This window comes from Leifsonia sp. PS1209 (genome assembly GCF_012317045.1).
In the GTDB taxonomy this organism is placed as follows: Bacteria; Actinomycetota; Actinomycetes; order Actinomycetales; family Microbacteriaceae; genus Leifsonia.
In genome coordinates this window covers 111,407-337,466 of record NZ_CP051154.1, presented here as the reverse complement: position 1 = coordinate 337,466, position 226,060 = coordinate 111,407, and the positions used below count along the sequence as shown (strand labels likewise).

Annotated in this window: 219 protein-coding genes, 1 tRNA gene, 3 rRNA genes and 1 riboswitch (2 of these 224 cut by a window edge); of the genes, 96 read left to right on the top strand and 127 right to left on the bottom strand. The window is 69.1% G+C overall.

All coding sequences use genetic code 11. The annotated features are described in order from the left end of the window. The 4 genes from HF024_RS01710 to lspA form a co-directional block, all read left to right on the top strand. Positions 1–1,079 carry the 3' end of a hypothetical protein gene (locus tag HF024_RS01710; protein ID WP_168688429.1) on the top strand. The gene continues 2,365 nt to the left of window position 1, outside the view, so the window shows 1,079 of its 3,444 coding nt (coding positions 2,366–3,444); the start codon falls outside the window, past its left edge; it ends in the stop codon at positions 1,077–1,079. 289 nt (positions 1,080–1,368) lie between these two features. Next, positions 1,369–1,728, top strand: a complete 360-nt coding sequence (locus HF024_RS01705; protein WP_021758374.1) for a metalloregulator ArsR/SmtB family transcription factor — start codon at positions 1,369–1,371, stop codon at positions 1,726–1,728. Then, positions 1,725–3,632: a cation-translocating P-type ATPase gene (locus HF024_RS01700; protein WP_021758373.1), complete on the top strand. Its 1,908-nt coding sequence runs from the start codon at positions 1,725–1,727 to the stop codon at positions 3,630–3,632. Before HF024_RS01705 ends, HF024_RS01700 begins: the two co-directional genes overlap by 4 nt. Continuing rightward, a complete protein-coding gene (lspA, locus tag HF024_RS01695) occupies positions 3,629–4,162 on the top strand; it encodes a signal peptidase II (RefSeq protein ID WP_021758372.1) in 534 nt (177 codons plus the stop codon). The genes HF024_RS01700 and lspA overlap by 4 nt, the downstream gene beginning before the upstream one ends. Positions 4,163–4,201: 39 nt before the next feature. Here the strand turns inward: lspA and HF024_RS01690 are convergent, their stop codons facing one another. From HF024_RS01690 to HF024_RS01610, 16 genes are all read right to left on the bottom strand, one after another. Continuing rightward, positions 4,202–6,163, bottom strand: a complete 1,962-nt coding sequence (locus tag HF024_RS01690) for a hypothetical protein (RefSeq protein WP_021758371.1) — start codon at positions 6,161–6,163, stop codon at positions 4,202–4,204. Positions 6,164–6,170: 7 nt separating this feature from the next. After that, positions 6,171–6,506, bottom strand: a complete 336-nt coding sequence (locus HF024_RS01685; protein ID WP_021758370.1) for a helix-turn-helix transcriptional regulator — start codon at positions 6,504–6,506, stop codon at positions 6,171–6,173. After that, the gene (locus HF024_RS01680) at positions 6,503–7,519 is read right to left on the bottom strand and encodes a tyrosine-type recombinase/integrase (RefSeq protein ID WP_021758369.1); all 1,017 of its coding nucleotides are present in this window, start codon (positions 7,517–7,519) and stop codon (positions 6,503–6,505) included. The genes HF024_RS01685 and HF024_RS01680 overlap by 4 nt, the downstream gene beginning before the upstream one ends. 269 nt (positions 7,520–7,788) lie before the next feature. Further along, on the bottom strand, positions 7,789–8,232 hold the full coding sequence (gene ssb / locus HF024_RS01675; protein ID WP_021758367.1) for a single-stranded DNA-binding protein: 444 nt from the start codon (positions 8,230–8,232) through the stop codon (positions 7,789–7,791). A 93-nt stretch (positions 8,233–8,325) separates the two neighbouring features. Continuing rightward, the gene (locus HF024_RS01670) at positions 8,326–8,811 is read right to left on the bottom strand and encodes a hypothetical protein (protein WP_168688428.1); all 486 of its coding nucleotides are present in this window, start codon (positions 8,809–8,811) and stop codon (positions 8,326–8,328) included. Continuing rightward, positions 8,808–9,212 carry a hypothetical protein gene (locus HF024_RS01665; protein WP_168688427.1) on the bottom strand — a complete coding sequence of 135 codons (405 nt, stop codon included), beginning with the start codon at positions 9,210–9,212 and terminating at the stop codon, positions 8,808–8,810. The genes HF024_RS01670 and HF024_RS01665 overlap by 4 nt, the downstream gene beginning before the upstream one ends. Beyond that, on the bottom strand, positions 9,212–11,017 hold the full coding sequence (locus HF024_RS01660; RefSeq protein ID WP_246397625.1) for a type IV secretory system conjugative DNA transfer family protein: 1,806 nt from the start codon (positions 11,015–11,017) through the stop codon (positions 9,212–9,214). The genes HF024_RS01665 and HF024_RS01660 overlap by 1 nt, the downstream gene beginning before the upstream one ends. Then, positions 11,014–12,462, bottom strand: a complete 1,449-nt coding sequence (locus HF024_RS01655; protein WP_168688426.1) for an ATP-binding protein — start codon at positions 12,460–12,462, stop codon at positions 11,014–11,016. The genes HF024_RS01660 and HF024_RS01655 overlap by 4 nt, the downstream gene beginning before the upstream one ends. Position 12,463: 1 nt before the next feature. Further along, on the bottom strand, positions 12,464–13,996 hold the full coding sequence (locus HF024_RS01650) for an SCO6880 family protein (RefSeq protein ID WP_168688425.1): 1,533 nt from the start codon (positions 13,994–13,996) through the stop codon (positions 12,464–12,466). Between the two features lie 3 nt (positions 13,997–13,999). After that, complete coding sequence (locus HF024_RS01645) at positions 14,000–15,043, bottom strand: hypothetical protein (RefSeq protein WP_168688424.1); 1,044 nt, start codon at positions 15,041–15,043, stop codon at positions 14,000–14,002. Between the two features lie 5 nt (positions 15,044–15,048). Then, positions 15,049–15,372, bottom strand: coding sequence for a hypothetical protein (locus HF024_RS01640; protein ID WP_021763920.1), 324 nt, complete (start codon positions 15,370–15,372; stop codon positions 15,049–15,051). Continuing rightward, entirely contained in the window at positions 15,369–15,524 is a 156-nt protein-coding gene (locus HF024_RS01635; RefSeq protein ID WP_210724000.1) for a hypothetical protein, read from the bottom strand. Before HF024_RS01635 ends, HF024_RS01640 begins: the two co-directional genes overlap by 4 nt. 5 nt (positions 15,525–15,529) lie before the next feature. Then, positions 15,530–16,189: a hypothetical protein gene (locus tag HF024_RS01630; RefSeq protein WP_168688422.1), complete on the bottom strand. Its 660-nt coding sequence runs from the start codon at positions 16,187–16,189 to the stop codon at positions 15,530–15,532. Positions 16,190–16,277: 88 nt separating this feature from the next. Continuing rightward, on the bottom strand, positions 16,278–17,381 hold the full coding sequence (locus HF024_RS01625) for a hypothetical protein (RefSeq protein WP_168688421.1): 1,104 nt from the start codon (positions 17,379–17,381) through the stop codon (positions 16,278–16,280). Continuing rightward, positions 17,378–18,127 (bottom strand): sigma-70 family RNA polymerase sigma factor, encoded by a 750-nt coding sequence (locus HF024_RS01620; protein WP_168688420.1) that lies wholly within the window; start codon positions 18,125–18,127, stop codon positions 17,378–17,380. The genes HF024_RS01625 and HF024_RS01620 overlap by 4 nt, the downstream gene beginning before the upstream one ends. Before the next feature lie 479 nt (positions 18,128–18,606). After that, positions 18,607–18,804, bottom strand: coding sequence for a hypothetical protein (locus tag HF024_RS01610; RefSeq protein WP_168688419.1), 198 nt, complete (start codon positions 18,802–18,804; stop codon positions 18,607–18,609). A gap of 102 nt (positions 18,805–18,906) precedes the next feature. Here HF024_RS01610 and HF024_RS01605 point away from each other — a divergent pair, with 102 nt between their 5' ends. Then, a complete protein-coding gene (locus HF024_RS01605; RefSeq protein ID WP_021763917.1) occupies positions 18,907–19,488 on the top strand; it encodes a helix-turn-helix transcriptional regulator in 582 nt (193 codons plus the stop codon). A 12-nt stretch (positions 19,489–19,500) separates the two neighbouring features. After that, complete coding sequence (locus tag HF024_RS01600; RefSeq protein ID WP_051337012.1) at positions 19,501–20,649, top strand: site-specific integrase; 1,149 nt, start codon at positions 19,501–19,503, stop codon at positions 20,647–20,649. Here the strand turns inward: HF024_RS01600 and HF024_RS01595 are convergent. From HF024_RS01595 to serS, 5 genes are all read right to left on the bottom strand, one after another. Further along, complete coding sequence (locus HF024_RS01595) at positions 20,605–20,811, bottom strand: hypothetical protein (protein WP_155829060.1); 207 nt, start codon at positions 20,809–20,811, stop codon at positions 20,605–20,607. The two genes, HF024_RS01600 and HF024_RS01595, sit on opposite strands and share 45 nt — an antisense overlap. 182 nt (positions 20,812–20,993) lie before the next feature. Next, positions 20,994–21,081 (bottom strand) — tRNA-Ser (locus tag HF024_RS01590). A 53-nt stretch (positions 21,082–21,134) separates the two neighbouring features. After that, on the bottom strand, positions 21,135–22,421 hold the full coding sequence (locus HF024_RS01585) for an LCP family protein (RefSeq protein WP_168688418.1): 1,287 nt from the start codon (positions 22,419–22,421) through the stop codon (positions 21,135–21,137). 113 nt (positions 22,422–22,534) lie between these two features. Next, positions 22,535–23,365 (bottom strand): HAD family hydrolase, encoded by an 831-nt coding sequence (locus HF024_RS01580; protein WP_085369624.1) that lies wholly within the window; start codon positions 23,363–23,365, stop codon positions 22,535–22,537. Next, positions 23,362–24,627 carry a serine--tRNA ligase gene (gene serS, locus HF024_RS01575; protein WP_168688417.1) on the bottom strand — a complete coding sequence of 422 codons (1,266 nt, stop codon included), beginning with the start codon at positions 24,625–24,627 and terminating at the stop codon, positions 23,362–23,364. Before serS ends, HF024_RS01580 begins: the two co-directional genes overlap by 4 nt. Before the next feature lie 69 nt (positions 24,628–24,696). Between serS and HF024_RS01570 the strand changes: the two genes are divergently transcribed. Further along, positions 24,697–25,701 (top strand): diacylglycerol kinase family protein, encoded by a 1,005-nt coding sequence (locus HF024_RS01570; RefSeq protein ID WP_168688416.1) that lies wholly within the window; start codon positions 24,697–24,699, stop codon positions 25,699–25,701. Positions 25,702–25,736: 35 nt separating this feature from the next. On the opposite strand, the gene HF024_RS01565 is transcribed toward HF024_RS01570, so the two are convergent. The 7 genes from HF024_RS01565 to pheA all read right to left on the bottom strand — a co-directional run bounded on the left by HF024_RS01565 (position 25,737) and on the right by pheA (position 30,996). Next, on the bottom strand, positions 25,737–27,182 hold the full coding sequence (locus tag HF024_RS01565) for a hypothetical protein (RefSeq protein WP_168688415.1): 1,446 nt from the start codon (positions 27,180–27,182) through the stop codon (positions 25,737–25,739). Continuing rightward, on the bottom strand, positions 27,179–27,958 hold the full coding sequence (locus HF024_RS01560) for an ABC transporter ATP-binding protein (RefSeq protein ID WP_210723999.1): 780 nt from the start codon (positions 27,956–27,958) through the stop codon (positions 27,179–27,181). The genes HF024_RS01565 and HF024_RS01560 overlap by 4 nt, the downstream gene beginning before the upstream one ends. After that, a complete protein-coding gene (locus tag HF024_RS01555; protein WP_168688413.1) occupies positions 27,955–28,482 on the bottom strand; it encodes a hypothetical protein in 528 nt (175 codons plus the stop codon). The genes HF024_RS01560 and HF024_RS01555 overlap by 4 nt, the downstream gene beginning before the upstream one ends. Before the next feature lie 10 nt (positions 28,483–28,492). Beyond that, positions 28,493–28,807 (bottom strand): hypothetical protein, encoded by a 315-nt coding sequence (locus tag HF024_RS01550; RefSeq protein WP_168688412.1) that lies wholly within the window; start codon positions 28,805–28,807, stop codon positions 28,493–28,495. After that, entirely contained in the window at positions 28,804–29,124 is a 321-nt protein-coding gene (locus HF024_RS01545; protein WP_168688411.1) for a hypothetical protein, read from the bottom strand. The genes HF024_RS01550 and HF024_RS01545 overlap by 4 nt, the downstream gene beginning before the upstream one ends. A 154-nt stretch (positions 29,125–29,278) precedes the next feature. Beyond that, on the bottom strand, positions 29,279–29,950 hold the full coding sequence (locus tag HF024_RS01540) for a hypothetical protein (RefSeq protein ID WP_168688410.1): 672 nt from the start codon (positions 29,948–29,950) through the stop codon (positions 29,279–29,281). A 44-nt stretch (positions 29,951–29,994) separates the two neighbouring features. Beyond that, positions 29,995–30,996, bottom strand: a complete 1,002-nt coding sequence (pheA, locus tag HF024_RS01535; RefSeq protein WP_210723998.1) for a prephenate dehydratase — start codon at positions 30,994–30,996, stop codon at positions 29,995–29,997. 98 nt (positions 30,997–31,094) lie between these two features. Between pheA and pgm the strand changes: the two genes are divergently transcribed. Both pgm and HF024_RS01525 read left to right on the top strand, forming a co-directional pair. Beyond that, positions 31,095–32,717, top strand: a complete 1,623-nt coding sequence (pgm, locus tag HF024_RS01530) for a phosphoglucomutase (alpha-D-glucose-1,6-bisphosphate-dependent) (protein ID WP_085369637.1) — start codon at positions 31,095–31,097, stop codon at positions 32,715–32,717. A gap of 139 nt (positions 32,718–32,856) precedes the next feature. Continuing rightward, a complete protein-coding gene (locus HF024_RS01525; RefSeq protein WP_168688409.1) occupies positions 32,857–34,434 on the top strand; it encodes a DUF5979 domain-containing protein in 1,578 nt (525 codons plus the stop codon). Positions 34,435–34,546: 112 nt separating this feature from the next. Here HF024_RS01525 and HF024_RS01520 read toward each other — a convergent pair whose 3' ends face one another. The 5 genes from HF024_RS01520 to HF024_RS01500 all read right to left on the bottom strand — a co-directional run bounded on the left by HF024_RS01520 (position 34,547) and on the right by HF024_RS01500 (position 39,348). Further along, the gene (locus tag HF024_RS01520) at positions 34,547–36,637 is read right to left on the bottom strand and encodes a sigma-70 family RNA polymerase sigma factor (RefSeq protein ID WP_168688408.1); all 2,091 of its coding nucleotides are present in this window, start codon (positions 36,635–36,637) and stop codon (positions 34,547–34,549) included. Between the two features lie 147 nt (positions 36,638–36,784). Then, the gene (locus tag HF024_RS01515) at positions 36,785–37,189 is read right to left on the bottom strand and encodes a hypothetical protein (protein ID WP_168688407.1); all 405 of its coding nucleotides are present in this window, start codon (positions 37,187–37,189) and stop codon (positions 36,785–36,787) included. After that, positions 37,159–37,374: a hypothetical protein gene (locus HF024_RS01510; protein ID WP_085369643.1), complete on the bottom strand. Its 216-nt coding sequence runs from the start codon at positions 37,372–37,374 to the stop codon at positions 37,159–37,161. Before HF024_RS01510 ends, HF024_RS01515 begins: the two co-directional genes overlap by 31 nt. A 160-nt stretch (positions 37,375–37,534) precedes the next feature. After that, positions 37,535–38,371 carry a M15 family metallopeptidase gene (locus tag HF024_RS01505; RefSeq protein WP_168690718.1) on the bottom strand — a complete coding sequence of 279 codons (837 nt, stop codon included), beginning with the start codon at positions 38,369–38,371 and terminating at the stop codon, positions 37,535–37,537. A 74-nt stretch (positions 38,372–38,445) separates the two neighbouring features. Further along, complete coding sequence (locus HF024_RS01500; RefSeq protein WP_085369646.1) at positions 38,446–39,348, bottom strand: DUF1287 domain-containing protein; 903 nt, start codon at positions 39,346–39,348, stop codon at positions 38,446–38,448. A 358-nt stretch (positions 39,349–39,706) separates the two neighbouring features. Here HF024_RS01500 and HF024_RS01495 point away from each other — a divergent pair, with 358 nt between their 5' ends. The 6 genes from HF024_RS01495 (at position 39,707) to HF024_RS01470 (ending at position 48,108) form a co-directional block, all read left to right on the top strand. Next, positions 39,707–41,707 carry an MDR family MFS transporter gene (locus HF024_RS01495; RefSeq protein ID WP_247597251.1) on the top strand — a complete coding sequence of 667 codons (2,001 nt, stop codon included), beginning with the start codon at positions 39,707–39,709 and terminating at the stop codon, positions 41,705–41,707. A 383-nt stretch (positions 41,708–42,090) separates the two neighbouring features. After that, the gene (locus tag HF024_RS01490) at positions 42,091–43,416 is read left to right on the top strand and encodes an extracellular solute-binding protein (RefSeq protein WP_085369650.1); all 1,326 of its coding nucleotides are present in this window, start codon (positions 42,091–42,093) and stop codon (positions 43,414–43,416) included. Between the two features lie 67 nt (positions 43,417–43,483). Beyond that, positions 43,484–44,650 (top strand): sugar ABC transporter permease, encoded by a 1,167-nt coding sequence (locus HF024_RS01485; protein ID WP_168688405.1) that lies wholly within the window; start codon positions 43,484–43,486, stop codon positions 44,648–44,650. Beyond that, a complete protein-coding gene (locus HF024_RS01480) occupies positions 44,647–45,573 on the top strand; it encodes a carbohydrate ABC transporter permease (RefSeq protein WP_085369653.1) in 927 nt (308 codons plus the stop codon). Before HF024_RS01485 ends, HF024_RS01480 begins: the two co-directional genes overlap by 4 nt. Before the next feature lie 2 nt (positions 45,574–45,575). Next, positions 45,576–47,081, top strand: a complete 1,506-nt coding sequence (locus tag HF024_RS01475) for a GH1 family beta-glucosidase (RefSeq protein ID WP_168688404.1) — start codon at positions 45,576–45,578, stop codon at positions 47,079–47,081. A 4-nt stretch (positions 47,082–47,085) separates the two neighbouring features. Further along, positions 47,086–48,108, top strand: a complete 1,023-nt coding sequence (locus HF024_RS01470; protein WP_168688403.1) for a LacI family DNA-binding transcriptional regulator — start codon at positions 47,086–47,088, stop codon at positions 48,106–48,108. Positions 48,109–48,112: 4 nt separating this feature from the next. Here HF024_RS01470 and HF024_RS19640 read toward each other — a convergent pair whose 3' ends face one another. Further along, a complete protein-coding gene (locus HF024_RS19640) occupies positions 48,113–48,778 on the bottom strand; it encodes an LPXTG cell wall anchor domain-containing protein (RefSeq protein WP_210723997.1) in 666 nt (221 codons plus the stop codon). 136 nt (positions 48,779–48,914) lie between these two features. Here HF024_RS19640 and HF024_RS01460 point away from each other — a divergent pair, with 136 nt between their 5' ends. Then, positions 48,915–51,164 (top strand): cell wall-binding repeat-containing protein, encoded by a 2,250-nt coding sequence (locus HF024_RS01460; RefSeq protein WP_168688401.1) that lies wholly within the window; start codon positions 48,915–48,917, stop codon positions 51,162–51,164. Between the two features lie 22 nt (positions 51,165–51,186). Here HF024_RS01460 and HF024_RS01455 read toward each other — a convergent pair whose 3' ends face one another. Together HF024_RS01455 and HF024_RS01450 are read right to left on the bottom strand one after the other, a co-directional pair. Then, positions 51,187–52,014: a phosphatase PAP2 family protein gene (locus HF024_RS01455; RefSeq protein WP_168688400.1), complete on the bottom strand. Its 828-nt coding sequence runs from the start codon at positions 52,012–52,014 to the stop codon at positions 51,187–51,189. A 104-nt stretch (positions 52,015–52,118) separates the two neighbouring features. Further along, positions 52,119–53,021 (bottom strand): site-specific DNA-methyltransferase, encoded by a 903-nt coding sequence (locus HF024_RS01450; RefSeq protein ID WP_168688399.1) that lies wholly within the window; start codon positions 53,019–53,021, stop codon positions 52,119–52,121. 66 nt (positions 53,022–53,087) lie between these two features. On the opposite strand from HF024_RS01450, the gene HF024_RS01445 reads away from it, so the two are divergent. Next, positions 53,088–53,372, top strand: a complete 285-nt coding sequence (locus HF024_RS01445) for a GNAT family N-acetyltransferase (protein WP_085369663.1) — start codon at positions 53,088–53,090, stop codon at positions 53,370–53,372. On the opposite strand, the gene HF024_RS01440 is transcribed toward HF024_RS01445, so the two are convergent. The 7 genes from HF024_RS01440 to HF024_RS01410 all read right to left on the bottom strand — a co-directional run bounded on the left by HF024_RS01440 (position 53,332) and on the right by HF024_RS01410 (position 61,093). Continuing rightward, positions 53,332–53,646 carry a hypothetical protein gene (locus HF024_RS01440; protein WP_168688398.1) on the bottom strand — a complete coding sequence of 105 codons (315 nt, stop codon included), beginning with the start codon at positions 53,644–53,646 and terminating at the stop codon, positions 53,332–53,334. The genes HF024_RS01445 and HF024_RS01440 overlap by 41 nt on opposite strands. A gap of 10 nt (positions 53,647–53,656) precedes the next feature. Further along, entirely contained in the window at positions 53,657–54,481 is an 825-nt protein-coding gene (locus HF024_RS01435; RefSeq protein ID WP_168688397.1) for a heme ABC transporter ATP-binding protein, read from the bottom strand. Beyond that, positions 54,478–55,593, bottom strand: a complete 1,116-nt coding sequence (locus tag HF024_RS01430; protein WP_348770473.1) for an iron ABC transporter permease — start codon at positions 55,591–55,593, stop codon at positions 54,478–54,480. The genes HF024_RS01435 and HF024_RS01430 overlap by 4 nt, the downstream gene beginning before the upstream one ends. Continuing rightward, the gene (locus HF024_RS01425; protein ID WP_247597250.1) at positions 55,590–56,747 is read right to left on the bottom strand and encodes an ABC transporter substrate-binding protein; all 1,158 of its coding nucleotides are present in this window, start codon (positions 56,745–56,747) and stop codon (positions 55,590–55,592) included. Before HF024_RS01425 ends, HF024_RS01430 begins: the two co-directional genes overlap by 4 nt. Beyond that, positions 56,744–58,966 (bottom strand): HtaA domain-containing protein, encoded by a 2,223-nt coding sequence (locus tag HF024_RS19955; protein WP_168688396.1) that lies wholly within the window; start codon positions 58,964–58,966, stop codon positions 56,744–56,746. The genes HF024_RS01425 and HF024_RS19955 overlap by 4 nt, the downstream gene beginning before the upstream one ends. Positions 58,967–59,160: 194 nt before the next feature. Then, on the bottom strand, positions 59,161–60,210 hold the full coding sequence (locus tag HF024_RS01415) for a biotin/lipoate A/B protein ligase family protein (protein WP_168688395.1): 1,050 nt from the start codon (positions 60,208–60,210) through the stop codon (positions 59,161–59,163). A 37-nt stretch (positions 60,211–60,247) separates the two neighbouring features. Beyond that, positions 60,248–61,093 carry an alpha/beta fold hydrolase gene (locus HF024_RS01410; protein ID WP_168688394.1) on the bottom strand — a complete coding sequence of 282 codons (846 nt, stop codon included), beginning with the start codon at positions 61,091–61,093 and terminating at the stop codon, positions 60,248–60,250. 72 nt (positions 61,094–61,165) lie between these two features. Between HF024_RS01410 and HF024_RS01405 the strand changes: the two genes are divergently transcribed. Both HF024_RS01405 and HF024_RS01400 read left to right on the top strand, forming a co-directional pair. Continuing rightward, positions 61,166–61,597, top strand: a complete 432-nt coding sequence (locus HF024_RS01405) for a MarR family transcriptional regulator (protein WP_168688393.1) — start codon at positions 61,166–61,168, stop codon at positions 61,595–61,597. A gap of 5 nt (positions 61,598–61,602) precedes the next feature. After that, positions 61,603–62,901: an MFS transporter gene (locus tag HF024_RS01400; protein WP_168690716.1), complete on the top strand. Its 1,299-nt coding sequence runs from the start codon at positions 61,603–61,605 to the stop codon at positions 62,899–62,901. Between the two features lie 60 nt (positions 62,902–62,961). Here HF024_RS01400 and HF024_RS01395 read toward each other — a convergent pair whose 3' ends face one another. The 7 genes from HF024_RS01395 to HF024_RS01365 all read right to left on the bottom strand — a co-directional run bounded on the left by HF024_RS01395 (position 62,962) and on the right by HF024_RS01365 (position 73,202). Further along, positions 62,962–64,458, bottom strand: coding sequence for a rhamnulokinase family protein (locus HF024_RS01395; protein WP_168688392.1), 1,497 nt, complete (start codon positions 64,456–64,458; stop codon positions 62,962–62,964). Beyond that, a complete protein-coding gene (locus HF024_RS01390) occupies positions 64,455–66,491 on the bottom strand; it encodes a bifunctional aldolase/short-chain dehydrogenase (protein WP_247597249.1) in 2,037 nt (678 codons plus the stop codon). Before HF024_RS01390 ends, HF024_RS01395 begins: the two co-directional genes overlap by 4 nt. Further along, complete coding sequence (rhaI, locus tag HF024_RS01385; RefSeq protein ID WP_168688390.1) at positions 66,491–67,654, bottom strand: L-rhamnose isomerase; 1,164 nt, start codon at positions 67,652–67,654, stop codon at positions 66,491–66,493. Before rhaI ends, HF024_RS01390 begins: the two co-directional genes overlap by 1 nt. A 9-nt stretch (positions 67,655–67,663) precedes the next feature. Continuing rightward, positions 67,664–69,982, bottom strand: a complete 2,319-nt coding sequence (locus tag HF024_RS01380) for a family 78 glycoside hydrolase catalytic domain (protein WP_348770472.1) — start codon at positions 69,980–69,982, stop codon at positions 67,664–67,666. Positions 69,983–70,022: 40 nt separating this feature from the next. Continuing rightward, positions 70,023–70,856, bottom strand: a complete 834-nt coding sequence (locus HF024_RS01375; RefSeq protein WP_085369685.1) for a carbohydrate ABC transporter permease — start codon at positions 70,854–70,856, stop codon at positions 70,023–70,025. Continuing rightward, a complete protein-coding gene (locus HF024_RS01370) occupies positions 70,853–71,791 on the bottom strand; it encodes a sugar ABC transporter permease (protein WP_168688389.1) in 939 nt (312 codons plus the stop codon). Before HF024_RS01370 ends, HF024_RS01375 begins: the two co-directional genes overlap by 4 nt. Before the next feature lie 106 nt (positions 71,792–71,897). Beyond that, a complete protein-coding gene (locus HF024_RS01365) occupies positions 71,898–73,202 on the bottom strand; it encodes an ABC transporter substrate-binding protein (RefSeq protein ID WP_085369688.1) in 1,305 nt (434 codons plus the stop codon). Between the two features lie 277 nt (positions 73,203–73,479). Here HF024_RS01365 and HF024_RS01360 point away from each other — a divergent pair, with 277 nt between their 5' ends. The 4 genes from HF024_RS01360 to HF024_RS01345 all read left to right on the top strand — a co-directional run bounded on the left by HF024_RS01360 (position 73,480) and on the right by HF024_RS01345 (position 76,333). Beyond that, positions 73,480–74,487 (top strand): substrate-binding domain-containing protein, encoded by a 1,008-nt coding sequence (locus tag HF024_RS01360; RefSeq protein WP_085369689.1) that lies wholly within the window; start codon positions 73,480–73,482, stop codon positions 74,485–74,487. A gap of 77 nt (positions 74,488–74,564) precedes the next feature. After that, positions 74,565–75,356 (top strand): nucleotidyltransferase domain-containing protein, encoded by a 792-nt coding sequence (locus HF024_RS01355; RefSeq protein ID WP_168688388.1) that lies wholly within the window; start codon positions 74,565–74,567, stop codon positions 75,354–75,356. 45 nt (positions 75,357–75,401) lie between these two features. Beyond that, the gene (locus HF024_RS01350) at positions 75,402–76,082 is read left to right on the top strand and encodes a nucleoside/nucleotide kinase family protein (RefSeq protein ID WP_168688387.1); all 681 of its coding nucleotides are present in this window, start codon (positions 75,402–75,404) and stop codon (positions 76,080–76,082) included. Further along, on the top strand, positions 76,079–76,333 hold the full coding sequence (locus HF024_RS01345) for a glutaredoxin family protein (RefSeq protein WP_168688386.1): 255 nt from the start codon (positions 76,079–76,081) through the stop codon (positions 76,331–76,333). The genes HF024_RS01350 and HF024_RS01345 overlap by 4 nt, the downstream gene beginning before the upstream one ends. Here the strand turns inward: HF024_RS01345 and HF024_RS01340 are convergent. After that, on the bottom strand, positions 76,330–76,956 hold the full coding sequence (locus HF024_RS01340) for an MBL fold metallo-hydrolase (RefSeq protein WP_168688385.1): 627 nt from the start codon (positions 76,954–76,956) through the stop codon (positions 76,330–76,332). The two genes, HF024_RS01345 and HF024_RS01340, sit on opposite strands and share 4 nt — an antisense overlap. A gap of 113 nt (positions 76,957–77,069) precedes the next feature. On the opposite strand from HF024_RS01340, the gene HF024_RS01335 reads away from it, so the two are divergent. Next, positions 77,070–78,041, top strand: coding sequence for an aldo/keto reductase (locus tag HF024_RS01335; RefSeq protein ID WP_085369694.1), 972 nt, complete (start codon positions 77,070–77,072; stop codon positions 78,039–78,041). Next, entirely contained in the window at positions 78,038–78,898 is an 861-nt protein-coding gene (locus tag HF024_RS01330) for an aldo/keto reductase (RefSeq protein ID WP_168688384.1), read from the top strand. Before HF024_RS01335 ends, HF024_RS01330 begins: the two co-directional genes overlap by 4 nt. A gap of 109 nt (positions 78,899–79,007) precedes the next feature. Here HF024_RS01330 and HF024_RS01325 read toward each other — a convergent pair whose 3' ends face one another. Next, positions 79,008–79,889 (bottom strand): LysR family transcriptional regulator, encoded by an 882-nt coding sequence (locus HF024_RS01325; RefSeq protein ID WP_085369696.1) that lies wholly within the window; start codon positions 79,887–79,889, stop codon positions 79,008–79,010. Positions 79,890–79,976: 87 nt separating this feature from the next. Between HF024_RS01325 and HF024_RS01320 the strand changes: the two genes are divergently transcribed. Continuing rightward, the gene (locus HF024_RS01320) at positions 79,977–80,513 is read left to right on the top strand and encodes a GNAT family protein (protein WP_168688383.1); all 537 of its coding nucleotides are present in this window, start codon (positions 79,977–79,979) and stop codon (positions 80,511–80,513) included. Between the two features lie 20 nt (positions 80,514–80,533). Here HF024_RS01320 and HF024_RS01315 read toward each other — a convergent pair whose 3' ends face one another. The 6 genes from HF024_RS01315 to ddaH form a co-directional block, all read right to left on the bottom strand. After that, positions 80,534–80,854, bottom strand: coding sequence for a hypothetical protein (locus tag HF024_RS01315; protein ID WP_168688382.1), 321 nt, complete (start codon positions 80,852–80,854; stop codon positions 80,534–80,536). Then, positions 80,851–81,498 carry an MOSC domain-containing protein gene (locus HF024_RS01310; RefSeq protein WP_085369699.1) on the bottom strand — a complete coding sequence of 216 codons (648 nt, stop codon included), beginning with the start codon at positions 81,496–81,498 and terminating at the stop codon, positions 80,851–80,853. The genes HF024_RS01315 and HF024_RS01310 overlap by 4 nt, the downstream gene beginning before the upstream one ends. A 14-nt stretch (positions 81,499–81,512) precedes the next feature. Next, positions 81,513–81,974, bottom strand: a complete 462-nt coding sequence (locus tag HF024_RS01305; protein ID WP_168688381.1) for a hypothetical protein — start codon at positions 81,972–81,974, stop codon at positions 81,513–81,515. A gap of 211 nt (positions 81,975–82,185) precedes the next feature. After that, positions 82,186–83,664, bottom strand: a complete 1,479-nt coding sequence (locus HF024_RS01300; protein WP_143465825.1) for a peptide MFS transporter — start codon at positions 83,662–83,664, stop codon at positions 82,186–82,188. Positions 83,665–83,750: 86 nt separating this feature from the next. Continuing rightward, the gene (gene rocD, locus HF024_RS01295; RefSeq protein ID WP_168688380.1) at positions 83,751–85,070 is read right to left on the bottom strand and encodes an ornithine--oxo-acid transaminase; all 1,320 of its coding nucleotides are present in this window, start codon (positions 85,068–85,070) and stop codon (positions 83,751–83,753) included. A gap of 11 nt (positions 85,071–85,081) precedes the next feature. Further along, complete coding sequence (gene ddaH, locus HF024_RS01290; protein WP_168688379.1) at positions 85,082–85,942, bottom strand: dimethylargininase; 861 nt, start codon at positions 85,940–85,942, stop codon at positions 85,082–85,084. A 186-nt stretch (positions 85,943–86,128) separates the two neighbouring features. Here ddaH and HF024_RS01285 point away from each other — a divergent pair, with 186 nt between their 5' ends. The 5 genes from HF024_RS01285 (at position 86,129) to HF024_RS01265 (ending at position 89,874) form a co-directional block, all read left to right on the top strand. Beyond that, entirely contained in the window at positions 86,129–86,566 is a 438-nt protein-coding gene (locus tag HF024_RS01285) for an Lrp/AsnC family transcriptional regulator (RefSeq protein WP_168688378.1), read from the top strand. A gap of 57 nt (positions 86,567–86,623) precedes the next feature. Next, a complete protein-coding gene (locus HF024_RS01280; protein ID WP_168688377.1) occupies positions 86,624–87,046 on the top strand; it encodes an SRPBCC family protein in 423 nt (140 codons plus the stop codon). Between the two features lie 106 nt (positions 87,047–87,152). Continuing rightward, entirely contained in the window at positions 87,153–87,845 is a 693-nt protein-coding gene (locus HF024_RS01275; RefSeq protein WP_085369704.1) for a response regulator transcription factor, read from the top strand. Positions 87,846–87,917: 72 nt separating this feature from the next. Continuing rightward, positions 87,918–89,456: a HAMP domain-containing sensor histidine kinase gene (locus HF024_RS01270; RefSeq protein ID WP_168688376.1), complete on the top strand. Its 1,539-nt coding sequence runs from the start codon at positions 87,918–87,920 to the stop codon at positions 89,454–89,456. A 13-nt stretch (positions 89,457–89,469) separates the two neighbouring features. Further along, the gene (locus HF024_RS01265) at positions 89,470–89,874 is read left to right on the top strand and encodes a GntR family transcriptional regulator (protein WP_247597247.1); all 405 of its coding nucleotides are present in this window, start codon (positions 89,470–89,472) and stop codon (positions 89,872–89,874) included. Between the two features lie 41 nt (positions 89,875–89,915). Here HF024_RS01265 and HF024_RS01260 read toward each other — a convergent pair whose 3' ends face one another. Together HF024_RS01260 and HF024_RS01255 are read right to left on the bottom strand one after the other, a co-directional pair. After that, the gene (locus tag HF024_RS01260) at positions 89,916–90,743 is read right to left on the bottom strand and encodes an aldo/keto reductase (RefSeq protein WP_168688375.1); all 828 of its coding nucleotides are present in this window, start codon (positions 90,741–90,743) and stop codon (positions 89,916–89,918) included. A gap of 29 nt (positions 90,744–90,772) precedes the next feature. Beyond that, positions 90,773–94,417 (bottom strand): bifunctional proline dehydrogenase/L-glutamate gamma-semialdehyde dehydrogenase, encoded by a 3,645-nt coding sequence (locus HF024_RS01255; protein ID WP_168688374.1) that lies wholly within the window; start codon positions 94,415–94,417, stop codon positions 90,773–90,775. Positions 94,418–94,574: 157 nt separating this feature from the next. On the opposite strand from HF024_RS01255, the gene HF024_RS01250 reads away from it, so the two are divergent. After that, positions 94,575–95,468 (top strand): LysR substrate-binding domain-containing protein, encoded by an 894-nt coding sequence (locus HF024_RS01250; RefSeq protein ID WP_168688373.1) that lies wholly within the window; start codon positions 94,575–94,577, stop codon positions 95,466–95,468. 141 nt (positions 95,469–95,609) lie between these two features. On the opposite strand, the gene HF024_RS01245 is transcribed toward HF024_RS01250, so the two are convergent. After that, positions 95,610–95,921, bottom strand: a complete 312-nt coding sequence (locus tag HF024_RS01245; RefSeq protein ID WP_247597394.1) for an SdpI family protein — start codon at positions 95,919–95,921, stop codon at positions 95,610–95,612. Between the two features lie 211 nt (positions 95,922–96,132). Between HF024_RS01245 and HF024_RS01240 the strand changes: the two genes are divergently transcribed. Then, entirely contained in the window at positions 96,133–97,779 is a 1,647-nt protein-coding gene (locus HF024_RS01240; protein WP_168688371.1) for an NAD(P)/FAD-dependent oxidoreductase, read from the top strand. Positions 97,780–97,882: 103 nt separating this feature from the next. Next, the gene (locus HF024_RS01235) at positions 97,883–98,449 is read left to right on the top strand and encodes an SRPBCC domain-containing protein (protein ID WP_085371294.1); all 567 of its coding nucleotides are present in this window, start codon (positions 97,883–97,885) and stop codon (positions 98,447–98,449) included. Positions 98,450–98,462: 13 nt separating this feature from the next. On the opposite strand, the gene HF024_RS01230 is transcribed toward HF024_RS01235, so the two are convergent. Then, complete coding sequence (locus tag HF024_RS01230) at positions 98,463–99,419, bottom strand: DNA-3-methyladenine glycosylase 2 family protein (RefSeq protein ID WP_210723996.1); 957 nt, start codon at positions 99,417–99,419, stop codon at positions 98,463–98,465. A 76-nt stretch (positions 99,420–99,495) separates the two neighbouring features. Here HF024_RS01230 and HF024_RS01225 point away from each other — a divergent pair, with 76 nt between their 5' ends. After that, on the top strand, positions 99,496–100,893 hold the full coding sequence (locus HF024_RS01225; protein ID WP_168688370.1) for an FAD-binding oxidoreductase: 1,398 nt from the start codon (positions 99,496–99,498) through the stop codon (positions 100,891–100,893). Between the two features lie 143 nt (positions 100,894–101,036). Here HF024_RS01225 and HF024_RS01220 read toward each other — a convergent pair whose 3' ends face one another. The 3 genes from HF024_RS01220 to HF024_RS01210 all read right to left on the bottom strand — a co-directional run bounded on the left by HF024_RS01220 (position 101,037) and on the right by HF024_RS01210 (position 103,847). Then, the gene (locus tag HF024_RS01220; protein WP_247597246.1) at positions 101,037–101,567 is read right to left on the bottom strand and encodes an acyl-CoA thioesterase; all 531 of its coding nucleotides are present in this window, start codon (positions 101,565–101,567) and stop codon (positions 101,037–101,039) included. A gap of 170 nt (positions 101,568–101,737) precedes the next feature. Then, on the bottom strand, positions 101,738–103,498 hold the full coding sequence (gene menD, locus HF024_RS01215; protein WP_247597393.1) for a 2-succinyl-5-enolpyruvyl-6-hydroxy-3-cyclohexene-1-carboxylic-acid synthase: 1,761 nt from the start codon (positions 103,496–103,498) through the stop codon (positions 101,738–101,740). Beyond that, positions 103,491–103,847 carry a PLD nuclease N-terminal domain-containing protein gene (locus HF024_RS01210; RefSeq protein WP_085371298.1) on the bottom strand — a complete coding sequence of 119 codons (357 nt, stop codon included), beginning with the start codon at positions 103,845–103,847 and terminating at the stop codon, positions 103,491–103,493. Before HF024_RS01210 ends, menD begins: the two co-directional genes overlap by 8 nt. A gap of 42 nt (positions 103,848–103,889) precedes the next feature. Here HF024_RS01210 and HF024_RS01205 point away from each other — a divergent pair, with 42 nt between their 5' ends. Further along, positions 103,890–104,174 (top strand): DUF4229 domain-containing protein, encoded by a 285-nt coding sequence (locus tag HF024_RS01205; RefSeq protein WP_247597245.1) that lies wholly within the window; start codon positions 103,890–103,892, stop codon positions 104,172–104,174. A 97-nt stretch (positions 104,175–104,271) separates the two neighbouring features. Here HF024_RS01205 and HF024_RS01200 read toward each other — a convergent pair whose 3' ends face one another. From HF024_RS01200 to HF024_RS01190, 3 genes are all read right to left on the bottom strand, one after another. Next, positions 104,272–105,249, bottom strand: a complete 978-nt coding sequence (locus HF024_RS01200) for a 1,4-dihydroxy-2-naphthoate polyprenyltransferase (protein WP_085371300.1) — start codon at positions 105,247–105,249, stop codon at positions 104,272–104,274. An 82-nt stretch (positions 105,250–105,331) separates the two neighbouring features. Then, the gene (locus tag HF024_RS01195) at positions 105,332–106,579 is read right to left on the bottom strand and encodes an AMP-binding protein (RefSeq protein ID WP_247597244.1); all 1,248 of its coding nucleotides are present in this window, start codon (positions 106,577–106,579) and stop codon (positions 105,332–105,334) included. Positions 106,580–106,618: 39 nt separating this feature from the next. Next, complete coding sequence (locus tag HF024_RS01190; RefSeq protein ID WP_168688368.1) at positions 106,619–107,530, bottom strand: 1,4-dihydroxy-2-naphthoyl-CoA synthase; 912 nt, start codon at positions 107,528–107,530, stop codon at positions 106,619–106,621. A 56-nt stretch (positions 107,531–107,586) separates the two neighbouring features. Between HF024_RS01190 and HF024_RS01185 the strand changes: the two genes are divergently transcribed. Further along, entirely contained in the window at positions 107,587–108,579 is a 993-nt protein-coding gene (locus tag HF024_RS01185; protein ID WP_168688367.1) for an o-succinylbenzoate synthase, read from the top strand. A 4-nt stretch (positions 108,580–108,583) separates the two neighbouring features. Here the strand turns inward: HF024_RS01185 and HF024_RS01180 are convergent, their stop codons facing one another. The 11 genes from HF024_RS01180 to HF024_RS01130 form a co-directional block, all read right to left on the bottom strand. Continuing rightward, positions 108,584–109,606, bottom strand: a complete 1,023-nt coding sequence (locus tag HF024_RS01180) for an HAD-IIA family hydrolase (RefSeq protein WP_085371303.1) — start codon at positions 109,604–109,606, stop codon at positions 108,584–108,586. Further along, positions 109,581–110,621, bottom strand: coding sequence for a hypothetical protein (locus HF024_RS01175; RefSeq protein WP_210723995.1), 1,041 nt, complete (start codon positions 110,619–110,621; stop codon positions 109,581–109,583). The genes HF024_RS01180 and HF024_RS01175 overlap by 26 nt, the downstream gene beginning before the upstream one ends. Then, positions 110,579–111,832, bottom strand: coding sequence for a hypothetical protein (locus tag HF024_RS01170; RefSeq protein WP_168688224.1), 1,254 nt, complete (start codon positions 111,830–111,832; stop codon positions 110,579–110,581). Before HF024_RS01170 ends, HF024_RS01175 begins: the two co-directional genes overlap by 43 nt. A gap of 208 nt (positions 111,833–112,040) precedes the next feature. Beyond that, a 5S ribosomal RNA gene (rrf, locus tag HF024_RS01165) occupies positions 112,041–112,157 on the bottom strand. 137 nt (positions 112,158–112,294) lie between these two features. Then, a 23S ribosomal RNA gene (locus tag HF024_RS01160) occupies positions 112,295–115,413 on the bottom strand. Positions 115,414–115,864: 451 nt separating this feature from the next. After that, positions 115,865–117,389, bottom strand: a 16S ribosomal RNA gene (locus HF024_RS01155). Together the 16S, 23S and 5S rRNA genes form the textbook arrangement of a ribosomal RNA operon. Positions 117,390–118,060: 671 nt before the next feature. Next, entirely contained in the window at positions 118,061–119,131 is a 1,071-nt protein-coding gene (ccsB, locus tag HF024_RS01150; RefSeq protein WP_247597243.1) for a c-type cytochrome biogenesis protein CcsB, read from the bottom strand. A gap of 9 nt (positions 119,132–119,140) precedes the next feature. Then, a complete protein-coding gene (locus HF024_RS01145; protein ID WP_085367640.1) occupies positions 119,141–120,766 on the bottom strand; it encodes a cytochrome c biogenesis protein ResB in 1,626 nt (541 codons plus the stop codon). Further along, positions 120,750–121,490, bottom strand: coding sequence for a cytochrome c biogenesis protein CcdA (locus HF024_RS01140; protein ID WP_085367639.1), 741 nt, complete (start codon positions 121,488–121,490; stop codon positions 120,750–120,752). Before HF024_RS01140 ends, HF024_RS01145 begins: the two co-directional genes overlap by 17 nt. A gap of 1 nt (position 121,491) precedes the next feature. After that, a complete protein-coding gene (locus HF024_RS01135) occupies positions 121,492–122,100 on the bottom strand; it encodes a TlpA disulfide reductase family protein (RefSeq protein WP_247597242.1) in 609 nt (202 codons plus the stop codon). After that, the gene (locus HF024_RS01130; protein WP_168688366.1) at positions 122,097–122,855 is read right to left on the bottom strand and encodes a histidine phosphatase family protein; all 759 of its coding nucleotides are present in this window, start codon (positions 122,853–122,855) and stop codon (positions 122,097–122,099) included. Before HF024_RS01130 ends, HF024_RS01135 begins: the two co-directional genes overlap by 4 nt. Before the next feature lie 106 nt (positions 122,856–122,961). Between HF024_RS01130 and aspS the strand changes: the two genes are divergently transcribed. Further along, positions 122,962–124,290: an aspartate--tRNA(Asn) ligase gene (gene aspS, locus HF024_RS01125; RefSeq protein ID WP_168688365.1), complete on the top strand. Its 1,329-nt coding sequence runs from the start codon at positions 122,962–122,964 to the stop codon at positions 124,288–124,290. Here aspS and radC read toward each other — a convergent pair. After that, a complete protein-coding gene (radC, locus tag HF024_RS01120; RefSeq protein ID WP_281727827.1) occupies positions 124,220–124,972 on the bottom strand; it encodes a DNA repair protein RadC in 753 nt (250 codons plus the stop codon). The two genes, aspS and radC, sit on opposite strands and share 71 nt — an antisense overlap. A gap of 188 nt (positions 124,973–125,160) precedes the next feature. Here radC and HF024_RS01115 point away from each other — a divergent pair, with 188 nt between their 5' ends. After that, a complete protein-coding gene (locus tag HF024_RS01115) occupies positions 125,161–126,348 on the top strand; it encodes an acetyl-CoA C-acetyltransferase (RefSeq protein ID WP_168688363.1) in 1,188 nt (395 codons plus the stop codon). 104 nt (positions 126,349–126,452) lie between these two features. Here the strand turns inward: HF024_RS01115 and HF024_RS01110 are convergent, their stop codons facing one another. From HF024_RS01110 to HF024_RS01100, 3 genes are read right to left on the bottom strand one after another with little or no spacing between them, the layout of a single operon-like run. Continuing rightward, positions 126,453–127,583 carry a bifunctional 2-methylcitrate synthase/citrate synthase gene (locus HF024_RS01110; RefSeq protein ID WP_168688362.1) on the bottom strand — a complete coding sequence of 377 codons (1,131 nt, stop codon included), beginning with the start codon at positions 127,581–127,583 and terminating at the stop codon, positions 126,453–126,455. Between the two features lie 33 nt (positions 127,584–127,616). Then, on the bottom strand, positions 127,617–128,516 hold the full coding sequence (gene prpB / locus HF024_RS01105) for a methylisocitrate lyase (RefSeq protein WP_168688361.1): 900 nt from the start codon (positions 128,514–128,516) through the stop codon (positions 127,617–127,619). Next, entirely contained in the window at positions 128,516–130,081 is a 1,566-nt protein-coding gene (locus HF024_RS01100; RefSeq protein ID WP_168688360.1) for an MmgE/PrpD family protein, read from the bottom strand. Before HF024_RS01100 ends, prpB begins: the two co-directional genes overlap by 1 nt. A gap of 36 nt (positions 130,082–130,117) precedes the next feature. Between HF024_RS01100 and HF024_RS01095 the strand changes: the two genes are divergently transcribed. Further along, on the top strand, positions 130,118–130,756 hold the full coding sequence (locus HF024_RS01095; protein WP_168688359.1) for a LysE family translocator: 639 nt from the start codon (positions 130,118–130,120) through the stop codon (positions 130,754–130,756). A gap of 35 nt (positions 130,757–130,791) precedes the next feature. Here the strand turns inward: HF024_RS01095 and HF024_RS01090 are convergent, their stop codons facing one another. Together HF024_RS01090 and HF024_RS01085 are read right to left on the bottom strand one after the other, a co-directional pair. Then, the gene (locus HF024_RS01090; RefSeq protein ID WP_085367630.1) at positions 130,792–131,325 is read right to left on the bottom strand and encodes a YbhB/YbcL family Raf kinase inhibitor-like protein; all 534 of its coding nucleotides are present in this window, start codon (positions 131,323–131,325) and stop codon (positions 130,792–130,794) included. A 19-nt stretch (positions 131,326–131,344) separates the two neighbouring features. Next, on the bottom strand, positions 131,345–132,175 hold the full coding sequence (locus tag HF024_RS01085; RefSeq protein WP_168688358.1) for a polyprenol monophosphomannose synthase: 831 nt from the start codon (positions 132,173–132,175) through the stop codon (positions 131,345–131,347). A gap of 106 nt (positions 132,176–132,281) precedes the next feature. On the opposite strand from HF024_RS01085, the gene HF024_RS01080 reads away from it, so the two are divergent. Both HF024_RS01080 and HF024_RS01075 read left to right on the top strand, forming a co-directional pair. Further along, on the top strand, positions 132,282–133,190 hold the full coding sequence (locus HF024_RS01080; protein ID WP_168688357.1) for a rhodanese-related sulfurtransferase: 909 nt from the start codon (positions 132,282–132,284) through the stop codon (positions 133,188–133,190). A gap of 69 nt (positions 133,191–133,259) precedes the next feature. Further along, positions 133,260–134,840 (top strand): Na+/H+ antiporter, encoded by a 1,581-nt coding sequence (locus tag HF024_RS01075; RefSeq protein WP_247597241.1) that lies wholly within the window; start codon positions 133,260–133,262, stop codon positions 134,838–134,840. Between the two features lie 6 nt (positions 134,841–134,846). Here HF024_RS01075 and HF024_RS01070 read toward each other — a convergent pair whose 3' ends face one another. After that, positions 134,847–136,235, bottom strand: coding sequence for an LssY C-terminal domain-containing protein (locus tag HF024_RS01070; RefSeq protein ID WP_168688356.1), 1,389 nt, complete (start codon positions 136,233–136,235; stop codon positions 134,847–134,849). Between the two features lie 45 nt (positions 136,236–136,280). Between HF024_RS01070 and HF024_RS01065 the strand changes: the two genes are divergently transcribed. The 3 genes from HF024_RS01065 to HF024_RS01055 all read left to right on the top strand — a co-directional run bounded on the left by HF024_RS01065 (position 136,281) and on the right by HF024_RS01055 (position 138,633). Next, positions 136,281–137,057 (top strand): isocitrate lyase/phosphoenolpyruvate mutase family protein, encoded by a 777-nt coding sequence (locus tag HF024_RS01065; RefSeq protein WP_168688355.1) that lies wholly within the window; start codon positions 136,281–136,283, stop codon positions 137,055–137,057. Between the two features lie 123 nt (positions 137,058–137,180). Beyond that, the gene (locus HF024_RS01060; RefSeq protein WP_168688354.1) at positions 137,181–138,203 is read left to right on the top strand and encodes an MDR family oxidoreductase; all 1,023 of its coding nucleotides are present in this window, start codon (positions 137,181–137,183) and stop codon (positions 138,201–138,203) included. 49 nt (positions 138,204–138,252) lie between these two features. Beyond that, positions 138,253–138,633: a DUF1304 domain-containing protein gene (locus tag HF024_RS01055; RefSeq protein ID WP_168688353.1), complete on the top strand. Its 381-nt coding sequence runs from the start codon at positions 138,253–138,255 to the stop codon at positions 138,631–138,633. A 32-nt stretch (positions 138,634–138,665) separates the two neighbouring features. Here the strand turns inward: HF024_RS01055 and HF024_RS01050 are convergent, their stop codons facing one another. After that, positions 138,666–139,886 carry an FAD-dependent oxidoreductase gene (locus tag HF024_RS01050; RefSeq protein WP_168688352.1) on the bottom strand — a complete coding sequence of 407 codons (1,221 nt, stop codon included), beginning with the start codon at positions 139,884–139,886 and terminating at the stop codon, positions 138,666–138,668. Positions 139,887–139,910: 24 nt separating this feature from the next. Here HF024_RS01050 and HF024_RS01045 point away from each other — a divergent pair, with 24 nt between their 5' ends. Then, positions 139,911–140,291, top strand: coding sequence for a DUF1304 domain-containing protein (locus tag HF024_RS01045; protein ID WP_085367675.1), 381 nt, complete (start codon positions 139,911–139,913; stop codon positions 140,289–140,291). Between the two features lie 31 nt (positions 140,292–140,322). Here the strand turns inward: HF024_RS01045 and HF024_RS01040 are convergent, their stop codons facing one another. Next, positions 140,323–140,709 (bottom strand): hypothetical protein, encoded by a 387-nt coding sequence (locus HF024_RS01040; protein WP_085367621.1) that lies wholly within the window; start codon positions 140,707–140,709, stop codon positions 140,323–140,325. Positions 140,710–140,832: 123 nt separating this feature from the next. Here HF024_RS01040 and HF024_RS01035 point away from each other — a divergent pair, with 123 nt between their 5' ends. From HF024_RS01035 to HF024_RS01010, 6 genes are all read left to right on the top strand, one after another. Beyond that, on the top strand, positions 140,833–142,014 hold the full coding sequence (locus HF024_RS01035; RefSeq protein WP_085367620.1) for an ROK family transcriptional regulator: 1,182 nt from the start codon (positions 140,833–140,835) through the stop codon (positions 142,012–142,014). 150 nt (positions 142,015–142,164) lie between these two features. Beyond that, entirely contained in the window at positions 142,165–143,277 is a 1,113-nt protein-coding gene (locus HF024_RS01030; protein ID WP_085367619.1) for a sugar ABC transporter substrate-binding protein, read from the top strand. A 144-nt stretch (positions 143,278–143,421) separates the two neighbouring features. Then, on the top strand, positions 143,422–144,255 hold the full coding sequence (locus tag HF024_RS01025; protein WP_168690708.1) for an ATP-binding cassette domain-containing protein: 834 nt from the start codon (positions 143,422–143,424) through the stop codon (positions 144,253–144,255). Further along, the gene (locus tag HF024_RS01020) at positions 144,252–145,502 is read left to right on the top strand and encodes an ABC transporter permease (protein WP_085367617.1); all 1,251 of its coding nucleotides are present in this window, start codon (positions 144,252–144,254) and stop codon (positions 145,500–145,502) included. Before HF024_RS01025 ends, HF024_RS01020 begins: the two co-directional genes overlap by 4 nt. A gap of 43 nt (positions 145,503–145,545) precedes the next feature. Then, positions 145,546–145,782 carry a hypothetical protein gene (locus tag HF024_RS01015; protein WP_085367616.1) on the top strand — a complete coding sequence of 79 codons (237 nt, stop codon included), beginning with the start codon at positions 145,546–145,548 and terminating at the stop codon, positions 145,780–145,782. A gap of 37 nt (positions 145,783–145,819) precedes the next feature. After that, entirely contained in the window at positions 145,820–146,611 is a 792-nt protein-coding gene (locus tag HF024_RS01010) for an alpha/beta hydrolase (protein ID WP_168688351.1), read from the top strand. A gap of 77 nt (positions 146,612–146,688) precedes the next feature. Here the strand turns inward: HF024_RS01010 and hemL are convergent, their stop codons facing one another. The 11 genes from hemL to hemE all read right to left on the bottom strand — a co-directional run bounded on the left by hemL (position 146,689) and on the right by hemE (position 156,541). Continuing rightward, positions 146,689–148,029, bottom strand: coding sequence for a glutamate-1-semialdehyde 2,1-aminomutase (gene hemL, locus HF024_RS01005; RefSeq protein ID WP_085367674.1), 1,341 nt, complete (start codon positions 148,027–148,029; stop codon positions 146,689–146,691). Further along, positions 148,026–149,000: a porphobilinogen synthase gene (gene hemB, locus HF024_RS01000; protein WP_085367614.1), complete on the bottom strand. Its 975-nt coding sequence runs from the start codon at positions 148,998–149,000 to the stop codon at positions 148,026–148,028. Before hemB ends, hemL begins: the two co-directional genes overlap by 4 nt. Before the next feature lie 77 nt (positions 149,001–149,077). Next, the gene (locus HF024_RS00995) at positions 149,078–149,860 is read right to left on the bottom strand and encodes a uroporphyrinogen-III synthase (protein WP_085367613.1); all 783 of its coding nucleotides are present in this window, start codon (positions 149,858–149,860) and stop codon (positions 149,078–149,080) included. Next, positions 149,857–150,858 carry a hydroxymethylbilane synthase gene (hemC, locus tag HF024_RS00990; protein ID WP_085367673.1) on the bottom strand — a complete coding sequence of 334 codons (1,002 nt, stop codon included), beginning with the start codon at positions 150,856–150,858 and terminating at the stop codon, positions 149,857–149,859. Before hemC ends, HF024_RS00995 begins: the two co-directional genes overlap by 4 nt. After that, a complete protein-coding gene (locus HF024_RS00985) occupies positions 150,855–152,036 on the bottom strand; it encodes a ferrochelatase (protein ID WP_168688350.1) in 1,182 nt (393 codons plus the stop codon). Before HF024_RS00985 ends, hemC begins: the two co-directional genes overlap by 4 nt. Continuing rightward, positions 152,033–152,788 carry a hydrogen peroxide-dependent heme synthase gene (gene hemQ, locus HF024_RS00980; RefSeq protein WP_085367611.1) on the bottom strand — a complete coding sequence of 252 codons (756 nt, stop codon included), beginning with the start codon at positions 152,786–152,788 and terminating at the stop codon, positions 152,033–152,035. Before hemQ ends, HF024_RS00985 begins: the two co-directional genes overlap by 4 nt. 71 nt (positions 152,789–152,859) lie before the next feature. Then, entirely contained in the window at positions 152,860–153,075 is a 216-nt protein-coding gene (locus tag HF024_RS00975) for a DUF3618 domain-containing protein (protein ID WP_085367610.1), read from the bottom strand. Next, positions 153,065–153,475: a phage holin family protein gene (locus HF024_RS00970; protein ID WP_168688349.1), complete on the bottom strand. Its 411-nt coding sequence runs from the start codon at positions 153,473–153,475 to the stop codon at positions 153,065–153,067. The genes HF024_RS00975 and HF024_RS00970 overlap by 11 nt, the downstream gene beginning before the upstream one ends. Positions 153,476–153,500: 25 nt before the next feature. Next, positions 153,501–153,827 (bottom strand): hypothetical protein, encoded by a 327-nt coding sequence (locus HF024_RS00965; protein ID WP_085367608.1) that lies wholly within the window; start codon positions 153,825–153,827, stop codon positions 153,501–153,503. Between the two features lie 15 nt (positions 153,828–153,842). Beyond that, a complete protein-coding gene (locus HF024_RS00960) occupies positions 153,843–155,423 on the bottom strand; it encodes an FAD-dependent oxidoreductase (RefSeq protein ID WP_168688348.1) in 1,581 nt (526 codons plus the stop codon). Next, complete coding sequence (hemE, locus tag HF024_RS00955; RefSeq protein WP_247597240.1) at positions 155,420–156,541, bottom strand: uroporphyrinogen decarboxylase; 1,122 nt, start codon at positions 156,539–156,541, stop codon at positions 155,420–155,422. Before hemE ends, HF024_RS00960 begins: the two co-directional genes overlap by 4 nt. A gap of 98 nt (positions 156,542–156,639) precedes the next feature. On the opposite strand from hemE, the gene HF024_RS00950 reads away from it, so the two are divergent. The 6 genes from HF024_RS00950 (at position 156,640) to HF024_RS00925 (ending at position 165,100) form a co-directional block, all read left to right on the top strand. Continuing rightward, the gene (locus HF024_RS00950) at positions 156,640–157,941 is read left to right on the top strand and encodes a glutamyl-tRNA reductase (RefSeq protein WP_168688346.1); all 1,302 of its coding nucleotides are present in this window, start codon (positions 156,640–156,642) and stop codon (positions 157,939–157,941) included. A 21-nt stretch (positions 157,942–157,962) separates the two neighbouring features. Next, a complete protein-coding gene (locus HF024_RS00945; protein WP_247597239.1) occupies positions 157,963–158,571 on the top strand; it encodes a GNAT family protein in 609 nt (202 codons plus the stop codon). Positions 158,572–158,667: 96 nt separating this feature from the next. Beyond that, entirely contained in the window at positions 158,668–160,056 is a 1,389-nt protein-coding gene (locus tag HF024_RS00940) for a glycine--tRNA ligase (protein ID WP_085367604.1), read from the top strand. A 91-nt stretch (positions 160,057–160,147) separates the two neighbouring features. Next, positions 160,148–161,434 (top strand): alpha/beta hydrolase-fold protein, encoded by a 1,287-nt coding sequence (locus HF024_RS00935; RefSeq protein ID WP_168688345.1) that lies wholly within the window; start codon positions 160,148–160,150, stop codon positions 161,432–161,434. Between the two features lie 19 nt (positions 161,435–161,453). Next, entirely contained in the window at positions 161,454–164,024 is a 2,571-nt protein-coding gene (locus HF024_RS00930) for a DUF2156 domain-containing protein (protein ID WP_168688344.1), read from the top strand. Positions 164,025–164,038: 14 nt separating this feature from the next. Then, complete coding sequence (locus HF024_RS00925; protein WP_210723994.1) at positions 164,039–165,100, top strand: NAD-dependent epimerase/dehydratase family protein; 1,062 nt, start codon at positions 164,039–164,041, stop codon at positions 165,098–165,100. Here HF024_RS00925 and HF024_RS00920 read toward each other — a convergent pair. The 7 genes from HF024_RS00920 to HF024_RS00890 form a co-directional block, all read right to left on the bottom strand. Next, positions 165,097–166,005 carry a serine hydrolase gene (locus HF024_RS00920; RefSeq protein WP_168688343.1) on the bottom strand — a complete coding sequence of 303 codons (909 nt, stop codon included), beginning with the start codon at positions 166,003–166,005 and terminating at the stop codon, positions 165,097–165,099. The genes HF024_RS00925 and HF024_RS00920 overlap by 4 nt on opposite strands. Before the next feature lie 156 nt (positions 166,006–166,161). Then, positions 166,162–168,132, bottom strand: coding sequence for a M13-type metalloendopeptidase (locus tag HF024_RS00915; RefSeq protein ID WP_085367599.1), 1,971 nt, complete (start codon positions 168,130–168,132; stop codon positions 166,162–166,164). Between the two features lie 9 nt (positions 168,133–168,141). Then, complete coding sequence (locus tag HF024_RS00910; RefSeq protein ID WP_085367598.1) at positions 168,142–168,549, bottom strand: hypothetical protein; 408 nt, start codon at positions 168,547–168,549, stop codon at positions 168,142–168,144. Positions 168,550–168,678: 129 nt separating this feature from the next. Beyond that, entirely contained in the window at positions 168,679–168,918 is a 240-nt protein-coding gene (locus tag HF024_RS00905; RefSeq protein ID WP_085367597.1) for a hypothetical protein, read from the bottom strand. 234 nt (positions 168,919–169,152) lie between these two features. After that, positions 169,153–169,623 (bottom strand): MarR family transcriptional regulator, encoded by a 471-nt coding sequence (locus HF024_RS00900; protein WP_168688342.1) that lies wholly within the window; start codon positions 169,621–169,623, stop codon positions 169,153–169,155. 44 nt (positions 169,624–169,667) lie between these two features. Then, on the bottom strand, positions 169,668–171,380 hold the full coding sequence (locus tag HF024_RS00895) for a hypothetical protein (protein WP_247597238.1): 1,713 nt from the start codon (positions 171,378–171,380) through the stop codon (positions 169,668–169,670). Continuing rightward, on the bottom strand, positions 171,377–172,300 hold the full coding sequence (locus HF024_RS00890; protein WP_168688341.1) for an ABC transporter ATP-binding protein: 924 nt from the start codon (positions 172,298–172,300) through the stop codon (positions 171,377–171,379). The genes HF024_RS00895 and HF024_RS00890 overlap by 4 nt, the downstream gene beginning before the upstream one ends. Positions 172,301–172,388: 88 nt before the next feature. Here HF024_RS00890 and HF024_RS00885 point away from each other — a divergent pair, with 88 nt between their 5' ends. Continuing rightward, entirely contained in the window at positions 172,389–173,054 is a 666-nt protein-coding gene (locus HF024_RS00885) for an SDR family oxidoreductase (RefSeq protein ID WP_168688340.1), read from the top strand. 59 nt (positions 173,055–173,113) lie between these two features. Beyond that, entirely contained in the window at positions 173,114–174,448 is a 1,335-nt protein-coding gene (locus HF024_RS00880) for an MATE family efflux transporter (protein WP_247597237.1), read from the top strand. 21 nt (positions 174,449–174,469) lie between these two features. On the opposite strand, the gene HF024_RS00875 is transcribed toward HF024_RS00880, so the two are convergent. Both HF024_RS00875 and HF024_RS00870 read right to left on the bottom strand, forming a co-directional pair. Continuing rightward, on the bottom strand, positions 174,470–175,678 hold the full coding sequence (locus HF024_RS00875; protein WP_085367592.1) for an amidohydrolase: 1,209 nt from the start codon (positions 175,676–175,678) through the stop codon (positions 174,470–174,472). 81 nt (positions 175,679–175,759) lie between these two features. Continuing rightward, positions 175,760–176,845, bottom strand: coding sequence for a LacI family DNA-binding transcriptional regulator (locus tag HF024_RS00870; RefSeq protein WP_168688339.1), 1,086 nt, complete (start codon positions 176,843–176,845; stop codon positions 175,760–175,762). Between the two features lie 78 nt (positions 176,846–176,923). Between HF024_RS00870 and HF024_RS00865 the strand changes: the two genes are divergently transcribed. Further along, the gene (locus HF024_RS00865; RefSeq protein ID WP_168688338.1) at positions 176,924–178,183 is read left to right on the top strand and encodes an MFS transporter; all 1,260 of its coding nucleotides are present in this window, start codon (positions 176,924–176,926) and stop codon (positions 178,181–178,183) included. Positions 178,184–178,267: 84 nt separating this feature from the next. Here HF024_RS00865 and HF024_RS00860 read toward each other — a convergent pair whose 3' ends face one another. Beyond that, entirely contained in the window at positions 178,268–179,320 is a 1,053-nt protein-coding gene (locus HF024_RS00860) for a lactonase family protein (protein WP_168688337.1), read from the bottom strand. Positions 179,321–179,353: 33 nt separating this feature from the next. Here HF024_RS00860 and nucS point away from each other — a divergent pair, with 33 nt between their 5' ends. From nucS to HF024_RS00835, 5 genes are all read left to right on the top strand, one after another. After that, positions 179,354–180,049 carry an endonuclease NucS gene (gene nucS, locus HF024_RS00855; RefSeq protein ID WP_168688336.1) on the top strand — a complete coding sequence of 232 codons (696 nt, stop codon included), beginning with the start codon at positions 179,354–179,356 and terminating at the stop codon, positions 180,047–180,049. Further along, positions 180,049–180,468 carry an SseB family protein gene (locus HF024_RS00850; RefSeq protein WP_085367587.1) on the top strand — a complete coding sequence of 140 codons (420 nt, stop codon included), beginning with the start codon at positions 180,049–180,051 and terminating at the stop codon, positions 180,466–180,468. Before nucS ends, HF024_RS00850 begins: the two co-directional genes overlap by 1 nt. 37 nt (positions 180,469–180,505) lie before the next feature. After that, complete coding sequence (locus HF024_RS00845) at positions 180,506–181,186, top strand: HAD hydrolase-like protein (RefSeq protein ID WP_085367586.1); 681 nt, start codon at positions 180,506–180,508, stop codon at positions 181,184–181,186. 98 nt (positions 181,187–181,284) lie between these two features. Beyond that, positions 181,285–181,695 carry a hypothetical protein gene (locus HF024_RS00840; RefSeq protein ID WP_168688335.1) on the top strand — a complete coding sequence of 137 codons (411 nt, stop codon included), beginning with the start codon at positions 181,285–181,287 and terminating at the stop codon, positions 181,693–181,695. A 242-nt stretch (positions 181,696–181,937) separates the two neighbouring features. Beyond that, a complete protein-coding gene (locus HF024_RS00835) occupies positions 181,938–182,153 on the top strand; it encodes a hypothetical protein (protein ID WP_168688334.1) in 216 nt (71 codons plus the stop codon). 33 nt (positions 182,154–182,186) lie between these two features. Here the strand turns inward: HF024_RS00835 and HF024_RS00830 are convergent, their stop codons facing one another. Further along, on the bottom strand, positions 182,187–184,097 hold the full coding sequence (locus tag HF024_RS00830; RefSeq protein WP_168688333.1) for a PRD domain-containing protein: 1,911 nt from the start codon (positions 184,095–184,097) through the stop codon (positions 182,187–182,189). 164 nt (positions 184,098–184,261) lie between these two features. Here HF024_RS00830 and HF024_RS00825 point away from each other — a divergent pair, with 164 nt between their 5' ends. The 6 genes from HF024_RS00825 (at position 184,262) to HF024_RS00800 (ending at position 189,841) form a co-directional block, all read left to right on the top strand. After that, complete coding sequence (locus HF024_RS00825; protein WP_168688332.1) at positions 184,262–184,570, top strand: PTS IIB subunit; 309 nt, start codon at positions 184,262–184,264, stop codon at positions 184,568–184,570. A 66-nt stretch (positions 184,571–184,636) separates the two neighbouring features. Then, positions 184,637–184,903, top strand: a complete 267-nt coding sequence (locus tag HF024_RS00820) for an HPr family phosphocarrier protein (protein WP_085367583.1) — start codon at positions 184,637–184,639, stop codon at positions 184,901–184,903. 2 nt (positions 184,904–184,905) lie between these two features. Beyond that, positions 184,906–186,591, top strand: a complete 1,686-nt coding sequence (gene ptsP / locus HF024_RS00815; RefSeq protein ID WP_168688331.1) for a phosphoenolpyruvate--protein phosphotransferase — start codon at positions 184,906–184,908, stop codon at positions 186,589–186,591. Between the two features lie 25 nt (positions 186,592–186,616). After that, entirely contained in the window at positions 186,617–188,230 is a 1,614-nt protein-coding gene (locus tag HF024_RS00810) for a PTS mannitol transporter subunit IICB (RefSeq protein WP_168688330.1), read from the top strand. Beyond that, positions 188,227–188,664 carry a PTS sugar transporter subunit IIA gene (locus HF024_RS00805; RefSeq protein WP_085367580.1) on the top strand — a complete coding sequence of 146 codons (438 nt, stop codon included), beginning with the start codon at positions 188,227–188,229 and terminating at the stop codon, positions 188,662–188,664. The genes HF024_RS00810 and HF024_RS00805 overlap by 4 nt, the downstream gene beginning before the upstream one ends. Positions 188,665–188,680: 16 nt before the next feature. Next, on the top strand, positions 188,681–189,841 hold the full coding sequence (locus tag HF024_RS00800) for a mannitol-1-phosphate 5-dehydrogenase (protein WP_168688329.1): 1,161 nt from the start codon (positions 188,681–188,683) through the stop codon (positions 189,839–189,841). A 3-nt stretch (positions 189,842–189,844) separates the two neighbouring features. On the opposite strand, the gene HF024_RS00795 is transcribed toward HF024_RS00800, so the two are convergent. The 3 genes from HF024_RS00795 to HF024_RS00785 all read right to left on the bottom strand — a co-directional run bounded on the left by HF024_RS00795 (position 189,845) and on the right by HF024_RS00785 (position 193,463). Further along, complete coding sequence (locus HF024_RS00795) at positions 189,845–191,482, bottom strand: D-aminoacylase (RefSeq protein WP_168688328.1); 1,638 nt, start codon at positions 191,480–191,482, stop codon at positions 189,845–189,847. Then, positions 191,479–192,126, bottom strand: a complete 648-nt coding sequence (locus HF024_RS00790; RefSeq protein ID WP_168688327.1) for a bifunctional 4-hydroxy-2-oxoglutarate aldolase/2-dehydro-3-deoxy-phosphogluconate aldolase — start codon at positions 192,124–192,126, stop codon at positions 191,479–191,481. Before HF024_RS00790 ends, HF024_RS00795 begins: the two co-directional genes overlap by 4 nt. A gap of 86 nt (positions 192,127–192,212) precedes the next feature. Continuing rightward, complete coding sequence (locus HF024_RS00785; protein WP_247597236.1) at positions 192,213–193,463, bottom strand: alanine racemase; 1,251 nt, start codon at positions 193,461–193,463, stop codon at positions 192,213–192,215. A 142-nt stretch (positions 193,464–193,605) separates the two neighbouring features. Between HF024_RS00785 and HF024_RS00780 the strand changes: the two genes are divergently transcribed. The 9 genes from HF024_RS00780 to HF024_RS00740 all read left to right on the top strand — a co-directional run bounded on the left by HF024_RS00780 (position 193,606) and on the right by HF024_RS00740 (position 201,719). Next, positions 193,606–194,613, top strand: coding sequence for a sugar kinase (locus HF024_RS00780; RefSeq protein WP_247597235.1), 1,008 nt, complete (start codon positions 193,606–193,608; stop codon positions 194,611–194,613). Then, positions 194,610–195,413 (top strand): IclR family transcriptional regulator, encoded by an 804-nt coding sequence (locus HF024_RS00775; protein WP_168688326.1) that lies wholly within the window; start codon positions 194,610–194,612, stop codon positions 195,411–195,413. Before HF024_RS00780 ends, HF024_RS00775 begins: the two co-directional genes overlap by 4 nt. Continuing rightward, a complete protein-coding gene (locus tag HF024_RS00770; protein WP_085367571.1) occupies positions 195,406–195,810 on the top strand; it encodes a Rid family hydrolase in 405 nt (134 codons plus the stop codon). Before HF024_RS00775 ends, HF024_RS00770 begins: the two co-directional genes overlap by 8 nt. A 101-nt stretch (positions 195,811–195,911) precedes the next feature. After that, on the top strand, positions 195,912–197,717 hold the full coding sequence (locus HF024_RS00765) for an SLC13 family permease (protein ID WP_168688325.1): 1,806 nt from the start codon (positions 195,912–195,914) through the stop codon (positions 197,715–197,717). Positions 197,718–197,743: 26 nt separating this feature from the next. Further along, positions 197,744–198,553, top strand: a complete 810-nt coding sequence (locus tag HF024_RS00760; protein WP_247597234.1) for an ATP-binding cassette domain-containing protein — start codon at positions 197,744–197,746, stop codon at positions 198,551–198,553. Between the two features lie 67 nt (positions 198,554–198,620). Then, positions 198,621–199,739, top strand: a complete 1,119-nt coding sequence (locus HF024_RS00755; protein ID WP_168688324.1) for a 3-oxoacyl-[acyl-carrier-protein] synthase III C-terminal domain-containing protein — start codon at positions 198,621–198,623, stop codon at positions 199,737–199,739. Further along, the gene (locus tag HF024_RS00750) at positions 199,736–200,260 is read left to right on the top strand and encodes an isoprenylcysteine carboxyl methyltransferase family protein (protein WP_168688323.1); all 525 of its coding nucleotides are present in this window, start codon (positions 199,736–199,738) and stop codon (positions 200,258–200,260) included. Before HF024_RS00755 ends, HF024_RS00750 begins: the two co-directional genes overlap by 4 nt. Continuing rightward, the gene (locus HF024_RS00745; protein WP_085367567.1) at positions 200,257–201,321 is read left to right on the top strand and encodes an NAD(P)/FAD-dependent oxidoreductase; all 1,065 of its coding nucleotides are present in this window, start codon (positions 200,257–200,259) and stop codon (positions 201,319–201,321) included. The genes HF024_RS00750 and HF024_RS00745 overlap by 4 nt, the downstream gene beginning before the upstream one ends. Before the next feature lie 65 nt (positions 201,322–201,386). After that, the gene (locus HF024_RS00740; RefSeq protein ID WP_247597232.1) at positions 201,387–201,719 is read left to right on the top strand and encodes a hypothetical protein; all 333 of its coding nucleotides are present in this window, start codon (positions 201,387–201,389) and stop codon (positions 201,717–201,719) included. Here HF024_RS00740 and HF024_RS00735 read toward each other — a convergent pair. Further along, positions 201,716–202,084 (bottom strand): META domain-containing protein, encoded by a 369-nt coding sequence (locus tag HF024_RS00735; protein WP_168688321.1) that lies wholly within the window; start codon positions 202,082–202,084, stop codon positions 201,716–201,718. The two genes, HF024_RS00740 and HF024_RS00735, sit on opposite strands and share 4 nt — an antisense overlap. Before the next feature lie 98 nt (positions 202,085–202,182). Between HF024_RS00735 and HF024_RS00730 the strand changes: the two genes are divergently transcribed. Then, on the top strand, positions 202,183–202,680 hold the full coding sequence (locus HF024_RS00730; protein WP_085367565.1) for a pyridoxamine 5'-phosphate oxidase family protein: 498 nt from the start codon (positions 202,183–202,185) through the stop codon (positions 202,678–202,680). Here HF024_RS00730 and HF024_RS00725 read toward each other — a convergent pair. Both HF024_RS00725 and HF024_RS00720 read right to left on the bottom strand, forming a co-directional pair. Beyond that, positions 202,677–203,588 (bottom strand): Gfo/Idh/MocA family oxidoreductase, encoded by a 912-nt coding sequence (locus HF024_RS00725; protein ID WP_247597231.1) that lies wholly within the window; start codon positions 203,586–203,588, stop codon positions 202,677–202,679. The genes HF024_RS00730 and HF024_RS00725 overlap by 4 nt on opposite strands. 11 nt (positions 203,589–203,599) lie before the next feature. After that, positions 203,600–204,799 (bottom strand): ROK family transcriptional regulator, encoded by a 1,200-nt coding sequence (locus HF024_RS00720; RefSeq protein WP_168688320.1) that lies wholly within the window; start codon positions 204,797–204,799, stop codon positions 203,600–203,602. A 177-nt stretch (positions 204,800–204,976) separates the two neighbouring features. Here HF024_RS00720 and HF024_RS00715 point away from each other — a divergent pair, with 177 nt between their 5' ends. From HF024_RS00715 to HF024_RS00685, 7 genes are all read left to right on the top strand, one after another. Beyond that, on the top strand, positions 204,977–205,732 hold the full coding sequence (locus tag HF024_RS00715) for an amino acid ABC transporter ATP-binding protein (protein ID WP_168688319.1): 756 nt from the start codon (positions 204,977–204,979) through the stop codon (positions 205,730–205,732). A 69-nt stretch (positions 205,733–205,801) separates the two neighbouring features. Continuing rightward, positions 205,802–206,749, top strand: coding sequence for a glutamate ABC transporter substrate-binding protein (locus HF024_RS00710; RefSeq protein ID WP_085367558.1), 948 nt, complete (start codon positions 205,802–205,804; stop codon positions 206,747–206,749). A 120-nt stretch (positions 206,750–206,869) separates the two neighbouring features. Continuing rightward, on the top strand, positions 206,870–207,514 hold the full coding sequence (locus HF024_RS00705) for an amino acid ABC transporter permease (protein ID WP_168688318.1): 645 nt from the start codon (positions 206,870–206,872) through the stop codon (positions 207,512–207,514). Further along, the gene (locus HF024_RS00700) at positions 207,511–208,440 is read left to right on the top strand and encodes an amino acid ABC transporter permease (RefSeq protein ID WP_085367556.1); all 930 of its coding nucleotides are present in this window, start codon (positions 207,511–207,513) and stop codon (positions 208,438–208,440) included. The genes HF024_RS00705 and HF024_RS00700 overlap by 4 nt, the downstream gene beginning before the upstream one ends. Then, positions 208,433–209,446 (top strand): asparaginase, encoded by a 1,014-nt coding sequence (locus tag HF024_RS00695; protein WP_085367555.1) that lies wholly within the window; start codon positions 208,433–208,435, stop codon positions 209,444–209,446. Before HF024_RS00700 ends, HF024_RS00695 begins: the two co-directional genes overlap by 8 nt. Continuing rightward, positions 209,443–210,195 (top strand): copper homeostasis protein CutC, encoded by a 753-nt coding sequence (locus tag HF024_RS00690; RefSeq protein ID WP_168688317.1) that lies wholly within the window; start codon positions 209,443–209,445, stop codon positions 210,193–210,195. Before HF024_RS00695 ends, HF024_RS00690 begins: the two co-directional genes overlap by 4 nt. After that, positions 210,192–211,184 carry an ROK family protein gene (locus HF024_RS00685; protein ID WP_085367553.1) on the top strand — a complete coding sequence of 331 codons (993 nt, stop codon included), beginning with the start codon at positions 210,192–210,194 and terminating at the stop codon, positions 211,182–211,184. The genes HF024_RS00690 and HF024_RS00685 overlap by 4 nt, the downstream gene beginning before the upstream one ends. Positions 211,185–211,238: 54 nt before the next feature. On the opposite strand, the gene HF024_RS00680 is transcribed toward HF024_RS00685, so the two are convergent. The 3 genes from HF024_RS00680 to HF024_RS00670 all read right to left on the bottom strand — a co-directional run bounded on the left by HF024_RS00680 (position 211,239) and on the right by HF024_RS00670 (position 215,384). Beyond that, positions 211,239–212,981: a hypothetical protein gene (locus HF024_RS00680; protein WP_247597230.1), complete on the bottom strand. Its 1,743-nt coding sequence runs from the start codon at positions 212,979–212,981 to the stop codon at positions 211,239–211,241. Between the two features lie 83 nt (positions 212,982–213,064). Further along, positions 213,065–214,111, bottom strand: a complete 1,047-nt coding sequence (locus tag HF024_RS00675) for a hypothetical protein (protein ID WP_247597229.1) — start codon at positions 214,109–214,111, stop codon at positions 213,065–213,067. A gap of 40 nt (positions 214,112–214,151) precedes the next feature. After that, complete coding sequence (locus HF024_RS00670) at positions 214,152–215,384, bottom strand: MFS transporter (RefSeq protein WP_168688316.1); 1,233 nt, start codon at positions 215,382–215,384, stop codon at positions 214,152–214,154. Positions 215,385–215,503: 119 nt separating this feature from the next. On the opposite strand from HF024_RS00670, the gene HF024_RS00665 reads away from it, so the two are divergent. Together HF024_RS00665 and panD are read left to right on the top strand one after the other, a co-directional pair. Beyond that, the gene (locus HF024_RS00665; protein ID WP_085367551.1) at positions 215,504–215,953 is read left to right on the top strand and encodes a MarR family transcriptional regulator; all 450 of its coding nucleotides are present in this window, start codon (positions 215,504–215,506) and stop codon (positions 215,951–215,953) included. A 65-nt stretch (positions 215,954–216,018) separates the two neighbouring features. Next, complete coding sequence (gene panD, locus HF024_RS00660; RefSeq protein WP_168688315.1) at positions 216,019–216,432, top strand: aspartate 1-decarboxylase; 414 nt, start codon at positions 216,019–216,021, stop codon at positions 216,430–216,432. 62 nt (positions 216,433–216,494) lie between these two features. Here panD and HF024_RS00655 read toward each other — a convergent pair whose 3' ends face one another. Beyond that, complete coding sequence (locus HF024_RS00655) at positions 216,495–216,992, bottom strand: hypothetical protein (protein ID WP_085367549.1); 498 nt, start codon at positions 216,990–216,992, stop codon at positions 216,495–216,497. A gap of 46 nt (positions 216,993–217,038) precedes the next feature. On the opposite strand from HF024_RS00655, the gene HF024_RS00650 reads away from it, so the two are divergent. Then, positions 217,039–217,401: a nuclear transport factor 2 family protein gene (locus tag HF024_RS00650; protein ID WP_085367548.1), complete on the top strand. Its 363-nt coding sequence runs from the start codon at positions 217,039–217,041 to the stop codon at positions 217,399–217,401. Between the two features lie 321 nt (positions 217,402–217,722). Here HF024_RS00650 and crcB read toward each other — a convergent pair whose 3' ends face one another. From crcB to HF024_RS00635, 3 genes are all read right to left on the bottom strand, one after another. After that, positions 217,723–218,097: a fluoride efflux transporter CrcB gene (crcB, locus tag HF024_RS00645; protein ID WP_085367547.1), complete on the bottom strand. Its 375-nt coding sequence runs from the start codon at positions 218,095–218,097 to the stop codon at positions 217,723–217,725. After that, complete coding sequence (locus HF024_RS00640; protein ID WP_168688314.1) at positions 218,094–218,519, bottom strand: CrcB family protein; 426 nt, start codon at positions 218,517–218,519, stop codon at positions 218,094–218,096. Before HF024_RS00640 ends, crcB begins: the two co-directional genes overlap by 4 nt. A gap of 21 nt (positions 218,520–218,540) precedes the next feature. Next, positions 218,541–218,623, bottom strand: a riboswitch (Fluoride riboswitch). A 31-nt stretch (positions 218,624–218,654) separates the two neighbouring features. Then, positions 218,655–219,179: a universal stress protein gene (locus HF024_RS00635; RefSeq protein ID WP_168688313.1), complete on the bottom strand. Its 525-nt coding sequence runs from the start codon at positions 219,177–219,179 to the stop codon at positions 218,655–218,657. A 104-nt stretch (positions 219,180–219,283) separates the two neighbouring features. Between HF024_RS00635 and HF024_RS00630 the strand changes: the two genes are divergently transcribed. The 4 genes from HF024_RS00630 to HF024_RS00615 are packed head-to-tail and all read left to right on the top strand — an operon-like array spanning position 219,284 to position 221,698. Further along, positions 219,284–219,715, top strand: a complete 432-nt coding sequence (locus HF024_RS00630) for a phage holin family protein (RefSeq protein ID WP_085367544.1) — start codon at positions 219,284–219,286, stop codon at positions 219,713–219,715. Continuing rightward, positions 219,712–219,957, top strand: a complete 246-nt coding sequence (locus HF024_RS00625; protein WP_168688312.1) for a DUF3618 domain-containing protein — start codon at positions 219,712–219,714, stop codon at positions 219,955–219,957. The genes HF024_RS00630 and HF024_RS00625 overlap by 4 nt, the downstream gene beginning before the upstream one ends. After that, positions 219,947–220,999 (top strand): YihY/virulence factor BrkB family protein, encoded by a 1,053-nt coding sequence (locus HF024_RS00620; RefSeq protein ID WP_168688311.1) that lies wholly within the window; start codon positions 219,947–219,949, stop codon positions 220,997–220,999. Before HF024_RS00625 ends, HF024_RS00620 begins: the two co-directional genes overlap by 11 nt. A gap of 9 nt (positions 221,000–221,008) precedes the next feature. Then, positions 221,009–221,698 carry an NUDIX domain-containing protein gene (locus HF024_RS00615; protein ID WP_168688310.1) on the top strand — a complete coding sequence of 230 codons (690 nt, stop codon included), beginning with the start codon at positions 221,009–221,011 and terminating at the stop codon, positions 221,696–221,698. A gap of 6 nt (positions 221,699–221,704) precedes the next feature. On the opposite strand, the gene HF024_RS00610 is transcribed toward HF024_RS00615, so the two are convergent. From HF024_RS00610 to HF024_RS00595, 4 genes are all read right to left on the bottom strand, one after another. Then, positions 221,705–223,126, bottom strand: a complete 1,422-nt coding sequence (locus tag HF024_RS00610) for a glutamate decarboxylase (RefSeq protein ID WP_168688309.1) — start codon at positions 223,124–223,126, stop codon at positions 221,705–221,707. Positions 223,127–223,181: 55 nt separating this feature from the next. Beyond that, positions 223,182–224,681, bottom strand: coding sequence for an arylsulfotransferase family protein (locus HF024_RS00605; protein ID WP_168688308.1), 1,500 nt, complete (start codon positions 224,679–224,681; stop codon positions 223,182–223,184). A gap of 85 nt (positions 224,682–224,766) precedes the next feature. Continuing rightward, positions 224,767–225,210, bottom strand: a complete 444-nt coding sequence (locus tag HF024_RS00600; RefSeq protein ID WP_085367538.1) for a YdeI/OmpD-associated family protein — start codon at positions 225,208–225,210, stop codon at positions 224,767–224,769. A gap of 105 nt (positions 225,211–225,315) precedes the next feature. Continuing rightward, positions 225,316–226,060 carry the 3' portion of a hypothetical protein gene (locus HF024_RS00595; protein WP_247597228.1) on the bottom strand. Its footprint extends 167 nt past the window's final position, so only the last 745 of its 912 coding nucleotides appear in the window; its start codon lies beyond the right edge, outside the window; the stop codon is at positions 225,316–225,318.

Below are 226,060 nucleotides of genomic sequence, written 5' to 3'. Positions count from 1 at the left end.
TTGCCGCCGACTTCGATCTGCGGCTTCGCGAAACGACTCGTGATCCCTCCAAGGCCGCTCTCGACCTGATCGCCCAGAGCCTCCTGCAGGTTAGTCAGGGACTGAACGATGCCGCCAACCTCGGGGGCGCGGGCCTGCGCCTCGCCGGAGCCCCTCAGGCGCTGGCGGGGGCGCGGGCTGAGGATACCCTTCCGGAATACGCAGGGGTTGGACCGCTGCTTCCGAACGAACTCGGCAGTCTCGCCTCGATGGCTGCCCGTATTTTGGTTGCGCGTGGGCAGGGAGCGCTGTCGCCCGGGGACATTCGCGGGCGATCCTTGGAGGACACTAGCGCTCTGACGCTAACGAGTGCAGTCAGCGCTGCGGACGGATCCCTTGCGGCCGTTGAACAGCGGCTAACAGAGTCAGGTGTAGAGGTGTTCGCGAGTTCTGTGCAGGAAATCCTGAATCCGACCGATCCGCTGCTTCCACTCGAGCTAATCATCGCAGTCGACGCCTCTGCATGGGCAGCAACTGAGGAGTCCCTTCGGTCGTGGGGACCGTCGGCACGCGAGGAAGCATGCTTCCAGACCCGCACGCGGTTCGTCGCAATGCACCTCGGCCGACTTGTCCAAGTCGGCGCAGTTCTCGATGATGCCGAAGGTCCGCTGCGAGACATCGACCCCACTGACTACCCCGACATCGCGCGGCGCTTAGGAGCCCTACTGGCCCCGTCCGTGTTCCAGGAGCGAGCAGACAACTTAATCGGCTCGCTTATCTCTGCCTCGTCGGCGAACGGGTGGAGTCGTCGCCGTCCTGATGGATGGCGCGGTGTCCAATCCACCGCCCGGATTCCATCCGCCGAAAGCATTGACGATGATCCCCAAGCTTGGGCCGACGCGATCGTTATCTACAGGGAGCTCGAAAGTCTCGTGGCCAGCGAAGGGGATGATGGCGGCACGTTCGCGGAGGTGCTCGCCGGCGTAGACCTTTCTATCGCCGACACGTTCGCGTCTCCGATCGTTCAGGCCGTAGGACACCTGCGCGCTCTCGCGATTGAAGCAGATCTTCATTCGCTCTCAGCTGACGACGCCTCCTGAAGTCGGTTCCCATCGAAGCGTCAATCGAAGCACTCACTGGAGGCGGTGGGACCCGCCCAACGATTCACTTCGCACCGGGCGTCGACGGTAAGCGGACGTGGCGAGGCACATTCGACCGGCGTCACGTTGGCGCAACTCGCCATCTGAGTCCGACGAGACCTTGGTTGCTGCCGGGTGAGGGGAGAACGCTACCGGAACGCGCTACTGGTAGCTCCGATTGTTGCCGAGTCGCGTATTCGAGGTTCTCGACTCTGAATGATTAGTCAGCGCCTGCTGTATAGTTCAGTAGATGCTGACTATTGCTTCACGCCTCGACGTCATGAACCGGCTCGGCCGGGCGATGGCGGACCCGACGCGTTCCCGGATCCTGATGACTCTGCTCGGCGGCCCAAGCTACCCGGCCGTGCTCTCGCGTGAGCTGGAGCTGACCCGCTCGAACGTCTCCAACCACCTCACCTGTCTGCGTGACTGCGGGATTGTGGTTGCCGAGCCCGAGGGGCGGCAGACGCGCTACGAGATTGCCGACCCGCATCTCGCGGCGGCGCTGGCCGCGCTTTTAGATGTCACGCTCGCGGTGGACGAGAACGCGCCGTGTGTAGATGCGTCGTGCACTGTGCCGGGCTGCTGCGGAATCGGGGCGGGCGCATGAGCGATGTGACGAAGTCCCAGGTGGAGGGCGTCGAGCGCGACGATGACGATGATGACCACGACGGTCCTTGGTGGACCGATCGCGGGATCATGGTCCCGGTGCTCTCCGGCGTCGCGTTCCTGACCGGTCTGATCCTGGAGTGGTCCGGGATGGAGATCCCGGCGCTGGTGGCGTTCTGGATCGGCCTGCTGCTGGGTGCGTCGACCTTCACCCCGGGCGCGATCCGGAAGTTGTTCAAGGGCAAGCTGAGCATCAGCCTGCTGATGACGATCAGCGCGGTCGGCGCGGTCATCCTCGGGTATGTCGAGGAGGCCGCCGCGCTGGCGTTCCTGTACTCGATCGCCGAGGCGCTGGAGGACAAGGCGATGGACCGCGCCCGCGGCGGGCTGCGGGCGCTGCTCAAGCTCGTCCCCGAGACCGCGACCGTCCGCCGCGACGGCGTCTCGGTCGAGGTTGCCGCGAAGGACCTCCAAGCAGGGCAGCTGATGCTGGTGCGGCCGGGCGAGCGGATCGCAACCGACGGCGTCGTCCGCACGGGACGTTCCAGCCTGGACACGTCCGCGATCACCGGGGAGTCCATCCCGGTCGAGGTCGAGCCCGGAGACACAGTGTCGGCCGGTGCGATCAACACCGCCGGGGCGTTGGAGGTCGAGACGACCGCGGCGGGCACCGACAACTCGCTGACCACGATCGTGGAGCTCGTGGAGCAGGCGCAGGCGGAGAAGGGCGACCGGGCGCGTCTCGCGGACCGGATCGCGCGCCCTCTCGTCCCGGGTGTGCTCATCCTCGCTGCCCTCGTCGCGATCATCGGGTCGCTGCTCGGCGACCCGGAGCTGTGGATCACCCGCGCCCTCGTCGTGTTAGTTGCGGCGTCTCCATGTGCGCTGGCGATCTCGGTGCCGCTGACGGTGGTGGCCGCGATCGGGTCGGCGAGCAAGTTCGGCGTGATCATCAAGTCCGGTGCCGCGTTCGAGCGTTTCGGCGTGATCCGTCACGTCGCCGTCGACAAGACCGGCACCCTCACCCGCAACGAGCCCGCCGTCACCGCCGTGCTCACCGCCGACGGCATCACAGAGGAGGAGGCGCTGGCTTGGGCTGCCGCGCTGGAGCAGCACAGCACCCACCCCCTCGCCGCCGCGATCACGGCCGCCGCACCGGGAGCCGCCGCGGCCGAGGGTGTGACCGAGCAGGCCGGGCACGGCATCGAAGGCACGCTCGGCGGTGCGCGGATCACGGTCGGCAGCCCGCGCTGGCTCGACGCCGGGACGCTCGGAGACCGGGTCGCAGGGCTGGAGGAGCAGGGCATGACGGTCGTGATCGTGCACCGCGACGGTCTGTCCGTGGCTGCGATCGGCGTCCGCGACGAGCTGCGCTCTGAAGTTCCGGAAGTGGTCCGCACCCTCGCTGCCCAGGGCGTCGGTGTCACGATGCTCACCGGCGACAACGCCCGTACCGCCCGCGCGCTGGCCGCGCAGGCCGGGATCGAGGACGTGCGCGCCGAGCTGCGCCCCGAGGACAAGGCCGCCGCGATCGGCGAGCTCGGCACGCACGGGCCAGTCGCGATGATCGGCGACGGCATCAACGACGCGCCGGCCCTCGCGGCGGCGGACATCGGGATCGCGATGGGCGCGACCGGGTCGGATGCCGCGATCGAGTCCGCCGACGTCGCCTTCACCGGGCACGACCTGCGCCTACTGCCGCGCGCGTTCGACCACGCCCGCCGAGGACGGCACATCATCAACCAGAACATCCTCCTGTCGCTGCTGATCATTACTGCCTTGCTCCCGCTGGCCCTGTTCGGCGTCCTCGGTCTCGCGGCCGTGGTGCTGGTGCACGAGATCGCCGAGGTCGTCGTGATCCTCAACGGCCTGCGCGCCGCCCGGACGCGGAAGGTCAGCGCGTGACCGCGCAGGATGTCGTTGTTGTCGAGAAGACGAGTGAGTCGTCCAGGGGCAGCGGGCGGGCGCTCGGTGTCACCCTCGCCGTCGCGGTGCTCGCTCTGGTGATCGACCAGGGCTCCAAGGCCCTCGCGGTGGCGCAGCTGACGCAGGGTGAGCGGATCCCGCTTCTCGGTGATCTGTTCGGCCTGTCGCTGGTCTACAACCCCGGAGCCGCGTTCTCGCTCGGCTCCGGGGCCACCTGGATCATCACCCTCATCGGCGTGCTCGCGTCCGCCGCGGTGGTCGCCTTCGCCGTGCGGCTGCACGGCGCACGGTGGGGTCTTGCGTTGGGACTGATCCTGGGAGGCGCGGTCGGCAACCTCGTCGACCGGCTCGTGAACCCGCCCTCGTTCGCGCGCGGGCACGTCACCGACTTCCTCGCCTACGGCGACCTGTTCGTCGGAAACGTCGCCGACGTCTTCGTCGTGGTCGGTGTCGGCCTGGTGTGCCTGAACCTCCTGCTACCGATCGCGCGCGAGACGCTCAACGGCTGAGGACGTCAAGGAGGTCGTGGGCCAGGCCACCCACTCACTTCAGCCGGGCACTGCGCGGACCTTCGGGTAGTCCGACCAATCGCCGCTGGCGAGGCGCGACCACGCGGCCGCGGATGCTGGTGTGATACCGAGCAAGTCGGAGACGATCCGGGGGTGCATCTGACGGGTGAGCTCGATCAGGGCCGTGGTCCGGGCGCTCCCGGAGCGGAGTCCCTCCGCACGGAGACGGCGGCTGATTGGCCCCGGGGTCAAGTGCAGCCCCGGGTTTCTGCCAGGGAAGAGCCACCCCTCGGGATGGCGCATCGATGCGTCGACGAGGTCGACGATCGCGTTCCCGAGGGCCTCGGGGAGTTCGATCGGCTCGGTTCCGACGGTGAGTTTCACCGGGCGGGAGGTCGCGTCGACCTGATCGCGGGTGAGGGTGACGATGCGGGTGAGCTGGATACCGTAGAGGAGCACGAGCAGGCCCGCGGTGCGGGTCCTCGAGTCCATGTCCGCGTCGGTGAGGAATCGGCGGGCCATCTGCCACCGATGGTCGGACTCGTAGTGCCGGCCCTCGAGGCGACTCATGCGGAACTCGACGCGGAGGGTGCTCAGCCGGTGCCGTCGCAGCCAACGAGTGAATGGAGCCAGCGCGTCGCGCTGGCTCGGCGAGTCGGTGAGAAGCGCGTCGAGGCGGCGTTGCGGGAAAGTGGCGATCGTCTCGTGCTGCGATCGGATCTCGTGAAGGAGCGCGGCGCAGTGCTTGAGTGCTGCTCGTTGCCGCTGGAAGCCGACGGCGGGGCTCGATGGGCTGCGGGACACCGCCCGGAACGCACGGGTCGAACGGAGCAGCTCCCAGGTGCAGTACCGGCGCAGGATCAGCCGGTCCTCGGCATGCTCGACGTTGGCCAGCCATTCCTCGAGCCAGTGGTCGAAGCGCGCGGCCTCGACGTCGAGCTCCGGCAGAACGCCAGAGCGGACCAACAGTGAGAGGAGGAACGCCGCGGACTGCCCCGACCTGGCTCTGATGATGATTGCGTCGGCGGCAAGGGGCAGGGTCCCGTCTGCGAGCTCGCTGAGCACGGCTGCGCACTTGCTCTTGTGCAACCACCGCTCGAGCGAGATCGCTTTGCCATGGTGCGTGATCAGGTAGTCCGCGAGAGGTTGTAGTTCCGCACGGATCACTCCAGTGTCGTCGGCGAGGAGCCGGCGGATTGCGATGGGCCGGCGGCACTCGACGCACAGGCGGTGCTTGCGGACCTCCTCGATCGAACCGCAACCAGGACACGCCATCGTGACCGGGGTGCCCGCGCAATCGGCGCACACCTTCTGGTCGTTCATGAACCCGGTGAGGAACACCTTGCGCCCGCACTCCGGACAGGGCTGCGGAGTGCGCATCGCGTAGTAGCAGCGGGCGCAGACGCGTCGCCCGTCGAGGTGGGACGCGACTCTGCCGGGCTCCCCGCAGACCCCGCAGGTCTTGATCGGCGCGGTGTAACAGGCCAGGCAGACGAGCTCGGGGCGACGGACGACGATGGTCGCGTGCTGACCACACCGCGAGCAGTGGCCGAACGAGCGGGGGTCGGCGCGCCAGCATTCGCGGCAGTACCGCTTTCCGCTGATGGTGCGCTGCACTGGCCTCTCCCGCCCGCATGTCGCGCACGCGACGGATCTGGCATTCCTCTCGCACCGGGAGCAGCGACGTCCGCCGCTCGGCGTCTTGTGCGGCATGCGGACAGCGCGCCCGCATGTCTCGCACGTCGGCAGGACGACCCGGCTCGCCCCTTCCGCGATGAGCGCGTGCGCGAGGTCCTGGACCGTCACCGGCACGTTCTGGTGACGGCCTTCGAGGACTCCAGGCTGCTTGAGGAGGGCAAGCTCAAGAAGGCGTTGCGTGAGCGGTACCGGAGCGACTGTGCTCACGATCTCGGCGAGGCGTTCCGCCGGGATCTCGAGCGCGCCCCACTGGATGAGCATCACGACTTCCGCGACCCTCGGCTCCTGCGGCAGCTTGGCCACGACGGGCCTAATTCGTGCGTGGACGGCGGATCGTCGCGCGAACGGGGCGGAGATCACCGATTGACCCGCGCGTCGCCTCCTCGCCCACAGCCACCGGGGCCGCGGCCTCGCGGCGGGTGATCGTCACGAGATCGTCGAGAGAGCACCCCAGTGCGTCACAGAGCGCGGCGAGGACGTCAAGACGCACCCGCTGCGGCGGCTGCGTCACCAGCCGATACACCTGCTCCCGGGAGAGGTCGATGCCGCGCTCCTCGAGCAGCGGCTTCAGCTTGGAGGTCTGGAAGATCCCGCGCGACGCCATCACGCTGCGCAGGTTCCAGCCAGTCTCGAGTTCAACGGTCATCCCGCTTCTCCTTCGATGAGGGACTTCAGCGCCTCCGCGAGCACCCGGTTCTTGTAGTCCGAGCTGACAGAGGCATAGATCGAGGTCGTCGACGCGTGCATGTGCCCGACCTGCTCCTGGACGAAGCGCTCGGCGTAGCCGAACTCCAGCAAGTGCGTGACGTAGGAATGTCGGAGGCTGTGCAGCGTCAGATCCTTCGACAGGCCGGCCTCGTCACGCAGCTCCGCGAACCTTCGGTCGAGGTAGCCGGCGGACAGGCGCGTGCGGCGCTCGGTCACCCAGAGCGCGTCGAGGTCGTCGCCGGGAGCGAATCGCTCCCGAGCCTGCTCGAGCCATTGCTGCATGCCCGGCACCCACCAGTCGAACTCCGGCACCAGCAGCACTGTACGACGACGAGGCGCACCGCCTCCCGCGGCCTTCGCCCACCGCACGTGGATCGCGCCGTAGCGCCGCCACTGACGCATCTCGGCGTTGTGGTGCAGGTCGACGGTGTCGAGCATCACCGCCTCGGTGCGGTGCAGCCCGAACGCGTAGACCGTCTTCAGCAGCTGCGCGTCCCGCAACGCCCCGAGCGCGCCCTTCCGCCCGGAGTTCACAAGCAGCTCGACACGGGCGTCGGCGGTGTCAAACAGGCGCTCCACCTCGTCGTAGGTGAACGGGCGGCGCTTCCCGTCGCCCTCGAACTCGAACCGGTGCGCAACCGTGTTCCACGGCAAGCACACCTGCGACGGGATCTCGCTGAACTCCCGTTCGCAGATCTCCATCCAGTCGTACAACGGGTTCGTCAGGTAGTCGCAGAACCCGCGGATGGCTCCATGATGGTGGCGCAGCGTCGACAGGGTCAGCGTGCGATCGGTGGCTTCCCTCGTGAAATCGTCGACGTCCGCGACCGTCCACTTCCACGGCGGCTTGTCCACGAAATCCCGGAACCGGAGCACCGTCGCCGTGCGGTTCTGAATCGTCTGCTCACGGAGCCCGCGTGAGAGCTGCTGATTCCGCCAGCCGTCCATCATCGCGTCGAAGACCTGCTGCTCCGGGTTCAGTCAATATGGAATGTCCGATGACACCTGGACCCGCGCGACGAAGGAATTGGAGGCATTGGGGCTTCTGACGATATCGATCGAGTCCTGGGGCGACGACGAGCGGATGCGGCGGGTCCGGCGGAGGTATCTACTTACCGATCTCTCTAGCATTCCAGGGCCAAGCTGATGCAACGCGGCGAAGCCCCATGGGGCACGCGAAGGTGGGGTGGCCAAAGGACCACCCCACCTACTGTTTCGGACTAGACAACGGCCGGCGCTCGCCCGGCTGACGCGACGGTGGCGACTGGCCCGGTCACGTATGTGTCCGGGCCTTCAGCTTTTGGGGCGCGGCGGGTGACTTCCGCGGTGGTGTAGCGGAGGGAGGGGCCGACGCTGTCGGCGACGACTTCGGTGGCGGCTCGGGGTTCGCCGGTGGCTTGGTCGGTCCAGTGGCGGAACTCGAGGTTGCCGTTGACGATGACGGTGTCGCCTTTGGCGAGGCTGGCGCGGACGTTCTCGGCGGTGCGGCCGAAGACGGTGGTGCGGTGGTACTGGGTGTCTCCGTCGACCCACTTGCCGTCTTCGAGCTTGCGGTCGGTGACGGCGACGGTGAACTTGGCGAACTTCGTGCCGTTCTGGGACTCGCCGTAGTCGGGGTCGGCGACGAGGTTGCCTTCGATGCTGATCGGGACTCGTGTGCTCATCTTTCTTCCTTTCCATTTGGCGGCCATCTGTTGGGTCGCTTTCACTTAGAACTTCCGGGTCGGGCTCGGAAGATGCGCGCAGAGGGCGCGCAATCAGCGGCGTTCGGCTTGCGGATTGGCGTGGCTCTGGCGAATCCAATCGGCCCACTCCGTGGGGATTGTGTCGTCGCCGGTTTGTAGGAGTTCGGTGTGGCCGTTATGGCATTCGCCGTTGTACCAAGTCGCCAGTCGGGGCAGCGCGACGGCGAGGCGTTCGTGCCAGCCGATGGGTCCGTAGCCGGCGTCGAGGCTGTCGTAGGAGACCAGCCAGGCGGTGTGCAGGGCGGAGAGTTCCTCGACGAGCGCGCCGTGCTTGAACCAGCAGGGCGGGATCTTCCTCGGAGCGATGTTGTAGCGGTGGGTGAACCAGACCACCCACTCCCGCAGGTCGGTCCACACCCGTCGGGCGTCCTCGTCCTCCAGAGTGCGCCAGTTGATGACGCGGATGCCGAGCATTCCAGGACTCTGCCGGGGCGCTTGGTTCTCCCATCCCTCGGCGAGGGAGGCGACGAGGTCGTCGAGGGGGATGTCGTCGGTCACGGCTGCTCCAGGGACGCTTCGATGTAGTGGGCGATCTTGGCCTGCAGCCGGGCGATCGCCTGGACGGAAGCGGTGCGGCGCGAGACGAACCCCGAGAGGGCACGGTCGCGGTCGATCAGCTGGTGGACGTATTCGTGGCAGCGCGGGTGCAGCGCGGTCAGGTCTTCATGCGGCTCGTGGGCGGTCCATCCGTGCGGGGTCTGGGTGACGCCGCGGTAGTCGAGGTGGTGCAGCTCGAGCGAGTGGGAGCCACCGGCGCCGAGGCAGAGGGCGCAGCGGATTTCGCCGTTGCGGGTCTGCTCGTCGAGGAACCATCGGTCGCGGCGGGCGAACCAGGCTCCGGAGTGCAGGTAGTTGGTGCGGTACGTGTTGCCCCGGGCGGGACGGCGACGGTTGGACATCAGTCTCCCTCTCCAGCTGATCCTCGGCGATCGAGCGCGGCTTGGTACTGTTCGGCGAACACGACCTGCTGGTCGAGCTCGGTGAGCTTCTTGCCCGCGCTGACTTGGCGGGCGTCGTCGCGGTCGGTCCAGCCACGCAGGTCAAGCAGGATTCCGCGCCGGTTGCGGTAGGCGAGCAGTCCGACGGTCTCGGGCATGCGGCGGATCTCGTCGATTGTCATCACCGGGACCTTCTCGTTCTGCACGTTCGTGGACGACCCGTTGTCGTTATAGGAGTGCCCCGTGTTCCGGATCCGCCGGGTCCCGAGAAGAGATTCGATGTCGCGCAGGTGGTCGACGTCGGATGCGCCGCCGAGGAGGAGCTTGGCGGTGGCGGCCGACCAGATCGTGTCGGCCTCAGACCGCGACCAGGCGGTCTCGGCCTGCGAGAGGGCCTGGAGGACGACGATGGTGGAGATGCCGATGCCGCCACCATCGGCCATGATCCGTGGCAGCGCAGGCCAGGAGAACATGTTCGCGATCTCGTCCAGGACCAGCGCGAGCGGCAGATCCAGCCGCGACCCGGGCGAGGCAAGAGCTTTCCGTCGTGCGGTCTCGACGATGTCGTCGAGGACCGCGCCGAGGAACCCGCCGACGGATCCGGCGCCGGCGCCGGTGCCGACAAGGTAGAGGCTGTTAGATCCGGCGAGGAACGCGTCGAGGTCGAACTGCTCCCCCGGCCCCGGCGTCATCGCCTTCCTGATCGACGGGATGGACAGCGGTCGGAGCGCGCCGAAGACGCCGAACCAGGAGTTCGCCAGGAGCTTCTCATCGCCGTTGATGATCGCGTCCAAGTCCTCCGACCAGCCGGGGGACCCCTGGTTGGCGAGCACGCTCACGGCTTCGCGTGCGAGGCGCGGGTTGGAGCCCCACCGGGCCAAGGCATCGGTGCCACGTTGGGATACTGCTGCAGCGTGGAGCAGTCGGGAGAGCACGGAGGAAGACACTTGCGCCCATTCCTGGTTGGTCTTCGAGGCGCCCAGGGCGGTGCCGGCGATGATCGCCTGACCGCGCTGGTCCGCCACCAGGGGGTCTTCGCACCCGGCGACCGGCGAGATCCGCAGCGCCGAGCGGACGCCGGTGAGCTCCTGGGGATCGAACACCGTGACCTCGCCGAGCCGGGCGCGTTCGCGCATAGTGGCGGAGAGATTGTCGTTGCGAGTGGAGGTGGTGATGAGCGGGCCGTCCCAGTCAAGGATGGCGTTGATGATGAACCGGTAGCCCTTTCCAGAGCGGGGCGCGCCTTCCACGACGATCGAGTCCTCGATCGACACGTAGACGTCCTGCCCGTGAGCGCTGCCAACCTTCCACCCCGCAGCCGACGGATCCGGGTTCACCAACGCTGGGCGCAGCGTCTTGGCACGCTGGAGCGCCGTGCGTGCGGAGGTGTGCATGCGAACCTCACCGGGCTTGGCGAGCCCGTCACGGCCGCGGAGCTCGTGGATGAAGTGCCGATCAGACTGGCGGTACCGAAGCCACCAAACCACGACCACCGCCACGAGGCTCAGAAGCAGGAAGACCGCGAGGAGGTCGAGCCCTCGGACCAAGGTCACCGGTGCTTCGCATCCGCGAGCGAGGGCGAAGCCGCTGGGGTCGCCGCCGATGGCCAGTTGGAGGCCGGCGAAGACGCTCCCAGGCTGGCCTCCCCCGCCGCAGGTTATGGTGATGGTGGCGTTGGCGATGCCGGTGGTGAGGGCGCCGGCGGCGACGAGGGCGAAGAGGCAGTAGACGGCCAACTGGGTCCAGGTGGAGCCATGGGTTCTCATGCCCGCTCACCCCCCATGGCGTCGGTGCGGAAGATGCCGAGTTCGTAGTCGGTGCAGATGTTGCGGACCTTCGCTACCCGGTCCTGTCCGATCTGCCACAGCCCTTCACCCTTATGAAGCTTGCGGACGAGGTCGGCCTGGGTGTCGTTCCAGCCCAGGATCTCCCGCGACCGCGCGATCTCACCGGAATGTTGCGCGTAGGAGATGCGGGTCTCGCAGTCGGCCAGGAGGCCGAGAGCGCGGGAGTGGAGGGCACTGTTGCGGTCGCCAAGCGCGTCCAGGTCGGCGACTCGATGCAGGAGGTACCAGTTGGAGGTGCCGAGGTGGCGGGCGACCTTCTCGTCCTCCACGCGGTCGGCGAGGCCGTCGCCGCCGGAGACGTCGTTGAGAAGTTCGACTGCGGCCTCTTCATGGATGATGACGCGAGCTTGCCGGTTCGCGCCCAAGCTGGAGCGGCGGATCCAGTTCGCGGTCGCCAGCCGAGCGAGCGCCTGCGCTTCCGGCGACGCGCCCTTCAGTGCGGAGGTGTCGACGACCATCATTGGGGCGTCCGCGTCGAAGCGGACGGTGGAGGGCCCGTCGAAGAAGCCGGTGAGGTCTCCGGACACCATTCGACGCAGCGAGTGAGCGAGGCGGTGGCCAGCGTCCGCGACCTCTGTCGGGATGGTTTCGTTGGGGTCGACGAGGCGGTCGTAGACGTGAGTGATGGTAACGGTGGAGTTCCCGCGGAGGGCGTCGAGGGCGACGTCGAGGGCCGTGTGCTCGACCGGCTCCAGGTTCCCGCCCTCGCGGAGCCGGCGGATGATCGTCTTCACCGTCGCACGACGGTATTGGAGTACGTTCTGGTTCCAGTCCTCATCCGAGAACGAGAGGTCCCGTGGACCCTCATCGAGCAGATTGATCCGCGCAGCCTTGCCGGGGCCGACGGAGATGGAGGTGCCGCCAACGTACGCGGCAACGCGCACCCACTCCCCGTTGGGGTCGTGCGGGACGGCGATCTTGCGACCCAGCCGGGCGAGCCGGGAGGACCAGGACTTGGCCAGCATCGACTTGCCGGTGCCCTTGACGCCGAGGATGGCGACGGAGTGGGAGCGGACGGCTTCGGCGGAGTACGCGTCCCAGGGGTCGAAGCAGAACGGAGCCCGGGAGAGCAGGTTCTCGCCGATGTACGCGCCGGTGAGGATGTCCCCGGTCTCGGCCAGAAACGGATACGCACCACCCAGCACTTTGGACGAGCAGCGGTGTGCGGGTGGGGTGGCGCGCAGTGGGCCACGCAGGTTGTGCGGCTGTTTCCACCCCCACGCCGGCATCTTCGACGCCGGCAACTCCGCAGTCTGCAGCTTCCAGGACGAGTTCTTCTCCGCCGTGGCGGTCTGGCGGTGGCGGCCGTTCGCTCCCGGCTTCTCATTCGCCGGGATGCGACCGATGACAGCTGACTGCTTCATGTCATTCCCCTTCCAGCGGGACCGGGAGTGCCGCGGTGACGAACCCGGCTGCCTGCTGCCCTGACATGGACGCCAGCACGAGACGTGCCGGATGCGAGGCCTGCTCGATATCAGTGCGCGCCTTGGCGAGAGCGTCCTTGGACTCGGCGGAGATCGTCACGAACCCGCGGTACTGGACGTCGCCGAACCCGTCGACAAGGTCATGCTCCCGCACCGCGAGGTCCTCCTCCTCCCGCAGATGGGTCAGCGGAATCCGCGACGACAGCTTCATCCGAATCGTCGCTGCGGTCTCCATGTCCGACTGGGCCCGATTCAGCTGGGCCAGCGCCTTGTGAGTCGCCACCGGCCGCACCTGCAGGGTGATCACCCTGGTCGCATCGCCGGTATAGAGAAGTGGCTCGAGGAATCCGGTGCGGACGTCTGTGCGCGGCCACTCGGCGACCCAAAAGGTCTGGTGCCAGGACTCGTCCACCCGCATCGCATCCCAGCCCTCGTCGATCCCCATCACCGGCGACGGCGCAGATACGATCCCGGAGTCCTGCTCACGTCGCGTCGCTGCGGCCACGGGGTCGGCGGACAGGGCGTTCAGCTCGTCGAGCTCGTCCGAAGTCAGCCATCCGGCCGGGGTGAGCCGGGCGTGCTCCATGGACGTCTCGATGCCGGCGACCCGCTCCTTGAGCACGGCGGCAAGGCCGGTGAGTCCTTTCCCCGCGTCGCGGATAGCGCCGTTGAGCGCGGCGGTGTCGAAGGTGAGGGTGATGTAGTTCGTGAACCCCATCGACCGCTTCGAGGCCGCCTGGGTCAGCGCCCAATACTGCTCGCGCAGCTCGGCGGTGACCTGCGGGTCGTGTTCGTTCTCCCTAACGACCAAGTAGTCCCGCAACTCATTCGAGGACGCCCGGTCGACGCGGATCCGGATGGTGGTCTCACGGACACCGGGCAGGTTCTCCAGCGAGCTGAGCCATTCCACGAACCCGTCGTACGCGGCCTCCTGGGTGCCCTTGTCGCGCAGCGCCCAGGCTTTCGATCCGACCTTGACGGTGACGGAGGCGAGTCTTCCGCGGGCGTTGTAGATGAAGCCGCCGGCACCGGGGATCTGGATGATCTGCGCGTCCCCGAGCGCGCCGGGGAGGAGGAACTTGGAGGTCACGACCGGGGTGACCGCGGCGACCTGCGCGTGCCCGACGTCGAGGGAGGCGACGCTCACGCGGAGCCAGACATCTCGGCGGAAGATCGTCTGTCCAGTCAGACTGCGACGCACGTAACGCGTAGCTTGGGCGACGATCACGATGACCGGTTCGCGCCGGTAGGTGGCGAGGGCGAAGAACACCACGACGGCGACGATCGGGATCATCACCCAGATCGCGTTGATGTCGATGAGGAGGGTGGAGAATAGGACCGCGACGGCGACGCCGATTACGACCAGTTGCAGGAACGTCAGGCCGAGGAAGATCCCTCGGCGTTCTCGGGCGGCGAAGCGGACCCTGGGTGCGCCTTCCTCGGTGATGATCTGGTCGGCGGTGAGGGTGGTCATGAGTTATCTCCCAACCTTGACGACTCGTGCCGCGGTGCGGACGGGTGCGGCGGCGGTGCTCGCCCGGGAGAACTGATCGCGGACGGAGAACCGGTGGTGGAGCGCGGTGCCGACTTCAGCACCGGCGAACGAGACGAGCTTGGTCGCCCAGAGCGGGCTGAACGAGGCGGCGATCACCGCCCCGGCGGCGACGAGGATGACGCCGATACTGAGGCTGGCTTTGGTCAGCTCGACCGCTAGGAGGACGACGCCGGCGGCCAGGGGCTTGGCGATAAGCAACCCGACGGAGAGGTTCAGCCAGCGTTGCGCCCAGGCTGTGAGCTTGGGCTGGCCGATCATCATCAGCCCGACCGGAGCCATCGCGGCCAGCGCCAGGAGCCCGAACTCGCGGATCGACATGGCGATGAACAGGAACAGCGAGGCGATCATCATCAAGCCGACGATGAGCAGCGCCATCACGTATTCGCCGACGGAGCCTGGACCCTGTGCCCCTTGGGTGGCCATACCCCAGATCACGCCGTCCTGGGAGAACTGCATGGTCTTCATGACGGCGCCGTGGATCTGCTTCGGGGCGTCGAAGAGGCCGACGACCCGGAGCAGGCTTTGGCTCAGGTCGCCGCCTTGGACTGCGGTGGTAAGCGCGTGCGTGATGTCGTCGGTGATGCCGGAAGCCTTCTGCATCCCCCACACGCAGATCGCGCTGAACGGGATGGCAAGGGCGGCACCGGCGGCGGTGCGGCCGATGCGCGACCAGTCCTGCAGGATCATCGCGATGCCGATCTGGACCAGCGCGACGATCAAGATGACGGGTGCGGTGACGGCGATCCAGAACAGGAATTGCGAGTGGGCGATGTTCCAGCTGGCCTGGTCGATGTTCGTGTTGAAGGAGCCGGCGATCATCGTGGCGATGAAGTCGCCGAGGTTCTTGATGGTGGACCCCATGAACTGGGCGACGGTTTGGGAGGCCTGGCAGCCGAAGTCGGCGACAAAGCAGCCATAGTTCGGGGCGAACGGATCCGGCGGTGCGGAAGCGAGAGTGGCGATCATGATGGTCACGCCACGTGGAGCGACTGGCCCCAGTTGATGAGTCCGGCGATGCTGCCGGCGACTGCAACCCCGGCGAGGCAGCTGAGCACGCCGATGATCCCAGCCTTCTGCACACGGCCGTTGCTGGAGACGTGGCCGACGACGATAAACCCGGCGGCGATCAGGCCGCCGATCACACCGAGGATGAGCACGATGGCGAACACGACGTTCGCGATCGTCTGCAAGGCCCCGACGCCGGGCCCGGAGAAGTCCGGGCTGGGGTTCGGCACCGCCGCCACGGTAATGATGCGTGCGTGGACCGTGACGAGGGCTTCGTTGAGGGTGTTCATGATTCTTGGTTCCTTTCCGTGGGATCGGTCGACGGTTCGGGTTCTTGTGCTTCGCACATTCGCCGTGCGGCGAGGTAGCCGGAGGCGGCGATGCCGAGCAGAGCGATGAAGATCAGGCCCAGCAGGCCGAGCAGGTTGAAGATCAGGTTCATGACGGTCACTCCCCGCTCGCGGAGGCTGCGCCGGTCGCGGAGGCCGGAAGGGGGACGGTGAGGATGTTCGCCTTGCCCTCTGACGGGATGTTCACGGTGAGTTCGAGTTGGTCGACTCCGGCGGGGACGTAGTAGGCGGCGGCGAACGATCGGCTCTTCTCGTTCGGGACCGTCCAAGTCGACTGTCCATGGAAGAGCCCCGCGGGCAGCCAGGGCACGCCAACGGCTTTGGCGGCGGCGGGTCCGTCGACGGTGTCGAGGACGGCGAGTTCGGGGCGGCCGTCGAACTGGGTGCCCTTAAGGGTGGTGCCGGTGACGTCCTGGAAGTCCTGGTTGCCCTGGGAGGGGATCCACTTGCCGGTCATAGTGACCTTCAGCAACAGCACTCGGGTTCCGACCGGGAAGAGCTCGGAAGGCGAGTCCGGGAGCGTGCACCGGCAGCCGTGCTTGGCCTTGAAGGTGGTGCCGGGGTAGACGTCGACCCAGACGCTGCTGACGATGCCTGATGCCGCCGGCATCGCATCCTGTGCGGACGTCGACGTCGGCGTTGGTTTGGCCGGCGCGACTGTGGTGAACGACGGGTTCCGTGTTGGCGTCGTGCCGACGCAGCCGGCGAGGGCCAGGCATGGAAGGAGGGCAACGAGTGCGATCAGCTTCTTGTTCATCTCAGTTCACCTCGGTTTCGTATGCGTCCTTCACTTAGAACTTCCGGTACGGAGCGATTTGTGGCGCGCATTTGGGAGACTCGTTTGGTCAGGGCACTTGGATGTGCTGGTGGTTGCAGGTATCGGGAAAGTCGCTGGTGAAGTTCATGAGCACACCGAGCGTCATGTGCGCACGGGACCGGCAGTCGCTTTGACCGACCGATGACCCGCGCGGCGCGAAAGGGTCCAGGGCGTGGATCAGCTGGACGGAAAGCGGGTCGGCGCCGGTTAGGGATTGGCGGTTGATCGCGTAGAAGTCGACAGCCTTGCCCTTCCAATGGGCGGACGCTGTTCCCGCTCCTGGGGTTGTGCCTGTGCAGCGCCGGTTGAGGTCGCTGACTCCGACCTGCTGGAAGGCCTGGACAGCTACGACGATCAGCTGGAGGACGTGCGCGTCGATCGTGCAATCCGGCGTCGCGGTACCGTCAGCCATGTTGATGACCTGCTGCTGGTAGCGGGGTTCGAGGAAATTCAGCTTCTTCGCCTGAATCGCACCAACCAGGACTACAGCGGCAGCGGCAGCGTCTGCCGGCACCTGACACGCACGGGCGCTCGCTCCCGTCAGTGCGGCGAGGACCTGCTCGGCGGGAGTCCAGAACGGGGCGTAGTGGTACGGGTCGGCGTTGATCTGGACCGCGTGGGCGACCAGGGTCGGCGCGAGGGCCTGCCAATCCGGGACGTGCAGCATGCGTGTGTAAAAGGCGGCGGCTGCGGTCGCCGGGTCCATCCGCTCCCCAGGGGTGCCATAGCCGGCGCCCTGCTGGAAGACACCGATCGTGGTGTTGTCCACTGCGTCGCCATGGTCCAGGTTGCGCAGGCCGGACTCCCCGATCGCGACCATCAACGCGAGCGTCTGCCCGTGCGGGGGCACGCTCATCTGCTGGCCGACAGTGATGATCGTCGCGGCGATTCTCAACTGATCAGGCCCGTACCCGTCCACGTTCTGACCCGCCTCGACCGACGGGACGGATCCGCCGCACACTCCCCCGCCGCCACCGAACCCGTTCGCCCCCATCGCGAGCACTAGCGACACCGGCACGGCGACGAGAGCGACAGGGACGACCAGCACGATGACGGCCGCGACGATCAGCAGGTTCCGAGTCGTTTTCGGATGCGTCACGGCATGAGCTGCCGCCGCGCCCGCACTGATCATGCCGCCACCTCCAACTCGAGGACGTCCCGGGCGATCATCAGCAATCGCTTGGCGGTCGCGATCCGCGCTCGCGCCGAGCCGGGATGGATGTGGAGGGTGGCGGCGATGGTGTCTGCGTCGTCGCCGATCATCTCGGCGACTTCCCGAAAACCGCCGATCTCGGGCACGCACGACACGATCACCGAACCGGTCATCGGCAGTCCCGCGTCCGCGGCCGCGAGCGCGGCGAGCACGGTTCGGGCGGTCTGGCACACCCGCTCGCGGATCGTGCGGACACTGCGCTTGGACAGGTGATGAGTTTCCGCCACGCGCTCGGCGTCACCGTTTGCCAGGCTCAGGTCGCTCATCACATGCCAGTCGGATGGGCCGACGTAGTCGGCGACCAACACCATCCAGCGGTGAGCGTCGAACCGGCGGATCATCGTCTCGAGCGGGTCGATGTCCGAGTCGGACTCGATGTTGACATCGATGGTGATTTCGTCCATCGGGCGATACTTCCGCTCGATCTCCCGAAGCACGACGTGACGGGTGATGCCGAACGCGAAAGCATGCGGAGTCCCCAGCTCCGGGTCAAAGGTGGAGCATCGGTGCCAGACCGTTTCGCGGGCCTGCTGTAAGACGGCGTCGACCTCATTCGGCCAGCCGCGCAATTGGAAGCGGACGTACGGTCGCAACGTGTCGACTTCACGGAGCAGCTCGGTGAGAAGAGCATCTGTCCGCGCGCGGACTTTGGTTCCTCCAGCCACGAGATCACAACCTTCCTTGCATGGAAGTGGCTACTGCGAAGGACCGGGTTCGAGTCGGGGACGGCTCGTCAGAACAGGGCTTTGTCAGCGCGAATTGGCGCGCAGGAGCCCCGCCTTGGATTAGGAAGGTTGGATGTTCCGAGCTGCGCCGGGGATATGAGCTTCGGGGCGGCGCTCCCGGATTCGATGGTGGAGTGGCGACTTCGACTCTGAAGTTCGGGAGTCTCAGCCACGATGCGTCTCCGCCGCCCGGACTCGCCCAGCGAGGCCAGCGTCACGGTGAAGAGGGTAAGAATCGACCGCTCCATTTGGTGCCGCACGTTACCCCCGAACAGGGGTGGCGGGTCGGCGGCTCGCCGGGGTGAACCGGGTGTTCTACTGACAACTCTCGCATTGCAGATCATTCATCGGATCGACGGGCACTAGATACCCGTCGACGAAGTCCTGAATGACCCCCGGGACAGATGGCGCTGACTCGGTTAGGCGAACACTCCGGTCTTCGTCCGCACACTCGCTTCCACCCATGCCAACACCTCCGTCCGCTTGTAGAGCACAGTGCGTGGGGTCGGCTTGTAGAAGCGCGGGCCCTTCCCGTGATACCGGAGTTGGGCGAGCGCTGCGACCGACAGCCCGGTGAGTTCAACCACCTCAGCGGGCTGAATGAATTCTCCTGTCATCTCATCTCCTCCGTTTCGACAACTCAGGAGCTTTCCAATTGTTGAAACGACCATACCAAGAAATCCGTGACTTGACAACAGAGGTGGAGATAGGCTGTCGAAATGGCAGACTTTCGATCGGAGACCAGCATCGGCGCGCGCATCAGGTTGGCGCGTCGCGAACGCGGATTTCGCACGACGAGCGACCTGGCAGATGCGATTCCCGGCGGGAACATCACCCCCGCAATCCTGGAGAACATCGAATCGGGCAGGAAGGCCGACATCAGCGTCAGCCAGCTCCTGAACATCGCGCGCGGCCTCGACGTGCCGATCAGCATGCTGCTCTCGCCCATCGGCCGGCCCGACTCCCAACTCGACCTGCAAAACCTCGGCGAGGACTTCGACGGAATGACCGCGGCCGAGTTCGATTGCTGGCTTTCAGCGACTCCATCGAGTTCGTATCGGCCACGACGGGCCGCCGAACGCGTGGACATCTCCGTCCTGAGTTCACTCCGCGAGCTCGGCACCCTTCGACGCGAGTTCGACCGCCTTCGGATCGTTCGCGATGTCGGAGCGGCGTCCGGAGACTCTGATCTCACACTCGACGCAAGCGTCGAGGCACGCCTGGAGCTGGTCGAGCTCGAGCTGGAGCGAGTGGCAGCCCTTCTCACCTCTGCGGGCATCCAAGAGGTGGCTGCGACCTAACAGGAGGGCGAAATGGGCAGCGTTCTGTCATATGAGTCTGCCGGGGGCCGACGCTATCGCGTCATGTACCGAACCCCCGACCACCGCCAGACCACGAAACGAGGATTCAAGACCAAGCGCGAAGCGGAGCTCTACCTCGCCACCGTCGAGACGAACAAGGCCCGTGGCGAGTACATCGATGCAAGCGCGGCGAGGGTGACTATCGCATCCCTCGGAGTGGAGTGGCTGGCGAACCAGACGCACCTCAAGCCTTCCTCACTCCGCCCGCTCGAGATTGCATGGCGGCTCCAGGTCGAGCCACGCTGGGGAAGAGTTCCCGTCGGCGATGTTCGGCACTCGGATGTCCAGGCATGGGTAACCTCACTAAGCGCCGGCAGGTCGGCTACGACTGTCTTGCGGGCGTTCGGTGTCCTCGCCGGAATCCTCGACATCGCCGTGAAGGACCGGCGCGTGCCTGTCAACGTAGCCCGTGGATCGCGACTGCCGCGCAAGGTCCCCCGAGCTCACCGGTACCTCACCCACCAACAGGTTCACGACCTCGCCTACGCGAGCGGCAAACACGAAGCCCTCGTTCTCCTCCTGGCTTACACTGGCCTTCGCTGGGGCGAAGTCATCGCCCTCCGCGTGCGCGACGTTGACTTCACTCGTCGCCGACTCGCCATCTCGGAGAACGCGGTAGAAGTCGGTCCTGCCACCATCGTCGGAACTCCGAAGAGCCACAAGCGTAGGTCGGTACCGTTCCCGGCGTTCCTCATCGACGCGCTGGCCGGCGCAGCTGCAGGCAAGGAGCCGAACGACCTGCTCTTTTCCGGCCGGTTCGGTGAACACATGAAGCGCGCGACACGCGGGCAACGGACGTGGTTCAAGAGCGCACTCGACCGGGCCGGCCTAGAACCGATGACCGTCCACGACCTGCGGCACACCGCCGCCAGCCTCGCCGTGAGCGCAGGAGCCAACGTGAAGGCGGTGCAGAGGATGCTCGGCCACGCCTCCGCCGCGATGACGCTGGACGTTTACGCGGACCTCTTCGACGACGACCTCGACGCAGTAGCTGAAGCTCTGGACGGCGCAGCCAGACGCTCTGTCGAACGATCGCATCTCGCCGAGCGTCCGTCCTCAGTGATGAGAAGACCAGTAAGCGCCGCCAACGTACTTAGCTAGCTTGCCCAGCCCTTTGACGCCGGCCCCTAAAACAAGGATTGCGAGCACGAGAGCGAACCACGGGTAGGCAATGACATCTGCCACGATCGCGTTCCAGATCATGACGATCGCTTCCCACTTCGCAGCGCGCCACGTATCGAGAAGCCAGCCGACATCGATCATGTCCACATTGAAGCGGTAGCCGCCGCCAATCGAGCTTTCCGACGCTCGCGATCACACAAACATGCCCCGGATGACCGACTTCCGCCAGCGTTTGTTGTCAGTTTGTTGTCAAATCGAGTGGAGCCAGTCCGGCGCCAATCGCTCGATCCCAGTGATTTACTGGGATCGAGACGCATAATCTGTGGCGGAGGGCGTGGGATTCGAACCCACGAGACATTTCTGCCCACCAGTTTTCAAGACTGGCTCCATCGGCCGCTCGGACAGCCCTCCTGGCGCCGGGGTGAACCGGCGTCGCCCGATTCTATCGGAACCGGTTGCCGCTCTCAGTCGGTGAAGGGCTTGGAGCAGGTGTACTGGTTCGCCGTCTGGCCGTGGACGTCGGACGGCAGGTCGACGGCGCCGGAGGACGACTGCGTCGGAGCGTCGCTGGTCGGCGTGCCCGGCGTTCCGGTCGCCGGCGGAGGCGTTGCGGCGGTTCCGCCGGCCGGGGTGCCCGTCGCCGGAGCGTTCGGGTCGGCCTCGGAGCCGACGCCCGTGTCGCCCGTGAGCGTGATCGGCTGATCGTTCTTCAGCGCGGTGAGCAGCGCATCCGCGGCATCGGTGGTCGGGGAGACGCCGTCGCCGTCGTAGTGGTTCGGGTACTGCACGAACACCATCTGGTTGAGGTCGATGTTCTTCAGCGCCGCCGCCATCGAGGCGATGGTGGTCACGTTGTTGAGGCTCTCCGAGAGCTCGATGTTGGTGGTCGCCGCCTTCGCCAGGCCGTAGACCTTCACCGGGTTGGAGAGGGTGTCCGAGCTCTTGATGGTGCGCACGAGCGACGAGAGGAAGACCTGCTGGTTGCTGATGCGGCCGAGGTCGGAGCCGTCGCCGACGCCGTGGCGGGTGCGGAGGAACGCAAGAGCCTGGGAGCCCTCGAGCGTGTTCTGGCCGGCCTTCACATCCAGGCCCGTGTACGGGTCGTTGATGTCGCCGGCGACACAGACGGGCACGCCGCCGACCGCGTTGGACATCTCGATCACGCCGTCGAACTCGATGACGCCCGCGTACGGGATGTCGAGGCCGGTCAGCTTCTGCACGGTGAGCACCGTGCAGGCCAGGCCGCCGTAACTGAGGGTGTTGTTGATCTTCTGCCTGCTCATCGCGTCGAAACTGCCGCCCTTGGGGTCCGGGCAGGACGGGATGGAGACGTACATGTCGCGCGGGAAGCTGATGACCGTCGCTGTCTTGTGATCCGCCGAGACGTGCAGCAGCATCGTCACGTCGTTGAGGACCTCGCCGCGGTCGCCGTATGCTGCATTGCCGCCACCGCTGTCGCTACCGGCGAGGAGCACGTTGAACGCGCCGTTCATCGCACCGACCTGCGGCACGACCTCCTTGCCCTTCGCGTCGACCAGCTTGACCGACTGCTTGAGGCCGCTCGCCACATCCCACACCGCGTATGCGGCGACGGATGCTGTGCTCACGCCGACGACGGCGAGCACGGCTGCGAGCATCCCGAGGAGGAAGCGGAACGGGTGACGCTGCTTGAGCCGACCGTGGCGTGCGATGCTCGGACCGGCCGATACTTCTTTCGCACGCGCCTGGGCGCGGGTGGGCAACTCGCTCATTCACTTCCTTCCGGGTTTTCGGGGATTCGTGCACCGAAAAGCCGGTGATCACTACCCTCCAGAGTTGCAGATCACCCTGGCAAACTTCTGGACAGCCACGCCGGAAATGCTGATCAGAGGCTGTCGAGCACGCGCGCCAGGCCGTCCTCGACGACCGGCTCGGTGACCCGGTTGGCCACCGCTTTGACCTCGTCCGGCGCCTGGCCCATGGCAACGCCGAGCCCCTCGTCCGCCGCCCAGGTGAGCATGTCGATGTCGTTCCTGCCGTCGCCGACCGCCACCACGCGCGCCCGCGGGATGCCCAGCTGCTGCCGAACGCGCTCCAGCGCCGTCGCCTTGTTGACGCCGTCCGGCGCGATGTCGAGCCATGCCGTCCAGCCGATGGCGTAGCTGACCTTGTGCAGCCCCATCCGCTCCACGATGTCGAGGAACTCGTCCTCGTCGTGCTGCGGAGAGACGACGACGACACGGGTGGCCGGATGCTCGGTCAGTTCCTCGAAGGAGACCTGCACCGCGTTCACCAGCTCCCAGTCGGTCATGCCCTCGGTGTACCGGCGGAACCCTGCAGCGTCCTCGACCATGAAGCTGCCGCTCGGCAGATACGGCCGGATGGTCTCCAGCACCTCGGTCGGGTCGAACACCTCCACGAACTCGCGGCGGTAACCGTCTTCGTGGGTTTCGTCGCGCTTCATCGTGAGCGCGCCGTTCGCGCAGACCACGTATTCGCTGGTCAAGCCGAACTTCTGGTGGATACCCCTCGCGGTCTCCCAGCTGCGGCCGGTGGCGAGCATGACCTCGTGACCGGCGTCGCGGACGCGGGCGACCGCATCCAGGACGGCGGCGCCGATCGTCTCGTCCTCGTGGATCAGCGTTCCGTCGACGTCGAGCGCGATCAGCAAACGGCCGTCGTCCTGGCGGTCGGTGGCGGTGTCAGCGGCGCTCACCGGGCGATCGGTTCCAGGACCTCGAGGCCGCCCAGGTACGGGCGGAGCGCCTCGGGCACGATCACCGAGCCGTCCTCCTGCTGGTGGGTCTCGAGGATGGCGACGATCCAGCGCGTGGTCGCCAGCGTGCCGTTCAGCGTGGCGACCGGCGTGGTCTTGCCGCTCTCCGTGCGGTAGCGGATGTCGAGGCGGCGGGCCTGGAACGTGGTGCAGTTGGAGGTGGAGGTCAGCTCGCGGTACGCATCCTGAGTGGGCACCCACGCCTCGACGTCGAACTTGCGGGCGGCGCTCGAACCCAGGTCGCCCGCCGCCGTGTCGATCACGCGGTAGCTGAGGCCGAGGGCCTGCAGCATCTCCTCCTGGTACTGCAGCAGGCGCGCGTGCTCCGCCTCCGCCTCCTCGGGGAGCGTGTAGACGAACATCTCCAGCTTGTTGAACTGGTGCACCCGGATGATGCCGCGGGTGTCCTTGCCCGCCGAGCCCGCCTCACGGCGGTAGCAGGTGGACCATCCGGCGTAGCGCAGCGGCTCCGTCACATCCAGGATCTCGTCGGAATGGTATCCGGCCAGGGCGACTTCGCTGGTGCCGGTGAGGTAGAGGTCGTCGGCCGGCAGGTAGTAGATCTCGTCCGCGTGAGCGCCGAGGAAGCCGGTGCCCTGCATGATCTCCGGCTTGACCAGCGTCGGGGTGATCATCGGGATGAATCCGGCGGCGAGCGCCTTGTCGAGCGCCATGTTCATGATGGCGAGTTCGAGGCGCGCACCGATGCCGCGCAGGTACGTGAATCGTGCGCCGGACACCTTCGCGCCGCGGGCCATGTCGATGGCGCCGAGGAGTTCGCCGAGCTCCAGGTGGTCGCGAGGCTCGAAGTCGAAGGTGGGCTTCTCGCCGACGGTCTTGACGAGCACGTAGTCGTCTTCCCCACCGGACGGGACGCCATCGATGATCGGGTTGCCGATGCGGCGGAGCACCTCATCGAAGCGCTTCTCTGCGTCGTTCGCCGCCGCCTGCGCCTCCTTGACCCTGCCGGCGAGGCTCTGCGCCTGCGCGACCAGTTCCTTCTTCTCCTCCTTGGGAGCAGCGGCCACCTTCTTGCCGAAGGCGTTCTGCTCCGCGCGCAGCTCCTCGAAGGCGGAGATGGCCGCGCGGCGCTCCTTGTCGGCCTGCAGCGCCTCGTCGACGACCTCGACGGAGTCGCCCCTGGCCTCCTGCGAACGCTTGATGACGTCGGGGTGCTCACGGAGAAGAACTGGATCGATCACGGGTTCAGCTTATCGAGGCGACGGCGCCCGGTCCGGGCGTTCCCTGTGGAAACAGGTAGCGTGAGCTTCGTGAACGATCGGCGAGCGGGGGCGGCGACGACGGCCGCCGTCGTCTACAACCCGATCAAAGTCGACATCACGCGGCTGAAGGCGGCGGTCGCGACGGCGGCGGCGAGCGCAGGGGTGCGGGACATCCTCTGGTTCGAGACGACGGCCGACGACGGCGCGGGCGCGGGCGGAGCCGGTCAGCAGCAGACCAGGGATGCGCTGGCCGCCGGAGCGACGCTCATCCTGGCCGCGGGCGGAGACGGGACGGTGCGCGCCGTCGCGGAAGCCCTCCGCGACAGGGACGCCGACCTCGCGATCGTCCCCTCCGGCACGGGAAACCTGCTCGCCCGCAACGTCGGCGTGCCGTTCGCGCGGCTCGACGACGCCTGCACCGTCGCCTTCGGCGGGGCCACCCGGCAGATCGACCTGGGCATCGCCTCCATCACGGCGAAGGACGGCGGCATCCACGAGCACGCGTTCCTGGTCATGGCCGGGCTCGGCATCGACGCCACCATGATCGCCAACACCCGCCCCCGGCTGAAACGCCGCCTCGGCTGGCTGGCATACGTGGATGCGGGCTTCCGTGCCCTCCCGAAAGCCCAGAAGGTGCGCGTGCACTACACGCTCGACGCCGGGACGACCCGCACGGCGCAGGTGAGCACGATCCTGGTGGCGAACTGCGGCAGCCTGCCGGGGAACATCGAGCTGATCCCGGATGCGTCCGTCGACGACGGCGCGCTCGACATCGCCGTGCTGCAGCCCCGCTCGCTGTTCGGCTGGCTGCTGATCTGGCGCAAGGTCAGCTGGGAGAACCGGGTGCTGCGCCGCAGCGCCGTCGGCAGGAAGATCATCCGGTTCACCGACAGGGCGATCCGCACCGAGCTGACCTACCTGCGCGGCGAATCCGTGCGGCTGACGGTCGAGCGGCCCGAGCCGTTCGAGCTCGACGGCGACGGCTTCGGCGACGTGGTCGCGGTGGGGCTGACGGTCGACCCTGGCGCGCTGCGCGTGCGGGTGCCCGCCTGAGGGTTCACGCCTCCTCGGTGAACTGCCCCGGACCCTTACGGACCCGCCGATCTACTGCGCGCGAACGCCGCCCAGGTCAACGCCCCGCACACGGCCGCCACTGTCAGATCCGCAGCGACGAGCGCGAATCCGGTGAGTTGCAGAATCGTGGTGACCATGACGATGACGACGATCTCCAGAACGATCGAGAGCGCCGAGGTCGCGAACATCCCGAGCGCGGCCCGCTCGTCGAACGGGATCACCGCGCCGGCCAGCGTGGCGATCGCGAAGATCGCGAAGAACAGCGAATACGCCTCCGCGATGCGCATCGGATCGTTGTCGATGAGCCCGGTGGCGAACATGGCCGCCGTGAAGACGGCGGTCAACGCGACACCGACGACACCGACGCGCAACCAGAGGACGGACGCGTCGCGCATCCCGATCGCACGCAGCGTCCAGTTGATGTCGCGTGAGCGCCCGATGATCAGTTCTCCCCCGGTCGCAGAGACCAGGACGAGAAACAGGAGCACGATGCCCGGATCGAGCATGTGACTCCGCGCTGCGACGACCAGCCCGGCATCGATGGCGATCATGGCGCCGAACGAGACACGCGATGTGGAGTCGCGCATCCACGTCGCCAGCTCCGTGACGACGAGCTGGCCGCCGAACGAACGCAGTGCCGGAACCCGCACGGCGACGGTGCCCGCACGCAAATAGCCTCCCGCCGGGTCCGACGAGCTCAGAGCGGCCCCGAGCACCAGCAGTAGTGTGGACAGCCCCGCCAGGGCCAGCACGGCGAGCCAGCTCTGAGGCAGCATCCCACCCCACCAGCCGGTGATGGACGCCACCAGGGAGAACCCGCGGGGACGACCACCGTCGGCCGCCCATCGGACGAGGTCGACAGCGACGAAGGACATCCCGAGCGCTGCGACGATGACTCCCCACAACCGTCGCTCGCGCGGCGGCACCCGGAGAAGTCCGAGAACGCGCTCGACAGCAAGGGTGACGACCTGGCACAGGAAGCCGAAGGCGACAGCGAGAAGCATGAGCGAGAGGAACGTCGCGACGGGAACCGCGCTGATGCCGGCCAGGAACACGAACGATCCGCTCAGCCCGAGGGCGGCAGCGACAGCGACGGCGCCGGCGATGGGGAGGAACTCGGACACGGCGCAGTACCAGCGCGAGGCACCCAACAGCCTCGCCTGCAAGGCGAGCGGGGACTCGACGGGCAGGAGCATCGTGAGGATCAAAGCAATGCCGTACGCGGGCAGCGTGAGGATGATCGGCAGCACCGGCACGATGGTCGCTGCCGCCGCCGGATCGTCGATCAGGCCGCCCAGCAGGCTGGAACTCCACACGTACACCCCGGAGTTGTAGGCGAGGAGCAGGATCGCGCCCGCCGCCAGGACGACGTTGCGCTGAACGACGCCGCCGAGTTGGGCCGTGAGGTGATTGCGCGTCGACGCGACGTGCGCGCGAGCAAGGATCGGGAGAACGGTCATCGGCGCGTCCGGATGCCGTCGAGGGTGCTGAACAGCTGCTCGGATCTCATCGCGTGCCGGTCGTCCGAATTGACGATACCCGCGAAGGTGTCGGCGAGGTCGGCAGAACCTGTCGCGCTCTCGCTGAACGCGCCCAGGAATCGGATACGTCCTCGGTCGAGAACCAGAACGTTGTCGCTGATCCGCGCCGCGACCGCAAGGTCGTGCGTCGAAATGAGAACGATGCTTCCCCGCTCGGCGGCCGCGTTCAGAACGGTGCGCATCACCACCTGCGCTTCCGGGTCGAGGCCCCGGAATGGTTCGTCGAGGATCAGGAGGCTCGGTGAGTGCAGGATGTTGGCGAGCAGCATCAGCTTGCGCTTCATCCCGTGGCTGTACTCGCGGATCATCCGGGTCTCCGAACCGGCCATGTTCGTTGCTTCGAACAGGTTCGCCACATCGCCGTCGGAGAGTTCGACCTCGCGCGCAACGGCCGAGAAGCGCAGGAACTCGCGGCCGGTGAGCAGGCTCGGCAGCGGAAGATCGTCTGCACAGAAGCCGACGTGCGTGCGCTGGACCGCTGTGAGCGGCTCACCTCGCAGCCGCACGCTTCCCTGTCGCACGGGAATGAGGCCGAGGAGCGCGTGCAGGAGGGTTGATTTGCCCGAGCCGTTCGGCCCGAGCATGGACACCATCGTGCCCGGCTCGATGTCTGCATCGATGCCGTTCAGCACGGCCGGTCGACGCCCGTAGCCCACGACCAGGTCACGGACGATCAGGCCCGGATGGTTGCTCATGTGTTTTCCTTCCGTTGGAACGCGTCCAGAAGGGCACGCCCGTCCTTGCTGAATGGGGTGAGCGCCGCAAGGTGGCTGACAAAGGGGACAGAGAAGAGCAGTGCGAGCGGGCTCGGCTCCTCGATGCAGAGCAAGGCGATTCCGATGACGATCACGCCGACGGATGCTCCGGCCGCCGGCCCGCACATCGTGATGAGCGCATCCCTGCGCGGGGCGAAACGCGGTCGCCTGATCTCGGCGGAGAACCAGTCGCCGTGCGCTTCGACGCGGTCGGTCCCGCTTCGCGAGTGGAGCAGCCTGATCGACCGTATGGCGGGTAGCGCATGACCGTACTCGTGCACGAGGATCGACAGAGGAAAGAGCACGATCGACGCGAAACCGCTGTACGCCACGGGCGGTCCGAACATCGCGCCGAGGAGCACGATGCCCGGTCCGCCCACGATGGCCAGCGTCGCCAGGCAGAGCAGACTGAACCGCCACGACGCGCTGACCGCGAGCCGGAACGCCCGCGGCTGAACCATCACGGCTGAGCCATCATCGACGACGTCGAAGTGCCCAGATCGCGACACCGATCGATGCCCCCACCACGGCACACACCAACGCGGGAACGACAAGACCGTCCCCCGACTCTGCGCGCACGGTGCCATCGACCACGGCGACGTCGATCACCAGCGGCACGTGTGCCGACGCCTGGGAGTCGACAGCGTTGAAGATCGCCCAGCCGACCGCGATCGCGGTGCCGACGGCACCCACGACGAGCCCGGTCACCAGACCGATCGCACCAGCCACGAGGGCGCCGCGCTTGGTGGACGACGGCGCGGAACTCAGCTGATCACCGAGAACTGTCATTTCTTGCAGGCGACCTTCACTTCGAACCAGCTGGTGTGGACGTACCACTCGAAATTCATGCCCTTCTGCGAGCAGAAGATGAGAACGGCGATGCTGATGGCAGCAGCGAGCAACGCGAGCACGGCGACAAGGACGATGAACGCCACGACCGGCGCCACCCCGTTCGCTACGCCACCGGCGCGCCGTTCAGCGAGCGCTGCCCGCCGCGACGCCAGCGCGCCCAGCGGATCGCTCGTCGCAACGCGCGAGGCCAGTTCGAGGACCGCCTCTCGCCTTCTGGAGAGGGAGACCTGCTGGCGGTCGAGAGTGATTGACATCGGAACTCCTTTGAATCCAAACGCCAGATGATACATTTTGTATCTGGAACCTGGCCTTTCAAAGAAGGTACGGTCTGCCCGCGTCCGCTGCAATGTTGTTATTGCATCTATAAGGAACGCGGGGGCCGCCTCACCAGGAGGCGACTCGAGCCGATCAGTCCGACTGTTCCGGTCCGTGCGTCGCCTCAGCGACAGGCTCAAGCGCAGGCCGCCCGGAGAGCAGGGTCAGCGCGAGCAACACCACCAGGGTCGCGAGGCCGACCGTGATCAGCGGGCCGGCGAGCATCCAGCCCAGCTGGCTGAAGACGAGGCCGGTGACATCGGCGCCCGACGTGGGGTTGGTGTACGAGGTGAAGACCGACATCACGTAGAGCAGGATGCCGAGCGCCACCAGGCCGCCGCCGACCAGCCAGAGGGTGAGGACGGCGCGGTTGCGGCGGGGGGAGAAGTCGACCGTGGCGAGGACGCCGCCGCGGGCGGGATACGCGAGGGCTGGAGCGGCGGTGAGGGCGGGGGCCGCGGCCGGAGTGGGGGCCGCGCCGGTCGGGGGCGCGTATGGCTCCGCCTCCGCCTCCACCTCCGCCTCCACGACGTCGTACTCAGCGTCCGCGGAAGGTTCGGCCCGATCGGCCCGATCCGCCCGCTCCACCGGGTCGACCGCCCGCGGTGCAGGGCGCTGGAACGCGGCGGTCGCAGCCGCATCCCGCATCCTGGTCGTGGGTCGCTCCCCTGGCTTGGGCTGGTACCCGCGCTGGAAGGCCGGGTCGTAGCGCGGGTCGAAATCGCCGCGGTCGGCGGTCTCGCGGTTCGCTTCGTCCACGGCCATCGTGTGCTCCTCGCTCGGGACTCGGAACGGTTCTGGCTCGCAGCCTACCCCTGGTGGCCCGCGCCGGCGCCGGCGTCGGTGTCCCTGGGCGCCGTGAGCGACGCCAGCCAGTCGCGCGCCTCGGTGAACACCTCGTCGCGGTATCGGCGGTCGTAGTCGACGGAGACCTTGTCGGCACGCGGGTACGAGCCGAGGAAGATCACGGCCGGGCTGAACCTGCGCAGGCCGAGCAGCGCATCCGCCACCCGCTCGTCGTGGATGTGTCCGTCGGCGTCGATCACGAAGCGGTAGCGGCCGAGGGCGTCGCCGATCGGCCGCGACTCGATGAGGCTCAGGTTGATGCCCCTGGTGGAGAACTGTTCGAGCAGGTCGAGCAGGGAGCCCGGGCGGTCGTCGGGGAGTTCGGCGATGAGGCTGGTCTTGTCCGCGCCGGTCGGGGCCGGGACGCTGCGCTCCGTGCTGACGAGGACGAACCGGGTGACCGCGTTCGGGTTGTCTCCGATGTTCTCGGCGAGCACCTCGACGTCGTGGTGGTCGACGATGCCGGGGGGCGCGATGGCCGCGTCCGCCGTGCTGCCCTCGAAGAGGGAGGCGGCCGCGGCGACGTTGCTGGACGCCGGCAGGTGACCGTGCTCCGGCAGGTGCTCGTCGAGCCACAGGTGGCACTGCGCGTACGCCACGGGATGCGCGTTGATCGTCTTCACGTCGGCGAGCGTCGTTCCCGGGCGGGCCACGAGCACGAAGTTGACCGGGACGAGGTATTCGCCGACGATGCGGAGGCCGGGCACGGTGGCCAGCGCATCCTGAGCGACGGAGACGCCGCCCTCGATCGAGTTCTCGATCGCGATCATCGCTGCGACGCTGCGGCCGGAGACCACGTCCGCGAGCGCCTCCCCCACGTTGTTGACCGAGCGCCAGTGCTTGCCGCGCGCTTCGGGGACCTGCGCGAGCGCCGCCTCGGTGAACGTGCCGGACGGGCCCAGGAAGCTGTAGACCTCGTCGACGGACGCGGGCAGTTCGGCGGTGGGCTCGGCGGCTTCAGGCATGGCGATCAGCTTAGCCAACCCCCTCTGCACAGGATGAAGTTCTCCACAACCTGACGTAACCCTCTGGCGCGGCGCATCCCGAGTGGAAGTATGGAGCCATGAACGAACGAGCCGGCACCCCAGCCCAAGCCTCCGACCTGGTCGACATCGACGCTCTGCGGCGCGCGTACTACGACCTCAAGCCGGATGTGAGCATCCCGGAGCAGAGAGTGGTGTTCGGCACGTCCGGTCACCGCGGCAGTTCGCTGAACACGGCGTTCAACGAGAACCACATCGCCGCCACCACGCAGGCGATCGTGGAGTACCGGGCGTCGCAGGGCATCACCGGACCGCTATTCCTCGGCGCGGACACGCACGCGCTGAGCGAGTACGCGATGACCACCGCTCTCGCGGTCCTGGTCGGCAACGAGGTGCGCGTGCTGGTCGACGAGTTCGACGACTGGGTGCCCACGCCCGCCCTGTCGCACGCGATCCTGCGCTACAACCGCGCCGGTCACGACGACCAGGCAGACGGCATCGTGGTCACCCCGAGCCACAACCCGCCGGCCGACGGCGGCTTCAAGTACAACCCGCCGCACGGCGGCCCGGCAGACACAGACGCCACGAGCTGGATCGCCAACCGCGCCAACGAGCTGATCGCCGACGACCTCCGCGGCGTCCGGATGAGCGAGCCGAGCGCGGTGGAGACGTACGACTTCCGCGGAACGTACGTCGACGACCTCGAGAACATCATCGACGTGAAGGCCATCCGCGACAGCGGCATCCACATCGGCGCAGACCCGCTCGGCGGCGCGAGCGTCAACTACTGGGCAGCCATCGCGGAACGGTACGGCCTCGACCTCACGGTCGTGAACCCCACGGTCGACCCCACCTGGAGCTTCATGACGCTCGACTGGGACTCCAAGATCAGGATGGACCCGTCCAGCCCGTCGGCGATGGCGTCGGTGCTCGCGCACAAAGACGACTACGACATCCTCACCGGCAACGACGCCGACGCCGACCGGCACGGCATCGTCACGCCGGACGGCGGCCTGATGAACCCCAACCACTACCTCGCGGTGGCCATCGACTATCTCTATCGCACGCGTACCGAGTGGCGGAAAGACGCAGCGGTCGGAAAGACCCTCGTCTCCTCCTCCATCATCGACAAGGTGGCTGAGTCGCTCGGCCGCCGGCTGTGGGAGGTGCCGGTGGGCTTCAAGTGGTTCGTGCCCGGCCTCATCGACGGCTCGGTCGGCTTCGGCGGAGAGGAGAGCGCGGGAGCGAGCTTCCTCCGCTTCGACGGCTCGGTCTGGACCACGGACAAAGACGGCATCCTCCTCGCGCTGCTCGCCAGCGAGATCCGCGCGGTGACCGGCAAGACCCCCTCCCAGCTCTACGCGGAGCTCACCGAGAAGTTCGGCGACCCCGTCTACGAACGAGTGGATGCTCCAGCCAGCCCCGCCGAGAAGTCCGCCCTCTCCAAGCTCGACGGCGAAGCCATCACGGCCACCGAGCTGGCGGGCGAGCCGATCACGGCCAAGCTCAGCCGCGCCCCCGGCAACGATGCAGCCCTCGGTGGCGTCAAGGTCGAGACGGCGACGGCCTGGTTCGCCGCGCGGCCGAGCGGCACCGAGAACGTCTACAAGATCTACGCCGAGTCGTTCGCCGGCTCCGACAACCTGCGCGAGGTGCAGGAGGAAGCGAAGCGGATCGTCGGCGACGCGCTGGCGGGAGCGTAGCGGCGGGACTGCTTCGCCGGGTGGTGTTTCCGGGCCGTCGCCCAGCTGGCGGCGGCCCGTCATAATTGACGATTCTTCAACTCACTGAGGTCGAGAGCCGCGTTCTCCAGGGCTCTCGTACCCGAGTTGGAGTCCCGAAATGCTTCCCTTGCTGTTCCAGCGCGCGAACCGACGGTCGCGCGTTTCCTTTGCTCGCACCACCGCGGCGCTGGCGGCCGTCGCCGCCGCCCTCGGTGCGACGGCGCTCGTGCTCGCACCCGCTCAGGCCGCTTCGGCCACGCCGGTGGATGCAGTCACCGCCGTGACCATCCAGGCGCCGGATCCCGCGCATCCGGACACCCCGTTGACCGTGGGTCAGCGGTTCCGCGTCGACGCTCAGTGGGCGTTGCCGTCCGGCGCGCAGCCGGGCGACACCTTCACGCTCTCGTTCCCGTCGCCGGTGAGCGGCTATTCGTCGCAGTTCGAACTGCGGGACTCGACCGGCGCGGACGTCGGCAGCTGCGCGGTCGTCTCGACGAGCGTCACCTGCACCGTCGGCCCGTACGCCGCCACCCACTCCGGCATCGCCGGTTCGCTCTACTTCTACGCGACCGCTGCGTCGGCCGCGACCGGCGACGTGCTGTTCAGTGCTGGGTCGACGGCGACGATCACGGTCCCGCTGCCGGGCGGCGGCATCCAGCCGGGCACCGGGGGCGGCGGCTGGCCGGCGCCGACGACGCTGACGAAGGGCGGCTGGCAGAACGCCGACGGCACGCTCGGCTGGAACGTCAGCGTGCCGGGCGCCCTCCTCGCGAACGGAGGATCGGAGGTCGAGCTGACGGATACCTACGACAGCCGCCTCACGCTGCACCCCGGCTCGCTCGAGGTGTACCGGGTGCCGATCGCCGGCTGGAACAACGGCGACTGGGGCGCTTCGGCGACCAGGCTCGCCGAAGGTACCGGCGCAGGCACCTTCTCGTTCACGCCCGCAGCCGCGTCGTTCGCCCTGACCGTGCACCAGCCGGACCCGGCCAGTGTCTACTCCATCTACTACCGGCTCGACGTCCCGGCCGGCATCCCCGACGGCACGGTCTTCGCGAACACCGCAAGCGGCCGCAGCCTCGGCGACGCGCAGGCGTCGGTCGACTACGTCACAGCGGGCGGCGCAGCATCCGGGATCACCCTCCGCAGCATCGCGGTCACCAAGCAGGTCACCGGCGACGGCGGCGCACCCTCCGGCACCTTCCCTGTGACGGTGACCTGCACGTCCGGCGGCTCCCCCGTCAGCGGATACCCGGCGACAGCCGCGATCGCCGCCGGCCAGACGAAGACGTTCCCCGGCATCCCGGTGGGCGCGCAGTGCACGGTCACCGAGACGGACAGCCGCGGCGCCACCTCGGTCGCATACGCCCCCACGGGCGACATCGCGGTGACGCAGGACTCCCCGACGACGATCCCCGTGACGATCACGAACGACTACGCCGCCGTGCCGCCGACCTCGACGCCGACGCCCACGCCGACGCCGACGGCGGTCGTGCCGCCGACGACCCCGGCGTCCCCGGCGTCCGGCGCGGCGCCTGTGGCAGGGAGCCCCGCATCCCCGAGCGGCACTCTCGCGCACACCGGAAGCGACACGACCGGGGCCGGGATGCTCGGGATCGCGGCAGCAATGGCCGTCGCCGCCGGGCTCGGGATGCTCGTCCTCCGTCGCGTCCGCCGCCCGGCCACCCGCCGCTGAGGCCCTGAGCCGCGGGGCGGCTGGTCCCCATCCCAGCCGTCCCGCGCCGCGTGGTGTGGTGGTGTGGCGCAGCGGGCACTCCGCTGAGGCCGCTCGTTGCGGCGACTGCCGGTCAGTCGGCCGCGTGAGCCTCCGCCGCCGGTCCGACGCGCCCGTCGCCCGCGTACCTCACCTCTCCGAGGAAGTAGCCGTGCAGCGGCAGCCACAGGTGCCGATCCGACCAGCGGCCGTCGGCGTCGAGCGCGGCGGCGGTCCAGCCGGTGCCGCCCCACACTCGCAGTTCGATGTCGGCGCCGGGGATGCCCGTCGCGGTGGCCGTGACGGCAGGACCGTGGTCGGGCCACCAGGAGCAATCGACCGAGAGCGCGGGCGCGACCAGCTGCACATCGACCGTCGACGATGCCGACTGTCGACGGGCCTGGTCCGTCTGCCTGACCGTGAGGGTGCTCGTGCCTGCGGCGAGACCGGTGACCGGTGGTGATGTCCACGCGCCGGTCGCATCGGCGGCGAGGCTGACCGGACCCACCCCACCCGGCCCGGAGATCGCCACGGTTGCTCCCGGCTGGGCCGTGCCGCTGAGGATCGGGAAGTACCGTCCGTCCGCCGTGTCCACTGCGGTGACGACCGGAGCAGCGGGTGTCCGGTCGATCGTGACGTTCAGCGACGCGGCGGCCGACGTGCCCTGCGCCGTCTTCTGCACGAAGGTCAGAGCGTGCCGCCCATCGGAGTATGCCGCGAGAGGAATACGGATCGTCCACGAACCCGTGGCATCCGCCGGGAAGGTGGAGAAGACGCTGCGGTCGACGGCGGCGGTCACCGATGAGCCGGGCACGGCGGTGCCCGAGACCGTGATGACGTCGGCGTCGGTGAGCACCGGAGCGCTGGGGGACGGCGACAGGATCACCGGCGCATCCGGCACGGGAGTGGCAGGCGTCGTCGGCGAGGTCGTCGGGGTGGGGGTTGGGGTCGGCTTCGGCTTTGCGGGCGCGGTCGGAACGCTCGCGGGTCGCGGCTGTCCTCCGGCCTGCGGCGTAGAAGCTGCGACCCCCGGTGTGGCCGCCTGGTCCACCGCGGGAGGGACGACGGGAGCAATCGTGGGCGCAGGCGCGACCGGGCGTGCGGGTGGCGCCGGCACCGCCGCCGTCGCGGGCGGCACATCGGGCTGGGAGGGACCGGACGCCGCCGCGACCTCCTGGTCGCTCGGCGTCGAGGAGATCGTCGAAGTGAGCGCGAAGCCTGCCACCGCCACCGCACAGAGCACGAGGCCCGCTCCGACGAGCACGGGAAGACCGGATGCGGTCCCCGCGCTGGCCGCGCCGGCGGTGTTTGCGCTACCAGCACTACTGGCACCCCCCAGCGTCGCCGCCGTCGCCGCCGAGGCGGCACCGACGCCGCCGCCCGTGGAGAGCCACGCCGTGTACGCGATGGCTCCGCCGATCCCGGCGGTCAGGGGCAGGAGGATGAGGCCGACCTGACGGCTGGCGTCTGTGGCTTCGGCTGCCGCGAGGCTGCACTCGGCGCACGTGTCGAGGTGCGCGTCGATGCGGGTGCGCGTGCGCTTCTGCGCCTTGCCGCGGAGGTATGCACCGAGGTGGTCGATGGTCCAGCGGCACTCGGAGTCGGCGGGGACCGAAGCGAGGTGGGCCTGGATCCAGGCCTGGCGGAGGCCCTCGCGGGCGCGGTATGCGAGCGCGGCGGCCGAGTTCGCGCTCAGGCCGAGAAGCGGGGCGAGTTCTCTCGGCGCCAGCCCCTCGACCTCGGTGTACCAGAGCACCTCTTGCCATTCTGGGGAGAGGGTTCGGAACGCGGACATCGCGAGCGTGCCGTTGAGCGCATCCAATTGGGCTTCCTCGCTGAAGCGGGGGTCCTCGATGAGGTCGGCGTCGTCGACCGCCACCTCGCGGCGCGCGCGTCCCCAACCCGCTGCCGTGTTCCTGATCGTCGTGAACAGGTACGGCCGGAAGCCCGACGTCGGGCCGCCGCCCGCTGCGATCGTCTTGAAGATGCGGGCGAAGGACTCGGAGACGAGGTCGTCCGCGTCGAGTGTCGGGCTGTGCGAGCGCGCGACCGCGAGACCCGCCGACGCGTGGCGTCGCCACAGCTCGGCATACGCGTCGCGATTGCCAGAACGGCTGAGCTCGACGAGTTCGCCGTCAGAACGGGTAGAGAGGGCTCGTCGGGCGCTGAAGAGCGCTTTCGGCATGGTTTCGACCTCCGGGAACAGGTGACGACCGACCGGATGCCCCTTCGGGAGGACACCTGGTCTTAACCGAGAGAGAGTCCCCAGCACGCGGAACATGACGCGACTGCTGGGGAATTCTCAGATATTTCTCTCCGGCACTGCGCCGGACTAATCGCCGTGCCCCAGGACCAGATCCTCCACCGCTTCGAACGCGCGCGCGACACCGGAGCAGCGCTGCACGTCTCCCGACATCGCCAGGTCAGCGGCGACCTGCGTGACCGCTGTCCGCGCATCCAGCAGCCCACGATGGTACGCGTCGCGCTCGCCCTGCGTCCGCTCGGCGTCGAAAGAACGGTCGGCGCCGCGCATCCGCCGGCACTCCACAGCGGGGACCAGGATGCTCACCTCGCGCAGCGCGTCGGTGAACAGCAGGATGCTGTCTCTGTCGTCGTCGTAACCGCCCGCGAGCCCGACGAGCACGTTCCCGTCCCTGGACCAGCGGATCAGTTCCCCGATCAGCGGATGGTCGATGGCCGGCACGGTCACACCGAGGTAGCGACGAGGGCCGCCCACATGGCCACGAGGGCGCCGACCGAGATCACCGCGGCAGCGCCGATCACCACCACCGGCGACCGCCAGAACGGACCAGGGCGCGCGGGTGCGCCGGCGGGCACCCGCTCGAGCTCTGCCCGGAGTTCAGCGAGCGTCATGCGCTGCTGGCCGAGCACGTATGGTGCGTCGTCGTCGGCGATAGTCATCGAGTGCCTTCATCGAGTCGGGGGTTTCGGTAACGGGGGCAGCAGGTGCGGCCGCCGTCACCAGAAGAGACGCAGAATGTGCGCCTCGATGACGCCACGCTCGAAGAAATACGTGCGTCAGCTCGTCAGCGAGGTCAGCAGCTCGCGTCCGCGGCGCACCTCACTGGTACGTCGTACCGCCCGGCACTCCGAAGAACTCCTCCAGCGTCGTCACGCCGGTCGCGTGCAGCTGGGCCGCCAGCGGCGCACCGATGTAGCGGAAGTGCCACGGCTCGAACGTGAACCCGGTGACCGGCACCTTGTCGGCCGGATACCGCAGCAGGAAGCCGAACCGCCAGGCGTTCGCCGCGAGCCACTCCCCCTGCGGCGTCTGCGCGAAACAGGCGGCGAGGGAGCATTTCGCCTGGACGGCGCTGATGTCGACGGCGAGCCCGGTCTGGTGCTCGCTGTGCCCCGGCCTGGCCGTGTCGGTGTCCGCGTACGCCTGGCCGTTGCGTGCCACGTCGTCGTTGTAGACCCGCACCTGCGACTCGTACGACCGGTATGCGCTCTGCACCGAGAACTCGAGGCCGGCCTCCGCCTTGCCTGCGGCGAACATCGCGACCAGCGCCGTCGCCACCTCCTGCCGCATCGGCTGGCGGTTCACGTACGTCACGTCCGGGTAGACCAGGTCGCCCGGGACGTACTCCGGCGGCTTCAGCCCCCGTTGCTTGTTCGCCACGACCCAGGTGCTTGCCGGATCGTCGACCGACTGCGCCGCCTTGTCGAAGCCGACTGCTGTCGGCGTGGGCGTGACCGTCGGCGTCGGGCGCGACGACGCAGACGGGTCCTCCGTCGGGCGCGACGGCTTCGAGTGCGGTGTGCCGGAGCGCCGTGGATGGTCGGCCGCCGTCGCCCCGCCCGTCGCGCATCCACTGAGTGCCGCGACGACGATCAGCGCGCCGCCGAGAAGCGCGGCCGCCGTCGCGCGGGCACGACGCGGTCGAAGCTCCCCCATGTTCACGCGATGAGCATATCTCGGCGCGGTGCAGCGGAGCGGTACTCCCAGCCGCGTCGCGGCGGGCATGCAGGCTACTTGGAGAGGCTCCAGAAGTGGCCGATGGCGCCGGGGTGGTCGACGGTGATCGTCGTGTCGAGGTCGCGGTAGTCGGTGTCCTCGTTGTGGCCGACCATCTTGATGACGACCTTGCCGTCGACCTTCTGCACGGAGGAGACAATCTGCACGTGGTCGAGGGAGTCGTTGTCGTTCCAGTCGAACATCACGATGTCGCCGACCTTGATGTTGTCGCGCTGGTCGAGCGGGTACTCCGTGAGGCCGAGAGCCGCGGCGTTCGCCTGGAAGTACGCATCCATCGACGGCACGTAGCCCCAGGCGGGGCTCCAGTCGGCCGCGGCGTCCTTGTTGTACCAGTCGGCGTTCATCTGCCAGCCGCGGGCGATGAGGGACTGGCTGACGAAGTTGGCGCAGTCGCCGCCCACCGGGTTGAGGTCGCCCCACTCCGCGGTGTTGTAGTTCTTCCAGTAGGTCATCGCGTATGCGAGCTGCTTGTCCACCGGCGTCGCGACCTTGTAGTCGTACGCCTTGTCGCTGCTCGCGATGGCCTTGCCGTTCTTGCCAGTGAGCGCCACATCCACGGCGCCGGCCTGGTAGTTGGCGGCGGGAGGGACGACGGCGACGACCTTGCTGTCGCTGGTGTGCGTGACCGTGGCCTGCTGGCCGCCGATCTGCACGCTCTTCACGTCGTCGAGGTTGTTGCCGGAGATGGTGACCGTCCCTGCACCGGAGACGCTGCCTGCTGCCGGGCGGATCGTGGAGATGCTCGTGCTCTCCGACGACGGGGATGCGCCGGCCACGGCCTTGGTGATGGGCGACGGTTCGCCCGCGCATCCGGTGAGGATGAGCGCGGTGGCTGCGGCGAAGCCTGCTGCCACGATGAGGCGGCGCGAAGAGGTCGTACGGGATTGGCGGAACATGGGACCTTCAGATCGAATGTCGAATGGGGGGCGTCGGATTCGGGTCTCCTTTCACGGTACGCCTGCTTTTTCGGTGACACCTGTGCGGGGGGTGTGGTTCGCGTGGATTCGATCCATACATCCGCATGAATGCGCGGAATCCGGGATGCGCGTTCGCTTGTGGCGAACGTTTACATATGACAACTACTTCACGTTGCTGAAACAGTCGCACCGGGTGTAACTTTGCACTCTCCGCAAATTTTTTTGTGCCCCACACCGGTGTGACTCCCGTGGCTCGGGCGTCCCCATCAGACTCTCGACTCGGAGATTCATGTCAAGCCAAGCATCCGCGGCGCCCGCCGCACCGAGGAACGCGATCATGACGCACCGTCAGATCCTGTTCGTCATTTTCGGCCTCATGGCCGGTATGTTCCTGTCCGCCCTCGACCAGACGGTCGTCGGTACCGCCATCCGCACCATCGGCGACGATCTGCACGGTCTGAGCCAGCAGGCGTGGGTCACCACCGCCTACCTCATCGTCTCCACGATCTCCACGCCGATCTACGGCAAGCTGTCCGACATCTTCGGCCGCCGCCCGCTGTTCATCCTCGCGATCGTCATCTTCGTGGTCGGCTCGATCGCCGCCACGTTCTCGACCTCGATGATCGAGCTCGCGGTGTTCCGCGCCATCCAGGGCCTCGGCGCCGGTGGCCTGATGTCCATGCCGCTCGCCATCATGGGCGACATGCTCGCCCCGCGCGAGCGCGCCAAGTACCAGGGATACTTCCTCGCCGTCTTCGGCATCTCGAGCCTCATCGGCCCGCTCGTCGGCGGCCTGTTCGCCGGCGCCAACGAGATCCTGTGGATCGCCGGATGGCGCTGGGTGTTCCTCATCAACGTGCCGATCGGTGTCATCGCACTCTTCATCGTGATGCGGTTCCTGCACCTGCCGAAGCGAGAACGCGGTTCCGCCCGCATCGACTGGTGGGGTGCGACGGCGGTCGTCGTCGCCCTGGTGCCGCTGCTGCTCGTGGCGGAAGAGGGACGCGACTGGGGCTGGGACAGCGCCGGGGCGATCGCCTGCTACGTGGTCGGCGCCATCGGCATCGTGGCCTTCATCCTCGTCGAGATGGCGATGAAGGACGACGCGCTCATCCCGCTCAAGCTGTTCCGTTCCTCCACCTTCTCGATGGCCACCATCATCGGTGTGTTCGTCGGCTTCGGGATGTTCGGCGCCATGCTGACCCTGCCGCTCTACCTGCAGCTCGTGCTCGGCGCGACGCCGACGGAGTCCGGCCTGCAGATGCTCCCGATGATCCTCGGCCTGATGATCTCCTCGATCGCCTCCGGCCAGATCATCTCGCGCACCGGCCACTACCGGCAGTTCCCGATCATCGGCACGGCGCTGCTGTCCGGCGGGTTCTTCTACCTGACGTTCCTCAAGTTCGACAGCTCGTACTGGTTCATCGCCGGCGCCATGCTGCTCATCGGCCTGGGCCTCGGGCAGCTCATGCAGACGCTCACCATCGCCAGCCAGAACTCGGTGGGGCTCAAGGACATGGGTGTGGCGACCAGCGCATCCACGTTCTTCCGCCAGATCGGTGGAACGCTGGGCACGGCCGTGCTGCTGTCGCTGCTGTTCACGGTGATGCCCGGCAACATCCAGACCTCGCTGAGCGACAAGCCGACGCTGACCAATGCTCTGGATGCGGCACTCACGCCGTCCGTGGCGAGCGCGCCGGAGAACAAGCAGATCATGGACACGATCTACAACAAGATCGTGACCCCGCTCGAGGCGAACGCGCAGAAGGGCGCGCACGACGCGGCCGTCGCACAGCTGGTCGCCCAGGGCGTCCCCGCCGACATCGCGGCCACGAAGGTGCCCGCTGCCCCGATCGACTTCTCGAACGCCGACCAGCGTTCGCAGGTGGTCGAGAAGGCGGTGCCCACGCTGCAGACCCAGCTGAAGAAGTCCGACTCCGCCGGTGGCGCCAGCCTCGACGACACGTCGTTCCTGAACGGCGCCGACAAGCGGCTCTCCAAGCCGTTCCTCGTCGGCTTCAACCAGTCGGCCATCGAGGTCTACTGGGTGGCGCTGATCGTGGTCCTGATCGCGTTCGTGCTCACCTGGTTCTTCAAGACGCCGCCGCTGCGGGCCAAGTCGGCCCTCCAGGAGGCCGCGGACGACGCGGCCGACGCAGCGGATGCGGCTGCCGACCGCGAGCGCGTGCTCGCCGGCACCGTGGCTGCGGAGAGCGACGAGGAGTACGACACGGGCATCCTCGCCCACCGAGCTGCCGACGACTTCGGCGCACTGATCGAGCCGGGAGCCGACACGGCCTCCCTGCGCGCGCAGCGCCCGAAGCCGGCAGCGGAGTAGGTTCCAGCGCACAGCGGCCGTCGCCCTCGCGGGCGGCGGCCGCTGTGCGTTGTGGGTGCGCGAGCCCCGAACCGCGCCCCGCGACGGTAACGATTCGGTCACGACGCGACGACCGCGCAGAGTCGCCATGACAGCCTCACGACGGCCGTCCGTGCGTCCCGAACCCCCGGAATTGTTGGGCAAGACGCAGAATCACCCACGGCGCGAGCGGCAGAATGACACATCCGCGGATTGGTGCGGATGAGAGCGCGACCACGCTCGCGCTTGACACCGCCCGCAATGCCTGCATATTCTCTGTGGCAACGCGTGAGAGCGCTCTCACACCAGTGGTTGAGAGCGCTCTCAGCGCCCCACCACCAGACCACGCACACAAGGGAGTGACCGTGAAGTTCTCACGACGCACCAAGGTTGTCGCCGCCGTTGCAGGCGCCGCATCCTTCGCCCTCCTCGCCGCAGGATGTTCATCCAGCGGTGGAGACAGCGGCAGCAGCTCGAACCCGATCACGTTGACCGTCACCACGTTCGGCACGATGGGATTCGACAAGCTCTACTCGCAGTACGAGAAGGAGCACCCGAACATCAAGATCAAGGCGACGAACATCGACACCGGTGACAACGCCCTGACCGACTGGCAGACCAAGGAAGCGGCCGGAAGCGGCCTCCCCGACGTCCAGGCCGTCGAAGAAGGCTGGCTCAGCAAGGTCATGCAGGTCTCCACGGACTTCAACGACCTGAAGGACTACGGAGCCGACAAGATCAAGGACCGCTGGGTCGACTGGAAGCTCAAGCAGGCCACCGACAAGGACGGCCGCATCATCGGCTACGGCACCGACATCGGGCCGGAGGGTCTCTGCTACAACAGCAAGCTCTTCGCCGCCGCCGGTCTGCCGAGCGACCGCGACTCCGTCGCCAAGCTGTTCGGCGGGGACAACGCCACCTGGGAGGACTACTTCAAGGTCGGCCAGCAGTACAAGGCCGCCAGCGGCAAGCCGTTCTACGACCAGTCCGGCTTCCTCTGGAACGCCATGGTGAATCAGCAGCCGGAGGGCTACTACACCAAGGACGGCAAGCTCAACATCGAGGACAACTCCACGCTCAAGGGCCTGTGGAGCCAGCTCGCCGGTGGAGCGGCTGCCGGCCTCTCCTCCAACCAGACCCAGTGGGACTGGGGCAAGGGCAAGGCGTTCACCGACGGCTCGTTCGCCACGTTCGTCTGCCCGGGCTGGATGCTCGGCGTCGTGCAGGGCCAGGTCAAGGCCGGCGGCGGAGACGCAGCGACCGGGTGGGACTTCGCCAACGTCTTCCCCGGCGGCGCAGCCAACTGGGGTGGATCGTTCCTGACCGTCCCGAAGCAGTCGAAGCACCCGAAGGAGGCCGCTGACCTTGCCGCCTGGCTGACCACCGCCAAGTCGCAGGTCGCCACCTTCCAGGCCGCGGGCACCTTCCCGTCCGTGACCGCCGCGCAGTCCGACTCCGGCGTGACCGGCGAGAGCGACCTGACGAAGTTCTTCAACAACGCTCCGATCGGTCAGATCCTCGCCGAGCGTGCGAAGGGCGTCGTCGCCCAGTACAAGGGACCGGACGACTCGGTCATCCAGTCCCAGGTCTTCGGCCCGTCCGTGCAGGAGCTCGACTCCGGCAAGGCGAACGGCGACCAGGCCTGGGCCAACGCGATGAAGCTGCTCAACCAGCTGGTCGTCAACAAGTAACATCCAGCACCGACCGGGCCCCCGCCGCGCAGGCGGCGGGGGCCCGCACCCTGGGGAGAACCAGCGCATGACCTCCGTGACAACACCGCCCACCGCGGCCGACGCCGATGGCACAGGCGCCGCCGACCGCACAGACCGCAGCGACCGCCGCAAGCAGGATCGGGATGCGCGCCGCGCCCTGACCCCGCGTCAGAAGCTGAGCCGCTTCGACGTCAAGGCGTCCCCCTACTTCTACATCGCACCGTTCTTCGTGCTGTTCGGCCTGGTCGGACTGTTCCCGCTCGTCTACACGTTCGTCGTGTCGCTGAACAAGTGGAACCTCCTCACCGGCCCCGGCGAGTGGGTCGGCCTCGGCAACTACGTCGCCGAGCTGAGCGACCCGTTCTTCTGGAACTCGCTGTTCAACACCCTCAGCATCTTCCTGCTGTCCGCGATCCCGCAGCTGATCGGCGCCGTGCTGATCGCCGCGATCCTGGACCAGAACATCCGGGCCAAGACGTTCTGGCGGATGAGCGTCCTCATCCCCTACGTCGTCACGCCCGTCGCTGTCACCCTCATCTTCTCCAGCGCCTTCGACGAGAAGTACGGCCTGATCAACAACCTGCTGCAGTCCGTCCACCTCTCCCCGATCAACTGGAAGACGGAGACGTTCCCCGCGCATGTCGCCATCGCATCCATGGTCAACTGGCGCTGGACCGGCTACAACGCGCTGATCCTGCTCGCCGCGATGCAGGCCGTGCCGCGCGACATCCACGAGTCGGCCGCCCTCGACGGCGCAGGCGCGTTCCGCCGCTTCTTCTCGATCACGCTGCCGAGCATCCGGCCCACGATGATCTTCGTCATCGTCACGGCCACCATCGGCGGCCTGCAGATCTTCACGGAACCCAAGCTGTTCAACCCGTCCAGCGCCGTGCCGGGCGGACCGCAGCGGCAGTACCAGACCACCGTGCTCTACCTGTGGGACATGGCGTTCAACCGCCAGAACTTCGGCAAGGCATCGGCCATCGCCTGGCTGCTGTTCATCATCATCGTCGCGTTCGGGGTGCTGAACTTCCTCATCTCCCGGCGCATCGCATCCACAGAGGCCCGGATGGGCGCCAAACGCACCGCACGTCGGCTGGCGGCTTCGCGCGCCACGGCGGGGGCGGGTGACGCGGGCAGTGGGAACAGTGACGACACGGCCACCGAGGGCGACCTCGCCCTGGTCGCCGCAAGCGAGGAGAAGAGATCATGACCGCCACCGTCGACCGCAACGGCCAGGCAGAGCAGCGCTCGCCCCGGGCGGCAGCGCCGAAGGCCGGCTCGCAGAAGGGCCGGGCGCCGAAGCGCCGCGCGCTCGGCATCGACCGCCGCCCCGGTTTCCTCACCTACGGGCTGCTGATCGTCGTGTTCATCGGCGGCGTCTACCCGCTGTGGTGGTCCGTCGTCGCCGGGTCGAGCCCGAGCAGCGTGCTCACCTCCACATACCCTCCCCTGCTTCCCGGCGGACAGTTCTGGACGAACGTGGCGCAGGTGCTCGACACCGTGCCGTTCTGGCTCGCTCTCGGCAACTCGCTCATCGTCGCGAGCATCATCACCATCTCAGTGGTCGGGTTCTCGACGCTCGCCGGCTACGCGTTCGCGAAGCTGAAGTTCCGCGGCCGTGAGGGGCTGATGGTGTTCGTCATCGCGACCCTCGCCGTGCCGACCCAGCTGGGCATCATCCCGCTGTTCATGGTGATGAAGCAGTTCGGCTGGACGGGCACCCTGGGCGCGGTCATCATCCCGACCCTGGTGACCGCGTTCGGCGTGTTCTTCATGCGGCAGTATCTGGTGGACGTGATCCCGGAAGAGCTGATCGAGGCCGCGCGCGTCGACGGCGCCAACATGATCCGCACGTTCTGGCACGTCGGCGTCCCCGCCGCGCGTCCCGCGATGGCGATCCTCGGCCTGTTCACCTTCATGACCGCGTGGACGGACTACCTGTGGCCGCTGCTCGTCGTGCCGCAGAACCCGACCCTGCAGGTCGCGCTGAGCCAGCTGCAGTCGGCCAAGTACGTCGACTACTCGATCGTGCTCGCCGGTGCCGTCATGGCCACCATCCCCCTGCTCATCCTCTTCGTGCTCGCCGGCAAGCAGCTGGTCTCCGGCATCATGGCCGGCGCGGTGAAAGGCTAAGAATGACCTTCCAGACCACCGACTGGCCTGCTGGTTTTCTGTGGGGGTCGGCGACCGCCGCTGCCCAGATCGAGGGCGCAGCGCACGAGGACGGCAAAGAGGACTCCATCTGGGACCACTTCGCGCGCATCCCGGATGCCGTCGCCGGCGGGGACACCCCCGAGGTCGCCGTCGACCACTACCACCGGATGCCGGCGGACGTCGCGCTGATGAAGCAGCTCGGCCTGCAGTCGTACCGGTTCTCGATCTCGTGGGCGCGTGTGAAGCCGGGCGACCGCTTCGTGAACCGCGCAGGACTGGACTTCTACAGCCGCCTGGTCGACGAGCTGCTGGATGCGGACATCCTGCCGTGGCTCACGCTCTACCACTGGGATCTGCCGCAGACGCTCGAAGACGCCGGCGGCTGGGCGAACCGCGACACGGCGTACCGTTTCCGTGACTATGCTGCCGCGGTCTACGACGCTCTCGGCGACCGGGTGAGCCACTGGACCACCTTCAACGAGCCGCTGTGCTCGTCGCTGATCGCGTACGCGGCCGGTGAGCACGCTCCCGGTCGTCGGGAGCCGCGCGCAGCGCTGGCGGCGCTGCATCACCAGCACCTCGCGCACGGACTCGCGGTGCAGACGCTGCGGGATGCGGCGGGCGCGGGCACAGCGTCCTCCGCCGCTTCCGCCGCTGCGCTGCGCGTCGGCATCACGCTCAACCTCACCAACGCCGTGCCCAACGACCCGTCCGACCCGGCAGACCGCGAGGCGGCGCGCCGCATCGACGGCCTGTGGAACAGGATGTTCCTCGAGCCGCTGCTCCTCGGCAGCTACCCGGACGACGTGCTCGACGACCTCCGCGAGCACCGTTTCGAGGAGCTGGTGCACGACGGCGACCTCGCCACCATCGCGCAGCCGATCGACTTCCTCGGCGTGAACCACTACCACGACGACAACGTCTCCGGGCATCCACTGCCGGCGGATGCGGTCCCCGGCCTCACGCCGACGGACCGGCCGAAGTCGTCGCCGTTCGTCGGCAGCGAGTACGTGACGTTCCCGTCGCGGCACCTGCCGCAGACGGCGATGGGCTGGGAGGTCAACCCGGACGGGCTGCGCACCCTGCTCGTCCGGCTCGGCCAGGAGTACCCGACGCTGCCCCCGCTGTACATCACCGAGAACGGCGCGGCGTACGACGACACGGTCGCTGACGACGGACGCATCCACGACACGGAACGCGAGGCGTACATCCTCGCCCACGTGGATGCCGTCCGCTCCGCCATCGCGGAGGGTGCCGACGTGCGCGGCTACTTCGTGTGGTCGTTCCTCGACAACTTCGAGTGGGCCTGGGGATACGAGAAGCGCTTCGGGATCGTGCGGGTGGACTACGAGACGCAGGAGCGTACCGTGAAGGAGTCCGGCCACGCGTTCGCCCGGCTGATCGCGGAGGCACGGAGCACGGCCGCCACGCCCAGCCGCTCCGCCGAGCCCGTCGGCTCTAGCATGGGTCTTGCGGTAGAAAGGTGACCCGATGACGTCGGAGCAGGTGGACGGTCGCGCCGTTCCCACCCTCGAAGCGGTGGCGGCGCGTGCGGGAGTCTCGCGCGCCACCGTGTCCCGCGTCGTGAACGGTTCCACGAAGGTCACGCCCGAGGTGACGGAGGCGGTCACCAAGGCCATCGCCGACCTCAACTACGTGCCGAACCGCGCCGCCCGCTCCCTCGCATCCCGTCGCACGCAGGTGATCGCCCTGGTCGTGCCGGAGTCGACGGCGAAGGTCTTCGCCGACCCGTTCTTCGCGTCCATCGTCCAGGGCGTCGCCCTGCACCTGGCCGACACGGAGTACACGCTCAACATGGTGATCTCGTCGGAGCTGAACCCCGACAAGACCAGGCGGTACCTGATGGGCGGCAACGTCGACGGCGCCCTCGTCGTCTCCCACCACTCCGGCGACCACTCGTACGCGCAACTCGGCTCGACACTGCCGATCGTCTATGGCGGCCGCCCGGTGAGCGAGACAGAGCACAACGCCTCCTTCGTCGACGTCGACAACGTCGCCGGAGCGGCGGGCGCGACAGAGCACCTGATCGAGCGCGGCCGCCGCAACATCGCCCTCATCACCGGCCCCCAGGACATGCCGGCCGGCCTCGACCGCTTCACCGGCTGGCACAGGGCGATGGATGCGCACGGCCTCGACACCTCGTTGGTCGAGTACGGCGACTTCTCCCCCATGTCCGGCATGGAAGCCATGCGCCGCCTCCTCGCCCGCGGCGTGCCGATCGACGGCCTGTTCGCCGCCAACGACCAGATGGCTGCCGGCGCATACTCGGCCATCCTGGAGGCCGGCCTGAGCATCCCCGGCGACATCGCGGTCGTCGGCTACGACGACGACTACTTCGGCCTCACGGCGACGCCGCCCCTGACCACCGTGCACCAGCCGTCGGTCGGGCTGGGCGAGACGATGGCGGAGGTCCTGGTGCGCCGCATCGAAGGCGAACCGGTGGACAGGGTGACGCTGCTGCCGACGGAGCTGGTGGTGCGGCAGAGCTCGTAGGGGGCTAGGCGCCCGGCTTGGTGCGGCGCGTCCGGCGGAGGAGGAGCATGGCGGCGCCGGCGAGCGCGATCATCGTGGCGATGCCTGCCGCGACCGTGCTCGATGAGCCGGTCGCGGCGAGCTCGTCCTCCGACGTTGTCGAGGTCGGGGTGGAGGTCGGGGTGGAGTTCGAGGTCGACGGCGCGGGCGGCGCACTCGGCACGGCGACCGACGGTTCGGGTTCGGGGGTGGGGGTCGGTATACCGGAGTCGAGGACGGTGAAGTGCACCGGCTCCGAGTCTATGTCGTCGCCACCGAAGCCCATATCGAACATGGAGCACATCCAACCCACCCTGTAAGTTCCGGGCGAAGCATCGCTGGGGATGGCTATGTCCGCATCGATGCGACCGGTTGCCCCGTCGATGGGCACATCAAGAGCGAAATCCACGTAGTTGTTGTCGAATACGACCTTGTTCAAGTAGACCCCGACCAAGGTGGCTGCGCGTCCCTTGAGTGTGCACTCGCCTGTGACATGGACGAGCCCGCCGGGAAGCGCCTGGAGCGGTGACACGGCGATGTGCGTAATGCGATCGGGAGCCGGTTCAGCCTCGGCAATCTGATCGGAAGGCTGTTCGTCAACTGCCCACGCAGCGGCCGGCGCGAGCACGACGCCGGAGACTGCCGCGCCCACGCAGACCACGAGAGCCACACGAAGGGTGCGAAGAGATAAGAGAATCCGCCGATTTACGCAGCCAGAATGTTTTTTTGTTACGTCAAACATATGCAAAGCTTACTCACTAAAGTACCCATCGCAGCTTCGGAGACACATGCATAAACGACCCGCGCGGGCGACAGCACTCGCCGCCTCAACTTTTCTGCTGGCTGGTTTCATCGCCTTCTCGTCGTCCGCCGCGTCGGCCGCCCCCGGCGATGAGACCGGGGAGTGGTTCACCGCGGACGCCCGGCTGGGGCGTGATGTCGCCAGTCCGACGCCGCCGGGCACCACGCAGAGCCGCACCGTCGCGCTGGATGCCGACACCGCGGTACGAGCAGTCGTGTCCACCGAGTCCCTCGCGCTGGCTCAACCCGGCGAGCGACTGATCGTTCCAAAGGCTGGCGACCTCGCGCTGACGCTGTTCGACGGAGAGAGAGTGTCGATCGAGGTCACGGAGGTCGCGGTCTCTCTGGACGTCGAGGGAACCGACGCGATGCCGACCGTCGAGGTGATCGGCCACCGCTGGGTCGACGGAGCCGCCGCCGAAACGGCGGCGTTCACGTTCATTCCCGACGAGTCGGGACGGTATGCCCTCTACGGCGGGATCGATCGCGGCGTCGAGCCGCGAGTGGAGATCGATCAGTCGTCCAGTGGGGTCGTCCGCCTGAACGAACTCGGTCACGCCGCGCACGACCCGTCAGAAACGGACGGCGTTCTTTCCGCGCCAGGTTCAGTCCCAGCTCCCGATCCTGGCGAACAAACGTCCCGCAACCGAGCCACGGCCACTCCGGCCACCATCGATCTCCTCGTCGGGTACGTCAACTCGCTCGGCGCCGCTACAAAGGCGGCAGTCACCCAGCGCGTCACGGAAACGAACACCGCACTCGTAACCTCGGGCGTCAACATCAGGGTGAACCTCATGTCCATGGCCCCGGTCGCCTACACACAATCTTCAGTAGGACTCAGCGACGACGCCCAAAAGTTGAAGAAGGGCGACAATGGCCTCGATATATTGCACAACCAGCGCGACGCCGTCGGCGCCGACCTGATCGCACTCATCGTCCCCAAATCGATCGGCGCATGGGGCTGGGGCTTCCTGCCTGCAGCGCAGGGCACTCCCACTCTGGGCGTCAGTGTCACCGCGGCCGATCGCCTGGATGGGTTCACGCTCGCTCACGAGCTCGGCCACAACTTCGGGAGCGACCACGACTACGCCCACTCCGGCAAGGAGAACATCCCCTTCGCGTTCAGCTACGGCCACCAGGTCGCCGGAAAGGCGCGCGACATCATGTCCTACGACTGCCCGAACGTCGACTGCGCACAAAAGGCGCAGTACGCCAACCCCAACGTCAAGTTCATCGGACACCCGACCATCCCTTCTGGCACCGCCACGGCCGACGCCGCTCGCAGCTTCAACCTCATGGCGCCGGTCATCGCCAACTACCGCACAAAGACGACCATCACCCGCCTTTCCGGCGGCGACCGGTACGAGACCGCCGCCACCATCTCCCGGCATGGATTCAGTGATCCGGCCAAGGTCGCCACGCTGGTCGTCGCGACCGGCACCGACTTCCCGGACGCACTCTCGGCCGCACCGCTCGCGGCAAAGCTCGGCGGTCCGCTCTTGCTGACACATCCCAGCGGTCTGCCGGCGGCCACCACGAACGAGATCAAACGACTGAAGCCGTCGAAGATTCTCGTGATCGGCGGCACGACCGCTGTCCCCAGTGCCGTGGAGTCCGCCCTCAAGGGGCTCGTCGTATCCGGAGGCAGCGTGCAGCGGATCTCCGGGGACGACCGGTACACGACCTCCGTCGCCATCGGGAAGTACGGCTGGAGCGCGTCCACGACCGCGTTCATCGCGACCGGTCTCGACTATCCGGATGCCCTCTCTGCCGGTGCAGCGGCGGGGAAGCTCCGCGCACCCGTCGTGCTCGTTCCCGGAACCTCTGCAGCCGTGCCGGCCACCACCTCGGCATACCTCACCGGGATCGGTACGAAGACCGCATACATCGCCGGTGGAACGACTGTCGTATCCTCCGCCATCGAGACGGCATTGAAGTCCAAGCATTCCGTCGTCCGCTACGCGGGAAGCGACCGCTTCAACACGTCGAACCTGATCGCCAAGGCACATCACACCAAGGGCGGCAGCGTGTACCTCGCCAGCGGTCTCAACTTCCCTGACGCCCTGGCGGGCGCAGTGATCGCGGGGCGTCAGGAGGCGCCACTCGCTCTGTCGCCTCAGGCGTGCGTGCTCCGGACTCTCAACGACGTGCAGCGCACCATCGCTGCCAAGGAAGTCGTCCTCCTCGGCGGCGCGTCACTTCTCTCCGACGCGGTCGGGCAGGGAATCATCTGCTGATGACTCCCGGGTGTTCCGGCCGCTACCCCAGCGCCCGGAACACCCGGTTCCCCAGCACCGCGAGCACGAACCCCGTCGCCACGATCGCCGCAACACCCCCGGCGTACGCCACGAACAAATGCTGGCTCGCGCCGTCCTGCGCGGAGAAGTACGTCACCAGCAGCGCCGCGACCGCTCCGACGGCGCAGACCACCGCGATCCAGAGCAGGGTCCACAGCTTCGTGCGCACCGGGCGTTGCGCGGTGGGCACGCGAAGCCAGGAGTAGAGCAGGCCGGCGATGCAGCCCCAGAATGCCACCACGAGCATCCCAGCGACCACGTCGCTCGGCCGGTGCCACTGCTCCACCAGCGTGGATGCGCCTGCCGCGATCGTGAAGATCGAGCCGATCACCGCGGCCAGCGGGCGGAAGCGCGGGGATGCGACGAGGAAGACGACGAGCGCCGCCGACGCAGCGACGGTGGTGTGCCCGGACGGCAGGGAGTTGGCGAGGCCGACGTCCACGCCTTTCGACGGGCGGCTGAGCACGGTGTACTTGAGCAGCTGCGTGCTGCCGTTGGCGAGTGCCGCGGCCGCGACGGCCACGAAGAAGACCGCCCAGTTGCGGCGGAACGCCACGATCGCGAGGGCGGCAATACAGCCCAGGATGACCGAGGCGGCCGGCAGCGCGTTGAGGAAGGTGTGGGCGAACTCGATCAGGTCGCCCTTCCACGCGTCTGCCCCCGCGAAGGCGCGCTCGTCGATGACCTGGCCCATGTAGCTCTGCACGAACACCAGGTAGATGAGGGCGAACACCACGGCCGTGCCCAGCGCACCCCAGACGAAGGGCAGAGGGCGGAGCGCGGTTCGCATAGTGCCCCAGCCTCCCATACCGTTCTTGGTGTTCTCCGGACGGGTGCTCCGGGGTGTCTGGAATCGTGTCAGGAATCCGTCGACGGACAGTGGATGCGCGCCCGCTACCCCTCCACGAACCGCACGGCGGGCTCCGCGGCGGCGAACCGCGCCCGCATCACGCCGATCGCGTCCGGGTTGCTGTCGACCAGCAGGAACCGTCGCCCGAGGGCGGCGGCGACCGCTCCGGTCGTCCCGCTTCCCGCGAAGAAGTCGAGCACCCAGTCGCCTTCGCGGCTCGACGCCTGCACGATGCGGCGGAGGATGCCTTCCGGCTTCTGGGTGGGGTACCCGGTCTTCTCGCGGCCGGTCGGGGAGACGATGGTGTGCCACCACACGTCCGTCGGCAGCTTGCCCAGCTCCGCCTTCTCCGCGGTCACCAGGCCGGGCGCCATGTACGGCTCCCTGTCGACCGCCGATGAGTCGAAGAAGTAGCCTGCGGGGTTCTTCACGTAGACCAGGATCGTGTCGTGCTTGGTCGGCCACTTGTTCTTCGACTTCGCGCCGTAGTCGTAGGCCCAGACGATCTCGTTGAGGAACGATTCGCGGCCGAACAGCGCATCCAGCAGCACCTTGGCGTAGTGCGCTTCGCGGTAGTCGAGGTGCAGGTAGAGCGTGCCGTGGTCGGCGAGGATGCGCCACGCCTCGATGAGGCGCGGCTCGAGGAACGACCAGTAGTCGTCGAAGCGGTCGTCGTAGCGCAGCAGGTCGCCTTTGATGCGCTCGTAGCTGCGCCCTTTGAACCCGGTGACGCTGCCCGCGCCGCCCGCCGACCGTACAGACGTGGTGCTCCGCCTGGTCTGCGACCGGCCGGTGTTGAACGGCGGGTCGAGGTAGATGAGGGTGAACGACTCGTCCGGCAAGGCGGCCACGATGTCGAGGTTGTCGGCGTGCACGACGGTGCTCGGCGCATCCGGATGCCAGGCCACGGGAGGGAGGGCCGCATCCGCGGTGGCGTCGTCCTGCATTCCACCATTCTCGCAGTGTGTGCGCCGGGTCGCCGCCGCGTCGCCCGTCGGGGTTAGCCTGGCGGCATGAGTCTCACCGTGGTGAAGCAGCCGGAGTCCTCCCGTTACGTGCTCGTCAAGGACGGAGAGCAGATCGGCGTCGCCGAGTACGACCTGCGCGACGACGCGATCGTGTTCACGCACACCGTGATCGACGAGGAGAAGCGGGAGAAGGGGATGGCGTCGACGCTGGTGCAGGAAGCGCTCGACGACGTGCGCGCGAACACCGACCTGCGCGTGGTCGCGACGTGCCCGTACGTGCGGCACTGGCTCAGGGAGCATCCCGAGTATCAGGACCTGCAGTCGCGCTAGACGGCACATCGATCCGGATCGTGCCGCCCTCCCAGATGCCCTTGTCCCCGTCGCCGGGCAGCGGGGCGGGAGCGGGGAGCATGGACTGCCGGTCGAGCTCGACCTGGGCCTCGTGACGGGTCGGCGCGAACACCTCGTCGCCGATGCCGACGATGCTGCTCGACGACCCTCCCGACGTCTTCGTCTTGTCGGAGAAGTCGATCCAGCCGAGCCTCGACGCCACGACAACGAGCACCACTGCGGCCACCACGGCGCCGACGATCCACCAGTTCACGCCGGTCAGGCTACCCGAAAGCACTGAGAATGTCCCCCATCCGGGGGCGAACAGCAGTGGATGCGCGCACCGGCAGCACGAGCAGCGCGCCGGTCACCGGGTGGTCGACGGTCTCGACCGGGTGCCCGTAGACAGCGCTCAGCCGATCGCCGGTGAGGACGTCGCGCGGGGATCCGTCCGCGACCACACGGCCGCCCGCGAGCAGCACGACCCTGTCCGCGTACGCGGCGGCGAGGTTCAGGTCGTGCAGCACAGCGAGCACGGCGGCGCCGTCCGCCGCAAGCCCGGCGGCGAGCGCGAGCACCTGCTCCTGGTGGCCGATGTCGAGCGCGTCCGTCGGTTCGTCGAGGAGCACGACACGGCAGCGCTGGGCGAGCACCCTGGCGAGGGAGACGCGGGCGAGTTCTCCGCCGGAGAGGGTGGTCACATCCCGGTCGGCGAGGTGGGCCGTGTCTGTGCTGGCGAGCGCGGCGTCGACGATCCCGTCGTCGGTGGCATCTGCGCCGTCCGACGGGAGACGTGACCACGGCATCCGCCCCATCGCGACGACCTCGCGCACCGGGTAGGAGAACGACACCCCCTTCTGCTGCAGCAGCACGCTGCGCAGGCGACCGAGCTCCTGCACCCGGATGCGCGACAGCGGCCGTCCGTCGATGGTCGCCGTTCCGGCATCCGGCGTCACGTCGCCCGCCAGCACGGAGAGCGCCGTCGACTTGCCTGCGCCGTTCGGGCCGATGAGGGCGACGAGTTCGCCGGGACGTACCGCGAGATCTACGTCGGACAGCAGCGCCCTGCCGTCGACGGCGAGGCTGACGCCGCGCAGTTCGGCGCTCACGCTGCGCCCTCCTTGGCGGCGATGGTGCGCCGGAGCAGCACGAAGAAGACCGGGCCGCCGACGAGGGCGGTGAACATCCCGATGGGTAGGTCGGCGAACGGCACGACCGTGCGCGCGGCGAGGTCGGCCGCGCTGATCAGCAGGGCGCCGCCGAGGGCGCTGGCCGGGATGAGTGCGGCGTGCGCCGGTCCGATCAGCAGCCGCAGCAGGTGCGGGATGATCAGGCCGACGAACGCGATGATCCCCGCGAACGACACGGCGACGGCGGTGAGCAGCGCCACCAGGAGGATCGCCACCAGCCGCACCCGCTCCACCGGCACGCCGAGGTGCCTGGCGCTGCGTTCGCCGAGCGCGAGCGCATCCAGTCGCCTGGCCAGCAGCCACGCGCAGCCCACGCCGACGACCAGCAGGGGCGCGGTGACGGCGACGGCCGCCCAGGTGGCTCCGTTGAGAGAACCGAGCTGCCAGAACATGATCTGCTCGCGGCTGGCGGTGTCCGCCTGGAAGACCAGGAAGGCGATGATCGCGTTCGCCACGGCGTTGATCGCGATGCCGGTGAGCACGAGCATCAGCACCTGGGTGCGGCCGCGGGCGCGGGAGAGCACGTAGACGAGCACGGTGGTCAGCACGCCCATGATGAAGGCGGCGAGCGGGATGCTCGCCGGGCCGAGCTGCTGCAGGTCGAAGACGATCACGGCGCAGGCCCCGACGGCGCAGCCGGCGGAGACCCCGACGACGGCCGGCTCGGCCAGCGGGTTGGCGAAGACGCCCTGCATCAGCGCGCCGGCCACACCGAGCGCTGCGCCGACGACGATCCCGAGCGCCACCCGCGGGAACCGGATGTTCCAGAGTGCGCCGTCCGCGTAGGTCGCCGTGCCGGTCGCCGCGGGGCCGATGCCGATGCGGCGGCCGATGGATGCGACGATCTCGGCCGGAGAGAGCGCGAACTGGCCGACGGCGGAGGAGAGCAGCACGGCGGCGGCGAGCAGCACCACGAGGGCGACGAGCACGGGGACGCGGCGGCGGCGCGCGCGGGTGACGGCACTGAGACGCTGGCTCTGCTCAGCGCGCTGCCGCTGCCGGGGGTGCGTGGCGGCCTCGGCACTCGTCACCTACCGGCCCCCGGCCGGTACAGCGCGTCGGCGAGCGACAGCAGCACGGCGGGCGTCGTCGGGCCGAACGACAGCAGCTGGCCGTCGTTCATGTCCACGATCCTGCGGTGCTGTCCGGCCGCCGTGTCCGCGACGCCCGGCCGTTGCAGCAGACCGTCGACGCCGCCCGTGGAGGCGAGGCCGTCCGTCATCATGAGGAACACGTCCGGGTTCGTCGCCAGCAGCGCCTCGCTGTTGGCGGGCTTCGCCCCCGTGATGCCCGCCTCGGTCGCCACGTCGACGGCGCCCAGCGCTCCGATCAGGTCGTCAGCGCCCATCCCCTTCCCGAACAGGAAGAACACTCCAGCGCGGCCGCGCACGTAGAGCATGGCCGCACGCAGCCGGTCGTCGCCGGTCGGGGCCATCTCCGCGATGGTCTTCTTGGCCGCCGCGAGGGTGCCCGCGACGCGAGCGGCGAGCCGCTTGCCGTCCGCGTCGAGTCCGACCGCGTGCGCGACCGTCTCGATCTGCGAGCCGATGGCGCCGATGCTGCGTTCCGCGTCGAAGAACACGACGGTGACCCCGGATGCGCGGAGCTGGTCCTGCACGTCGCGCGGCCCGAGCGTCGTGTCCGTGAGCACCAGCGTCGGGTGCAGCGCGAGGATCGCCTCGCCGTTGAGCTCGTGCCCGTTCTGGGTCACCAGCGGCAGTTTCGACATCACCCCGAGCGTGTTCGATGCTCCCCGGCCGACGAGCGCATCGCCGAGCCCCAGGCCCACGACCGTCTCTGCGAGGGTGCCGTAGACGTCCAGCGCCAGGATGCGGCTGGTGTCTGTGACCGTGACCCTGGTGCCGGAGGCGTCGTCGACCGTCACAGGCAGCTTCGGCTTCGGCGCGGTGGTGATCGGCACGACGTCGGCGACGGGCGCGGCGGTCGACGGACCGGTGATGGTGCGCGGGTCGGCGAGGCCGCTCAGCGCATCCGGTGCCGTGGCCGTGCTGCTCGGCGCTGGTGATGCGGCCGACGTCGCCGCCGTCGCGCCGCATCCCGAGAGCGTCGCGACCACGGAGACGACGGCGGCCAGCCGCAGGAGTCGGGCGGACCGCGACGGCCGCCGACGCCCGTGGGCGGAGCCGACGGCCCCGCCCACGGCTGCTTCGGTGCTGGAGGTCACGCCTGCGCCACCGCCTGGGTGGACGCGCGGCGCCGCACGGCGACGACCGCCGCGACCCCGACCAGGACCATCAGGCCGCCGAGCAGCGGCCAACCGCCGGCGTCTCCTCCGCCGGTGGTGGCGAGGCTGGACGCTGTCGCGCTGTCGCAGGCGACGGATGCGCCGAGCGGCAGGCTGAACGAGACGGGATCGAGGGCGGTGCCCGCCTCGTAGAACCCGGCGAATGCGGATGCGCCTGCCGCGGTGAGCGTGACGGGAGCGTCCGTCGCGGTCACCCGGGAGCCGGATGCTCCCCCGTTCAGCGCGACGGAGGCGAACGCGATCCCGGAGTGGTCGCTGGCGGCGCCTCCCATGTCGGTCGAGTGCACGTCGGCGACGATGGTGGCCGAGTCCGGCCCCGTCACGCGGAGGGCGATGTTGGAGAGCACGAGGCTGAGGACGCCGCCGTGACCGGAGAACGAGACGCTGCCGGGGAAGCGCGCGATGCCCTTCTCGCCCTCGGTGTTGTAGCTGCCGGAGCCGTTCGACCAGCCGAACCGGCCGTCGGCGTACGTCACGCCGGAGAGGGTCCACGATCCGTTCGCGATCCCGCCGGAGATGTAGGTGCGGAAGCTCGACTTGAGGCCCCAGCTCATGGTCGCGTCGTCGATCGAGCGTGCGACGCAGACCGGCTCTGCGACCGCGGTGGGTGCGGTCACGACGGCGGGGACGGCAGGGTCGACGGGCGGGTTGACCACCGGCGGCGCCGTGACGGTGTGCGAGACGGGAGCGGCCGTCGAGCCGGCGAACGCGGAGGGGTCTGCCGGGGTGAACGTGGCCGACAGCGTGCGCTCGCCCTGGGGAAGGGTGGAGATGCGGGTGGTGGCCTGGCCGTCGCGGAGCACGAGGTTGCGGGCGACCACGGTGCCTCCGTCGAGGATGCTCACGGTGCCGTCGGCCTTCGGCGAGACGGTGACGGTCACATCCACACCGGCGCCCGCAGCCGAGCTGACCGACGAGGTGGTGAGGCTGAGGGTGGTGGCGACGGGCGTCACGGCGGGGACGCCGAACGCGATCGGCGTGTACGTGTCCTGGCTGCGGTCGGCCGAGCCGTGCGCGGCGAAGGTGTACACGCCGCACTCCTCGGTGGAGCAATCGACCTGGCGGCCATTCGAGGTGAAGACCTGCGCGATCCCGCTCAGTGTGGTGGTGAACGCGCCGTCCGCTCCGATCGTGCGCACCCACGCGACGCCCTGGAAGAGCGAGGCGGTGAGGTTCCAGGCCGGCTCGTTCGCGGCCGACTTGGGTCCGACGCCGACGTAGACGCCCGGCACGGCTCCGCCGGTCGCGGCGAAGCCCGCGCCCGTGACAGTGATGGATGCGCCGGCGGGGTCGAGCCCGGTGGCCGGGGCGACGGTGACGGAGGCGGAAGCGGGCGCGCCGACGGCGGTGACCGTCACGCTCACGGCCGAGGCGGTGGATACGGCGAAGGCGGTGGAGTCGGACGGGGCGAACGACGCGGCGATCGCGTGCGAGCCGACCGCGAGACCGCTCGTCGTGAGAGCCGCGGTGGCGCCGGAGACGGTCGCCGTCCCCAGCGTCGTCGCACCATCGGTGAAGGTGACGACGCCCGCGGCGGCCGGGCTGACCGTCGCCGTGACGGTCACGGGCGAGCCGTCCGTGACGCTGGCGGCGCTCGATGCCAGCGCGAGCGTGGTGGAGGCGGGCGGGGCGGGAGCGTAGACCAGCGGGGTAGTCGAGTTCTGGCTGGTGTCGCTCATCCCCTGGCCGTGGCCCTTGGACGTGTAGACCGCGTACGCCGGGATGGATGCGCTGGCGGCGGGGACGGTGACCGTGACGGAGAACGTTCCGTCCGCGTTCATCGGCGCTGTGCGGCCGGACGGGCTGGTGCCGTCGACGTTGCCCGGCGCGATCCAGACCGTCTCACTGCTGATCAGGCTGCTCGCTCCGAGGTAGAAGCCGGGCAGTCCGGCCGGGCCGACGCCCAGGTAGATGCCCTGCGTGCTCGGGGTGAAGCCGCTGCCGCTGAGCGTGATCGTGCCGCCCGCTGCCGGGACCTGCTGGGCGGAGATCGCCGGCCCAGCGGCGTGGGCCGGGGTGGCGACGGCGGTGACGCCGAGCGTCGCCAGGGCGGTCGCGACCAGGGCGGCGAGCAGGCGCGTGCCGCGTGGTCTGGCCGGTGCCGTGGCGGCTGTGGGCGGGGAACTCATCGATCTCATGGCGCTCCTGTGAGCGGGTCGGCACACCGCCGACCCGCTGGACTCTGAATGGTGTGGTTAGGTAAGGCTTAGCTAACTAAGCTTTGCCTAACCTAACAAGATCGCCGCTCCGAACGCAATCAAGCCCAGGCTTTTTCCTCGCAAGACGACGACGAAAAAGCCTGGGCTCGATGGATGCGCGGGGCGCGAGAGGACTACGGCACGCGGTACAGCCACTCCGGGGTGCCGAACTTCTCGGCGACCAGCTTCTCGGCGGCGGCGTACTCCTCCGGAGTGATATCGCCGGGGGTGGCGCCGTAGAGTTGCGTGAAGGTCTGCTTCATGCGCTCGATGATCTCGGCGCGGGTCATGCCGGTCTGGCTGCGCAGGGGGTCGACGCGCTTCGCGGCGCTGGTGATGCCCTTGTCGCTGATCTTCTCGCGGCCGATGCGCAGCACCTCGGTCATCTTCTGGCCGTCCATGTCGTAGCTCATGGTCACGTGGTGCAGCACGGCGCCGGAGCCGAGACGCTTCTGCGCCGCCCCGCCGATCTTGCCCTTCGGGCTCGTGATGTCGTTCAGCGGCTGGTAGAACGCGTCGATGCCGAGCGACTTGAGGGCGACGATCGCCCACTCGTCGAGGAACGCGTAGCTGTCGGCGAAGCTCATCCCCTGCACCAGGTCGGCGGGCGCGTAGATCGAATAGGTGACCACTGAGCCGGCCTCCATGAACATCGCGCCCCCGCCGGAGATGCGGCGCACCACGTCGAAGCCGTACTTCTCGGCGTTCTCCGCATCCACCTCGTTCTTGACCGACTGGAAGCTGCCGATGACCACGGCGGGCTCGTCCCACTCCCAGATACGGAGGGTCGGACCGCGACGGCCCTCCCCCACCTCGGTGGCGAGCACCTCGTCGAGCGCCATCTGCATCACAGGAGGCACGGCCTTGGAGTGCACGATCTGCCAGTCGTAGTCGCGCCAGCTGGTCGCGCGGGCGAGCGAACGGCGCACGGCGACGGCGACACCCTCCGGCGAGAACCCGAGCAGCGTGGCGCCCTCGGGCAGCGCACCGCGGACGGCGGCGGCGATGGTCGCGGCGTCCGCCTCGGCGGGGAGGCCGTTCACCGCGTTGTCGATCGCCTCCAGCGCGGTGTCCGGTTCGAGGAAGAAGTCGCCGGCCAGGCGGAAGTTCGCGAGTCTGCCGTCGATCACATTCAGGTCGACGACGACGAGCTTGCCACCAGGAACCTTGTATTCACCGTGCATGACTACAGCCTAGATCGCCGCAGGGCCGATCGAGCGGCTACACCCGGGACGGGATGCGGGCATCCAGCCAGGCGGTCAGGTCGGCCATGACCTCCGCCTTGTTCGTCTCGTTGTAGATCTCGTGCCGGGCGCCCGGGTAGACGATGGTGGTCACGTCGGTGAGCCCCGACCGCTTCCGGTATGCCTGCTCGAGCCTGCGGGCGCTCGCCTCGCCGCCGAGCGGGTCGTCTCCACCCACCTGGATGAGCAGCGGCAGGTCGCGCGGGAACGAGCGGGCCGGGCGGCCGAGCAGCCGGGAGGCGTCGAGCAGGCCGAACAGCTTGGCCAGCGGGACGGACGTGGTCAGTGGGTCGTCGACGAAGGCCTGGGCGACCGCGGGGTCACGGCTCAGCCACTCGACGCCCGTGGTGCCGAGGTGGGCGTGCCGCTTGTTCAGGTCGCCGCTGTTCATCGAGCCGAGCACCCGGTATGCGGTGCCGGAGAGCACGGCGGCGTCGTAGTCGCTGCTGTGTTTGTTGAGGATCATCTGGCCCATCAGCGAGCCCCAGCTGTGGCCGAAGAACACGAGTGGGAGGTCCGGGTTCTGGTCGCGGATGATCCCGGAGAAGGCGTGCAGCGCATCCACGGCGGCCCGCAGACCGCCGACCCCCAGGTGCCCGAGCTTCGCCGGGTCGTTCCACTGGGCCATGCCGGTGCGCCCGTGGCCGCGATGGTCGTCGGCGTACACGGTGTACCCGTTGGCGTTGAGGTGCGCGGCGAGCTCCCGGTATCGACCGGCGTGCTCGCCGACCCCGTGGGCGACCTGGACCACCGCCCGTGGGGAGTCGACCGGATACACGTCGTAGGTGATCGGGATGCCGGCGGCGTCGTCGTAGGTGGGCACGTCGCCATTCTGGCGCACGCCGCAGGCGAACGGGATTTATTTAGCGAGACTAATTTGTTAGGCTAACGATGTATGGCTCAGCGACTCTCCACCCACGACCTCAGCACCGCCGTCCGCATCGCGGTGGCGCGCCTGTCCCGTCGGCTGCGCGCGGAGAAGGCGGACGACGAGCTGAGCGACACGCAGACCTCGGCGCTCGCGTTCCTGGTGCGCGAAGGTTCGGGCACGATCGGGCAGCTCAGCGACCACGAGCGGGTCAAGCCGCCGTCGATGAACCGCACCATCAACTGCCTCGAAGAGGCGGGCTACGTGCGCCGCACCCCGGATGCCGACGACGGCCGCAAGGTGGTCGTCGTGCCCACGGAGCAGGGCCTCGCCCTCGTGGCGGAGACCAGGCGGCGACGGGATGCGTGGCTGCACAAGCGACTCCGCACCCTCACGCCGGAGCAGCGCGCGACACTGGCGGACGCCGCATCCATCCTGCGTGAGCTGGCCGATTCGTGAGTGCGATGTTCCGTTCGCTCTCCGGAGTGAACTATCGCATCTGGGCCGGCGGCGCGATCGTCTCCAACGTCGGCACCTGGATGCAGCGCACGGCCCAGGACTGGATCGTCCTCACCCAGCTCACCCACAACAACGCGGCCGCCGTCGGCTTCGTCATGGCGCTGCAGTTCGGGCCGCAGCTGCTGCTCCTGCCCGTCACGGGATGGGCGGCCGACCACCTCGACCGCCGCAAGCTGCTCATGGCCACCCAGGGGATGATGGGCACGCTCGGCCTCGGGCTGGGCATCCTGACCGTGACCGGCGTGGTGCAGCTGTGGCACGTCTACGTCTTCGCGCTGCTGCTCGGCTGCGTCGCCGCCTTCGATGCGCCGGCCAGGCAGACGTTCGTGTCCGAACTGGTGGCAGGGCCCAACCTGTCCAACGCGGTGGCCCTCAACTCGGCGTCGTTCAACATGGCGCGGCTGCTCGGTCCGGCTGTCGCCGGCCTGCTGGTGGCAGTGGTCGGTGCTGGATGGGTGTTCCTCATCAACGCGGCGACATTCGGAGCCGTGCTGCTGTCGCTGAAGTTCCTGCGGGTGGAGAAGCTGTACCGGTCCGAGCGCGCGAAGAAGCAGCGCGGCGGCCTGGTCGAGGGCTTCCGGTACGTGCGCCGCCGCCCGGACATCATGGTGATCCTGGTGATGGTGTTCCTGATCGGCACCTTCGGCCTCAACTTCCCGATCTTCATCTCGACGATGTCGGTGTCCGTGTTCCACGCCGGGGCGGGCGAGTACGGCCTGCTGTCGTCGATCATGGCGATCGGCTCCGTGGTGGGTGCGCTGCTCTCCGCCCGCCGCGAGCGTCCCCGCGTCGCCCTGCTCTTCGCCGGGGCAGCGTTCTTCGGCTTCGGCTGCGCCCTCGCCGCCGTGATGCCCGACTTCTGGCTGTTCGCCGTGGCGCTCATCGTCATCGGCGTCTCCTCGCAGACCCTGATGACCACGGCCAACGGCGTGGTGCAGATGACCACGGACCCGAAACTCCGCGGCCGCGTGATGGCGATCTACATGGCGATCTTCATGGGCGGCACCCCGGTCGGCGCCCCGATCGTCGGCTGGGTGGCCGACACGCTCGGCCCGCGCTGGGCGATGGGCGTCGGTGCAGCATCCGGTTTCGCGGCGGCGATCGTCGGCGTGTTCTACCTGGTCAAGTACCGCCACCTGCGCCCCCGCTTCGCGGCCTGGCGCCCGCGCTTCACCCTCTCGCCGCGCGAGGTCGCCCGCGAGGACCTCGCCGACACCGAGGCCACCGCCGCCCGCGCCTCCTGACCCCCGGCGCCCGCCGCGAGATGCCAGCAAATGTCGCGCATCCCGGGCGTTTCGCGACAGCTAGTGGTGTTTCGCGAAGGCGGGCGCGTACTCGACCGGGGCGTGGGTGCGCAGCACGAGGGCGCGCAGCGCCTCCAGCGAGCCGCTGACCAGGCCGTGCGCCCGCGCCTGCACCAGCACGTTGCCGATGGCGGTCGCCTCGACCGGCCCGGCGAGCACCGGCACGCCGCAGCGGTCGGCGACCAGCTGGCAGAGCAGCCGGTTCCGCGCCCCACCGCCCACGATGTGCACCACGTCGACCCGACGACCGGACAGTTCGGCAGCCGACCGCACCGTCGCCGCGAACGCCTCGGCCAGGCTCTCCACGATGCTCCGCACGTATTCGACCGGCCCGACCGGTGCGGCCACACCGTGCTCGGCGCACCACTCCGCGATCCGCGCCGGCAGGTCCCCCGGTGCCAGGAACCGCGGGTCGTTCGCGTCGAAGACCGGCACCGGCACCCCCGCACCCAACGCCTCCGCCCGCCCCAGCAGCTCCACCAGGTCCACGTCCAGCCCTGCGTCGCGCCAGCTCCGGATGCTCTCGCTCAGCAACCACAGCCCCATCACGTTGTGCAGGAACCTGACGCGCCCATCCACCCCGCCCTCGTTGGTGAAGTTGGCGTCGCGCGCAGCAGCAGTCAGCACCGGATGCTCCAGCTCCACGCCCACGAGCCCCCACGTCCCGCAGGAGATGTACGCCGCGTTCGAGCTCCGCATCGGAACCGCCACCACCGCAGACGCCGTGTCGTGCGAGCCGACCGCGGTCACCACCGGGCCGCCACGACCACCGCCATCAGCACCATCCGGGGTGCGCACCTCGCCCCGCACACTCGGCAGCAGCGGACCGAGCACGGTCCCCGCATCCACCACCGGCCGGAACACTCCCCGCGGAAGCCCCAGCGTCTCGATCAGCGCCGCGTTCCACGCGCCATCCACCCCCAGCAACCCGGTCGTCGACGCATTCGTGCGCTCGGCGACGCGTTCGCCGCTCAGCCAGTACGCGATCAGGTCCGGGATGAGCAGCATCGTGTCGACCCCGTCGAGCCGCCCGTCCACCCCGTCGAGCCGCCCGACCGCGCGGTCGACCGCCAGCTGGTACAGCGTGTTGAACGGCAGGTACTGCAGCCCGTTCTGCCGGTACAGCTCGTCGGAGGGCACGCGCGCGTGCACCGCAGCCACTCCCGCCGCCGTCCGCTCGTCGCGGTAGTGGTACGGGATGCCCTGCAGCACTCCGCCGCGCAGCAGTCCGTAGTCGACGGCCCACGCATCCACCCCCACACTCACGATTCCCGGCTCGGCGCGCAGCGCAGCCCGCAGCCCGCCGATCACGTTGCGGTACAGCTCGGGGATGTTCCAGTGCAGCGCCGTCCTGTCGCCCTCCCAGATGCTGACGGGCGTGTTCGGGAACCGTGCGGCCTCGGTCAGGTCGAGCGTGTCCTGCCCGACCCTCCCGATCATGACCCGCCCGCTGGTCGCGCCGAGGTCGACGGCCGCGACGGCCCCCGTTCCGTTCATCGCAGGAACGCCGCCGCCACGCCGGCATCCACCGGGATGTGCAGCCCGGTCGTGTGATCGAGGTCGGACGAGCACAGCACGAACACCGCGTTCGCGACGTGCTCCGGCAGCACCTCCCGCTTGAGCAGGGTGCGCTGCGCGTAGTACTGCCCGAGCTCCTCCTCCGGAACCCCGTACACCGCGGCGCGTTTGGCGCCCCAGCCGCCCGCGAAGATCCCGGAGCCGCGCACGACGCCGTCCGGGTTGATCCCGTTGACGCGCACCCCGTGCTCGCCGAGCTCGGCCGCGAGCAGCCGCACCTGGTGCGCCTGGTCGGCCTTCGTCGCCGAGTACGCGATGTTGTTCGGTCCGGCGAAGATCGAGTTCTTGGACGAGATGTAGACGATATCGCCGCCGAGCTTCTGGTCGATCAGCACCCGCGCGGCGGCGCGGGACACCAGGAAGGAGCCCTTCGCCATCACGTCGTGCTGCAGCTCCCAGTCGGCCACGGTGGTTTCCAGCAGCGACTTCGACAGCGACAGCCCGGCGTTGTTGACCACCAGGTCGAGCCCGCCGAACGCCAACAGGGACGCATCCACTGCTGCCTGCACCGCGCGCTCGTCCGTGACGTCCGCCTGCACCCCGACGGCCACATCCGTCCCGCCGATCGACGCGGCGGCATCCTGCGCCTTCGCGAGGTCGAGGTCGGCGATGACGACGCACGCACCCTCCGCCGCGAGCCGGGTGGCGATGGCCTTGCCGATGCCGGATGCCGCCCCCGTCACGAGCGCGATCCGTCCGGCCAGCGGTTTCGGCTTCGGCATCCGCGCCAGCTTCGCCTCCTCCAGCGCCCAGTACTCGATGCGGAACTTCTCGGCTTCGTCGATCGGCGCGTAGGTCGACAGCGCCTCCGCTCCGCGCATCACGTTGATGGCGTTCACGTAGAACTCGCCGGCCACCCGCGCCGTCTGCTTGTTCGCGCCGTAGCTGAACATCCCGACGCCGGGGATGAGCACGATCGCCGGGTCAGCGCCGCGGATCGCGGGCGACTCGGCGGTGGCGTGCCGGTCGTAGTAGGCCTGGTAGTCGGCGCGGTACGCCTCGTGCAGTTCTTCGAGCCGCGCCACCGAGTCCTCCACGGACGCGTCGGCGGGCAGGTCGAGCACCAGCGGCTTCACCTTCGTGCGCAGGAAGTGGTCGGGGCAGGAGGTGCCGAGCGCCGCCAGCCGTGGATGCTCGGAGCGCGCCAGGAAGTCGAGCACCGTCTCCGAGTCGGTGAAGTGCCCGACCTGCACCCTGTCCGTCGACGCCAGCGCCCGCAGGTGCGGGGCGAGCGCCGCCGCCTTCGCGCGCCGTTCCGCCTCCGGCAGGGCGCTGTAACCGTCCAGGACGGTTCCGAACGGCTCGTCCCTCCCGTGCTCCTCGATGTACGCGGCGGCCGTCTCGATGATCCACAGCGAGTTCGTCTCCGCCTCCCCCGAGGTCGCGCCCCACGCGGTGATGCCGTGACCGCCCAGGATGCAGCCGATCGCCTCCGGATGCGCTGCCTTCAGCTCCGCGATGTCGAGCCCGAGCTGGAAGCCGGGACGCCGCCACGGCACCCACAGCACCCGTCCTCCGAACGCCTCAGCGGTCAGCCGCTCACCATCGGCAGCCGTCGCGAACGCGATCCCGGAATCGGGATGCAGGTGGTCGACGTGCGCTGCATCCACCAGCCCGTGCATGGCCGTGTCGATCGACGGAGCGGCGCCGCCCTTGCCGTGGAGCGTGTAGTCGAACGCCGCGACCATCTCGTCCTCGCGCTCGACACCGGGGTACACGCCCACCAGCGCGCGCAGCCGGTCGAGCCGCAGCACGGCCAGCCCCGCCTCGGTCAGTGTGCCCAGGTCCCCTCCCGAGCCTTTCACCCAGAGCAGTTCGACCGGTTCGCCCGTGACGGGATCCGTGTCCGTGCCCTTCGCCGACGTGTTGCCGCCCGCGAAGTTGGTGTTGCGCGGGTCGGCGCCCAGCCGGTTCGACCGGGCGATCAGCGCCTCCGCCGCTTCGCTGGCCATCAGGCGCCCCATCCCGCCTGCACGCCGCCGACCCTGTCCGCCTCGATCCGCTCCTGGTATCCGGATGCCGCATACGCCTTCATCGGATCGGCCGGGAGCCCGCGGGACTCGCGCCACTCGGCGAGCGCCGGGCGCACATCCGTGTAGAACGCGTCCATCAGGATGCCGTTGGCGCCGAGCACGTCGCCGGCGGCCTGGGCGGCAGAGAGCGCCTCCCTGTCGATCAGCAGCGCGCGGGCGGTCATCTCCTGCACGTTGAGCACCGACCGGATCTGGCCGGGGATCTTCTTCTCGATGTTGTGGCACTGGTCGAGCATGAACGCCACATCCGGGTTGTTGAGCCCGCCGCCGCGCACCACCTCGGCGATGATGCGGAACAGCTGGAACGGGTCGGCGGCGCCCACGATCAGGTCATCGTCGGCGTAGAACCGCGAGTTGAAGTCGAACGAGCCGAGCTTCCCGAGCCGCAGCAGCTGCGCCACGATGAACTCGATGTTCGTGCCGGGAGCGTGGTGCCCCGTGTCCAGGCAGACGTACGCCTTGTCGCCGAGCGCGACGGTGTGCGCGTAGCTGGTCCCCCAGTCCGGAACATCGGTGTGATAGAACGCCGGCTCGAAGAACTTGTACTCGAGCACGAGCCTCTGGTCGTCGCCGAGCCGCGCGTAGATCGCGGCCAGCGACTCCGCGAGACGGTCCTGCCTGGCCCGGATGTCGTCCTGGCCCGGATAGTTCGTGCCGTCCGCGAGCCAGATCTTCAGATCGCGGCTGCCGGTCTGGTCCATCACGTCGATGCAGCGGAAGTGGTGGTCGATCGCCTTCTGCCTGATCGCCGGATCGCTGTGGGTCACCGAGCCGAGCTTGTACGCGTCGTCCTGGAACGTGTTCGAGTTCACCGTGCCGAGCGACACCCCGTTGTCCTCCGCGTGCTTGCGCAGGTCGGAGTACGAATCGACCACATCCCACGGGATGTGCAGCGCCACCTTCGGGGCGAGCCCGGTGTGCTTGTGCACCTGCGCGGCGTCCGAGACCTTCTCGAACGGGTCGCGCGGGGTGCCTGGCGATCCGAACACCTTGAACCGGGTGCCCGAGTTGCCGAACGCCCAGGATGGGAGCTCGATCGCCTGGTCGGCGAGGTCCGCTGCGATGGCGGTGAGGTCAGTCATGGTGCCTGGTCATTTCTCTGAAGCGGTGGCTGCGGCGAGCGCAGGAGCAGCGAAGGGGACGGTCACGGAGACGGGGCCTCCGCTGAGCTGCCGGTCGTCCTGGCCGGGCAGGCGGAGCACGCCGTCCACTCCGGCCGGGAGCTCGGCGTCGACGGTGAGCTCGTCGCCGTCGACGGTCCAGTGCACGGCAACGCGGCCGTGTGGGGTGTCGAGCGTCGTCTCCGCCTCGGTGATGCCGCCTCCGGGCTGCGGGGCGACGAGCACCTTCGCGTATCCGGGGGCGAGCGGGGCGAGACCGCCGACGACCCTGTGCATCCAGTCGGCGACCGCGCCGAGCGCGTAGTGGTTGAACGAGGTCATCTCGCCCGGGTTGATGGTGCCGTCCGGCAGCATCGAGTCCCAGCGCTCCCAGATCGTGGTCGCGCCCATCGTCACCGGGTAGAGCCACGACGGGCACTCGCGTTCGAGCAGGAGCCGGTACGCCGCATCCAGGTGCCCGGTCTTCGTGAGCGCGTCGGTGATGAACGGGGTGCCGGCGAACCCGGTGGAGATGCGGTAGCCGGCCTCGGCGCTGAGCTCGGCGAGCCGGGCGCCGGCGGCGGCCTCGTCGGAGGCGTCGAGCAGGCCGAACACGATGGCCAGCGCGTACACCGTGGTGCAGTCGCTCTTCACGACGCCGTCGTTCACGTATTCACGGTTGAACGCCTCGCGCAGGCCGGTCGCGATCCGCTCGAACTCCGCCTGCTCCTCCGTGCGGCCGAGCAGCGCCGCCGTCTCTGCGACGATCCGCGCAGAGTGGTACGCGCACGCAGTGGCCACCACACCCTTGTCCGCCTTGGCCTTCGCGGGGTCCTCCGGCGGAGCATCCGGGTCGAGCCAGTCGCCGAACTGGAAGTTGCCGTCCCAGACGCCTGCGGGAGACAGGAGCGATTTCACCCGGCGCACGTGACTGGCCATCGAGTCGAACTGGCGGCCGAGCACATCCTGGTCGCCGTATGCCTGGTAGAGCGTCCAGGGCACCCAGACGGCCGCGTCGCTCCAGATCGCCGTGGAGTCGGCAGGGCCGAACTCGGTCGGGATCTCGCCGTCGGTGTACTTGAGCACATCCGGGATGACGAACCCGACGATGCCGTCGTGGTGCCGCTGCTCCGCATCGAGGTCGATCAGCCAGTCCGAGAGGAAGGAGTCGACGTCGAAGAGGAAGGCGGCCGTCGGCGCGAACGCGGCGATGTCGCCTGTCCAGCCGAGTCGTTCGTCGCGCTGCGGGCAGTCGGTCGGCACGTCGACGAAGTTGCCGCGCATCCCCCAGACCACGTTCTCGTGGAACTGGTTCAGCATCGGGTCGGAGCTGCGGAAGGTGCCGATGCGCTCCAGGTCGGAGCCGATGGCGACGGCGGTCAGGTCGTCCGCCGTCAGCTCGCCCGGCCATCCGGAGACCTCCGCGTAGCGGAAGCCGTGGAAGGTGAACGTCGGTTCGAACACGTCGTCGCCGCCGCTCAGGATGTAGCGGTCGGTGGCGAGCGCGGAGCGCAGCGGCCGGGTGCCCAGCTCGCCGTGCTCGAGCACCTCCGCGTGCCGGATGGTGACCTCGGCGCCCTCGGCGCCCCGGACGGAGACGCGCACCCAGCCGACGAGGTTCTGCCCGAAGTCCACCAGCGTATTGCCCGACGGCGATGTGCTGATCTCCACGACCGGCAGCTCGTTCCAGCGGTGGACGCGCGGCCCGACGTACGGGGTCAGGATGGCCGTGTCGAAGTCCAGAGCGTGAACGCCCACCCAACCGTCGCCCGCGAAGCCGGCGGAAAGCCAGGAGTCGTCCCTGCGGCGGGCGTCGATGGTCTCCCCGTCGTAGAGGTCGTTGGCGAGCACCGGGCTCGGTCCTGCGGTCCATGCGCCGTCGGCGTCCGTCACGACCGTCTGCGTCGAGCCGTCGGCGAAGGTGACCTCCAGCTGCGCGAACGCGCCGAGCTCCGAGCCGTAGAAGCCGGAGCGTCCCGTCCAGCCGAGCCTGCCGCGGTACCAGCCGTTTCCGAGGGCGATGCCGAGCACGCCGACACCCTCCGCACTCCCCGCGTCGCCGGCCAGCAGGTCTGTCACGTCGTACTCCGCATAGCGCAGGCGCCACTCGTAGCTGCTCCATCCGGGAGTCAGCAGGTCGTCGGAGACGGGGCGGCCGTTCAGCCACGCCTCCACCACGCCGAGCGCGCTCAGGGTGAGGGTCGCGGTCGTCACGGCGCCGTGGCTGCCGTCGAGGTCGAACTCGCGGCGGAGCAGCGGTGCCCCGTCGAAGTCGTCGTCTGCGGCGATCATGCGAGCTTGCCAGTTCATTGATGTCACTCCAGTGTTCTCGTTCGTGGTCACGGTGATGTCAGCCCTTGACGGCGCCGCTGGTGATACCGGCGACGATCTGCCTGTTGAAGAAGATGTATGCGATGAGCGGCGGGATGGTGATGAGGAAGATGGCCATGAAGAGCAGGTTGTAGAAGCTCAGGTTCTGGCCGGAGAAGGTGTACAGCGCGAGCTGCACCGTCACGTTCTGGTCGCCGGGGAGGAAGTAGAGCGGTCCGGCGAAGTCGTTGAAGACGAACACCGACTGCACGACGATCACGGTCACCACGACCGGGCGCAGCAGCGGGAGCACCACCCGGAAGAAGAGCCGGATCGGGCCGGAACCGTCGAGCACCGCCGCCTCGTCCAGCTCCCTCGGGATGTTCCCGACGAACGCCCGGAACAGCAGGATGCAGAACGAGAGCCCGAAGGTCGCCTCGACCAGGATCATCCCGGGCATCGTGCCGAAGAGCTGCAGCCCCTGCAGCACCCAGATGGTCGGGACCACGGCGGGAGGCACGATCAGCCCGGCGAGCACGAAGAAGTTGACGACGGGGCCCCACTTGCTCTTCTTGCGGGCGAGAACGTACCCGGCCATCGCCGACAGCACCACCATGATCGCGACAGCGCCGATGGTGAGGATCGCGCTGTTGATGATGGCGCGCCAGATGACGCCGTCGTTGGAGTTCAGCGTCTCCCAGAAGTTCTGGAAGAACAGGAACTCCTTCGGCCAGGAGAACGCGAGGTTCGATGCCTCCGCAGGGGACTTCGCCGCCTGCAGCAGCACGAAGACGAACGGGACGAGGAAGACGACGACGGAGACGACGATCGCAATGATGCCGACGATCCAGGCCCTGGTGCGCTCGCGGCTCACAGCTCCACCTGCTTTCTGTTGAGGAAGTACGAGAGCGGCACCATGATCACCGTGACGACGAGGAACAGGACGACGTTGCCGGCGGTCGACAGACCGTAGAAGCCCGCCTGGTACTGCTTGTAGATCACGGAGGCGATCACGTCGCTGGTGAAGCCCGGGCCGCCTCCCGTGGTGGCCCAGATGATGTCGAACGACCGCAGGCCGCCGATCAGCGACAGGATGATGACGGTCGCCGTCGCGCCGCGGGTCAGAGGCATCGTGATCTGGCGCAGGATCTTCCAGGAGCTCGCCCCGTCGATCTTGGCCGCCTCGAAGTACTCGTTCGGGATGGCGACGATGCCCGCCATGAAGATCAGGGTCGCGATGCCGACGCCCTTCCAGATGTCGACGCCGGCGATGGAGTAGAGCGCGAGGTTCGGGTCGGTGAACCAGCCGGGCTGCGGGAGCCCGAAGAACCCGAGGACGGCGTTGACCATCCCGTGGAAGGGGTCGAGCAGAGACTTCCACATGATGCCGACGCCGATGGTGGAGAGCAGCACGGGGAAGAAGACGACGGCCCTGAGGTAGCCGCGGCCGACGATCGGCCCGGTGAGCAGGATCGCGAGGAAGAAGCCGATGATGACCTTCGCACCCGACGTGATCACCGCGTAGATCAGGGTGTGGATGAAGCTCGTGTACAGCTGAGGGTCACGGAAGAACTGGACGAAGTTGTCGAAGCCGATGAACTGCGAGTCGAACAGCGACCAGCGGGTCAGCGAGAAATAGAACGACGAGAACGTCGGGATGGCGAAGAACACGACGTAGAGCGCGACCGCCGGGATGAAGAACCAGGTCGGGTAGTACGACTTGATCGGTCGCCGCTTCTTCGGTGGCGGCGTGATGTCCGCGATGATGTCGGCCGCTTGGATGGCGGTCGCTGGGTTGGCCGTCGACATGTTTTACTCCTCGTCGAGTTCAGTGCGATGGTGCTGTGGTGCTGTGCGGGGCCGACGGCCGTGGCCATCGGCCCCGCGGTGCTGCGCAGTGCTGCGTCGTCCCGGGTTACCAGCCCTTGAGGCCGAGCTGCTGCGCCTGCGCCTTCACATCGTTGTCGTAGAGCGCAGCGCCCGCCTTGGCATCCGTGATGCCGGAGCCGACCTGGATGAGGATCTTCTCGAGGTTCGGTCCCTTGATCGGGGAGAGGAACTCGAGCGCCAGCCCGGTCTGCTTGGCCTCCTGGTACTTCAGCTCGTCCGCGACGAGGGCGGGAGCGTCATCCGGGAGCTTGCAGCTGCTGATCGCGAACGGCCCGGCGGGGACACCGGCCGAGTTCTGCACGTCGCAGCCCTTCGGCGAGTTGATGAACGCCACCAGCTTCTTGGCCGCGGTCAGCTTGTCGCCCGTCGTCGACTTCGGGATGTACGCGCCGTTCGCCTCCCAGACCGTCGCCTGGCCTTCGCCGGAGTCGGCGGGCATCGCGAAGTAGCCGATGTCGTTGACCTGGTCGGGGTTGCTCTGCACCACGTTGCTGATCACCGCGGTGATCATCGGGTACTGCGCCGCTTCGCCGGTGGCGAGCAGCTTGAGCGCGTTCACGTTGGTCAGGGACGCGTAGTCCTTGTTCATCAGACCCTTGTCGAAGACCTCCTGCGTGTGCGTGAAGCCGGCGAGCGCGGGCGGGTCGACGTACTTGGCCTTGTTCTCGGTGTACTTCGTCGCCCACTCGGGATCCTGCTTGCTGATGTTGGCGAAGTCGGCGAGGACGAAGAGCTGGCTGGTCCAGGTGTCCCCGTACGACTGGAGCACCGGGATGATGCCCGCCGCCTTGATCTTCTCGCTGTTGCTGATGAACTCGGCCCAGGTCTTCGGCACGGTCAGACCGAGCTTCTCGTAGACCTTCTTGTTGTACATGATGCCGCCGTTGAAGGTCGTGCCCCACGGTGCGCCGTACGTCGCCTTCGACGTGCTGACGGTCTTCTTGAAGTCGGGGGTCAGTTCCTTCACCCATGCCTCGTCGGTGAGGGGCTGAAGCTGCGTGTCCGGGTTGAGCGCCTGGAACAGCGATCCGGAGTTGTAGAGGAAGACGTCGTCCATCGTGCGGGTGGAGAGCCTGGTCTTGATCAGGTTGTCGCCGTCCGTGCCGCCCGGGCGCGTGTTCACCTTGACCTTGATCGACGGGTTCTCCTTCATGAATCCGTCGGCGATCGACTTGGCGAACTTGGTCGCAGCTGGGTCGTTTCCGCCGGCCATGAGGGTGATGGACGATCCGCCGCCGCCACTCGATGAGCAGGCGACGAGGGTGGCGGCCAGCACGGCTGTGCTGGCGACTGTGGCGGCAACGCGAGCTGCCGTCCTTCGAGAGAACATGAATACCTCCTTGTATTGGCGCTGCAGGTCCCAGAGTGCGCGCTGGGTTCGCATTGAAACGCTTCATTTGAAGATAGGGGGCGGGTGGAGGGACGTCAACACGCGATTGTAACGATTCAGTAACGAGCCATTGTTTGTTGTCTTCCCCGGCAATTCACACGGGATGCGGGGAAGGACTATCGTTCAACCCATCGGCAGCCCGCGCCGCCAGCGATTCGTCGCAGGGGCGACGCGCGTTAACGATTCAATGTCCTAAACTGCGATCGGGAGGGCGATCATGGCATCGGCGAGCGTGAAGGATGTGGCCGCACTGGCCCGCGTCTCCATCGGCACCGTCTCGAACGTGCTGAACCGCCCGGAGATCGTCTCCCCGGAGACGGTGGAGCGGGTCACCCTGGCGATGGAGAAGTTGTCGTACGTGCGCAACGAGGCGGCCAGGCAGCTCCGCGTGGGCCACAGCAACGCGCTCGGCCTGATCACCCTGAGCGGCAGCAACCCGTTCTTCACCGAGCTGACCACCGCCGCAGAAGACGGCGCAGCCCTGGCCGGATACTCGGTCATCGCGGGCAACAGCGACGAGAAGAAGGAACGCGAGTCCGGCTACCTCACCCTGTTCGAGGAGCTGCGCGTCCGCGGCGTGCTCATCTCCCCGGTGGGCAACGTGGCGCCCAGGCTGCGCCGGATGCGCGACCGCGGCATCCCGTCGGTGCTCGTCGACCGGGTGAGCAAGGACGTGTCGATCAGCTCGGTCTCGGTGGACGACATCGCCGGCGGAGCGCTGGCCGCCCAGCACCTGATCGACACGGGCAGGCGACGGATCGCGTTCGTCGGGGGCCCGCTCGAGATCCGGCAGGTGAGCGACCGTCTGCAGGGCGCCCGGCAGGCCGTCGCCGCGCATCCGGGTGTCACCATCGAGGCGATCACGCTCCCCGCGCTGACCGTGCAGGAGGGCCGCCGGGCGGGCGACGCCATCGTGGACCGCTCCCCCGCCGAGCGCCCGGACGCCGTCTTCGCCGCGAACGACCTCCTCGCGATCGGGCTGCTGCAGGCCCTGTTCATGCAGGGCAAGATCGCCATCCCGGATGAGATCGCGCTGGTCGGCTACGACGACATCCTGTTCGCGAGCGCATCGGTGGTCCCGCTCACCTCGATCCGTCAGCCCAGCCGCCTCATCGGAGAGACCGCCGTCGACATCCTGCTCGAAGAGGCGGACGACCCCGACCTCGAACCCCGTCAGATCCTGTACCAGCCGGAGCTGGTCGTCCGGGCGAGCAGCTCGGACTGACCCCGGCCGTCGCCGCCCCGGGCGCCACCACAGTCGTCCGCGCATTGAAGCGATTCACCCCGAATGGAGACCCACCGTTGCTGCACCATGACCAGGCCATCGAACGCTACCTCGCCCGCGAGACGGCACGGCCGGACACCGTCGCCGTCATCCTCACCGGCTCCGTCGCCCGCGGCACGGAGCGCGTCGACTCGGACGTCGACCTCTACCTCGTCGTGACCGAGGAGCGCTGGGCGGACGCCGACGCCGCCGACCTCCTGATGTACACCGAGGACGACGACATCGGCTACGACGGCGGCTACTTCGACATCAAGCTCGCCACCCTGACCTACCTCGACGATGCCGCCGACCGCGGCGACGACCCGGTGCGCGACTCCTTCGCCGCATCCCGGGTCGTCTTCAGCCGCGTCGACGACCTGGATGCACGCATCGCCCGCATCCACCCGTCGTCCCTTCCTGAGGCCGAATGGGACGCCAAGGTGGCGTCGTTCCTCGCGCAGGCCAGGCTGTACGGAGGGTATTTCCTGCAGCAGGCGGCCGCGAGCGGCGATCAGCTGCTGCTGCGGCACGCGTCCGTGCACCTCGTCACCTCGGCCGCGCGGGCGCTGCTCGCGGCCAACCGCGTCGCGTTCCCCGGCCCCAAATACCTGACGAAGCTCGTCGCCGGGCTGGACAGCAAGCCCGACGGTTTCGACGCCCTGCTCACGGCCGTACTCGCCGATCCGACCCCCGCCACCGCCGACGCGCTCCTCGCCTCGCTGGAAGCCTTCACCGGAGACCTGCTCCCGCCCGCGCACACGCTCTCCCGTTTCGCCCGGGACAACGAGCTCGCCTGGCGCTACCGCACCGCTCCGCCCGAGTACTCCTGACGTGCACGCACGCGCTCGCGCACCGCGCACCGCACCCTGGCCTCGATGCCCGAGAATGAGGGGATGAGCGAAGCCGGGGCAGCACGGGCGGAGGAGCTGCTGCTGGCAGCGCAGGGCGAGCGTGTGCTGCTCGGGATCGCCGGCAGCCCCGGCTCAGGCAAGACGACGCTGGCCCGCGCCATCGTCGAGCGGGTGAACGAGCGCGCGGGCGGCCGCCCGCTCGCCGCGCACCTCCCGATGGACGGCTTCCACCTGGCCAACACGACACTGGATGCGCTGGGCCGCCACGACCGCAAGGGCGCGATCGACACGTTCGACGCCTGGGGTTTCGTCGCCACCCTCCACCGGGTCGCCGCCGAGCAGACGCACACCGTCTACGTGCCGGCGTTCGAGCGCGCCGTGGACGAGCCGGTCGCCGCCTCCATCGCCATCGAGCCGGAGACGCGGCTGGTGGTTGTGGAGGGCAACTACCTGCTGGCCGACGCCGAGCCGTGGTCGCGCATCCCGAGCCTGCTGGCGGAGAGCTGGTTCGTGTCGACGCCGGAGGACGTGCGGCTCGCGAGACTGATCGACCGGCACACCCGCCACGGCCGCACCCCGGAGGCGGCGGAGGCGTGGGCCCGCGAGGTCGACGGCGCCAACGCCGCCATCATCGAGCCCAGCCGGATGCGCGCGACCCGCCTCGTGGACGGCTCCCAGCCGGAAGCGCTTAGGCTCGATGAATGACTTCCGCTGAAACCTACGACAAAGTGACCATGTTCGGCGCGGACTGGTGCCGCGACTGCATCCGCTCGAAGGCCCTCCTCGACCGCCTCGGCGCCGACTACGACTACGTCGACCTGGTCGCGACCCCGGAGAAGGCCGACGTGGCCCTCTCGATCAGCGGTCGCACGAACATCCCGGTCATCGCCTTCCCCGACGGCTCCTACCTGGTGGAGCCGACGGACCCGGAGCTGGAGGCGGCGCTCAGCCGCTAGGCCAACCGGTCCGGGGCTCCGTGCCCCGGGCACACCAGCCGCGGGCGACGGGATGCGATCAGCTCGGTCGTCGCCAGCGCCTGCGCTTTGTCGCTGATCAGCAGCCGCGGCATCTGCACGAGCCTGCCCTTCGAGACGCGCACGGCATCCCCGGCGAAGATCACGCCCCGCCACTCCACGACGACGTGGCCGTCGGTGTGCCCGGGAGCGGGGATGGCGACAAGGCCGGGCAGGATCTCCGTCTCGGCAGCATCCGGGAGTTCGTGCAGGTCGGCCGGCGCCTCGGTCTTCGGGTAGACGCGGCCGAGGAACCTCCGGAAGCCGGTCGACGGCGGCGTCTCTCCGCGCAGCACGGCGGCGTCGGCGCGGCCGATCCAGACCCGGGCGCCCGTCTCGCGCTGCAGCGCGGCGGCCGATCCGGCGTGGTCGGGGTCGTAGTGCGTGAGGACGATGTCCGTCACCGGCGGCAGGCCGCGCGCCTCGCGGAGCTCGGTGGCCAGTTTCGCCGCACCGCCCGGGGTTCCGGTGTCGATGACGACAGCGGCGTCTCCGGTGTCGACGAGGTACGCGTTGGCGCCGGTGGCCTTCTGCAGGCGGTAGACGCCGTCGGTGAGGAGCTGCATGCGCTCAGCTTCGCACCGTCGCCCGGGAGGCGCATCCATTCAGTTGCCACCCTGCACAATGTCATCCACATCTCCTGTTGGACAGCTGACTCGGGCGGGCGGATGCTGACGGTATGGAGTACACACATCTGGGCCGGTCCGGCCTGAAAGTCTCTCGACTCGCACTCGGCACGATGAACTTCGGTCCGCAGACCAGCGAGGACGACTCGTTCGCCATCATGGATGCTGCGCACGGGTACGGCATCAACTATTTCGACACGGCCAACGTCTACGGGCAGCACCGCGGCAAGGGCGCGACGGAGTCGATCATCGGCGACTGGTTCGCGAAAGGTGACGGCCGCCGCGAGCGCACGGTGCTGGCCACCAAGCTCTACGGCGACATGGGCGACTGGCCCAACGACGGCAAGCTGTCCGCGCTGAACATCCGGCGCGCGCTGGACGCCAGCCTCAGCAGGCTGAAGACGGACTACATCGACATCTACCAGTTCCACCACGTCGACAGGGACACCCCGTGGGACGAGATCTGGCAGGCGATGGAGGTCGCCGTCGCGCAGGGCAAGATCCTGTACGCGGGTTCGAGCAACTTCGCCGGCTGGCACATCGCCACCGCGCAGGCGGAGGCCCGCAAGCGCAACTACACCGGCCTGGTCAGCGAGCAGTCGATCTACAACCTCCTGACCCGTCAGGTGGAGCTCGAAGTGCTGCCGGCCGCTCAGGCGAACGGTGTGGGCGTCATCGCCTGGTCGCCGCTTCACGGTGGCCTCCTCGGCGGGGTCGTGCGCAAGCAGAACGAGGGCAAGCGCCGCCTGGAAGGGCGCGCCGCGGAGACCCTCGAGAAGCACCGGGATGCTGTGGAGGCGTACGAGGCGTTCGCCGACGAGCTCGGCCACGAGCCGGGAGACATCGCGCTCGCCTGGCTGCTCGCGCAGCCGGCCGTGACAGCGCCGATCATCGGGCCGCGCACGATGGAGCAACTGGATGCGGCGGTCCGTGCCGTCGACGTCACCCTCGACGAGGCCGCACTTGCGCGCCTCGACGAGATCTTCCCTGGCCACAAGACAGCACCGGAGGACTACGCCTGGTGAGAACACGCAGAATCGCCGACGTCGAGGTGAGCGCGATCGGCCTGGGCGGCATGCCCATGTCGATCGAGGGCCGCCCGGACGAGGACCGCTCCATCGCCACCATCCACGCCGCGCTGGACGCGGGCGTCACCTTCATCGACACGGCGGACGCATACCATCTGCACGCCGACGAGGTCGGTCACAACGAGTCGCTGATCGCCGGTGCCGTGCGCAGCTGGGGCGGCGACGCATCCACTGTTCTGATCGCCACCAAGGGCGGCCACCTCCGCCCCGGCGACGGAAGCTGGTACGTCGACGGCCGCCCGGAGTACATCAAGGAGGCCGCGAAGGCGTCGCTCGCGCGGCTCGGCGGCGACGCGATCGGGCTGTACCAGTTCCACCGTCCGGACCCCGAGGTGCCGTACGAGGACTCGGTCGGCGCGATCCGCGACCTGCTCGACGACGGCGTGATCCGCCTCGCCGGGATCTCGAACGCGAACCCCGAGCAGATCCGTCAGGCGCAGGAGATCCTCGGCGGCCGTCTCGCGTCGGTGCAGAACCAGTTCTCGCCGGCCTTCCGGTCGAGCGAGCCCGAGCTGGAGCTGGCCGACGAGCTGGGCATCGCGTTCCTGCCGTGGAGCCCGCTCGGCGGCATCACGTCCGCCGCGTCGCTCGGCGACAGGTTCGCGCCGTTCCAGCAGGTCGCGGATGCGCGTGGCGTCAGCCCGCAGGTCGTCGCGCTCGCCTGGCACCTCGCCAAGAGCCCGCACGTCATCCCGATCCCCGGAGCATCCCGCCCAGAGTCGATCCGTGACTCGGCGACGGCGGCCGACCTGACCCTCACCCCCGAGGAGCTGGCGGCGCTCGACGCGGCCTGACCCGCGCCGCCTGATCCGCGCCGGGTGATCCGCGCGGCACATTCGGGTCCGGCGTCATTCGCGACACCTCGGTGTCACCGGCGAGTGGCGTCGGGCTCGAGTGCTGCGTTTACGCGGCGGCTCCGACGGGCTGCAACTGCCGCAGGAAAGCGCCGGCCGCCGGGCTGGGCTCCTCGGCCACCGCCACCGCCACATTCCACGCCGGCACGTCGCCGCGCAGCCCGACCGCCTTCAGCTGCTCCGGGCGCTTGCGGGCGAAGCTCGCCGGCACGATCGCGACGCCGAGGTTGTAGCCGACCAGGTCGAGCAGCGGATGCACGTCATTGACCTCCATCGCCGCCCGGTAGTCGAACCCGGCCGCCGCGAACGCCCGCCGCGCGAGCGCCTGCGCACCCCACCCCTCCTGAAAACCGATCAGCGCCTCACCGCGCAGACTCTCCAACGGGATGCTCGACTCAGCCGCGAACCGGTGGTCGGGGTGGCAGAGCACCAGCATCTCCTGCGTGCTCAGCTGTCGCAGCTGCACCCCGGCGGGCGTGTGGCCGGTGTCGACGACCAGGGCGACGTCGACGCGGCCCCCCGCGACCGCATCCACCAGCTCGACGGATCCGGAGTAGCGCAGCCGCACCTCCACGCCGGGGTTGGCCGTGCGGAACGACGCGAGCTCGGCGGGGAGGTCGACGGAACCGAGGCACGGCTCGGCGCCGATGGTGAGGCGGCCGCGCACCAGACCGCGCACGGCGGCGACCGCGTTGCGGGCCGCTGCCGCGCTGGCGAGCGTGCGCACGGAGTCGGCGAGCAGCGCTTGTCCTGCGGTGGTCAGCTCCACGCGACGCGTGCTGCGGATGAACAGGGAGGTGCCGAGCTCCTGCTCAAGCGACCGGATGGACGCGGACAGTCCGGACTGCGAGATCTGCAGCAGTTCCGCCGCGCGTGTGAAGTGTCGCTCCTCCGCCACCGTGACGAAGTGCTCGAGCTGCCGGAGTTCCATTCAGCAATGGTACGACTGAATCGGGGGCGGCTTGACCGCATCCACTGATGGTTGCCGCCGCGCGGGACGATCGGCTAGGAATGACCCATGCTTACTGGCAGCACGGTGGGACTGAGGGCCCGGCACGAAGAGGACATCCCGATCCTGCTGAAGGAGATGTGGGACGACGTCGTCGTCGGCTCCCGCGCGGAGGGCAGCCCGTGGCGTCCGATCTCTCCCGGTTCGGACGACCCCCGACTGAAGGTGGGCACGTCCGACGACGATGTGGTGCGGTTCTCGATCGTCGAATTGGCCGGAGGAACGCTGATCGGCGCTGCCACCCTCTGGGGCATCGACACGCACAACCGGTTCGCCCACATCGGGCTGGGCCTGACCCCCGCGGCGCGCGGGCACGGCTACGGCACGGACGTGGTGGCGGTGCTCACGCACTACGGTTTCGTGGTGCGCGGACTGCACCGGCTGCAGATCGAGACGCTGGCGGACAACACGGCCATGCTGCGGGCGGCGGAGAGCAACGGCTACGTCCGTGAGGGGACGACCCGCGCGTCAGCGTGGGTGCTCGGCGAGTTCATCGACGAGGTCATCCTGGGGCTGCTCGCGGCGGAGTACGCGCCGCGAGCCTGAGCGCCGTCAGCCCATGCCGATCACGCGTGCGCTGCGTGCGCCGCGTGCACGTGCACCGCGAAGGCGGCGATCTCGTCGGCGCGCGCCGCATCGTAGAAGAAGCTGAGCTTGCCGCCGTGGGTCGGCGTGATGGACACCATCTTCGTGCCGACCGTGATCGTCGGACGGAACGCGATGTGCATCCTCTGAACGTCCGCGAAGCCGAACACCTCCAGGATGCGCCCGTCGAACGCCAGCAGCGTCGACTCGCTCGCCCACGCCTCGACAATCTCAGTCACTCCGCTCGCCCCTGCCGCCTGCGGCACCTCGACTACCTCGGCCGCCTCTCCCTCGTCGCTCACACCCTCACCCGCGCAGCGATCTTCCGCATCGCCACCACCATCTCAGGCACGAGCGTCACGCTCCCCGCGCGCTCTGCCGCTTCGAGCGCATCCACCTGGTCGGCGTCGGCGGAGGTGAACCAGGAGGCGACGGTCACTCCGTGTCCCGGCCGCGACACGACCTCGATGCTGTCGCCCGCGCCGATGCTCCCGGACTTGACGATGCCCAGGTATGCGCCGGGCAGCCCCACCTCGGTGAAGCGTTTGACCCACTGCCGCTCCCCCATGCGCCGCTGGAACGTCGCGCAGGGCTCGCGCGGACAGGTCACCTCGACCACCAGCTCGTCGCCGATCCTCCACCGCTCGCCGATCTCGGCGCCGTTGACGTCGAGGCCCGCCGTTCGGAGGTTCTCGCCGAACAGTCCGGCGGGGATGTCGCGCCCGAGCGCATCCGCCCAGTACTCCGCGTCCTCCTGCGCATACGCGTACAGCGCCTTGCTGAGGCCGCCGTGATGCTTGCGGTCGGCCTGCACGTCTCCGTAGAGCCCATACGGTCGCACCCGCAGCGAACCGGCGACGGGTCGCTTGTCGATCGCGGTCACCCCGATGCTGCCCGAATCCGGGATCAGCTTGTCCACCCTGCACAGTTCGAGCAACTCGGCCATGCGACCAGTCTGCCTCACCGAGCGGCACGCACGGGCGGCGCGATCAGCATGGGTACCAAACCGTAGGCCCACGACGCGAAGTGCACCAGAATCCACGCGCCGAGAACGGCATCAGACCAGTGCCCGGCCACCATTGTGAGATGTGTCGGGATGAGCCACTGAGTGGCCGCGCCCGCCGCGACGCCTCCGAGCGCGAGAAGCGTGATCCGCGTGACCATCGCGCTCAGTGCGGGCACGGCGAGGATCACGCAGCCAGCGACGAGTGCGCAAATCATCACGGCGAGCGCGCCAACGAAGACCTCCGATTCCTCGCTCGACCGGTCTGCGCCACCGGGAGATGACCAGCGCGTGCCGATCTGGCGAGGGATCTCGGAACCCCACGCCCAGCGCGCCACCACTGTTGCACCGAGTGGGAGGGCGAGCGAGACGGCACTGAAGGCGAGCCGAGTGCGGGATGGCCGCGACGGCGGCGTCATTCGTGGTTCTTCAGGATCGTGAAACCGAGCGCTATCGCCCGACCGATGACCGTGAAGGCGAATGCACCGCGAGCACAGCGATCGCGACCACTCCCGTCAACGCGATCGAAACGACACTCTTGTTCTTCACCAATTCACCCCCGGCACTTCGACGTACCGGTATAGCGTATCAAAACTCTTCGGTGCTAAATACTAAATACACACAGCTGCCTCACCGCACGCCGCGCATCATCTTCAGCACCCACGGGCTCATCACGGCCAGCACCACGCCGATCGCGATGGCGACCGCGCCGATGATCCCGAAGTAGACGCCCTCCGTCGCCGGCGAGTACAGCTTCGCGAGCTGGCCGGCCATCGCGGTGCCGAGCGCGACGGACAGGAAGTAGAGCGCCACCATCTGCGCACCGAACGCGTGCGGCGCCAGCTTCGTGGAGGCGGACAGCCCGACCGGCGAGATCAGCAGCTCCGCGACCGTGAACACGAGCAGGATGCCCACCACAGCCAGCAGCGGCGTGCTGTTCTCTCCGCCGCCCGCCCAGAACAGGAACAGCCAGAACGCCAGCCCCATCACCACCGTGCCCGCCGCGAACTTGAGCGGCGTCGACGGCTGCTTGTCTCCCCACTTCGTCCAGATCGCCGCGAAGACACCGGACAGGACAATGACGAAGATCGGGTTGATCGACTGCACCCAGGAGACCGGGAAGTCCCAGCCGAACAGGTTGCGGTCGAGTCGCTTGTCCGAGTAGATCGTGATCACCGTGAACTGTTGCTGGTACAGAGACCAGAACGCCGCGTTCGTGATGAACAGCGGGATGAACGCCACGATCCTGCTGCGCTCCTCCGCGTTCACCAGCTTCGACGTGAGCAGCAGCGTGAAGTACGCGATGGCGGCGACGATCACCACCCCGATCACGATGAGCGCCAGGTTCTGCGCCGTGATCACGCCGAGGAGCACCAGCGCGACGACCACGATCACCCCGGCCACCGCGATCCCGATGACGAGCGGGCGACGGGATGCCGGCAGCGGGTTGGGCACGTCGTGCGCCTCCTCCGGCAGCCGCTTGCGCCCGAAGGAGTACTGGATGAGCCCGATCGCCATGCCGACCGCCGCCAGCCCGAAGCCCCAGTGGAAGCCCAGCTCGGTCTGCAGCAGCCCGGTGAGGAGCGGCCCGAAGAACGCGCCGAGGTTGATGCCGAGGTAGAAGATCGAGAACCCGGCGTCCCTGCGCGAGTCGTGCTCCGAGTAGAGCGTGCCGACGATGCGGGTGGCGTTCGCCTTCAGCCCGCCACTGCCGAGCGCCACCAGCAGAAGGCCCACGATCACGCCGGACACACCCGGCAGCAGGGCGAGCGAGATGTGCCCGGCCATGATGACAACGGCGCTCCAGAACAGCACGCGTTCCGACCCGAACATCCGGTCGGCGAGCCACGCGCCGAGGATCGTCGAGAGGTACACCGCCCCTCCGTACGCGCCGACGATGCCGGCGGCCGTGGCCTGGTCGATGCCGAGGCCGCCGTCGGCGACGGAGTGATAGAGGTAGATGAGCAGGATGCCCTGCATCCCGTAGAACGAGAAGCGCTCCCACATCTCGACGCCGAAGATGTTCGCGAGCGAGCGGGGTTGCCCGAAGAACGTCTTGCCGCCGTCTGGCCGTTCAGGGGCCGTCGCCTGTGTGCTCGGATCACTCATGGCGCCCATGCTTCCACTCGGGAGCACCCGGCGCGACGAAAAAACCCGAAGCTGTGGATAACTCCTCCGCTCACAGGCGGAGGCCGTCAGCGGGCGGACAACTCCTGCAGCACCGCATCGAGCTGGTCGACCGCCCAGTCCAGGTCGGCGGGATCCACCACGATCGGCGGCGCCAACCGGATGGTCGACCCGTGCGTGTCCTTCGCCAGCAGCCCGCGCTCCATCAGCAGTTCGCAGACCTCCCTGCCCGTCGCGAGCGCCGGATCGATGTCGATCCCGGCCCACAGCCCCGCACCGCGCACCGCGAGCACGCCGTGCCCGACCAGCCGCGAGAGCCCGGCGTGCAGGCGCTTGCCGAGCAGCGCGGCGCGCTCCTGCGGTTCGCCGGTCGCGAGCATCCCGACCACGGCCCGCCCGACGGCGGCAGCGAGCGGGTTCCCACCGAACGTCGACCCGTGCTCCCCGGGGTTCAGCACCCCGAGCACATCACGGTTGCCGACGACAGCGGAGACCGGCACGATACCGCCGCCGAGCGCCTTGCCCAGGAGGTAGAGGTCGGGTACCACTCCCACCAGGTCGCACGCGAACGTCGCACCGGTGCGGCCGAGGCCGGACTGGATCTCGTCCGCGATCAGGAGCACGCGTCGTTCGTCGCAGAGCGCGCGCAGTTCGGGAAGGAAGGAGGCGGGCGGCACGACGATGCCGGCCTCGCCCTGGATCGGTTCGACGAGCACGGCGACGGTGTCGTCGTCGATGGCCTCCGCGACCGCGGCGGCGTCGCCGTACGGTACCGTGCGGAATCCTGGCGTGTACGGGCCGAACCCGTCACGCGCATCCGGATCGTCGGAGAAGCTGATGATCGTGGTCGTGCGCCCGTGGAAGTTGCCGGCCATCACGATGATGTTCGCCCGTCCGTCCTGCACACCCTTCACGCGGTACCCCCACGCGCGCGCCACCTTGATGCCGGACTCGACGGCCTCGGCTCCCGTGTTCATCGGCAGCACCATGTCTTTGCCCGCGAGCGCGGCGAGCGCCTCCACGAACGGGCCGAGCTGGTCGTTGTGGAACGCGCGGCTCGTCAGCGTGATGCGGTCGAGCTGGGCCCGCGCCGCATCCAGCAGCACGGGGTTGGAGTGGCCGAAGTTCACGGCCGAGTATGCGGCGAGGCAGTCCAGGTAGCGCCGGCCGTCCACGTCCGTGACCCAGGCGCCGTCCCCCTCCGCGACCACGACGGGCAGTGGATGGTAGTTGTGCGCCGTGTGCTCCTCTTCCCGCTCGATCGCCTCGGCCTGGCGCTCGGTCGGGGCGACGGTGCTGGGGTGGATGCGGTGGGCGACGGTGTCCGCCTGGGCGACGGTGTCGGCGCCGGTCGTGTCCGCGGGTGCGACCGTGTCTGTGTCGTTCATGCGCTGTCCTTTCAGCGTCGCAGTTCGAGGGTGCAGCACTTGACGCCGCCGCCGCCGAGCAGCAGCTCGGAGAGGTCGACGCCGATCGGGTTGTATCCGTGCTCGCGCAGCTGCCGCTCGAAATCGACGGCGCTGGATGCGATCACCACGTTGTATCCGTCGGAGAACGAGTTGAGTCCGAGCACGGCGGCGTCCTCGTCGTTGACGACGATCGCGTCGGGGAACCGCTCGGCGATGACGGCCCTGCTGGCGTCGTCGAACGCGGACGGCAGATAGGCGATGTGCTCCTGTCCCGGCGTGCCGTCGAGCACGGAGAGCGCCGTGTCCAGGTGGTAGAAGTTCGGGTCGATCAGCCGCAGCGAGACCACCTCGCGCCCGTACAGCTCGGCGAGCTCGCCGTGACTGGCGTCGGTGCTGCGGAAGCCGGTGCCCGCGAGGATCGTGTCGCCGACGAGGAGGAAGTCGCCTTCCCCCTCGTTGACGCTGCGCGGCTCAGCGACCTCGAACCCGTGGCTGCGGAACCAATCCATGTATGCCGGGCCTTCCGGCTGCCGCTCCGGGTATGTGAAGCTCGCGCCGTACGCCACGTTGTCGACCACGAACCCGCCGTTGGCCGCGTAGACCATGTCCGGCAGCCCTTCGATCGGCTCGATCAGCTGCACGTCGTAGCCGAGGTCGACGTAGGTGCGGTAGAGCACATCCCACTGCTGCACGGCCAGCGACGTATCGGTCGGCAGGGCGGGGTCCATCCACGGGTTGATCCGGTAGACGACCACGAAATGCTCGGGACGGCACATCAGCACCGACCGCCGCGTCGGGATCCGCGCCGGCCGGTCCGTCCGCGGCTCAGCGTCTTCGTGGGTGATCGACATGGGGATAGTGTCACACACGATTGTCGGCGAATGGATGCGTCCGGGCGCACGTAATCGCCAGGATCGGGCCTCGCCGCGCAGAATGTTTGCGTGCCTGTTCGGCGAGAGCAGATCGTTATACAGCCCGCGCAACGATTCCGCGTAACACCAGGCGCTCACGCAACGATCCACCGTATGCTAGCGCTCGTGGACAACCTTGATCGCAGCATCCTCGACCTGCTCCGCCAGAATGCCCGCGCCGGATACGGAGATATCGGCTCCGTGGTCGGGCTGTCCGCGTCCGCGGTGAAGCGCAGGGTCGACCGCCTGGTCGCCGACGGCGTCATCCGCGGGTTCACCATCCAGGTCGACCCGGCGATCGACGGGATGAGCACCGAGGCGTACGTCGAGCTGTTCTGCCGGGGGACGGTCGCGCCCGACGAGCTGCTGCGCATCCTGTCCGCCGTGCCGGAGGTGGTGGATGCGGGAACCGTCACGGGCAGCGCGGACGCCATCGTGCACATCCGGTCGCGGGACATCCCGAGCCTGGAGGCTGCACTCGAGAAGGTGCGGCTGGCGCCGAACGTGGACCATACGCGCTCCGCGATCGTGCTCTCGCGCCTGATCAGCCGCGGCAACGCCTGACCGGCACGCGTCGCATTTCTTCAAGCCATCCGCGCCCTCGAAGCGCACGATGGTGAGATGAGCGAGACAGCAGAGGCCACCATCCTCATCCACGCCGACCGGGATGCGGTCTGGCACGCCATCACCGACCCCGACCTCATCGCGCAGTACCTCTACGGCACGCGCGTCGAGTCCGGGTGGACGGTCGGCAGCCCCATCGTCTACCGCGGGGAGTGGGAAGGGAAACCGTACGAGGATCACGGCACCATCCTGGAATTCGTGCCGGGCGAACGCCTGGTGAGCAGCTATTACAGTCCGCTCAGCGGCAAGCCGGACGTGCCGGAGAGCTATCAGGACGTCGCGTACACCCTGGGCTCCGACGGCGACGACACCCGCGTCACCATCACCCAGAGTGGCTGCGCCGACCGCGCGGAAGCCGACCGCATGAGCACCAACTGGGCCTCCACCCTGGAGGGGCTGCGCGCCGTCGTCGAGCGCTGATGCGCATCCGGATTTCCGTGACGACCTGCGAGAACCTACAGGAAACGCCACACCCGATCCGCCGCCATCGGAGCACGACCACGGGAATCGGTGGCACGATGTCAGCATGAAGCTGCTCGTTGTCGAAGACGATCCCGACATGGGAGGCCTCGTCGAACGCGGTCTCACGGCCGAAGGCTACGACGTGACCCTGGTCACGAACGGTGTCGACGCGCTCATCGCCCTGCGCGCCGAAGGCTATTCCGCCGCCGCGATCGACGTGATGCTGCCGGGGATGAGCGGCTTCGAGCTGTGCCGCCACATCCGCGAGGCCGCCAACCCGATGCCGATCCTGCTGCTCACCGCGCGGGACGCCATCGAGGACCGCGTCCACGGCCTGGATTCGGGAGCGGACGACTACCTCACCAAGCCGTTCGCGTTCGCCGAGCTCGCCGCGCGGGTGCGCGCCCTGCTGCGGCGCGAGCCGTCCGGGATGCGCCCCCAGGTGACGGTCGGACGCCTCACCATCGACTCCCACGAGCACCGCGCCCTGGTGTCCGGCCACGAGATGCCGCTCAGCCGCCGCGAGTTCACGCTGCTGCGCCTGTTCGCCACGAACCCGGACAAGACGCTCGCCCGCTCCGACATCCTCGAGACGGTGTGGGGCACCACGGAGAACATCGGCACGAACGTCATCGACCAGTACGTGTCCTACCTGCGCAAGAAGCTGGAACTCGCCGGCGCCGGGCTCGCCATCGTCACCGAGCGCGGCCGCGGATACCGGCTGGACGCCAAGAACGCCGAGGTCCCGACCCCGTGACGCGCGCGGCGGTCAGCGCTGTTCCGGGTTCCGGCTTCGGCTCCGGATGCGCGGATCGCGCGTGACCAGCCCATGAACCGTCTCAGACGCCTCTCGATCACTGCCCGCATCACCATCGGCAGTCTCATCGTGGCGACCCTGTTCGGCCTGGTCGCTGTCGAGGTGGTGCGCTTCGGCGTCGCCTCCATCCTGCACAACGCCACGGTCACCCTCCTCGACAACGACGTCGCCGCGCCCGCCGCGGCTCTCGGCAACAACCCGTCCGGCCCGTTCGATCTGCCGGGCGGCGGCCAGGAGCTCGCGATCGTCGACGCGTCGGGCGCGGTGCTCGCATCCACTCTCCCCGGCTCGCTGGAGGCCGACATCGGCGGGCTGCTGCGGCTGGGCGAGCAGGCGGCGAGCGTCAAAGTCGGCGACGACCAGTATCTGGTGCTGGTGCGCGCGGTCTCCACCAGGAACGGCGTGATGCACGTGGTCGCCGCCCGCAACAACGAGACCACCGACCTCATCCTGGACAGGCTCACCGGCGCCCTCGCGATCGGCGCCGTGCTGCTGGTGATCGGCTTCGGCGCGGCATCCTGGCTGCTGACACGTGCAGCACTGCGCCCGGTGAGCCGGATGCGGGAGCAGGCGGAACGCATCGCCGGCGTGCAGTCGACGGGCCTGCTGACGGTGAACCCCGCCCGCGACGAGCTGGCCGAACTCGCCGGGACGCTCAACGAACTCATCCGCAGGCTGCGCGCGTCGGCGGAACGCGAACGCCAGATGGTGTCCGACGCCAGCCACGAGCTGCGAACGCCACTTGCTGTCCTCCGCGGCCAGCTGGAACTCGCGGAGCTGGATGCCGGAGACGCGGAGGCCCTGCTCGCGGACATCCGCTCCTCCCGCAGCACCGCCCTCCGCCTCGGCCAGCTGGCGAACAACCTGCTCGAACTGTCCCGCATCGAGGCGGGCCCGGCGAGCGGCCGCACCGACTGGCGCACCCTCACGGACGAACTGGCCGACGCCATCGACCGCGCCCGCCTCCTGGCCGCGAGCCCGGAAGAGAACACCCCGCCGATCTCGATCGACTTCGACTACAACCCGCGCAAGACCCCACCGGGCGACGGCCTGGTCGGCCTCTCCCCCACCGACTTCGGCCGCATCCTGGACAACCTGATCGGCAACGCGATCACCGCGATCGCGGGTGCGAGTGGGGGCGCGGGTGACGCGCCAGCGCGCGCGGGTGACGCGGCGGCCGACGCGGCGACGGAACCCGAGACAGGCGCCACCACCCCTCCCGACCCCACCACCCCCGACGCTCTCACCCCCCGGGATGCGACGGTCACCGCCGAGCTGACGGCCACCGATGCCGAGGTCATCCTCACGGTCCGCGACACCGGCCCCGGGATGCCCGCGGACTTCATCCCCGTCGCTCTCGACCGCTTCACCCGGGCCGACGGCGCCCGCACCGCTCACTCGGGCGGCGGGCTCGGTCTCGCGATCGTCGGCGCGCTGGCGGGCTCGGCGGGCGGTAGCGTCGTACTGGCGAACGCCGAAGGCGGCGGACTCGTCGTCACCGTGGTGCTCCCGCTCGTCGGCGCACCCTCACCAGTGAAGGCGGAACAGTGAAGGCGGAACAGTTGTGAGCGAATCCTCCGGCACGAACGGCGCCCCTGGCTTCCTGTCCGCCCCCATCGACGCCTCGGCGACGACCCCACCGTTCGAGCAGCTGAAGGCCCACATCCTCGCCGCCGTCAGCACCGGCGACGCTCCCGTCGGCACCCGTCTCCCTCCGGTACGGGCGCTGGCGGACTCCCTCGGTCTCGCCCCGAACACCATCGCTCGCGCCTACCGCGAACTGGAGCACGTCGGCGTCCTGGAGACCCGCGGCCGCGCAGGAACGTTCGTCGCCGCCGCCGACGCCACCCAGCGCGAGGCCGCCACCGCGGCCGCAGCCTTCGCCGAGCGCGCCGCCGACCTGGGCCTCACCGCGGACGAAGCCCTCACCCTCGCCCGAGCAGCCCTCGAGTCGCGCCTGCGCCCCTGACCGAAGGTCTCGCCCGTCTACCTCGGTCCGCGCCCCTGACCTCAGTGCCCGCTGCGGTCCGAGTCGACTCCCGCATCCGGACCCTCGTCGAGCGTGTCGATCCCGGCCAGGTCGGCGGCGTCCAGTTCGAACCCGAACACGTCGAAGTTCTCGGCGAGGCGCTGTGCGTTGCTGGATTTCGGGATCACGACGAGCCCGTTCTGGATGTGCCAGCGCAGCACCACCTGTCCCGGCGTCTTGTCGTGCTTCTCGGCGATTTCGGTGAGCACCGGCGAGCGCAGGAGGTCGCCTCCCGCGCCGAGCGGGCTCCACGATTCGGTGACGATGCCGTGCTCGCTGTCGTACGCCCGCTGCTCGCGCCGCTGGATGGCCGGGCTGAGCTGGATCTGGTTCACGGCGGGCACGACACCGGTCTCCGCGATCAGCCTGTCGATGTGCGCCGGCTTGAAGTTGGAGACGCCGATCGCGCGCGCCTTGCCTGCTTCCCGCAGCCGGATGAACGTCTCCCAGGTCGACACGTACTCATCCCGGGCGGGCAGCGGCCAGTGGATGAGCAGCAGGTCCACGTAGTCGAGCCCGAGCCGGGCGAGGGACGCGTCGAGTCCGTCCAGCGCGCGATCGTCCCCCTGGTACGTGCCGTCGAGCTTCGTCGTCACGAACAGCTCGTCCCTGTCGACGCCGCTGTGCTTCACGCCGAGCCCCACGCCGACCTCGTTGCCGTACTTCACCGCCGTGTCGATGTGACGGTATCCGATGGCCGCCGCCTCGATGATCGTGCGTTCGACCTCCTGGTCGTCGAGGGGCCACGTGCCGAGGCCGAGCTGCGGGATGGTGGTTCCGGAGTTGAGCGGGAGCGTCGGTGTCGTCATGGTGTCAGGCTACGCGCGCCTGCCTCCTGTCAGATGACTGTTTCGGAAAGCTGCGTGGGGTTTCCGAACCGGTGGTTGGTGATCGAGATGGCCTGCTCGTGCAGGAACGGCAGCACCTCGATGCGTCCGGACGGCGTGACCTCGTTGGCGTAGACAGCCACATCCGGACTTCCGCCGAGCGCGGCGGCCAGGGCGGATGCGTCGCCCCCGATCAGCCGAATGCGGTGCGGCCACGTCGCGTGCGACCGGATGCGCGACAGCCAGTGGGCGTCCGACTCCACGACCACCTCGAGCTCACGCTCGCGCAGCAGCTGGTGCATCGCCCGCGGCAGTTTCACAGCCGTGCTCACCGTGAACGGGGAGTTGGCGACCGTTCCTGCCGCCATCACCCGCAGCAGCTCGGGCAGCCCCGAGCCCTCCGAGAGCCGGATGGTCACCGGGACCGGACGGTAGCGGAACAGGTTGCGCTCCACCCTGATGTCCGACACGTCTTTGACCGTGTGGTACTCCGTCGCCGCCGCGATGGCGTCGCTGAGTGCCGACCGCCGCACCACGTCGAACGCCGCGTAGTCCATCGACGATTGCCCGGACTCGATGAGGTCGGACACGCGCTTATCCAGCCCGCGCAAGTGGAGGCTGGCGCTGGAGTTGCCGGCGTCCGGCACCCACGATCCGAGCCCGATCAGGTAGTTCGGTCCGCCCGCCTTCGTGCCTGCACCGACCGACGAGCGCTTCCACCCGCCGAACGGCTGCCGCTGGACGATGGCCCCGGTGATCCCACGGTTGACGTAGAGGTTTCCCGCTTCGACGGTGTCGAGCCAGACGGTGAGCTCGTCGGAGTCGAGCGAGTGCAACCCCGCGGTGAGCCCGTATTCGATGGCGTTCTGGTAGCGGATGGCCTCGTCGAGGTTCTTTGCGGTCATGATCCCGAGCACTGGACCGAAGAACTCGGTCAGGTGGAAGTACGACCCCGGCTGCACCCCGGCCCGGATGCCCGGCGACCACAGCTTCCCTGTCTCGTCCAGCTGCTTCGGCTTCACCAGCCATTCCTCGGAGGCGCCGAGCGTGGTGAGCGCGTGCAGCAGCTTGCCGGAGGCCGGCTCGATCAGCGGCCCCATCTGGCTCGTCGGGTCTTGCGGATAGCCGACGCGCATGCTCGTCGTCGCGTCGATCAGCTGGTGACGGAACCGGTCGGAGTTCGCGACGGACCCGACCAGGATGACCAGGCTGGCCGCCGAGCACTTCTGGCCGGCGTGCCCGAACGCGCTCTTCACGATGTCCGCGACGGCGAGGTCGTAGTCGGCGCTCGGCGTGACGATGATCGCGTTCTTGCCGCTCGTCTCCGCGAGCAGCGGCAGGTCGGGCCGCCACGACCGGAACAGCTTGGCCGTCTCGTACGCACCCGTGAGGATCACCCGATCCACTCGGGGTTCGGAGATGAGCGACTGGCCCAGGTCGTTCTCGGCCACGTCGGCGAGCGCCAGCAGTTCGCGCGGGATGCCCGCCTCCCAGAGCGCTTCGACCATGACGGCGCCCGAGCGCCTGGCCTGGGGAGCCGGCTTGATGATGACGCCGCTTCCCGCGGCGAGCGCCGACAGGACGGAACCGGCGGGGATGGCGACGGGGAAGTTCCACGGCGGGGTGACCACCGTGAGCTTCGACGGCACGAAGCGCGCGCCCTGGACGGCATCCAGCTCTCGCGCCCTGCTGGCGTAGTAGTGGGCGAAGTCGATGGCCTCGCTCACCTCCGGATCGGCCTCGGCGATGGTCTTGCCCGTCTCGGCAGCCATGACCTCGATGAGCCTGTCGCGGTTGGCCGCGAGGGCGATCCCCGCTCGGTCGAGCACCGCGGCGCGGTCGAAGCCACTGCGCGCGCCCCAGGCCTCTCCGTTGATCCGGACGGTCTGGATGAGCGTCTCCAGCTGGGCGGCGTCGGTGACCGCTGCCGCCGCGATGGTGTCGACGCCGAGCGACGAGCCGGCCGACCTGGCCAGGATCTTCCGGCCCCACGACCGGTTCGCGGCCAGCGACGGGTCGGTGTCCGGCGCATTGTGGAACCCGCGGGTCACCTCGACGGTCACAGGCTCGCCGGCGACGATCCCGTCCCCGCTCGACCCGCGACGCAGCCCGAGCACCACGCTCGTCAGCCCCTCGTCGCTGCCGGCGACCGGCTCCGGCGCCGCCGGGCGCGTGAACTCGTCCGCGCTCGCCTGGTCCCACTCGCGCGAGCGGTCCTGCTGACGGTTCGGCAGCGGGGCCACTCCCCACGGCTGCTGGTCGGCTTCGAGGTCGGCGATCGACGCGAGGAAGCGCTGCTTCTCCCGCTCGAATAGTCCCGCATCGGAGTCCAGTTCGAACACCGCAGACATGAAGTTCTCCTGGCTCGCGTTCTCTTCGAGCCGGCGGATCAGGTAGGAGATGGCTACGTCGAACTCGCTCGGGTTTACGACCGGCGTGTAGAGGAGCAGGCTGCCGACGGTCTTCTTGACCGCCTCGGCCTGGGCGGTGGCCATGCCGAGCAGCATCTCGAAGTCGATGCCGTCGGTGACCCCGCGGCGCGAGGCGAGCAGCCACGCGTATGCCACATCGAAGAGGTTGTGACCGGCGACCCCGATCTTCACCGCGTCCGTGTGCTCCGGGGTGAGCGCCCAGTCGAGCACCCGCTTGTAGTTGGTGTCCGTTGCCTGCTTGCTGCCGTAGGTGGCCAGCGGCCAGTCGTGGATGGCGGCGTCCACGCGCTCCATGGCCAGGTTGGCACCCTTGACCACGCGGACCTTGATGGGCGCTCCGCCGACCACGCGGCGCTGGCTCGACCACTCGGTGAGCGTCTGCAGCGCATCCAGAGCATCCGGCAGGTAGGCCTGCAGCACGATGCCCGCTTCGAGCTTCACGAACTCCGGCTTGCTCAGGATGCCCGTGAAGACCGCCATCGTCAGGTTGAGGTCGCGGTACTCCTCCATGTCGAGGTTGATGAACTTCGGCGTGGGCGACGACGCGGCCAGCTGGTACAGCGGCGTGAGCCGCTCGACGACGCGCTCGACCGTCTCGTCGAACGACCACATCGACAGCTGGGACGCGATCGACGACACCTTGATCGACACGTAGTCGACATCGTCGCGAGCGAGCAGCGCACGCGTGCCCTCCAGTCGCCGCGCGGCCTCCTTCTCGCCGAGCACGGCCTCGCCGAGCAGGTTGAGGTTGAGCCGTGCGCCGTGACCGTTCGGGTCGTCGGGGTTGCGCAGGTGCGCGATGGCGGGGCCGAGCTTCTCCGGCGTCGCGTCCACGACGAGGTGGCCGACCATCCCGCGCAGCACCCGGCGTGCGATCGGGATGACGATCCACGGCAGCACGGGGCCGAACACGCCGCCGAGCCAGATGGCGAACCGCATGTACCAGGGCAGGAACGACGGGATGTTCTTGGCGACCTTCTGCAGGTTGTACCCGGCGACGAACAGGTCTTGCGGCCGGGCGACCCCGTCCACGAATCCCACGGCGAAATCGAGCCCGTTCGGGTCTTTCAGCACACCGGCGAGACGCTCGGCCGCCGGGTCTTGCTTCGGCGTGGCGCCGTCGACTGTCGCGGTGCTCTGGGCGAGCCAGGTGCGCACGAGCTCGACCGCGTCTCCCGCGATCTGCGACGGGCGCGTCTCGTTGCCATCCGTGTGATTGACCATGTCCACGACTGTATTCCTCGCTGCTCGGGTGATCGCTGAGGCCCGTGAAATCTGTGCAGAAGTGACCCCTGTGGAAACAGTGTGCGGCCCAAGTATCATCAGGAAAAGCGAATGTTTTCGAACGATATCGTTCGACTGAACCGAATGAAGGCACCGGATGCTCGACGTGCGCAAACTCCGCCTGCTCCAGGAACTCAAGGTGCGCGGCACCGTCACCGGCGTCGCCGAGGCGCTCTCCTACTCTCCGTCCTCGGTTTCCCAGCAGCTCTCCGCCCTGGAGAAGGAGTCCGGCGTCACCCTCCTCGCCAAGGCCGGCCGCCGCGTCCAGCTCACCGCCCAGGCGGAGATCCTGGTGCGGCACACCGCGGAGATCCTCGACCTGCTCGACCGCGCGGAGGCCGAGCTCACCGCATCCCTCACCACGGTGGCCGGGGTCGTGCGCGTCGCCGTCTTCCAGTCCGCGGCGCACGCCATCCTCCCGCACGCCCTCTCCACACTGGCCGCCGAGTACCCGGAACTCCGGGTCGAGGTCACCGAGCGCGAGCCGGAGCAGGGCCTCTTCGAGGTCTCCGCCCGCGACTTCGACCTCGTCATCGCCGAGCAATACCCCGGCAGCACCCGTGGTCTCCGAGCCGACCTCGACCGCGTCGAGCTCGCGACGGACGCCATCCACCTGGCGAGCAGCGCCGACCCGGATGCGCGGGTCGCCACCGAGAGCCTCGCCGGCGCCGCCTCCCTCCCCTGGGTGATGGAGCCGCAGGGAACTGCTGCGCGCACGTGGGCGGTGCAGCTGTGCCGCGCCGCCGGTTTCGAGCCGGATGTGCGCTACGAGACGGCCGACCTCATCGCGCACATCCGCCTGATCCGTTCCGGGAACGCGGTCGGCATCCTCCCGGATCTGGTGTGGGCGGGCGACGCCCCGAGCGTCCGCCTGATCGACCTTCCCGGCTCTCCGCGACGCACCGTCTTCACCTCGGCCAGGCGCTCGTCGGCCGAGCGGCCAGGCGTGGTCGCGTGCCGCGACGCCCTCGCCCGCGCCGTGCCGTCCTGACAGCCGACGGGGTTCAGACGCGTGGGGAGCGCCATCTCCGGTACTGCATCGCCTGAGTGCTTCAGTGCGCTCGGAGGTCAGGCGAAGGCGGAGCAGCCAGTGTCCGGTCCGAGTGTCGTTCCTTTGCTTCTATGTTTCTGTTCAAGGTGAAGGCGTTGAGGCACTTCTTGCAGCCCTGTCGGCAATCACGCCCGCGCAGATCAGGACTGTGATGAGCGCAGCGAAACCCGACACCATGACCAGGGCGACAACGCCCTCCGAGGGACTCTGTGAAATGAGTGCCACAGCTCCGCACACGACGCTCGCTGTGTACGCAGTCAATGCAGAGCTCCTGAGCCACGGCCTAGCGGCATCGTGCCCGGCACGCCAAGCCTCATCCGAAGCCAACGTCGCGCGAGTCTTGATCCCGAGCGAACGATTCCGCGGCAGGCCTCTCCGAATGGAGGCGTGCACAACGCTGAAAGCAGCACCAGCTACACCGAAGAGAGCCGCTCCGACTATCAAGACCAGCACGTTCCTCAACACCTCCGCTTCTGTTAAATATTGAATTTCTAAGATTAGACGGTACTATCATCGCTGTCCGGAGCGCAACCCGGCCCGGTTGTCCTGACCCGATGACACCCCGCGTTGAAGCCGGATCGGCCGTCCGAATAGGCTCAGACGCATGACCGCCACTTCCTCCCCCACCACTGCGCCAGAGCAGGCGCCGACGCACGATGTCGTGATCGTCGGCGGTGGCCACAACGGACTCACCGCCGCCGCCTATCTGGCACGAGCAGGCAAGAGCGTCATCCTTCTGGAACGCCTCGAAGCGGTGGGCGGCGCGGCGGTCAGTGCCCAGGCGTTCTCCGGCGTCGACGCCTGGTTGTCGCGGTACTCGTACCTGGTCAGCCTGTTGCCGCAGCGCATCATCGACGACCTGGGGCTGCGCATCCGGTTGGCGCGCCGCCGGTACTCCTCCTATACGCCCGTCCCCGGCGACGAGTCCGGGGCGGCGCTCCTCATCGACAACACGGACGCCGACGCGACCGCCGCCTCGTTCGCCCACATCGGCGCGGCCGACGACGCCGCCGCCTTCTCCGAGTTCTACGAGGCGACCGGAGCCCTCGCGCAGTCCCTCTGGCCGACGGTCACCGAGCCGCTCCTCACTCGCAGCGAGGCAAAGGCTCTTGTCGGCGACGACGAGCTGTGGCAGAGCATCTTCGAGCGCCCGATCGGCGAACTCATCGAGTCGAGGATCTCCAACGACCTCGTCCGCGGTGTCGTGGCGACGGATGCGCTGATCGGCACTTTCGCGAGCGTGAGCGACCCGTCGCTCGCGCAGAACCGCTGCTTCCTCTATCACGTCATCGGCCAGGGCACGGGGCAATGGGATGTGCCGGTGGGAGGCATGGGCACGGTCACCGGAGAACTGGCCAGGGCGGCACGCGAGGCGGGCGCCCGCATCGTGACCGACGCCGAGGTCACCTCGATCAGCCCGGACGGCGCCGTCCGCTACGACCGCCACGGCCACGAGCGCCGCGTGGTGGGGCGGCACGTGCTCGTCAACGTGGCCCCGGATGTGCTGGACGCCCTCCTGAGCGAAGGCGAAGCCGACACCGACACCGACACCGACACCGACACCGACACCGACACCACCCCGCCCCGACCCCGCGCAGAGGGCGCCCAGGTGAAGGTCAATCTCCTCCTCTCCCGTCTCCCCCGGCTCCGCGACGAGGCCGTCGATCCCGCAGCGGCGTTCGGCGGCACCTTCCACATCAACGAGACGTACACGCAGTTGGAGGAGGCGTTCGCCGGGGCGGTCCGCGGCGTCATGCCCGACCTCATCCCGTGCGAGATCTACTGCCATTCGCTCACCGATCCGAGCATCCTGGATCCGGAACTGGCCGCATCCGGAGCCCAGACGATCACGGTCTTCGGCCTGCACACGCCCGACCGCTGGCTCACCGACGACAACAACGATGCCACCAGGCAGCGGCTTCAGGATGCGGTGGTCGCCTCGCTGAACTCCGTCCTGGCCGAGCCCATCGAGAGCCTGCTGCTCACCGATGCCGACGGCAACCCGTGCATCGAGACGAAGACCACGCGCGACATCGAGCACGCCCTCAACATGCCGGGCGGCAACATCTTCCACGGCCCGCTGTCCTGGCCGTTCGCCGAGGACGACGACCCTCTCGACACTCCCGCCCGGCGCTGGGGTGTCGCGACCAGGCATCCGCGCATCCTGATGTGCGGCTCGGGGGCGCGGCGAGGCGGAGCGGTCAGCGGTCTCGGCGGGCACAACGCTGCGATGGCGGTGCTCGAAGGCTGACACCCGCCGCGCCAGCGCGCCTCGACGTGTGAGGACTCACACCGCACGCACTGCCGGAAACGGCACAACGTGACTAGTGTGAGGATTCAGCGGGAGGTGCACCATGATGCCGCAACCAACGGGTCGACTCGTTCGCAAAGACGACGGGGTCTACGTGGTCCTGGACAGGATCTTCAAGGCGCCGATCGAGGATGTCTGGTCGTATTTCTCCCGATCTCCGCGCCTCAGCGAGTGGATCGGGCAACTCACCGGAACACCGTCCACCGGCGCAGCCCGGTTCCGGATGAACGCGGCGGGTGACGACGCCGACTGGGAGAACGTCACCATCCTGGAATGCGACGCCCCGCACCGTTTCGCCGCCGACATCGGGCCGTCGAACACGTCGCGGCGGGTGTACGTGCACCTCACCGAGGCCAGCGGTCACACGACCGTGACCCTCGGCCAGCGCCTCCGGTCGTTGAGGGAGGAGGCGGACATCGGCGTGAGCTGGGACTACTACCTGGACCGCCTGCTCGCGGCCCGCACCGGCAAGCCGATGCCGGACTGGAACGACTACGACCCGGCGATGCTGGAGCACTACGAGAACCTGTGCAGGGAGCTCGACCACGACATCAAGGCCGAGCAGGCGACCCTGCACGCGGTGGACAGGGCGAACGGCACGGACGGCTAACGCAGTCCTGCGGTCAATGCCAGCGGTGGTCCTGCAGCGTGATGCGCGGGCCGCGCCGCTCGAACCGGTGCCCGCTGGCCAGGATGAGCCGGATGACCCTCTGACGGTGTCCCGCCCACGGGGCGAGCAGTTCGAGCATCCCCTCGTCGTCGACGCGCTGCCCGGTGAGCGCCTCGCCCACGTAGTGCGCGAGGTGATAGTCGCCGACGCTGACGATGTCCGGGTCGCCCGTCGCCCGCTGCAGAGTCTCCGCCGCCGTCCACGGGCCGATGCCCGGGATGGTCTGCAGAGCGCGGGCGGCCGCATCCCGCGTCTCGGCCCGCTCGACAGCGCGTTCGAGGGACGCGGCGACGGCGAGCGCCGCCTGCGCCGTGCGAGCCCTTCCGGGGTCGACTCCCGCGCGGTGCCAGTCCCACGACGGGATGCCCCGCCACTGGATCACGGTCGGAACGACGCGCATCCCGTCCGGCGCCGGCCCCGGCGCGACCTCGCCGAACCACCGGAGCAGCCTCGCCCACGAGCGGTACGCCTCCAGGCTGGTCACGCGCTGTTCGATGATGGCGGGCAGCAGCGCTTCGATCAGCCGGTTGGTGCTGGACAGCCGCATCCCGGAATTGCGTCGCCGGCTGTCGTGCAGCAGAGGCGTGCCGCTCACGTCCAGGCCATCCCAGTCGTCGTCGCGGCCGAGCAGCGCGGGCACGGCGTGGATCGCCCACTCGGCACCCGGCCCCCAGGCCGTCGCGCGGACGCTCCCGTCCGCCCCGGGATACCGGATGCGCACGGTCGCCGCCCCGACCGGCGTGCGGAATGTGCGCCACACGCCTCCCGCATCCCACCTGGTCGTGGGGTCGTGCGGGCCGCGGCCGAGGACGGAGAGCGTGCTCCGCACATCCACCGGCGACGCTGGACGGTACACCGTCTCGACAGCGCCACCTGCGGCGGCCGGCGCTGTCGGAAGGGCGGTGCTCATGCAGGAATGCTACGTCAGCCCGCTGACGATATCGGCTGTGATTCCTTCTGTCGGCGGTCTCCCATACATTCACGTCATGGGAATCGAAATCAACGACGATGCCGTCGCGGCACTCCGCGGCGCCATCGCAGGAACTGTCTACCTCCGGGGAGAAGAGGGGCTCGCGGCCGAGGTCGCGTGCTTCAACCCGGTGGTCGTCCACGATCCGGACATCGTGGTCGCCGTCACCGACGAGAACGACGTCGCCGAGGCCGTCCGCTTCGCGCGCGACGCCGGCATCCCGGTGCGGCTGCAGGCAACCGGTCACGGCTCGGAGACCCCGATCGTCGGCGGCATGATCATCTCCACGCGTGCGCTCGACACCATCGCCATCGATCCGGATGCGCGGCTCGCGGTCCTCGGCGCCGGCGTGCGCTGGGCGCCGGTGATCGTGGCGACGGCGGAGCACGGACTCGCGCCGGTCACCGGTTCGTCCACCAGCGTCGGCGCCGTCGGATACACGCTCGGCGGCGGCGTCGGACCGCTCGCCAGGAGCCACGGCTTCACGTCGGACTGGGTGCGCGGCTTCCGCGTGGTCACGGCCGACGGAGAGACGGTCGTCGCCGACGCGGAGACCAACCCGGAACTGTTCTGGGCCCTCCGCGGCGGCAAGGGCGGCCTCGGCGTCGTCACCGAGATGACGCTCGAACTGGTTCCGCTGCGCACCCTGTACGGCGGCAGCGTCTTCTTCGAGGGCGACGCCATCGTCCCGGCGTTCCAGGCCTGGGTGGACTGGTCATCCGCGCTGTCCGAGGAGGCGACCACCTCGGTGGTCTTCCTGCAGATCCCGGACATGGAGGGCCCTCCTCCCCCACTCCGTGGCCGCTCCGTGCTCAGCGTGCGCTTCGCGTACCCCGGCGACGCCGCGGAGGGCGAGAAGCTGTTCGCCCCGATGCGCGCCGCCGCCCCGGTCTACCTCGACGTCGTCGCCGAGATGCCCACCACCGCGGTCGCCACGATCCACAACGATCCGGAGCAGGGGGCGCCGAGCTGGATCCGCGGCCTGATGCTCGACACGTTCGACCGGGATGCGGCAGACGCCCTGATGGCGGCGGCCGGCCCCGGAACGGACTCACCGTTCCTCGCGCTCGAGATCCGCCAGCTCGGCGGAGCGACAGCTCGGGATGTGCCGGGCGGCTCAGCCGTCGGCGGCCGGGACAGCAGGTACACGGTGTCGACCCTCGCGGCGAACCCGGCCACCTTCGCCGAACTCGCGCCCGCCCGCGCCGCAGCCGTGACGGCCGCCCTCGCCGGTCACGTCTCCACGATCACCAACGTGAACTGGTCCGCCGGACTCAGCGACGAGGTGGCGTTCGAGCACACTTGGCCCCTTGCGATCTTCGACCGCCTCGCCGCCGCCCGCGCCACCTGGGATCCTCGCGGCGTCTTCGCCTTCGGCCCCACCCCGGCTCCGGCCTCCGCCCCGACCCCCTGATAATCGAGTCCGAACCTGTTCACGCGACACGCCGTACCGCCGCGTGTACAGGTTCGGACTCGTTCAGCGCACCTAGCGCGAACGGGCCGCATGGCCCCGCATGGGCCGCTCGGGCCGCCCGGCTTCCGCCCGGGCCGCCCGGCTCACTCGGCCCAGACGCTCGGCGCTTCCGCCTTCGTCGACGGGAGCGCCGCATCCGCGCCCCACTGCACCAGCCACTCAGGCACAGACACGTCGGAGGGTGCGACGCCCACCGCATCCAGCAGCTCGTCGTTGGTCACGATCCCGCCGCTGCGCTTCAGGAACCGCCCCCGGATGAACGCCTGCGTGTAGATCTCGCCGTTCACCGTGAACCGCTGCTCCACATACACGGCCCGTTCGTCGAACCCCAGGATGCGCGACTCCACCACGAACGGCTGCCACAGTTCCAGCGACTTCCGGAACGAGATGGTCTCCGACGCGACCACCGGATACCAGCCGCGCTCTTTGAAGATCGCCCACACCCCGCTCCGCGTCAGCAGGTCGAACCGCCCGATGTCCGCGATCGACAGATACACACCGTTGTTCATGTGCTTCAGAATGTCGAGGTCGGTCGGCAGCACACGGAACCGGGTGCGGGCAACATCCCAGTGCCCCAGCCGGGCGCCGAACCGCGAGATCAGAGCATGAAGCATCGTCCGAAAGATCATGTGCACCCGACGATGCTAGCCAAGCGCCAACGCCCGCTCACTTTCGTTGTCGACGGCCTCCAAAACCCGGGCACGTGGTGCGGCGGTGGGTTGTGCATTCCGTCGCGAGGGCGCGCGCCCGGATCGAGCGGCCCGAACCGCGCCCGCGCCCCACGTCACCGCCCCAGCGGCACCTCGACGATGCTCACGCCGGCGGGCGGTGCGGACAGGGCCTGGTCGAGTTCGCCCTTCGTCCGCACGACGCTGTACGCCCACCCGTACGCCTGCGCCAGCAGCGCCAGGTCGATCTTCTGCGGCGTGTACAGCACGCGGTCGAACGCGTTCGCGGGGGCGCTCGACGCCACCTCGAGTCCGTCGAAGATGGTCCCGCCGCCGTCGTTGCCGACGATCACCTGCAGGTGCGGTCGCCGCTCGCCGTCGCCGAACAGTAGCGAGCCGACGTCGTGCAGCAGGGTGATGTCGCCGAGCAGCACGCGGGTCACGCCGGAGGGCGCTCCTGCCGCCTCCGCCGCCACCTGGCTTTCCAGGGCGATGCCGATAGCTGTGGCGACGGTGCCGTCGATCCCGGCGAGTCCGCGGTTGGCGTGCACGCGCAGCTTCTTCCCCGGCACGATGCGGTCCGCATCCCGCACCAACCGGGATGCGCCGAACAGCAGCCGGTCGTGCGGCCAGGTGTAGCGCCACAGCGCCTCGGCCAGCAGCGGCCGCGTGATGGGTGCGCGCACTGCAGCGAGTTCCGCTTTCGCGAAGGCGAGCGCGTCGGCGCGGTCGTATGAGCGCGCCTTGTCGACGTCGGGCGCCGTCGCGGCCGGGTCGGCCGCCTGCTCCGCCGCCTCGATGAGCCGCCGGCTGCCGAACACCCAGCTGCCCACCCAGGCGCGCACCTCCGGCGAACGCAGATCGACGGATGCTGCCGGCAGCACGCGCCCGACGATCCGCGCCCGATGGCCGGGGTTGTACGCCTGCTTCCCGCGCGGTGCCACGACGATCACCTCGACGTCGGCGCGGGTGAGCAGGGCGGGAACCTCGCGGCTGAGCGTCGGATGCCCGAAGATGACAGCGCGCTCGACGCGCCCGCCGAACGTGTCCTCCTGCAGCAGTTCCCGGTATGCGACGACGAGGTTCGGCCCGAACCGCGACCCGCTCGACACCTCTGCGAGCAGTGGTGCTCCGGATGCGCGGGCGAACTCCTCCGCGTCCGGTCCGGCGTCCGCTCCCGCGATCACGACGGTGCGGGGCCCGTCGGCGAGCTCGATGGTCTCGCGGCCGAGCGCATCCGGCCCTGCTGGTGCGGGATGCTCGCCGGTCTCGATCCGTCCCAGCTCGGGGACCGCCACCGACAGTGGCTCGCGGAACGCGACGTTGAGGTGCACCGGGCCGGGGTCTCCGCTGTCGGCCCCGACCGCCTCGCGCACGGCGGCGAGCGCGATCGCGGCGGCGGCATCGAGTTCGCCGGCTGCGCCGTCCGGCGCGGGGATGTCGCGCGTGGAGCGCACGGCCACGTCGTAGAGGCCGTCCTGCTGGGTGGTCTGGTTGGCGCGGATCCCGCGCAGTTCGTCCGGCCGGTCGGCGGTGAGCACGATCATCGGGATGCCGGATTCGTGCGCTTCGAGGACGGCCGGATGCAGGTTGGCCGTTGCGGTGCCGCTGGTGGTGATGACGACGGCGGGTGCCCCGCCTTCACGTGCGAGGCCGAGCGCCAGGAATCCGGACACGCGCTCGTCGATGCGCACGTGGAGCCGGGCGGAGCCGGAGCGTTCGAGTTCGGCGGCGACGAGCGCGAGGGCCTGCGAGCGCGAGCCCGGGCTGACGATCAGGTCGCGGACGCCGGCGCGGACGAGCCCGGTGAGGAGTGCGATGGAGTAGTCGGTGGCGGGGTTTCCCGTGGGTGCGGGTCTGGTGAGGGGTTCACCCATCCCGGCGGCCGGTTTGGTCGTTGTCTGGTCCGTTGTCATCGAGTTCGGCGAGTTCCTTCTCCAGCTGCCGGATGCGCTCCTCCTGGTCGTGGTCGACGCGGAGGCGCTTGAGGAATTCGGGGTCGTCGTCCGGTGCGACGGTGCGGCGTCCGATGCCGCTCTTGCGTCGACCGCGTCCGATGAGGAACCAGAGCACCCCGCCGATGACCGGGAACAGGATGATGACGAGAAGCCAGACGGGCTTGGGAAGGCCGCGCACTCGCGAACGGTCGAACAGGGCGCAGTCTGCCACGGAATAGATGTAGAAAACCGCGGCAGCGACGCCGAGGACTATCCAGAGGCGAACCATGTGTCAATCGTAACTCTCAGAGAGTGTCTCTAAGCTGGGAGGGTGAAACGCATTCCCTCGTGGGTCACCTATACGGTGCTCAGACTGCTGTTGTTCGCGATCCCGCTCGCGATCCTGCTGGTGCTGCGCATCGAATGGTGGATCGCGGTCATCGCGGCAGCCCTCATCGGGCTCTGCCTGTCGTACATCTTCCTGAGCAAGCCGCGCAACGCGGTCTCGAGCGACCTCTACGCCGCCCGCCACCGCGACAAGCCGGCGACCACGGTCGACGACGATGCGGAAGACGCGGTCGTCGACGCCGTCGACCACCCGGACAAGTCCGCCTGATCAGTCCTGTCCAGGCGCGACCGCGCCTGCGCCAATGCGTGCGCCTGCGCCTGCGTCTGCGTCTGCGTCTGCGTCTGCAGGAATCCCTGCGCCTGCGCTAGAACGCGTACGCCGCCCCGAGCGCCAGCGCGACCAGCAGCCCAGTGAAGCTGGTGAGCTGCAGCGCGGTGACCAGCTCCCGCGGAGTCTTTGCGAACAGTGTGATCGCGCACGCGGGCAGCGCGGCCAGCAGGGCGAACATCCCGAACCAGGCGAACGGGTACAGCAACGCGAGCACCGCGAGGATGCCGAACGGCACCAGCAGGAACACGCAGAAGACGATCCGGGCTGCGACGTTGCCGAGCAGCACGGCGAGCGTTCGCTTGCCCGCCTGCTTGTCCGGCCCGATGTCCCGGATGTTGTTCACCATCAGCACGGCGCACGCGATGAGCCCCGCGATGACCGCGCCGAACCAGGCTTCCTGGTTGACGACGCCGGACAGCATGTAGGTGGTCCCCGCCGTCGCGACGAGCCCGAAGAACACGAAGACGAACACTTCACCGAGGCCGAAGTAGCCGTACGGCCGCTTTCCTCCGGTGTAGAACCACGCCGCGACGATGGCGGCCGCGCCCACGAGGATGACCCACCAGTGCTGGGTCAGCAGCACGAGCGCCAGCCCGGCGACCGCCCCGAGCGCGAAGAAGACGAGCGCGACGGTGAGCACCCGCTTGGGCGCCGCCCGTCCAGAACCGGTCAGCCGGCTCGGCCCCACCCGGAACTGGTCCGTGCCCCGGATGCCGTCGGAGTAGTCGTTCGCGTAGTTGACACCGATCTGCAGGAACACCGCGACCGCGAGGCAGAGAAGCGCACGAACCGGATGCCAGATGCCCGCTCCGTCAGCGACCTTGGCGGCCCCGACACCGATGATGACGGGCGCGATGGCCAGCGGAAGCGTGCGCAGGCGCGCCCCGGCGATCCAGTCGGATGCGGTAGCGGGCTTGACCTTGACCTTCGCCGCCCCCGGCCGACCGCTCTTGCCGCCGTTGCCGCGCTGAGCGGGCGTCATCCGTTGCATCCGTGGCTTGTTCTGACTCATCACAGAGCGAATCGTAACAACAACCGCTATGCCGTTTCGTCCGCCCCCGTCGCTCGTCGCATCGCGCGCACCGTGCCGCGCCTCACCCCCGCCTCGCCCGCTCGCCCCGCGCGCTCTCCGCGATCCGCCGCGCAGCCACCCGGTCCGGCTTGCCGCTGCTGAGGTGCGGAAGCACATCCACCTCCACGACCTCCGCAGGCGCCGCCGCCCTCCCGACCTGTTCCGCCACATGAGCGCGCACTGCGGCGAGCTCGGTGGCCGCTGCAGCCCCGCCACTCTCGACGACCACAACCGGCACCTGACCCCACTCGGCATCGTCCGCCGCCACGACGACCGCGCCGCCGAACCCGTCGAGAGCCCGAACCGCCCCCTCGACAGCGTCGAGCAGCACCTTCTCCCCACCGGAGATGATCACGTTGTCCGCACGCCCGAACACCCTCACCAGCCCGTCGTCCACCGCGCCGAGGTCTCCCGTGCGATACCACTTCTGCCCATCCGCCTCATGGAACGCGGCCGCCGTCCTATCCGGGTCGCCAAGGTAGCCTTCCGCAAGCACCGGCCCCGCGATCTCGAGCAACCCGTCCACCGACCGCACCGCGGTCGTGCCGATCGGACGCCCGTCGTACACGCACCCGCCCGCCGTCTCACTCGACCCGTAGGTGCTCAGGATGCGCGCCCCCGCGTCCAGCGCGCGCTCGCGCAGCTCCGTGGTCAGCGCCTGGCCGCCCACGAGGATCCCGTCGAATCGCCGCAGAGCGTCCGCCACCACCCTGTCGCCGGCCTCCGTCGCCGCGACCAGCCGCGCCAGCTGCACCGGCACGAGCGAGACGAACCGCAGGTCGTGGGTGAGGTCTCGCGCCACCTCGGCGAACCGCCCGGGGTCGAAGTGGCCATCGCCATAGAGCACCGGCTCCGTCTCGGCCGCAATCGACCGCACCAGCACCTGCGCTCCCGCGACGTAGTGCGCCGGCAGGGCGAGCATCCACTGTCCCTGCCCGCCCATCGCGCCCGCCGAGGCCGCCGCACTGGCCAGCAGCGCGTCCGCGGACAGCGCCACCCGCTTCGGCACTCCCGTCGACCCGGAGGTCTCGATCACGAGCGCGACGTTCTGCCCCACCCGCTCGCTCTCGCCCGGCCACACGCGATCGACCCGCCCATCGTCGAGCCGTCCACCATCGAACCGCCCACCGTCGACTCGCCCACCGACGCGCCGACCGCCCCCGCCTTCCCGCGGCACCACCGCCGGCCCTCCGCGCCCGAGCGCATCCCACAGCGCCTCGAACACCTCATCCACCCGCGCCGAGTCCACCACCCTCAACGCCCTGGTCACCGCGTCCTCCGCCTGCACACCACGCTCACCCTGCCGCGCTCAGAACTGCCACGGGAACGGCGACCAGTCCGGCTCCCGCTTCTCCAGGAACGAGTCGCGTCCTTCGACGGCCTCGTCGGTGCCGTACGCCAGCCGCGTGGCCTCACCGGCGAACACCTGCTGCCCCACGAGTCCGTCGTCCACAGCGTTGAACGCGAATTTCAGCATCCGGATCGCCGTCGGCGACTTGGTCAGGATGTCGTTCGCCCACTCCAGAGCGGTCGTCTCGAGTTCCGCGTGCGGCACGACCGCGTTGACCGCGCCCATCTCGTACGCACGCTGCGACGAGTACTCCCTGGCGAGGAAGAACACCTCGCGCGCGTTCTTCTGCCCGATCTGCCTGGCGAAGTACGCGCTGCCGTATCCGGCGTCGAACGAACCCACATCCGCATCCGTCTGCTTGAACCGTCCGTGCTCGGCGCTCGCGATGGTGAGATCGCAGACCACGTGCAGCGAGTGCCCGCCTCCGGCCGCCCACCCGGGAACGACCGCGATCACCACCTTCGGCATGAACCGGATGAGCCTCTGGACCTCGAGGATGTGCAGCCGCCCACTGCGCGCAGCGTCGATGCCCGTCGCCGTCTCCCCGTCCGCATACTTGTAGCCGTCTCGCCCCCGGATGCGCTGATCGCCTCCCGAGCAGAACGCCCACCCTCCGTCTTTCGGACTCGGCCCGTTGCCGGTGAGCAGCACGACGCCGATGCGCGGGTTCGTGCGCGCATCCTCCAGTGCGGCGTAGAGCTCGTCGACCGTGTGCGGTCGGAACGCATTGCGCACTTCTGGCCGGTTGAACGCCACGCGCGCCACCCGTCCGGCGACATCGTGGTGGTAGGTGATGTCGGTCAGCTCCTCGAAGCCGGCGACCTCGTTCCACGCGCTCTGGTCGAAGATCTCTGAGACTGCTTTTGCCATGAACCCAGCCTACGGTTCGCCATCCCGCCGCGGACCGGTCGTGCCAGACTTGTGGAATGTTGCCCGAGCTCGCCGACCTGTTGAAAACTGCACGCGTCGTCGCACTGCCGATGACGGCGAAGTTCCGTGGCATCACGGTCCGCGAGGCGGTGCTGTTCGAGGGCCCAGAGGGCTGGACCGAGTTCTCCCCGTTCGTCGAGTACGACGACGCGGAGGCCGCGCACTGGCTGCACGCCGCGATCGATTTCGGCTGGCACGCCGCCCCACCCCTGCTCCGCGACCGCATCCCGGTCAACGCGACCATCCCGGCTGTCGCCGCGGATTCCGTGGCCGAGATCCTCACCCGCTATCCCGGCGCGCGCACGGCCAAGGTCAAGGTGGCCGAGCCCGGCCAGACCCTCGCCGACGACGTCGCTCGCGTCCGCGCGGTCCGCGACCTTCTGGGGCCGGAGGGGCGCATCCGGATCGACGCGAACACCCTGTGGAACGTCGACGAGGCCGAGCACGCCATCCACGCGCTCGCGCCGTTCGACCTCGAGTACGTCGAGCAGCCCTGCGCGACCGTCGGCGAGCTCGCCGAGATCCGCCGCCGGACGAAATACATGGATGTTCCGATCGCCGCCGACGAGAGCGTGCGCAAGGCGTCCGACCCGCTCGCGGTCGCGCGCGCCGGCGCAGCGGACCTCCTGATCGTCAAAGCACAGCCGCTCGGCGGCATCCACTCCGCCCTGCGCATCGTCGCGGAGGCCGGCCTGCCGATCGTCGTCTCGAGCGCGATCGACACCTCGGTCGGCATTGCGATGGGCGCCCACCTCGCCGCGGCCGTTCCGCGCCTCGACTTCGACTGCGGCCTCGGCACGGCCGCGATGTTCGTCGAGGACGTGACGGACGAGCCGCTGCTCCCGGTCGACGGCAGCATCCCCGTCGTCCGTCCCTCGGTGTCCGGCGCGCGACTCGACGCCCTCGCGGCCGACGACGACCGCCGCGACTGGTGGCTCGACCGCGTTCGCCGCTGCTACCGCCTGGTCGAGCGCGCAGCAGCGCTCTGACCGCTCAGCTGTACAGCTTCTCCGGGACTTCGAGTCCGTAGATCGCCCGCCCAGAACCCCAGATCACCGCGCACGCCGCCCGCAGCAGGTTCAGCTCGTCGCCGCCCTCGCTCAGGATGCGCACGTCGTTGCCCTCGATCGCCACCGAGGCGTCGCCGACCGTGGCCGTCCGCCCGTCCTTGCTGAACTCGGTGACCGGATACGGTTCGCTCAGCCCGCGCAGGTCGGCGAGGATGTATGTCGGCCGCGAGTTCGCATCCGCAGCGATCAGCTGCTTGGCCCGATCCACACCGGTCAGCACGAGCACCGAGTCGATCCCCGCGCGATTGGCGCCCAGGATGTCGGTATCCAGCCGATCACCGATGAACAGTGCTTTCGACGAACCGAACCGCGTGACGGCCTCCTCGAAGATCGCCACCTCCGGCTTGCCCGCCACGATCGGCAGGCGGCCGGCGGCCGTGTGCACAGCGGACACGAGCGTCCCGTTGCCCGGGGCGATCCCGCGCGCGACCGGGATGGTCCAGTCGGTGTTCGTCGCGACCCACGGCCGCTCCTCGTCCGTCCGGCCCTGCAGCGCGAAGGCGGCCTCAGCGAGCTGGGTCCAGCCGATCTCCGGCGCGAAGCCCTGGATCACGGCGGCCGGGTCGTCGTCGGCGGAACGGGTCACGGAGAACCCGCCCTTCTGCACCTCGTCGACCAGCCCGTCCCCGCCGATGACCAGGATGGTCGCGCCGGCAGGGACATGCTGGGCCAGCAACCGCACGGCGGCCTGCGGCGAGGTCACCACGTCGCTCGGCGCCACCGTCAGGCCGAGGTCGGTGAGGTGTCCCGCGACGGATGCGTCGGTCCGGGATGCGTTGTTCGTGATGTAACCGACTCGCACGGTTTCGGCGGCCTGGTTGAGGCTCTCCACGGCGTGCGGGATCGCATCGGCGCCCTTGTAGACGACCCCGTCGAGGTCGGCCAGCACCAGATCGACTCCGTCGAGCGGCGTCACGGTCTTAGCGCTCCGTCGAAACAGGGCCATCGGTCGCGTCATCCTCCGTGTCGTCGCGGTCATCGTCGCCGGCGCTCACGGGCGCGGCTTCGGTCGAGTCGTCTTCGTCTTCGTCCTCGTCGGCGCCGTTGTCATCGGCCTCAGCGTCGGAATCGTCGTCATCGTCATCGTCGTCGTCCGACTCCTCGTCCTCGTCGTCATCAGAGTCGTCGTCCTCGTCATCGGAGTCGTAATCGTCGTCGTCCTCGTCGTCCGAGTCCTCATCCAGGTCCTCGTCGTCCGCCTCGTCGAGCTCGACGTCGTCCTCGATCTCGATGACCACATCCGCATCGTCGTCGAACGTTCCGGCGTCGCCGATGGCGATACTGTCCTCACCGTCGATGTCGAACTCGTACTCTTCCTCGACGACGTCGACAGTCTCGTGTTCGTCCATCGAGAGCGCCTCGCCGATCGCCTCCTCGGCACGGGTCGCACGTTCCCGCCAGGCCTCGGATTCCTCGGTGCGTCCGACTTCGCCGAGCACGTCCGCGTAGGCGTGGAACAGGTCGGGACTCCAGCTGTACGCCCGGTTGGGGTCGAGCTGCGGAATCTCGAGCTCGGCCAGTGCGGCATCCGGCTGCTCAAGGTCGAGGCGGGCGCCGGACATCGCAATCGCCAGGGACACCTGCACGTCGTTCGGCAGCGTGGAACGGTCAACGGACCGACCCAGCTCAAGCGCGCGATCGGGGCGTCCGACGCCACGCTCGCTGTCCACCATCAGCGGCAGCTGCTCGTTGGATCCGGAGATCCGGCGGTACGTGCGCAGTTCCCGCAGCGCGAGTGCGAAGTCGCCCGTCGCGTACGCGGTGATCGCGAGCGTCTCCCGCACGACGGCGATACGACCCGCCCGCCGAGCGGCCGAAAGCGCGTGCCGGTGCGCGAGCTCCGGGTCCTCTTCGATCAGCTGCGCGGCCATCACCAGGTGACGCGCAACCCAGTCGGCGTTGTCCTTGCTCAGGGTCTTCAGTTCGACGCGGGCACCCTTGTCGAGGTCGCGCGCCTGCACGCTCTCCGGGATCTCCGGGTCGTCGTGGCGCGGACGAACCGATCGCAGTTCCCGCGCCATGCGCTCTTCTTCGGTGAGCTCGCGCTCGTAGTCGCGCGCATCGCGGTCGCCACGAGCCGGCCGGCCGTCCCTGGTCCACAGCTTGTCGCCGCGTCCGCCGCCGTCGCGTCCAGCTCCGCGTCCGCCGCCGTCGCGGTCGTAGCCACGGGATGCGCCCCCACGGTCACCCGCCGGAGCCCCGCCGCGCTGCCCGTCGCGCCTAGCGCGATAGCCATCGCGCGGGGCACCCTCGCGGGGTGCACGGTCATTGCGGTACCCGTCACGGGGCGCGCCCTCGCGCGGCGCCCGGTCACTGCGGTAGCCATCGCGAGGAGCACCGTCACGTGACGCTCGGTCACCACGGTACCCATCCCGCGGAGCACCCTCACGCGGCGCGCGGTCACCTCGATACCCGTCACGCGGAGCACCATCGCTGGGGCGCCGGTCGTTGCGATAGCCATCGCGCGGAGCACCCTCGCGAGGTCCGCGATCACTGCGATACCCGTCACGCGCACCACCATCGCTGGGGCGCCGATCGTTGCGATACCCGTCGCGAGGAGCACCATCACGCGCGCCCCGGTCACTCCGGTATCCGTCCCGCTTCTCGCCATCACGCGGCGCACGGTCATTTCGATATCCGTCTCGTGACCCACCGCTGCGCGGAGCACCGGCAGCACTGCCGTTCGCGCGGTAGCCACCCGAACGCTCGCCGTCCCGGCCACCGCCTGCTCGGTATCCACCCTCGCGGGGAGCGCGGTCGCTGCGATATCCGTCGCGTGGTGCACCCTGACGCGGAGCCCGGTCACCGCCGCGCCCACCGTCGTTCGCGTCGCCACTCCTGCCGCGATATCCGTCGCGCGGCGCCGAGTCGCGGTTGCCACGGTAGCCGTCGCGCTGACCGCCGTCCCGCGAGGCAGAATAGCCGCCGGAACGCTCGCCGTCGCGCGGCGCACGATCATTGCGGTACCCGCCGGAACGCTCACCATCCCGCGGCGCACGATCATTGCGGTACCCACCCGAGCGCTGACCGTCGCGGCCGCCTTCTCGGGGTGCGCGGTCGCCGCGATAGCCGCCGTCGGAGCGCTGGCCATCGCGCGAGCTGCCGCCGCGTCCACCCTGGTACGGGCGACCCGATCCGCTGTCGGAGCTGCGCGGTGCGTTGCCTCGGTCACCACCGGAGCGTGCACCGGATGCGCCGCCCCGATCGTCGGCGCTGCGCGCGTCTCGCTGGTCGTCTGCCGGTGTATCGCTCACGACTTCTCCTGTTGGGTGGCGGGCCTGTCGCCCAGCCTATGTCGTTGGTGGTGTGGTCTGTGTGGTGTTGTGGTGGTGTTAAATGCGAAAGAGCCACCCGGTGTGGGGTGGCTCTTTCTAAAAGGAGTCCGGCGGTGTCCTACTCTCCCACAGGGTCCCCCCTGCAGTACCATCGGCGCAGAGAGTCTTAGCTTCCGGGTTCGGAATGTGACCGGGCGTTTCCCTCTCGCTATGGCCGCCGAAACACTATTGATGTATCAAAGTGAACGGACCAATCAGCTGATTGGTTCGGTTCTCGACCGTACATCGAGAACCACATAGTGGACGCAAGCATTCTTCAGGCCTCACACACCAGCCTTACAACATGTGTGTGAGTAGTGATTGTCAAGTTATCGGCTTATTAGTACCGGTCAGCTCCATGGGTCTTTAGTCCCCACTTCCACATCCGGCCTATCAACCCAGTAGTCTAGCTGGGAGCCTCTCGCCCGAAGGCATGGAAATCTCATCTCAAGGCCGGCTTCCCGCTTAGATGCTTTCAGCGGTTATCCATCCCGAACGTAGCTAATCAGCGGTGCTCCTGGCGGAACAACTGACACACCAGAGGTTCGTCCAACCCGGTCCTCTCGTACTAGGGTCAGATCCTTTCAAATTTCCTACGCGCGCAGCGGATAGGGACCGAACTGTCTCACGACGTTCTAAACCCAGCTCGCGTACCGCTTTAATGGGCGAACAGCCCAACCCTTGGGACCTACTCCAGCCCCAGGATGCGACGAGCCGACATCGAGGTGCCAAACCATGCCGTCGATATGGACTCTTGGGCAAGATCAGCCTGTTATCCCCGAGGTACCTTTTATCCGTTGAGCGACAGCGCTTCCACAAGCCACTGCCGGATCACTAGTCCCGACTTTCGTCCCTGCTCGACTTGTCAGTCTCACAGTCAAGCTCCCTTGTGCACTTACACTCGACACCTGATTGCCAACCAGGTTGAGGGAACCTTTGGGCGCCTCCGTTACTTTTTTGGGAGGCAACCGCCCCAGTTAAACTACCCACCAGGCACTGTCCCTGAACCGGATTACGGTTCGAAGTTAGATATCCAGAGTGACCAGAGTGGTATTTCAACAATGACTCCACGAACACTAGCGTGCCCGCTTCACAGTCTCCCACCTATCCTACACAAGCCACACCGAACACCAATACCAAGCTGTAGTAAAGGTCACGGGGTCTTTCCGTCCTGCTGCGCGTAACGAGCATCTTTACTCGTAGTGCAATTTCGCCGAGTTCGCGGTTGAGACAGCTGGGAAGTCGTTACGCCATTCGTGCAGGTCGGAACTTACCCGACAAGGAATTTCGCTACCTTAGGATGGTTATAGTTACCACCGCCGTTTACTGGGGCTTAAATTCTCAGCTTCGCCTTACGGCTAACCGTTCCTCTTAACCTTCCAGCACCGGGCAGGCGTCAGTCCGTATACATCGTCTTGCGACTTAGCACGGACCTGTGTTTTTAGTAAACAGTCGCTTCCCACTGGTCTCTGCGGCCGTCAAACGCTCCCGGAGCAAGTCCGTTCACGCCTCAGGCCCCCCTTCTCCCGAAGTTACGGGGGCATTTTGCCGAGTTCCTTAACCACGATTCTCTCGATCTCCTTGGTATTCTCTACCTGACCACCTGAGTCGGTTTGGGGTACGGGCGGCTGGAACCTCGCGTCGATGCTTTTCTTGGCAGCATAGGATCACCGATTTCGTCACTTAAGACTACCCATCGTGCCTGGCCCTTCATGAGAGACGGATTTGCCTATCTCTCGGGTTACACACTTAGACCGGGACAACCATCGCCCGGCTCGGCTACCTTCCTGCGTCACACCTGTTAATACGCTAGCCGCACCAGCATAGGGTCGTGTGCTAGGCCCACTCGTCTCAACCCGAAGGCCTCGATCAAGGGGATTCAGACACTTAGCATTACTGGATTAGCTTGGGCGGTTCTTCGCCGGTACGGGAATATCAACCCGTTGTCCATCGACTACGCCTGTCGGCCTCGCCTTAGGTCCCGACTTACCCAGGGCGGATTAGCCTGGCCCTGGAACCCTTGGTCTTTCGGAGGACGGGTTTCTCACCCGTCTTTCGCTACTCATGCCTGCATTCTCACTCGTGTAGCGTCCACGGCTGGTTCACACCGCCGCTTCACTCGCCACACGACGCTCTCCTACCCATCAACACGGCTGGACCACGAAGGCCTACCACTAATGTCAATGCCACAACTTCGGTGGCGTGCTTGAGCCCCGTTACATTGTCGGCGCGGAATCACTTGACCAGTGAGCTATTACGCACTCTTTCAAGGGTGGCTGCTTCTAAGCCAACCTCCTGGTTGTCTGTGCAACTCCACATCCTTTCCCACTTAGCACGCGCTTAGGGACCTTAGTTGGTGGTCTGGGTTGTTTCCCTCTCGACGATGAAGCTTATCCCCCACCGTCTCACTGCTGCGCTCTCACTTACCGGCATTCGGAGTTTGGCTGACGTCAGTAACCTTTTGGGGCCCATCGGCCATCCAGTAGCTCTACCTCCGGCAAGAAACACGCAACGCTGCACCTAAATGCATTTCGGAGAGAACCAGCTATCACGAAGTTTGATTGGCCTTTCACCCCTATCCACAGCTCATCCCCTCAGTTTTCAACCTAAGTGGGTTCGGTCCTCCACGACGTCTTACCGTCGCTTCAACCTGGCCATGGATAGATCACTTCGCTTCGGGTCTAGGACATGCGACTGAATCGCCCTATTCAGACTCGCTTTCGCTACGGCTACCCCTCACGGGTTAACCTCGCCACATATCGCTAACTCGCAGGCTCATTCTTCAAAAGGCACGCTGTCACCCCCTACAAGGAGGCTCCAACGGTTTGTAAGCAAACGGTTTCAGGTACTATTTCACTCCCCTCCCGGGGTACTTTTCACCTTTCCCTCACGGTACTTGTCCGCTATCGGTCATCTGGGAGTATTTAGGCTTATCAGGTGGTCCTGACAGATTCACACGGGATTTCTCGGGCCCCGTGCTACTTGGGATACTCTTCACGCCATCAGAACATTTCGGCTACGGGGTTGGCACCCTCTATGACTGGCCTTTCAAAACCATTCGCCTATATTCCTCTGTAACGTTCGCTGTTCGGCAGAAGCAGCAGAAAAGTCCCACAACCCCGACCATGCAACGCCTGCCGGCTATCACACATGATCGGTTTAGCCTGATCCGGTTTCGCTCGCCACTACTAACGGAATCGCTTTTGCTTTCTCTTCCTGTGGGTACTGAGATGTTTCACTTCCCCACGTTCCCTCTACCCGCCCTATATATTCAGGCGGGAGTCACTGGGTCACCTTACGGGCCCAGCGGGGTTTCCCCATTCGGAAATCCTCGGATCAAAGTTCGTTTATCAACTCCCCGAGGCTTATCGCAGATTACTACGTCCTTCTTCGGCTCCAGATGCCAAGGCATCCACCGTTTGCTCTTAGAAACTTGGAAATCACATGAGTTTATGAATCGATCGGCCCACCCGAAGGTGAGCAGATTGACCAATGATCTACCAACACTCCAAAGGAGTGTCGATTTGATCTTGTGATCCGAGACTCGAAAGTCTCGAATCTAAGATGCTCGCGTCCACTGTGTAGTTCTCAAAGTACGGGCGGTACCCTCTCCGCCAGCCAATCATGGCCAACAAGAAAAGGTCCAGAGGTTCGATTCCCACCCACTTACGGGTGAGGCCCGGTCCCTCAGGACCCAACAGCGTGCATATGCGGAACATCCGGGTCCGAACCGTTCCAACTCCCCGAAAGAAGCGTACTGAGTCCGAGCCGATCAGCTCCGCACCAATGTCAATGTTCCACCCATGAGCTACCAGCGAGAACATTCGTCTCGATCTGGCGCCTGGACACCACCAGCGTCTTTCAACACCGGGATGCCAGATGCTCCTTAGAAAGGAGGTAGATCCAGCCGCACCTTCCGGTACGGCTACCTTGTTACGACTTAGTCCTAATCACCGATCCCACCTTCGACGGCTCCTTCCACAAGGGTTAGGCCACCGGCTTCGGGTGTTACCGACTTTCATGACTTGACGGGCGGTGTGTACAAGGCCCGGGAACGTATTCACCGCAGCGTTGCTGATCTGCGATTACTAGCGACTCCGACTTCATGAGGTCGAGTTGCAGACCTCAATCCGAACTGAGACCGGCTTTTTGGGATTCGCTCCACCTTACGGTATTGCAGCCCTTTGTACCGGCCATTGTAGCATGCGTGAAGCCCAAGACATAAGGGGCATGATGATTTGACGTCATCCCCACCTTCCTCCGAGTTGACCCCGGCAGTCTCCTATGAGTTCCCACCATTACGTGCTGGCAACATAGAACGAGGGTTGCGCTCGTTGCGGGACTTAACCCAACATCTCACGACACGAGCTGACGACAACCATGCACCACCTGTTTACGAGTGTCCAAAGAGTTGACCATTTCTGGCCCGTTCTCGTATATGTCAAGCCTTGGTAAGGTTCTTCGCGTTGCATCGAATTAATCCGCATGCTCCGCCGCTTGTGCGGGCCCCCGTCAATTCCTTTGAGTTTTAGCCTTGCGGCCGTACTCCCCAGGCGGGGCGCTTAATGCGTTAGCTGCGACACGGAAACCGTGGAATGGTCCCCACATCTAGCGCCCAACGTTTACGGCGTGGACTACCAGGGTATCTAATCCTGTTCGCTCCCCACGCTTTCGCTCCTCAGCGTCAGTTACGGCCCAGAGAACTGCCTTCGCCATCGGTGTTCCTCCTGATATCTGCGCATTCCACCGCTACACCAGGAATTCCATTCTCCCCTACCGCACTCTAGTCTGCCCGTACCCACTGCAGGCCCGAGGTTGAGCCTCGGGTTTTCACAGCAGACGCGACAAACCGCCTACGAGCTCTTTACGCCCAATAATTCCGGACAACGCTTGCACCCTACGTATTACCGCGGCTGCTGGCACGTAGTTAGCCGGTGCTTTTTCTGCAGGTACCGTCACTTTCGCTTCTTCCCTACTAAAAGAGGTTTACAACCCGAAGGCCGTCGTCCCTCACGCGGCGTTGCTGCATCAGGCTTGCGCCCATTGTGCAATATTCCCCACTGCTGCCTCCCGTAGGAGTCTGGGCCGTGTCTCAGTCCCAGTGTGGCCGGTCACCCTCTCAGGCCGGCTACCCGTCGTAGGCTTGGTGAGCCGTTACCTCACCAACTACCTGATAGGCCGCGAGTCCATCCTTGACCGAAATTCTTTCCACGCACAGGAGATGCCTCCGTACGTCATATCCGGTATTAGCTTCCGTTTCCGGAGGTTATCCCAGAGTCAAGGGCAGGTTACTCACGTGTTACTCACCCGTTCGCCACTAATCCCCCAGAGCAAGCTCCAGGTTCATCGTTCGACTTGCATGTGTTAAGCACGCCGCCAGCGTTCGTCCTGAGCCAGGATCAAACTCTCCGTAAATGTTTAGCTCCACAACCACCCGAAAGCGGAAGGGAAACACTGTGCGAGAAGCGGACCGGAAAAAGGTCTGTTCTCCCCGCGAGTTGATCTGACTAGTTTCGAATATCTACTGACATTCTGTATCTAATCCAAAGGAATCTCTTGCCTAGCCGAAGCTAAACACGAGGTTTTTGGCATTTGACATTGTGCACGCTGTTGAGTTCTCAAGGATCGGACGCTCCCACCATCCCGCATCACACGGTCAAAATGGGGCAACCTGTCAACCTTACCACTTTCAATCTGAATGTCAACTCGGCCGTTTCGCGATCCTCAGCGCACCACGAAGGTGCAACCGAATCACACGAGCCGAGCAACAAAACCAGCTCGAAGAGTGAGGGTTACCATCCTAAGCCGAACAGGCATGCTTGAACAAGTTCAAGCGACTGCTAAGTTTTAGGAGTTGGTCCCGCTTGAGGCCGGGGAGCAGTTCCGCTCTCCCGCACCTTTGGGGTGACAAGTAAGTACTTTACGGACCTCTTGACGGCCTCGCAAATCGCGCCTGCAACTCGGGCGTGTCGCGCCTGGGGATGCGAAACGGCCGACCAGCTGGGGCACCGGGGTGCGCCAGCCGATCGGCCGGTTGTCTGCGTTCGGGCGGGAATCGACCGCCGTGCAGAGAAGTGCGCTGAGGCCTACAGGCCTGAGTACGCGTGGAGTCCCTTGAAGAAGACGTTGACGATACCGAAGTTGAACAGGACGGCGGCGAAGCCGATGATGGCGAGCCAGGCCGACCGGGAACCGCGCCAGCCACGAGTGGCGCGGGCGTGGATGTAGCCGGCATAGATCACCCAGATGATGAAGGTCCAGACTTCCTTGGTGTCCCAGCCCCAGTAACGGCCCCACGCCTTCTCGGCCCAGATGGCTCCGGCGATGAGGGTGAAGGTCCAGGCGATGAACCCGACGATGTTCACCCGGTATGCGAGGTTCTCGAGTGCGGTCGATGTGGGAAGAGTCGCCAGGAACTTGAACTGCTGCGGCTGGGATTCTGCGACCTGCCGTTCCCGCCTGACCTGCAGCAGTTGCAGACCGGACAACGCGAAGCCCAGGGCGAAGAACGCCGTGCCGAGCACGGCCACGATGATGTGGATCACCAGCCAGTACGACTGGAGCGCCGGCTGCAGCGGGACGACCGGGACGTAGTACCGCAAGAGAGCGATGCCCTGCAGCACGAGCACGAGACCCATGACGAAGGTGCCCAGGTACTTGATGTCCCACTTGAGGTTGACCGCCAGGAACACTCCGACGATGACGAGGGTTCCCGTCATCGAGAACTCCCACATGTTGGCCCACGGCACCCGGTCGGCGGCGATGCCGCGGAGAACCGTCGCCACCAGGTGGAAGGCGAAACCGATGATGGTGAGCACGAACGCCCACCGGATCGACGTCGACGACTCCGACCCGTAGAGCAGGTCGTCCTCGACCCTGTTGCTGATCTTCGCGGAGATCCTGCCCAGGGTCGATGTGCCCGCTCGTCCGTTTGCGCCGCCTGAGCCTTCGGCCGTGATGGTCGCCGTGGTCGAGCGCGCGGGCTGTGCGACCTCGGTTCGACGGGCGACCGCGCTCGGCACGGCGGCGGCCTCAACGGCGGTCGCTCGTGCTCCTCGCCGCGAGAGGTCGAGTGCGAACGCGATGAACGCGGCCGCGTAGATTCCCATGGCCGCGTAAATGAACACGGTCGATAGCTGAGCCAGGGTTTCGGTCACAATGCAAGCCTAAGTGTTTCGGGGGCGGGTGAGGGCGTCGGCGTGATCGTCGGCGATGGATTGGACGGCGGCGGCGAGGTTCGGGTCCTCGCCTCTGGCCAGACCGGCGTACTCGAGCGTGAGCGAACCATCCGGGTTCTCGATGGCCTTCACCCACAGCCGGCGGCGCGGGACGAACAGGGCAACGAGCAGACCGGCGAAGATCAGGACGGCGAACGTGAGGACCCAGCCCTGCGCGGGGTCGTGGTGCACATCCAGGGATGCGTAGCGCTTCACGTTGTCGAGCGTCACCGTGCCGAGTCCGTTCGGGAGGTCGACCGTCTCGCCCGGCCGGATCTTCAGCGCCTCGGTCTTCGTCGGCGGGCCGGCCAGCTGCTTGAGCGAGTCGGTGTTGAGGCTGTAGACGGACTGCGGGACTCCGCTGTCGACGCCGAGGTCGCCGGCGTACACGTTCAGGCTCAGCAGCGGATCCCTAAGACCGGGGAAGGTCGAGGTGAGCGCGCCCTTAGCGGTGTCACTGTCGCCGACCGTCGGGTAGAAGAAGCCGATCATCCCGAGCTGCTCCTTGAGACCGTCGGGGACTTTCACGAAGCCGAGGGAGGTGAGCCGCGCATCCTGAGGCAGGAACGGGATGGTGTCGGTGAAGGCGACCTTGCCGCTCGGGTCGCGCACCGTGATGGTCGGCGCGTAGCCGTTGCCGAGGAGGTAGACGTTCGTGCCGCCGATGGCGAGAGGCTCGTTCACCTTGATCGTGGTGGTGCTCGAGGTGTCGCCTGGGCCGGTCGTGGTCACGTGGGCGGTGTAGTCGAGCGGCTGGCCGAGGGCGTTGACGTTCTTGGTCTCGTAGTCGACGACGAGCTTGTCGACCTTGATGGAGAACGGCTGCAGAGACGCGTCGCTGAAGAAGCGGCCGGGGTTGAACGAGTTGTACGACGGCAGGCTGTTGACGAAGCTCTGTCCCTCGACGACGACCTTCTGGCCGGTGAAGCCGAAGCCGCCGCCGAGGCCGATCGCGAGGAGCACGCCGACGAGAGCCGTGTGGAAGACGAGGTTGCCTGTCTCGCGCAGGTATCCGCGCTCGGCCGAGACCGACGTGGACCGCGCATCCTGGTACATGGCGACGCGGTAGCCGGACTTGCGCAGGAGGTCGCGTGCGGCGGCGATCGGCTCAGGGCCGCCCTCGCGCAGTTCGGCGGGGAGGATGCGCGCCTGGAAGCCCGCCATGCGCGTGAGGCGCACGGGCGTCTTCGGCGGCTTCGCGCGCAGCGCCGTGAAGTGGTGCTTGGTGCGCGGGATGATGCAGCCGATGAGGGAGGCGAACAGCAGGAGGTAGATCGCCGAGAACCAGACGGAGGTGTAGACGTCGAAGGCCTGCAGCTTGTCGAGGAACGGCGCGATGTCCGGGTGATCGGTGAAGTACTTCGTCACACCGTTCGGGTCGGAGCTGCGCTGCGGGACGAGCGAGCCTGGCACCGCCGCGATCGCGAGCAGGAGCAGCAGGAAGAGCGCCGTGCGCATGCTCGTGAGCTGCCGCCAGAACCAGCGCAGCCAGCCGACGAAGCCGAGCTTGGGTTGCTCGACCTCCGGCTGATGGCGCGGGGGCGCGGAGTCGATGTGGTCAGAGGGCCGGCTCAAAACCTTGAATCACCGCCAGGAATTGGGACATGAGCTGGCTCCAGATGCCGGACGCCATGAGGATGCCGATGATGACGAGCAGAACGCCGCCGATGATGTTGATGGCACGGATGTGCCGCTTGAGGAAGGCGACGGACCCTGCCACCCAGTCGAAGCCGAGCGCGACGAGGAGGAACGGGATGCCGAGGCCGATGCAGTAGAAGAGGCCGAGCAGCGCTCCGCGCCACGGCGACCCACTGCCGACGCTGAGCGCGCTGATGGCCGCGAGGGTCGGGCCGATGCACGGCGTCCAGCCGAGGCCGAAGACGATCCCGAGCAGCGGGGCGCCGATGAGGCCGGTCGCCGGGCGCCAGGTGGGCTTGATGGTGCGCTGCAGGAAGGAGAACTGGCCGATGAAGACGAGGCCCATCGCGATGACCAGGACCCCGAGGATCCGAATGACGACTTCCTGCCAGCGGACGAGCCAGAGCCCGAGCGCGCCGAACGCCGCACCGTATGCGATGAAGACGATGGCGAAGCCCAGGATGAACAGGGCGACGCCGGTGAGCAGCCGCGAGCGGTCGCGCTTGGCGCCCAGGTCGGTGAACCCGCCGACGTATGCGAGGTAGCCGGGGACCAGCGGGAGCACGCACGGAGACGCGAACGAGACGAGACCGGCGAGGACGGCGACGGGCAGCGCCAGGAGCAGCTGGCCGCTGAAGACGATCTCTCCGACTCCGCCCACGTCAGTTGGTCTCGGCGATGGCGTCGGAGATGAGCGAGTTGAGGGTGCTCGCGTCGGGGAGCGCACCCAGGATGCGCGCGGCGACGCGGCCCTTCTTGTCGATCACCAGAGTCGTGGGCGTCGCCTTCGGCGGCACGGTCTTGCTGAACGCGAGGAGGACGGAGCCGGTATCCCGGTCGAGGACCGACGGGTATGTCACGCCCTTGTCCTTCTCGAAACTGGCTGCGGTGCTCTCGGTGTCGTAGAGATTCACGCCGAGGAAGTCGACGCCGTCACCCTTGTACTTCTGGTAGAGCGATTCGAGGAAGGGGGCTTCGACACGGCACGGCGGGCATCCCGCGTACCAGAAGTTGACGACGAGCACGTCGCCCGCGTAGTCCTTCGACGAGACGGGGGTGCCGTCCGCGAGTTTCCCGCTGAAGTCGACGGCGGCACCGCGGCTGCCCGCGGCGAACTCGGTGACGGTGCCGTCGCCCGCGATGTAATTCTGGCCGGTGCCGGCGCGGTACTGGCTGGCGAGACCGTCGGAGGACGTGCATCCACTGAGGACGAGTGCTGCGGACGCGGCGACGGCCGCGAGCGGGACCAGGAAACGGGAGCGGCGGTTCACACGGCCCCCACATCGGTGGCTGCTGCGTTCAGTTCGGCAGCGGGTTCGACGTAGCCGACCTCGATGATGCGCACGACGGGCGCTCCGTTCTCGGGATGCTCGGAGGAGGGAGGCTGCGTGCCGGCCTCGACCTCGGTGGAGGGGTTCGGGGTGGTCGCCGCGTCTGCCCCGCTGGTGGCCTCGGTTGCCGGCTCGACCAGGGTGCGCTCGAACGTCGTGATGCTGGACAGAGCACAGCGGCGCTTGCGCGGGTCGTGCCAGAAGCGCGCTCCCGCGACGGACAGGTGGGTGACCCAGATGGGCAGTTGGTGGCTGACCAGGATCACGTCTCCGGACTCGACGGAGTCGAACGCGTCGTCGATCGCCGCGAGCATCCGCTTCTCGATGTGCGAATATGCCTCGCCCCAGCTCGGACGCGCCGGGTTGATGAGGAACGGCCAGTTGACGGGCTTCTTGAGCGCCCGGGACATCACGGTGCCCTCGAAGTGGTTGGTCGGCTCGATGATGCGCTCCTCGATCTGCACATCCAGAGCGAAGGCTGCTGCGATCGGCGCCGCGGACTCGCGCGTGCGCTGCAGAGGGGACGCCAGAAGCGCGGAGATCGGGCGTTCGCGCCCGAGGAGTTCGTCCGCTGCCGCAGCGGCCATCCGGTGACCGAGTTTGGAGAGGCCGAAGCCCGGCAGCCTGCCGTACAGGATGCCGTCGGGGTTGAACACCTCTCCGTGACGGACGAGGTGAACCTGGCTTGCTACCACGCGACCAGTCTACGGAGGCGTTTCCCTTGAATTCACTGAGCGCTGGCACGGGAGGCTTTCGGACGGGCCGCCCGGGCTGTAGTGGCGGACGGTAGGCTTGTGGCTCGTGACCGCACGAGTATTGATCAAGGACCTTGCCGCCTCCCCCGACGGCCCCGTGAGCGTAGCCGGCTGGGTGGAGACCGTTCGCGACCAGAAGAAGGTGCAGTTCGTCGTGCTCCGCGACGAGACCGGCGCCGTTCAGCTCGTGAACCCGCGCACCGTGGATGCGGACGGCGCGGTGATCGCCGACGAGCCGGCCACCACGATCTCCGGCCTGTCTCAGGGCTCGTTCGTGCGCGCCACCGGCGAGCTCAAGCACGACGAGCGCGTGAAGCTCGGCGGCATCGAGATCAAGCTGTCGACCCTCGAGGTCGAGACGGCGGCCATTCCCGAGACCCCGATCGCCGCGGACAGCGGCATCGACAAGCGCATGGACTGGCGCTTCCTCGACCTGCGCGAGCCGAAGAACAACCTGATCTTCCGCATCCAGACCACGTTCGAGCACGCGCTGCGCGAGTACTGGGTGAACAACGACTTCGTCGAGATCCACACCCCGAAGCTGATGGCCAGCCCGAGCGAATCGCGCGCAGAGCTCTTCGAGGTCGAGTACTTCGACACCACGGCCTACCTCTCGCAGAGCCCGCAGTTCTTCAAGCAGATGGCGCAGTCCGCCGGCTTCGGCAAGGTGTTCGAGATCGGCCCGGCGTTCCGCGCCGACCCCAGCTTCACCAGCCGCCACGCCACCGAGTTCACTAGCGTGGACGCCGAGGTGAGCTGGATCGACAGCCACGAAGACGTGATGCAGCTGCACGAGAACCTCATCGTGGCTGGCTTCACGGCGGTCAAGGAGAAGCACGGCGAGCAGATCAAGGAGCTGTTCGACGTGGAGGTGACGGTTCCCAGCACGCCGTTCCCGCGCATCCCGTTGGCGGAGGCGAAGCGGATCGTCGCCGAGCGCGGCTACGAGGTGCCCCGTCATGACGACGACATGGACCCGGAGGGCGAGCGCCAGATCTCGGCGTACGTGAAGGAGACATACGGGCACGAGTTCGTGTTCCTGACGGACTACGCCTCGAGCATTCGGCCGTTCTACCACATGCGCCACGCGGACGACGTGACCCTGACCAACAGCTACGACCTCATCTTCAACGGTGTGGAGATCTCGACGGGCGCTCAGCGCGAGCACCGCATCGAGGTGCTCGAGGAGCAGGCGCGCGACAAGGGGCTCGACCCGGAGGAGCTCGGCTTCTACCTCGACTTCTTCCGGTACGGCGTTCCACCGCACGGCGGATTCGGCATGGGCCTGGCGCGTGTGCTGATGCTCATGCTTCACCTGTCGAACCTGCGCGAGACGACCTACCTCTTCCGCGGCCCGACGCGCCTGCTGCCGTAGCGTTCGCCGCCGGCATGGCCATCCACTGGTCGCCGGCGACGAGGATGTGCCCGAGGAAACGCAGGCCGATGGTCGCTGCCGCCTGATCGAGGCGGCGCGTGAGCATGAGGTCGGAGACGCTCGGGTCGAGGGTACCGCCCGGATGGTTGTGGGCGACGGCGAACGACCTGCCTCCTCTGGTGAGGACAGCCTGCAGCACGTCTGCCGGCTGGACGGACACGTCGTCGACCCCGCCGTCGCGCACCAGCACGAGTTCGAGCGGGCGAGACGCCCGGTCGGCCACCACCACGACGAACCGCTCGCCGTCCCTGTGCAACAGCTCGGGCCGGACGATGCGGGCGACGGCCTCGTGGTCGACCAGCCTGGTCCAGGACGACGAAGCGCCGGCCCTCCGCCAGATCTCGGTGATGGCGACGAGCCTCCCCGCTGTTGCCGGCCCGACGCCCGGGAGGTTCTCGAGCCGGGCGAAGTCCATCGTGGCGAGGCCGGGGAACCCTCCGGTGCGCCCAAGGATCGAGCGGGAGAGCCCGAGAACGCTCCTGCCGGACTGGCCGGAGCCGAGCACCAGGGCGAGCACTTCGTCGTCGGTGAGGGACCCGACCCCGATGCGCCGCATCCGTTCGCGTGGTCTGTCGTGGTGGGGAACATTCGCTAATGGCTCCTCTTCTTCCTGGTCGGACATGAGCCCAAGCTAGAAGCGCCGACGGCATCGGAAGCCAGCGATCCGAAATCTGTGGATAACCGCAGGATGTGGATGAAGCGCCGCGCACGCGTCGGCGCGGCGGTGTGAGAATGGGAGGGAGCCCGGCCACAAGCCGAACCAGAGCAGAGAAGCCGCACCACGGCAACGAAGGCAACGAAGGAGTCGCCATGACCAGTCCTCAGGACGTCGTCATCCTGTCAGCAGCCCGCACACCGCAGGGCAAGATCCTCGGGGCTCTGGCCTCGCAGACCGCCGTGCAGCTGGGGGCGGTCGCGCTGAGGAAGGCGATCGAGCAGTCCGGCGTCGGCGCCGACGCTGTGGACACCGTGATCTTCGGGCAGGTGCTGCAGGCGGGCGCCGGCCAGAACCCGGCGAGACAGACGGCCATCGCCGCCGGGATCGGCTGGAACGTGCCGACGGTCACGATCAACAAGGTGTGCCTCTCCGGGCTCGCCGCGGTGATCGACGCCGCGCGGCTGATCCGTGCCCGCGAGGCGACCGTGGTGGTCGCCGGAGGGCAGGAGTCGATGACCAACGCTCCTCACGTGCTCCCCGGATCCAGGAAGGGCTGGACATACGGGTCGATCAACGCGCTCGACTCCGCTGCGCACGACGGGCTGACCGATGCGTTCGACGGGATCTCGATGGGCGCATCCACGGAGGGGTACACGTCCCAGCTCGGGCTGACCAGGGAAGCTCAGGATGCGTTCGCGGCGGCCTCCCACCAGCGCGCGGGGGCTGCGGCAGCATCCGGAGTGTTCGCGGACGAGATCGCGCCGGTGAGCATCCCGCAGCGGAAGGGCGACCCCGTCGTCGTCAGCGCGGACGAGGGAGTCCGCCCGGATTCGACCGCCGAGACCCTCACCGGGTTGCGGCCGAGCTTCGCGGACGGCGGGACGCTGACCGCCGGGAACTCGTCGCCGCTGAGCGACGGGGCGGCGGCACTGGTGCTGACCAGCCGGGAGAACGCGGAGCGGCTCGGGCTGGAGTGGCTCGCGGTGGTGGGGGCGTCCGGGCAGGTCGCCGGGCCGGACAACTCGCTGCACTCGCAGCCGTCGAACGCCATCTCCGCAGCGCTCGGGCGCGCGGGGTGGAGCGTCGGAGACCTGGACTTCGTGGAGATCAACGAGGCGTTCGCCGCCGTGGCGCTGCAGTCGATGACCGATCTGGCACTGGATGCGGAACGCGTCAACATCCACGGAGGCGCGATCGCCCTCGGGCACCCGATCGGCGCATCCGGAGCCCGGTTGGCCGGGACGGCGGCACACGAACTGGCGCGGCGCGGCAGCGGCAAGGCGGCCGTGGCGCTGTGCGGAGGCGGCGGGCAGGGCGAAGCACTGCTGCTGTGGCGCTGAGCGGGCGCGCGTAACTGCGGAGAAGTGGGCGGACACGCCGCGCGGAAGTCCGCTTGAGCGGAGAATCCGGGCTTGGGGGCTGGATTCTCCGCTTGAACGGAGGGCTAGCCGTTCGGGAGGTGGCGCTCCTCGGCCCCGTTGTAGAGGGAGAGCGGGCGGATGAGCGAGTTGGAGGCGTACTGCTCGAAGACGTGCGCGGTCCAGCCGGTGACGCGGGCGGCCGCGAAGAGCGGCGTGAACGTGGCGGTGTCGAAGCCCATCAGGTTGTAGGCCGGACCGGACGGGTAGTCGAGGTTCGGCTTGATGTTCTTGCGGTCGTTCATCGCCTTCTCGAGGGCGTTGTACAGATCGAGCATGTCTGCGCGGTCGTAGTGCTCTGCCAGCTTCTCCAGCGCGGCCTTCATGGTGGGAACGCGGGAGTCCCCGTTCTTGTACACCCGGTGCCCGAAGCCCATGATCTTGCGCTTGGCGGCGAGCGACTCGTCGAGCCACGCCTCCGCGCGCTCCGCGACCTCGATCTCGTCGAAGGCGTGCATGACGGCCTCGTTCGCTCCACCGTGCAGCGGGCCTTTGAGGGCGCCGACCGCCGCGGTGACCGCCGAGTACACGTCGGAAAGCGTGGAGGCGACGACGCGGGCGGTGAACGTCGACGCGTTGAACGAGTGCTCCGCGTACAGCACCAGCGAGACGCGGAACGCATCCACCACCACGTCGTCCGGCACCTCGCCGAACGTCATCCAGAGGAAGTTGCTCGAATAGTCGAGGTCGTCGCGCGGCTCGACCGGTTCGAGGCCGCGGCGGCGGCGCTGGTCGTACGCGACGATGGTCGGCAGCTGCGCCAGCAGGTAGACGGCGCGGCCGAGGTTCAGGTCGGGGTCGAGGATGCCGTCCGTCTGGCCGAGAGTGTCGTCGAGGCTGCCGAGGTGGCTGACCGCCGTGCGCACCACATCCATCGGGTGGGCAGCGACCGGGATGTCGTCGATGGCGCGCTTGGTGCGCTCGTCCAGTGCACGCAGCGAGCGTTCGAGCGTCGCGAACTCGGCCAGCTCGGCATCTGTCGGCAGTTCGCCGTGCCAGAGCAGGAAGGCGACCTCCTCGAACGAGCAGTTCGCGGCGAGCTCCTGCACCGGATATCCCCGGTAGAGCAGCGAATTCGTCTCGGGGTTGACGCTCGAAATGGCGGTGGTGTCGACCACGACACCGGCGAGGCCCTTGTGGATCTCGGGGTCGGTCATTGCTGCTCCTTCGCTGCGGCGGGTCCGGCGCTTTTAGCGCTTGACCTCGAAATTGAACACGGACGTGTCGAACGCGTTGTAGCCCTCGTAGTCAATCAGTTCGTAGAGGTCGGCGCGATGCTGCATTTCGCCGAGTTTGGGCTCCAGCGTGCCGGTGTCGAGCAGCTGGTCGAGGCCGCGCTCTGCTGCGCCCATCGCCAGACGGAGCAGCGAGACCGGCCAGATCACGATGTTCACGCCGACGTCGCGCAGCTGGTCGACCGTGAACAGGTCGCTCTTGCCGAACTCGGTCATGTTGGCGAGCATCGGAACGTCGATGGCGTTGCGGACGGCCTCGAACTCGCCGAGGTCGCGCATCGCCTCGGGGAAGATCGCGTCTGCACCCGCATCCACGAGGGCCTTCGCACGGTCGATCGCCGCATCCAGCCCGTCGACGGCGCGGATGTCGGTGCGCGCCATGATGAGCAGGTTGGGGTCGCGACGGGCGTCGGAGGCGGCCCGGATGCGCTTGAGCGCGGTGTTCTCGTCGACGACCTGCTTGCCGTCGAGGTGGCCGCAGCGCTTGGGGTTCACCTGATCCTCGATGTGCAGCCCGGCGACACCGGCGTCCTCGAGGGTCTGCACCGTGCGCGCGACGTTCATCGGCTCGCCGAAGCCGGTGTCGGCGTCGACCAGCGCGGGGAGGTCGGTCATCCTGGCGATCTGGGCGGAACGACCCGCCACCTCGGTGAGCGTGGTGAGGCCGATGTCCGGCAGGCCGAGCTCCGCGCTGAGCACCGCGCCGGAGATGTAGACGCCCTCGAAGCCCTTGCGCTCGATCAGCCGGGCGCTGAGCGGGTTGAACGCGCCGGGCATCCTGACCAGTTCGCCGGACGCGAGCCTGGCGCGGAAGGCGGCACGCTTCTCGTGCGCCGGGACGGAGGAGTACAGCATCAGAAGAGTCCCTTCGGGGCGGGGATGCTCGCGAGCAGGCCCGGCTTGGCCGTGATGGTGAGGCCGCCGAGCTCGTCGGCGGTGAGAGACGGGAGGCGTTCTGCGACGCCGAGGAAGCGCTCGATCTCGGCCTCCTCGAGGACGTCGGCAGCGAGCATCCGGAACTTGGCGATGTAGTCGGCGCGCTCGAACGGGCGTGCGCCCAGTGGATGCGCGTCGGCCACGGCGATCTCGTCGGTGATGACGCTGCCGTCGGCCATGCGGATCTCCACCCGGCCGCCGAACGCCTTCTCGGCGGGGTCGATGGAGTGGTAGCGGCGCGTCCACTCCGGGTCTTCCGTCGTGGTGACCTTGCCCCACAGCTCCACGGTCTCCGGGCGCTGGGCGCGCGCAGGCAGGTAGGAGTCGACGTGGTGCCAGCCGCCGTCCTGCAGTGCGACGGTGAAGATGTACGGGATGGAGTGGTCCAGCGTCTCGCGCGAGGCGGTGGGGTCGTACTTCTGCGGGTCGTTCGCGCCGGAGCCGATCACGAAATGCGTGTGGTGCGAGGTGTGGATGACGATGCTCTCCACCCGCGACGGGTCGGCGGCCTCCGGGTGCTCGCGGTGCAGCTTGCGGGCGAGGTCGATCCAGGCCTGCGCCTGGTACTCGGCCGAATGCTCCTTCGTGTACGAGTCGAGGATGGCGCGTTTGGCCTCGCCGCGCTCGGGCAGCGGAACCTCGTAGCGCGCATCCGGCCCGTCGAGCAGCCAGGCGATGACGCCGTCCTCCCCCTCGTAGATCGGGGTGGGGCTGGTCTCGCCGCGCATCGCCCTGTCGATCGCCTCGACGGCCATCTTGCCCGCGAAGGCGGGGGCGTGCGCCTTCCAGCTGGAGATCTCCCCCTTGCGCGACTGCCGCGTGGCGGTGGTGGTGTGCAGCGCCTGGCCGATGGCCTGGAAGATGACCTCCTTCGGCAGGTCGAGGAGCGTGCCGATGCCGGCAGCGGCGGACGGGCCGAGGTGGGCGACGTGGTCGATCTTGTGCGCGTGCAGGCTGATCGCCTTCGCGAGGTCGATCTGGATCTCGTACCCGGTGGCGATGCCGCGGACCAGGTCGCGCCCGGACAGGCCGAACGCACGACCGGCGTGCTGGGCGACGGCGGTGATCGGCGGGATGTTGTCGCCGGGATGCGAGTACTCGGCGGCCAGGAAGGTGTCGTGGTAGTCGAGCTCGCGCACGGCGACCCCGTTCGCCCACGCGGCCCACTCCGGGCTGACGCGGGTAGCAGCCGGCTCGCCGAACACGGTCGAGCCGTCCTGCCGGCGTTCGTCGGTCAGCTCCTCCAACTGCGCTGTCGGCAGCGGATGCGCCAGTGCCTGCGACCGCGCGGACACCACCGGCCGCCTGGTGAGAGACGCCGCCGCGACGGCGGCGTTGTCGATGACGCGGTTGATCACCATGTCGGTCACCTCCTGCGTGACCTCGACGGGGTCGGCCGCGACCTCGGCGATCTGCCACGCGAGCTGATCCTGACGGGCGAGATTCTCTTCGCTTCTGTGCACACGAACGTTGTGGAGCTTCACGTATCGAACCTACCTCGGGGCGGCTACGCTGTGCGCATGGTTCCTGGCCCATCGCTGCTGGCGTTCGCGATCGCATCCATCGCCCTGATCGTGATCCCGGGTCCGAGCGTGCTCTTCGTGATCGGCCGGTCGCTGTCGCTCGGACGGGTCGGCGGCCTGCTGAGCGTGCTCGGCAACGCGCTCGGGATGCTGCCCCTGGTGATCGCCGTCTCCCTCGGGATCGGGGCGGTCGTCGCGCAATCCGTGGTGGTGTTCACGATCATCAAGTTCGCGGGAGCGGCGTACCTCGTGTATCTCGGTATTCAGGCGATCAGGCACCGGAGGCACACGGCGGTGACGCACGAGGCGACGCCGCCCGCGCGCTCGCGGGTGCGCATCCTGTCGGAAGGGTTCGTGGTCGGGCTGACCAACCCGAAGACGCTGGTGTTCTTCGTGGCGGTGCTCCCGCAGTTCGTCGACTACCGGGCGGGGAGCATCCCGCTGCAGATGTTCGAGCTGGGGACGGTGTTCCTGGTGCTCGCCCTGGCCTGCGACAGCGTGTGGGCGCTCGCGGCCGGGACCGCCCGAAACTGGTTCGGGCGGTCGCCGAAACGCGTCGAGCGGCTGGGTGCCGCCGGGGGCGTGATGATGATCGGGCTCGGCGGGGTGCTGGCGCTGACGGGGAACAAGCACTGAAGGGTGCTGGCAGCGTTCTGCCCTGCCGCGTCGTGCTAGATGTCTCCGGCGGTCGCGACCGGGGTGACGACGGCGCGGGCCAGCGTGTGGAAGTGCGCGTTGAAGCCGAGGACGGCGGGGGTCGACTCCGGGTCGAGGTCGAGGTGGTCGACGTCGAGGGCGTGCACGATCAGGTTGTAGTGGTGCGTGCCGGTTCCGGGAGGCGGGCCTGCGCCGGTGAAGCTCTTCGAGCGCAGCTCGTTCGAGAGCATCGCCGCGCCCTGCGGGAGGTTGGCGCCGCCCTCAGCGCCCGCGTTCGCGTCGAGCGAGGTGACGTCGGCCGGGATGTTGAAGACGGCCCAGTGCCAGAAGCCGGAGCCGGTCGGCGCATCCGGGTCGTGGATGGTGACGGCGAAACTCTTCGTCTCCGCGGGGAAGCCGGACCAGGACAGCTGCGGCGAGATGTCGCCGCCGCCACCGCCTGCGCCCCACTGCGCCTGCGCGAGCGGACGGCCGTCTGCGACGTCGTCGCTGGTGACGGTGAACTGAGGGACGGCGCCGAAACGCTCCAGAGGATCTTTGACGGTCATGAAGTAAACGGTAGACCCGTCAGCCGACGTGCGTCTTGACCGGAACAGGAACCCGGGTGCGGCGGAACCGCTGCGGGAGGCCGGAGACACCCCAGACGGTCACGCGCCACATGGCCTCGCGGACGATGCCGCCGCTCATCTTGGATGCGCCGTGCTCACGCTCCACGAACGTGATCGGCACCTCGGCGACCGAGAGGCCGGCGCGGTATGCGCGGCGGAGCATGTCGATCTGGAAGCAGTACCCCTGGCTCTCGACATCGGCGAAGTGGATGCTCCGGAGCGCCTCGGCGGTGAAGGCACGGTAGCCGCCCGTGACGTCTTTGGCCGGGATGCCGAGGGCGATGCGCGAGTACGCGCTGCCGCCGCGGGAGAGCAGGCGGCGACGGGCCGGCCAGTTGACGACGCCACCGCCGGGGACCCAGCGGGAGCCGAGGACGACGTCGGCGCCGGGGGTGGGGGTGGGTGCGTTGGTGGATGCGCCGGACGCGGCTGCGGGTGCGCCGATCTCCCTCGTGCCCGGCTCGCGGAGCGCGGCCAGCAGGCGGTGCAGTTCCTCCGGGCGGTGCGAGCCGTCCGCATCCATCTCGACGATGCGGTCGTATCCCGCATCCAGAGCCCAGCGCATCCCGTCGCGATATGCGGCGCCGAGGCCCTCTTTTCCGGCGCGGTGCATCACGTGGATGCGCTGGTCGGCCGCGGCGAGCGCGTCGGCGAGCGCCCCCGTTCCGTCCGGGGAGTTGTCGTCGACCACGAGCACATCCACGTCGGGGGTGGCCGCGCGGACGCGTCCGACGATCGATTCGACATTCTCCCGCTCGTCGTAGGTCGGGATGATGACCAGGGTGCTCACCCCACAAGCATCGCCGATGTTGGTGAATGAAAGGAAACCGAGCGCCTGGGTAACGGCGCCGGGGTCGCTGAGAGAGCGCACAGCCTGGGCGGCCTAGCATGGTGCGGTGCCCGTGCCGAAAGTCCTCCTCTACTACGTCTTCACGCCGCTCGCCGACCCGGACGCCGTGCGGTTGTGGCAGCGCGACCTCTGCGAATCGCTCGGCCTGCGCGGACGCATCCTGCTCTCGGGCGACGGGATGAACGGGACGCTCGGCGGTGAGCTCGGCGCATTGAAGAAGTACCTGCGCAAGACGAAGGACTACCCGGCGTTCAAGGACCTCGACGTGAAGTGGAGCGAAGGGACCGGGTTCGGCGACGACGGGATGAGCCTCGACTTCCCGCGGCTGTCGGTGAAGGTGCGCGACGAGATCGTGAGTTTCGGGGCGCCTGCCGAGCTGGTGGTGGACGGATCCGGCGTCGTCGGTGGAGGCGAGCGGCTCGACCCCGCCGGGCTGCACGCGCTGGTGGAGGCACGGGACGACGTGGTGTTCTTCGACGGCCGCAACCGCTTCGAGGCCGAGATCGGGCGCTTCAAGGACGCCGTGGTGCCGGACGTGTCCACGACGCGGGAGTTCGTCGCCGAGCTGGACAGCGGGAAGTACGACCACCTCAAGGGCAAGCCGGTCGTGACCTACTGCACCGGCGGGGTGCGCTGCGAGGTGCTGTCCGGACTGATGCGGTCGCGCGGCTTCGGCGAGGTGTACCAGCTCGACGGCGGTGTCGTGCGCTACGGCGAGACGTTCGGCGACGACGGACTGTGGGAGGGCTCGCTGTACGTGTTCGACAAGCGGCAGTCCGTCCGGTTCAGCGATCACACGGCCGTGATCGGACGCTGCGTCGTGTGCGACGCCGAGACCGAGCGGATGCGGAACTGCGCGGACGCGTCATGCCGCGAGCAGCTGGTCGTGTGCGAGGCGGAGGACGCGGTGTTCTGCGCGGCCCACGGAGGCCCGATCCCTGCACTTCGCTCCTAGCGGACGAGTTCTCCACAGCCTCCCGGGAACCATTGGCACCCTGCGCGCGTTGCGGCCATCATGAACAGCATGGATCCGGTCGCAACCATTGTCTGGATCGTGTCGTTCGTTCTCGTCACGGTCACCGTCACGGGTTTGTCGCGCCGTGTCGGGTGGTCGGCGCCGGTGGTGCTGGTGGTCGTGGGGGCGGTGGTGTCGTTCATCCCCGGGGTACCGCACATCGAGCTCGAGCCGGAGCTCGTGCTGTTCGGGCTGCTTCCGCCGCTGCTGTTCGCCGCGTCCATCCAGACGTCCTTCGTGGATGTGCGGGCCAGGCGAGACGGCATCCTGCTGCTCTCGGTGGGGCTGGTGGTGTTCACGGTGATCGTGGTGGGGTTCGCCACGTGGTGGGTGGTGCCGTCGCTCACGCTGGCGGCCGCGTTCGCGTTCGGGGCGGTGGTGGCGCCGACGGACACGGTGGCGGTGACGGCGATCGCCGGGCGATTGCATCTCCCCCGCCGACTCGTGACCGTGCTCGAAGGCGAGAGCCTGCTCAACGACGCGACGGCCCTCGTGGCGCTGAACGCGACCATCGCCGCGATCGTGAGCGTGGTGAACCCGTGGGCCATCGCGGGCGACTTCGCGCTGGCGGTGGTGGTCGGAGTGGCGGTCGGGCTCGGGGTCGGCTGGGTGCTCGCGATCATCCGGAAGCAGCTGCGGGCTCCGGTGCTGGACACCTCGCTGGGGTTGATCACTCCGTACCTGGCGTTCATCCCGGCGCAGTTCCTGCACGGGTCCGGCATCCTGGCGGTGGTCGTGTCCGGGCTGTACCTCGGCTACCGGTCGCCGACCATCCAGACGGCGGAGGCGCGCATCGCGGAGTCGATCAACTGGCGCACGATCCAGTTCCTGCTCGAGAACGCGGTGTTCCTGTTCATCGGGCTGGAACTGTCCAGCATCCTGAGCGGCGCGTTCCGGTCGGGGATCACGGTCGGCCAGACGGTGGTGATCAGCATCGTGGTGCTGCTCGCGATCTCGGCGGCCCGGTTCGTCTGGATGGTGCTGACCACGACGCTCTACCGCCACGGCCCGAAACGGCTGCGCGAGCGCGGGTGGAACTGGCCGACGGGGATCGCGGTGTCGTTCGCCGGCATCCGCGGGGTGGTGACGCTCGCCGCCGTGTTCCTGTTGCCGGACGCGACACCGCACAAGGAGTTCCTGCAGTTCCTCGCGTTCGTGGTGGTCGTCGGAACGCTGCTCGAAGGGCTCGCGCTCCCCTGGGTCATCCGCCGGCTGAAGCTCCCGCCGCCCGACTTCGCCCAGGAGGCGAGCGAGATGCAGCGGCTGCTCGCCGAGGCCCAGACAGCCGGGCTGGAACACCTCGACTCCCAGGTGACGGGCGACGAAGACGAACGGGTGCTGGAACGGCTGCGGATCAACGCGGTCTTCCTCTCCGACGCGCTCGAGAACCCGTCACCGAACGAAGACGAGAACGTGCCGGTGGAGTACCAGAAGCTGCGGCGGTCGATGATCAAGGCCGAGCGGAAGGCGGTGCTGGATGCGCGGGCCGAGGGGCGGTATCAGGAGCTGGCGGTGCGTTCGGTGCTGGCGTTCCTGGATGCGGAGGAGTCCGCGTTGAAGTCGTCGGGGCCGCGGAAGGGGCTTATGTAAGGGGGATTATGTCGCGGGGTGGGCGCTGGAGGCTCGGGCGGTGCGCGATGCGCGCGACCCGCGCGGACGCGGGCGGCGGGCCCAGAGGCGGGAGCGCTGGGAGGAGAGGGCCAGGACGACCAGGATGTCGAGCGGGAGGCCGAGGACGTTGTTGTGGAGGGTGACCTGGGGGCCGCCGTTGAAGAAGTCGATGGCGGAGATGATGATGAGCAGCGAACTGTAGGACATCGAGGCGATGCGTGCCCAGTTGCTGCCGCGGAAGACCAGGATCGCCAGCAGCAGGTAGAAGAGCAGGCCGACCGTGAACAGGGCCATCACCACGACGAGGACGAGCTGCACGATCGGCTTCTCGTCGGCGGTGAGCGCCGCCGCCGGGTCGTCCATCTGGGCCTGGACGAACTGGCGCCAGTCGATCACGGTCAGCGCGACGAACACCGCACCCGCGACCGTTCGCAGCAGCATCAACAGGAAGCCGAGTGACGTGGGGATCGGCCGGTCCTCCGCCCTCGCCGCGCGTCTCGCATCCGCCTGGTCCGCGACCGCGATCGCAGCCGCATCCACCGGGACAGCGCGCACGTCGATCACCGGGAGGTTGCCGTCGGTCTCGATGCTGTCGCCGCCGCCGTTGCGGGAGTGGTAGCCGGTGGAGAAGTCCTCGATGACCTCGACGTCGACGCCGATCCGCGCATCCATCAGGGTGGAGACGATGTGGTCGCGCTCGACGTCGGTGTTCGCGTCGATCTTGTGGGTGATCTGCAACGTGAACAGCGAGAAGCCCACGGAACGGTCGAACGTGCCGGCCGCCAGCCAGTCCGCGTTGTGACCGCCGGGGAGGAGCCAGCCCTCCGGGCACCGCCAGAAGCGCACATGGTGGCGCTTCGACGGGTTGCCGCGGACCTCCTGCTGGTAGGCGACATCCTGCTGATGGCCGAACAGGAACAGCGGGCTCACGGGAGCCTCGTCGTAGCTGCGGCGCAACAGAGTGGATGCGACGATCCGCCAGCTGGTGCGCAACGTCACGTCGTCCGCCCTGGTCCAGCCGGCCTCCGTCATCGCCTTATCCAGCTGGGCCTCGGTGCCGAGAACCGCCAGGTTGATGGGGTCGCCGAGCAGGCCGTCGCTGGTGCGGGCCCTGCCGATGAAGTAGTCCGGGACGTAGATCGAGGTCAGTATGCGGTGCAGGCGCGGCAGGACCAGATAGGCGACCACCACCCAGAACAGCACGAAGAACGCGACGAGGAACCAGCCCCACGAAAAACTCTCGGTGAGGACAATCCAGGCCAGCCAGACCACGGCCGCGCCGCCGAAGACGAAGAAGAGGTTGTCGACGACGACGTTGGTCGACCGGCGCCGGCCCGTCGCCGACCGGGTCTTGGTCACCGCCGTCTCGGCCATGCGCTCATCCTAGAGCCGCCGGGCGCGGGGTCGTATGGTGACATCGTGAACGCGAACAACGAACTCGGCGCCGAGCTGCGCCGACTGCACGACGCCCCCGAGCTGCTTCAGGTGGTGAACGTGTGGGATGCGATCAGCACGCGCGCGATCGCCGCACTCCCCGACACCCGCGCCATCGCGACGGCGAGCCACTCGATCGCCGCATCCCACGGCTACGACGACGGCGAGCGCATCCCGCTCGACCTGATGCTCGCGGCCATCGGGCGGATTGTGGATGCGACCGACCTGCCGGTCAGTGCCGACCTCGAAGCGGGATACGGCGACCCGGGCGAGACGATCCGGCGCGCGATCGGCGTCGGCGCGGTCGGAGCGAACCTCGAAGACGGGACGCGCTCGTTCGAGGAGGCGGTCGCCGCCGTGCGGGCCGCCATCGCCGGGGCGGAGGCCGAAGGAGTGCCGTTCGCACTCAACGCGCGCACCGACGTGTTCCTGCATGACGACCAGCGGCCCACCGAGGAGAAGGCGCGCGAAGCGATCGAGCGCGGGCGCGCGTTCCTCGACGAAGGGGCGACCTGCGTGTTCGTACCCGGGCGGCTCGACGAGACAGCGATCGAGCTGCTCGTGGGAGGGCTCGGGGTGCGGAAGCTCAGCGTGATCGGAGTGCCGGGGTCCGTGGCGCCAGCGCGGCTGGAAGAGCTCGGGGTGGCGCGGGTGTCGTACGGTCCGTGGACGCAGCGGCTGGCGTTGACCGCGCTGCAGGATGCGGCGAGCGCGCTGTACGCGGGCGGGGTGCTGCCGGGTGGGGTGCGGGTGTTGAACTAGCGCGGGCGCGCGGCTCGCGCAGGGTCGGGTGGCGCGGTGACGGGCCAAGCGGGCCAGGCGGCCCAGGCGGGCCGCCCCGGCGACCCGGGTGGCGCATCCACTGGTCGGCGTATGGTGAAAGCCATGACTGACTTTCGGGCCATCGTGATCGAGCAGGACGCTGAGGCGGGGCGGATCGTGGCGCATACCGCCGAGGTGCGGCGGGTGACGGATGCGTTCCTGATGCCGGGGGATGTGACCATTGCCGTCGAGTACTCCGACCTCAACTTCAAGGATGCGCTCGCCATCGCCGGGCGGCCGGGGGTGGCTCGGACGTCGCCGCTGATTCCGGGGATCGACCTGGTGGGCGTGGTGGAGGAGTCCGCAGACGAGCGGTGGGTGCCCGGGGACCGGGTGGTGCTGAACGGCGACGGGATCGGCGAGTCACATCACGGGGGGCTGGCGGAACGGGCTCGCGTGCGCGGGGATGCGCTGGTGCGGGTGCCGGAGGTGCTGAGCAGTGCGCAGGCGGCGGCGGTCGGGACCGCGGGATTCACCGCGATGCTGTCGGTGCTCGCGCTGGAACGGAACGGGCTGGATCCACAGGTTGTCGCGGACGCCGGGTCGAGCGTGCTGGTGACGGGAGCGGCAGGGGGTGTCGGGTCGGTGGCCGTGGCCGTGTTGGCGAAACTGGGTTACCCGGTTACCGCATCCACGGGACGGCCGGAGGAGCAGGCCGACTACCTGACCGACCTCGGCGCGACGACGATCATCGACCGGGCGGAACTCAGCGATCCCGGCAAGCCGCTGCAGCGTCAGCGCTGGGCGGGGGTGGTGGACGCCGTCGGCAGCCACACGCTCGCGAACGCGCTCGCGCAGACGACGTACGGCGGGACGGTGGCGGCGTGCGGGCTGGCGCAAGGTCCGGAGCTGCCCGCGACGGTGATGCCGTTCATCCTGCGCGGGGTCACTCTGGCCGGGATCAACTCGGTCGAGGCGCCCATCGCGCTGCGCGAAACGGCGTGGCGGCGGCTGGCGGTCGACCTGGACACTGAATCGCTTGCGGCGATGACGGCGTTCATCCCGCTGGCCGAGACGATCGCGGCTGCGGAGGAACTGCTGGCCGGGAAGCTGCGCGGGCGGACGGTGGTGGAGGTGCGCGCCTGACCGTGCGCGCCTGCCGCCTGCGGGCGGGGTGTCACCGTATGCTGACCGCATGATCGTCCTCGCGACCGTGGTGGTCACCCTTGCCGCAGCCCTGCACATCGCCATCTTCGTCATGGAGAGCGTCGGCTGGACGCGGCCGGCGGTGTGGAAGCGGTTCGGGGTGGCGTCGCAGGAGGCCGCGGACACCACGCGGCCGATGGCGTACAACCAGGGGTTCTACAACCTCTTCCTCGCCATCGGAGCGATCGTCGGGCTCATCCTGTTCGGGGTCGGGATGCACGATGTCGGGCTGGCGCTGATCCTGTTCAGCACCGCGAGCATGTTCGCCGCGTCCGTTGTGCTCATCACCACCGGGCGTGGGTACATCCGGCCGGCGCTCATCCAGGGGATCCTTCCGTTGATCGGATTCATCCTCATGCTGCTGTCCTGACGGCAGGGCCAAGCAGCAGCCGTCAGCGGCCGTCAGCGCAGCTCGGGCGCGATGTGCTCCGGGAGGAAGCCGCGGCCGACGATCCGCGCTGACGCACGGCGCGCCACCGGCATGGCAGCGGTGAGGAGCGCCCGGAGCGGAGCGGGCAGCGGGTTGGGCAGGCGGGCAGCGCCTCCCGGGCGCGCGATGAACTCGTGCGCCGCGAGCTGGAGGCCCTGCATCCTGGCGACGGGAGGCAGGCGGCGGTGCTGCACCGCCTCCAGCACCCGGAGGTCGACCGGGCCGGAACGCAGCGGGGCGGCGACCGCGTTGGCCGTCGCAACCGCATCCTGCACCGCGTAATTGACGCCGACGCCGAACGCGGGCGACATCGCGTGGGCGGCGTCGCCGATCGCGAGGAAACCGGAGCGGAACCAGCGGTCGAGGCGGTTGATCTGGACCGAGAGGAGCTTGACGTCGTCCCACGAGGCGATCGCGTCCACCACCGGCGCCAGCACGGGTGCGACCTCGCCGAGCATCCGGTGGAAGTGCGGCAGCCCGGCCGCGCGCAGGGTGTCGAAGCCGCCCTTCTCGATGATCACGCCGGTCTGGAAGTAGTCACCGCGGTCGATCGTGATCACCATCGAGTGCTGGTCGACGTACGCGAGCGTGCTCGGCGGCACACGGTCGGGCTTGGGAACGCGGAACCAGAGCACGTCGATCGGGACGCCGAACCGGCGAGGGCGCAGGCCGGCAGCATCCCGGAGCGTCGAATCGCGGCCGTCGGCGGCGACCGTCAGGGATGCGCGCACCTCCAGCTCCCCGTCCGGCCCGTGCGCCGTCACACCGCGCACCGCACCTTCCTCCCGGATGAGCCCGACGGCGTCGGTCTCCATCAGTAGGTGGAAGCCCGGGAACGCCGCGGCCTCCTGCGCGAGGAAGGAGAGGAAATCCCACTGCGGCGCCATGACCAGGAAATCGTCGGGCGGTGGGAGCATCCCGAAGTCGATCGGGTGCAGCCTGGTGCCGTTGACCACCGCATCCAGTGTCCGGATGCTCGTGTGCGGCATCCCGAGGAAGCGGTCGCGCAGCCCGAGCTCGCCGAGCACGGTGATGGTCGACGGGTGGATGGTGTCGCCGCGGAAGTCGCGGAAGAAGTCGGCGTGCTTCTCCAGCACCACCACATCCAGCCCCGACCTCGCCAGGATCAGGCCGAGCATCATGCCGGCGGGACCGCCGCCGGCGATCACGCACGAAGTCTCCACAGTGTGCATAGTCCCCAGCGTATGCTCACACGCATGGCCATCATCGGTTCCATCCTGATCGCCGCGGCCGCCGTCGTGCACCTGGCGTTCTTCGCGATGGAGAGCGTGTTCTGGTCGTCACCCGGCGTATGGCGCAGGTTCGGGGTGGCCAGCCAACGCGACGCGGACACGATCAGGGCGATGGCGTACAACCAGGGGTTCTACAACCTGTTCCTCGCCGGGGGCGCGGCGGTCGGGCTGGTGCTCTACTGGACGACGCTCCGGGATGTGGGGTTCGGGATCGTGTTCTTCTCCGCCGTATGCATGGTGCTCGCGGCGGTGGTGCTGATCACGACCGGGCGGGCGTTCCTGCGCGCCGCGCTGCTGCAGGGCGCGCTGCCGCTGGTGGGACTGGTGCTGCTGGTCCTCGGCTGACGCGCGGGCGGCGGCTGGGTGGCGGCAGCCGCTACAGCGAGGTCTCGCCCTGCGCCGGGGTGCCGGCCGCATCCACCCGGAGCGCCTCGATGAGCTTGGTCGCGTGCGGCGTCGAGACGATGATGCGCGAGTACTCCTCGCCCTCCAGGTCGATCACCACGGCCGCGCGCTGCTTGCCCTTGATGAGCAGGAAGTCCTTGCCGCCGTGGAACTTCCAGGTTCCGACGGAGAGCGTCAACGGCACGGCGGCTCCCGGCGCGCGGATGCCGCGGATCCAGATCCACGGGTCCTCGGTGATCGCCACGGACCGGATGCTCTCTCTCGGCACGATGAGGTCGTCGCGCTTCAGAGCGAGCACCTTCTCCGCCGGCGTGAGGTGGATCTCAAGTCGGTCCGGGTGAACGTGCATGTCGGCCATGCTTCTATCCTGCCAGCGAGGGCGGCGTCGTGCGGGTCCGTTCCTCACAAAGAGATAACCGTTCGGCCGACGGTTTCCCACACTCCCCACCCCCTCGACCGCGGGGCATGTATCCTGCTGATCGTGGCAACGCAGCGGCGAACCCCGGGTTCGCAGACTTCACTTCGTGAAGCCAACCGGGCGCGGATTGTCGACGCCATCAAGAAGCACGGCGGGCTGACGCAGGTCGAGCTCGCCGGCGCCACCGGCCTCTCCCCCGCCACGGTGTCCAACATCGTGAAGGAGCTGTCGACCTCGGGCGTCCTGCATACCGCTCAGAGCATCCGGAGCGGCAGGCGCGCCCAGCACGTCACGCTGGCGCACGCGCTCGGACTCGTGGTCGGCGTGCACTTCTCCACCAGGCACATGCGGATCGCGCTCGCGGACGTCGCGCACACGGTGGTTGCCGAGAACCACATGCCGCTCGCCAAAGACCACAGGGCGGACAACGAGCTCGACAAGGTCTCGCTGCTGCTCACCGACATGCTCGAATCCGTGGATGCGGGCCGCGACGAGGTGCTCGCCGTCGGCATCGCGCTCCCCGCCCCGCTGGACAGGGCGAGCGGCACCATCGCCCGCAGCGGCATCATGCGCGGCTGGGACGGCGTGGACGTCGCCGAGGTGATGGAGCGCAGGCTGAAGCGCCCGGTGTTCATCGACAACGCCGCGAATCTGACCGCCCTGGCGGAGTCCAGGCTCGGCGCAGGGCGCGGAAAGCGCAACACGATCACGCTCGAACTCGGGGACGGGATCGGCGCAGGGCTCATCCTGAACGGGCAGGTCTATCGCGGGTTCCACGGCGTGGCCGGCGAGTTCGGGCACACCACCATCCGGGAGAACGGCCCGCTCTGCCGGTGCGGCAACCGCGGCTGCCTCGAAGCCATCGCGGGCGGTCCGGCGATCCTCGACGAGCTGCGCGACCACCTGGGCAGTCTGAAACTGGGCGATGTGGTCATCCAGGCGATGGCCGGGGATGCACGCTGCATCAGGGCCATCGCCGACGCGGGCAAGCACATCGGTATCGCGACGGCGAACCTGTGCAACCTGATCGACCCGGAGCGGGTGGTCGTCGGCGGCGAGCTGGCCAGGGCGGGCGAGCTGCTGCTCGGGCCGATGCGGCACGCCGTCGAGCGGTCGATCATCGTCAACGAAGACCTCATGCCCGACATCGTCCAGGGGCAGCTCGGGACGCGTGCGGCGACGCTCGGCGCGGTCGCATATGCCGTGGACTGCGTGAACATCACGCCGATCGACTCGCCCGCCTGACCCGGCGCGCAACACCTGCGGTGCCACACCCCCCGAATGCGTGTCTATTCGTTATCGAATCCGTTGGCTTCAACTCTTGACGACAACCTCACCACCTGCAACACTCAACCCAGCCGCCAACGATGGCGGTCTCGAATCGGAGGTTTTTCAATGAAGATCGCCACCACGAGAGCGGTCATCGCGTCGGCCGCGATCCTGCTCACAGCCGCAACACTCACAGCCTGTTCCAACGGGTCCGGAAGCGGATCCAGCTCCACCGCCGGTGCCAGCAGCGCCCAGATCGGCCTCCTCCTCCCCGACTCCGTCACCGCCAGGTACGAATCGGCAGACAAGCCGTTCTTCGAGGCGAAGATCAAGGAACTCTGCCCCGACTGCAAGGTGCTCTACTCGAACGCGGACGGCGACGCCAGCAAGCAGCAGCAGCAGGCGGAGTCGATGCTGACCCAGGGCGTCAAGGTCCTCGTCCTCGACCCGTTCGACGGCGAGGCCGCCGCATCCATCGTCGGAGAGGCCAAAGCCAAGAACGTCCCGGTCATCTCCTACGACCGCCTGATCAACAGCCCGGACAGCAACTACTACATCTCGTTCGACAACGAGAAGGTCGGGCAGCTGCAGGCCACGGCGCTCGTCGACAAGCTCAAGAAGGACAACGTCGCCTCCGGCGCCGGCATCCTGATGGTCAACGGCTCGCCGACGGACAACAACGCGACCCTGTTCAAGAAGGGCGCGCACAGCGTGATCGACTCGAGCGGATACAAGGTGCTCGCCGAGTTCGACACACCAGGATGGGACCCCGCGAAGGCCCAGGACTGGGTGGCAGGCCAGATCACGCAGTTCGGTAGCCAGATCAAGGGCATCTACGCGGCGAACGACGGAACCGGCGGCGGCGCGATCGCCTCGCTGAAGGCCGCCAACGTCAGCCCGATCCCGCCGGTCACCGGACAGGACGCCGAGCTCGCGGGCATCCAGCGCATCCTTGCCGGCGACCAGTACATGACGGTCTACAAGGCGCTCAAGCCCGAGGCGGAGAAGGCGGCAGAGCTGGCCGTCGACCTGGCCAACGGCAAGAAGCCGAAGGGTGACACGACGGTCAACACGGCGGGTGGCGCTGCCATCCAGTCGTTCCTGCTGACCCCGGTCGCTGTGACGACGGACAACATCGAGAGCACGGTCGTCAAGGACGAGTTCTACGGTTCCGACTCCGCCGCCAAGATCTGCACCGCGGACTACAAGGCCGACTGCGACAAGTACGGCATCAAGTAGCCCATCGAAGACCCGGCCGGGGATGCGGAAGCGCACCCCCGGCCGGGCCGATTCCGGCCTACCCTGGAACCGCGCAATACCCGCACTACCAGCACCGAGCACCACCCGCTCCGCCCTTTCAGTCCAAAGGAGAACACCGTGACGATGGAATCCGCCGTCGCAGAACCCGAACGGTCGACGCGCCAGCCCGTCCTCTCCCTCCGAGGGATCTCGAAGGGCTTCGGCGCCGTCCAGGCCCTCACCGACATCGACCTCGATGTCTACCCGGGAGAGGTCGTCGCCATCGTCGGCGACAACGGCGCAGGCAAGTCGACCCTCGTCAAGATCCTGGCGGGCGTCCACTCGCAGGATGCGGGAACGGTGACGTTCGACGGCGACAGGGTGAGCATCCCGTCGCCGTCCGCGTCCCGCGAGCTCGGCATCGCGACGGTGTTCCAGGACCTCGCGCTCTGCGACAACCTGGATGTGGTCTCCAACCTCTTCCTCGGACGCGAGATCGCCAGAGGCACGCTCGACGAGGAGGAGATGGAGAAGCGGTCGTGGAGCCTGCTCCGTCAGCTCTCCGCGCGCATCCCGTCGGTGCGGATCGCCGTGGCGTCGCTCTCCGGAGGCCAGCGCCAGACCGTGGCCATCGCCCGCTCGCTGATCGGCGAGCCGCGCGTCGTCATCCTCGACGAGCCGACCGCCGCCCTCGGCGTCGCGCAGACCGCCGAGGTGCTCAACCTGATCGAGCGCCTGCGCGAGCGCGGCCTCGGCGTGGTGCTCATCAGCCACAACATGGCCGACGTGCAGGCTGTCGCCGACCGCGTCGCCGTGCTGCGACTCGGCCGCAACAACGGCACCTTCCGCGTGCCGGACGTCAGCTACGAGGAGATCATCTCGGCCATCACCGGCGCGACCGACAACGTCGTCACGCGCAGGGCCGAGCGCCTCAGCGAAGAAGTAGAGCAGCTCACCGAACGGAGTGCGGACGCATGACCAAGACCGAGACGCCCGCGGAGGTCGCCGCCGACCTCCAGGACGAACGCCTGATCCGCTCCGAAGGACTCAGCGGCGCCGTCAAGTCGTTCGGGATGCGCGTGCGCGGTGGCGACCTGGGCTCGCTGCCCGTGGTGGTCGGCCTCGTGGTGATCTGGGCCGTGTTCCAGATCCTCAACCCGAACTTCCTGTCCGCGAACAACCTCGTCAACCTCACGCTGCAGTGCGCCGCGGTCGGCACGATCTCGATCGGCATCGTGCTCGTGCTGCTGCTCGGCCAGATCGACCTGTCGGTCGGGTCGGTCAGCGGTCTGGCCGCCGCGATCATGGGCGTCGGCCTCACGCAGCTGCACTGGCCGCTCATCGTCGCGGTGATCGCCGCGATCATCGCCGGTGTCGCCGTCGGCTACCTGTACGGGTTGCTGTTCACCCGGTTCGGGGTGCCGTCGTTCGTCATCACCCTCGCCGGCCTCCTCGGCTTCCTCGGGCTGCAGCTGTGGGTGCTCGGCCCGAACAGCTCGATCAACATCCCGTTCGACTCGTGGATCGTGCAGTTCGCGCAGCAGACCTTCCTCCCGCCGTGGGCCGCGTACGCGCTGGCCGTGATCGCCGCGGTCGCGATGTTCCTCTCCGACTGGCGCCGGTCGGAGCGCCGCCGCAAGGCCGGCCTCTCGCAGGGGTCGATGACGGTGATGCTGGTGAAGTCGGTGCTCCTGCTGCTGGCCCTCGGGGTGAGCGTCTGGTACCTCTCCACCGACCGCGGCACGGGCGCGATGTTCCTGCTGTTCGTGATCCTCGTCGTCGTGATGAACTTCTTCCTCACCCGCACCCGCTGGGGCCGGTCGGTGTTTGCCGTCGGCGGCTCCGTCGAGGCCGCGCGCCGCGCCGGTATCAAGGTCAACCGGGTCTACATCTCGGTGTTCATCCTGTGTTCGACGTTCGCGGCGGTCGGCGGCCTGCTCGCTGCGGCCAGACTCGCATCGGTGAGCGCGGCCAGCGGCGGGACGGACACCAACCTGAACGCGATCGCCGCCGCCGTCATCGGTGGGACGAGCCTCTTCGGCGGACGCGGAAGCGCCTGGTCGGCCCTGCTCGGCATCCTGGTCATCCAGTCGATCTCCAGCGGCCTGACGCTGCTCAACCTCGACTCGTCGATCCGCTTCATGATCACCGGCGCCGTACTGCTGCTCGCGGTCATCATCGACTCGCTCTCCCGCCGCTCCCGGGCGTCGCACGGCCAGGCATAGCTCCGGCCGCGCGCGGCGGCGAGGCATGTGAGATGGTGGTCGTGTGACCCGCACGACCACCTTCCGCGCCCGGCTGCTGCGACGGGATGCTCCCCCGCAGACCGTCACGGTCCGCGCGGCCTCCGACGCCCCGCCGCGCACGCTGCGGCGACCCGCGGGCGGCGGTGGCCAGCTGACGTTCGACGTTTTCGCCCTGGTGGATGCCGACGGCTGGCCGAACGAGGCGACATACTCCTTCGTGGAGTCTGTGCAGAGGGCGGCGGCCGACGCGGACGTGTGATGGCCGGTTGCGAGGAAGCGATGCGGAGGGAAGGCACATGAGCACTGCGAGTTCTGCCGATGGCACCACCATCGGCTACGAGGCCGTCGGCAACGGGCCGACACTGATCCTGGTCGAGGGCGCGATGTCATCCATGGGAGGCTCGGCGAGCCAACTCGCCCCCGAGCTCTCCGCCGCGTTCACGACCGTCGCGTACGACAGGCGCGGGCGCGGCGGGAGCACGGACACGCTGCCGTTCTCGGTGGACAGGGAGATCGAGGACATCGACGCGCTGATCGAGGCCGTGGGAGCCCCCGCGGTCGCGTTTGGGATGTCGTCCGGCGCGATGCTGCTGCTGCGAGCGGCCGCCGCACTCGGTCCGGAGCGGATCTCCGCCGTCGTCCTGTACGAACCTCCGCTGATGCCGGATGCCGCGCTCGACGCCGCCAGGCAGTACACCGCCGACCTCGCCGAGACGCTGGCGGACGGCCGCCGCGGCGACGCCGTCGCGCTGTTCCTCGCCAGGGTGGGGATGCCGGAACAGGCCATCGACGGGATGCGCCACTCCCCCGCGTGGCCGGGCATGGAGGCCATCGCCCCCACGCTGGCGTACGACGACGCGGCGATGGGAGACAGTGCGGTGCCCGACGATGTCGTGCAGCGGGTGCGCATCCCGGTGCTGACGCTGGCGGGCGGGGCGAGCCCGGCGTTCCTGCAGTACGGCGCGCGCGAACTCGCCGCGGCGATCCCCGTCGCGGCCTTCGAGGTGGTCGAAGACCAGACCCACAGCTTCGCCCCGGACGCCGTCGCGGCTCCCGTGCGCCGGTTCCTGGCGACGAGACTCCAGTAACTGTCGCGCATCCCGGGCGTTTCGCGACAGTTACTGGTATCTCGCCAGGTCGGGCGGGGGTCAGGCCCCGGCGCGGGTCAGGCGGGGCGGGCGGAGGCGGCGGCAGCCGCGGCGCGCGGGAGCGCGGCGAGGATGCGGTCGACGGCCGCGTCGTCGTGCGCGGCCGTGACGAACCAGGCCTCGAAGACGCTCGGCGGAAGGGAGACGCCGGCGTCGAGCATCGCGTGGAAGAAGTCGCGGTAGCGGTACGCCTCCTGGCGCTGCACCTCGGCGTAGGTCCGCGGCGCCTCGGCGAAGTCGCCGAACACGAAGCTGAACAGGTTGCCCGCCCGCTGCACCCGGTGGGCGACGCCCGCCGTGCTCAGCGCGTCGGACACCGCGGACGACACCGTGTCCGCCACGCGGTCGAGCCGGTCGTAGACCGCCTCGTCGGCGAGCGCCAGCGTGGTGAGCCCGGCGGCGACCGCGACCGGGTTCCCCGACAGCGTTCCCGCCTGATAGACCGGGCCGGTCGGCGCGAGGAAGTCCATCAGCTCGGCGCGACCGCCGAGAGCAGCCAGCGGCATCCCTCCGCCGATGACCTTGCCGAACGTGACCAGATCGGGCGTGTACCCGCGGTCCAGTCCCCAGAATCCGGCGTCACTCACGCGGAAGCCGGTGAGCACCTCATCCAGGATCAGCAGCGCGCCGAACTCGTGGGCGATGTCGGCGAGTGCTGCGTTGAAGCCCGCGTCCGGTGGGACGACACCCATGTTCGCTGCGGCGGCCTCCGTGATGACGGCCGCGATGTCCGGGCCGTGCGTCTCGAAAACGGCGCGGACCGCATCCAGGTCGTTGTACGGCAGCACGAGTGTCTGCGCGGCCGTCGCCTCGGTGACCCCGGCCGAGCCGGGCAGCGCCAGCGTCGCCAGGCCGGAGCCGGCCTCGGCGAGCAGGCTGTCCGAGTGGCCGTGGTAGTGCCCGGCGAACTTGATCAGCAGCGGGCGGCCGGTGAAGCCGCGGGCGAGCCGGATCGCGGTCATGGTCGCTTCCGTGCCGGTCGAGACGAGCCGCAGCTTCTCCACGAACGGCACGCGGGCGAGCACCGCTTCCGCCAGCTCGGTCTCCGCCGGAGTGGATGCGCCGAACGACAGCCCACGCGCAGCGGCGGCCTGCACAGCGGCGACCACCTCGGGATGCGCGTGCCCCAGGATCGCGGGACCCCACGACGCGACGAGGTCCACGTACTCGCGGCCCTCCGCATCCGTGATGTACGGACCGCTCGCCGACACCATGAACCGCGGGGTGCCGCCGACCGAGCGGAAGGCGCGCACCGGCGAGTTCACACCGCCGGGGATCACCCGCTGGGCGCGCTCGAACTGCGCGAGGTTCACGTCGCCGATGGCTGCGCCGTCCGCCAGGGCATCCAGGTCGCTCATCGCAGCCACCTCGCGACCTCGGTGGCCCAGTAGGTCATGACGGCATCTGCTCCGGCCCGGCGGGCGCCGATCAGCGTCTCCTCGACGATGCGGCGGCGGTCGACCCAGCCGTTCGCTGCGGCGGCCTCGACCATCGCGTACTCGCCGGACACCTGGTACGCCCACACGGGGACGTCGCTGATCGCGGCGACGTCGCTCAGGACGTCGAGGTAGCTGAGAGCCGGCTTCACCATCAGGATGTCCGCGCCCTCCTCCAGGTCGAGGCGCGCCTCGCGCAGGCCCTCGCGGCGGTTGGCCGGGTCCTGCTGGTATGCGCGGCGGTCGCCGGACAGCTGGGAGTCGACGGCCTCGCGGAACGGGCCGTAGAAGGCGGAGGCGTACTTGGCCGCGTAGGCGAGGATGACGGTGTCGGTGTGCCCCGCCCCGTCGAGCGCGTCGCGCACGGCGGCGACCTGGCCGTCCATCATGCCGCTGAGGCCGAGCAGCTGCGAGCCGGCGTCGGCCTGCGCGACGGCCATGTCGCGGTAGCGGAGGAGGGTGGCGTCGTTGTCGACGCGGCCCTGTGCATCCAGGACGCCGCAGTGGCCGTGGTCGGTGAACTCGTCGAGGCAGAGGTCGGTCTGCACGACCAGTGCGTCTCCCACCTCGGCGGCCAGCGCGGTGGTGGCGACGTTGAGGATGCCGTTCGGGTCTGTCGCGGCCGAGCCGGTCGCATCCCGGGTCTCCGGCACTCCGAAGAGCATCACGCCGCCGACGCCTGCCTCGGCCGCCTCGGTGGCTGCACGCTTGAGGGAGTCGATGCTGTGCTGCACGACGCCGGGCATCGACTGGATGGGCAGAGCCTCGCCGATCCCCTCGCGTACGAACATCGGAAGGATGAGTTCGCCGGGATGGAGCCGGGTCTCGGAGGTCAGACGGCGCAGGGCAGGAGACTGCCGGAGGCGTCGTGGTCGGACAACAGGATGCGTCACGTCACTCACGTCACAAGCCTACGCGCCCGCGTCTGAGCCCCCTCCCAGCTTTCGGAGGGCGCCCCAGGGCGCAGAAGCTATTCGGAGGCGTGGGCGGCGTCGACGAGGGACTCGATGAGGGAGGTGGCGGTGCGCTCGGCGGCGATCACGTCGACGCGGAGGCCGAAGGCGCGGGCGTCGCGGGCGGTCTGCGGGCCGATCGCGGCCACCAGGGTCGATTCGGGGATGGGGCCGAGCTGCTGCTGCACCTGCTCGGCGACCGATCCGGAGGTGACGAGGATGGCCTGCACGAGCCCGTCGGCCACATCCCGCACCACGTTCTCCGGCACCGGGACGCCGATGGTTCGGTAGGCGACCACGGATTCGACGTCGTGGCCGATGCGCTTCAGGCCCTCGGTGAGGAGCGGCTTCGCGATCTCAGAGCGCAGCGTCAGCACGCGGAGCGGAACGATGCCGGCGGTGGCGGCCTCCCACTCCTCGAGCAGACCGCGGGCCGAGTTGTCCTCGGAGGGGACGAGGTCGACCTTGTAGCCGGCGGCGGCGAGAGCGGCCGCCGTGGTCTCTCCGACGGCGGCGACCCTGGTCGACGGCGGGACGACGGCGCGCTGCGCGCTGAGCACATCCACCGTCGTGGCGCTGGTGACCGTCATCCAGTCGAACTCGCCCGCCGCCAGCCGGGCGAGCGCCGCTTCGAGCGCGGGCGCATCGGCGGTCGGCGCGAAGTTGATCATGGCCGCGACGATCGGGGACGCACCCTTGGACCGCAGATCGGCGGCCACCGAGTCACCCCACGGCCCGCCGCGCGGCACGAGGACGCGCCAGCCGGCGAGCGGTTTGGGTGAAGCGGAAGGGGTGGTCATCGCGTGCTCCCGAGCGGTGCAAGGTCGGCGGCCCCCGCGCCGAGCAGTTCGTCCACCACCCGTTGGCCGACGTCGCGTGCCGCCTCGTCGAGGTGGCGTGCGCTCATCGATTCCGGGGTGGCGGCATGGGATGCGGTCAGCTGCTCCGAGCCGTCCGGCCGGTAGACCGTGGCGGTGAGGAAGAGCAATCCGTCGTCCACGATAGCGGTCGCGCCGATCGGTGCGGCGCATCCTGCCTCGAGTCCGGCGAGGACGTGTCGCTCCGCGGTCACGCAGGCGCGCGTCGTGACGTGGTCGACGGCGGAGAGGGCCTTGGCGATCGGGCCCTGGGCCTTCTCGTCTCCCGCGCGGACCTCGATGGCGAGAGCGCCCTGTCCGGGCGCCGTCGGAACGGTCGACAGTGCGAAGAAGTCGGTGACGGCCTCGGAGCGGCCGAGCCGGGCGAGACCGGCGGCGGCGAGCACGACGGCGTCGAGGTCACCGTCGGCGACGCGGCCCAGCCTGGTGTCGACGTTGCCGCGGATGTCCACGACGTCGAGGTCCGGGCGCCTGGCCTTCAACTGGGCGACGCGGCGCGGCGAACCCGTGCCGACGCGGGCGCCGTCGGGAAGCGTCTCGAGCGTGAGGCCGTCGCGGGCGCACAGGGTGTCGCGCGCGTCTGCCCGCTTGGGCACAGCGCCGATGACGAGGCCGGCGACGGGCGAGGTCGGGAGGTCTTTGAGCGAGTGGACGATGAGGTCGCACTCGTCGGCGAGCAGCGCATCCCGGAGGGCACTGGCGAACACGCCGGTGCCGCCCAGTTCCGAGAGCGAGTCCCTGGAGGTGTCGCCGTGGGTGGTCACGGTGATCAGCTCCACGTCGCGGCCGGTCGCCTTGGCGATGGCGTTTGCGACGACCGTGGTCTGCGCCACGGCGAGAGCGCTGCCGCGGGTGCCGACGCGGAGCACGCCGTCACGCCGCTCGACAGCTCCGGATGCGCGGCTCACCGTGCCGGTCACGGCGCGAGCCCCGCGGCGGCCGGCTTGAAGCCGAGCCTGGCGTTCTCGCAGCACCCTGGACGGCAGACGTCGTACCAGGGACCGATCGAGGTCATGGCCGGACGCTGGTCGACGGGCACGCCGTCCCGGCGTTCGAGCACCAGGTCGACGAGACCGGAGACGTACTTGTGGTGGGTGCCGGGGGTCGGGACGCGGACGGCGACGAGGCCGTTCTCCTCGCTGGACTCCATCGCCTCGTTGTCGAGATCCCACAGGACCTCCATGTGGTCGCTGACGAACCCGAGGGGCACGATGATGACCGCACGGATGCCCTTGGCCGGGAGTTCGGCGATGGCGTCGTTGATGTCCGGCTCCAGCCACGGCATCGACGGAGGGCCGGAGCGCGACTGGTAGACCAGCTGCCACTTCACGACGCCGTCCGTCGCCGCCTGGGCGACGACCTCCGCCACGGCCAGGTGCTGCGCCGCGTACGCGCCGCCCTCGCCGAACCCGCGGGAGGCAGGGCCGGACTTGGCCGCATCCACCGAGGGGATGGAGTGGGTCGAGAACAGGATCTCCACCTCGGTGGCCGGGTCGATGCCCGGCACCTTCTGCTCGATCTCGGCCAGGCCGTTGCGCACGCCCTCGATGAACGGCTCGACGAAACCGGGGTGGTCGAAGAACTGGCGCACCTTGTCGATCTCGATGACGCCTTCGAGGCCGGTCTCCTCGAGCGCCATCGCGAAGTCCTCGCGGTACTGGCGGCAGCTCGAATACGACGAGTACGCGCTGGTGGCGATGGCGATGATCTTCGTCAGCCCGCGCTCGTTCGCCTCGGTGAGGGCGTCCTTGAGGTACGGGTCCCAGTTGCGGTTGCCCCACAGCACGGGCAGGTCGATGCCGCGGGATGCCAGCTCGGCTTCCAGCGCCGCCTTGAGTTCGCGGTTCTGGTCGTTGATCGGGCTCACGCCGCCGAAGTGGCGGTAGTGGTGGGCGACCTCTTCGAGGCGCTCCTCCGGGATGCCGCGGCCACGCGTGACGTTGCGGAGGAACGGGATGACGTCGTCCTGTCCCTCCGGACCGCCGAAGCCGGCGAGCAGGATCGCGTCGTAGGCGACGGGCTCGGTCACGTGCTCGGGGCCGGAGGCCGCTGCCGGCGTCGCACCGAGGACGCGGGCGGTGGTGTCGACGTCGGTCACTGGAGCACCTCCACGAGCTCGGCGGGCTGCACGCGACGGCCGGTGAAGAACGGGACTTCTTCGCGGACGTGCAGGCGCGCATCCGTCTGGCGCAGGTCGCGCATGAGGTCGACGAGGTCGGTCAGCTCGTCGGACTCGAGCGGCAGGATCCACTCGTAGTCTCCGAGGGCGAACGACGCCACCGTGTTTGCGAGGACGGAGCGGAACGCCGCACCCTTGCGTCCGTGCTCGGAGAGCATCCGGCCGCGCTCCTCGTCGGGCAGCAGGTACCACTCGTAGCTGCGCACGAACGGGTAGACCGTCAGCCACTCCTTCGGCTCCTTGCCGCGGAGGAAGCCGGGGACGTGCGATTTGTTGAATTCCGCATCCCGGTGCACGCCCATGGCGTTCCAGGTGGGGAGGAGAGCCTTGAGGAGCTGAGTGCGGCGCAGCTGGCGGAGCGCCCACTGCAGGGTGTGCGCCTCCGGGCCGTGGATCCAGATCATGACGTCGGCGTCGGCGCGGAGGCCGGAGACGTCGTAGAGACCGCGGGTCGTCACGTTCTGCAGTTCGAGGTCGGCGATCACGCCCTCGAGCTCTCGGACCGCCCGGGGCACGTCTGTGCCGTCGAGGTCGTCCGGGCGGGACGGGTCGCGACGCAGGACGGCCCAGAGCGTGTAGCCGCTGGGGGTGACGGCGTCAGCGTCTTCGTGTGTTGCCGGTGTTTCGTTGGGGGTGCTCGAATCTGCCGGTGCGGCAGCCGGGTTAGTCATACCTCACAGTCTCCCTCCCAAACCTGTGAGAGCCAAAACAGCCCTGTGAGAGCCGGATGCGTCCCGTCCCGTCACTTGGTGACGGAGCGGACGATCAGCCAGACCACCCCTGCGACCGCCGCTGCGGCGGCCACGGCGATGCCGACCAGCGCGAGGGGGTTGTCCGTGCGCAGCCGCTCGATGCGCTCTGCCGTGCGCTTGGGGACGTTGAGCTTGTATTCGATCGCGTCGAGGGTGGCCGCGAGTTCGTTGCGGGCCCGCTGCACGTCGCTGGTGTCAGTTGTCATACTTGCCCATCCCCTTGAACGCCTCGGTGTCCTCCTTGATGCTGTCGATCGTCTGGCTCGGAGCGACACCGTTCATCTTCTTGAACGACTGCACCCCGATCAGCACCAGGATGCCCGCCAGCAGCAGCAGCGCCACGAACACGATCAGCGCGGCCAGCCAGCCGGGCAGCACGACGGCCAGGCCCAGGACGGCGGCGGCCACGAGGGTGCCGAGTGCGAAGAAGCCGAACCCGGCGGCCACGACCATCAGGCCTATGCCGACACCGGCATATTTCGCCTTCTCGGCGAACTCCGCCTTCAGATGGGCGAGTTCGGCCTTCAGCAGCTCGATGAGCAGCCGCGGGAGGTCGGCGATCAGCGCGAACAGCGATCGCGAGCGTGCGCGTTCGTCGTCAGTCATATCGGTCACCGTACTCCTGCTTCACTCAAACCCGATCGGCATCCGGTGCTGAGCCGTCCGCCGCCTTCAGTGCGGCCTCCGCGGCCGGTGCGGGAACGGGCGCCTTCGACTCCTGGCGGCGCTGGTTGGCCTGCACGATGAGCTTCTTCGCGCTGTCGATCACCGCGCCGGGAACCTCACCGGCCTTCGCGGCCACGAAATCCTCGACCGCGTGCACCTGCTTCTGGATGCCGTCGGACTCCCAGACCTTGGCGGCGGCCGCCTTGATCTGCTCGTAGCGCTTACGTCCGGCACGCGTGCCGAGGACGTAGCCCACGCCAGCGCCCGCGATGAAGAGAAGCTTTCCGCGCATTGCGCACCCCGTTCGTCAAAGGTTCTCGGTCAGTGCCTTCCAGCGTAGCCCCCTGGCGCGCTCGGCCGAATGGCGCGCATCCGGGACCACGGAGGCGAGCCCGGTGCCGGTCAGCCACGAGCCGGTGACCTCCAGCCCCTCGACGGCATCCGCGGCCTCGCGGACCGCTGCGATGCGCGCCCCCTCGCCGAGCGCGGCGTACGGGAGCGCGTTCGTCCAGCGGGTGCGGGCGAAGGCGGCGACCTCGGATTCCGTGAGCGGAATGTCCAGCAGGGTGGATGCGTCGGACACGGCGAGCGCACGCAGCGCCGCGTCGTCGAGTCCTGCGGTCTCCGACGACGTGCCAGCCCGCCCGTAGGAGAGGCGCACGACGTGCCTGCCTGCGCCGACCGCTTGGGCGAGCCAGGCCCACTTCGCCGTCGAGTGCGTCATGGCCTTCGCGGACACGTCGGAGCGCTCGGCGTCGGAGACGAGGACTCCCGTGCCGCGCGGGGCGGAGGAGAGGCGTTGGTCGGTGAGGACGAGCGTCACCAGTTCGACACTGGATGCAGGCGGCCAGTCGAGCTCGGAGAGCCGCGCGAGCTCGGGCGACGCCGTCGCCAGCAGGGCGAGGGCCGCGGGGGCCGGGGTCGCGAGGATCACCGCGTCGGCCGGCAGCTCTTCGCCGTCGGCGAGGCGGACGGTCCAGCGAGCGGGGAGGGCGTCGGCTGCTTCGGCGGCAGCGTCGGTCTGGGCCGGGTCTGCGCCCTGCCGGGTCGTATCGTCCGTCTCCGCGGACTCCGGGTCTGGGGCGACCCACGGCTCGACGGAGACCACCTGCGCTCCTGTCCGCAGCACGCCGCCGTGCTCCGCGATGGCGGAGGCCAGCGCGGCGGGGAGGCGCCACATCCCGCCGTCGATGCCGCCGACGGCGCTGCCCGCCTTCGCGTTCGCGCGCAGCTCGCCGACCGCTCCGGAGAGCGAGCCGAGCCGGGTGAGGGCGTTGTTGAGTCCGGGAGCGACCACATCCACGTCGAGGTCGTCCGGCTGGGCCGAGTACACGCCGGTCGCCACCGGGGCGACGAGGCGGTCGAGCACCTTCGCGCCCATGCGCTTGCGCACGAGTGTGCCGAGGCGCTTCTCCTTGCCGATGGTGAGCACCGGCATCAGCCGGTCGAGGTATGCGCGGAGCGCGCCGCCCCAGCCGATCGCGGCGACGACGTCGCTGGCGAGAGGCGAACTGGGGATGCCGAGCAGCCCGGCCTTGGGCAGCGGCACGGTGCGCGACCCGTAGCGCACCCACGCGCCCGCCGGGTTGGGCTGGACGACGTCGCCGGACAGGCCGAGCTCCTCGATCAGCGCGGCGACGTGTCCTCCGCGGGTGGCGAAGCTCTCCGCGCCCGCGTCGACCGTGATGCCGCCGACGTCGAGGGCGGCGACGGAGCCGCCGAACGCGTCAGACGCCTCCAGCAGGGTGACGGAGAAGCCCGGCCGCGCGCAGTCCCGCGCAGCGACCAGGCCGGCCATGCCGCCGCCGATCACCACGATGCGGGTCGGTGGAGCCTCGACGACGCTGCGGAGGTCGTCGCGGAGGTCGTCGCCCTGCGCGGCGTTCATCGGCTGTGGACGAACTCGACCAGGCGAGTGAGCACGGCGGGGTCGGTCTCCGGCGGCACGCCGTGGCCGAGGTTGAGGACGTGCGACGGCGCATCCACTCCCCGCTCCAGTACGTCCACGACGTGGGCTTCGAGCACCTCCCACGGTGCGTCGAGCACGGCGGGGTCGATGTTGCCCTGGATGGGGACGACATGGCCCAGACGACGGCTCGCCTCGTCCAGCGGGATGCGGTAGTCGACGCCGACCACGTCCGCCCCGACCTCGTGCATCGCCTTCAGCAGCTCGCCCGTGCCGACACCGAAGTGGACGATCGGGACGTTGCGGGTCTGCGCGTCCTCCGCCCCGTCGGCCGCAGGCACGTCGTACGTCAGGTCGCGCACGTGCGACAGCGCCCTGGTGGACGCGGGGGCGACGTGCTCCGTGTAGTCCTGCAGCGACAGCGAGCCTGCCCACGAGTCGAACAGCTGCGCTGCGCTCGCACCGGCGAGCACCTGCGCGCGGAGGAAGGCGCCGGTGATGTCCGCCGTCCAGGCCATGAGCTTCGCCCACGCTGCCGGATCGGCATGCATCAGCGTGCGTGCCCGGATGTGGTCCTTCGACGGGCCGCCCTCGACCAGGTACGCGGCGAGCGTGAACGGGGCCCCCGCGAAGCCGATCAGCGGGGTGTCCCCCAGCTCGGCGATGGTGATGCGCACGGCCTCGGCGATCGGGGCGAACACCTCGGCGTCGAGGGAGGCGGGGTCGACGGCGGTGAGCCTGTCCACGTCCTCCGCCGTGCGGACCGGGCTGCCGAGCACGGGTCCCTTGCCGGGCACGATGTCCACATCCACGCCGGCGAGGCGCAGCGGGATGACGATGTCGCTGAAGAAGATGCCGGCGTCGACGCCGTGACGACGAACGGGCTGCAGCGTGATCTCGCTGGCGAGCGCAGGGTCGAGGCAGGCGTCGAGCATCCGGGTGCCGACCCGCAGCTCGCGGTACTCGGGGAGCGATCGACCTGCCTGGCGCATGAACCAGACGGGTGTCACCGCCTGCCGTTCCCCTTGGTATGCGCGGACGAGGCGACTGGATGCGGTGCGTCCGGCGGCGAGTGGATGGGTAGGGTCGAGGGTGTTCACCCCCTGATTCTGCCAAAGTGCAGGGAATCGAACCTGAGCGCGCGGCATGAGCGGCTTCCGATTCGAGGTTCTGCCCGGGCGAGCGTAGGCTCTCTGGCGTGCTTCTGTGCTTCTCGTCGAGTCATCGCACTGCGAACTTCGACCTCCTGGAACGGCTCGAGCGAAACGCTCCGGCCGTGACCGCCGCACTCGCGGAGCACAGCGAGGTCATCAGCGGGTCGGTCGTCCTAGCCACCTGCAACCGCTTCGAGGCGTACCTCGACATCGACGAGCCGCTGCCCGCCGCCCGCGCCGTGTCCGCGGAGACGGTCATCGAGGCCGTGAGCGCCGCATCCGGGATCGACGCGGACGAACTGCGCGCGTCGAGCACCGTGATCTGCGACCACGGCGTCGCCGAGCACCTGTTCGCCGTCTCCTCCGGGCTCGAATCCGTCGTGGTCGGCGAGGGCGAGATCGCCGGGCAGGTGCGGCGTTCGCTCGAGGCCGCCCGCGCATCCGGCACGGTCACCAGCGAGCTCGAACGACTGTTCCAGGGCGCATCCCGCACCTCCAGGGGCGTGAAGAACCGCACCGGGATCACCACGGCAGGCCGTTCGATGGTGCGCCTGGCCCTCGACCTCGCGGAGAGCCGCGTGACCGACTGGTCGGCGACCCGCGTGCTGCTGGTCGGCACCGGCGCATACGCAGGAGCGAGCCTCGCCGCCCTGCGCGACCGCGGCGTGACGGACGTGCGCGTGTTCTCGCCGTCGGGTCGCGCGGCCAAGTTCGCCGTGTCGCACGCCATCGAGCCCGTGGAGCCCGGCTACCTGTTGGATGCGCTCGCCACCAGCGACCTCGTCGTCACCTGCAGCATCGCGACAGACCCCATCCTCACCAAGCCGCAGCTCGCCCAGGCGCTGCTGCGCCCGGAGGCCGTCGAGCGCCGCCTCATCATCGACCTCGGTCTCCCCCGCAACGTCGACGCCGCCGTCGCGGAGCTGCACGGCGCCGAACTGCTCGACCTGGAGACCATCAGCAGGCACGCACCGCTCGAAGAGCTGAACGCCGCGGAGGATGCGCGCAGCATCGTCGGGGCAGCCGCCGCCGAGTTCGCCGCCCAGTCCGCCGAGCAGGCCGTGACGCCCGCCCTCGTCGCTCTGCGCGGCCACATCTTCGACATCCTGGATGCGGAGATCGAGCGGGCCCGCGGACGAGGGGACTCCAGCGAGCAGACCGAGGCCGCACTGCGGCACCTGGCCGGAGTCCTCCTGCACACCCCGTCCGTCCGCGCCCGCGAACTGGCCCGCGACGGCCAGGCGCAGTCGTTCGTCGACGCCGCGAACGCGCTCTACGGACTCGACATCGGCGATGTCGCCGAGCGCCGCCTGCGCGCGGTCGGCGACGAGAGCGCCGCATCCTGACCACAACCACGAGGAGGAACCGTGAGCGAAGCGGCTGACGACCCCCACGGCGCGACAGGGCTGCCGTACTCCGCGGAGGAGCTGCGCACCGAACGGCTGCTGCTGCGCCCGCTCAACACCGGCGACCTCGACGACGTGCACGAGTACCAGAAGCGCAAAGACGTCGTCCGCTACCTCTACTGGGAGGTGCACGACCACGAGGAGTCGGCCAAGCACCTGAAGAAGCGGCTCGCGATGAACCAGCTCTCGGAAGACGGCGACGGCCTGGTCTACGCCGTCGAGCTCCCCGACCCGGAGGGCGGGCATGGCCGGGTGGTCGGCGACATGAGCATCTTCCTCAAGAGCAAGGAGCACGGACAGGTCGAGATCGGCTGGGTGTTCCATCCGGCCGTGCACGGCCGCGGTTACGCGACGGAGGCGGCGGAGCGCGTGCTCGACATCTGCTTCGGCACGCTCGGCGCCCACCGCGTCTTCGCCCAGCTCGACCCCCGCAACGAGGCGTCCGCGCGGCTCTGCGAACGACTCGGGATGCGCCAGGAGGCACTCCTGCGCCAGAACGAGATCTTCAAGGGCGAGTGGGGGGACACCGCGATCTACGGGCTGCTGGACTCGGAGTACCGCGCCCGCTGACCACCGCGCCCCGTGCATCCCGGGCATGGTCGATAGGATTGTCGGGCGGGCCGCGTCCCGGAACACCCCACAACTCGCAGGACACAGGGAGCACCATTGGCTGAACAGTCACGACTCGATTCGGTAATCACGCTGGCGCAGCACCGCGGCTTCGTGTTCCCCTCCGGCGACATCTACGGCGGAACGCGCTCCGCCTGGGACTACGGCCCCCTCGGCGTCGAGCTCAAAGAGAACATCAAGCGCGAGTGGTGGAACGCGTTCGTGCGCGGCCGCGGCGACATGGTCGGCCTCGACTCCGCGATCATCCTGCCGACCGCCGTGTGGGAGGCGTCCGGACACGTCAAGGTGTTCAGCGACCCCCTCACCGAGTCGCTCATCACCCACAAGCGCTACCGCGCGGACCACCTGTTCGAGGCGTACGAGGCGAAGCACGGCCACCCGCCGGAGAACGGCCTCGCAGACATCCCGGACCCCGACCACCCGGACAAGGTGGGCCAGTGGACGGAGATCCGCCAGTTCTCCGGTCTGATGAAGACCTACCTCGGCGTCGTCGACGACGAGTCCGGCGTGCACTACCTCCGCCCGGAGACGGCGCAGGGCATCTTCACCGACTTCGCCGCCGTGCTGCAGACGGCGCGCAAGAAGCCGCCGTTCGGCATCGGCCAGATCGGCAAGGCGTTCCGCAACGAGATCACGCCGGGGAACTTCATCTTCCGCACCCGCGAGTTCGAGCAGATGGAGATCGAGTTCTTCGTCGAGCCCGGCACGGACGAGGAGTGGCAGCAGACCTGGATGGACCTCTGCTGGAACTGGTTCATCGAGCTCGGCATGACTCCGGAGAACATCCGCTGGTTCGAGCACCCCAAAGACAAGCTGGCGCACTACTCGAAGCGCACCGTCGACATCGAGTACAAGTTCAACTTCACCGGCAACGAGTGGGGCGAGCTGATGGGTGTCGCCAACCGCACCGACTACGACCTCAAGACGCACATCGAGAACTCGGGCAAAGACCTGAGCTACTTCGACCAGAACAAGAACGAGCGCTACGTCCCGTATGTGATCGAGCCGTCGTTCGGTCTCACCCGCGCGCTGATGGCGTTCCTGGTCGACGCGTACGACGAGGAGGAGGTGCCGAACGCCAAGGGCAAGACCGACAAGCGCACGGTCCTGCACCTCGACCCGCGCCTCGCGCCGGTGAAGGTCGCCGTGCTCCCGCTCTCCCGCAACGAGGCGCTCTCACCGCTGGCCCGTTCGCTCGCCGACCACCTGCGCAAGCGCCGCAACGTCGACTTCGACGACTCCGGAGCGATCGGCCGCCGCTACCGCCGCCAGGACGAGATCGGCACGCCGCTCTGCGTCACGGTCGACTTCGACTCGCTCGAAGACAACGCCGTCACGGTCCGCGACCGCGACACGATGCAGCAGGAGCGCATCCCGATCGACCAGCTCGACGAATACCTGGCGAAGCGCCTCAAGGAGATCTAGGCGCGCCACGCCCGGCGCCGACCGATGGCCGAGCCGTTCGTGGCACCACTAGGGTGGTGCCACGAACCGCGAGGAGATCGGGAGAGGGGCGATGGACGTCCTCTGGGGCATCCGCATCATCGACGGACCGGTCTACGCGACCTTTCTGGTGGCGAGCGCCGCCTTCGTGCTGTACCTCCTCATCCGGAAGCCGACGCCGCGCTGGATCGTCACCGCACTGCTCGGGATGCTCGGGGGCGCGGTGGTCGCGGTCGCCCTGTTCTTCCTCGTCAACGCTCTCGACGTGTTCGGGACCCCGCTGCCCCGGCAGGTGGCCTTCTGGCTGATGGGCACGTTCGCCGCGCTCGGGCTTGCGCTGGTGAACCTGTGGGCGTCGCACTGGTGGCGCAAGGTGCTCGCGCTGATCGGGATCGTGATCTTCGCCATCACCGGAACCCTCGGCGTGAACGCGTACTACGGCCTCGACCCGACGCTCGGCTCGCTGTTCGGGATAAGCACGGCCGGGAAGATCGACATCGACCAGCCGGTGAACACGTCGGCGCCCGACCCCACGCAGCCGCTGTACGAGACGTGGAAGCCGCCGGCGGACATGCCGAAGAAGGGTCAGCAGGGCAGTCAGGTCATCCCGTCCAGCGGGTTCGACGCCCGGCCGGCTGGCATCTACCTGCCGCCCGCCGCCCTGGTGAAGAACCCGCCACGGCTACCCGTGGTGATCTTCATGATGGGCTACCCGGGCAACCCGGACCCGGAGTACATCGGCGGCGTGCTCGACACGTACGCCGCCGAGCACCAGGGGCTCGCTCCGATCGCGGTCGTCGCCGACCAGATCGGCACGAAGGGCGACCCGGCGTGCGAGGACTCGAGCACGTTCGGCGCGGCGGAGACGTACATCACCAAGGACGTCCCCGCCTGGATCCGGACGCACCTCAACGTGCTCCACTCGCCGGCGGCGTGGACCATCGGCGGGTACTCCAACGGAGGGGCGTGCGCGTTCAAGTACGCGGCCGAGCATCCGGACCAGTACGGCAACCTGCTGGTGGTCTCGGGCGACGAGTACCCCGGCGTCGAGATCCAGCGGCAGACCATCGACCAGGTGTTCGGCGGGAGCACCGCGGCGTTCGACGCGGCCAAGCCGACCTCGATCCTCGCGGCGAACCCCGGACGGTACGCGAACCTGACGGCGGTGTTCACGGTCGGCGGCAACGACCCGACCTTCATCCCCGGCGTGGAACGGAACGCGCAGGCCGCCGAGGCCGCCGGGATGCGCACGACCTACTACGTCGTCCCGGGCGCCGGCCACGTGGTCGACGCGCTCGACGGCGGCCTGACCAAGGACTTCGAGATCCTCTACCCGCTTCTCGGATTGAGCCGACAGTGAGATCGTGACGGAGGAGACCATGAGCACCACCGACACACAGACCACGACAGCCCCGGATGCGCCGGATGCGCGCAGCAGGAAGGGCCGCAGACCGCCCGCGCCGTTCTGGCAGGCGGTCATCCGCTACGCCGGGGTGGCCCCGGCGAGCATCGCGCTCACCCTGATCGTCATCGTCACCTCGATCGTCACCGGCACGATGTGGAGTCCGGCCACCGGCGGAGACCAGACGATGCTGTGGGCGGCGGGCGTCGGCCCGACCATCGACTCCGGATACTGGTGGACGCCGCTGACGGCGCTGTTCGTGCCGGAGGACCCGGCGCAGCTGGTGATCGTCGTCGTGCTCGCGCTCACCCTCCTGGCGACGGCCGAGCGACTCATCGGGACGCTGCGGGCGAGCATCGCCTTCCTCGCCACCGGCGTGGTCGGGATCACACTCGGTGTGCTGCTGCAGTGGTCGGCCGCCTCGTTCGGCGAGATCTGGGCGACGACCACCGAGTTCGACTTCACGCTCGACCCGACCGTCGGCATCATCGGTGCGCTCATCACGGCGAGCGCGTTCGCCTCGGCACTGTGGCGGAGACGCATCCGGTTGCTGACGTTCGCGGTCGTGCTGATGTTCGTGCTCTACAACGGCGACCAGAACAACGTCTTCCGCCTGATCGCTGCCCTGCTCGGCCTGGGCCTCGGAACGCTGCTGCGGCCGGGCACGGTCAAGCGCATCCGGCGCAGCTCCCACGCTGAGACGCGCAACCTGATCGCCGCCCTCGTCGCGATCACCGCCATCGGCCCTCTGGTGGCGCTGCTGCCGCCCGGCGGGTTCGGGCCGCTCTCGTTCGTGAGCGCACTGTTCGAGCACAAGCAGGTGGATGCGCAGACCGTCCTCGCCCAGTGCGACAAGGACTTCACGGCCAACTGCCGCCTCGACCTCGCGCTCGTCTCCGTCGACGGGATCGGCCCACTGCTGCTCAGCCTGCTGCCCCTGGTGCTGCTGATCGTCACCGCCATCGGGCTGCGGCGCGGACGGCGGTTCGCGCTGATCCTCGGCTTCGTGGTCAACGCGGCCATGATCGTGCTGCCGTTCACCGCCCTGCCCGCCGGAAACCTCAGCATCGACGCCAACGACATCGAAGACCTCGCACCGGCCATCGAGCTGCTGTTCTGGGTGGCCGCGGCCTTCATCGTGCCCGTCGCGTCGATCATCCTGCTGATCGTCACTCGCCGACAGTTCCAGATCCGGGCGCCGCGGGCCGCCATCGTGCGGTTCGCGATCATCATCGTCAGCGCGTTCGTGATCCTCGCGATCTCGTACCTGATCGCCGGCCTGGCGTCGCTCACCGAGTTCGTGCCGGACGCGACCATCGGGGAGGTGTTCGCGTCGGCGCTGCGCCGGTTCGTCCCCGCCGGGTTCGAGTCGATCACCGGCACCGTGATCGTTCCGACGTCGGCGTTCGTCAGCATCCTGTACCAGTGGGTGGGGCCGGTGTTCTGGGCGGTGTTCGTGCTCGCGACGCTGCAGCTGTACCGGGCGACGGCGACCGGGCGCACGGTCGGAGACGAGGTGCGCTTCCGCGAGCTGCTCAAGCGCGGAGGCGGAGGAACCCTCGGCTTCATGGGCACCTGGCCGGGCAACGTCTACTGGTTCAGCGAGGACAGGGAGGCGGCCGTCGCGTACCGGGTCATCAACGGCATCGCGATCACCCTCTCCGACCCCGTCTGCGCCCCGGAGCGCGCAGAGCGCACCATCGCCGAGTTCGTCTCGTTCTGCGACGCCAACAGCTGGGTGCCGGTGTTCTACAGCGTGCACGGCGAGTACCTGCCGGTGTTCGACGCGCTGGGCTGGCAGTACATGTCTGTCGGCGAGGAGACCCTGATGCACCCGCAGACCTTCGACATGGCCGGCAAGCCGTGGCAGAAGGTGCGGCAGGCGCACAACCGCGGCATCAAAGAGAACATCACCACCCTGTGGACCACGTGGGATGAGCTTCCGCCCATCCTCGCCACCCAGATCACTGCGATGAGCGAGCAGTGGGTCTCCGAGAAGGAACTCCCGGAGATGGGCTTCACCCTCGGAGCGCTCGAGGAGCTGAAAGACCCGGACGTCGCGCTCTACCTCGCGCTCGATCCGGACGGCGGGCTGCAGGCCATCACCAGCTGGCTGCCCAGCTACCGGGACGGCCGGGTGGTCGGGTACACGATCGACTTCATGCGGCGCGGGGACGCATCCATCCCGGGCATCATGGAGTTCATCATCGCGTCGGCGGCGCTCAGGATGCAGGGAGAGGGCATCGAGGTGCTGAGCCTGTCCGGTGCTCCCCTCGCGACGAAGCCCGTCGTCGACGGAGAGGCTTCGGCGGACCCGACCACGATGGACCGGCTGCTCGGCTTCCTCGGCCGCACGCTCGAACCGGCGTACGGGTTCGCGTCGCTGTTCAAGTTCAAGAGCAAGTTCAACCCGACCTACGAGACGATCTACATGGCTTACCCGGACCCGGTGGCTCTGCCTGCGATCGGGAGCGCGATCGGCAAGGCGTACCTCCCGGATGCGCACGCCCGCGAATACCTGGCGCTCGCCAGGACGCTGATGAAGTGACGTAGGTTGGTGCCATGCAGGCCGACACCACCCGCACCGCCATGATCATCGGAGGCACAGGGCAGATCGGCGCTGCCGCCGCCCGCCGACTCGCCGCCGACGGCTGGTCGGTCCTCGTCGCCCACCGCGGCAGCCACTCCGGCGACGCGGCCCTCGCCGACCTCGACGTCACCACCATTCGCCTCGACCGCGACGACACGGATGCGCTGCTCGCCAAGGCGCGCGGCCACGACCTGGTGCTCGACACGGTGGCGTACGAACCGCGGCACGCCGACCAGCTCGTGCGGCTGGCCGGCGACATCGGCTCGCTCGTCGTCATCTCGACCGGTTCGGTGTACACCGGCAGGAACGGCGGATACCTCGACATCGTGACCGGGCCGGAGGATTTCCCCGACTACCCGATCCCGCTGCGCGAGGACGACGCGACCGTCGACAACCGGAAGCGCACGTACTCGCCGCTCAAGGCGGCGATGGAGCGGCGGCTGCTCGCCGCGGACGACCTGCCGGTGAGCATCTTGCGGCCGGGAGCCATCCACGGCCCGTTCAGCCCGGCGCTCCGCGAATGGTTCTTCATCAAGCGCGCGCTCGACCGCCGCACGCGCGTGGTGCTGTCCGACGACGGAGCCAACCGGTTCAGCACGTCGTCGACCGTGAACATCGCCGAGCTCGTCGCGCTGTGCGCCGAACAGCCGGGTCACCGCATCCTGAACGCGGTCGACGACGACAACCTGAGCGTCGCGGAGATCGCGCAGACCGTGTTCGCCGCTCTCGACAGGGAGGTCGAGATCGTCACCTTCCCCGGACCGCCGGTGGACGGGTTGGGCTCGACGCCGTGGACGGTCGCGCATCCACTGGTCCTGAGCATGGCACTGGCGACGGTCGAGCTGGGCTACCGCGCTCCGGTGACCTATGCGGAGTCGGTGCGCGCGGCGATCGACTGGGCCGTGCGCGAGGCGCACGCGGCGGAGCGCCGCGACGAGAGCTGGGAGGCGGTGTTCCCCGCGCTCGCGGACCGGGCAGCGGCCGACGGGTGGTTCGACTACGCGGCGGAGGATGCGTTCCTCGGCGGACGCTAGAAGACGTACTCCAGCAGGTCGGCGCCGACGGTGCGCATCCCGTCGATGACCGAGAGGCGGGAGGCGAGACTCGCGTCGTCGAAGTACATCGACACCGCGTACGTGACGCCGGCGCGGGGCCCGCGGAGCACGCCGACCTCGCTGCGGACGCCGTGGTCCACTCCGGTCTTGTTGACGAGCAGGATGCCGTGCTCGGAGGTGCGGTGGGCGTGCGGGTCGAGGCCGAACGCGCTCGACACCAGCGAGAAGTCGCTGTTCAGCGACAGCCAGGAGATGACGCGCTGGCTGGTGGGGGCGTCGACGATCTCGCCGCGGGCGAGGGAGGAGAACAGCCAGGTGAGCTCGTTCGCACTGCCGACGGAGAGCTGAGGCGCGTCGTCCGGGCCCCGGTGGTCGCGGACCAGGTCGAGCAGGGCGGTGCGGGTGAGGCCGAGCGCCTCGGTGCGGGCGCTCACGGCCTCCAGGCCGACACGGCGCAGCAGGACGTTCGTGGCCAGGTTGTCGCTGGTGGCCCCGACGAGCGCGGCCAGGTCGGCCACCGGAAGCGCGGGTGCCGCGAGGTGCTGCCAGATGCCGGAGTTGCCCACCGCATCCTGCGGGGAGCGGTCGAGCAGGGCGAGCGGGCTCAGCTCGCCGGACTGCAGGCGGGCCGCCACCTCGACCAGCAGCAGCACCTTGCCGATGCTCGCGGTCGGCATGACGACGTGGTCGTCGACGGAGAACAGCACGGCGCCGGTGGTCAGGTCGGTCGCGCGCGCGGACACTTGCACGCCGCTGAGCGCCAGCTGACCCAGGGAGGAGAATCCTCGGCTGAAATCCTCCGGCGTCACCGCCCCCCGATGCCGGCCGCGCCGAGGCGATGCATGCCTGCTGCGGCGTTCGGAATCCTGGGTCTGGATCGTCACGGGGATGGGTGGTCCTTCGTCCGAGTCTGGTCTTTCGGGTGCGGTCCCCCCGGATCCGCGTACGTGCGCCCGGTGGGTTCGCCCGGCACAACACGCTCGATGTTACCCCGCGAAGAGGGGGCGGCGCTCACCCTCTTCGCGGGGTATCGAGACGGGCTACCAGATGGTGACGCGCTCCTCCGGCGCGAGCCACAGGGCGTCGCCCTCCGACACGCCGAACGCCTCGTAGAAGTCGTCGATGTTGCGGACGATCTGGTTGCAGCGGAACTCGTTCGGCGAGTGCGGGTCGATCGCCAGCAGACGGATGACCTCCTCGTCGCGGCCCTTCTGCTGCCAGGCCTGCGCCCAGCTGAGGAAGAACCGTTCGGCGCCGGTCAGGCCGTCGACCACGGGAGGCTCCTCGCCGTTCAGCGACAGCAGGTAGGCCTTCCAGGCGATGCCGAGACCGCCCAGGTCGCCGATGTTCTCGCCGATGGTGAGTGCGCCGTTCACGTGATGGTCGGGCACCTGCGCGGGAGCGAGCGCGTTGTACTGCTCGATCAGGCTGCTGGTGCGTTCCTCGAAGGCCGCGCGGTCCGCCGCCGTCCACCAGTCCTGCAGGCGGCCGTCTCCGTCGAACTTGGAGCCCTGGTCGTCGAAGCCGTGGCCGATCTCGTGCCCGATGACCGCGCCGATCGCGCCGTAGTTGGCCGCAGCATCCCGCGTCTCGTCGAAGAACGGGAACTGCAGGATGGCCGCCGGGAACACGATCTCGTTGAAGCCGGGGTTGTAGTAGGCGTTGATGGTCTGCGGCGTCATGAACCACTCATCGCGGTCCAGCGGCTTGCCGATCTTGCCCAGCTCGCGGTTGAACTCGAACAGGCTCGCAGCGCGCACGTTGGCGACCAGGTCGGTCGGGTCGACCGTGAGCGCCGAGTAGTCGCGCCACTTCACCGGGTACCCGATCTTCGGCGTGAACTTCTCCAGCTTGTCGAGCGCGCGGTCGCGGGTCTCCTCGCCCATCCACTCGAGGGTCCGGATGCTCTGGCGGTACGCCTCGATGAGGTTGGCGACCAGCGCATCCATCGCCTGCTTGGCGGTGGGCGGGAAGTGCTTGTCGACGTAGATGCGGCCGACGGCCTCCCCCATCGCGCCCTCGACGAGCGAGACGCCGCGCTTCCAGCGCGCACGCATCTGCGGGGTGCCGGTGAGGGTGCGGCCGTAGAAGTCGAAGTTCGCCTCGACGAAATCGCCGGACAGGTACGGGGCGGCTCCGTGGATGATCTGCCAGGCCAGCCAGTCCTTCCACGACTCGAGGCGCTCCTCGGTGAGGAGCCCGGCGAGGCCCGCGGTGAACGACGGCTGCCGCAGCACGACCTCCGCGAGGGCGCCCTCCGGTGCACCCAGCGCCTTCTCCCAGATGCTGAGGTCGGCGCCGTCCGCGGCGTCGCCGGCGAAGAGGGAGGCGGCGTCCGCCCAGTCGTACAGGTTGTACGTCTTCTCCGAGTCGCGCGACTTCACGTTGTCCCAGTGCTGCGCGGCGATCTCCTTCTCCAGGTCGAACACGCGCTGCGCACGCTCCGGCGCATCCTGGAACCCGGCGAGCTCGAACATGCGCTGGATGTGAGAGACGAACGCCTCCCTGATCGGCGCGAAGGTGTCTTCACGGAAGTACGACTCGTCCGGCAGCGAGATGCCGGACTGCTCGACGAACACGAGGTAGCGCTCCGGGTTGCCCGGATCGTTGTCGACGAACAGCTGGTAGAAGCCGGCGAGGCCGTGACGCTCCAGTTTGCCGATGGTCTCCAGGAGGCTCGGGATGCTGTCCACATCGCTCGCGAGCGCCAGCTGGCTCTCGATCGGCTTCGTGCCGAGGGCTTCGATGCGGTCCTCGTCCATGAAGCTGGCGAAGAGGTCGCCGAATTTACGCTCCTCCGTGCCCTCCTGTGCATCCTGGGCCGCTTCGATGATCTCGCGGACGGCCGATTCGGCCTCCTCCGCCAGGATCATGAAGGAGCCCCAGCGCGCCTTGTCCGCTGGGATCTCGGTGCGGGAGATCCATTTGCCGTTCACGTGCCGGAACAGGTCGTCCTGCGGCCGGACGGCGGGATCGAGTTCAGAGGTTTCGATGCCGGAAGTCAGGGTCATTCCGCCAGCCTACGGGGTTCGCGGCGCGGTGCCGAGAGCCCTGAGCCGGACGAACGTGGTGAGGAACAGCGCGGCGAGCACGAGCTCGACCAGAACGGACACGGTGCCGGATGCGCTGCCGAAGCCGACCACCGACAGCACGAGGTTGACGAGGGCGACCAGCAGGTAGCCGGCGCCGAGCACACCGCTGAGCAGCGGGCGCGCCGTCATGCGCCACCACGGGCGCGCGGCGGCCACCGGCTCGCCCGGCCCGCGGAAGACGCGGCTGACGAGATACCACCCGATGAGCTGCAGGATCGACACGGCGATGGAGCCGGGCTCCCAGCGCAGCGCGTTGAGGGCGAGCGCCAGCACCGCGTTGATCGCGAGCAACACGACCACGACGACGGTCTTCTGCACGGGTGTGGTGAAACGCATGGTCCAGCCAGCATCCCACCCGGCCACGCCGCGCCGCCCCGCGACGCGCGTGGCCCCCGGCGAGATGCCAGTATCTGTTGCCGACACGCCGCGCGGCGGCGCAGCTATTGGCGTCTCGCGGCGCGCGGCTCAGCCGAGGACGCGGATGGGGAAGGCGGTCAGCGCGCTGGACGGGATGGGCGCGAACAGGTCGCGGTGCCAGAGGCCGTCGTTGTGGCGGACGAGGATGTCGCCGCGGCCGTCCTGCTCCGGGTACGGGGCGAGGATGCGGCTGCCGGCGGGCAGGGAGTCGAGCTCGGACGGAGTCCAGGCTTCGGCGATGGGGTCGTGGGAATCGAAACGGATCCCGAGTGTGGTTGTCGTTGACATAGCTGTACTTCTTTCAAAGCGTGTGGGTGACCCGCCTCCGTCACGCGTCGACGCGTGACGTCCGCGACCGGCGCTCGGGATGAGCTGCCTCGCGATGGGGCGGTGGCGGACAGGTGGTCCGCGGTGGGAACGGCGCGTCTTCGGGGCGACGATGAGAGGAGCGTCAAGCCGACCGAAACGGTGTGTTCCGCATCCAGTGTAGCCGATCCAGTGGGAAACCGTGCTGGGAGGCACTCAGGAACGGGACGCGCGGACCTGTTCCCACTCGTCGATGAGCTCGGGCAGGCGGCCCTCCAGGAAGCGGTAGAAGCCCGCCATGTCGCGGAGGCGCTCGGTGGCCAGGGAGTCAGGATCGTCGACGGCGGCGATGCCGGCGTCGGCCTGGCCGGCGAGCACCGCATAGACCGGCGACTGCCGCACCATCGACGCGTACCAGTCGCTCGGCAGCTCGTAGCGGTCGCGGCGGCTGCCGGTCTGGGAGACACGTCGGATGATGCCGATGGTCTGCAGATACCTGACCGCCCCGGAGATGCCTGCCGGGCTCGCGGACAGGCGTTCGGCGAGTTCGGAGGCGGTCATCCCCTGCTGCTCGGTGACGGTGAGAGCCATCAGGACGCGCGCGGGCATCTTCGGGAATCCGGCGGCTGTGAGCACCGAGGCGGCGTGCTCGAGCACATCGTTGAGGGCCCGCTCGTCTCTCGCCACCCGCCTATCCTTTCATTTCCGTGCGCCGCACCACCCGCGCCGCATCACCCGATCGCGAAATCCCGACGACGGATGAGCACGGCGGCGCCGGCCGTCGCGACCACCGCGATTCCGAGCATCCAGTAGCCGCCCGTCCAGTCCGGGGTGCCGACCACCACGGGCGAGTGGGCGAACGGCGACAGGTCGTGCACCCAGGTCGGCAGGCCGATCAGGCCGCCGAAGATGCCGATGAACGCTCCGAGGCCGAGCAGCGTCCAGCCGAGCGGGATGGTCCAGGAGGGCAGCACCACGAACACCAGCGCGAGCACACCCAGGTAGACGAGCGCGACCGGCAGCTGGGCGGCCGCTGCGGCGAACGAGCTGTTGACGGTCGAGGCATCCTCCCCCGCGGAGACGGCAGCGAGTCCGGATGCGATGGCCGCGGCGAGCAGCACCAGCACGATCGCGATCACCCCCACCAGCAGGAACTGCAGCAGCCAGCGCACCCGAGACAGCGGCGTCGACATCAGCACCTCGGCCGCTCCTCCCGCCTCCTCCTGCCGCAGCCGGATGACCGCCTGGGTGGCGCAGGCCGCTGCGAGCACTCCGACGATGGAGAAGATCGCCGAGATGAAGATCTGGGTCATCGGCCCCGAGCCTCCCGCGCCGATCTGGCCGACGGCCTTGCGGATGTTGCCGAGGCTCGGGTCGTTGGCGATCGACGTGCTGACCACGCTGCCCAGCGCACCGGCGAGCAGCCCGGTGAACAGACCGCCGACGGTCCAGCCGAGGATGGTCGGCCACTGCAGGCGCCAGGCGAGGCCCAGCGGTCCGGCGAGCGTCGCCCGCGCATCCCGTCGTCCCGCCCGCTCCGGGATGAGGCCGGCACCGCTGTCGCGCACCGACTGCAGCGCGAACACCACCGCCATGAGCACCACCGCGAGACCGAGTTGCAGCAGCAGCGGACGCCAGTCGTTCGCACCGTACGGGTCGAACTGCTCCCCCCAGCCGATCGGGCTGAGCCAGGTGGGCCAGGCGCTCACCAGATGGCTGCCGTCCCCGGTGATCGTGCCGGAGGCGTCGCCGATGCCGCGCAGCAGGTACGCGAGCACGACCACCGCGGAGGCGAAGCCGTTGGCGCCGCGCGAGGTCATCATCAGCTGCGCGAGCAGCAGGCCGACCGCGAGGAACGCGATCCCTGCGCCGCCGACCGCTGCTCCGGCGGCGAACGACCCGGAGGCCGGCAGCCCGGCCGCGATGAATCCGAGACCGGTCGCGACGGCGAGCAGCACGTTCGCGAGCACGCCGTGGATGAGCGTGGCGACCGTCGGCAGGATGCGCGCAGCAGGAGTCGACGCGATCAGCTCCGCTCTGCCCGATTCCTCCTCCGCGCGCGAGTGCCGCACGGCGAGGAAGGTCGACATCAGGCCGGCCAGCAGCGCGAGGAACGTGAAGATCTCGAAGAACGTCACGGCGGCGAGCCCCGTGCCCTGCGGGAGCCCGCGCAGCATCAGGACGGCCGGGTTGGCGATGGCGAGCTGCATCAGCTCCGCGCGGCTTTTCGCATCCCCGTACGTGTTGCTGATGCTCGCGGCGGAGAACAGCGCAAGGAGCGCGATGCCGAGAATCCAGATGACCAGCTGCCAGCGGTCGCGCCGGATGCGCTGCCGCAGCAGCACGGCGAGCGTGCGACCCGTGCTCTGGTCGCGGCGGGCGGCCGAGTCTCGGTGCGTCGCCGGCCCGGCTGGACGACTCGTGGACTGCGTTGCGGTGGTCATCGTTCGTTCGCCCCCGCGAGCTCGTCGCCGTAGTGGCGCAGGAACAGCTCCTCCAGCGACGGAGGGGCGACGGTGAGGCCCTGGGTGTCCAGCTCGGCGAGCGCGGAGAGTACGCCGGAGAGCTTGTCGGAGTCCGCGGTGAAGCGCACCCGCCCATCGGAGGTGTGCAGGTCGTGGGCGTTCGGGATGCGCGCGAGTTGCGCATCCGTGATCCCGTCCGCCACGAAGGAGACCTCGGTGCGGGTCAGGTGCCGCAGTTCGGAGAGCGTGCCGGACTCCACGGTCCTGCCCGCCCGGATGATGCTGACCCTGTCGCAGAGCTGCTCCACCTCGGAGAGGATGTGACTCGACAACAGCACCGTGGCGCCGTCGCCGGCCACCCGCGCGATCTCGCTGTTGAAGGTGGCCTCCATCAGCGGGTCGAGGCCGCTGGTCGGCTCGTCCAGGATGTAGAGGTCTGCCGGGGTGGCGAACGCCGCGACGAGCGCGACCTTCTGCCGGTTGCCCTTGGAGTACGCGCGGCCCTTCTTGGTGGGGTCGAGCTGGAAGACGTCGATCAGGCGCTTCTTGCGCTCGGCGTACACGGCCTTGTCCGCGGTGCCTCCGCGCAGCCGGGCGAGCAGGTCGATGGCCTCTCCTCCGGACAGGTTGGGCCAGAGGCTCACATCGCCTGGGACGTATGCGATGCGCCGGTGCAGGTCGACGGCGTCCTTCCACGGCTCCCGGCCGAACAGGGTGGCGCGACCGCCGCTGGCCTTGGCCAGACCGAGCAGGATGCGGATCGTGGTGGACTTCCCCGCGCCGTTCGGCCCGAGGAAACCGTGCACCTCGCCCGCGGAGACGGAGAGGTCGAGACCGTCGAGTGCGCGCACCCGGCCGAACCGCTTTTCGAGGCCGACGGCCTCAATGACTGTGTCCATGAGCGATGACTTTACGCTTGTTTCAGTAATTTCCGAATATTCCTAACGGAATCTTTACGGGGAGGCGCCTGTGCCATATGGTCGGTCCGTGCCTCTCGCTCTCATCACCGGAGCGGCGCGGGCCGACAGCATCGCTGCCGGGATCGTGCCGCGGCTGCGCAGCGACGGCTGGGAGGTCGTCACCAGCGATCTCGCCGACGTCGACTACCCGTGCGATCTGTCGACCGCCACGGGACCGGGCGAGCTGATCGCCGCCGTCACGGCGGAGCGCGGTCCGATCGGGGCGCTCATCCTGAGCCACGCCCACGACGTCGAGTCCGGAATCCTCGACACCACGGCCGAGAGCTTCGACAGGCACGTGGCGATCAACACCAGGGCGAGCCTCCTGCTGATCGCGGCGTTCGCGCGCCAGGTCGCGCCGGGCGGCGGCGCCATCGTCGCGCTGACCAGCGACCACACCACGGGCAACCTGCCGTACGGCGCATCCAAAGGGGCGCTCGACCGCATCGTCATCTCGGCGGCGCGCGAGCTCGGCCCGCTCGGCATCTCCGCCAACGCCGTCAATCCGGGGCCCATCGACACGGGCTGGATGAGCGACGAGCTCCGGGCGACCCTCACCCCCGCGCATCCACTCGGCCGCCTGGGCACACCGGCCGACATCGCCGCCGTCGTGTCCTTCCTCGTCTCCGACGAAGGACGGTGGGTCTCCGGGCAGCTCCTGCACACCGACGGCGGGTTCTCCGCCCGGTTCTGAACGGGAGACGGAACGGTGGCGGGGTGGCAGCCGGTGCGGTTCGGTAGCATTGGGGCGTCGTGACGTCATCCTCCCTCCGCCCGGTCGACCGGGACATCCTCCGCCTCGCCGTGCCCGCGCTCGGCGCGCTCGTCGCCGAGCCCGTCTTCCTGCTGGCCGACTCCGCGATGGTGGGGCACCTCGGGGTGGCGCCGCTCGCCGGGCTCGGGATCGCGAGCGCGATCCTGCAGACGATCGTCGGGCTGATGGTGTTCCTCGCGTACAGCACCACCCCCGCTGTCGCCCGGCGGCTCGGGGCCGGTGACCTGCGCGGGGCCGTCGCATCCGGGGTCGACGGATGCTGGCTGGCGCTCGGGCTCGGCATCGTGCTCGCGGTGGGCGGCTGGTTCGCGTCACCGGCGCTGGTCGGCCTGTTCGGCGCATCCACTGCGGTGTCGGAGGCGGCCACCCGCTACCTGGAGATCTCGATGCTCGGGCTGCCGGCGATGCTGCTGGTGTTCGCGGCGACCGGTCTGCTGCGCGGGCTGCAGGACACGAAGACCCCGCTCGTGGTCGCGGTGGCCGGGTTCGCGGTGAACATCGTGCTCAACTACCTCTTCATCTATGTGGCCGGGCTCGGCATCGCGGGGTCCGCGGTGGGCACGGTCGCGGCGCAGTGGGCGATGGCGGCCGTGTATCTGGTGATCGTCGCCGTCAACGCGCGGAGGGTCGGAGCACCGCTGCTCCCCCATCACACCGGACTCACGAGCACCGCCCGCTCCGGCGGCTGGCTGCTGCTGCGCACGGCCAGCCTGCGCGCGGCGATGCTGCTCGCGGTGTTCGCGGCCACCAGGCTCGGGCCGGACGAGCTCGCGGCGTTCCAGGTGGCGATGACCGTGTTCGCGACCCTGGCGTTCGCCCTGGATGCGCTCGCCATCGCCGCGCAGGCCCTGGTCGGCAAAGGACTCGGCGCCGGTGACCTCGACGGGGTGCGTGCGGTGCTGCGGCGGTGCATCCAGTGGGGAATCGGGGCAGGGGTGGTGCTCGGCGCCGTGGTGCTGCTCACCAGCCCGGTCGCAGCGGGACTGTTCACCGGGGACGCCACGGTCGCCGCGCTGCTGCCGCCGGCGCTCGCCATCGTGGGCATCGGTGCACCGCTCGGCGGCTACGTGTTCGTGCTCGACGGCGTGCTGATCGGCGCAGGCGACGCGCGCTACCTGGCGCTCACCGGGCTGGCGAACGTGGCGTTGTTCGTGCCGCTCGCGGTGGCGGTGGTCGTCTGGGGAAGCCACGACGCCGCCGGGCTGGCGTGGCTCACGGCGGCGTTCGCGTTCGGGTACATCGGCGCGCGCGCCGTGACGCTCGGACTCAGGGCGCGCACCACCCGATGGATGCGCGCCGGAGCAGTGGTGTAGCGGAGGCCGCTCCGTCCGCTGCTACGCCAACCACTCCCGCGCGGCCACGACCAGGGCGCGCACGCCGGTGTCGATGGTCGGCTGGGCGAGCGGCGCGAAGTGCGGGGAGTGGTTGGACGGGATGTCCGTCTCCGCCGTGCCCGCCGCCATCGCCGCCGCGACCTTCTGGGGGTCGCCGCCGCCGAGCATCCAGTACACCAGCGGGACGCCGACCGCGGTCGCGAGGTTGCCGACGTCCTCGCTGCCGGAGATCGCGCCGGGGTCGAAGATGCGGTCCTCGCCGAACTCCGCCGCGAACGCGCCGTTGGTGCGGGCGGTGGCCTCCGGGTCGTTCACGGTGACCGGGTAGCGCTCCCCGTACTCGATGTCGGGCGGCACGTCGGCACCGGATGCGGTGGCCTCCGCCCTGATGATGCGCTCCACCGACGAGAGCACGCGGCCGCGCACCTCCTCGCTGAAGCTGCGGATGCTGATGCCGAGGGCGGCCTCGGCGGCGATGATGTTGTTCGCCGTGCCGGCGTGCAGCGAGCCGACCGTGACCACCGAGGTGTCCTGGGCGGCGACCTCGCGCGACACCACCGTCTGCAAACGCATCACGGTCGCCGCGGCCATGACGACCGGGTCGATGGTGGTCTCCGGGCGCGAGCCGTGGCCGCCGCGGCCGTGCAGGACGACCTGCATCGTGTCGACCGCCGCCATCGCCGGGCCGGAGTGGGCTCCGAGCATCCCGGCGGGAAGAGGGGTGACGTGCTGACCGAGCACGATGTCGGGCGTCGGGACCTTGTCGTAGAGGCCGTCCTCGACCATCACCTGCGCGCCGCCGCCGTGCTCCTCGGCCGGCTGGAAGACGGCGACGAGCGTTCCCGACCAGTCCGCGCGGTCGGCGACCAGGCGCTCGACCGCTCCGAGGAGGCAGGTGATGTGGATGTCGTGGCCGCACGCGTGCATGACGGGGACGGTCGCGCCGGTGTGGTCCACGCCGGTCTGGGTGGACGCCCACTCGAGGCCGGTGTCCTCCAGCACGGGCAGCGCATCCATGTCGGCGCGCAGCAGCACGGTGGGGCCGTCGCCGTTGCGGAACACCCCGGCAACGCCGGTGACGCCGATGCCGGTGACCACCTCGACCCCCAGGTCGGTGAGCGCGTCGGCGACGACACCGGAGGTGCGGTGCTCGGCGAAGGAGAGCTCAGGGTGGCTGTGCAGGTCGCGGTACAGGGCTTCGAGATCCATGAGGCTCAGCCTAGGCGGGGAGGGCGGGTGCGCAGGAGGTTCGACGCGCGATGGGTGCGCCCGGTTCGGGATGCGCGCCCATCAGTGCGCGCGCGGAGCCGCCGTGGTGTTGCCCAGGTGGAAGACGCTCGTGAACGTGGCGGGGTGCGCGACGCCGCCCTCCAGCATCTCCACGATCGCCACCCCCGCCGCCCTGCCTTTGTCGATGGCCGGCTGGACGAGGGTGGTCAGGTCGTACGGCCAGAGCCCGTCGACGCGGACGCCGTCGAAGCCGACCACGCTGAGGTCGGCAGGCACGGCCAGCCCGACCTCCTCCGCCGCGCGGATCACCCCGGCGGCGAGCAGGTCGCTCTGGGCGATGATCGCGGTCGGACGGTCGTCCGGATCGTCGAGCAGTGCGTGCCCGGCGATGCGGCCCTCCTCCACGAAGGAGCCGCGGGTGACGTAGCCGCCCGCATCCGGGAACACGTCGCGGACGCCGGACAGGCGCTCCAGGGTGGTGTTCGAGCTTCCGGCGGCGAGACGCTCGTCGGTGAGCGGGCCGCGGGCGCGGTCGCGGGTGAGCGAGAGGGTGACGACGGAGACGTCGGTGTGGCCGAGGTCGGCGAGGTGCTGTGCGGCCACGCGGGTGGCCTCCCGGTTGTCCTGGGCGATGGTGAGGACGTCGTCGGCCGGGTCGCCCTCGATCGCGACCAGCGGGATGCCGCGCTGGCGGAGCATGGCGACCGACTCGTCGAGGCGGGGGCTGCAACCGATGAGGACCACGGCATCCATCGGGGCGTCCTCGATGCGCTGCGCGGCCTCGCCGGCGTCGGTGAGGATGAGGAGTCCGGCGTCGATGACGGCGATCTCGTCGGAGATGCCGTCGAGGAGCGCGATCTTGATCGGGTCGCGGAAGGCGTCGCCGACGCGCTCCTCCATCACCACGCCGACGATGCCGGAGCGGCCCCGCCGCAGGGAGCGGGCGCGCGGGTCTGGACCCGCGTAGTTGAGTTCTTTGGCGGCGGAGAGGACGCGCTCCCTGGTGGCGTCGGACACCGGGCCGGTGCCGCTGAAGGCGAGGGAGGCCGTCGAGTTGGAGACGCCGGCCAGCCTGGCGACGGCGGCGAGCGTCGGACGGACGCTGCCGGCCGCTCCTGCTTCGGGGGTCGTGCTCGTGTCGTTCACGTGTGGTAGCTTAGTCGAATCGTTTCGATCGAAACGATTCGAGTACCATTTCGCCCCTCTCACCCGCAGGATAAGCCGATGTCGCAGACGACCCCGACCAGCACCAGAAGCCGCCGCGAACTGCTCGCCTGGCGCAATGCGGTGTTCGTGATCTTCATCCTCAGCGGCCTGTCGCTGGCCAGCTGGGTCGCCCGCATCCCGGGAGTGCGCGACGGCCTCGAACTCGGCAAGGACCCCTCGGCGGTCGGGCTGCTCATCCTCGGGATGTCCATCGGCGCGATCGTCGGCCTCGCCGCGTCGTCGCCCATCCTGATCCGCTTCGGCCCGCACAAGGGCATGGTGGCCGGCCTGTTCATCGTCTCGGTGGGACTCGTGCTCGTCGGCGTCGGCGCATCCGTCGCCCACTCGGTGCCCGTTGTGGCCATCGGGCTGATCCTGCTCGGCTTCGGCAACGGGATGGTCGACGTGATGATGAACGTCGAAGGCACGGCCGTCGAGCGCGAGATCGGCAAGACGCTGATGCCGCTGATGCACGCCTGCTTCAGCCTCGGCACGGTCATCGGCGCCGGCGTGGGAGCCGCGGCCGCCGCGCTCGGCATCGACGTGTCCTGGCACCTCGCCGTCATCGCCGTGGTGGTCGCCGTGTCCATCGTGATCGCCGTGCGCTACGTGCCGCGCGAGGCCGATCTCGGCGACGAAGTGGCGGAGAAGCCCGCCGTGCCGTTCCGTCAGCGGATGCGCGACGGGCTCGCCGTGTGGGCGGACTGGCGGCTCATCCTGATCGGCGTCGTGATGCTCGGCATGGCCTTCGGCGAAGGATCGGCCAACGACTGGATCTCGCTCGCCGTGGTCGACGGACACGACCAGAGCAACTCGACCGGCGCCCTCGTCTTCGGGTTCTTCGTGGCGGCCATGACGCTCGGCCGCGTGCTCGGCGGACCGATCGTCGACCGCATCGGCCGCGTCCTCGCCATCCGCATCACCGCGGGCCTCGGTGCGGCGGGGCTGCTCATCTTCATCCTCGGCGGGCCGCTCTGGCTGGTCGTGATCGGCACGGTGCTGTGGGGCTTCGGCGTCTCGCTCGGCTTCCCGCTCGGGATGTCCGCCGCGGCCGACGGCGCAGCCAACCCGGCCGCCCGCGTCTCCGCCGTGGCGATCATCGGCTACTGCGCGTTCCTGGTCGGGCCGCCGGTGATCGGCTTCCTCGGCAAGGAGTTCGGCCTGCTCAACGCGCTCTACCTGGTGCTGGTGCTGCTCGTGGCGGCGTTCGTCGCCGCGGGCGCCGTGCGCCCCTCCACGACCGCGGCGCCCGCCGCCGCAGCAGACCCCGCGTCCTGACCCTCTTCCTCCGCCCCGCAGCCATCGAGCCGGGAGTTATGCACGGCCGCACTCGGCGTGTCGCGTGCATAACTCCCGGCTCGACTATGCAGGGAGGACGTAGAGGGAGACGGGGGTGGGGACGGGCGTGGTCGCGAGGTGCGTGAGGGCCCGGGAGTCGGGGTCGTAGGCGAAGACGGAGACGTCGCTGCTGTCCTGGTTGGCGACCAGGATGCGCGACCCGCCGGGGGCGACCACGAGGTCGCGCGGGGCGCGGCCTGCGGTGGAGACCACATCCACGAGGGCGAGGGTTGCCGTCTGCTCGTCGAAGGCCAGCACGGCGATCGTGTCGTCTCCGCGGTTGCTGACGAACACCGTGCGGCCGTCCTCCGCCACGCGCACGGCTGCCGGGCTGTTGGCACCGGACGCGCCGTCCGCCCGAGTGGATGCGCTCGAGGCCACCTCGAACCGGTCGCCGGCGCGACGCAGCACGGCGACGGTGCTGTCGAGCTCGTTCACCACGAACGCGTGCCGCGCATCCGGTGCGAACGCCAGGTGCCGCGGCCCGGACGAGCCGAGAACGATCGTCGCGTCCGCGCGGAGGGTCAGCGTGCCGTCGTCGCCGAACGCGTACCAGCGCACGTCGCCCAGCCCGAGGTCGACCACCACGAGATCGCCGGTCACCGGGTCGAAGCTCAGCTGGTGCACGTGCGGGCCCTCCTGGCGGGAGGCGTTCGGTCCGTTGCCCTCGTGCTGCACGAAGGCGGTGCGGGCGCCGAGCGACCCGTCGGCGGCGAGCGCGAACACCGACACCGACCCGCCGCCGTACGTCCCGGCCACCAGGTAACGGCCGGACGGGTGCAGCGCGAGGTGGGCGGGCGTCGCACCTCCCGACGACGCGGACGAGAGCAGCGTCAGCGCGCCGTCCGCTCCGCGCGCGAAGGCCTCGACCGCGCCATCCGGCTCCGTCTCCCGCACCGCGTACACGCGCGTGCCGTCGGTGGACGCCGTGACCCAGGACGGGTTCGTGCACTCGCCGACGAGCCGCGCATCCCGCACCGTGGTCCCGTCGAAGTCCGCCTGCAGGATGCCGCGGGCGCTCCCGGAGACGTGCGGGAGGATTTCGGTATACGTGCCGATGAGGAGTTGGCGGGTCATGTGCCCATCCTGCCAGCGCCGTAGGATGATCCGGTGCGTCTCGTCATTGCCCATTGCTCCGTCGATTACGCCGGTCGCTTGAGCGCTCACCTGCCGCTCGCGAACCGGCTCCTCATGCTCAAATCCGACGGCAGCCTCCTCGTCCACTCCGACGGCGGCTCGTACAAGCCGCTCAACTGGATGAGCCCGCCCTGCACCCTCAGCGTCATCGAGCCGGACGACGCGCAACGGGATGCCGGTGTCACCGAGGTCTGGAAGGTCACCCAGGCGAAGACGGCGGACATGCTCGTCGTCTCCATCCACGAGGTGCTGCACGACTCCGCGCACGACCTCGGCGTCGACCCCGGCCTGCAGAAGGACGGCGTCGAAGCCCACCTGCAGAAGCTGCTGGCCGAGCAGATCCACCTCCTCGGCGACGGGCACACCCTCGTGCGCCGTGAGTACATGACGGCGATCGGCCCCGTCGACATCCTGGCCAGGGATGCGGCGGGCGGCTCCGTCGCCGTCGAGCTGAAGCGCCGGGGAGACATCGACGGCGTCGAGCAGCTCACCCGCTACCTGGAGCTGATGAACCGCGATCCGCACCTCGCCCCGGTGCAGGGCGTGTTCGCCGCGCAGGAGATCAAACCGCAGGCGCGCACCCTCGCAGAGGACCGCGGCATCCGATGCCTGGTGCTCGACTACGACGCCATGCGCGGCCTCGACGACAGCGACAGCAGGCTGTTCTGATGAAACAGCCCCGCTTCCCGCAGAGCTACGAGAACGTCGCCGTCCGTACGGCGCTGGCCGCCATCGCAGCGGAGCCGACCCTCGAGAACCTGGATGCGCTGCTCGCCGCCGCGGTGAAGGGCGGCCTGGTCGTCGACGTCACCGGCTCCACCCCGCAGGACACCCGCCTGCGCACGCTCACGTCCACGAACGGCGAGCCCGTGCTGCCGCTGTTCACGTCGATGAAGGCGCTGCGGGATGCGGTGGGCGCCACGGAGGAGGGCGCGGGCACGCAGGTGCAGGCCGTGATCGTGCCGGCGACCGAGGCGCTGGGCTTCATCCGGTCGGCCGAGTTCGTGGCCGTGCAGTTCAACCCGGGCACCGAGCAGACGATGGTCGTCGCCCGCTCCCACATCGAGTCAGCTCTCAGCGAGCACTGAGACGTTTCTGAAACACCTCACATACCATAGGACAGCTATGACCAACCCGACCCCCACCACCGTCACCCGCACCTGGACCTGCGTCCTGTTCGACCTCGACGGCACCCTCACAGACTCCGCACCCGGCATCACCTCCTCGCTCGTCACCACCTTCGAGACCCTCGGCCTGCCCGTGCCATCCCCCGCCAAGCTCGTCGAGTACGTCGGCCCTCCCCTCCTCGAATCCCTCCAGGAGTTCGCCGGGATGACCGAGCAGGAGGCGCGTGACGCCCTCACGGTCTACCGTGCCGACTACCACGAGAACGGCGCGTTCGACTCTGCAGTCTTCCCGGGCATCCGGGGGCTGCTCACCCGGCTGCAGGCCGCGGGCATCCCGCTGGCCGTCGCGACGAGCAAGCCCGAGCTGCAGGCCAAGCGCATCCTGGAGCACTTCGACCTCGCACAGTACTTCGACGTGATCACCGGCGCATCGGAGGACGAGACGCTGAGCGCGAAGGCCGACGTCGTCGCCGAGGCGCTGCGCCGCCTGACCGCGCAGGGCGTGGACCTGGCGCACACCGTGATGGTAGGCGACCGGTCGTTCGACGTGGAGGGCGCAGGCGAGAACGGACTGCCGACCATCCTGGTGGAGTGGGGATACGGCTCCCCCGCCGAGGCTGCCGGCGCCATCGCGGTCGTGCACTCGAGCGACCAGCTGAGCGCGCTCCTGCTCGGCTGATCCCCTTTCCTTCTGCTGTGGGCAGACCAGCTGTCAGCCCTCGCGAGTAAGCTGAATGTTTGCAATTCCGGACACACATACAGCACTAGGAAACAAACATGCAGTCACGTAAGAAAATGCTCGTTCCGGCCGTCATCGCGGCGGCCCTCACCATCGGTTCCCTCGCAGGCTGCGCCAGCGGCAGCGCGAACGACACGTCATCCAGCCCCTCGGCTTCCGAGACCGCCGCAGCTTCGGCCACGCTCCCCGCGAGCTTCCCGAAGAAGGACGTCCCGCTCGTCGACGGGATCCTGCTCGTCGCCCGCGGCGACGAGGCCAACGGCTGGTCGGTCACCGTCCAGCCGAAGAACACGTCAGGCTTCGCCGACGCGAAGTCCGCCCTCGAGAAGGCCGGATACACCGTCCAGTCGGGCGCAACCGACTCGAAGGCCGTCTTCACCAACGACAAGTACACCGTCGCCGTCGGCACCCCCGGCGTCTCGGTGACCTACGCGGTCACCGCCAACTAGCGACACCATCGAGTCCGGACTTGTTCACGGGCGCGCTCGGCGCGTCGCGTGAACAGGTCCGGACTCGTTTCTTTGCGGGGCGGGCTACCAACCCCACCGGCAGGAGGTGACCTTGCCCGAACCGCTTACGGCCAGCGATTGCCAGTTCTCAGACGAGCAGGAGTGAAGACAGCGCAAATGTGGAATTTTGCTTGACAGATTTGAGTTGAGCGCGAAATACTCGTGGCACGTTAGGAGCGTGCATGGAGCGAAACCCCCTCATTCCCACCGGCATAGACGTGCTGGTGCTCGCCGTGAATTACGGCCTCATGGCCGTCGCGGCCCTCGGCGTCTCCACGCTCGTCTGGGCACTCGCCGTTCCTCAGCGGCGGAGGCAACTCGCTCTCCTCGTGAGTGGTCGTCCTGAGCCGTGGAAGGCTCCGGAAACCGTCACGTCGCGGTCAGACGAATCCCGTTAGCCGCTCACAAGAAGGGGCGAGGCGGGGCGGCGCTCACGAGTCGATGATGCGGACGAGCTCGTCGATGAAGGTGGGGAACGTCGCGGTGCGGCGGATGAGGGAGAGCACCGTCTCGCGGTCGGAGAAGACCTCGACGAACTGGTCGAAGACCGTCTGGAAGGATGCCCGGCCGCCCGCGTCGAACGCGATGTATGCGATGACGTTGACCCGCGCATCCCCCCAGTCCATCGCGGCGTCGTTGACCACGATGGCGATGGCCGTGCGCTTGGCGCTCATCGTCATCGCGTGCGGCACCGCCAGCGAGTCGGTGAACGCCGTCGACGACATGTGCTCGCGCTCGATGGTCTGGTCGACGTAGTCCTGGTCGATCGCGCCGGCCGCGATCATCCTGTCGCCCAGCGCCCTGATCATCGAGTCAGGGTCGCGGGCGTAGAAGTTCCGCAGGAAGAGCCGCTCGTCGAAGTACTCCAGCAGGTCGTTCTTGATCCGCGCCCGGCGACGCTGACGACGGATGCGCGCGATGGCCTGGCGTGTGTGCTCGATGTCCGCCTCGGTCAGGAACGGCTGCACGATCACCGTGTTCTCTCTGCGGCCGCGCGGCTCGATCGTGCTCAGCACGAGGTCGGCGTCGATCGCATCCCAGTCGGCCTCCGTCGAGGTGATCACGCTCGTCACGTCGAGTTCGTCGCCGAGCGCGCTCTCCAGCCGCTCCCTGAGCAGGATGTGCATGTCGTAATAGTTGGGGCAGATGACCGCGCAGGTGACCGCATCCCTCCGGCGGGACTGCTGCTCCAGGTATGCGCCGACGTGCATCGCGATGTACGCGATCTCGTCGTCGTTGACCACGATGTCCTCCGCGGCCTGCAACCGGCTCGCGATGTAGACGGCCAGCTCGTAGATCATCGGGTACGAGCTCTTGATCGAGCGGGTCAGCGGGTTGCGCGAGTACGTCTTCTCGTGGGCGCGCGCCACCAGGTTCTGCACGTGCAGCGTGAGGCGCACGATGAAGTTCTCGTCCCGCAGGTCCACCAGGTACTCGGTGGATGCGCGTGCCACGATCCCGCGCACCACCTCCAGGTCGTCGTCGCTCACGAACTCGGCGACCGTGTCGGATCCCGCCCCTGGCGCGATCACCCTGGTGCGCAGCAGGATCGCCAGGTACCGCAGCTCCGTGGGGTCGAGCACCACGTCGAAGTGCGTGGTGACGAGCGTGCCAAGGTCGTCGGCGAGGGTGCGGATGGTCTCGCTCACCTCCGGATCGGCTGCGGCGGGGAGCACCCGGTTCTTGGCGACGCGGTCGAGCGCGACCGCCATGTGCAGCAGCACGTCGTTGATGCCGTACTCGTTGACGAAGAAGCCCCGGGCATCCAGCATCTCGACCAGGTCGGACTTGAAGCTCGCCAGCCCCTCGGACGCGAACGCCTCCTGGATGCGCGCGATGTCGACGACCCCCTGGCGCATCTCGTCGCGGAACAGCCGGCTCAGCAGCTTGCGCCGGGCGATCTCCGGGCCGGCCAGCCGCACGACGGGGCCCCTGCGCGTGAGCGTGAGCTCGGTGTCCGCGAGGAGGCCGCGCATCCTGGTCAGGTCGGACTCGATGGTGGAGTCGCTGACGAACAGGCTCTCCGCCGTCTCGAACACGTCGATGCCGTCCGGCTCGTCGAGCAGGCGGCGCACGAGGAAGACGAGCCGCTCCTGCGGGGAGTCCGCTGTGTCGCCGCTACCCGCTCCCGCTGCCGCGTCGGCGAGGAAGGCGTCGTACGCCTCCCGGTCGAGCCGGTAGCCGCTTGCACCGGACTCGACCAGCTCCTTGAGCGCGGCGGTGTAGCTGCGGATGCTGCGGGTGGTCACACCGAGTTCGCTCGCGAGGTCGGCGGCCGTCACCCAGGCAGCACGGCGCGCGAGAATGTCCAGCATTCTCGTCTGCTTCGCCGAGAGGGCCACCGCGACCACCTTTCTCCCCGAGTCAACCACCTCCTGACCGCACGGTGGCCGCTCCCCGACGATCTTTCCGCACAGGAGGAAGAAACGCTGCTGGCACGACCGGTGGATGCGGACAAGCATCGAAGAGGCTCCATCCGCACCATCTCGAAAGGCAAGGCAGGTCAATGAAGATCCTGGTCGTCTGTGGCGCCGGCGCGTCGAGCACGTTCGTCGCCCTGAAGCTGCGCACAGCAGCTGCCGCTCGTGGTGTCGAGGCGAACGTCGTCGCGGGGAGCGCCAGCCAGCTCGAGTCGTACGCGGGCGTCGACGTCGTCCTCGTCGGTGCGCACCTCTCGCCGCAGCTGCCCGCCCTGCAGGAACTGGCGGCATCGTCCGGCGCCGCCGTCGCCGTGCTGCCCGCCGTCTCCCCCGCTGCCATCGACGGATCCGCGGCCCTCGACCTGGCTCTCGACGCAAAGGCTGCGGCCCTGTGAGCAGCGAGACTATGAATATGGGAAGCCGGGAAACGTTCCCGAGCGACACCGAAGGAGCACAGAATCATGGCTGAGCGGATCATCACCGTCGGATCGACCCACGGGCTGCACGCGCGCCCGGCGAAGCTGTTCGTCGAGGCGGTCGGCAAGTCCGGCGCGCAGGTCAAGCTGACCAAGGAGGGCGGCAAGACCGTCGACGCGGGAAGCATCCTGGGCGTCATCTCCCTGGGCATCGACCACGGGGACAAGATCGTTCTTACCACGGACGCACCAGGCGGCGAGGCCGTGCTCGACGACCTGGCCGAGATCCTCGCGACGGATCACGACGCCTGATCATGTCCGACACCACCGCCACTGACGTCCTCACCGGGGCAGGCATCGGCCAGGGCATCGCCATCGGCCCCGTGCTCCGGATGTCCGACCCGCTTCCCGAGCCCGCTGACACCCCGAGCACCAGCACCCCGGACGAGGAGCGCGCACGCTTCGCCTCCGCGGTCGCCGCCGTCGCAGACGACCTGCGCGCCCGCGCCGCGAAGGTGGACGGCACCGCGGCCGACGTGCTCGAAGCCCAGTCGATGATGGCGGAGGACTCCACTCTCGCCTCCGACGTCTCCGACCGCATCGAGTCCGGCAAGACCGCGGAACGCGCCGTGTTCGAGGGCTTCGCCGTCTTCCGCGACATGCTCATCGGCCTCGGCGGATACATGGGCGAGCGCGCGACCGACCTGGACGATGTCGCCCAGCGCGTCATCTCCGCACTGTCCGGCCGCCCGGCGCCCGGCGTGCCGCAGTCCGACACCCCGTACATCCTGGTCGCGCACGACCTCGCGCCTGCCGACACCGCCCTGCTCGACCTGACCAAGGTGCTCGGCCTGGTCACCCGCGAGGGCGGACCGACGTCGCACACCGCGATCCTGGCGCGCGAGAAGGCCATCGTCGCCATCGTCGGCGTCGCAGGGGCGGACGCCATCGCCGACGGCACCGAGATCGTTGTGGACGCCGCATCCGGAACCGTCACGGTCGCACCGGACGCCGAACGCCGCGCCGATGCAGAGCGCCGCATCGCCGACCGCGAGGCCGCCCTCAGCGGGGGAACCGAACCGGGCACGCTCGCCGACGGCACCGCCATCCCGCTGCTCGCCAACCTCGGTTCGGCAGACGGCGCACAGAAGGCAGTGGATGCGGGGGCCGAGGGCGTCGGCCTGTTCCGCACCGAGTTCCTCTTCCTCGACCAGCGCATGGCCCCGACCGTCGAGCAGCAGCGGGCGGAGTACATCCGGCTGCTGTCGGCGTTCCCCGGCCAGAAGGTGGTCGCGCGTGTGCTGGACGCGGGCGCGGACAAGCCGCTCGAATTCCTGAACGACGCTCACGAGGACAACCCGGCGCTCGGCCTGCGCGGCCTGCGCGCGCTCCGCGCCAACGAGGACCTGCTGCGCGAGCAGCTGACGGCCCTCGCCGAAGCCGACGCCGCGACGGACGCCGACCTCTGGGTGATGGCGCCGATGGTCGCGACGGTCGAGGAGACCCGCTACTTCGTGCAGCTGGCGTCCGAGTTCGGGCTGAAGACCGTCGGCGTGATGGTGGAGATCCCGTCGGCAGCGCTGACAGCGGACCGCATCCTGCGCGAGGCGGCGTTCGCCTCCATCGGCACCAACGACCTCACCCAGTACTCGCTCGCCGCCGACCGCCTGCTCGGCTCCGTCGCCGGGTTCCAGGACCCGTGGCACCCGGCCGTCCTCCGCCTGATCGGCGAGGTCGGCAAGGCGGGAAGCGACCTCGGCAAGCCGGTCGGCATCTGCGGAGAGGCCGCGGCCGACCCGCTGCTCGCCGTCGTGCTCGTCGGCCTCGGCGCGACGACCCTCTCGATGTCGCCGGCGGCGATCGCCGACGTGCGCATGTCCATCAAGCGCTTCACCCTCGACCAGGCGAAGAACCTGGCCGAGATCGCACTGGCCGCCGATGGCGCGGCAGAGGCCCGGGATGCGGTTCGCGCCGCCATCTCCGGGCGCCCCCCACAGTAACCCCGACAAGAAACGAGGCACCACAATGTCCACGGCGTCAGAGACGACGACACGGAAGCCGAACGGCGCGCGCGTTCACGTGCAGCGCTTCGGAACCTTCCTCTCGAACATGGTCATGCCGAACATCCCTGCGTTCATCGCCTGGGGGTTCATCACGGCACTCTTCATCGCGACCGGCTGGCTGCAGAGCACCAACTGGGCGATCAGCGGCATCCTCGGCGGTTTCGGGGACCAGGCGAAGATCGGCTGGGAAGGCGCCGCCACCGTGCTGGCGCAGGACCCGAGTGGTCACACTTTCAACCAGTACGTGGGCCTCGTCGGCCCGATGATCACCTACCTGCTGCCCCTGCTGATCGCGAACACCGGTGGCCGCATGGTCTACGGCGTGCGTGGCGGCGTGGTCGGCTCCATCGCCACGATGGGTGTGATCGTCGGCAGCAACATCCCGATGTTCATCGGCGCGATGATCATGGGCCCGCTCGGCGCATACGTGATCAAGCAGGTGGACCGCATCTGGGACGGCAAGATCAAGGCCGGCTTCGAGATGCTGGTGAACAACTTCTCGGCCGGCATCGTCGGCATGCTGTTGTCGATCGGTGCGTTCTTCGGCATCGCACCGATCGTCGAATGGCTGAGCAGCGTGCTCGGCGGTGCGGTGAACTGGCTGGTGTCCCTGCACCTGCTGCCGCTCGCGAGCATCCTGATCGAGCCGGGCAAGGTGCTGTTCCTCAACAACGCGATCAACCACGGCGTGCTCACCCCGCTCGGCATCGAGCAGGCGCAGCAGACCGGCAAGTCGATCCTGTTCCTCCTCGAGGCGAACCCCGGCCCCGGTCTCGGCATCCTGGCCGCGTACTCGTTCTTCGGCCTCGGCGTCGCCCGGGCGAGCGCACCCGGCGCGATCATCATCCAGTTCTTCGGTGGCATCCACGAGATCTACTTCCCGTACGTGCTGATGAAGCCGATCCTGATCATCGGCGCCATCGCCGGCGGTATGACCGGTGTCGCGATCAACGCCGCGTTCCAGACCGGCCTCCGCGCTCCGGCCTCCCCCGGCTCGATCATCGCCGTGCTGCTGCAGACCCCCGGCCCGAGCCTCGTCGGCGTGGTGCTCTCGGTGATCGGAGCGGCCGCCGTTTCGTTCATCGTCTGCTCCGTCATCCTGCGTGCGAGCCGCAAGCGCGACCTCGCTGCGGGCAACGCCGGTGACATGACGGCGGCCGTCGCCGCGACCCAGGCCAACAAGGGCAAGGAGTCGAGCGTGCTGCAGAGCCTCGTCAACGAGGGAGAGCACGACACCGGTGACGCCCAGGGCGACGCGACGTCGCGGCTCGTGCGCAACATCGTGTTCGCGTGCGACGCTGGGATGGGGTCGAGCGCGATGGGCGCCTCCGTCCTCCGCAACAAGATCAAGAAGGCGGGCATCGACGGGGTGACGGTGACGAACCAGGCCATCAGCAACCTCGACGGCACCGCCGACCTCGTGATCACCCAGCGCGAGCTGACCGACCGCGCAAAGGGCCAGTCCCCCGCGTCGCAGCACGTCTCGGTGGACAACTTCATGAACAGCCCGCGCTACGACGAGGTGGTCGACCTCGTGAAGGCGCAGCAGAACACTCCGGAGGACGCGAACCGATGACAGACACAATTCTCGACAGGGCCAACGTGGTGGCGGCGGGGACCGCATCCACCAGGGAGGACGCCATCCGCGAGGCCGGCGCCCTGCTGGTGGCCGCGGGAGCGGTGGAGCCCGCGTACGTCGACTCGATGCAGGACCGCGAGAACACCGTCTCGACCTTCATGGGCAACGGCCTCGCGATCCCGCACGGCACCAACGAATCCAAGGACGAGATCAAGCGGTCCGCCCTGTCGTTCATCCGGTACTCCTCCCCGCTCGACTGGGGCGGCGAGGAGGTGCGGTTCGTCGTCGGCATCGCCGGGCAGAACAACGAGCACCTGGAGATCCTGTCCAAGATCGCGATCCTCTTCTCGGAGGAGGACGACGTGCAGAAACTGCTCGACGCACCGGATGCGGACGCCCTGTTCGCGCTCCTCGGCGACGTGAACGAATAGGACGGGTGAGGAACGCATGAAAGCCGTCCACTTCGGTGCGGGCAACATCGGCCGCGGCTTCGTGGGGCTCCTGCTCCACGAAGCCGGGTACGAGGTGGTGTTCGCGGATGTCAACGCCGAGCTGATCGACGCCCTGGCCGCTGCGGACTCCTACAGCGTCCACGAGGTCGGAGAGCAGTCGAAGACCACCGTGGTGGACGGCTTCCGTGCGATCAACAGCGCGACGGACGAGGCGGCACTGGTCGCGGAGATCGCGTCGGCCGACATCGTCACCACGGCGGTGGGCCCGCGCATCCTGCGCTTCGTCGCGCCGGTGATCGCCGCCGGGCTCGCCGCCCGCGCAGACGACGCCCCGCGGCTCGCCGTGATGGCGTGCGAGAACGCGATCGGCGCGACCGACCTGCTCGCCGCCGAGCTGTTCGACGGCCTGCCGGACGACGAGACCCGGGATGCGCTGGCCGCGAAGGCGATCTTCGCCAACACCGCCGTCGACCGCATCGTGCCCGCCCAGGCACCCGATGCCGGGATCGACGTGACGGTCGAGGCGTTCTACGAGTGGGTGGTCGACCGCAGCCCGTTCGCGGGGGCGGAGCCGAGCATCCCCGGCGCGCACTTCGTCGACTCGCTCGCGCCGTACATCGAGCGCAAGCTGTTCACGGTGAACACCGGGCACGCGACGGTGGCGTACACCGGCTTCCTGGCGGGAGCGACGACGATCAGCGAGGCCATCGCGATCCCCGCCGTGCGCTCCGCGGCCGAGGCGGCACTGGAGGAGACGTCGGCGGCGCTGGCGGCCAAACACGGCCTCGACGCAGCCGACCTGGCAGCGTACCGGGCGAAGATCCTGGACAGGTTCACGAACCCGTACCTGGTCGACGAGGTGACCCGCGTCGGCCGCGAGCCGCTGCGCAAGCTCGGCCGCGACGACCGCTTCATCGGCCCGGCCGCCGACTACGTGCAGTACACGGGAGGGATCCCGGATGCGCTGCTCACGGCCGTCGGCGCCGCCCTCCGGTTCGACGTGCCGGAGGACACCCAGAGCGTCGAGCTGCAGCAGCTGCTGCGCGAGGCGACCGCGGAAGACATCGTGCGCGAGATCACCGGGATCACGGACGACGAGCGCCTGTTCGCGCCGCTGGTCGCGACGGTGCGCGGTGTGCAGGAGTCGGCCAGGTAGAGGTCAGCGAGCTGCGGTCGTGCCCTTCCGCAGGGCACGACCCGGCGTCTCGCCGGTGCGCATCCCGTCAGCCATCACCGGCCGCCCCGCGACGAACACCCACGGGATGCCCGCTGCTTGACTCCGCGGCTCCGCGTAGGTCGCGCGGTCGGTCACGGTGGCCGGGTCGAAGAGCACCAGGTCGGCAACCATCCCGGGCGCGATCCGCCCGCGGTCGGTCAGCCCCAGCCGTGCGGCCGGGCGGGCGGAGAGGTGCACGATCGCGTCTTCGAGGGTGAGCACGCCCTCCTCCCGCACGTAGTGGCCGAGGTAGCGCGGGAACGTGCCCCACGAGCGTGGATGCGGCTTCGCGCCGACCAGGATGCCGTCGCTTCCTCCGGTGTGCCGGGGGTGGCGCATCATCGTGCGGACGTTCTGCTCGTCTCCGACGTGCTGCAGGATGCTCGTGCCGAGCCGGTCGGCGACGAGCAGGTCGAAGTACGCCTCGGTGGGCGGGACGCCCTGGTCGGCGGCGATGGCGGCGACGGTGCGGCCGACCGCAGCGGAGAGCGCGGGGTCGCGCACACCGGAGATCTCGATGGTGGCCCAGTCGACGGGCACGCCGTGGCAGCCGTCCGTGCCGAGCACGTCCAGTTCGTGGGCGACGCGCGACCGGACGGCGGGGTCGGCGAGGCGGGCGATGGTCGCCTCCGGGCCGCCGACCGCCGACCAGCTGGGCAGCAGCGCGGCGAGCGTGGTGGAGCCCGCGAGGTATGGGTATGTGTCGATGGTGAGGTCGACGCTGTCGGCGATGGCGCCGTCGATCAGGTCGATCAGGTCGCCCGCCCTCCCGCGGTTGACGCCGAAGTTCATCGTCGCGTGGGTGAGATGGAGCGCGCATCCCGTGTCGCGGGCGATGGCGACCATCTCGGCGTAGGCGTCGAGCGCTCCAGCGCCGTACGAGCGCTGGTGCGGCGCGTAGAAGCCGCCGTGCTCGGCGACGACGGCGCAGAGGGCGGCGAGCTCGGCGCTGTCGGCGAACATCCCGGGCACATAGGTGAGGCCGGAGGACAGGCCGAACGCTCCGTCGCGCATCCCGGCGGCGACGATGGCGCGCATGCCGTCCAGCTCGGCGGGGGTGGCCCGGCGGTTCTCGGTGCCGACGACGGCCATGCGGACCGAGCCCTGCGGGATCAGGTAGGCGACGTTCGCGGCGGTGCCGCGTGCATCCACGGCCGCGAGGTAGTCCGCGACACTGCGCCAGGAGAAATCGAGGCCGTCCGGGACGCCGTTCCAGCCGGCCAGCTGCTCGCGCAGGATCGGCATCGTCTCGTCAGTCGCCGGGACGTAGGAGAGGCCGTCCTGGCCGAGAACCTCGGTCGTGACGCCCTGCGAGACCTTGGCGAGGTGCGCGCTGTCGGTGAGCACGGCGAGGTCGGAGTGCGCGTGCATGTCGATGAAGCCGGGCGCGACGGCCAGCCCGGATGCGTCGATGATGCGGGCGCCGGGAGCGGTGAGGTGCCGGCCGACCTCCGCGATCCTGTCGCCGTGCAGCAGCACGTCGGCGACCCGGCCGGGGCTGCCGGACCCATCGAGCACCAGGCCGCCGCGGAGGAGAGTGGATGCGCCAGTGGATGCGCCGGGCGCGGCTTCCCCGCTCACGGCCGGAGTGCCGCCGCCCGGAACTCCGCCGCCCGCTCGGTGATCGCATCCCAGTCGGCGGCCTCGATGGTCGCGGCGGAGACCACGCTCGATCCAGCGGTGACGGCGAGCGCCCCCGCCTGCACCCACGCGGCCGCGTTGTCGGCACGCAGGCCGCCGGACGGCACGAACTCGACGCCGGGGAACGGGCCGCCGAGGTCTTTCAGGTAGCCGGGGCCGACGAGTGTCGCCGGGAAGATCTTCACCGCGGCGGCTCCGGCCTCGACGGCGCGCATCACCTCGGTCGGGGTCAGCGCGCCCAGTAGGAACGGGATGCCCGCCTCGCGGCAGATCGCCGCGACCCCGTCGTGCAGGCCGGGGGTCACGATGAAGCGCGCTCCGGCGGCGATGGCGGCCTCGGCCTTCGCCTCGTCGGTGACGGTTCCGGCCCCCACCAGCGCTCCGTGCCCGGACGCGGCCGCTGCGGCCTCGGCGACGATCCGCTCGACGCCCGGGGTGGTGAAGGTGAACTCGACGGCGCGGATGCCCCCGGAGGCCAGGGCGGCGCAGAGCGCGGAGGGGTCGTCGATGCGCGGGGCGCGGACGACGGTGATGGCGCGGTCGGCACGGAGGGTGACGAGGAGGGCGGGGTCGGTGTGGCTCATGGGCTCCTGCGCTGGGTGGTCGGTTGGTCGGTGGCTGGGTGGCGGCGGAAGCGCGGGTCCTCGGTGGCCGCTGTGACGGGGCGGGGTCAGCCGAACGCTGTCTCCAGCAGGCCGATGACATGCGGCATCTCCGCCGTGACGTCGTCCAGCACCGGCAGCGCCCGCCATTTGTCGAAGGTGGTGCACGGGTGCGAGAGGCCGAAGCGGATCACGTCGCCCACCTCGACAACCGCCGACTCCGGGACGCGCACGAAGGTGTGCTGGTCGTTCATCGCGGTGGCGATGGCGTCGGGGAACCGGGTCACGGTGCGCTCGCCGAACCGTCGAAGTGCCTGCGGCACCGGCAGCCCCTCGTCGTACGGGAAGTCGCGCTTGCCCGCATCCACCAGCACCAGGCCGGGCTCCGGACGGGAGACGACGGTCGCCCAGCCGTGGATCGCCGAACGGAACTCACCCCCCGGGCCGCGGCCGAGCGGAGTGATGCCGCTGTAGAAGCCGTCGTCGTGGGTGATGTACGCGCCGGAGCGCAGCAGCACGTCGACCGCCCGCCCGCGCTCCCCGGCCAGGTCGCGGCGGGGCGCGAGCACCTCGGCGACCACGTCGAAGTATGCGCTGCCGCCCGCCGTGAGAATCGTCGGGGCGTCGTCCGGGTAAAGCCCGGCGGCCTCGATCGCGTCGTGCAGGGCGAGCATCCGCTGGAGGTAGGAACGCACGACCCCGAGCGCGGCGTCCGTGCCGTCGTGCGCGAGAGCGCCCTCGTACCCGGCAACCCCCGCCAGCCGCAGGCTCGCGGATGCGGCGACCGCCTCGGCCACGGCCAGCGCGTCCTCCACGCTGCGCGCCCCGGTGCGCCCTCCCGGAGCGCCGAGCTCGACCAGCACCCCGAGCGGCGAGGTTCGGTCGTCCGCCGTCGCCAGCACGGCATCCATGATCTCCACCGCGCGCACCGAGTCCGCCCACACCAGCACCCGCTCGGCGTGCGGAGCCACGAAACGCAGCGCATCCGGTTGCACCAGGGCGTTGGCGAGCAGCACGCGCGGGATGTTCCACTCGAGGGCGACCGACAGCTGCCACGGGGTGGCGACCGTGATTCCCCAGGCGCCGGCGTCGAGCTGGCGCTGCCAGAGGTCGCGGTTCATCGTGGTCTTGCCGTGCGGGGCGATGCCCACTCCGGCCGCCGCGCACCAGGCGGCCATCGTGTCGAGGTTGTGCTGCACGGCGGCCTCGCTCACCGTGACGAGCGGCGTGGGGAAGTCGGTCAGCGGCGGGCGGCGCTCGGCGAGCGCGGCGACCTCGTCCGCGGTGTATGCGAGCGGCATGGCCTTGCTGGCGAGCACACGACTCCTTCGCGTTGCACAGAGCGCAACGTAGATTGCATAAACTGTTCTCCCTGTTCTAGCATGACGACCATCCCCGGCGAAACCCCGGCGCAGCGCCGACCATCCCAGACGGCACGGGACGACACGAGACGAGGTGCGCGTGGGCAGACTGGTGACCATCGGAGAGGCCATGGTCGTCCTCTACCCGGACGCGCACCGGCCGCTTGCCGAGGCGGAGACGTTCGGCTCCGACGTCGGCGGGGCCGAGTTCAACGTCGCCACCTCCCTCGCCAGGATGGGCATCCCCACCGCGTGGATCTCGCGCCTCGGCGACGACGGCTTCGGCGAGCGCATCCGCGCCACCGCGACCGACGCCGGCCTCGACCTGTCCGCGGTCGAGACGGACGACAGCCGCCCGACCGGCATCTACGTCAAAGAGACCACAAGCGGCCCGCACGGGGCAGGCACCAGGATGCACTACTACCGCAGCGGGTCCGCCGCGTCCGCCATCGGGCCGGGCACCCTCGCGGCAGACCCGGCGGCGAGCATTCTCCGCGACGCCGCCATCGTGCACACTAGCGGCATCACCGCCGCCATCTCGGACAGCGCAGCTCAGGCGGTCGCGTCCCTCCGCGAGACGACGGGGCCGGCCACCACCATCAGCGTCGACCTCAACCACCGGCCGCGGCTCTGGCACGGCAGGGACACGGCGCCGCTCGACGCGCTCGTCGGGCAAGCCGGGACGCTGTTCGTCGGCGCGGACGAGGCGGAGGCATATTTCGGGCACAGCGACCCGCAGCGGCTGTTCGACGCGCATCCACTGCTCGAACGGGTGGTGCTCAAAGACGACTCTCGCCGCGCATCCAGCTACCTGCGGGAGGGGGAGGAGACGCACGTCGCCTGCCTCACGGTCGAGGTGGTCGAGCCGGTCGGGGCGGGCGATGCCTTCGCCGCCGGCTACCTCGCCGGGCTCTCCGAGGGCAGGTCGGCCGCCGCGTGCCTGCGGCTCGGCCACGCCCTCGCGGCGCTGACGCTGATCGGCCACGGCGACCGCCCGCTGACGGTCCCGGATGCGCGAGAGCGCGACCTGCTCGCGGACGCACCGGACGCCACCTGGTCGGCGTGGCACGTGCATCCCGGCGACATCCCCTGGCGGACGTCGTCGTGAGCCAGTCCCTCTCCCGCGCTCTCGACCTGCTGGACCTCGTCTCGAACGGCACCCGGACGCTCGACGCCCTCGCCGAGGCTGTCGGCGTGCACAAGACCACGGTGCTCCGGCTGCTCAGGACGCTCGAAGAGCACGGGTACGTCACCCGCGACTCCGAGTACCGCTACCACGTCGGCTCGACGGTGTTCACGCTGGCGCAGACCGCGCTCGACACCCGGGATGTGCGGGGCGTGGCCTCCCCGGTGCTGCGCGCGCTCGGCGCCGCCACCGGCCAGACCGTGCACCTCGCCGCATACGACGGCGGGACGGTGACCTACATCGACAAGGTCGAATCCCGGCAGCCGCTGCGGATGTACTCGCGGGTGGGGCTGCCGGCCGCGCTGCACGCCACGGCGGTGGCCAAGGTGCTGCTCGGCGGGCTGGACGATGCCGAGCTGGCGCGCGTCGCATCCACGGTCGACTTCGAGCGCTTCACCGGCAACACCATCGGGTCGGCCGCCGAGCTGATCGACGAGGTGCGCCGCAGCGCAGAACGCGGCTGGGCGCAGGACCACGAGGAGCACGAGACGTTCATGAACTGCGTCGGCGCCCCGGTGTTCGGCGCGGACGGGCGCATCGCGGCCGCTGTATCCGTCTCCGTGCCGAATGTCGTGCTGCCGTACGAGGGCGTCCTCGGCCTGCTTCCTGCGCTGCACGACGCGACCGACCGCATCTCGGCGGAGCTCGGCTTCACCGGCGATTCCCCTTTCCTTCCTCCGACCACCCCATCTCGACCGTCTCGAAAGGACACCGATGACTGACCGCACCGCGATCTCCACCACCGACGCCCCCGCCCCGGCGCACACCTTCTCGCAGGGGGTGAAGCGCGGCCCGTTCGTGCAGGTCTCCGGCCAGGGTCCCGTCGACCCTGCGACGAACGAATACCTCTTCCCCGGCGACGTGGCCGCGCAGACCACCCGCACGCTGCAGAACGTCGAGGCGATCCTGGCGGCGGGCGGCGCGACCTTCGACGACGTGATGATGCTGCGCGTCTACCTCACCACCCGCGACGACTTCGCCGCGATGAACGACGCATTCGGCGCCTTCATCGCCCCGCGCGTCGCCTCCGGCGTCCTCCCGGCCCGCACCACCGTCTTCACCGGGCTCCCCCGCGCCGAGATGCTCGTCGAGATCGACGCGCTCGCCGTCCTCGCCTGAGCTGAGCTGAGCTGACCTGACCCGTCCCGCCCCCGGCCCGGTCCGCGCCCGGCTGAAATGCATGCATTTGCGGGGGCGGGGGCGGGCAGTATGGTCAGGGTGTGAACGACATCGCGGTGACGATGGTGATCCTCGGCGTCACCGTGGTCGCCTTCGTGAGCGGCAAGGTTCCGACGGGGCTCGTGGCGGTCGGCGCGGCACTCGCGCTCCTGGCCACGGGCATCCTCGACCTGCACGAGGCGTTCGCCGGATTCGCCGATCCAGCCGTCGTGCTGATCGCCGCACTGTTCGTGGTCGCCGAAGGGCTCGACGCCTCCGGACTCACCGGATGGGCCGGGCAGCAGCTCGTGGCCCGCGGCGGCACCAAGACGGCGGTGCTGACCGTGCTCGTGATGCTCGTGGTCGCCCTGCTGTCCGCCCTGATCAGCGTGAACGGCGCGGTCGCCGCCCTGTTGCCCGTCGTGGTGGTCGTCGCCTCCCGGATCTCTGTCGCCCCATCGCGCCTGCTGCTGCCGCTCGCGTTCGGCGCCCACGCCGGTTCGCTGCTCACCCTCACCGGCAGCCCGGTCAACGTCATCATCTCCGAACTGGCGGCGACCACCGGGCACGGAGGGTTCGGCTTCTTCGACTTCACCGCCATCGGCGCCGTGCTGGTGGTCGGCACGGTGCTCATCACCGTGCTGTTCGGCCGCTGGCTCATCCCGGATCGCCGCCCGGCGACCATGCCACGCGACCTGAGCGACCACGCCAGGACGCTGCTCGGCGAGTACGCGTCCCCGCAGCCGTTCGCCAGGGTACGGGTGCGCGGCGGCTCTCCCCTGATCGGCCGCCCGACGGCGACGCTCAGCCTCGGCGACCAGTCGGCCGTGCAGCTGATCGCCGTGCAGGGCACGGACCACCGCCCGGCCGGGGACGTCGTACGCCCCGGCGACCGCCTGCTGCTCCGCGGTGACACCGCGAGCATCCGCATCCTGAAACACGACAACAAGCTCGCGGGCCTGGGCGTCAACGGCGCGCTCGGGCGCACGGACGCGCTCATCGACTCCACGTACGGTGTGGCGGAGGTGGTCGTCGCCCCGCGGTCGAGCATGGTCGGCGAGACCGTGTTCCCGGGGATGGTCACCGAGAGCGGCGACCTCGTCATCCTGGCCGTGCAGCGCTCCGGCGAGCCGATCGACGCGCAGACCATCGTGCTCGAATCGGGCGACACCCTCCTGGTGCAGGGCCGCTGGGACAAGCTCGACCTCAACCTCGCCGACCCGGCAGTGCTCGTCGTCGACGAACCGGACCAGCTGCGCAGGCAGGCCGCCCCGCTCGGCGCCCGGGCCTGGATCGCCCTGGCCGTCCTCGTGCTGATGGTGGCCGCACTGGCCACCGGCGTCGTGCCACCCGCCGTGGTCGGCCTCCTCGCCGCCGCCGCGATGGTGCTCGCCCGCGTCGTCACCGTCGAGCGCGCACACCGCTCCATCTCGTGGACCACCCTGCTGCTGGTGGGCGGCATGATCCCGATGTCGACGGCCATCACCAAGACGGGCGCGGCCGAGCTGATCGCCAACGGCCTGGTCTCCGCGGTCGGGAGGTACGGCCCTCTGCTGGTGCTGGCGTCGCTGTGCGTGGTGGCGCTCATCTTCGGCCAGCTGATCAGCAACACGGCCACGGCGCTCATCATCGCTCCGATCGCCGTCTCCGTCGCCGGGGAGCTCGGCGTCTCCCCCCTTCCTTTCCTGATGGCCGTCGCCGTGGTCTGCGCCGCCGCGTTCCTCACCCCGGTCGCGACTCCGGCCAACTTCATGATCATGGGACCGGCCGGCCTGCGCTTCGGCGACTACTGGCGCTACGGCCTCGCCCTCGTCGCCCTCTTCCTCGCCGCCGCTGTCTTCCTCGTCCCGCTCATCTGGCCGTTCTAGCCCGCGATTGCTGCCACGATGGAGGCGTGGAAGAGCGAGTCGTGTTGCAGGTGGACGGTGTCGGCTTCGTGCGCGGGGGCAGGACGATCCTCGACGACATCGGGATGCGCGTGCACGCCGGAGAGCACTGGGCGCTGATCGGTTCGAACGGCGCAGGCAAGAGCACCATCCTGAGCATGCTCGGCGCCGTCGTGCACCCCACCCGCGGCACCGTGGAGGTGCTCGGCCGGCGCCTCGGACGCGTCGACCTGCGCGAGCTGCGCGGCCTGATCGGGCACGTGAACCCGCGCCACGAGGTGCGCTCGCCGCTCACCGTGCGCGACGTCGTGCTCACCGGAGCGACGGGCACCACCGAACGCATGATGCGCTGGGAGCCGACCGCCGAGCAGGAGCGCAGAGCGGACGACCTCGTCCAGCTGCTCGGGATGCGCGACCTCGCCGACGCCGTCTGGCCGGTGCTGTCGCAGGGAGAGCGCGGTCGCGCCCTGATCGCCCGCGCCCTCCTGCCCGACCCGCACCTGCTGCTGCTCGACGAACCGAGCACCGGACTCGACATCGCCGCGAGGGAGCACCTGCTCGACAGGATCGACGGTCTGCGCGCCGAGCATCCCGACCTGGCGAGCGTGCTCGTCACGCACCACCTCGAGGAGCTTCCGGCGACCACGACCCACGCGATGCTGCTGCGCGACGGCCGCATCGTCGCGCAGGGCTCCGCCGACGACGTGCTCACCAGCGAGCTCATCTCGGAGACCCTCGACTACCCGCTCTCGCTCACCAGGACGGACGGCCGGTGGGCGGTGCGCACCGCGGCGCGACGGGCCGTGATCACCGGCTGACCGCAGCCAAAATGGGAATAGTCCGCAACCCGGTCTCGCGGCCTCCACGCGGTGGTACGTTGCGCTTGTGAGCCGCATCGTGTCGGTGGCTCCGGTCGTGCCCGACCGGAGTTACAGCCAGGGCGAGATCACCGCGGCTCTGCTCGCGATGATCACCGCCGATCCAGGGCGCCAAGCGGTCATGCGCCGCATCCACGCATCCAGTGGGGTGGAGACGCGGAACCTCGTGATGCCGCTCGAACGGTACAGTTCGATCGCATCTTTCCAGGAGTCGAACGACTTCTTCATCGCCGAGGGCACGACGCTCGCCGAGCGCGCGCTCACCGGGGCCCTCGCCGCGGCCGGGCTGCAGCCGACGGATGTCGACTTCCTGCTGTTCACCTCGGTGACCGGCATCGCGGCACCGTCGATCGACGCGCAACTCGTGCAGAGACTCGGACTCCGCAGCGACGTCAAACGGCTGCCGAGCTTCGGGCTCGGCTGCGTGGCCGGCGCGGCCGGGATCGCCCGGGTGAACGACTACCTGGTCGGCCATCCGAACGAGGTGGCCGTGCTGCTGTCCGTCGAGCTCTGCTCGCTCACGGTGCAGGCCAGCGACGACTCGATGGCGAACATCGTCGCCAGTGGCCTGTTCGGCGACGGGGCCGCCGCCGTGATCATGGTGGGCGACCAGCGCGCGAAGCAGCTGGGTCTACCCGGCCCCGAGGTGGTCGACACCCGCAGCCGCATCTACCCGGACACCGCGGACGTGATCGGCTGGGACATCGGAGGCACCGGGTTCCGCATCGTCCTCAGCGCCGGTGTTCCCGAGGTGATCGACCGCAACTTCGCCTCGGATGCCGAGGGCCTGCTGGCCGCGCACGACCTGACCATCGGCGACGTCGGGGCCTGGGCGGCGCATCCGGGCGGCCCGAAGGTGCTCGAAGCGTTCTCGCGGGCGCTCGACCTGCCGGACGGCGCGCTCGACGCCAGCTGGCGGTCGCTGGCGCGCGTCGGCAACCTGTCGTCCGCCGCGGTCCTGCACGTGCTGGCCGAGCTGATGGATGCGCACCACGCGCCGGGCACGAACGGCCTGCTCTTCGCGCTCGGCCCCGGCGTCACCGCCGAGCTGGTGCTGCTGCGCTGGTCGGACGACGCCATGCCTGACGCCGCGCCCGCCGCCCCGGCGATCGGCGCCGCGGCGTGATCCTCTACACGATCCTGGTGCTCGCCACCGGCGGCGAGCGCATCGCCGAGCTGATCGTCTCCTCCCGCAATGCCGCCTGGTCGTTCGCGCGCGGAGGGGTCGAGTTCGGCCGGGGGCACTTCCCGCCGATGGTGGCGCTGCACACCGGCCTGCTGCTGGCCTGCCTGGCCGAGGTGTGGTTCGGCGACCGTCCGTTCATCCCGTGGCTGGGCTGGCCGATGCTGGTGCTCGTGCTCGCCAGCCAGGCGCTGCGCTGGTGGTGCATCGCCGCGCTCGGGCCGCGCTGGAACACGAGGGTCATCATCGTGCGCGACCTGCCGCTGGTGACGCGCGGGCCGTACCGCTGGCTGAAGCACCCCAACTACGTCGCCGTGGTGGTCGAGGGCTTCGCGCTCCCCCTCGTGCACACGGCGTGGATCACGGCCATCGCCTTCACCGTGCTGAACGCCGTGCTGCTGCTGGCCGTGCGCATCCCGTGCGAGAACAAGGCACTGGCCTCGGTGGAGCCGGCGCGGGCATGAGCGACCGGCCCGGCCTGATCGTCGTCGGGGCGGGCCCTGTCGGGCTGGCGTGTGCGATCGAGGCACGCCTGGCAGGCATCGAGGTGCTGGTGATCGAGGCGAGGGACGACCCGATCGACAAGGCGTGCGGCGAGGGCCTGATGCCGGGAGCGCTGGCCGCGCTGCACCTGATGGGGGTCGACCCCGCCGGCCATCCGCTGTCCGGAATCGCCTACCTGGACGGGTCGCGCAGGGTCGAGCACGCGTTCGCCCAGCGGACGGGCCGCGGCGTGCGCAGGACCGTGCTGCAGCAGGCGCTCGCCACCCGCGCCGTCGAGCTGGGCGCCACCGTCGAACGGGCCCGCGTCGTCGGACTGGACAACGGCGCGGACGCGGCCACCGTGACCATCGCGACCGATGCGGCGCACCCGTCCGGCGGCACCCGCACGGCCCCGTGGCTGATCGCGGCGGACGGCCTGCACTCCCCGCTGCGCCGCCTGGCCGGCCTGGAGGGCAGGCAGCAACCGGATGCGCGCCGCCGCTTCGGCGTGCGCCGCCACTACGCCATCCCGCCGTGGACCGACCTGGTCGAGGTGCACTGGGCCGACGACGTCGAGGCGTACGTGACGCCGGTCGACGACAACCTCGTGGGCGTCGCCGTTCTCGGCCCCCGACCGCTCGACCAGGATGCGGCCCTCGCGAGCATCCCGCAGCTGGCCGACCGGCTGGCGGGGGTGGATGCCGTCAGCTCCGTGCGCGGCGCGGGCCCGCTCCTGCAGCGCACGACGAGACGCACCTCCGGCCGCCTGATGCTGGTGGGAGACGCCTCCGGATACGTGGATGCGCTCACCGGCGAGGGGATGCGCGTCGGCTTCGCCCAGGCGCGCGCCGCCGTCGGCGCCGTGCTCGCCGCAGACCCGTCGCAGTACGAGAGGGCCTGGCGAACGACGACACGCGACTTCCGGATGCTCACCTCCGCCCTGGTCACCGCCGCCCGCTCCCCGCTGCGCGGCCGCATCGTGCCGATGGCCGCGACGCGCCCGCGGCTCTTCGGGTCGATCGTGGAGCGGCTTTCACGCTGACAACGGGATTCCGTATAGTATGTGACACGGTCGATAGTCAGATGCGGTATTTTGCGAGGTGCGCGGTGGTCGATGCGGTCCAGTCCGACGGGGATGAGACGGACGACAGCGCGGCGGACGTCACCTCCGAGTTCCGGCTGCAGCCCACCACCGTCGCCGGGGTGACCGGGCTGTCGCGTCGCACCACGATCACGTTCTACCTCACCGAGGGTCTGCGCAACCGCGCGAGGACGGCATACCGGGCCACCTCGTTCGAGGAGAAGGACAGCAGCTGGTCCGAGATGCTCAACAAGGCGCTGGTCGCCGAGATCGAGCGCCGCGAGGTCGCGTACAACGAGGGCGCGGAGTTCGCCGGAAGCGACGAGCCGCTCACTCCCGGCCGCCCGATCGGGTTCTAGCGCTTGTCGAGCGTTCCCAGCTTGTCGCCGCCGTTCTTGTAGACGGTGAGCGTGTCGCCATCCACCTTCGCGGTGTGCGCGAGATTAAGCCACGGCGTGACACCCTCGCAGGCCTTCAGCGTGGAGGCGAACGGCCCGAACGTGAACGTGTCTCCCGAGATGGTGCCCTTGCCGCTCATGTCGTTGCACCCGTCGTTCCCGTGGAACGTGCCGTCGGACTCGATCGTCAGGGACGGCTTGCCCGCCGTGTCCTCTCCCCACGAGCCGGTGAACGATGAGCCGGACGACGAGCATCCTGCGAGGGCGGTCAGCACCAGTGCGGCGGCGACGGCGATGGCGGGGCGGACGAACCTGACGGTCTTCATGGCTAAAACCTAGTGGTGGTGAGCTTCCAGCGGAATGCTTGCGCACTCTCGTTTCCGTACCGATTGCGTCGCGCCGCTGCGGGGGTAGCGTGACGGCAATGACTGACGACCAGAGCACGCACGAGGACGACCTCGCCACCATCGCCGAACTCATCTCGGCGTCGCGGGTGGCGCTGCTGACCACGCAGACCGCATCCGGGGCATTGCACTCCCGCCCCCTCGCCACCCAGAAGGCCGAATTCGACGGCGACCTGTGGTTCTTCACGCAGGATCCGAGCCCGAAGGTGGCCGACATCCACGCGCATCCCCAGGTGAACGTGTCGTACGACACCGGCAAGGGCTACCTGTCGCTGGCCGGCACGGCAGAGCTCGTGCACGACAGGGACAAGGTCGACGAGCTGTGGACCCCGGCGATGGACGCCTGGTTCCCCGACGGCAAAGACGACCCGTCGGTGGCACTGCTGCATGTGAGCGCAGAGTCCGCCGAATTCTGGGCGTCGCACGAGCCCGGCATCGTGAAGGTGTTCAAGATCGCCAAGGCGACCGTCACCCGTACCCGCCCGGACATCGGGGAGAACAAGACGGTCGAGCTCTAGAGCACGACCCTGGTGGATGCGCGCAGCGACTCCCGCGCGGCCAGCGCGACCCGGAGCGCGTCCACCGCTGCGCTCGTCGGGCAGCGGTCCGGGGCGGCTCCCGCGCGTACGCAGTCGAGGAAGTATGCCGCCTGCGCCACGAACGGTTCGCCGTCGGCGGGGAGCAGCGCATCCACCCCGTCTGTGCCGACGACGTCGAGGCTGGTGCTGAACGCGAAGCCCTCCGGCAGGTCGCCGACGGTGAGGACGGTGGCGATGCCGCCGCCGGCGTACTCGATCGTGGTGGAGACGGGGGCGCCGTAGCCGCCCGGCGAACGCACGGCCGTCACGGCCAGCGGGGTGCCGAGGTGGAGGTTGGCCTGGTCGAAGTCGTGGATGGCGAGGTCGACCACCAGGCCGCCGGACCGCTCCTCGTCGGCCATCCACTCCGGCCGGTGCGGCGACGAGGTCATGCGCGTCGCCCGCAGGGCGCGCACGGTGCCGACCCCTCCGGCGGCGATCCGCCCGGCGAGCGCGGCGTATGCAGGGAAGAATCGCACGACGTGCGCGACCATCAGCACCCCGGATGCGCGGGACGCGGTCTCCTGCACGGCCAGCGCGTCGTCCAGGGTCAGCGCGATCGGCTTCTCGAGCAGCACGTTGCGGCCGGACGCGAGCGCACGGATGGCGAGGTCGGCGTGCGTCGGCGTCGGGGTGCAGACCGACACGATCGTGACGGCGGGATCGGCCAGCGCGTCCTCGAGGGTGGTCGCCCAGCGCGCATCCGGAGCTGCGGCGAGCGACGGGCGGCGGCGGGGCGACACCACGGAGAGCACCGGGATGCCGAGCGCGGACCAGGCGCGGGCGTGCGCCTCGGCCATCCGCCCGGCGCCGACGATCGCGACGCCGTGCGCCACAGCGTCGGTCACCGCAGGGCCGGTCACCGCACCACGCGGTTGATCTCGGCGGCGTCGAACAGCTTGTCGAGCACCAGGCGTCCTGCGCCCCGGATGCCCGCCCTGTCCTTCGCCACCGACACCGCGATGTCGAGGTCGTCCGTGACCATCGGCAGGCACTCGAAGTAGATGGTCGAGCGCACGCCGGCGACGAACGCCTCCGCCTCGCCCAGGATCCCGCCGAGCACGAGCCGCTGCGGGTTGAAGAAGTTCATGATCGTGGCGAGCACCCCGCCGACCCGGCTGCCGGCCTCGCGCAGCATCTGGGTGGCCAGTGGATGCGCATCCCGCGCCAGGGCGAGCACCTCGCTCGTGTCGGCGACCTCCACCCCCGCGTCGCGCAGGGCCTGGACGATCGCGGCGCCACCGGCCACCGCATCCAGGCAGCCGGTGCGGCCGCAGGAGCACAGCACGGGCGGGGCGCCCGGCACCGTGACGTGGCTGATGTCGCCGGCCATGCCGTGGTAGCCGTGGTACAGGCCGCCGAGCGCGATCACGCCGCAGCCGATGCTGGATCCGGCCTTGACGAAGACGAGGTGCTGCACGTCGTCGCCGAGGCTGTCGTGCTCGCCGAGGGCCATCAGGTTGGCGTCGTTGTCCGTAGCGGAGGGGAGGCCGCTCAGCTCGGTCATGGCGGCGGCGACGTCGACGCCGTTCCAGCCGGGCATCCTGGACGGGGAGACCATGCGGCCGGTGGTCGAGTCGACGGGCCCGGGGAGGCCGATGCCGTAGCCGCGGAGGCGATGGCCGGGTTCGGCGTGCTCTGCGACGAGTTCGTCGGCCACGGCCATGATCCAGGTGAGGATGCGCTGCGGCCCCTGGCCGATGTCCATGTTCTCGTTGCGCACCGCGATGAGGCGGCCGGAGAGGTCGATCAGGCCGAAAGTGGCGTGGTGCGAACCGAGGTCGACCGAGCAGACGACGCCGCTGCTCGGGTCGACTTCGAGGGTGCGAGGGCGGCGGCCGCCCTGCGAGACGCCCTCCCCCGCCTCCCGGATGTATCCGGAGGCGATCAGGGCGTCGATGCGCTGGGCGACCGTGGACGGCGACAGTCCCGTGCTGCGGGCGATCTCGGCCCGGGAGCGGGAGTGGCCGGAGCGGATCAGGTCGAGGATGACGCCAGCGTTCGAGCCGTGGCCGGGCTGTGCGTCGATCGTGCTCGTCGCGTCAGTGATTCTGCTCATGGCGCCGATCGTTCTCCTCTGAAGACGTGTGAGTTGAGGATACTGTACCGACTTTCTCCGAATTTGGATTAAGTAATTCCAATATTGCGTAAAAGCAGGATTACTTAGTACGCTTTCCGCAACCCGACCGCCAGGCCACTCGACCAGGCCCCATCAATGACGACGCGAGGAACCCGCATGACAGCAGCACCCGAACAGCAGCTCATGGTGAGCCTGCGTGCCGTCGACAAGCACTTCGGCGAGCTGCACGTGCTGCAGAACATCGACCTCGACGTGCAGAAGCGCGAAGTCGTCGTGGTCGTCGGTCCCTCCGGCTCCGGCAAGTCCACCCTGTGCCGCTCGATCAACCGCCTCGAGACCATCGACTCCGGCGAGATCCGCGTCGACGGCGAACTGCTCCCCGTCGAGGGTGCGGGGCTCGCCCGCCTCCGCGCCGATGTCGGCATGGTCTTCCAGTCGTTCAACCTGTTCGCCCACCGCACCATCCTGGACAACGTGACCCTCGCCCCGATCAAGGTGCGCGGCACGAAGAAGGCGGAGGCGGAGAAGGAGGCGATGGTCCTCCTCGACCGCGTCGGCATCGCAGACAAGGCGCACAGCCACCCCGCCCAGCTCTCCGGCGGCCAGCAGCAGCGCGCCGCCATCGCCCGGGCGCTCGCCATGCACCCCAAGGTCATGCTCTTCGACGAGCCGACCAGCGCCCTCGACCCCGAGATGGTCGGCGAGGTCCTGGATGTGATGGCCTCGCTCGCCAAGGAGGGCATGACGATGATCGTCGTCACCCACGAGATGGGCTTCGCCCGCCGCGCAGCCGACCGCGTCGTCTTCATGGACCGCGGGCAGATCGTCGAGCAAGCCGCACCCGCCGAATTCTTCGACTCGCCGCGCTCCGAGCGCGCCAAGTCGTTCCTCGCTTCCGTCCTCTCGCACTAGCGAACGGAAGGCTTCGCCCTGCACCACCCGATCGCATCCCGATCGAACCCATTGGAAAGGACGCACCACATGATCCGCAGCATTACCCGCAGGAAGGCAACGGCCGCCGGAGTCCTGCTGGCCGCTGTGACGCTCGCCGTCACCGGCTGCTCATCCGGCACCACCAGCCTCCCCGGCAGCAGCTCGAGCAGCAGCTCGTCCAGCGCAGACTCGCCCTTCGCCGACGCCCCCGTCGCGAAGGCCGACCTCATCCTCCCCGGATCCACGATGGAGAAGATCAAGAAGCGCGGCAAGCTGATCGTCGCAGAGGCGCTCGACGCCCCGCTGCTCTCGCAGCAGGACCCGACGAACCCCGACCAGGTGACCGGCTTCGACGCCGACCTGGCCAAGCTGCTCGCCACGTACATCCTGGGCAAGCCGAACGTCGAGATCGTCCCACCGGCGTCCGAGACGCGTGAGGCGATGCTGCAGAACGGCACCGTCGACGTGGTCTTCAACACGTACACGATCACCGAGGAGCGCGCGACGCAGATCGACTTCGCCGGACCGTACTTCGAGTCCGGCCTGGCCGTCGCCGTGAAGAGCGACAACACCTCGATCAAGTCCGTCAAGGACATCGACGGCAAGAACGTCATCGTCGGCGCGAACACCCCCGCCGTCACCGAGGTGCCCAAGGTCGCCCCGAAGGCCAAGGTGACCGCGTTCGCCACCGACCCCGCCGCCGTCCAGGCGCTCATCCAGGGCCGAGGAGAGGCGTACGTGCAGGACTACACGCTCCTCGCGAGCGACGCGGCCAGCGAGAAGCAGATCAAGGTCGTCGGCGAGCCCTTCACGAAGGAGCCGTACGGCATCGGCCTGCAGCACGGCGACTCGGACTTCAAGTCGTTCATCAACGACTGGCTGAAGACCATCCAGAAGGGCGGCCAGTGGGGCAAGGCGTGGAAGACCACGCTCGGCACCGTGACCGACTCGGCCATCCCGACCCCGCCGGAGATCGGTTCCGTCCCCGGCTCCTGACCGGAGCCCCCGGGTTCCCCCGGCTCGGGGACTCCCTCAGCTCGGGATGCGCGCGGTGCGACCACACACGCCCGCGCGCATCCCGACCCACCCTCCCCTCTCCTGCGCAGTGAGTGAGCAATGAATCCCCTGATCGACAACCTCGGAGCGATCGTCCAAGCGCTCGGCACGACGCTGATGATGGCGCTCATCGCCGGTGTCTGCTCGATCGTGCTCGGCGTCCTCGTGACCGTCGCGCGGGTCAGCCCCATCCCGATCCTGCGCGCCGCTGCGTTCCTGTACGTGCAGTTCTTCATCAACGTCCCGCTGCTCGCCCTGCTGCTGCTCGCCGTGTTCGCGCTGCCGGATGCGGGCCTCCTCCTCCCCCTGACGCCGACGGCGATCATCGTGCTCACCGTCTATGAGGCCGCGTACGTCGCCGAAGCCGTGCGCTCGGGCGTCAACACCGTCTCGGTCGGCCAGGTCGAAGCGTCCAGAGCCCTCGGCTTCACGCTGAGCCAGTCGCTGCGGTTCGTCGTCATCCCCCAGGCGCTCCGCGCCGTCGTGCAGCCCATCGGCAACGTGATGATCGCCCTCGCGATGAACACGGCGCTCGCGGCGGCCGTCGGCGTCGTCGAGCTGACCGCCGAGGTCAACAAGATCAACCTCATCGCCGCGCAGCCCATCCTGATCTTCTCCGGCGCAGGCATCATCTACATGGCCATCGCCCTGGCGATCGGCCTCGCGGCCGGCTGGGTCGAACGAAAGGTGGCGATCGTCCGATGACCGCTCAGCTCATCCCCGACCGTCCGGCCGCGCGTCCGGCGAAGGCGAAGCGCGCGAAGAAGCGCACGTACGCCGCCTCCTTCATCTACGACCAGCCCGGCCCCCGCGGCCGCAGGAACATCCTGATCGGCTCGATCGTCAGCAGTGTGGTCTTCGCGCTGATCATCGGCGCCGGCCTCTGGCAGTTCGCGGCGCACGGTCAGCTCGATCCGGCGCGCTGGCAGCCGTTCACCGACTGGGCGATCTGGCAGTACCTGCTCGTCGGCCTCCTCGGGACGCTCCAGGCCGCGGCCATCGTCGCCGTGCTCGGCGGGGCGCTCGGCGTGCTGCTCGGTCTCGGCCGGATGAGCCACCAGCGCTGGCTGCGCTGGCTCTGCTCCGCGTACATCGAGATCGCGCGCACCATCCCGGTGCTGCTGATGATCTACCTGATGCTGTTCGGCCTGCCCCAGATCGGCATCAACCTGCCCACCCTGTGGAAGCTCGTCGTGCCGCTCACCATCGCCAACTCGGCCGTCTTCGCCGAGATCGTCCGCGCCGGCGTCGGCAGCCTTCCCCGCGGCCAGCGCGAGGCAGCGCTCAGCCTCGGGATGCGCGGGGCGCAGGCCATGCGCTTCGTGGTCCTCCCCCAGGCGTTCCGCAACGTGGCGCCGTCGCTGATCACCCAGCTGGTCAGCCTCCTCAAGGACACGTCGCTCGGCTACATCGTGGCGTTCACGGAGCTGCTCTACCGTGGGCAGGTGCTCGCCTCCTTCCTGCACCTCCTCATCCCGACCTACATCGCCGTGACGTTCATCTACCTGGTGGTCAACGGCAGCCTCTCCGCTCTGGCGTCGCGTCTGCAACGCGGCTCACGCCGACGCCCTTCGACACAGCCGGCGCTGCCCGGCCTGCCCGCAATCGATACGAAAGCCGCGAATGTCTGAGTCACCCACCGCCGTCCACACCGCCCCCACCGTCGGTTCGCTCGCCGAGCTGGCGACCGTCACCCGCTCCGGCCTGATCGAGAGCCGCCACTTCGGCAGCCTGGTCGCCGTCGACCCGTCCGGCGCGACGGTTCTCGAACTCGGCACCCCGGATGCGGCGATCCTGCCCCGCTCGACGGTCAAGCCGCTGCAGGCGCTCGCCTGCCTCACCGCGGGCGCCCCGCTGTCCGGTCCTGAGCTGGCCATCGCAGCCGGCAGCCACACCGGCGAGGACGAGCACGTGCGGGTGGTGCGCGCGATCCTCGACCGCGCAGGACTCGACGACTCCGCTCTCGGCTGCCCCGTCGACCGCCCGGAGGACGAGGCGACGTTCGAGCGCCTGGTCCGCGCCGGCGAGCCGCGCGCCCGCGTGCGGATGAACTGCTCCGGCAAGCACGCCGCGATGCTGCTGGCCTGCGCCGTGAACGGCTGGTCGACCCACGACTACCTGGGCACCGCGCATCCCCTGCAGCAGCACGTGCGGGCCACGATGGCCGAGCTCACCGGCGTGCCGGTCTCCCACGACGCGATCGACGGATGCGGCGCCCCGCTTTTCGGCACCACCGTGCGCGGCGTCGCGCAGTCGTTCCGCGCCCTCGTGCAGGCCGAGGAGGGGACCCCGGCCGCGCAGGTCGCCGCCGCGATGCGCGAGCACCCGTTCTACGTCGGAGGCTCCGGCCACCAGAACTCGGCCCTGATGGAGACGGTGCCCGGCGCCCTCGCCAAGGGCGGAGCCGAGGGCGTCATCGGCGTCGCGGCCGCGGACGGCACGGCCGTCTCGATGAAGATCGTCGACGGCAGCCCGCGCGCCACCACCCTGCTCGCCCTGCGCGTGCTCGAAGCGCTCGGCACCGACATCTCGGGCGCCACCGCGCTCACCGCGCTGCCGGTGCTCGGCGGCGGAGTGCCGGTCGGCGCCATCGGCGTCGGCAGCGACCTCGCGGCAGCGCTGGAGCGCGTCGCGTGACCCTGGTCGAGATCTGCCTCGACGACCTCGACGGCGTCGCGGCGGCCGAACGCGGCGGAGCCGACCGCATCGAGCTGTGCTCCGCGCTGAGCGAGGGCGGCATCACGCCGTCGCTCGGCACGGCCGCGGCCGCACTGCGCCAGGTGACGAGCATGGGGATCAACGTGCTCGTGCGGCAGCGCGGGGGCGACTTCATCTTCAGCGAGGCCGAGGTGTCCGCGATGGTCGACGACATCGTCGCCATCCGCGGTCTGCCCAACCCGTCCGGTGTTCCGCTCGGGTTCGTCATCGGCGCGCTCCGGCCGGACGGCACCATCGACGTCGCGGCGACGGCCAGGATGCGCGAGGCCTGCGGCGACGCGCCCGTCACCTTCCACAAGGCGTTCGACCAGACCCCGGACCTGCCGGCCTCGCTGGACGAGCTGATCGGCCTCCGCGTCGACAGAGTGCTCACCTCCGGCGGGGTGGCGACCGCCGCCGACGGCGCGGAGAAGCTGGCCGAACTCGTGGTGCGCGCGCGCGGACGCGTGACCATCCTCGCGGGCGGCGGTGTACGCCCGGCCAACGTTGCCGAGCTGGTCCGCCGCACCGGCGTCCCCGAGGTGCACCTGCGGGCGAGCGAGGCCAGGCCCAGCGCATCCCGGGCTGCCGGTGGTGCTGCGACCGTGTACGACTCCGGATTCCGGATGGTCACGTCCTCCGCCGTGGTCTCCGCCGTGGTGGCCGAGCTGGAGCAGGTGACGGCATGAGCGCATCCACTGCCGCGCAGGTCGAGGGCGGCCCCGTCGAGGCCGTGCTCGCCGTCGACCTCGGCGGCACCGCGATGAAGGGCGCCGTCGTCACGGCGAACGGTGACGCCATCGCCGAGCTGACCATCCCCACCCCCGCCACCGACGTCGTCGACGCGCTGGTCGCCCTGTTCCATGCCCTGCGCTCCCTGGCCGACGACGCCGGATGCACGGTGATCGGCGCCGGAGTCGCCACCCCCGGCATCGTGGATGAGGAGCGCGGCGTCGTGCTCTACGCCTCCAACCTGGACTGGCGGGACGTCCCCCTCCTCGACACCCTCCGCGCCGAACTCGACGTCCCGGTCGCCCTCGGCCACGACGTGCGCGCCGCCGGGATCGCCGAGCGCCTGATCGGTGCTGCGCGCGGCTCGGACGACTTCGTCCTCGTGCCCATCGGCACGGGAGTGGCCGCCGCGTTGATCACCCGCGGCGGAACGGTCACCGGGGCGACGGGCGCCGCAGGCGAGTTCGGCCACATCCCGGTCATCCCCGGCGGCGAGGAGTGCACCTGCGGTCAGCGCGGCTGCCTGGAGGTGTACGTGTCCGGCGCCGGGCTGGCGCGCCGATACGCGGCGGCAGGCGGCGACGACCTCAGCTCGCGCGAGATCGTCGCACGGCTGGGCACGGACCCGACCGCCGACCGCGTCTGGTCGGAAGCCGTCGACGTGCTCGCTCAAGGCCTCAACATCATGACCCTCCTGCTCGACCCTGCTGTGATCGTCCTCGGCGGCGGGTTCTCCCGCGCCGGCGACGCCCTGATGGTGCCCCTCACGGAGCGGATGAGCGCCGGGCTCGCCTGGCGCTCCCGCCCCCGCGTGGTGCGCAGCGAGCTGGGAGGCGACGCCGGACGGACCGGCGCCGCCATCCTCGCGTTCCGCGCGGCAGGCCGCAGCGACCTGCCCGCATCCTGGGCCGAGAGGTTCGAGAAGCAGCCCGTCCTGTCGGACTAGGCGGCCTCCCGAACCCCGTCGGCCTCAGGGATGCGGCGGTGGTGCTCCGCAGCCTCAGTGGATGCGGTGGTGGTGCGCAGCAGCCTCGCGGTTGCGGCGGGCGAACAGCAGCACGACTCCGGCCAGCGCGAGCAGCGCGGCCAGTGCACCGAGCCCGCCCAGCCCCGACACGTCGGAGCCGGTGGATGCGAGCATCCCGGCGGCGGTCGATGCGGGCCCGGCCAGGGCCGTCGCCGAGCCGACGCCAGCGGCGACGGTGGTCCCGTTGCCGTTACCGGTCGACGGGGTCGTTCCGGGCGTTCCCGGGCCGGTGGGCGTCACCGGGGTGCCGGGGTCGGTCGGGCCGGTGGGCCCGGTCGGCGTGGTCGGTCCGGTCGGGGTGGTCGGGGTGGTCGGGCCGGTCGGCGTGGTGGTGGCGCCGGTGGTGCTGGTGTCGCCGATCACGCTGATGGCGTTGCCGCCGAGGGTCACCGGGATCCCGAGATCCACCGGCAGCTGGATGCCGCCGAGCAGTCCCCCGTCTCCGGTGGTCGTCGAGCCGCCGGTCGAGCCGGTCCCGCCGCTTCCGCCGGTGGTGGCTGCACCCGTGGAGCTGCTGTCACCGACCACGCTGATCGCGTTGCCACCCGCGGTCACCGGAACCCCGGCGCCGATGGGGAGCTGGATGCCCGAGAGCGCGCCGTTCGCGCCCGTGGTGCTGGGCGCCCCGCCTCCGGTGCTGCCAGCGGCCGGGGCGGTCGCGGTGGAGCCGGAGCTGGTGGAGTCACCGAGCACGCTGACGGCGTTGCCGCCGGCGGTCACAGGAACAGCGGCGCCGATGGGCGCCTGGATGCCCGAGGCGATGCCGTCAGAACCCGTGGTGGTCGGCGCTGAACCGCTGCCCGAGCCGGCCACAGGAGCGGTCGTCGTCGAACCGGAGGTGGTGGAGTCACCGAGCACGCTGATCGCGTTGCCACCGGCGGTCACCGGCAGCGCGGCGTCGATCGGCGCCTGGATGCCTGAGGCGATGCCATCGGCACCGGTCGTGGTCGGCGCTGAACCGCTGCTCGTGCCCGCCGCAGGAGCTGCGGCGGTTCCGCCCGAGCTGGACGAGTCGCCGAGCACGCTGATCGCGTTCCCGCCGACCGTCACAGGCACAGCGGCATCCACCGGCACCTGCGCACCGGAAGCGATGCCGTCGGCACCCGTCGTGGTCGGCTCGGAGCCGGCAGCACCGGCACCGGCTGCGGGAGCGGCGACAGCCCCCGAGCTGGACGAGTCACCGAGCACGCTGATCGCGTTCCCGCCGACCGTCACCGGCACAGCAGCATCCACCGGCACCTGCGCCCCGGACGCGATGCCGTCCGAGCCGGAGGTCGTCGCACCGGTCGGCGCTGCGGCCTCGGGAGCGGCGGCTGCCGGAGCGGCGGTCGTCGAGTCGGCGCTGGCCGTGTCCCCGACCGCGCTGATCGCGTTGCCGGTGACCGTCACCGGCACGTTCACGTCCAGGAGTGCCTGCGTGCCCGAGAGCACGCCGCCCACTCCGGATGTGTCGACCGTGGCCGACGGGGCCGGTGCGGCAGCCGGAGCGGCAGCGGGTGCAGCGGTCGCCGCGTCCGCGCTGCTCGAGTCGCCGAGCACGCTGATGCCGTTTCCGCTGATCGTGACGGGGACCGTCAGGCCGACGACGGCCTGGGTCCCGGAGGCGGTGCCGTCAGATCCGCTGGTCTCGGCCGCGTTCGCGACACCGACACCCGCCAGTGACAACCCGCCGAGGAAGAGGGTGAACCACAGCCCCCTCGACACGTACTTGTTCATGGTCTTGCCTTTCGATTGAGTGGTGTGCTCCCTCACGGGAGACTTTGGTCGCGTTCTGCCGCAGAAGGGCAGAGGCGACCCACTCAGTCGGGGCTGATGTCGTGGTCGGCGACGGGCGACGCCGGAAGACGGTCGTCGCTGTTGGCACCCAGCGGACCGCCGATGGCGGCCACGGGTGCGATGAAGCTCTCGGGGATGGCCGCACCCGGTGCGGCACCGCCTGCTCCGGATGCGCCCGCCCCGCTGCCCGAAGACGGCGCGAGAGGCGCGGCAGGAGTCGGCCCGTACGGGTCGGCAGGGTCGACCGGCGCACCGTCAGGAAGCGTCGCAGAGCCAGCGCTCGCGAACGCCACGACCAGTGGATGCGCGCCGCCGCGTCCCGCAGCGAACGCGCCGAACCCACTACCGTCACCGAGGGCGGCGGCGTCGGCGGGAATCCCGCCCGGCCGACCACCGGCATCCACACCGGGAACGCCCGGAAGACCGGGCTCCCCCGGACCGCCGGCACCGGGCACGCCAGGACCGCCGGGCAGGCCGGGTCCCCCGGGAGTTCCGGGGAGTCCCGGCGGCAGCACGATGGGCGTCCCGACCACCGGGTCGACCGCCTTCGTGGTGCCGTCGACCACCGTGGTGACCGTGTCGTCGACGGTCTTCGTGACCGGCGTGACGACGGTGGCGACCGGGTCGTCGCCGAGAAGATCGTTGGTGAGCGGAACCGAGTTGAGCACGTCGTCCACGACGCCGACGACCGGCGTGACGGTGGACGTCACGGGCGCCTGGTCCGCGATGCTGTCGAGGGTGTCCGTCACCGGCGTCGTCACGGTGGCGACCACATCCTGCACGGGGGCGGGAACCGCAGGGGCGACCGCCTGGGTCACCGACGCCGCCGTGTCCGTCACGCCGCCGACCACCTCGCCGACCGACTCGTCGACGCCGGAGACGAGGCCGCCGACCGCTCCGAGCACCGAGTGCACGGGCTGCGGAGGTGCAGGCTCGGCGGCGGATGCCTGCGACGAGCCGAGGAAGAAGCCGAGGATCGCGAGACCGGCACCGCCGATCAGAGACCCGATCAGGATGCGGGCAGGGGAGAAGGCGGTGGGCTGTTCAGCCGTGCGTACCAACCCGATCACCCCCTGACCGTTCGAGACAATCGGGACTGTACTCCCCCGTCTACCCGATCGGAAGAGTTTCTGTCGAGGATTCTTTCGAGGGGACTCCGGCCGCATCCAGGGCATCGGTGCGCGAACGCCGCGCCGCCAGCCCGGCGAACACCATCACCACCACGGCTCCCAGCGTGATCGCGGCCCCCGCCCAGAGCGGGGATGTGTAGCCGAGACCGGCCGTGATCGTCACCCCGCCGATCCAGGCGCCGAGCGCGTTTCCGACGTTGAACGCGGCGATGTTCGCGCCGGACGCGAGGGTCGGAGCATCCGGGGCGTAGTTCATCACCCGCATCTGCAGCCCTGGCACGGTCGCGAACCCGAACGCGCCCATCAGCACCAGTGCGATCACCGCAGCGACCGGGTTGCCTGCGACCAGCGCGAACACCGCGAGGATCACCGCCAGCCCGGCGAGCACCACGGTGAGCGTGAGGTCGAGCGCGCGGTCGGCGAAGCGGCCGCCGAGCGCGTTTCCGGCGAACAGGCCGACGCCGAACAGGATCAGCAACCACGGCACAGCACCGGATGAGAACCCGCTGACCTCCGTGAGGGTGAACGCCATGTAGGTGAACGCCCCGAACATCCCGCCGAATCCGAGGATGGTCACGACGATCGAGAGCCAGACCTGCCCGGAGCGGAACGCCCGCAGTTCGCTGCGGAGGCTGGGTGCTGCGTCGTCGGACGGGGCGCGAACGCCCGTCCCGGACGGCACGAGCACGGCGACGCCGATGGTCGCGACCACCCCGATCACCGCGATGGCCCAGAACGTGGAGCGCCAGCCGAGCGCCTGCCCGAGCAGGGTGCCGAACGGGACGCCGAGCACGTTCGCGGCGGTGAGCCCGGTGAACATGATCGCGATGGCGCGCGCCTTCTTGTCCGGGGCGACCATCCCGGCCGCGACCACGGAGCCGATGCCGAAGAAGGCGCCGTGCGCGAGCGCGGCGAGCACCCGGCCGGAGAGCATGAACGCGTAGGTCGGCGCGAGGGCGGAGGCGGTGTTGCCCACGATGAAGAGCACCATCAGGCCGAGCAGCGCCGCCTTCCTGGGCAGCCGGTTGATCGCTGCGGTGAGGAACAGGGCGCCGACCACCACGCCGAGCGCGTATCCGGAGATGAGCCAGCCCGCCGCCGCTTCGTTCACGCGGAAGTCGGCCGCCACCTCCGGCAGCAGACCGGCGATGACGAACTCGGTGAGGCCGATGCCGAAGCCGCCGAGGGCGAGGGCGATGAGGCCGATGGGCATGAAAACTCCTGTGCTGGTAGTCTGTTAGTTGCAGGCGCGTCATAAATAGTTGCACATGCAATTACTTTCTGCAACCCGTGGATGCGCGCGCCGCCACCACAGAACAGGGAGGCCCGCCGATGGGAATCACCGACGACGCCGTCGAGGTGCGCGCCCAGGGCTGGCGCACCCTCGCGGCGCTGCACAACTTCATCGAGAGCGAACTCGAACGCGCGCTCACCAAAGAGGTGCAGCTCTCCGTGGTCGAGTACACGGTGCTCGACGCCCTCAGCCGCCAGGACGGCTGGCACATGCGCATGCAGCAGCTCGCCCGCGCGAGCGCCCTCAGCCCGAGCGCGACCACCCGCCTCGTCAACCGGCTCGAGGAGCGCAGCCTCCTCACTCGCGTGCTCTGCGACGACGACCGCCGCGGCATCTACACCGAGCTCACGGCCGCCGGCCACCACCTGCTCGACGCGGCCCGGCCCATCCACGACGCCGCCCTCGAACGCGCGCTCGCCGAGGCGCACGACGTGCCCGAGCTGGCCGGGCTGATCTCGGCGCTGCCGCAGCTCGCACTGGTGCACTGACCACTGGTGCACTGACCCTCGCGGCACCCGCCGCCCCGCACCCCCTTTCGACGAAAGACCCTCCGATGCTCCGCACCATGTTCAAGTCCAAGATCCACCGCGCGACCATCACGCACTCCGACCTGCACTACGTCGGCTCCCTCACCGTCGACCTCGACCTGCTCGACGCGGCCGACCTCCTCCCCGGCGAACAGGTGAGCGTGGTCGACATCGCCAACGGCAACCGCTTCGAGACCTACCTCATCGCCGGCGAGCGCGGCAGCGGCGTCATCGGCGTCAACGGCGCGGCAGCCCACCTGGCCGAGGTCGGCCACCTGGTGATCGTCATCTCCTACGCCCAGCTGACGGACGAGGAGGCCCGCGACTTCGAGCCGACGGTCGTCCACGTGGATGCGCAGAACCGCATCGTCGCGGTCGACTCCGACCCGGCCTCCGCGATCACCCCCGGCGTCGAAACCCCGCCGTTCGCGGTGCGCTGAGCCGGGCGGCAAACGCGACAACGCGCGCCCCAGCCGTCAGCGCAGGCGGTCCGCCCCAGCCGTCAGCGCAGGATCTCCACCAGCGCGATCCAGCTGAACAGGGCAGCGCCCAGCAGCGCCACGATCGTCCCGATCGCCACGAGGTAGAGCGCGGCGGGCAGCGACAGCACCCCAAGCACGCCTCCGACCGCGAAGATCACCAGCGGCAGCACGAACGACACGATGTGCTGCACGTCGTACCGGTGATACTCCGCTCCCCCCGGATCGTGGACGATCGCCCGCGACGCCATCACCGCGATCACCACCCCGATCGCCGTGCCGACCAGCGTCACGATCCCGTACCCCCACAGCGCCTGACCGGGGATGAGGGCCACGCACGCCAGCACGATGCCGAGGATCAGCGCAGCGACGGCGGCACCTGCCCGCGCGGCGAGTCCGCGCGATTCGGCGATCTGCTTGATGTTGACGGACAGCGCCACGATCAGCAGCCCGCCGAGGGCGGCACCCGCCCCGGCGATGGCCACGTTGAACTCCGCCCACGGCTCGAGCTGCGCATCCATGCCCACATGCTAGCCAGGGGACGCGCCGGGGGCGTATAAAGAGGCCATGAGCGAACCGATCGAGCAGTGGGTGGAACTCTATCGGCGGGCCTGGGAGTCCAACGATCCGGACGACATCCGGGCGCTGTTCACCGAAGAGGCCAGCTACCGCACCGAGCCGTTCGCCGAGCCGTGGGACGGCCACCTCGAGATCGTCGAGGGCTGGCTGGATGCACAGGACGATCCGGGAGCAGCCACCTTCGAGTGGCGCGTGGCGGGCCGCGACCAGCACACCTACTTCGTCGAGGGCGTCACCGACTATCGCGACGGCCCCATCTACAGCAACCTCTGGGTGGTGAAGCTCGCCCCGGACGGCCGGGCAGAAGAGTTCACCGAGTGGTGGATGGAGCAGGAGCCCGCGCAAGACTGACCCGCCTGCGAGACACTCGGCGTCGGCGGGCCACCTCCCGCACGTCCCGCCGCCTTCCGCTCAAGCGGAGAAATCTCCACCAGCGCGCGCGAACTCCGTTCGGGCGGAGGGACGCGCCGCGCTGACGCTCAGACTTCCGCTGAAGCGGAGCCGCCGGGCGGCGGGCCGGTTGAGCCGGAGTTTCCGGCCGACACGCCGCCAGGATCTCCGCTCAACCGGAGCATCCCGAAGTCGCGGGCTGGATTTCCGCTTAGACGGAACCTATGGAGTGCTGGATGGAGCAGGAGCCCGCGCAGGACTGAGCGGCACCCGACGAACGGCCTAGAGCGCGCCGAGCCAGAGGCCGAGGCCCGCTGCGGCGAGCGCGAGCAGCATCATGCCGAACGCGTTGAAGGCGGCCGCCCGGTAGCGGCGCTGCTGGGCGAGTCGGACGGTTTCGTAGCTGGCCGTGCTGAAGGTGGTGTATCCGCCGAGGAAGCCCGTGCCGATGATCGCGCGCCATTCCGGCGGCAGCCCGTTGGCGATGGCGAGTCCGGTGACCAGGCCGAGGAGGAACGAGCCCGTCACGTTGATCACGGTGGTGCCGAGCGGGAAGGCGACAGCGATCCGGCTGCGCAGCACCCCGTCGAGCACGAGACGTGCGACGGCGCCGAGGCCGCCCGCGACGGCCACCCCGACCACCAGTAGCGGCGTCACCGCGTCCGCCCGATGCACGCGCCGAGCGCGATGCCCGCCACCGACGCCACCGCGCCGACCAGGATCGTCGCGATGGCGTAGAGGATGCTGCCGCCGAGGTTCTGTGCTGCGATCAGGCCGTCCGCATCCACCGCGAACGCACTGTACGTGGTGAAGCCGCCCAGGATGCCCGTCCCGGCGAACAGGCGCACGCTGCGGCGCATCCCGTGGTCCGGTCCGCGCCTGGCGAGCGTTTCGAGCAGCCAGCCGAGCAGGAATGCGCCGACCACGTTGATCCCGAACGTCGCCACCGGCAGCCCGGCCAGCGGGGGGATCGCCGCCGAGATCAGGTAGCGGGCGGTCGTGCCGAGCGCCCCGCCGACGAAGACCAGCCCGAGGTACTGCCAGCGCAGGTGCACGGGAGCTTGTCCGGTCGCGGCCATGCGGTATCCACCCTTCGGTCAGGAAGCGTAGGAACTATCAGCGGACGACGCGGTTCGGGCGCGAAGCGGTCGCGGCCCCGGCGAGATCCATCGCCGTTCGCCCACTATACCGGCGGCCAATACCACACCGGCGGGCTATACCGGCGGGTCTTCCCACGGCAGCGCGCCCTGCCCGGGCACCGGCGCGAGCGGCACCACGATCACCGGGCGGTGCTGCCGGTGTGCCAGGTGCACCGCCACCGAGCCGTTGAAGAACTCCCGGATGCTGCCCCGCAGCCCGGCCTCGCGCGTCCCGACCACGATGTAGCGCGCATCCACCTCGTCGGCCAGCCGGGTGAGCGCCCACGACGGGTCGCCGGCCAGCTGCTTCAGCTGGTACGGCACGCCCGTCCCGTTCAGCACCGACCGGATGCGCTCCTCCAACTCGGGGTCGAAGGTCTCGTCTTCGACCTCCGGGAGGTCGGGGTCGTACGGCAGCGCGACCACGGTGCCGTCCACGTAACTGGACACCAGGTAGCGGTTCGGGTCGACGTTCGCGCAGATCAGGGGAACGTCGAGATCGTCGGCGAGGGTGAGTGCGTGCTGCAGGACCGTCACCGGCTGGCCGGGGACGACCGCGACGAGGATTCCTCCGCGCAGAGTGCTGTCATTGCCGCTCATGTCCCTAGTGTGCACCACGCCTGCCCTCGACGGCTGCAGGATGCTGGGGTACCGTCGCGGTAACGCGGCCGTACCGATCGCCGTGCAGAGAGAACGGGAGCCTGATGAGTTTCGACAAGCCGCCGCTTCCCCGCGAGCGACGCAGGACCACGAAAGGCTTGCGGCCTCTGCCCGAGCTGACGAAGGACCTCGTCGCGCAGCTGCGGAGGCTGGTGGCGAGCGAGCTCGCCCTGTTCAAGTCGGAGATGGCGGCGAAGGCGAAGGCGGCCGGTGTCGGCGCCGGGCTGCTCGTCGCCGCGCTGATGTTCGTCTTCTTCGCGCTCTGCGCGCTGGTCACGACGGCCGTTCTCGCGTTCGCGCTGATCGTGCCGGCCTGGCTCGCCGCCCTGATCGTCGCCGGCATCCTGCTCGTGCTCGGCATCATCGCCGCCCTGATCGGACGGGCGAGCCTGAAGCGGGGCGTCCCGCCCGTGCCGGACGACCTCAAGCAGGAACTGGGCGACGACCTGCGCGCCCTGAAGGGAGAGCGACCGTGACCGACCGCCGACCCGAGCGGCCGCCGCTCCCCCAGGGCGCAGGCATCCCCACGATCAAGCTCGACCTGGAGCAGACCAGGGACGAACTGGCGTCGACCCTCGACGACCTGTTCGCCACGTTCAACCCCGGCGTGCAGATCCGGTCGCATCCCGTGCTGTTCGCCGGCCTGTTCCTCGGCGCCGTGGCCGCCGCGGCCGGTGCCGTCGCCCTGCTGACGCGAGGCCGGTCGCGTGGCCGCTGAGCGCGGCCCTGTCGGGGTCGGCGTCGGTTCGTCGCGCGCGGAGGCGGTAGGCCGGATCGAGCGGATGCACCACGTCTCGTGGTTCCGTCTGCCGTGGGGATTCATCCTCAAGCGCACGTTCCGCAGTTTCTCGCTCGACGCCTGCACCGACCTCGCCGCCGGCCTGACCTACTTCGCCGTGCTGTCGCTGTTCCCGGCGATGATCGCGCTGGTGAGCATCCTGGGCCTGATCGGTCAGAGTCAGGCGGGGATCGACGCGCTCTTCAAGGTGGTCGAGGAACTGGCGCCCGGCACCCTGGATGCGGTCAAGGGCCCGATCGAGAACCTGGCGGCCTCCCCGGCGAGCGGGTGGGGGCTTGTGGTCGGCATCGTGGGCGCCATCTGGTCGGCGTCCGGATACGTCGGCGGTTTCGGGCGAGCGCTGAACCGGGTCTACGGAGTGCGTGAGGGCCGCACGGTCTTCACCCTGCGACCTGTGCAGCTCGGCGTCACCGTCGCTGCCCTGGTGCTGATCGCGCTGATGGCCGTGATGCTCGTGGTGTCCGGCCCGGTCGCCACCGCCATCGGGAACGCCATCGGCGTCGGCACGACGGTGGAGGTGGTGTGGTCGATCGTGAAGTGGCCCATCATGATCTTCGCCATCGTGCTGCTGGTCGCCCTGCTCTACTCGGCGACGCCCAACGTCAAGCAGGCGAGGTTCCGCTGGCTCACCACCGGATCGTTCGCCGCGATCATCGTGCTCGGGATCGCGTCGGCGCTGTTCGCGTTCTACGTCGCCAACTTCGGCAGCTACGACAAGACGTACGGCGCGCTCGCCGGCATCATCGTGTTCCTGCTGTGGATCTGGATCGCGAACGTCGCCCTGCTCCTCGGCGCGGAGCTCGACTCCGAGATCGAGCGCGCCCGCCAGCTGGTCAGCGGCATCGAGGCGGACACCGTGCTGCGCCTGCCGCTCAAGTCGGACAAAGCCATCGTGAAGGCACGGGATGCGGAGTCCACCGACATCCTCGCCGCCAGGGAGATCCGCAAGCGCTACCGTTAGGCTCGCGCCATGAGCGAGGAACGACCGGCAGGGGAACGGACAGCAGAGCAACGACCAGGCACGAGCATCCCGGACTCCCGTGGGCGGACGGGGCTGCACCGGGTGGGCGCCGACCTCGACCGCAACCCGGATGTGCGCATCCGGAGCGTGGAGGTCACCTCCGACGGCTGGCACGTGCTGCGCCGCACCACCTTCGACTACCGCGGCCGCGACGGCGCGTGGACCACCCAGGCGCGAGAGACGTACGACCGCGGAAACGGCGCCACCATCCTGCTCTACGACCCGGATGCGCGCACCCTGCTGCTCACCAGGCAGTTCCGCTTTCCCGCTTATGTGAACGGCCACCACGATGGGATGCTCGTGGAGGCCGCCGCCGGTCTGCTCGACGACGACTCGGCCGAGGAGGCCATCCGGCGCGAGGCCGCGGAGGAGCTCGGCGTGACCGTCGGCGAGCTGACGCACCTGTTCGACCTCTACATGAGCCCCGGATCGGTCACCGAGCGCGTGCACTTCTTCGCCGCGCCGTACTCGGCGGGCGAGGTGCGCGGCGGCGGCGGCGTCGAGGAGGAGGGCGAGGAGATCGAGCCGGTGACCATCGGCTACGACGAAGCGCTCGACCGGATCGCCGACGGCACCATCGTGGACGGCAAGACCGTCATCCTGCTGCAGTGGGCGGCGCTCACCCTGTTCGGCGTGTGACCCCGGTCAGTGCGTGAAGCTCGACACCTGGCCCTCGGTGGGCATGGGGGCTTCGAGCGCATCCAGGTAGTCCGTGGCCTCCCGGATGTCGATCACCAGGCTCTCGGCGAGGTTGCGGCTCAGGCCGTTGCGCACGACGATCCGCTGCACCACCAGGTCGGAGAGGTCGTCCGGCATCGGGTACGCCGGGATCAGCCAGCCTTTCAGACGCAGCCGCTCCGACAGGTGGTAGAGGTTCCACTTGTCCGTGTGGCCGGGGGTTATCTGCCAGGCGAACACCGGGATGTCCGTTCCGTCGTTCCAGAGGGTGAACGCGTCCATCGCCGCGATCTCGCCGGACAGGTAGACGGCCACATCCTGGCAGGTCTTCTGCACCCGGTAGTAGCCGTCCCAGCCCAGCCGGAGGAACAGGTAGTACTGCAGCAGCACCTGCGCGCCCGGCCGGGAGAAGTTGAGCGCGAACGTCGGCATGTGGCCGCCGAGGTAGGTGACGTCGAACACCAGGTCCTTCGGCAGGTCGTCCACCGACCGCCAGATCACCCAGCCGAGCCCCGGGTACACCAGGCCGTACTTGTGCGCTGATGTGCTGATCGACGCGACGCGCTCCACCCGGAAGTCCCACGCCAGGTCGGGCTGCAGGAAGGGCGCGATCATGCCACCGGATGCGCCGTCGACGTGGATCGGGATGTCTAGCCCCGTCTGCTCCTGGATGCGGTCGAGGGCTTCGGCGATGGCGGCGACAGGCTCGTACATCCCGGTGTACGTGACGCCCATGATCGCGACGACGCCGATGGTGTTCTCGTCGACGTACTTCTCCAGCTCGAACCCGTCGAGCACGCGGTGCTCGTCGCTGATGGGGACGAACCGCGGCTCCACATCCCAGTAGTTGCAGAACTTCTCCCAGCACACCTGCACCGCACTCGACAGCACCAGGTTCGGCTTGTCGGTGGAGGCGCCCGCCGCGCGCTGGGCGTGCTGCCAGCGCCGCTTGAGGGCGAGACCGCCGAGCATGCACGCCTCCGACGACCCGATGGTGGAGGTGCCGATCGCCTTGTCCCGGTCCGGCGCGTTCCACAGGCCGGCGAGCATCGTCCAGCAGCGTTTCTCGATCGCGGCGGTCTGCGGGTACTCGTCCTTGTCGATCATGTTCTTGTCGGCGGACTCGGCGTAGATCCTGTCGGCCTGCTCGTCCATCCAGGTTCCGACGAACGTCGCCAGGTTGAGCCGGGAATTGCCGTCGAGCATCGCCTCGTCGTGCACGATCTGGTACGCGGTCTCCGGAAGGGACTCGCTGGGCGGGAAGTTGTTCAGCGGGAAGTCGGTCGCCTCCCCCGCCCGCGCGAACACCGGGTTGAGCTGGTCCTGGTCGCTGATTCCGGTGTGCGCGTGATGCGTCTCGCGCGGCGTGCCGGACGCCGAAGTGGTCATGGGGCCACGCTAGGCCCGTCGCGCGGCGAGCACCAGAGCCCCGGGGGGTGTGTGGTCAGGCGCTGATGGTCCTGGATGCGCCGAGAACTTCGCCGTCCGCATCCAGTGCCTGAACGGCGACGCGCTGAGCCCGCTCGATCAGGAGGGAGGTCTCGAACCCGGAGCGCTTCACGGTTCCCACCGGCACCGGCTCGCCCGAGGTGGAGGCGAGCACGCGCCACGATCGCACCTCCGTCGCGCCGTTCCAGCTGGCGAACACGCGCGTCTTCTCGCCCTCCTCGCGCACGGCGACCGCGGGCGCGGTGGTGGGATGCGCCGTCCAGGGGTGCCGCGAGGCGCGGTACGAGATGGCGCCGAGCGTGGCCTCGTACACCGCGTCGCCCGCTGCGGTGAACTCCGTGACCGATGGGTCGGTGCCCCAGCCGACGATGACGTTCCCGTTGGGGAGCACCTCGACGCTGCCCATCGCGGTCCCGAGGTGACCGTCGTAGCTGTACGACTGTTCCAGGGTGGCCGTCGTCTCCGTCGCGTCGAGCGAGAACCGCATCCCCCTGGATGCGCCGTCGGTGCCCGAGTAGAGGTGGTTGTCGAAGAGGGTGATGCTGCCGTCCTGGTGCCTGCGCACGTCGTGCTGCCAGGCGAACACCGCATCCTTCGCCACGGCGATGTCGCTCCTCCTGCCACCGAACCGCCATTTCACCTCGCCGGTCACCCGGTCGATCGAGTAGATCGTGTGCGTGTGCCTGGCGGAGACGAGGATGCGGTCGCCGTCCTCCTCCACCGCGTTCAGGTGGTAGGCGTCGAACGCGCGGCCGGCGGTCTTGCCGTCGTGCCCGGGATCCTGCGTCAGCCCGAGGTAGGTCTCCGCGACCGGGATGTGGTCGAGCGCCGACCAGTCGAGCAGCACCTTTCCGGTCTCCACGTCGATCTCCTGCACGTGGCAGTCGAAGACGTAGCCGTTCTTGGGGCCGCCGATCGAGCTGAGGTCGGCGGGCTTCGTCACGTAGACGGTGATGAGGGCGGTGCCCCGGTCGGTGAGGTTGAACTCGTGCAGGTCGACGTCGAGGTCGTTTCCCGCGGAGACCGTAGCGATGGTCGCGTAGGTGGAATCGAGGATCCTGCCGGTGCCGGAGCCATGCCCGCCCGTGCTGGTGCCCGTCCAGTACGTGAGCACGGGTTCGCCCTTGTAGGTCTGCACCTTGAGGTCGGTGACGTTGGCCTTGGTCGGCTCGATCCAGACCGGCTCGCCGCTCTCCCGCACGATCGCTCCGTTGAAGCCCTTCACCTGCTGCGTCACGAACAGGAAGCCGGGCGCGGTCGTGCCGGTCTTCCAGGAGGTGATTGCGGGGACGGTGAGGTCGGTGCTGACGAACGAGCGGAGCACCGGCTGAGCGGTGGCCGTCGGCGACGGCGTGGCCTGGCGCGTTGCGGCGGACGAGCCGGAGCCCGGCCGGGTGGCGGCGAAAAGACTCGCGGCGACGCCGACGCCGAGCATGCTGCCGCCGGTGATCAGCGCGCGGCGAGAGAGCGCAGGTGTTTTCTGATCGGGGGTCACCCCTCCACTATCCGCGCGGAAATCGGCGGACGCTAGGCCGCAGCTATGAGCGGGCTGGACGCCCGTGCCCGGCCCCCCGGCCGCGCTACGCGTGGAGCGCGTCGATGACGCCCTGCACGCGCCTGGCCCTGGTGTCCGCGCTCTTGGCGCCGTCGATGGAGAGCGCGTGCGCACGCTGCTTGCTGTACGACAGGGCTGCCCACGCCTGCGCCGCCGCCGGATCGGCCTCGAACGCTGCGGCGAGGTCGGCCGGCACCTCGACCGTGCGCGGTGCGTCGTCGACCTCGAGCGTGACCTCGACCTCGTCGCCCGCGCCGCGGCCCGTCGCCGCCCTGGTCTCGGAGTTGAACGAGATCAGATAGCGGCCGCCCATCGACGCGATGGTGTTCCGGTAGCTGTACCCGCCGTCGATGGTCACCACGACGGGGACGCGCTTGCCTCGGTCGAAGCCGAGCACGACCTCTTCTGGCACGACGATGCCGACGTTGTTCCCGCCGCCGGCCGACAGGGTTGTTCGGAAGCTGACCACGGGTGTCCTCTCGCTGATGCCGGTGCCGTGCCGGCTACGGCCAGCGTAGAGGACGGCGCGCGGTGAGGCGAGGGCGCGATCGGCTGCGGCGATCAGCGGCGGCGATCAGCCTCCGGCGAGCGTGGGCCCTGTGGCGTTGCCGAAGTCGATGTGCAGGTGGTTGCAGGTGTCGTCGAACGGCTTGAAGTTCTCGACGCTGATCGACGACCGGCAGTTGATCTGGCCGAGGCCGGAGCCGTTCGGCACCAGCGGGTCGAGCAGGCGGATGAGTTCGAGAGAGCGCGAGTCGCCGCCGGTGAGCGGGGCGCCGTCGAGGAGGTAGAAGTCGACGGCGTGGCCGCCGCCGTTTGCGTAGTGGGACGATTCGGTCCCGGCGCCCTCGATCTGGCCGGTGCAGCGGCGGTTGATGTCGCTGACGCCCACCTGCGAGAAGTGCTGCAACGCCACGGAGATGCTCTGCAGGACGCGGTAGTCCACACCGCATCCCGGAACGGCGTTGCCTTCGGCGAGGTCCGCGATCTCCGGGATGTGGTTGGGGGTCGAGCCGACGAGCCGACCGGATGCGACAGCGCCCATGAGCTGGACGGCCAGCGCTTCGACGCTCGGCGACACCGAGGTGTTCATGGTCGAGTCGAGCATCTGCGGCGACTCGGCGATCTGCAGCCCGTCGCGGGAGACGACCTGTGCGGTGACGTCTCCGCTGGTGAGGGTCTGCACGGCGAGGGCGGTGCGGGCGTTGCCCATCGGCGACGCCTCGTTGGTGCTCGCGTATGCGGGCAGGGCGGCGGTGCCGAAGAACGCGGTCAGCGCGAGGAGCACGGCGGCGTGGAAGCCGAACCGCTTGCGGTGC

Excerpts from the sequence above, each read along its gene's own strand:
- HF024_RS01705 (WP_021758374.1), top strand. The coding sequence starts at position 1,369 with ATGCTGACTATTGCTTCACGCCTCGACGTCATGAACCGGCTCGGCCGG.
- HF024_RS01700 (WP_021758373.1), top strand. The coding sequence starts at position 1,725 with ATGAGCGATGTGACGAAGTCCCAGGTGGAGGGCGTCGAGCGCGACGAT.
- HF024_RS01685 (WP_021758370.1), bottom strand. The coding sequence starts at position 6,506 with ATGACCGTTGAACTCGAGACTGGCTGGAACCTGCGCAGCGTGATGGCG.
- HF024_RS01680 (WP_021758369.1), bottom strand. The coding sequence starts at position 7,519 with ATGATGGACGGCTGGCGGAATCAGCAGCTCTCACGCGGGCTCCGTGAG.
- ssb (WP_021758367.1), bottom strand. The coding sequence starts at position 8,232 with ATGAGCACACGAGTCCCGATCAGCATCGAAGGCAACCTCGTCGCCGAC.
- HF024_RS01665 (WP_168688427.1), bottom strand. The coding sequence starts at position 9,212 with ATGTCCAACCGTCGCCGTCCCGCCCGGGGCAACACGTACCGCACCAAC.
- HF024_RS01660 (WP_246397625.1), bottom strand. The coding sequence starts at position 11,017 with ATGAGAACCCATGGCTCCACCTGGACCCAGTTGGCCGTCTACTGCCTC.
- HF024_RS01655 (WP_168688426.1), bottom strand. The coding sequence starts at position 12,462 with ATGAAGCAGTCAGCTGTCATCGGTCGCATCCCGGCGAATGAGAAGCCG.
- HF024_RS01650 (WP_168688425.1), bottom strand. The coding sequence starts at position 13,996 with ATGACCACCCTCACCGCCGACCAGATCATCACCGAGGAAGGCGCACCC.
- HF024_RS01645 (WP_168688424.1), bottom strand. The coding sequence starts at position 15,043 with ATGATCGCCACTCTCGCTTCCGCACCGCCGGATCCGTTCGCCCCGAAC.
- HF024_RS01640 (WP_021763920.1), bottom strand. The coding sequence starts at position 15,372 with ATGAACACCCTCAACGAAGCCCTCGTCACGGTCCACGCACGCATCATT.
- HF024_RS01635 (WP_210724000.1), bottom strand. The coding sequence starts at position 15,524 with ATGAACCTGATCTTCAACCTGCTCGGCCTGCTGGGCCTGATCTTCATC.
- HF024_RS01630 (WP_168688422.1), bottom strand. The coding sequence starts at position 16,189 with ATGAACAAGAAGCTGATCGCACTCGTTGCCCTCCTTCCATGCCTGGCC.
- HF024_RS01625 (WP_168688421.1), bottom strand. The coding sequence starts at position 17,381 with ATGATCAGTGCGGGCGCGGCGGCAGCTCATGCCGTGACGCATCCGAAA.
- HF024_RS01610 (WP_168688419.1), bottom strand. The coding sequence starts at position 18,804 with ATGACAGGAGAATTCATTCAGCCCGCTGAGGTGGTTGAACTCACCGGG.
- HF024_RS01605 (WP_021763917.1), top strand. The coding sequence starts at position 18,907 with ATGGCAGACTTTCGATCGGAGACCAGCATCGGCGCGCGCATCAGGTTG.
- HF024_RS01600 (WP_051337012.1), top strand. The coding sequence starts at position 19,501 with ATGGGCAGCGTTCTGTCATATGAGTCTGCCGGGGGCCGACGCTATCGC.
- HF024_RS01595 (WP_155829060.1), bottom strand. The coding sequence starts at position 20,811 with ATGATCGATGTCGGCTGGCTTCTCGATACGTGGCGCGCTGCGAAGTGG.
- HF024_RS01585 (WP_168688418.1), bottom strand. The coding sequence starts at position 22,421 with ATGAGCGAGTTGCCCACCCGCGCCCAGGCGCGTGCGAAAGAAGTATCG.
- HF024_RS01565 (WP_168688415.1), bottom strand. The coding sequence starts at position 27,182 with ATGACCGTTCTCCCGATCCTTGCTCGCGCGCACGTCGCGTCGACGCGC.
- HF024_RS01560 (WP_210723999.1), bottom strand. The coding sequence starts at position 27,958 with ATGAGCAACCATCCGGGCCTGATCGTCCGTGACCTGGTCGTGGGCTAC.
- HF024_RS01550 (WP_168688412.1), bottom strand. The coding sequence starts at position 28,807 with ATGACAGTTCTCGGTGATCAGCTGAGTTCCGCGCCGTCGTCCACCAAG.
- HF024_RS01545 (WP_168688411.1), bottom strand. The coding sequence starts at position 29,124 with ATGTCAATCACTCTCGACCGCCAGCAGGTCTCCCTCTCCAGAAGGCGA.
- HF024_RS01540 (WP_168688410.1), bottom strand. The coding sequence starts at position 29,950 with ATGGCCGTGGACGAAGCGAACCGCGAGACCGCCGACCGCGGCGATTTC.
- pheA (WP_210723998.1), bottom strand. The coding sequence starts at position 30,996 with ATGCCTGAAGCCGCCGAGCCCACCGCCGAACTGCCCGCGTCCGTCGAC.
- pgm (WP_085369637.1), top strand. The coding sequence starts at position 31,095 with ATGAACGAACGAGCCGGCACCCCAGCCCAAGCCTCCGACCTGGTCGAC.
- HF024_RS01525 (WP_168688409.1), top strand. The coding sequence starts at position 32,857 with ATGCTTCCCTTGCTGTTCCAGCGCGCGAACCGACGGTCGCGCGTTTCC.
- HF024_RS01520 (WP_168688408.1), bottom strand. The coding sequence starts at position 36,637 with ATGCCGAAAGCGCTCTTCAGCGCCCGACGAGCCCTCTCTACCCGTTCT.
- HF024_RS01510 (WP_085369643.1), bottom strand. The coding sequence starts at position 37,374 with ATGACTATCGCCGACGACGACGCACCATACGTGCTCGGCCAGCAGCGC.
- HF024_RS01505 (WP_168690718.1), bottom strand. The coding sequence starts at position 38,371 with ATGGGGGAGCTTCGACCGCGTCGTGCCCGCGCGACGGCGGCCGCGCTT.
- HF024_RS01500 (WP_085369646.1), bottom strand. The coding sequence starts at position 39,348 with ATGTTCCGCCAATCCCGTACGACCTCTTCGCGCCGCCTCATCGTGGCA.
- HF024_RS01495 (WP_247597251.1), top strand. The coding sequence starts at position 39,707 with ATGACGCACCGTCAGATCCTGTTCGTCATTTTCGGCCTCATGGCCGGT.
- HF024_RS01485 (WP_168688405.1), top strand. The coding sequence starts at position 43,484 with ATGACCTCCGTGACAACACCGCCCACCGCGGCCGACGCCGATGGCACA.
- HF024_RS01480 (WP_085369653.1), top strand. The coding sequence starts at position 44,647 with ATGACCGCCACCGTCGACCGCAACGGCCAGGCAGAGCAGCGCTCGCCC.
- HF024_RS01475 (WP_168688404.1), top strand. The coding sequence starts at position 45,576 with ATGACCTTCCAGACCACCGACTGGCCTGCTGGTTTTCTGTGGGGGTCG.
- HF024_RS01470 (WP_168688403.1), top strand. The coding sequence starts at position 47,086 with ATGACGTCGGAGCAGGTGGACGGTCGCGCCGTTCCCACCCTCGAAGCG.
- HF024_RS01460 (WP_168688401.1), top strand. The coding sequence starts at position 48,915 with ATGCATAAACGACCCGCGCGGGCGACAGCACTCGCCGCCTCAACTTTT.
- HF024_RS01455 (WP_168688400.1), bottom strand. The coding sequence starts at position 52,014 with ATGCGAACCGCGCTCCGCCCTCTGCCCTTCGTCTGGGGTGCGCTGGGC.
- HF024_RS01450 (WP_168688399.1), bottom strand. The coding sequence starts at position 53,021 with ATGCAGGACGACGCCACCGCGGATGCGGCCCTCCCTCCCGTGGCCTGG.
- HF024_RS01445 (WP_085369663.1), top strand. The coding sequence starts at position 53,088 with ATGAGTCTCACCGTGGTGAAGCAGCCGGAGTCCTCCCGTTACGTGCTC.
- HF024_RS19955 (WP_168688396.1), bottom strand. The coding sequence starts at position 58,966 with ATGAGATCGATGAGTTCCCCGCCCACAGCCGCCACGGCACCGGCCAGA.
- HF024_RS01415 (WP_168688395.1), bottom strand. The coding sequence starts at position 60,210 with ATGCACGGTGAATACAAGGTTCCTGGTGGCAAGCTCGTCGTCGTCGAC.
- HF024_RS01405 (WP_168688393.1), top strand. The coding sequence starts at position 61,166 with ATGGCTCAGCGACTCTCCACCCACGACCTCAGCACCGCCGTCCGCATC.
- HF024_RS01400 (WP_168690716.1), top strand. The coding sequence starts at position 61,603 with ATGTTCCGTTCGCTCTCCGGAGTGAACTATCGCATCTGGGCCGGCGGC.
- HF024_RS01395 (WP_168688392.1), bottom strand. The coding sequence starts at position 64,458 with ATGAACGGAACGGGGGCCGTCGCGGCCGTCGACCTCGGCGCGACCAGC.
- HF024_RS01390 (WP_247597249.1), bottom strand. The coding sequence starts at position 66,491 with ATGGCCAGCGAAGCGGCGGAGGCGCTGATCGCCCGGTCGAACCGGCTG.
- rhaI (WP_168688390.1), bottom strand. The coding sequence starts at position 67,654 with ATGACTGACCTCACCGCCATCGCAGCGGACCTCGCCGACCAGGCGATC.
- HF024_RS01380 (WP_348770472.1), bottom strand. The coding sequence starts at position 69,982 with ATGAACTGGCAAGCTCGCATGATCGCCGCAGACGACGACTTCGACGGG.
- HF024_RS01370 (WP_168688389.1), bottom strand. The coding sequence starts at position 71,791 with ATGTCGACGGCCAACCCAGCGACCGCCATCCAAGCGGCCGACATCATC.
- HF024_RS01365 (WP_085369688.1), bottom strand. The coding sequence starts at position 73,202 with ATGTTCTCTCGAAGGACGGCAGCTCGCGTTGCCGCCACAGTCGCCAGC.
- HF024_RS01360 (WP_085369689.1), top strand. The coding sequence starts at position 73,480 with ATGGCATCGGCGAGCGTGAAGGATGTGGCCGCACTGGCCCGCGTCTCC.
- HF024_RS01350 (WP_168688387.1), top strand. The coding sequence starts at position 75,402 with ATGCCCGAGAATGAGGGGATGAGCGAAGCCGGGGCAGCACGGGCGGAG.
- HF024_RS01345 (WP_168688386.1), top strand. The coding sequence starts at position 76,079 with ATGACTTCCGCTGAAACCTACGACAAAGTGACCATGTTCGGCGCGGAC.
- HF024_RS01340 (WP_168688385.1), bottom strand. The coding sequence starts at position 76,956 with ATGCAGCTCCTCACCGACGGCGTCTACCGCCTGCAGAAGGCCACCGGC.
- HF024_RS01335 (WP_085369694.1), top strand. The coding sequence starts at position 77,070 with ATGGAGTACACACATCTGGGCCGGTCCGGCCTGAAAGTCTCTCGACTC.
- HF024_RS01325 (WP_085369696.1), bottom strand. The coding sequence starts at position 79,889 with ATGGAACTCCGGCAGCTCGAGCACTTCGTCACGGTGGCGGAGGAGCGA.
- HF024_RS01320 (WP_168688383.1), top strand. The coding sequence starts at position 79,977 with ATGCTTACTGGCAGCACGGTGGGACTGAGGGCCCGGCACGAAGAGGAC.
- HF024_RS01310 (WP_085369699.1), bottom strand. The coding sequence starts at position 81,498 with ATGGCCGAGTTGCTCGAACTGTGCAGGGTGGACAAGCTGATCCCGGAT.
- HF024_RS01305 (WP_168688381.1), bottom strand. The coding sequence starts at position 81,974 with ATGACGCCGCCGTCGCGGCCATCCCGCACTCGGCTCGCCTTCAGTGCC.
- HF024_RS01300 (WP_143465825.1), bottom strand. The coding sequence starts at position 83,664 with ATGAGTGATCCGAGCACACAGGCGACGGCCCCTGAACGGCCAGACGGC.
- rocD (WP_168688380.1), bottom strand. The coding sequence starts at position 85,070 with ATGAACGACACAGACACGGTCGCACCCGCGGACACGACCGGCGCCGAC.
- ddaH (WP_168688379.1), bottom strand. The coding sequence starts at position 85,942 with ATGTCGATCACCCACGAAGACGCTGAGCCGCGGACGGACCGGCCGGCG.
- HF024_RS01280 (WP_168688377.1), top strand. The coding sequence starts at position 86,624 with ATGAGCGAGACAGCAGAGGCCACCATCCTCATCCACGCCGACCGGGAT.
- HF024_RS01275 (WP_085369704.1), top strand. The coding sequence starts at position 87,153 with ATGAAGCTGCTCGTTGTCGAAGACGATCCCGACATGGGAGGCCTCGTC.
- HF024_RS01270 (WP_168688376.1), top strand. The coding sequence starts at position 87,918 with ATGAACCGTCTCAGACGCCTCTCGATCACTGCCCGCATCACCATCGGC.
- HF024_RS01260 (WP_168688375.1), bottom strand. The coding sequence starts at position 90,743 with ATGACGACACCGACGCTCCCGCTCAACTCCGGAACCACCATCCCGCAG.
- HF024_RS01255 (WP_168688374.1), bottom strand. The coding sequence starts at position 94,417 with ATGGTCAATCACACGGATGGCAACGAGACGCGCCCGTCGCAGATCGCG.
- HF024_RS01250 (WP_168688373.1), top strand. The coding sequence starts at position 94,575 with ATGCTCGACGTGCGCAAACTCCGCCTGCTCCAGGAACTCAAGGTGCGC.
- HF024_RS01240 (WP_168688371.1), top strand. The coding sequence starts at position 96,133 with ATGACCGCCACTTCCTCCCCCACCACTGCGCCAGAGCAGGCGCCGACG.
- HF024_RS01235 (WP_085371294.1), top strand. The coding sequence starts at position 97,883 with ATGATGCCGCAACCAACGGGTCGACTCGTTCGCAAAGACGACGGGGTC.
- HF024_RS01230 (WP_210723996.1), bottom strand. The coding sequence starts at position 99,419 with ATGAGCACCGCCCTTCCGACAGCGCCGGCCGCCGCAGGTGGCGCTGTC.
- HF024_RS01225 (WP_168688370.1), top strand. The coding sequence starts at position 99,496 with ATGGGAATCGAAATCAACGACGATGCCGTCGCGGCACTCCGCGGCGCC.
- HF024_RS01220 (WP_247597246.1), bottom strand. The coding sequence starts at position 101,567 with ATGCTTCATGCTCTGATCTCGCGGTTCGGCGCCCGGCTGGGGCACTGG.
- menD (WP_247597393.1), bottom strand. The coding sequence starts at position 103,498 with ATGGGTGAACCCCTCACCAGACCCGCACCCACGGGAAACCCCGCCACC.
- HF024_RS01210 (WP_085371298.1), bottom strand. The coding sequence starts at position 103,847 with ATGGTTCGCCTCTGGATAGTCCTCGGCGTCGCTGCCGCGGTTTTCTAC.
- HF024_RS01200 (WP_085371300.1), bottom strand. The coding sequence starts at position 105,249 with ATGAGTCAGAACAAGCCACGGATGCAACGGATGACGCCCGCTCAGCGC.
- HF024_RS01190 (WP_168688368.1), bottom strand. The coding sequence starts at position 107,530 with ATGGCAAAAGCAGTCTCAGAGATCTTCGACCAGAGCGCGTGGAACGAG.
- HF024_RS01185 (WP_168688367.1), top strand. The coding sequence starts at position 107,587 with ATGTTGCCCGAGCTCGCCGACCTGTTGAAAACTGCACGCGTCGTCGCA.
- HF024_RS01180 (WP_085371303.1), bottom strand. The coding sequence starts at position 109,606 with ATGGCCCTGTTTCGACGGAGCGCTAAGACCGTGACGCCGCTCGACGGA.
- radC (WP_281727827.1), bottom strand. The coding sequence starts at position 124,972 with ATGTCCGACCAGGAAGAAGAGGAGCCATTAGCGAATGTTCCCCACCAC.
- HF024_RS01115 (WP_168688363.1), top strand. The coding sequence starts at position 125,161 with ATGACCAGTCCTCAGGACGTCGTCATCCTGTCAGCAGCCCGCACACCG.
- HF024_RS01110 (WP_168688362.1), bottom strand. The coding sequence starts at position 127,583 with ATGACCGACCCCGAGATCCACAAGGGCCTCGCCGGTGTCGTGGTCGAC.
- prpB (WP_168688361.1), bottom strand. The coding sequence starts at position 128,516 with ATGCTGTACTCCTCCGTCCCGGCGCACGAGAAGCGTGCCGCCTTCCGC.
- HF024_RS01095 (WP_168688359.1), top strand. The coding sequence starts at position 130,118 with ATGGTTCCTGGCCCATCGCTGCTGGCGTTCGCGATCGCATCCATCGCC.
- HF024_RS01090 (WP_085367630.1), bottom strand. The coding sequence starts at position 131,325 with ATGACCGTCAAAGATCCTCTGGAGCGTTTCGGCGCCGTCCCTCAGTTC.
- HF024_RS01075 (WP_247597241.1), top strand. The coding sequence starts at position 133,260 with ATGGATCCGGTCGCAACCATTGTCTGGATCGTGTCGTTCGTTCTCGTC.
- HF024_RS01070 (WP_168688356.1), bottom strand. The coding sequence starts at position 136,235 with ATGGCCGAGACGGCGGTGACCAAGACCCGGTCGGCGACGGGCCGGCGC.
- HF024_RS01060 (WP_168688354.1), top strand. The coding sequence starts at position 137,181 with ATGACTGACTTTCGGGCCATCGTGATCGAGCAGGACGCTGAGGCGGGG.
- HF024_RS01055 (WP_168688353.1), top strand. The coding sequence starts at position 138,253 with ATGATCGTCCTCGCGACCGTGGTGGTCACCCTTGCCGCAGCCCTGCAC.
- HF024_RS01050 (WP_168688352.1), bottom strand. The coding sequence starts at position 139,886 with ATGCACACTGTGGAGACTTCGTGCGTGATCGCCGGCGGCGGTCCCGCC.
- HF024_RS01045 (WP_085367675.1), top strand. The coding sequence starts at position 139,911 with ATGGCCATCATCGGTTCCATCCTGATCGCCGCGGCCGCCGTCGTGCAC.
- HF024_RS01040 (WP_085367621.1), bottom strand. The coding sequence starts at position 140,709 with ATGGCCGACATGCACGTTCACCCGGACCGACTTGAGATCCACCTCACG.
- HF024_RS01030 (WP_085367619.1), top strand. The coding sequence starts at position 142,165 with ATGAAGATCGCCACCACGAGAGCGGTCATCGCGTCGGCCGCGATCCTG.
- HF024_RS01025 (WP_168690708.1), top strand. The coding sequence starts at position 143,422 with ATGGAATCCGCCGTCGCAGAACCCGAACGGTCGACGCGCCAGCCCGTC.
- HF024_RS01020 (WP_085367617.1), top strand. The coding sequence starts at position 144,252 with ATGACCAAGACCGAGACGCCCGCGGAGGTCGCCGCCGACCTCCAGGAC.
- HF024_RS01010 (WP_168688351.1), top strand. The coding sequence starts at position 145,820 with ATGAGCACTGCGAGTTCTGCCGATGGCACCACCATCGGCTACGAGGCC.
- hemL (WP_085367674.1), bottom strand. The coding sequence starts at position 148,029 with ATGAGCGACCTGGATGCCCTGGCGGACGGCGCAGCCATCGGCGACGTG.
- HF024_RS00995 (WP_085367613.1), bottom strand. The coding sequence starts at position 149,860 with ATGACCACCCCTTCCGCTTCACCCAAACCGCTCGCCGGCTGGCGCGTC.
- hemQ (WP_085367611.1), bottom strand. The coding sequence starts at position 152,788 with ATGACTAACCCGGCTGCCGCACCGGCAGATTCGAGCACCCCCAACGAA.
- HF024_RS00975 (WP_085367610.1), bottom strand. The coding sequence starts at position 153,075 with ATGACAACTGACACCAGCGACGTGCAGCGGGCCCGCAACGAACTCGCG.
- HF024_RS00970 (WP_168688349.1), bottom strand. The coding sequence starts at position 153,475 with ATGACTGACGACGAACGCGCACGCTCGCGATCGCTGTTCGCGCTGATC.
- HF024_RS00965 (WP_085367608.1), bottom strand. The coding sequence starts at position 153,827 with ATGCGCGGAAAGCTTCTCTTCATCGCGGGCGCTGGCGTGGGCTACGTC.
- HF024_RS00960 (WP_168688348.1), bottom strand. The coding sequence starts at position 155,423 with ATGAACGCCGCGCAGGGCGACGACCTCCGCGACGACCTCCGCAGCGTC.
- HF024_RS00935 (WP_168688345.1), top strand. The coding sequence starts at position 160,148 with ATGGACGTCCTCTGGGGCATCCGCATCATCGACGGACCGGTCTACGCG.
- HF024_RS00930 (WP_168688344.1), top strand. The coding sequence starts at position 161,454 with ATGAGCACCACCGACACACAGACCACGACAGCCCCGGATGCGCCGGAT.
- HF024_RS00925 (WP_210723994.1), top strand. The coding sequence starts at position 164,039 with ATGCAGGCCGACACCACCCGCACCGCCATGATCATCGGAGGCACAGGG.
- HF024_RS00915 (WP_085367599.1), bottom strand. The coding sequence starts at position 168,132 with ATGACCCTGACTTCCGGCATCGAAACCTCTGAACTCGATCCCGCCGTC.
- HF024_RS00910 (WP_085367598.1), bottom strand. The coding sequence starts at position 168,549 with ATGCGTTTCACCACACCCGTGCAGAAGACCGTCGTCGTGGTCGTGTTG.
- HF024_RS00905 (WP_085367597.1), bottom strand. The coding sequence starts at position 168,918 with ATGTCAACGACAACCACACTCGGGATCCGTTTCGATTCCCACGACCCC.
- HF024_RS00895 (WP_247597238.1), bottom strand. The coding sequence starts at position 171,380 with ATGACCACCGCAACGCAGTCCACGAGTCGTCCAGCCGGGCCGGCGACG.
- HF024_RS00890 (WP_168688341.1), bottom strand. The coding sequence starts at position 172,300 with ATGGACACAGTCATTGAGGCCGTCGGCCTCGAAAAGCGGTTCGGCCGG.
- HF024_RS00875 (WP_085367592.1), bottom strand. The coding sequence starts at position 175,678 with ATGGATCTCGAAGCCCTGTACCGCGACCTGCACAGCCACCCTGAGCTC.
- HF024_RS00865 (WP_168688338.1), top strand. The coding sequence starts at position 176,924 with ATGTCGCAGACGACCCCGACCAGCACCAGAAGCCGCCGCGAACTGCTC.
- HF024_RS00860 (WP_168688337.1), bottom strand. The coding sequence starts at position 179,320 with ATGACCCGCCAACTCCTCATCGGCACGTATACCGAAATCCTCCCGCAC.
- HF024_RS00850 (WP_085367587.1), top strand. The coding sequence starts at position 180,049 with ATGAAACAGCCCCGCTTCCCGCAGAGCTACGAGAACGTCGCCGTCCGT.
- HF024_RS00845 (WP_085367586.1), top strand. The coding sequence starts at position 180,506 with ATGACCAACCCGACCCCCACCACCGTCACCCGCACCTGGACCTGCGTC.
- HF024_RS00840 (WP_168688335.1), top strand. The coding sequence starts at position 181,285 with ATGCAGTCACGTAAGAAAATGCTCGTTCCGGCCGTCATCGCGGCGGCC.
- HF024_RS00835 (WP_168688334.1), top strand. The coding sequence starts at position 181,938 with ATGGAGCGAAACCCCCTCATTCCCACCGGCATAGACGTGCTGGTGCTC.
- HF024_RS00825 (WP_168688332.1), top strand. The coding sequence starts at position 184,262 with ATGAAGATCCTGGTCGTCTGTGGCGCCGGCGCGTCGAGCACGTTCGTC.
- HF024_RS00820 (WP_085367583.1), top strand. The coding sequence starts at position 184,637 with ATGGCTGAGCGGATCATCACCGTCGGATCGACCCACGGGCTGCACGCG.
- ptsP (WP_168688331.1), top strand. The coding sequence starts at position 184,906 with ATGTCCGACACCACCGCCACTGACGTCCTCACCGGGGCAGGCATCGGC.
- HF024_RS00810 (WP_168688330.1), top strand. The coding sequence starts at position 186,617 with ATGTCCACGGCGTCAGAGACGACGACACGGAAGCCGAACGGCGCGCGC.
- HF024_RS00805 (WP_085367580.1), top strand. The coding sequence starts at position 188,227 with ATGACAGACACAATTCTCGACAGGGCCAACGTGGTGGCGGCGGGGACC.
- HF024_RS00800 (WP_168688329.1), top strand. The coding sequence starts at position 188,681 with ATGAAAGCCGTCCACTTCGGTGCGGGCAACATCGGCCGCGGCTTCGTG.
- HF024_RS00790 (WP_168688327.1), bottom strand. The coding sequence starts at position 192,126 with ATGAGCCACACCGACCCCGCCCTCCTCGTCACCCTCCGTGCCGACCGC.
- HF024_RS00770 (WP_085367571.1), top strand. The coding sequence starts at position 195,406 with ATGACTGACCGCACCGCGATCTCCACCACCGACGCCCCCGCCCCGGCG.
- HF024_RS00745 (WP_085367567.1), top strand. The coding sequence starts at position 200,257 with ATGAGCGACCGGCCCGGCCTGATCGTCGTCGGGGCGGGCCCTGTCGGG.
- HF024_RS00735 (WP_168688321.1), bottom strand. The coding sequence starts at position 202,084 with ATGAAGACCGTCAGGTTCGTCCGCCCCGCCATCGCCGTCGCCGCCGCA.
- HF024_RS00730 (WP_085367565.1), top strand. The coding sequence starts at position 202,183 with ATGACTGACGACCAGAGCACGCACGAGGACGACCTCGCCACCATCGCC.
- HF024_RS00720 (WP_168688320.1), bottom strand. The coding sequence starts at position 204,799 with ATGAGCAGAATCACTGACGCGACGAGCACGATCGACGCACAGCCCGGC.
- HF024_RS00715 (WP_168688319.1), top strand. The coding sequence starts at position 204,977 with ATGACAGCAGCACCCGAACAGCAGCTCATGGTGAGCCTGCGTGCCGTC.
- HF024_RS00710 (WP_085367558.1), top strand. The coding sequence starts at position 205,802 with ATGATCCGCAGCATTACCCGCAGGAAGGCAACGGCCGCCGGAGTCCTG.
- HF024_RS00705 (WP_168688318.1), top strand. The coding sequence starts at position 206,870 with ATGAATCCCCTGATCGACAACCTCGGAGCGATCGTCCAAGCGCTCGGC.
- HF024_RS00700 (WP_085367556.1), top strand. The coding sequence starts at position 207,511 with ATGACCGCTCAGCTCATCCCCGACCGTCCGGCCGCGCGTCCGGCGAAG.
- HF024_RS00695 (WP_085367555.1), top strand. The coding sequence starts at position 208,433 with ATGTCTGAGTCACCCACCGCCGTCCACACCGCCCCCACCGTCGGTTCG.
- HF024_RS00685 (WP_085367553.1), top strand. The coding sequence starts at position 210,192 with ATGAGCGCATCCACTGCCGCGCAGGTCGAGGGCGGCCCCGTCGAGGCC.
- HF024_RS00680 (WP_247597230.1), bottom strand. The coding sequence starts at position 212,981 with ATGAACAAGTACGTGTCGAGGGGGCTGTGGTTCACCCTCTTCCTCGGC.
- HF024_RS00670 (WP_168688316.1), bottom strand. The coding sequence starts at position 215,384 with ATGCCCATCGGCCTCATCGCCCTCGCCCTCGGCGGCTTCGGCATCGGC.
- HF024_RS00665 (WP_085367551.1), top strand. The coding sequence starts at position 215,504 with ATGGGAATCACCGACGACGCCGTCGAGGTGCGCGCCCAGGGCTGGCGC.
- panD (WP_168688315.1), top strand. The coding sequence starts at position 216,019 with ATGCTCCGCACCATGTTCAAGTCCAAGATCCACCGCGCGACCATCACG.
- HF024_RS00655 (WP_085367549.1), bottom strand. The coding sequence starts at position 216,992 with ATGGATGCGCAGCTCGAGCCGTGGGCGGAGTTCAACGTGGCCATCGCC.
- HF024_RS00650 (WP_085367548.1), top strand. The coding sequence starts at position 217,039 with ATGAGCGAACCGATCGAGCAGTGGGTGGAACTCTATCGGCGGGCCTGG.
- HF024_RS00640 (WP_168688314.1), bottom strand. The coding sequence starts at position 218,519 with ATGGCCGCGACCGGACAAGCTCCCGTGCACCTGCGCTGGCAGTACCTC.
- HF024_RS00635 (WP_168688313.1), bottom strand. The coding sequence starts at position 219,179 with ATGAGCGGCAATGACAGCACTCTGCGCGGAGGAATCCTCGTCGCGGTC.
- HF024_RS00630 (WP_085367544.1), top strand. The coding sequence starts at position 219,284 with ATGAGTTTCGACAAGCCGCCGCTTCCCCGCGAGCGACGCAGGACCACG.
- HF024_RS00615 (WP_168688310.1), top strand. The coding sequence starts at position 221,009 with ATGAGCGAGGAACGACCGGCAGGGGAACGGACAGCAGAGCAACGACCA.
- HF024_RS00610 (WP_168688309.1), bottom strand. The coding sequence starts at position 223,126 with ATGACCACTTCGGCGTCCGGCACGCCGCGCGAGACGCATCACGCGCAC.